The organism is Flavobacterium hibernum, from assembly GCF_000832125.1.
Classification (GTDB): Bacteria; Bacteroidota; Bacteroidia; order Flavobacteriales; family Flavobacteriaceae; genus Flavobacterium; species Flavobacterium hibernum.
This window is the reverse complement of the sequence record NZ_JPRK01000005.1, coordinates 346,028-550,880: the sequence shown is the minus strand read 5'-3', so window position 1 is coordinate 550,880 and position 204,853 is coordinate 346,028. Positions and strand designations below refer to the sequence as shown.

163 protein-coding genes and 4 tRNA genes (1 of these 167 only partly in view) are annotated in these 204,853 nt (G+C 33.0%); 72 read left to right on the top strand and 95 right to left on the bottom strand.

Going from position 1 to position 204,853, the window contains the following annotated elements:
- Positions 1 to 21: 21 nt before the first annotated feature.
- Both IW18_RS06630 and IW18_RS22635 read right to left on the bottom strand, forming a co-directional pair.
- On the bottom strand, positions 22 to 1,959 hold the full coding sequence (locus IW18_RS06630; RefSeq protein WP_052480100.1) for a T9SS type A sorting domain-containing protein: 1,938 nt from the start codon (positions 1,957 to 1,959) through the stop codon (positions 22 to 24).
- 163 nt (positions 1,960 to 2,122) lie between these two features.
- Positions 2,123 to 6,622 (bottom strand): T9SS type A sorting domain-containing protein, encoded by a 4,500-nt coding sequence (locus IW18_RS22635; protein ID WP_052480099.1) that lies wholly within the window; start codon positions 6,620 to 6,622, stop codon positions 2,123 to 2,125.
- Between the two features lie 295 nt (positions 6,623 to 6,917).
- On the opposite strand from IW18_RS22635, the gene IW18_RS06620 reads away from it, so the two are divergent.
- Both IW18_RS06620 and IW18_RS06615 read left to right on the top strand, forming a co-directional pair.
- Positions 6,918 to 8,552 (top strand): S8 family peptidase, encoded by a 1,635-nt coding sequence (locus IW18_RS06620; RefSeq protein ID WP_041516782.1) that lies wholly within the window; start codon positions 6,918 to 6,920, stop codon positions 8,550 to 8,552.
- A gap of 62 nt (positions 8,553 to 8,614) precedes the next feature.
- Positions 8,615 to 10,495, top strand: a complete 1,881-nt coding sequence (locus IW18_RS06615; protein WP_041516781.1) for a M1 family metallopeptidase — start codon at positions 8,615 to 8,617, stop codon at positions 10,493 to 10,495.
- 249 nt (positions 10,496 to 10,744) lie between these two features.
- Here IW18_RS06615 and IW18_RS06610 read toward each other — a convergent pair whose 3' ends face one another.
- Positions 10,745 to 11,683, bottom strand: coding sequence for an L-threonine 3-dehydrogenase (locus IW18_RS06610; protein ID WP_041516780.1), 939 nt, complete (start codon positions 11,681 to 11,683; stop codon positions 10,745 to 10,747).
- A gap of 311 nt (positions 11,684 to 11,994) precedes the next feature.
- On the opposite strand from IW18_RS06610, the gene IW18_RS06605 reads away from it, so the two are divergent.
- Both IW18_RS06605 and mfd read left to right on the top strand, forming a co-directional pair.
- Positions 11,995 to 12,606: a hypothetical protein gene (locus IW18_RS06605; RefSeq protein ID WP_041516779.1), complete on the top strand. Its 612-nt coding sequence runs from the start codon at positions 11,995 to 11,997 to the stop codon at positions 12,604 to 12,606.
- A 6-nt stretch (positions 12,607 to 12,612) separates the two neighbouring features.
- Positions 12,613 to 15,978 carry a transcription-repair coupling factor gene (gene mfd, locus IW18_RS06600; RefSeq protein ID WP_041516778.1) on the top strand — a complete coding sequence of 1,122 codons (3,366 nt, stop codon included), beginning with the start codon at positions 12,613 to 12,615 and terminating at the stop codon, positions 15,976 to 15,978.
- 138 nt (positions 15,979 to 16,116) lie between these two features.
- Here mfd and IW18_RS06595 read toward each other — a convergent pair whose 3' ends face one another.
- The 4 genes from IW18_RS06595 to IW18_RS06580 form a co-directional block, all read right to left on the bottom strand.
- The gene (locus IW18_RS06595; protein ID WP_041516777.1) at positions 16,117 to 16,773 is read right to left on the bottom strand and encodes an aspartate kinase; all 657 of its coding nucleotides are present in this window, start codon (positions 16,771 to 16,773) and stop codon (positions 16,117 to 16,119) included.
- A 118-nt stretch (positions 16,774 to 16,891) separates the two neighbouring features.
- Positions 16,892 to 17,263, bottom strand: a complete 372-nt coding sequence (locus IW18_RS06590; RefSeq protein ID WP_041516776.1) for a YraN family protein — start codon at positions 17,261 to 17,263, stop codon at positions 16,892 to 16,894.
- Between the two features lie 163 nt (positions 17,264 to 17,426).
- Entirely contained in the window at positions 17,427 to 18,326 is a 900-nt protein-coding gene (locus IW18_RS06585) for a S66 peptidase family protein (protein ID WP_041516775.1), read from the bottom strand.
- 162 nt (positions 18,327 to 18,488) lie between these two features.
- The gene (locus tag IW18_RS06580; protein ID WP_052480098.1) at positions 18,489 to 19,562 is read right to left on the bottom strand and encodes a serine hydrolase domain-containing protein; all 1,074 of its coding nucleotides are present in this window, start codon (positions 19,560 to 19,562) and stop codon (positions 18,489 to 18,491) included.
- Positions 19,563 to 19,698: 136 nt separating this feature from the next.
- Between IW18_RS06580 and IW18_RS06575 the strand changes: the two genes are divergently transcribed.
- Both IW18_RS06575 and IW18_RS06570 read left to right on the top strand, forming a co-directional pair.
- Complete coding sequence (locus tag IW18_RS06575) at positions 19,699 to 20,802, top strand: endonuclease/exonuclease/phosphatase family protein (protein ID WP_041516774.1); 1,104 nt, start codon at positions 19,699 to 19,701, stop codon at positions 20,800 to 20,802.
- Between the two features lie 126 nt (positions 20,803 to 20,928).
- Positions 20,929 to 21,468, top strand: coding sequence for a 3-hydroxyanthranilate 3,4-dioxygenase (locus IW18_RS06570; RefSeq protein ID WP_041516773.1), 540 nt, complete (start codon positions 20,929 to 20,931; stop codon positions 21,466 to 21,468).
- Between the two features lie 86 nt (positions 21,469 to 21,554).
- On the opposite strand, the gene IW18_RS06565 is transcribed toward IW18_RS06570, so the two are convergent.
- Positions 21,555 to 22,514 carry an MBL fold metallo-hydrolase gene (locus tag IW18_RS06565; RefSeq protein WP_041516772.1) on the bottom strand — a complete coding sequence of 320 codons (960 nt, stop codon included), beginning with the start codon at positions 22,512 to 22,514 and terminating at the stop codon, positions 21,555 to 21,557.
- Positions 22,515 to 22,696: 182 nt separating this feature from the next.
- On the opposite strand from IW18_RS06565, the gene amaB reads away from it, so the two are divergent.
- Positions 22,697 to 24,250, top strand: coding sequence for an L-piperidine-6-carboxylate dehydrogenase (gene amaB / locus IW18_RS06560; RefSeq protein ID WP_041516771.1), 1,554 nt, complete (start codon positions 22,697 to 22,699; stop codon positions 24,248 to 24,250).
- A gap of 69 nt (positions 24,251 to 24,319) precedes the next feature.
- Here the strand turns inward: amaB and IW18_RS06555 are convergent, their stop codons facing one another.
- The 18 genes from IW18_RS06555 to aspS all read right to left on the bottom strand — a co-directional run bounded on the left by IW18_RS06555 (position 24,320) and on the right by aspS (position 44,402).
- Positions 24,320 to 26,872, bottom strand: coding sequence for a pectate lyase family protein (locus IW18_RS06555; RefSeq protein WP_041516770.1), 2,553 nt, complete (start codon positions 26,870 to 26,872; stop codon positions 24,320 to 24,322).
- A 576-nt stretch (positions 26,873 to 27,448) separates the two neighbouring features.
- Complete coding sequence (locus tag IW18_RS06550) at positions 27,449 to 28,222, bottom strand: Bax inhibitor-1/YccA family protein (protein ID WP_041516769.1); 774 nt, start codon at positions 28,220 to 28,222, stop codon at positions 27,449 to 27,451.
- Between the two features lie 169 nt (positions 28,223 to 28,391).
- Entirely contained in the window at positions 28,392 to 29,783 is a 1,392-nt protein-coding gene (locus IW18_RS06545; RefSeq protein ID WP_041516768.1) for an NADH-quinone oxidoreductase subunit N, read from the bottom strand.
- A gap of 64 nt (positions 29,784 to 29,847) precedes the next feature.
- Positions 29,848 to 31,287: a complex I subunit 4 family protein gene (locus IW18_RS06540; RefSeq protein WP_041516767.1), complete on the bottom strand. Its 1,440-nt coding sequence runs from the start codon at positions 31,285 to 31,287 to the stop codon at positions 29,848 to 29,850.
- A gap of 10 nt (positions 31,288 to 31,297) precedes the next feature.
- Complete coding sequence (nuoL, locus tag IW18_RS06535) at positions 31,298 to 33,181, bottom strand: NADH-quinone oxidoreductase subunit L (RefSeq protein ID WP_041516813.1); 1,884 nt, start codon at positions 33,179 to 33,181, stop codon at positions 31,298 to 31,300.
- 6 nt (positions 33,182 to 33,187) lie between these two features.
- Positions 33,188 to 33,508 (bottom strand): NADH-quinone oxidoreductase subunit NuoK, encoded by a 321-nt coding sequence (nuoK, locus tag IW18_RS06530; RefSeq protein ID WP_017494599.1) that lies wholly within the window; start codon positions 33,506 to 33,508, stop codon positions 33,188 to 33,190.
- Entirely contained in the window at positions 33,508 to 34,047 is a 540-nt protein-coding gene (locus IW18_RS06525; protein ID WP_041516766.1) for an NADH-quinone oxidoreductase subunit J family protein, read from the bottom strand. The genes nuoK and IW18_RS06525 overlap by 1 nt, the downstream gene beginning before the upstream one ends.
- Complete coding sequence (locus tag IW18_RS06520; protein WP_041516765.1) at positions 34,048 to 34,593, bottom strand: NuoI/complex I 23 kDa subunit family protein; 546 nt, start codon at positions 34,591 to 34,593, stop codon at positions 34,048 to 34,050.
- A 161-nt stretch (positions 34,594 to 34,754) separates the two neighbouring features.
- Positions 34,755 to 35,807 (bottom strand): NADH-quinone oxidoreductase subunit NuoH, encoded by a 1,053-nt coding sequence (gene nuoH / locus IW18_RS06515; protein WP_041516764.1) that lies wholly within the window; start codon positions 35,805 to 35,807, stop codon positions 34,755 to 34,757.
- Between the two features lie 3 nt (positions 35,808 to 35,810).
- On the bottom strand, positions 35,811 to 36,842 hold the full coding sequence (locus IW18_RS06510) for a 2Fe-2S iron-sulfur cluster-binding protein (RefSeq protein ID WP_041516763.1): 1,032 nt from the start codon (positions 36,840 to 36,842) through the stop codon (positions 35,811 to 35,813).
- A 91-nt stretch (positions 36,843 to 36,933) separates the two neighbouring features.
- The gene (gene nuoF / locus IW18_RS06505; protein ID WP_041516762.1) at positions 36,934 to 38,304 is read right to left on the bottom strand and encodes an NADH-quinone oxidoreductase subunit NuoF; all 1,371 of its coding nucleotides are present in this window, start codon (positions 38,302 to 38,304) and stop codon (positions 36,934 to 36,936) included.
- 1 nt (position 38,305) lies between these two features.
- Entirely contained in the window at positions 38,306 to 38,836 is a 531-nt protein-coding gene (locus IW18_RS06500; protein ID WP_041516761.1) for a complex I 24 kDa subunit family protein, read from the bottom strand.
- Between the two features lie 199 nt (positions 38,837 to 39,035).
- Positions 39,036 to 40,274, bottom strand: coding sequence for an NADH-quinone oxidoreductase subunit D (locus IW18_RS06495; RefSeq protein ID WP_041516760.1), 1,239 nt, complete (start codon positions 40,272 to 40,274; stop codon positions 39,036 to 39,038).
- Between the two features lie 24 nt (positions 40,275 to 40,298).
- Positions 40,299 to 40,820, bottom strand: coding sequence for an NADH-quinone oxidoreductase subunit C (locus IW18_RS06490; RefSeq protein ID WP_041516759.1), 522 nt, complete (start codon positions 40,818 to 40,820; stop codon positions 40,299 to 40,301).
- A gap of 1 nt (position 40,821) precedes the next feature.
- Positions 40,822 to 41,370 (bottom strand): NADH-quinone oxidoreductase subunit B, encoded by a 549-nt coding sequence (locus IW18_RS06485; protein WP_041516812.1) that lies wholly within the window; start codon positions 41,368 to 41,370, stop codon positions 40,822 to 40,824.
- Between the two features lie 160 nt (positions 41,371 to 41,530).
- A complete protein-coding gene (locus IW18_RS06480; RefSeq protein ID WP_041516758.1) occupies positions 41,531 to 41,896 on the bottom strand; it encodes an NADH-quinone oxidoreductase subunit A in 366 nt (121 codons plus the stop codon).
- Between the two features lie 243 nt (positions 41,897 to 42,139).
- Positions 42,140 to 42,334, bottom strand: a complete 195-nt coding sequence (locus IW18_RS06475; protein ID WP_007137066.1) for a cold-shock protein — start codon at positions 42,332 to 42,334, stop codon at positions 42,140 to 42,142.
- A 316-nt stretch (positions 42,335 to 42,650) separates the two neighbouring features.
- Entirely contained in the window at positions 42,651 to 44,402 is a 1,752-nt protein-coding gene (gene aspS / locus IW18_RS06470) for an aspartate--tRNA ligase (RefSeq protein ID WP_041516757.1), read from the bottom strand.
- A gap of 235 nt (positions 44,403 to 44,637) precedes the next feature.
- Here aspS and IW18_RS06465 point away from each other — a divergent pair, with 235 nt between their 5' ends.
- Together IW18_RS06465 and IW18_RS06460 are read left to right on the top strand one after the other, a co-directional pair.
- The gene (locus IW18_RS06465; RefSeq protein WP_041516756.1) at positions 44,638 to 45,630 is read left to right on the top strand and encodes a TlpA family protein disulfide reductase; all 993 of its coding nucleotides are present in this window, start codon (positions 44,638 to 44,640) and stop codon (positions 45,628 to 45,630) included.
- A gap of 210 nt (positions 45,631 to 45,840) precedes the next feature.
- The gene (locus IW18_RS06460; protein WP_041516755.1) at positions 45,841 to 46,188 is read left to right on the top strand and encodes a toxin-antitoxin system YwqK family antitoxin; all 348 of its coding nucleotides are present in this window, start codon (positions 45,841 to 45,843) and stop codon (positions 46,186 to 46,188) included.
- A 29-nt stretch (positions 46,189 to 46,217) separates the two neighbouring features.
- On the opposite strand, the gene IW18_RS06455 is transcribed toward IW18_RS06460, so the two are convergent.
- The 7 genes from IW18_RS06455 to IW18_RS06425 all read right to left on the bottom strand — a co-directional run bounded on the left by IW18_RS06455 (position 46,218) and on the right by IW18_RS06425 (position 56,455).
- Positions 46,218 to 47,345, bottom strand: coding sequence for a PepSY-associated TM helix domain-containing protein (locus IW18_RS06455; protein WP_041516754.1), 1,128 nt, complete (start codon positions 47,343 to 47,345; stop codon positions 46,218 to 46,220).
- 63 nt (positions 47,346 to 47,408) lie between these two features.
- Entirely contained in the window at positions 47,409 to 48,962 is a 1,554-nt protein-coding gene (locus tag IW18_RS06450; RefSeq protein ID WP_041516753.1) for a PepSY-associated TM helix domain-containing protein, read from the bottom strand.
- 3 nt (positions 48,963 to 48,965) lie between these two features.
- Entirely contained in the window at positions 48,966 to 49,268 is a 303-nt protein-coding gene (locus tag IW18_RS06445) for a hypothetical protein (RefSeq protein WP_041516752.1), read from the bottom strand.
- A gap of 18 nt (positions 49,269 to 49,286) precedes the next feature.
- Entirely contained in the window at positions 49,287 to 49,619 is a 333-nt protein-coding gene (locus IW18_RS06440) for a hypothetical protein (protein WP_041516751.1), read from the bottom strand.
- A gap of 58 nt (positions 49,620 to 49,677) precedes the next feature.
- Positions 49,678 to 52,146, bottom strand: coding sequence for a TonB-dependent receptor (locus IW18_RS06435; protein ID WP_041516750.1), 2,469 nt, complete (start codon positions 52,144 to 52,146; stop codon positions 49,678 to 49,680).
- Positions 52,147 to 52,362: 216 nt separating this feature from the next.
- A complete protein-coding gene (odhB, locus tag IW18_RS06430) occupies positions 52,363 to 53,598 on the bottom strand; it encodes a 2-oxoglutarate dehydrogenase complex dihydrolipoyllysine-residue succinyltransferase (protein ID WP_041516749.1) in 1,236 nt (411 codons plus the stop codon).
- 82 nt (positions 53,599 to 53,680) lie between these two features.
- Complete coding sequence (locus IW18_RS06425; protein WP_041516748.1) at positions 53,681 to 56,455, bottom strand: 2-oxoglutarate dehydrogenase E1 component; 2,775 nt, start codon at positions 56,453 to 56,455, stop codon at positions 53,681 to 53,683.
- 116 nt (positions 56,456 to 56,571) lie between these two features.
- Between IW18_RS06425 and IW18_RS06420 the strand changes: the two genes are divergently transcribed.
- The 3 genes from IW18_RS06420 (at position 56,572) to IW18_RS06410 (ending at position 58,717) form a co-directional block, all read left to right on the top strand.
- Positions 56,572 to 57,123: a hypothetical protein gene (locus IW18_RS06420; RefSeq protein WP_041516747.1), complete on the top strand. Its 552-nt coding sequence runs from the start codon at positions 56,572 to 56,574 to the stop codon at positions 57,121 to 57,123.
- 122 nt (positions 57,124 to 57,245) lie between these two features.
- The gene (locus tag IW18_RS06415) at positions 57,246 to 57,731 is read left to right on the top strand and encodes a hypothetical protein (protein WP_123902562.1); all 486 of its coding nucleotides are present in this window, start codon (positions 57,246 to 57,248) and stop codon (positions 57,729 to 57,731) included.
- Between the two features lie 185 nt (positions 57,732 to 57,916).
- A complete protein-coding gene (locus tag IW18_RS06410) occupies positions 57,917 to 58,717 on the top strand; it encodes a T9SS type A sorting domain-containing protein (RefSeq protein ID WP_041516745.1) in 801 nt (266 codons plus the stop codon).
- A gap of 67 nt (positions 58,718 to 58,784) precedes the next feature.
- On the opposite strand, the gene IW18_RS06405 is transcribed toward IW18_RS06410, so the two are convergent.
- Both IW18_RS06405 and IW18_RS06400 read right to left on the bottom strand, forming a co-directional pair.
- A complete protein-coding gene (locus IW18_RS06405; RefSeq protein WP_041516744.1) occupies positions 58,785 to 59,138 on the bottom strand; it encodes a hypothetical protein in 354 nt (117 codons plus the stop codon).
- Between the two features lie 41 nt (positions 59,139 to 59,179).
- Complete coding sequence (locus tag IW18_RS06400; RefSeq protein WP_041516743.1) at positions 59,180 to 60,205, bottom strand: LacI family DNA-binding transcriptional regulator; 1,026 nt, start codon at positions 60,203 to 60,205, stop codon at positions 59,180 to 59,182.
- A 163-nt stretch (positions 60,206 to 60,368) separates the two neighbouring features.
- Here IW18_RS06400 and IW18_RS06395 point away from each other — a divergent pair, with 163 nt between their 5' ends.
- The 3 genes from IW18_RS06395 to IW18_RS06385 all read left to right on the top strand — a co-directional run bounded on the left by IW18_RS06395 (position 60,369) and on the right by IW18_RS06385 (position 66,363).
- Positions 60,369 to 63,008, top strand: coding sequence for a TonB-dependent receptor (locus IW18_RS06395; RefSeq protein ID WP_052480097.1), 2,640 nt, complete (start codon positions 60,369 to 60,371; stop codon positions 63,006 to 63,008).
- Between the two features lie 279 nt (positions 63,009 to 63,287).
- Positions 63,288 to 64,508 (top strand): MFS transporter, encoded by a 1,221-nt coding sequence (locus tag IW18_RS06390; protein WP_041516741.1) that lies wholly within the window; start codon positions 63,288 to 63,290, stop codon positions 64,506 to 64,508.
- Positions 64,498 to 66,363, top strand: coding sequence for an alpha,alpha-trehalase (locus tag IW18_RS06385; RefSeq protein WP_041516740.1), 1,866 nt, complete (start codon positions 64,498 to 64,500; stop codon positions 66,361 to 66,363). Before IW18_RS06390 ends, IW18_RS06385 begins: the two co-directional genes overlap by 11 nt.
- Positions 66,364 to 66,549: 186 nt before the next feature.
- Here IW18_RS06385 and IW18_RS06380 read toward each other — a convergent pair whose 3' ends face one another.
- A complete protein-coding gene (locus IW18_RS06380) occupies positions 66,550 to 67,524 on the bottom strand; it encodes a polyprenyl synthetase family protein (protein ID WP_041516739.1) in 975 nt (324 codons plus the stop codon).
- A gap of 270 nt (positions 67,525 to 67,794) precedes the next feature.
- Here IW18_RS06380 and IW18_RS06375 point away from each other — a divergent pair, with 270 nt between their 5' ends.
- The 5 genes from IW18_RS06375 to IW18_RS06355 all read left to right on the top strand — a co-directional run bounded on the left by IW18_RS06375 (position 67,795) and on the right by IW18_RS06355 (position 74,688).
- Positions 67,795 to 68,316, top strand: a complete 522-nt coding sequence (locus IW18_RS06375) for a YceI family protein (RefSeq protein WP_041516738.1) — start codon at positions 67,795 to 67,797, stop codon at positions 68,314 to 68,316.
- Between the two features lie 108 nt (positions 68,317 to 68,424).
- Positions 68,425 to 69,024: a TetR/AcrR family transcriptional regulator gene (locus IW18_RS06370; RefSeq protein WP_041516737.1), complete on the top strand. Its 600-nt coding sequence runs from the start codon at positions 68,425 to 68,427 to the stop codon at positions 69,022 to 69,024.
- A gap of 10 nt (positions 69,025 to 69,034) precedes the next feature.
- On the top strand, positions 69,035 to 70,369 hold the full coding sequence (locus IW18_RS06365; RefSeq protein ID WP_041516736.1) for a TolC family protein: 1,335 nt from the start codon (positions 69,035 to 69,037) through the stop codon (positions 70,367 to 70,369).
- Between the two features lie 9 nt (positions 70,370 to 70,378).
- On the top strand, positions 70,379 to 71,446 hold the full coding sequence (locus IW18_RS06360) for an efflux RND transporter periplasmic adaptor subunit (RefSeq protein ID WP_041516735.1): 1,068 nt from the start codon (positions 70,379 to 70,381) through the stop codon (positions 71,444 to 71,446).
- Positions 71,447 to 71,517: 71 nt separating this feature from the next.
- Positions 71,518 to 74,688, top strand: a complete 3,171-nt coding sequence (locus IW18_RS06355; RefSeq protein ID WP_041516734.1) for an efflux RND transporter permease subunit — start codon at positions 71,518 to 71,520, stop codon at positions 74,686 to 74,688.
- Between the two features lie 151 nt (positions 74,689 to 74,839).
- Here the strand turns inward: IW18_RS06355 and IW18_RS06350 are convergent, their stop codons facing one another.
- The 5 genes from IW18_RS06350 to IW18_RS06330 all read right to left on the bottom strand — a co-directional run bounded on the left by IW18_RS06350 (position 74,840) and on the right by IW18_RS06330 (position 81,537).
- Entirely contained in the window at positions 74,840 to 75,280 is a 441-nt protein-coding gene (locus IW18_RS06350) for a retropepsin-like aspartic protease (protein ID WP_041516733.1), read from the bottom strand.
- Complete coding sequence (locus tag IW18_RS06345) at positions 75,232 to 77,895, bottom strand: CHAT domain-containing protein (RefSeq protein ID WP_041516732.1); 2,664 nt, start codon at positions 77,893 to 77,895, stop codon at positions 75,232 to 75,234. The genes IW18_RS06350 and IW18_RS06345 overlap by 49 nt, the downstream gene beginning before the upstream one ends.
- A gap of 93 nt (positions 77,896 to 77,988) precedes the next feature.
- On the bottom strand, positions 77,989 to 79,941 hold the full coding sequence (locus IW18_RS06340; protein ID WP_041516731.1) for a PKD domain-containing protein: 1,953 nt from the start codon (positions 79,939 to 79,941) through the stop codon (positions 77,989 to 77,991).
- Between the two features lie 193 nt (positions 79,942 to 80,134).
- Positions 80,135 to 81,121 (bottom strand): hypothetical protein, encoded by a 987-nt coding sequence (locus IW18_RS06335; RefSeq protein WP_041516730.1) that lies wholly within the window; start codon positions 81,119 to 81,121, stop codon positions 80,135 to 80,137.
- A 116-nt stretch (positions 81,122 to 81,237) separates the two neighbouring features.
- On the bottom strand, positions 81,238 to 81,537 hold the full coding sequence (locus IW18_RS06330) for a hypothetical protein (protein ID WP_041516729.1): 300 nt from the start codon (positions 81,535 to 81,537) through the stop codon (positions 81,238 to 81,240).
- A gap of 262 nt (positions 81,538 to 81,799) precedes the next feature.
- Here IW18_RS06330 and IW18_RS06325 point away from each other — a divergent pair, with 262 nt between their 5' ends.
- The 5 genes from IW18_RS06325 to IW18_RS06305 all read left to right on the top strand — a co-directional run bounded on the left by IW18_RS06325 (position 81,800) and on the right by IW18_RS06305 (position 86,369).
- Positions 81,800 to 82,384: an RNA polymerase sigma factor gene (locus tag IW18_RS06325; RefSeq protein ID WP_041516728.1), complete on the top strand. Its 585-nt coding sequence runs from the start codon at positions 81,800 to 81,802 to the stop codon at positions 82,382 to 82,384.
- A gap of 2 nt (positions 82,385 to 82,386) precedes the next feature.
- Positions 82,387 to 83,109, top strand: coding sequence for a tetratricopeptide repeat protein (locus tag IW18_RS06320; RefSeq protein WP_041516727.1), 723 nt, complete (start codon positions 82,387 to 82,389; stop codon positions 83,107 to 83,109).
- Positions 83,110 to 83,365: 256 nt separating this feature from the next.
- Positions 83,366 to 84,145 (top strand): TatD family hydrolase, encoded by a 780-nt coding sequence (locus IW18_RS06315; RefSeq protein WP_041516726.1) that lies wholly within the window; start codon positions 83,366 to 83,368, stop codon positions 84,143 to 84,145.
- Positions 84,146 to 84,208: 63 nt separating this feature from the next.
- Positions 84,209 to 85,348, top strand: a complete 1,140-nt coding sequence (locus IW18_RS06310; RefSeq protein ID WP_041516725.1) for a 1-acyl-sn-glycerol-3-phosphate acyltransferase — start codon at positions 84,209 to 84,211, stop codon at positions 85,346 to 85,348.
- A complete protein-coding gene (locus tag IW18_RS06305; RefSeq protein ID WP_041516724.1) occupies positions 85,338 to 86,369 on the top strand; it encodes an asparaginase in 1,032 nt (343 codons plus the stop codon). Before IW18_RS06310 ends, IW18_RS06305 begins: the two co-directional genes overlap by 11 nt.
- 289 nt (positions 86,370 to 86,658) lie before the next feature.
- Here the strand turns inward: IW18_RS06305 and IW18_RS06300 are convergent, their stop codons facing one another.
- Positions 86,659 to 87,900 carry an MFS transporter gene (locus IW18_RS06300; RefSeq protein WP_041516723.1) on the bottom strand — a complete coding sequence of 414 codons (1,242 nt, stop codon included), beginning with the start codon at positions 87,898 to 87,900 and terminating at the stop codon, positions 86,659 to 86,661.
- Between the two features lie 91 nt (positions 87,901 to 87,991).
- Here IW18_RS06300 and IW18_RS06295 point away from each other — a divergent pair, with 91 nt between their 5' ends.
- Both IW18_RS06295 and IW18_RS06290 read left to right on the top strand, forming a co-directional pair.
- On the top strand, positions 87,992 to 88,864 hold the full coding sequence (locus IW18_RS06295) for a LysR substrate-binding domain-containing protein (protein WP_041516722.1): 873 nt from the start codon (positions 87,992 to 87,994) through the stop codon (positions 88,862 to 88,864).
- 60 nt (positions 88,865 to 88,924) lie between these two features.
- Positions 88,925 to 89,011: transfer RNA gene (locus IW18_RS06290), tRNA-Ser, on the top strand.
- Between the two features lie 128 nt (positions 89,012 to 89,139).
- Here IW18_RS06290 and IW18_RS06285 read toward each other — a convergent pair.
- From IW18_RS06285 to IW18_RS06250, 8 genes are all read right to left on the bottom strand, one after another.
- Positions 89,140 to 91,839 (bottom strand): COG1470 family protein, encoded by a 2,700-nt coding sequence (locus tag IW18_RS06285; RefSeq protein ID WP_123902560.1) that lies wholly within the window; start codon positions 91,837 to 91,839, stop codon positions 89,140 to 89,142.
- Between the two features lie 106 nt (positions 91,840 to 91,945).
- Positions 91,946 to 92,977, bottom strand: coding sequence for a hypothetical protein (locus IW18_RS06280; protein WP_041516720.1), 1,032 nt, complete (start codon positions 92,975 to 92,977; stop codon positions 91,946 to 91,948).
- Entirely contained in the window at positions 92,970 to 93,761 is a 792-nt protein-coding gene (locus IW18_RS06275; RefSeq protein WP_052480103.1) for a fimbrial biogenesis chaperone, read from the bottom strand. Before IW18_RS06275 ends, IW18_RS06280 begins: the two co-directional genes overlap by 8 nt.
- 117 nt (positions 93,762 to 93,878) lie before the next feature.
- On the bottom strand, positions 93,879 to 94,400 hold the full coding sequence (locus IW18_RS06270; protein WP_052480096.1) for a hypothetical protein: 522 nt from the start codon (positions 94,398 to 94,400) through the stop codon (positions 93,879 to 93,881).
- Between the two features lie 578 nt (positions 94,401 to 94,978).
- Positions 94,979 to 96,463 carry a sensor histidine kinase gene (locus tag IW18_RS06265; RefSeq protein ID WP_052480095.1) on the bottom strand — a complete coding sequence of 495 codons (1,485 nt, stop codon included), beginning with the start codon at positions 96,461 to 96,463 and terminating at the stop codon, positions 94,979 to 94,981.
- Between the two features lie 204 nt (positions 96,464 to 96,667).
- A complete protein-coding gene (locus IW18_RS06260) occupies positions 96,668 to 97,174 on the bottom strand; it encodes a GNAT family N-acetyltransferase (protein WP_041516718.1) in 507 nt (168 codons plus the stop codon).
- 73 nt (positions 97,175 to 97,247) lie between these two features.
- Positions 97,248 to 98,213 carry a nitrilase family protein gene (locus IW18_RS06255; protein WP_041516717.1) on the bottom strand — a complete coding sequence of 322 codons (966 nt, stop codon included), beginning with the start codon at positions 98,211 to 98,213 and terminating at the stop codon, positions 97,248 to 97,250.
- A 69-nt stretch (positions 98,214 to 98,282) separates the two neighbouring features.
- Positions 98,283 to 99,110, bottom strand: coding sequence for an AraC family transcriptional regulator (locus tag IW18_RS06250; RefSeq protein WP_041516716.1), 828 nt, complete (start codon positions 99,108 to 99,110; stop codon positions 98,283 to 98,285).
- 204 nt (positions 99,111 to 99,314) lie between these two features.
- On the opposite strand from IW18_RS06250, the gene IW18_RS06245 reads away from it, so the two are divergent.
- The 6 genes from IW18_RS06245 to IW18_RS06220 all read left to right on the top strand — a co-directional run bounded on the left by IW18_RS06245 (position 99,315) and on the right by IW18_RS06220 (position 105,440).
- Positions 99,315 to 99,677 (top strand): S-adenosylmethionine decarboxylase family protein, encoded by a 363-nt coding sequence (locus IW18_RS06245; RefSeq protein ID WP_041516715.1) that lies wholly within the window; start codon positions 99,315 to 99,317, stop codon positions 99,675 to 99,677.
- Between the two features lie 3 nt (positions 99,678 to 99,680).
- Entirely contained in the window at positions 99,681 to 100,910 is a 1,230-nt protein-coding gene (locus IW18_RS06240) for a DUF4178 domain-containing protein (RefSeq protein ID WP_052480094.1), read from the top strand.
- 198 nt (positions 100,911 to 101,108) lie between these two features.
- Positions 101,109 to 101,324, top strand: a complete 216-nt coding sequence (locus IW18_RS06235) for a DUF350 domain-containing protein (protein WP_041516714.1) — start codon at positions 101,109 to 101,111, stop codon at positions 101,322 to 101,324.
- The gene (locus IW18_RS06230; RefSeq protein WP_041516713.1) at positions 101,317 to 102,837 is read left to right on the top strand and encodes a polyamine aminopropyltransferase; all 1,521 of its coding nucleotides are present in this window, start codon (positions 101,317 to 101,319) and stop codon (positions 102,835 to 102,837) included. Before IW18_RS06235 ends, IW18_RS06230 begins: the two co-directional genes overlap by 8 nt.
- Positions 102,812 to 104,440, top strand: coding sequence for an NAD(P)/FAD-dependent oxidoreductase (locus tag IW18_RS06225; RefSeq protein ID WP_084607921.1), 1,629 nt, complete (start codon positions 102,812 to 102,814; stop codon positions 104,438 to 104,440). Before IW18_RS06230 ends, IW18_RS06225 begins: the two co-directional genes overlap by 26 nt.
- Positions 104,418 to 105,440, top strand: a complete 1,023-nt coding sequence (locus IW18_RS06220) for a hypothetical protein (protein WP_041516712.1) — start codon at positions 104,418 to 104,420, stop codon at positions 105,438 to 105,440. Before IW18_RS06225 ends, IW18_RS06220 begins: the two co-directional genes overlap by 23 nt.
- On the opposite strand, the gene IW18_RS06215 is transcribed toward IW18_RS06220, so the two are convergent.
- The 3 genes from IW18_RS06215 to IW18_RS06205 all read right to left on the bottom strand — a co-directional run bounded on the left by IW18_RS06215 (position 105,437) and on the right by IW18_RS06205 (position 108,322).
- The gene (locus tag IW18_RS06215) at positions 105,437 to 106,204 is read right to left on the bottom strand and encodes an SGNH/GDSL hydrolase family protein (RefSeq protein WP_041516711.1); all 768 of its coding nucleotides are present in this window, start codon (positions 106,202 to 106,204) and stop codon (positions 105,437 to 105,439) included. The genes IW18_RS06220 and IW18_RS06215 overlap by 4 nt on opposite strands.
- Before the next feature lie 67 nt (positions 106,205 to 106,271).
- Positions 106,272 to 107,054, bottom strand: a complete 783-nt coding sequence (locus IW18_RS06210; RefSeq protein WP_041516710.1) for a DUF3050 domain-containing protein — start codon at positions 107,052 to 107,054, stop codon at positions 106,272 to 106,274.
- Between the two features lie 89 nt (positions 107,055 to 107,143).
- Positions 107,144 to 108,322 (bottom strand): acyl-CoA dehydrogenase family protein, encoded by a 1,179-nt coding sequence (locus IW18_RS06205; RefSeq protein ID WP_041516709.1) that lies wholly within the window; start codon positions 108,320 to 108,322, stop codon positions 107,144 to 107,146.
- A 1,574-nt stretch (positions 108,323 to 109,896) separates the two neighbouring features.
- On the opposite strand from IW18_RS06205, the gene IW18_RS23445 reads away from it, so the two are divergent.
- Entirely contained in the window at positions 109,897 to 110,253 is a 357-nt protein-coding gene (locus tag IW18_RS23445) for a helix-turn-helix domain-containing protein (RefSeq protein WP_394331622.1), read from the top strand.
- Positions 110,254 to 110,384: 131 nt separating this feature from the next.
- On the opposite strand, the gene IW18_RS23295 is transcribed toward IW18_RS23445, so the two are convergent.
- Positions 110,385 to 110,570: a hypothetical protein gene (locus tag IW18_RS23295; RefSeq protein WP_041516707.1), complete on the bottom strand. Its 186-nt coding sequence runs from the start codon at positions 110,568 to 110,570 to the stop codon at positions 110,385 to 110,387.
- A gap of 65 nt (positions 110,571 to 110,635) precedes the next feature.
- Positions 110,636 to 110,770, bottom strand: coding sequence for an rSAM-modified peptide (locus tag IW18_RS23045; protein ID WP_089081984.1), 135 nt, complete (start codon positions 110,768 to 110,770; stop codon positions 110,636 to 110,638).
- Between the two features lie 261 nt (positions 110,771 to 111,031).
- On the opposite strand from IW18_RS23045, the gene IW18_RS06190 reads away from it, so the two are divergent.
- From IW18_RS06190 to IW18_RS06170, 6 genes are all read left to right on the top strand, one after another.
- Complete coding sequence (locus tag IW18_RS06190; RefSeq protein ID WP_041516706.1) at positions 111,032 to 112,588, top strand: vitamin K epoxide reductase family protein; 1,557 nt, start codon at positions 111,032 to 111,034, stop codon at positions 112,586 to 112,588.
- Between the two features lie 55 nt (positions 112,589 to 112,643).
- Positions 112,644 to 112,778, top strand: coding sequence for a hypothetical protein (locus IW18_RS23405; RefSeq protein WP_255313501.1), 135 nt, complete (start codon positions 112,644 to 112,646; stop codon positions 112,776 to 112,778).
- 7 nt (positions 112,779 to 112,785) lie between these two features.
- On the top strand, positions 112,786 to 112,977 hold the full coding sequence (locus tag IW18_RS23180; protein ID WP_041516705.1) for a hypothetical protein: 192 nt from the start codon (positions 112,786 to 112,788) through the stop codon (positions 112,975 to 112,977).
- A 315-nt stretch (positions 112,978 to 113,292) separates the two neighbouring features.
- The gene (locus tag IW18_RS06180) at positions 113,293 to 115,485 is read left to right on the top strand and encodes a peptidase domain-containing ABC transporter (RefSeq protein ID WP_041516704.1); all 2,193 of its coding nucleotides are present in this window, start codon (positions 113,293 to 113,295) and stop codon (positions 115,483 to 115,485) included.
- 3 nt (positions 115,486 to 115,488) lie between these two features.
- The gene (locus IW18_RS06175) at positions 115,489 to 116,784 is read left to right on the top strand and encodes an HlyD family secretion protein (protein ID WP_041516703.1); all 1,296 of its coding nucleotides are present in this window, start codon (positions 115,489 to 115,491) and stop codon (positions 116,782 to 116,784) included.
- A 47-nt stretch (positions 116,785 to 116,831) separates the two neighbouring features.
- Complete coding sequence (locus tag IW18_RS06170) at positions 116,832 to 118,487, top strand: S41 family peptidase (protein ID WP_041516702.1); 1,656 nt, start codon at positions 116,832 to 116,834, stop codon at positions 118,485 to 118,487.
- A gap of 44 nt (positions 118,488 to 118,531) precedes the next feature.
- Here the strand turns inward: IW18_RS06170 and IW18_RS06165 are convergent, their stop codons facing one another.
- The 3 genes from IW18_RS06165 to IW18_RS06155 all read right to left on the bottom strand — a co-directional run bounded on the left by IW18_RS06165 (position 118,532) and on the right by IW18_RS06155 (position 120,429).
- Positions 118,532 to 119,239 carry a tRNA1(Val) (adenine(37)-N6)-methyltransferase gene (locus IW18_RS06165; protein ID WP_041516701.1) on the bottom strand — a complete coding sequence of 236 codons (708 nt, stop codon included), beginning with the start codon at positions 119,237 to 119,239 and terminating at the stop codon, positions 118,532 to 118,534.
- Positions 119,240 to 119,328: 89 nt separating this feature from the next.
- Positions 119,329 to 119,853, bottom strand: a complete 525-nt coding sequence (gene rimM, locus IW18_RS06160) for a ribosome maturation factor RimM (protein ID WP_041516700.1) — start codon at positions 119,851 to 119,853, stop codon at positions 119,329 to 119,331.
- 15 nt (positions 119,854 to 119,868) lie between these two features.
- Entirely contained in the window at positions 119,869 to 120,429 is a 561-nt protein-coding gene (locus IW18_RS06155) for a 30S ribosomal protein S16 (protein ID WP_041516699.1), read from the bottom strand.
- 195 nt (positions 120,430 to 120,624) lie between these two features.
- On the opposite strand from IW18_RS06155, the gene IW18_RS06150 reads away from it, so the two are divergent.
- Positions 120,625 to 121,107 carry a DUF6252 family protein gene (locus IW18_RS06150; protein ID WP_041516698.1) on the top strand — a complete coding sequence of 161 codons (483 nt, stop codon included), beginning with the start codon at positions 120,625 to 120,627 and terminating at the stop codon, positions 121,105 to 121,107.
- A 135-nt stretch (positions 121,108 to 121,242) separates the two neighbouring features.
- Positions 121,243 to 121,602 carry an RNA recognition motif domain-containing protein gene (locus IW18_RS06145; protein ID WP_026982652.1) on the top strand — a complete coding sequence of 120 codons (360 nt, stop codon included), beginning with the start codon at positions 121,243 to 121,245 and terminating at the stop codon, positions 121,600 to 121,602.
- A 125-nt stretch (positions 121,603 to 121,727) separates the two neighbouring features.
- On the opposite strand, the gene leuB is transcribed toward IW18_RS06145, so the two are convergent.
- From leuB to leuC, 5 genes are all read right to left on the bottom strand, one after another.
- Positions 121,728 to 122,789, bottom strand: a complete 1,062-nt coding sequence (gene leuB, locus IW18_RS06140) for a 3-isopropylmalate dehydrogenase (RefSeq protein WP_041516697.1) — start codon at positions 122,787 to 122,789, stop codon at positions 121,728 to 121,730.
- Between the two features lie 129 nt (positions 122,790 to 122,918).
- Positions 122,919 to 124,439 carry an alpha-isopropylmalate synthase regulatory domain-containing protein gene (locus tag IW18_RS06135; RefSeq protein ID WP_041516696.1) on the bottom strand — a complete coding sequence of 507 codons (1,521 nt, stop codon included), beginning with the start codon at positions 124,437 to 124,439 and terminating at the stop codon, positions 122,919 to 122,921.
- Between the two features lie 34 nt (positions 124,440 to 124,473).
- Positions 124,474 to 125,262: a methyltransferase domain-containing protein gene (locus IW18_RS06130; RefSeq protein ID WP_041516695.1), complete on the bottom strand. Its 789-nt coding sequence runs from the start codon at positions 125,260 to 125,262 to the stop codon at positions 124,474 to 124,476.
- 134 nt (positions 125,263 to 125,396) lie between these two features.
- Positions 125,397 to 125,993 (bottom strand): 3-isopropylmalate dehydratase small subunit, encoded by a 597-nt coding sequence (leuD, locus tag IW18_RS06125; RefSeq protein WP_041516694.1) that lies wholly within the window; start codon positions 125,991 to 125,993, stop codon positions 125,397 to 125,399.
- A 164-nt stretch (positions 125,994 to 126,157) separates the two neighbouring features.
- Positions 126,158 to 127,552 carry a 3-isopropylmalate dehydratase large subunit gene (leuC, locus tag IW18_RS06120; protein WP_041516693.1) on the bottom strand — a complete coding sequence of 465 codons (1,395 nt, stop codon included), beginning with the start codon at positions 127,550 to 127,552 and terminating at the stop codon, positions 126,158 to 126,160.
- A 660-nt stretch (positions 127,553 to 128,212) separates the two neighbouring features.
- On the opposite strand from leuC, the gene dnaE reads away from it, so the two are divergent.
- Both dnaE and IW18_RS06110 read left to right on the top strand, forming a co-directional pair.
- Positions 128,213 to 132,751 (top strand): DNA polymerase III subunit alpha, encoded by a 4,539-nt coding sequence (gene dnaE / locus IW18_RS06115; protein WP_041516692.1) that lies wholly within the window; start codon positions 128,213 to 128,215, stop codon positions 132,749 to 132,751.
- A 177-nt stretch (positions 132,752 to 132,928) separates the two neighbouring features.
- On the top strand, positions 132,929 to 133,900 hold the full coding sequence (locus IW18_RS06110; RefSeq protein WP_041516691.1) for an outer membrane beta-barrel protein: 972 nt from the start codon (positions 132,929 to 132,931) through the stop codon (positions 133,898 to 133,900).
- Between the two features lie 178 nt (positions 133,901 to 134,078).
- On the opposite strand, the gene IW18_RS06105 is transcribed toward IW18_RS06110, so the two are convergent.
- The 4 genes from IW18_RS06105 to IW18_RS06090 all read right to left on the bottom strand — a co-directional run bounded on the left by IW18_RS06105 (position 134,079) and on the right by IW18_RS06090 (position 140,453).
- Entirely contained in the window at positions 134,079 to 135,071 is a 993-nt protein-coding gene (locus tag IW18_RS06105) for a Gfo/Idh/MocA family protein (RefSeq protein ID WP_041516690.1), read from the bottom strand.
- A 393-nt stretch (positions 135,072 to 135,464) separates the two neighbouring features.
- A complete protein-coding gene (locus tag IW18_RS06100) occupies positions 135,465 to 137,573 on the bottom strand; it encodes a prolyl oligopeptidase family serine peptidase (RefSeq protein WP_041516689.1) in 2,109 nt (702 codons plus the stop codon).
- Between the two features lie 159 nt (positions 137,574 to 137,732).
- Complete coding sequence (locus tag IW18_RS06095) at positions 137,733 to 139,940, bottom strand: TonB-dependent receptor (protein WP_041516688.1); 2,208 nt, start codon at positions 139,938 to 139,940, stop codon at positions 137,733 to 137,735.
- 159 nt (positions 139,941 to 140,099) lie between these two features.
- A complete protein-coding gene (locus IW18_RS06090; RefSeq protein WP_041516687.1) occupies positions 140,100 to 140,453 on the bottom strand; it encodes a hypothetical protein in 354 nt (117 codons plus the stop codon).
- A gap of 191 nt (positions 140,454 to 140,644) precedes the next feature.
- Between IW18_RS06090 and IW18_RS06085 the strand changes: the two genes are divergently transcribed.
- A complete protein-coding gene (locus tag IW18_RS06085; RefSeq protein WP_316931572.1) occupies positions 140,645 to 141,379 on the top strand; it encodes a porin family protein in 735 nt (244 codons plus the stop codon).
- Here the strand turns inward: IW18_RS06085 and IW18_RS06080 are convergent.
- On the bottom strand, positions 141,374 to 141,979 hold the full coding sequence (locus IW18_RS06080) for a hypothetical protein (protein ID WP_041516686.1): 606 nt from the start codon (positions 141,977 to 141,979) through the stop codon (positions 141,374 to 141,376). The genes IW18_RS06085 and IW18_RS06080 overlap by 6 nt on opposite strands.
- A gap of 331 nt (positions 141,980 to 142,310) precedes the next feature.
- On the opposite strand from IW18_RS06080, the gene IW18_RS06075 reads away from it, so the two are divergent.
- The 3 genes from IW18_RS06075 to IW18_RS06065 all read left to right on the top strand — a co-directional run bounded on the left by IW18_RS06075 (position 142,311) and on the right by IW18_RS06065 (position 146,385).
- Positions 142,311 to 144,782 (top strand): bifunctional UDP-N-acetylmuramoyl-tripeptide:D-alanyl-D-alanine ligase/alanine racemase, encoded by a 2,472-nt coding sequence (locus IW18_RS06075; protein WP_041516685.1) that lies wholly within the window; start codon positions 142,311 to 142,313, stop codon positions 144,780 to 144,782.
- A 71-nt stretch (positions 144,783 to 144,853) separates the two neighbouring features.
- Positions 144,854 to 145,228: a large conductance mechanosensitive channel protein MscL gene (mscL, locus tag IW18_RS06070; RefSeq protein WP_041516684.1), complete on the top strand. Its 375-nt coding sequence runs from the start codon at positions 144,854 to 144,856 to the stop codon at positions 145,226 to 145,228.
- Between the two features lie 167 nt (positions 145,229 to 145,395).
- Positions 145,396 to 146,385, top strand: a complete 990-nt coding sequence (locus tag IW18_RS06065) for an aspartate-semialdehyde dehydrogenase (RefSeq protein ID WP_041516683.1) — start codon at positions 145,396 to 145,398, stop codon at positions 146,383 to 146,385.
- Positions 146,386 to 146,598: 213 nt separating this feature from the next.
- On the opposite strand, the gene IW18_RS06060 is transcribed toward IW18_RS06065, so the two are convergent.
- The 3 genes from IW18_RS06060 to IW18_RS06050 form a co-directional block, all read right to left on the bottom strand.
- Positions 146,599 to 146,916: a 2Fe-2S iron-sulfur cluster-binding family protein gene (locus IW18_RS06060; protein ID WP_007805184.1), complete on the bottom strand. Its 318-nt coding sequence runs from the start codon at positions 146,914 to 146,916 to the stop codon at positions 146,599 to 146,601.
- A 238-nt stretch (positions 146,917 to 147,154) separates the two neighbouring features.
- Complete coding sequence (locus IW18_RS06055; protein ID WP_041516682.1) at positions 147,155 to 147,394, bottom strand: NifU family protein; 240 nt, start codon at positions 147,392 to 147,394, stop codon at positions 147,155 to 147,157.
- Between the two features lie 112 nt (positions 147,395 to 147,506).
- Positions 147,507 to 148,637, bottom strand: a complete 1,131-nt coding sequence (locus tag IW18_RS06050) for an Mrp/NBP35 family ATP-binding protein (protein WP_041516681.1) — start codon at positions 148,635 to 148,637, stop codon at positions 147,507 to 147,509.
- A 427-nt stretch (positions 148,638 to 149,064) separates the two neighbouring features.
- Here IW18_RS06050 and IW18_RS06045 point away from each other — a divergent pair, with 427 nt between their 5' ends.
- Positions 149,065 to 150,663, top strand: coding sequence for a L,D-transpeptidase family protein (locus IW18_RS06045; protein WP_041516680.1), 1,599 nt, complete (start codon positions 149,065 to 149,067; stop codon positions 150,661 to 150,663).
- 94 nt (positions 150,664 to 150,757) lie between these two features.
- Here the strand turns inward: IW18_RS06045 and IW18_RS06040 are convergent, their stop codons facing one another.
- From IW18_RS06040 to IW18_RS06030, 3 genes are all read right to left on the bottom strand, one after another.
- Positions 150,758 to 153,184 carry an ABC transporter permease gene (locus IW18_RS06040; protein ID WP_041516679.1) on the bottom strand — a complete coding sequence of 809 codons (2,427 nt, stop codon included), beginning with the start codon at positions 153,182 to 153,184 and terminating at the stop codon, positions 150,758 to 150,760.
- A gap of 145 nt (positions 153,185 to 153,329) precedes the next feature.
- Positions 153,330 to 154,037 (bottom strand): ABC transporter ATP-binding protein, encoded by a 708-nt coding sequence (locus IW18_RS06035; protein ID WP_041516678.1) that lies wholly within the window; start codon positions 154,035 to 154,037, stop codon positions 153,330 to 153,332.
- A gap of 108 nt (positions 154,038 to 154,145) precedes the next feature.
- On the bottom strand, positions 154,146 to 155,390 hold the full coding sequence (locus tag IW18_RS06030; RefSeq protein ID WP_041516677.1) for an efflux RND transporter periplasmic adaptor subunit: 1,245 nt from the start codon (positions 155,388 to 155,390) through the stop codon (positions 154,146 to 154,148).
- A 158-nt stretch (positions 155,391 to 155,548) separates the two neighbouring features.
- Between IW18_RS06030 and IW18_RS06025 the strand changes: the two genes are divergently transcribed.
- Positions 155,549 to 156,907, top strand: a complete 1,359-nt coding sequence (locus tag IW18_RS06025) for a sigma-54-dependent transcriptional regulator (protein ID WP_041516676.1) — start codon at positions 155,549 to 155,551, stop codon at positions 156,905 to 156,907.
- 126 nt (positions 156,908 to 157,033) lie between these two features.
- On the top strand, positions 157,034 to 158,359 hold the full coding sequence (locus IW18_RS06020) for a sensor histidine kinase (protein WP_041516675.1): 1,326 nt from the start codon (positions 157,034 to 157,036) through the stop codon (positions 158,357 to 158,359).
- A 98-nt stretch (positions 158,360 to 158,457) separates the two neighbouring features.
- Here the strand turns inward: IW18_RS06020 and IW18_RS06015 are convergent, their stop codons facing one another.
- From IW18_RS06015 to IW18_RS05995, 5 genes are all read right to left on the bottom strand, one after another.
- Positions 158,458 to 158,787, bottom strand: a complete 330-nt coding sequence (locus IW18_RS06015; RefSeq protein ID WP_041516674.1) for an MGMT family protein — start codon at positions 158,785 to 158,787, stop codon at positions 158,458 to 158,460.
- Positions 158,788 to 158,918: 131 nt separating this feature from the next.
- Entirely contained in the window at positions 158,919 to 159,554 is a 636-nt protein-coding gene (locus tag IW18_RS06010) for a LysE family transporter (protein ID WP_041516673.1), read from the bottom strand.
- 42 nt (positions 159,555 to 159,596) lie between these two features.
- The gene (gene trmB, locus IW18_RS06005; protein ID WP_041516806.1) at positions 159,597 to 160,274 is read right to left on the bottom strand and encodes a tRNA (guanosine(46)-N7)-methyltransferase TrmB; all 678 of its coding nucleotides are present in this window, start codon (positions 160,272 to 160,274) and stop codon (positions 159,597 to 159,599) included.
- A gap of 208 nt (positions 160,275 to 160,482) precedes the next feature.
- Positions 160,483 to 161,865 carry an ammonium transporter gene (locus IW18_RS06000; protein ID WP_041516672.1) on the bottom strand — a complete coding sequence of 461 codons (1,383 nt, stop codon included), beginning with the start codon at positions 161,863 to 161,865 and terminating at the stop codon, positions 160,483 to 160,485.
- 262 nt (positions 161,866 to 162,127) lie between these two features.
- Positions 162,128 to 162,619: a nuclear transport factor 2 family protein gene (locus tag IW18_RS05995; RefSeq protein WP_041516671.1), complete on the bottom strand. Its 492-nt coding sequence runs from the start codon at positions 162,617 to 162,619 to the stop codon at positions 162,128 to 162,130.
- Positions 162,620 to 163,111: 492 nt separating this feature from the next.
- On the opposite strand from IW18_RS05995, the gene IW18_RS05990 reads away from it, so the two are divergent.
- Entirely contained in the window at positions 163,112 to 163,759 is a 648-nt protein-coding gene (locus tag IW18_RS05990) for a hypothetical protein (RefSeq protein ID WP_041516670.1), read from the top strand.
- A gap of 295 nt (positions 163,760 to 164,054) precedes the next feature.
- On the opposite strand, the gene wrbA is transcribed toward IW18_RS05990, so the two are convergent.
- Positions 164,055 to 165,215 (bottom strand): NAD(P)H:quinone oxidoreductase, encoded by a 1,161-nt coding sequence (gene wrbA / locus IW18_RS05985; RefSeq protein WP_041516669.1) that lies wholly within the window; start codon positions 165,213 to 165,215, stop codon positions 164,055 to 164,057.
- A gap of 540 nt (positions 165,216 to 165,755) precedes the next feature.
- On the opposite strand from wrbA, the gene IW18_RS05980 reads away from it, so the two are divergent.
- Complete coding sequence (locus tag IW18_RS05980; RefSeq protein WP_041516668.1) at positions 165,756 to 166,412, top strand: oxidoreductase; 657 nt, start codon at positions 165,756 to 165,758, stop codon at positions 166,410 to 166,412.
- A 57-nt stretch (positions 166,413 to 166,469) separates the two neighbouring features.
- Here IW18_RS05980 and IW18_RS05975 read toward each other — a convergent pair whose 3' ends face one another.
- Entirely contained in the window at positions 166,470 to 166,784 is a 315-nt protein-coding gene (locus IW18_RS05975) for an HPF/RaiA family ribosome-associated protein (RefSeq protein WP_041516667.1), read from the bottom strand.
- Positions 166,785 to 167,280: 496 nt separating this feature from the next.
- Here IW18_RS05975 and IW18_RS05970 point away from each other — a divergent pair, with 496 nt between their 5' ends.
- On the top strand, positions 167,281 to 167,514 hold the full coding sequence (locus IW18_RS05970) for a hypothetical protein (protein WP_041516666.1): 234 nt from the start codon (positions 167,281 to 167,283) through the stop codon (positions 167,512 to 167,514).
- Positions 167,515 to 167,833: 319 nt separating this feature from the next.
- On the opposite strand, the gene IW18_RS05960 is transcribed toward IW18_RS05970, so the two are convergent.
- The 4 genes from IW18_RS05960 to IW18_RS05945 form a co-directional block, all read right to left on the bottom strand.
- Positions 167,834 to 170,977 carry a DUF3427 domain-containing protein gene (locus IW18_RS05960; RefSeq protein ID WP_041516664.1) on the bottom strand — a complete coding sequence of 1,048 codons (3,144 nt, stop codon included), beginning with the start codon at positions 170,975 to 170,977 and terminating at the stop codon, positions 167,834 to 167,836.
- Entirely contained in the window at positions 170,974 to 171,369 is a 396-nt protein-coding gene (locus IW18_RS05955; RefSeq protein ID WP_316931570.1) for a (deoxy)nucleoside triphosphate pyrophosphohydrolase, read from the bottom strand. The genes IW18_RS05960 and IW18_RS05955 overlap by 4 nt, the downstream gene beginning before the upstream one ends.
- A 95-nt stretch (positions 171,370 to 171,464) precedes the next feature.
- A complete protein-coding gene (locus tag IW18_RS22630; RefSeq protein WP_052480093.1) occupies positions 171,465 to 171,938 on the bottom strand; it encodes a hypothetical protein in 474 nt (157 codons plus the stop codon).
- A gap of 474 nt (positions 171,939 to 172,412) precedes the next feature.
- Positions 172,413 to 174,875: an AsmA-like C-terminal region-containing protein gene (locus IW18_RS05945; protein ID WP_041516663.1), complete on the bottom strand. Its 2,463-nt coding sequence runs from the start codon at positions 174,873 to 174,875 to the stop codon at positions 172,413 to 172,415.
- Between the two features lie 224 nt (positions 174,876 to 175,099).
- Here IW18_RS05945 and trxA point away from each other — a divergent pair, with 224 nt between their 5' ends.
- The 10 genes from trxA to IW18_RS05895 all read left to right on the top strand — a co-directional run bounded on the left by trxA (position 175,100) and on the right by IW18_RS05895 (position 186,582).
- Positions 175,100 to 175,417, top strand: a complete 318-nt coding sequence (gene trxA / locus IW18_RS05940) for a thioredoxin (RefSeq protein WP_041516662.1) — start codon at positions 175,100 to 175,102, stop codon at positions 175,415 to 175,417.
- Between the two features lie 311 nt (positions 175,418 to 175,728).
- A complete protein-coding gene (locus tag IW18_RS05935; RefSeq protein ID WP_041516661.1) occupies positions 175,729 to 178,305 on the top strand; it encodes a M1 family aminopeptidase in 2,577 nt (858 codons plus the stop codon).
- Positions 178,302 to 179,228, top strand: a complete 927-nt coding sequence (locus IW18_RS05930; RefSeq protein ID WP_041516660.1) for a DUF58 domain-containing protein — start codon at positions 178,302 to 178,304, stop codon at positions 179,226 to 179,228. The genes IW18_RS05935 and IW18_RS05930 overlap by 4 nt, the downstream gene beginning before the upstream one ends.
- Before the next feature lie 86 nt (positions 179,229 to 179,314).
- Positions 179,315 to 179,388 (top strand) — tRNA-Asp (locus tag IW18_RS05925).
- Positions 179,389 to 180,040: 652 nt separating this feature from the next.
- Positions 180,041 to 180,114: transfer RNA gene (locus IW18_RS05920), tRNA-Asp, on the top strand.
- A 189-nt stretch (positions 180,115 to 180,303) separates the two neighbouring features.
- Entirely contained in the window at positions 180,304 to 181,125 is an 822-nt protein-coding gene (locus IW18_RS05915) for an AraC family transcriptional regulator (protein WP_041516659.1), read from the top strand.
- 363 nt (positions 181,126 to 181,488) lie between these two features.
- On the top strand, positions 181,489 to 182,799 hold the full coding sequence (locus tag IW18_RS05910; protein WP_240475535.1) for a TolC family protein: 1,311 nt from the start codon (positions 181,489 to 181,491) through the stop codon (positions 182,797 to 182,799).
- Positions 182,800 to 182,911: 112 nt separating this feature from the next.
- Positions 182,912 to 183,964, top strand: a complete 1,053-nt coding sequence (locus IW18_RS05905) for an HlyD family secretion protein (RefSeq protein WP_041516657.1) — start codon at positions 182,912 to 182,914, stop codon at positions 183,962 to 183,964.
- A gap of 1 nt (position 183,965) precedes the next feature.
- Positions 183,966 to 185,549: an MFS transporter gene (locus IW18_RS05900; protein ID WP_041516656.1), complete on the top strand. Its 1,584-nt coding sequence runs from the start codon at positions 183,966 to 183,968 to the stop codon at positions 185,547 to 185,549.
- Positions 185,550 to 185,922: 373 nt separating this feature from the next.
- Positions 185,923 to 186,582, top strand: coding sequence for an HAD family hydrolase (locus IW18_RS05895; protein ID WP_041516803.1), 660 nt, complete (start codon positions 185,923 to 185,925; stop codon positions 186,580 to 186,582).
- Between the two features lie 224 nt (positions 186,583 to 186,806).
- Here the strand turns inward: IW18_RS05895 and IW18_RS05890 are convergent, their stop codons facing one another.
- A complete protein-coding gene (locus IW18_RS05890) occupies positions 186,807 to 187,229 on the bottom strand; it encodes a hypothetical protein (protein WP_041516655.1) in 423 nt (140 codons plus the stop codon).
- A 211-nt stretch (positions 187,230 to 187,440) separates the two neighbouring features.
- Between IW18_RS05890 and IW18_RS05885 the strand changes: the two genes are divergently transcribed.
- The gene (locus IW18_RS05885; protein ID WP_041516802.1) at positions 187,441 to 187,674 is read left to right on the top strand and encodes a hypothetical protein; all 234 of its coding nucleotides are present in this window, start codon (positions 187,441 to 187,443) and stop codon (positions 187,672 to 187,674) included.
- Between the two features lie 358 nt (positions 187,675 to 188,032).
- Here IW18_RS05885 and IW18_RS05880 read toward each other — a convergent pair whose 3' ends face one another.
- Together IW18_RS05880 and IW18_RS05875 are read right to left on the bottom strand one after the other, a co-directional pair.
- On the bottom strand, positions 188,033 to 188,878 hold the full coding sequence (locus tag IW18_RS05880; RefSeq protein WP_041516654.1) for a class I SAM-dependent methyltransferase: 846 nt from the start codon (positions 188,876 to 188,878) through the stop codon (positions 188,033 to 188,035).
- Between the two features lie 307 nt (positions 188,879 to 189,185).
- A tRNA-Leu gene (locus IW18_RS05875) sits at positions 189,186 to 189,267 on the bottom strand.
- A gap of 109 nt (positions 189,268 to 189,376) precedes the next feature.
- On the opposite strand from IW18_RS05875, the gene IW18_RS05870 reads away from it, so the two are divergent.
- The 4 genes from IW18_RS05870 (at position 189,377) to IW18_RS05855 (ending at position 193,464) form a co-directional block, all read left to right on the top strand.
- Positions 189,377 to 190,765, top strand: a complete 1,389-nt coding sequence (locus IW18_RS05870; protein WP_041516653.1) for a dipeptidase — start codon at positions 189,377 to 189,379, stop codon at positions 190,763 to 190,765.
- 322 nt (positions 190,766 to 191,087) lie between these two features.
- Positions 191,088 to 191,510, top strand: coding sequence for a toxin-antitoxin system YwqK family antitoxin (locus IW18_RS05865; RefSeq protein WP_041516652.1), 423 nt, complete (start codon positions 191,088 to 191,090; stop codon positions 191,508 to 191,510).
- A gap of 113 nt (positions 191,511 to 191,623) precedes the next feature.
- Positions 191,624 to 191,995 (top strand): BlaI/MecI/CopY family transcriptional regulator, encoded by a 372-nt coding sequence (locus IW18_RS05860; protein WP_041516651.1) that lies wholly within the window; start codon positions 191,624 to 191,626, stop codon positions 191,993 to 191,995.
- Positions 191,992 to 193,464: a M56 family metallopeptidase gene (locus IW18_RS05855; protein WP_041516650.1), complete on the top strand. Its 1,473-nt coding sequence runs from the start codon at positions 191,992 to 191,994 to the stop codon at positions 193,462 to 193,464. Before IW18_RS05860 ends, IW18_RS05855 begins: the two co-directional genes overlap by 4 nt.
- Positions 193,465 to 193,555: 91 nt before the next feature.
- On the opposite strand, the gene IW18_RS05850 is transcribed toward IW18_RS05855, so the two are convergent.
- Positions 193,556 to 194,920 carry a saccharopine dehydrogenase family protein gene (locus IW18_RS05850; RefSeq protein WP_041516649.1) on the bottom strand — a complete coding sequence of 455 codons (1,365 nt, stop codon included), beginning with the start codon at positions 194,918 to 194,920 and terminating at the stop codon, positions 193,556 to 193,558.
- Positions 194,921 to 195,110: 190 nt separating this feature from the next.
- Between IW18_RS05850 and IW18_RS05845 the strand changes: the two genes are divergently transcribed.
- Both IW18_RS05845 and pckA read left to right on the top strand, forming a co-directional pair.
- Entirely contained in the window at positions 195,111 to 195,497 is a 387-nt protein-coding gene (locus IW18_RS05845; protein ID WP_041516648.1) for a DUF423 domain-containing protein, read from the top strand.
- A gap of 301 nt (positions 195,498 to 195,798) precedes the next feature.
- Positions 195,799 to 197,403, top strand: a complete 1,605-nt coding sequence (pckA, locus tag IW18_RS05840) for a phosphoenolpyruvate carboxykinase (ATP) (RefSeq protein ID WP_041516647.1) — start codon at positions 195,799 to 195,801, stop codon at positions 197,401 to 197,403.
- A gap of 190 nt (positions 197,404 to 197,593) precedes the next feature.
- On the opposite strand, the gene IW18_RS05835 is transcribed toward pckA, so the two are convergent.
- Both IW18_RS05835 and IW18_RS05830 read right to left on the bottom strand, forming a co-directional pair.
- Complete coding sequence (locus IW18_RS05835; RefSeq protein WP_041516646.1) at positions 197,594 to 198,652, bottom strand: phytase; 1,059 nt, start codon at positions 198,650 to 198,652, stop codon at positions 197,594 to 197,596.
- Between the two features lie 73 nt (positions 198,653 to 198,725).
- A complete protein-coding gene (locus tag IW18_RS05830) occupies positions 198,726 to 201,536 on the bottom strand; it encodes a TonB-dependent receptor (RefSeq protein ID WP_041516645.1) in 2,811 nt (936 codons plus the stop codon).
- 238 nt (positions 201,537 to 201,774) lie between these two features.
- Between IW18_RS05830 and IW18_RS05825 the strand changes: the two genes are divergently transcribed.
- Positions 201,775 to 202,875, top strand: coding sequence for a DUF4407 domain-containing protein (locus tag IW18_RS05825; protein WP_041516644.1), 1,101 nt, complete (start codon positions 201,775 to 201,777; stop codon positions 202,873 to 202,875).
- A gap of 140 nt (positions 202,876 to 203,015) precedes the next feature.
- On the opposite strand, the gene IW18_RS05820 is transcribed toward IW18_RS05825, so the two are convergent.
- From IW18_RS05820 to IW18_RS05805, 4 genes are all read right to left on the bottom strand, one after another.
- Complete coding sequence (locus tag IW18_RS05820) at positions 203,016 to 203,732, bottom strand: PH domain-containing protein (RefSeq protein WP_041516643.1); 717 nt, start codon at positions 203,730 to 203,732, stop codon at positions 203,016 to 203,018.
- Between the two features lie 120 nt (positions 203,733 to 203,852).
- Positions 203,853 to 204,221: an MmcQ/YjbR family DNA-binding protein gene (locus IW18_RS05815; protein WP_041516642.1), complete on the bottom strand. Its 369-nt coding sequence runs from the start codon at positions 204,219 to 204,221 to the stop codon at positions 203,853 to 203,855.
- A gap of 8 nt (positions 204,222 to 204,229) precedes the next feature.
- The gene (locus tag IW18_RS05810; RefSeq protein WP_041516641.1) at positions 204,230 to 204,580 is read right to left on the bottom strand and encodes a DUF4260 domain-containing protein; all 351 of its coding nucleotides are present in this window, start codon (positions 204,578 to 204,580) and stop codon (positions 204,230 to 204,232) included.
- Positions 204,577 to 204,853 carry the 3' portion of a GNAT family N-acetyltransferase gene (locus IW18_RS05805; protein ID WP_041516640.1) on the bottom strand. It continues 122 nt past the right edge of the window, so 277 of the gene's 399 nt are visible here — the last part of the coding sequence; the start codon falls outside the window, past its right edge; it ends in the stop codon at positions 204,577 to 204,579. The genes IW18_RS05810 and IW18_RS05805 overlap by 4 nt, the downstream gene beginning before the upstream one ends.

Sequence of the window (204,853 nt, the reverse complement as noted above, 5' to 3'; positions counted from 1 at the left end):
TTTTTGGTTAACTAATTGTAATTATTCTACTATTACTTTCTTAGCCGAAGCAGCATCTTCGTTAATTAAGTATACATAGTAAATTCCTTTTGGCAAGCCAGATAAATTGATTGTATTATTAGTATCTCCAGAATCGAATACGAATGATTTTACTAGTTGTCCTAATGAATTATAAACGGTTGCTTTTTCTAGTGCAATGTTGTTAATGTTTACTTCGCCTTTTGTTGGGTTCGGATGCATTACGACTTTATCAAAAACCGAATTTTCGATACCAAGTGAACAACTTGTAGAGAATGAAGCTGAAGCATCTTTCTTAGTTCCCCAATTTGTATTGGCATAATTTACATCATCAACCTGAATACATTTTAGGCCATTGTTAGCTCCAAGATCAAAATTTGAAGTAGTTATTAAAGTATTGCTTCCATTTTTTAGATTTACTTCTGTAAGACTATTGGCGCGACAATCTGCTTGATATAATTCAGGACATTTTGAAAGATCTAATTTTTTTATTGCATTAAGACGTGCTGAGAACATTCCTAATTTTGGATTGTTATTAAGATCTAAAACTTGTATGTTATTCGTTGCGCATGACAAAGTTCTCAAAACAGGATTGTTTGTTACGTCTAAAGTAGTAATTGCATTATCAAAGCAAACAAGTGATTTTAATGCCGGATTACTAGAAGTATTTACAGTAATTAATTTATTGTTAGAACAATATAAATCGATTAAATTGATGTTTTTTGTAACGTTTATACTTGTCATTTTATTATAAGTACAATTTATACTTTCAAGAAGTACATTTTGCGAAATATCAAAGGATATTAAATTGTTTTGTCTACAATCTAATATTTTTAAACTTTTAAAATCTTGAATACCAGTTAGGTCAGAGATAGCACTATTTTCAACATTTAAAGAAGTTAATCCGGAAATTTTTGATGTAACAACTCTACCATCTGCTGGAGCAGTATCATATTTTAGAGCGATTAGTTTATTCTCGAAATTGATATCTGGAATTAAAGTATAAACAGTACAATCAACATTGTAATTTGCAATTGGATCTTTAACAACAGAAAGCCAATTTGTATTTGAATATTGAGCATTGTCAACCTGAATACAAGATAAGCTAGGATTGTTGCGTAAATCCAGTTGGTTTTTATTTATTTTGGTGTTATTGCCATTTTTCAAGTTCAATTCAGTCAGACTATTTGAACTACATGTAAAGTCTACAAGATTAATATTTGCAGAAAGATCCAGCTTTGCAATTTTATTAGAATCACAGTATAAAGAAACTAATGCAGTGTTTTTTGAAACATCCAAAGCAGTCAGTTTATTTCCCCAACAAGTTAAATCCTTTAATAATAAGTTTTGTGCAAATGAAATAGTGACAATTTGATTTTGAGTAAATGATAATGTTTTTAAAGCAGTATTAGAGTTAACGTTTAATGTTGTTAAACTGTTTTTATCACAACTTAATTCTTCTAACAATGTTGAATTGTATATCGTTAAAGTCGTTAAAAGATTATTGTTTACTTGTAATTGTCTTAAGAGCGTGTTTCTTAATAATGATAAAGTCGTCAATTTATTGTCAGAAGCGATAAGGTATTTTAAATTGATGTTTAACCCCAAACTTAAAGAAGTCAGTAAATTTTTAGAACAGTTAAGAGTTGAAAGATTAATGTTTTCTGTTAAATCTACCGTAGTAAGTTGATTGCTGTAACATTGTAAAGTTTCAAGATCTTTAAAAGCCTGAATTCCTGTAAGATCTGATATAGAACTATCTGAGACATCTAATGAAGTTAATCCTGAAACACTTGTTGTAAGCACTTGCCCATCTGGAGTGCCAGAATCAATTTTTAAAGCAATTAATCGCTTCTCAAAATTAAGATCGGGAATTTTAGTGTATTGAGCGTAAATAGAAAAATTTGCTAATAATAGCAACAAGAGTAGTTTTGTTTTCATATAAAAAGATTTGTAAATTATGGCTGCGCAATAATACGATATTCATTTATAATTTATTAAATAAAAACGGACTAAATTATGAGTGAATATTAATGTTATATTTAAAAAAAAATCCCATTTTCAGTATGTCGAAAATGGGATTTTTTTGGTCAACTAATAGTAATTATTGTACTATTACTTTCTTAGCCGAAGCAGCATCCTCGCTAATTAAGTATACATAGTAAATTCCTTTTGGCAAGTCTGATAAATTGATTGTATTATTGGTGTCACCTGAATTGAATACAAATGATTTAACCAATTGTCCTAACGAATTATAAACGGTTGCTTTATCTAATGAAATGTTGTTAATGTTTACTTCGCCCTTTGTTGGGTTTGGGTACATTACTACTTTGTCAAAAACTGAATCTTCGATACCTAATGAACATGTTGCCGAATATGATGCACTAGCATCTTTAGAGAAAACGCTACTGGTAGTTGCAAAAGATGCATTGTCTACCTGAATACAAAGTAATGCAGCGTTTTTGAACATAAAGGCCGTTATAAAATTAGTGTTGTTACCGTTTTTAAGGTTTAATGTTTTTAGTGCATTTTCTGAAACATTCACATAAATTAACTTAGTGTTTTTAGATAAGTCTAAGACAGTTAGTTTGTTTTTATTAACTTGTAGAGTTGTAAGAGCAGTATTTGCTGATACGTCTAGTGCTGTTAAGTCATTTCCGTGCGTGTACAATTCAATTAATTTTGAATTCTTTGTTACATTCAATGAAGTTAAAAAGTTAAATTGACAGTTTAAAAATTCAAGAGATGCAAAATCCTGAATTCCGGTTAAATCCTTAATGTCGCTCAATTGTACATTTAAATCAGTAACTTTTGATATTGTAGAAGTTAAAACTTTTCCGTTTTTACCATCAATGTCAATTTTTAATGCAATTAATTTATCTTCAAAATTGCTGTCAGGAATTAATGTAAAACTTGAACAATCTTCTGTGAAATAAGAAGTTTTATCTAATTTTCCGTTCCAATTATCATTAGAGTATTTGGCATTATCAACTTGAATACAGCTTAAAGAAGCATTTTTAGTGAAGTTCACACTAAACCAATCCATATTTGTATTGAAACCATTTTTTACATTTAAAGTAGTCAAGTTATTATTTGATACATTTAAAGCAGTCAGCGATTTATTTTTACTAACATCAATTGAAGTTATTAAATTTGAAGAACAATTTAAATCGGTTAACAAAAGATTGTTTATAGTATTTAAAGAAGTTAACTGATTTGCGCTACAGTTTAATACCGTCAGTAAAAGATTGTTTGCAGGAGTTAATGATGTTATTTGATTTGTGCTACAATTTAATATGGTTAAAGATGTAAAATCCTTAATTCCTGTAAGATCTTTAATAGAACTTGAAGAAATATCTAACGAAGTAAGAGAACTAATGCTTGAAGTTGCTACTTTTCCATTTTTACCATCTTTGTCAATTTTAAGAGCAATTAATTTGTCTTCAAAATTTGAATCAGGAATTAGAGTATAAGGTATACAATCTAAGCTGTAATTTGTTGCGGCATCTTTAAAAGTGCTCCAATTTGTGTCAGAATAAGAAACATCATCTACTAAAATACAAGTTAATCCTGCATTATTTTTAAAGTTAAGATTGGTGCCAAACAAAGTGTTTTTTCCATTTTTTAAATTTAAAGTTTTTAGCGCGTTGTTTTGGCAATTTAAAGTAACCAATAATGGATTTGAAGAAACATCTAAACTATTAAGTTTACTGTTACCACAAATCAAACTGATAAGTTTTGTATTTGCTGTAATATCCAAATTTTGAATACCAGTTGATGCAGCTTCTAAAGTTACTAACTTCGTATTTTTAGATACATTAATGCTGCTCAAGTTAGTATTAAGCGTTAAATTTAAAGAAGTTAGATTTATATTGTTCTGAATGTCTAAAACGGTCAGTGTATTACTGGTAAGATTTAAACTTTCAAGAGCTAAATTTTTACTTGTATTTAACGTGCTGAATTTATTGTTCGATGCATTTAAACTAACTAGATTTATGTTATTTGTCAAATCTAATGAGCTTAGGTCTTCAGAGCTGCAATTTAATGTTTTTAGGGCCGTGTTTTTTGTAACATTTAGTTTTGTGATCTTTGTGCCAGGAGTAGTTAAATTCTCTAAGGATATAAAATCTTCCAGACCAGTTAAATCTTTTGCATTAGTTGATTGAAGATTTAAATCTTTTACACCCGCTATACTTGCAGTAACAACTTTTCCATTTTTACCGTCTGTGTCAATTCCTGAATCAATTAATTTTTGTTCAAAAAAAGCGTCAGGAATTAATGTGTAAGCGGTGCAATCTGTGTTATAAGTTGCTGAGGCGTCTTTTAATTTTGACCAGTTCGTGTTGGCAAAAGCTACGTCATCTACTAAAATACATTTTAAATTTAAGTTGGAAAAGAATGATAAGTTTGCAGGATCCAGCAAAGTGTTGTTTCCGTTTTTTACATTTAAACTCTCTAACTTGTTAATTGAACAATTGAAGATTTTTAGTAAAGTATTTTGAGAAACATCTAAACTTTTCAATTTGTTTTCAGAACAAGTTAAAGTTGTTAAAGCAGTATTTTTAGAAACATTTAATGTTTCTAATTCATTCCTGTCACAAACAAATTCAGTTAAGGCTGTGTTTTTTGAAATCTCTAAGTTTGGTAGTTTATTTCTTTGGCACCATAATGTTGTTAACTTACTGTTGTTGCTAACATTTAGACTTGTTAATACATTATCTGTTGCATAAACTCTAAGTAGCGCAGTATTAGATGAAAAATCTAAAGCTGTAAATTGGTTTTCACTACCCGTGAAAGATTCTAAAGCTAAATTTTTTGAAGTATTTATAGACTTCAATTGGTTTTTATTAGCTGTTAAAGTTTTCAAATTTACATTTGAAGAAACGTCAAGTGTTGTTAAAGCATTTTCTGAGCAATTTAAAGATGTTAACGCTTTAAAATCCTGAATTCCTGTTAGGTCTGTAATATTGCTTTTAGAAACATTTAATGAAGTTAGTGTAGAAATACTCGAAGTTAATACTTTACCGTTTTTTCCATCTTTATCAAATCCGAGAGCCATTAATTTAATCTCAAAATTTGCGTCGGGAATTAAAGTGTAAGCCAGAGAAGCGCAGTTTAATGTAAATAGAATTGGATAACTTGTAAGCGTAGACCAGTTTGTGTTAGCGTAAGCTACGTCATCAACAACTATGCAGGATAATTTTAAGTTGTTTTGAAAACTTGATATTTCAGGCGCGCCGCGAGTACCTGTCCAATAAGTATAAGATTTTACTAAATTGCTATTATTCCCGTTCTTTAAATTCAATTCGGTCAAATTGGTATTGTTTTGACAATTTAAACCAATTAAGGATTTATTGTTACTTAAGTCAAGAGTACTTATTTGAGTAGTAACACAAACTAAAGCTTTTAAGTTGATATTTAATTTTAGATCAATACTTGTAATTGGGTTAGAAGAGATATTTAAATATTCAAGTTTAGTATTTGCACTTACATCTAATGCCGTTAGTGAATTAGAATAAAAGTCAAGATGGACTAACTCTTTGTTTTGAGATAGATTTAGTACTGTTAGTTTGTTGCGGTTAGCCAGAAGGGAAGTTAAATCTTTATTATTTGTTAAGTCTATGGATGATATCATACACTTAAGAAAAGACAAACGGCGTAATGATTTTAAATTAGTAACATCTATCGAAGTTACCGGGTTAGAATTAAGACTCAACTCCGTCAACAAGGGTGTAAAAGATAAATCTAACGAAGCGATTTGGTTGTCATCGCAGGTTAATTCAGTTAATTTAGTGTTTTTAGCGATATCAAGCTTTGTCAACTTATTACCATCTATATTTAAATGTGTCAAGTTGGTATTATTAGAGATATCTACACTAGTTAATTGATTGTATAAACAAGAAAGAATTTGTAAAGCTTTAAAATCTTCTATACCACTAAGACTTGCGATATTTTTTGATGATAAAAATAAGTTGGTTACCGTAGCAACTTTCGAAGTTAAAACTTTTCCGTCTGCAGTACCAGAATCTATACCTGCTTCTATAAGAGCATTTTCGAAGTTTACATCTGGAATAAGTGTATATTTAGGTCCAAGTTCTGCAACATCTACAATCGAAACATTATCAATTAAAATTTGAGAACCAGTAGTTCCTGTAACCAAAATGCTAATTTCGGCATTTTGAGTAGTAGTAGCAACATAGTCAAATTCAATTTTTCTCCATTCAGAATTAACCGTGCTAGTTTCTATTGTTTTTGTTAAAGTTGTTTTAAAGGCATCATTTTTTGTCAACGATAATTCGACAGACGAAAATGTCCCAGAAACCAATTTGTGATACATTGTAACGCGATATGCTTTTCCTAATTGTATTGCAAACGGGCTGCTATTCATGAAGTGGAGCGTACCACTTGTTATTTCCATTTTTGTACTTGAAGCGCCATGTTGAGCATTAGAATCCTGATAAAGGAGTCCATTAGTGAAACGAAACCAATCCGTTGGCTGTGAAGATTGCGTCCAGCTTTCGAAGTCTCCATTGGATACCAAATTAGTTTGAGCATAAATAGAAAAATTTGCTAATAATAGCAACAAGAGTAGTTTTGTTTTCATAGATAAGGTTTAAGGATTAGGTCGCGCAAGTGTACAAAATGCAATTTATTTTTCCTTACGGGAAACCGTAAGTAGGATTTTATTTTTTTTAGAGTTTAATACGGAATTATTGATTTAGACAATAAATTTTAAGAGAAAATGAAGTGAAAACTTTGTGTTTAGAACACTTTTTTACGTTTTGTCATTTTTTTTAATGTTACAATAAAAATCATAACACAGTGTTAATCGTTAGTTTTATGTAACAAAAAATCATAATTTAGGCGCATAATTTAACTTTACAATTATTTACAGATACATGAGTCATATAAATCCCCTTAAATTATCTGCTTTTGCATTACTTGTTTTAGCAGGTTGTAGCGCAAATTTACAAGCGCAAAATTCAGCTCCAAAACAGCCACTTGTTGCACCTTTAGCTATTGTTAAAAAAGCACCAGTTAGCGAAAATGAATTAAAAAGATGGAGTCAGCTAGATTTATTAAAAGACTCGATTCCGGGAATGAGTGTTGATAGGGCTTATGCCGAATTACTGCAAGGGAAAAAAGGCGTAAAAGTAATTGTAGGTATTGTAGATTCTGGTGTCGATATTGAGCACGAAGATTTGCAAGGAATGATCTGGACAAATCCTAAAGAAATTCCTGGTAACGGAATCGATGATGATAAAAATGGTTTTATCGACGACGTTCACGGATGGAATTTTCTTGGAAATGCCGTTCACGAAAATCTTGAAATGACTCGTATTGTTAAAAAAGGCGATGATGGTTCTCCAGAATATAAAGAAGCTTTAGCGCAGTATACAAAAAAATACGAAGATGCTTTAAAAGATAAAGAACAAGTTGATGAATTATTAAATTATCATAATACAATTAAAAAGGCTCTAAATAAAACAACTTATAAACTTGAAGATTTAAGTTCAATTACTTCTGCAGATCCAAATGTTCTACAAAGTAAAAAAGTTATGGCCATGATTTTTAATAATGCAGGTCCAACTTTTGATCCAGAAGCCGAATTAAACGAGTATAACGACCAAGTTTACGATCAGTTAAATTACAATTTAAATAAAGAATACGACGGAAGAAAAATTGTAGGAGATAATCCAGAAGATATCAAAGACAATCACTACGGAAATAATGTAGTTTTTGGACCGGATAAAGAAAAAGCACTTCACGGAACGCACGTTGCAGGAATCATTGGTCAAATTCGTGGAAACAATTTAGGCGGAGACGGTGTTACAAATAATGTCGAAATATTAACAGTAAGAGCCGTTCCAGACGGAGATGAGTATGACAAAGATATCGCTTTGGCAATTCGTTATGCGGTTGATAACGGAGCAAAAGTGATCAACGGAAGTTTTGGAAAAAGCTTTTCTCCACATAAAAAATGGGTTTACGATGCGATAAAATATGCAGCCAAAAAAGATGTTTTAATTGTTCATGCAGCAGGAAATGATGGTTACAATATTGATGAAACTAAAAACATCAATTACCCAAATGATTCTGAAGATAACGTCAAAGAATTTGCAAACAATTTAATTACAATTGGAGCAATAAATAAAGAATATGGAGAAACAGTTGTAGCTCCGTTTTCGAATTTTGGAAAAATAAATGTTGACGTTTTTGCTCCAGGTGAAGAAATTTACGCAACAGTTCCAAATAATAAATACAAATATTTACAAGGAACTTCAATGGCAGCACCAAATGCGGCAGGAGTGGCAGCCTTGATTCGTTCATATTATCCAAAATTAAAAGCAGCACAAGTAAAACAGATTTTAATGGATTCTGGAGTTGCGCTTCCATCAAAAGTGGTTTTAGGAGAAAATCCAAATCCACAAGAAAAACCTGTAGCAGTTTCTTCTGTAGAATCATCAAGAACAGCAAAAATGGTTAATGCTTATAATGCTTTATTGATGGCAGAAAAAATGTCAAAAAAATAAAATAACACAAAATAGTAACCTAATGGAAGAGTGGCAACTCTTCCATTTTTATTGTAAAAACAATGCGAAAAATTATACTACTTTCCTTTTTGAGTTTGGGCTTAAACTCAGCATTTGCACAAAGTGCTCCGTATTGGCAGCAACATGTAGATTACAAAATGGAAGTTTCCATGGATGTAAAAAATTATCAATACAAAGGAAAACAAGAATTGGTATACACCAACAATTCTCCTGATACGCTAAAAAAGGTATTTTACCATTTGTTCTCAAATGCTTTTCAGCCAGGAAGTGAAATGGATGCTCGTTTGCATTCTATAAAAGATCCTGATGGAAGAATGGTAAACAAAGTGAAAGGTGCCGATGGAAAGGAGACTAAACAAAGTCGTATTGAAACTTTGAAACCAAATGAAATTGGATTTTTAAAAATTACAAATTTCAAGCAAGACGGAGTAACGGCACAAACCAGAATTTCTGGGACAATAATGGAAGTGACTTTGGCTAAACCAATTTTGCCAAATACAAAAACAACTTTTACTTTAGATTTCGACGGACAAGTTCCCGTTCAAATTCGTCGTTCAGGACGTAATAGTTCTGAGGGAGTTGAATTTTCGATGACACAATGGTATCCAAAATTAGCCGAATTTGATTTTGAAGGTTGGCATGCAGATCCATACATTGCAAGAGAATTTCACGGTGTTTGGGGTAATTTTGATGTTAAAATTACAATGGATAAAGATTACACAATTGGTGCTTCGGGTTATTTACAGGACAAAAACACAATTGGTCACGGTTACGAAGATGCTGGTGTAACGGTTGTATATCCAAAGAAAACAAAAACATTAACATGGCATTTTATTGCACCAATGGTTCATGATTTTGCTTGGGCTGCAGATAAGGATTATACACATGATATTGTAAAAGGACCAAATGATGTCGATTTGCATTTCTTCTACAAAAATGATCCAAAAACTACTGCAAATTGGAAACAAGTTGAACCTTTAATGGTAAAAGTGATGGATTATTACAATCATAGAGTTGGAAATTATCCGTACAAACAATACTCATTTATTCAAGGTGGAGATGGTGGAATGGAATATGCAATGTGTACATTAATGATGGGAAGCGGAACTGTTGAAGGAATTCTAGGAACTGCAACGCATGAATTAGGACATTCTTGGTTTCAACATGTTTTAGCTTCAAACGAGTCAAAACACCCATGGATGGATGAAGGTTTTACAACTTACATTGAAGACAGTGCATTGAATGAATTAAAAGGAGATAAAAAAGAAGTAAACCCATTTGTAGGGAATTACAAAGCTTATTACAGTTTGGTTAATTCAGGAAAAGAGCAACCGCAAACAACACACGGTGATCGTTACGACGAAAACAGACCATATAGTATTTCATCTTATATCAAAGGAAGTATCTTTTTGTCGCAACTAGAATATGTAATAGGTAAAGACAATGTTGATGCAACTTTAAAAAGATATTTTAATGATTTTAAATTCAAGCATCCAACTCCAAACGATATTAAGAGAACAGCAGAAAGAGTTTCTGGAGCTGAGTTAGATTGGTATTTAATCGATTGGGCTGAAACCACAAATACAATTGATTACGGAATTAAAGATGTAATTGATAATGCAGGAAAAACAACTGTAACTCTGGAAAGAATCGGTAGAATGCCAATGCCAATCGATCTAAGAGTAGATTATACAGATGGAACTTCTGAAAATTTCTACATTCCATTACGAATGATGAATTTTATTAAGCCAAATCCGAATCCAAATCAAAAGAGAACAGTTTTAGAAGATTGGGCTTGGGCACAGTCAAACTACAGTTTTACAATTGATAAAAACAAAACAGCAATTAAAAAAATCACAATCGATCCAAGCGGATTAATGGCTGATGTAAAAGCTGCAAATAATGTTTTTGAAGTGAAGTAATCTTCATTTTATAAAAGTAAAAAAGTCCCGTTTAAATTAATAAACGGGACTTTTTTCGCTTAAAGTATATTTTAATAGCCTCCAGCTTTAGCTGGAGAAATAAGATTTAAATAGAAAATGGCTTTAGCCAAACCTTTACAGTTTGGCTAAAGCCATTTTGGTATAATTTATTTTTCCATCCAACTAAAGTTGGACGCTATTCAATTTTTTTATGAGCTTCAATAAAATATTGAACTCGAGTTATTAGATTTAACTCAAATGTTCAATCATATCTTTTGTCATCGTTTCAAGATCAAAAGTGTGTTTCCAGTTCCAGTCTTCTCTTGCTTGAGAATCATCGATACTTGCTGGCCAGCTATCCGCAATTTTCTGACGGAAATCAGGATTGTAAGTAATCTCAAATTCAGGAATATGTTTCTTAATTTCATTAGCAATTTCTGTTGGCGTAAAACTCATTGCCGCCAAATTGTATGAAGAATGTATTTTGATTTCCTCAACCGGTGCTTTCATAATATTAATGGTTGCATCAATAGCATCATCCATATACATCATAGGCATTTTTGTTTCAGAGGATAAAAAGCACTCGTATTTTTTATCTGCAATCGCCTTGTAAAAAATATCCACAGCATAATCTGTTGTTCCACCACCTGGAGGTGTAGACCAGCTGATTAAACCAGGGTAGCGTATGCTTCGAACATCAACGCCATAAATATTATGATAATACTCGCACCATCTTTCTCCCGCCTGCTTACTAATTCCGTAAACAGTCGAAGGCTCCATTACAGTATATTGAGGCGTATTTTCTTTTGGAGTTGTTGGTCCAAAAACCGCAATACTTGATGGCCAGAAAATCTTTTTTATTTTTTTTGCTTTCGCTAAATTCAAAACATGAAATAAAGAATTCATATTCAAATCCCAGGCAAAAGCAGGGTTTTTCTCGGCTGTAGCCGATAAAAGTGCCGCCATCAAATAAATGTCAGTAATTTGATGAATCTCTACCAAATGTTCAATTTGATTAAAATCTAAAGCATTGACAACTTCGAACGGACCTGAATTAACAACATCAGTATTTAATTTTCGAATATCAGAAGCAATTACATTTTCTGTTCCGTAAAGCTTGCGTAACTTCTGAGTCAATTCAGTCCCAATTTGACCGCAAGCACCTATGATCAATATTTTTGGATTCATTTAAATGAGTTTTTTTTAGAGACACAAATATAACGTTTTCGCAATTACATACATTTATTACAATCATAAATTATAAATTCAATAACAAAAAAGTTGGTTTGTTGGATAATTCATTTTTAAAGATGTGTCTTTGTGCCTTTTTGAAATAGTTGTAAATAGTCCATTTTTATTGATATTAAGCCTAAAGACAATTATTCTAATCTTTTAAAAATTTGGCAAAAAAGCGACCATGATTTATAGAATCTTTAGCAAAAAACAGAATTCGTAATTGTAAATTTACTTTGTAACTTTGTAGCTTAATGTTTTACCAAATGAAATATAAAATATCTCTTTTTCTACTTTTTGTTTTTGTGCTAAATTCATGTAAAAATGAAGATGAAAAACGTCGTGCTGAAAATGAAAAAGAAGCTAAAAAAAATGAAGTTATTTTTAATAATGTCAGCAAAGCATGGGTGTTTATTGATGAACCTATCAATGAAATCGCAGAGCAAAAAACAACTTCCTGGACAGAATGGCGTGAATTCTTGAAAGAACTTGGCGATAAACCCCGAAAAACCATCGGAGCATTCCAAAAAAAGTCAGCAGCTATTTCAAAAAAAGCAATGGCTTTAAACAGTAATATCCCAGCAGAATTTAATGTGCCACCAATTAAAAGCCGAATTTCAATCTTGATTACTAAAATCAGGATGATGGATTTATTTATTCATTTAAATCAAATTCCGGATAAAAAAGTAGCATTCTTAATTGGAGAAATTAACAAAGAATTGGTTTCATTAGAAAGACAAATGGATGTTATAAACGTAAAAAGTAAAATTCCAAAAGAAGAAGGAGAAGAGGATTTCTTGAAGATGTTAGACACAACACGTGCAATACCAAATGCAAGTACAAGTTCGCTTCAGTTGAAAACAACAGATCAAAAATAGTCAAAATTGAGTAAAAACGCCTTATATACCATGTATGATAATCTGCCAAAAAATCAGCAGATTGCCACACAATTACTAGAGCAAAATCAGATAAAAATGCATCTTAACGGATTGTTAGGATCAGCAATTTCATTTGTAATTCGTGCTGTTTTTAAAAAAGCAGAACTTCCTTTTTTGGTCGTTTTAGACAATAAAGAAGAAGCAGCTTATTACTTGAACGATCTTGAACAAATGATAGGAGAACAGGATGTTTTGTTTTATCCCGCTTCATTTCGTCGTCCGTATGAAGTTGATGAAACAGATAATGCGAATGTTTTGCTTCGCGCTGAGGTTTTAAACCGAATCAATTCCCGAAAAAAACCAGCCATAATTGTTACCTATCCTGAAGCACTTTTTGAGAAAGTAGTTACGCGTCAGCAATTAGACAAAAACACTTTGAAAGTCGCTTTGAATGATAAAATTTCGATTGATTTTATCAACGAAGTTTTGTTTGAATACGAATTCAAGAGAGTTGATTTTATTACAGAACCAGGCGAATTTTCGGTTCGTGGAGGAATTGTCGATGTCTTTTCTTTTTCAAACGATCATCCGTACAGAATTGAGTTTTTTGGAAACGAAGTTGACAGTATTAGAAGCTTTGATGTAGAAACGCAACTTTCTGTAGAAACGCATAAAAAAATCACAATTATCCCGAATGTCGAGAACAAGATATTTCAGGAAAACAGAGAAAGTTTCTTAGATTATATTGCTGAGAAAACAGTTCTTTTTATTCAAAATACAGAAGGACTTTTTAGTCAGTTAGACAAACAATTTGCAAGGGCGGAAGAAGCTTTTGAGAAATTATCAAAAGAAATAAAACATGCAGAGCCTGAGCAGTTATTCTTAAATCAGGCTTCTTTCATTAAACGAGCTTTAGATTTTTCGATTGTTGAATTGGCTTCGAAATCCGTTTTCAAAACAACAAAAACATTCGATTTTCATATTCAGCCGCAGCCATCCTTCAATAAACAATTTGATTTGTTGTTGAATAATCTGAGTGATAATCATTTTAACGGATATAAAAATTATTTGTTCTGTTCGAATGAAACTCAGGCGAAACGTTTTCATGATATTTTTGAAACTTTAGATGAAGCTAATTCAGAGAATATTCGCAAGCAATATCATACCATTGTATTGCCTTTATATCAAGGTTTTATTGACGAAGAAAATCAAATAACGGCTTATACAGATCATCAAATTTTTGAGCGTTATCATAAATTCAACATTAAAAACGGCTATTCGAAAAAGCAGAATATCACGCTTAAAGAATTAACCGCACTTTCTGTTGGAGATTATGTAACGCACATCGATCACGGAATTGGAAAGTTTGGCGGATTGCAAAAAATTCAGGTTGAAGGCAAAACGCAGGAAGCCATAAAACTGGTTTATGCAGATAATGATATTGTTTATGTAAGCATACATTCTCTTCATAAAATCTCCAAATACAACGGAAAAGACGGAACGCCGCCTAAAATTTATAAGTTAGGATCGAACGCCTGGAAAATTTTAAAACAAAAAACCAAAGCGCGTGTCAAACATATTGCCTTCAACCTGATTCAGTTGTATGCAAAACGTCGTTTAGAAAAAGGTTTTCAGTTTGCGCCAGACAGTTATTTACAAAACGAATTAGAAAGTTCGTTTATTTATGAAGATACACCAGATCAAACCAAATCGACGGCAGAAGTAAAAGCCGATATGGAAAGTGATCGCCCAATGGATCGTTTGGTTTGTGGAGACGTAGGTTTCGGAAAAACGGAAGTTGCTATTCGTGCCGCTTTTAAAGCCGTAGATAATAGCAAACAAGTTGCGATTTTGGTTCCGACTACAATTTTGGCTTATCAGCATTACAGAACTTTTACAGAACGTTTGAAAGATATGCCGGTTTCTATTGGCTATTTAAATAGATTTAGAACTGCGAAACAAAAAGCGCAAACCCTAAAAGATTTAGCCGAAGGAAAACTAGATATCGTAATTGGAACGCATCAATTGGTCAACAAAAATGTAGTTTTTAAAGATTTAGGTTTATTGATTGTTGATGAGGAACAAAAGTTTGGTGTAAACGTAAAAGACAAATTAAAAACCATTGCAGCAAATGTCGATACGTTGACATTAACGGCGACGCCAATCCCGAGAACGCTACAGTTTTCGTTAATGGCAGCGCGAGATTTATCGGTAATTACAACGCCTCCGCCAAATCGTTATCCCATAGAAACGAATGTGGTTGGTTTTAATGAAGAAGTAATTCGTGATGCGATTTCGTATGAAATTCAGCGAAACGGACAGGTTTTCTTCATTAATAACAGAATCGAAAACATAAAAGAAGTGGCCGGAATGATTCAGCGTTTGGTTCCAAATGCCAGAGTCGGAATTGGTCACGGACAAATGGAAGGCGCTAAACTCGAAGAATTGATGTTAGGTTTCATGAACGGAGATTTTGATGTTTTGGTCGCAACCACAATTATCGAAAGTGGATTGGATGTGCCAAATGCGAACACGATTTTCATCAATAACGCCAATAATTTCGGATTATCAGATTTGCACCAAATGCGTGGTCGAGTAGGACGAAGCAACAAAAAAGCATTCTGTTATTTCATCTGTCCACCATATTCATCAATGACCGAAGATGCCAGAAAACGTATTCAGGCTCTGGAACAGTTTAGCGAATTGGGAAGTGGTTTTAACATTGCCATGAAAGATCTTGAAATTCGTGGAGCAGGAGATTTATTAGGTGGAGAACAAAGTGGTTTCATTAATGAAATTGGTTTTGATACGTACCAAAAAATCATGAACGAAGCGATCGAAGAATTAAAAGAAAACGAATTTAAAGATTTATATCCTGAAGAGAACGATATTGAAACGAAAGAATACGTAAAAGATCTACAAATCGATACTGATTTTGAGTTGTTATTTTCAGATGAATATATCAATAATGTTACCGAGCGTTTGAGTTTATATAACGAATTGGGTTCTGTGAAAAATGAAGAAGAATTGATTGTTTTTCAAAACAAATTAATTGATCGTTTTGGTCCAATGCCTCCACGTGCCAATGCATTAATGAATAGTATTCGCATTAAATGGATTGCAACAGCAGTTGGTATTGAGAAACTGGTTATGAAAAAAGGTAAAATGATTGGTTATTTCGTTTCAGATCAACAATCAGATTATTACCAATCGAAGCGTTTTCATAAAGTGATAAAATTTGTGACTACACATAGTAATCATTGCACTATGAAAGAAAAACAAACACCAAACGGTTTACGTCTTTTACTGACTTTTGAGAATGTAAAATCTACAAAAAGAGCTTTGGAGTTGATGGAGATGTTGGGAGAGTAAAAATAAAGTTGCCACGAATTTCACGAATTTCCACGAATTAAATTTGTGGAAATTCGTGAAATTCGTGGCAAAAATAAAATGGCCGTATGAACTTTTTCATACGGCCATTCTTTTTAGTTAAAAACGATTAATTTATATTTAGTTTTTCAAGTCTTTAATTACTTTAAAAGCAACATCAACCTGATCTTCTCCAACTAAAATTGTAAATTCGTTTGAAGTCGAAATTACCTCGTTAATGATAATTCCTTCCCAAGCCAAACGCTGAAAAATGAAATAATAAATTCCGGGAACTACAATATTTTCTTTTGGTAATTTTACGGTTATAGAAGCTAAATTGTCGAGTTTTTGAATTAGTTTTTCACGAATAAAATGTTTCTCAACTAAATGATTTACACTACTGCTCACCACAATGTTAGTTTCGTTTACACCACGAGACGAAGTATAAAAAATATCAGATAAAGCATTGATGTCAGAAATTAAGTCGGCTTGTTTGTTTAAAACAGTTTCTGAAGCAGCAAAAGTGTAATCTGTCAATTCTGAGCGAACCGTAATTTCGCCAATATTTTTTATGACTTTATTAATTTTATGATTTAATTTAAAATCCAATTCTTCTGTGAGTCGTTTTAGTGACATTACAACAGCACCTTGTTTCACCTCTTTGCCAAATTCACTTTCCAATTCGGTCATAATGTTCCGAGAAAGCGACGTCAGGTTGATGATTCCAAGCGATAGCGCATTTAATAAAAAGGGTTTGGTTTTGATGTAATTTTCGACGATTGAAGAAACGGTTTTCATAATTTTTTTTCTTTTTTTTTGTAACGTAATTGGTTTGCGTAGTTAATTTGATGTTATAAATCTCTGCAAATATAAATTAAAAAACAATTTGTTACAATTATAACAATAAAAAATTATGTTAAAAGTGATAAAAAGCATCCGTAAGATGTTCAATTGCAAATGTTTCACCGTTTTTATGGATGGCTATGATGTCAAATCGAATATTTAAGTCGTCTCCAAAATCCTTTTCCCTATAGTTTATGTAGGCATTTACTGCTTTTATCAAAAGCTGAATTTTTTTTGGCTTAACAAAATCCTGTGGAGAACCAAAATCTAAACTCGATCGTGTTTTAACTTCAATTACTGCCAAAATGGATTCTTTTTGAGCAATAATATCTATTTCGGCCTTCTGAAAAGTCCAGTTTCGATCTAAAATTTCATATCCATTTTCCTGAAGATATTCTACCGCAAGTTCTTCTCCTTTTTTGCCAAGTTCATTGTGTTCAGCCATTTTTTTAATTGTGAGTTATGAATTTTTTATGCCTTATCCAGTAATTTGCACGCAAAGACGCGAAGTCGCAAAGTTTGATTCCTTTCTTTGCGACTTCGCGTCTTTGCGAGATTATAATATGTGGTATTTAAAATTCCGTAACTAAGGAACTTCTGAGATAATTTTATTTCTGAAAAGTTACAGTGCTTCCGGATGCATTTACATCAATAGAAATGGTATTCCCCATAATTAAAGCACGATTGTCTTGAATATGTCCTGCAGGAAAATTGAATATTACAGGGATATTATATTTTTTGGTTACATCATCTATAATTTCGACGGCATTTTTACCCCACGGAACTTCATTGTCTTTCATTTTGGTCATACCACCAACAATGATTCCTTTTAGGTTTTCGATGCAACCGTTGCGTCTCAAATTGATCATCATACGATCAATATGATACAAGTATTCGTCGAGATCTTCAATAAATAAAATTTTGTCTTTACAATCTATGGCAGATGGAGAACCTAATAAGCTGTATAAAATTGACAAATTCCCACCAACTAGTTCGCCAGTAGCTTTACCAAAACGATTCATTTTATCCGGAGCAACAGAATAAGATAACGGTTCTCCAAACAAACTCGATTTCATTGAACTAATAGCCGCCGGAGTAGCACGAGCAACTGTTACAGGCATAATTCCGTGAATAGATTTGTAACCCATTGTATTTAAATGATTGTGCAAAACTGTAACATCACTAAAACCAATAACCCATTTTGGGTGTTGTTTAAACTTGGTAAAATCAAGTAAATCGATCATTCTTACCGTTCCATATCCTCCACGGACACACCAAATTGCTTTAATATTTGGATTGTCTAATTGATGCTGAAAATCGGCAGCACGTTGTTCATCAGTTCCGGCAAGTTGGTTATAGTCAAGTCCAATTGTGGTTCCAACAACAGCTTCTAATCCCCAACTGTGCAATAAATCTATTGTAGGTTTTAAGTTGTCGTCGATGTTTTTTCTTGCTGTTGCCAAAATAGCGACAGTATCTCCTTTTTGTAAATAAGGTGGTGTTATCATGTTTTGTTGAGATTGACAGGTGAATGATTGTAAGGCAAAAATAAGAAATACGAATTTACCAAAAGCAATGTGTTTCTTGAAGTGCTGAAAGTGTTTCGTGATCATAGTTTCTTTTTGCTTAAAATTATAAATTATTTTTTAGATGAGGTTTCTATTCAATTATTAACCGCCATATTTGTTTTGTAAATTTTCAAGAATTAAAATTAATCCTTTATCTGCTTCTTCAGATTGCACATTGGCAAAAAGAATAAAAGCCTTGTTTATGGATTTACAAATATACACTTTGGTTAAAAAAGTTCCCGGATTTCCGTTATGAAATGAATATAGTAATTGATTGGATTCTTTAATTTCAGAATTCCATCCAAAAGAAAATTCGGGTAAGCCAAAATGCATATAATTAAATTCGTCTTTTGTAAATAATTTTGATTTTCCTTCTAAACCTTGAAGTTGCATTTGAATAAATTTACAATAATCAGGTAAACTAACATTTATATTTCCTGCCGAAGAAAGCCAGTTTAGTTTGTAATTTAATGCTGGTTTTTCTGGTTTTAAATCTTCGTCGTGTCCCCAAGGCTCATTTTGATTTTTGAAATTTGGCTGCCCAAAGTCAAAATCGATGTTTAAATTTTTGCCCAATTCTTTTACTAAAGTTTCATAGTTTTTGCCAGATGCTTTTTCTAGCATAAGTCCCGCTGCAACATAACTTGGATTAGACCAAAATATAGGTTGTGTTTCTGTAACAGGGTTTTGTTTCAAAAACCAAGAAATAAATTCGTAACGCTGTTGTTGATTATTGCCTTTAATCTCTTTTTGAGTTGGGTTTTCATTTCCGTAAGACCAAGTATTTATGTTGGCACGAAAAGTTATAAAGTCCTGCAATGTAAAATTGTAAGTTGCCGGATTACTTTTGGCTTTTAATTCTGGATATAGATCAAAAAAATTAGTATCCCATTTTATTTTTCCTTCCTTAACCAAAACCGCTGCAATATAACTCGTAACTGTTTTTGTCATAGATCCTAAGCGGAATTTATCGCTAATTTTTGCCTTGTATTTTGAGTCGATGCGTTGATAACCCAATGTTTGAATTTCTAAAATTGAGTCGGCCGAAACTACAGCATAAGCTAGTTCAGGAATGTGATGCGTGATTCTGATACTGTCAACAAATGAAGTGTTTTTTTGCCCATGAGAAATATTAAATAAAAGAGATAAGACAAGAGCAAAACATAGTTTTTTCATTTTTTATTAAGTGATAAATTAAGTAAGCAAGTTACAAGAGATTTTAGCATAAACAAATAAAACACATAAATAATTTATTTGAATTTTCTTACAATTAATTATTTTGTGTACATTGGTTTTTGTAAAATAATTAACCATGAAGCTCGTTCTATTTCAACTCTATTTCATTATTTTTTTTTCATTTTCGCTTCAGGCACAATCAAAAAAATATAATATTCACACCGTTGCATTTTATAATTTCGAAAATCTTTTTGATACAACAGACGACGCAAGTACAAATGATGACGAATGGACTCCAACCGGTGTTCAACATTGGACAGAAGAAAAATATAAGCAAAAATTGAGTAATCTGGCGAGAGTGATATCTGAAATTGGAAAACCAGAAAACTCAAACGCACCCACAATCATTGGAGGTTCTGAAGTTGAGAATCGTGGTGTTCTGGAAGATTTAATTAAAATGCCACAATTAGTAAATCATGATTACGGAATTATTCATTTTGATTCGCCGGATAAACGCGGAATTGACGTTGCTTTACTTTATCAGAAAAAATATTTTAGACCAACATCTTTCTCCAATATTCCCTTATTGATTTACAAAAATAATGCTGCTGCAAAAGAAGATAAACAAGAAATGGTTGAAGATTTTGAAACTGAAAATGAGTCAAAAAACAATAAAAATCGAATTTTTACAAGAGATCAACTTTTAATTACGGGCTTTTTAGATGATGAGGAAATCAGTATCATCGTAAATCACTGGCCATCACGATCCGGAGGTGAGAAAGCAAGTAGTCAATTTCGTGAAGCAGCAGGACAATTAAACAGAAGAATCATTGATTCTTTGCAGCAAATTAATCCAAATGCGAAAGTGTTTACAATGGGAGATTTTAATGATGGACCTTATAATAAAAGTATAAAAATAGCATTAGGAGCAAAGGCAAAAAAGGCCGAAGTTACAGAGTTTGGGATGTATAATCCTTTCGAGGAAATGATGAATAAGGGAATGGGAACAATTGCATTTCGTGATTCGTGGGATATTTTTGACCAAATTATAATGACAGAATCTCTTATAAAACCCGATTATTCGAATTTCAAGTTTTGGAAAGGAGGTATTTTTAACCGACCTTATTTGGTGCAAACTTCAGGACAATATAAAGGATATCCGCTTCGTCATAGTCAAACCGAAGTAGGTTTTAGTGATCACTTTCCGGTTTATATTTATTTGATAAAAGAAATGAAATAGTTTTAAGTATTCAGTCTCAGTCTTCAGTCTCAACTTCCTGAAAACCGCGATTGCGACTGAATACTAAGTGTTACGACTGAAAACTTTTCACTAACTTAGCTTCATACAAACTCAGTACTTCAAAAAATGGCAATAGCAAAACCTTTCAACCTTACAAAATGGATCGACGAAAACCGTCATTTACTAAAACCACCAGTTGGGAACAAAAATCTTTATGTAGATTCTGGCGATTATATCGTAATGATTGTTGCTGGACCAAACGCACGAAAAGATTATCATTATAACGAAACCGAAGAGCTATTTTATCAACTTGAAGGAAGTATAAAAGTTATAATTCAGGAAGATGGAGAACGAAAAGAAATGGAGTTAAACGCTGGTGATATGTATCTTCATCCTGCAAAAGTTCCACATTCTCCAGTTCGCTCTGCTGGTTCTATAGGTTTGGTCATCGAGCGTAAACGTGCTGGAAAAGGATATACAGATGGATTGCTTTGGCATTGCGATAATTGCAATCATAAATTGTACGAAGTATTTTTTGAACTTCATAATATTGAGAAAGACTTTCTGCCACATTTCGAACATTTTTACAATTCAGAGGAATTAAGAACTTGTGATAAATGCGGAACTGTAATGGAATCGGACCCTAGGTTTGTAGCGAAGAAATAAAATTATATTGAATTCAATTCAAACCCGACAGGTTTTTAAAACCTGTCGGGTTTAGAACGTTAAATGATTAGTTTCTAAAGTCTAAATTACAACTCAAATCTTTTTCCTTGCTCAGGATAAATAATCTTAACTCCTAAATCATTTTGCTTTTGCAATTGTTCTTTAAGTTTTAGGATATTTTTAGTGGGAGGTTTTAAATGTGTAACGATAATATTGAAACCTTTAAGCGAATCTTTTCCTGATAAATCTTCTAAAGTGTGAAGTTCTTTCATTAAATAATTTGGAGTCAAATGACCAAACAAAAATTGATCTGGCTGCTCATTTGGGAATGAAACTTCGATAAAAATGCCTTTTAATTGTTTAGACTTAACAAGTGGTGCGACAGCAGTCCAAAGTTCTTTTAATTTATCACTTTTTTCTACAGCGTCTGGTCCTGTGTCTCCTAAATATAAAACATACGAATCTTCGTTTCTAATTAAAAATGCAGTACTCTCAAAAGGATTAACATGGCTTAACGGAAAAGCTTTTACCGTCATTGCGGTATTGGTAATTGGAGTTTCTGTACCAATATTTAAAGTTTGAAAATGATATTTTTTCAAAGGAACTCCAGGTCCTTTGTCTCCAAAATTAGCCCAAGTTTGATCGTTGAAGTAATGATTCTCCATCATTTCCATACATTTCTCCGTTGCATAAACTGTCTTTGAAGAATCGGCAGGAGAATTAATAATCAATCCTGAAACGTGATCTAAGTGTGCATGCGAAATAAAATACCCTTTAATATATTTTCTTAAAACGTCACTTGTTGAAACTTTAAAAACTTTTTTTTCAATTGCTTTTTCAATTCCCGCATTTATAGTTCCCGCATCCAAACAGATATAATCGTTTGTGTTTATTGGAGCGACCATATAAGCCGAAAGATTTTTTTCGTCAATTCCGCCTTTAATTCCTAAAGGAACAACCTGAAAAGAAGTTTTTTGTACTTTTTGTGAAAAAGCATTAAAAGAAAGGAAAACGAAGCAAAGTAAAAGACGATTGAAAATAGTCATGTTTAAGTAATTTTGAGAATACAAATTTCATCAATTGATATGAATAAATTGGTGTGTTTTTGAGAAATTGATATTTAATAACTCTAAATTTACTTTGTTTTTAACAATAAAAGGCAGTTGAAATTCAACTCGAAATAATATCTTTACATAAAAACATAACAATTTTAACTAAAAAAGTTACAATGACAACAATAGCATCGCAATTTGGAATGAATGAGGCTCTGGAAAAATTGGGCATCAAAACGATAAATGAAGGAACATCAACAGGTTTACAGAATTTTTCTTCTGGAGAAATTTTAGAAAGTTATTCACCAGTTGACGGAAAATTAATTGCTTCGGTAAAAATGTCAACTGCTCAGGATTATGAAAAAGTTATGCAAGCGGCAACAGAAGCTTTCAAAACATTTCGTTTAATTCCTGCGCCGCAACGTGGAGAAATTGTTCGTCAGTTTGGGCAAAAGTTACGCGAAAATAAAGAAGCACTTGGTAAATTGGTTTCTTATGAAATGGGAAAATCTTTGCAAGAAGGTTATGGTGAAGTTCAGGAAATGATAGATATCTGCGATTTTGCTGTTGGTTTATCTCGTCAATTACACGGATTAACAATGCATTCTGAAAGACCTGGACACCGTATGTATGAACAGTATCATTCATTAGGAGTTGTTGGAATCATTTCGGCATTTAACTTTCCTGTGGCAGTTTGGTCTTGGAATACAGCTTTAGCCTGGATTTCTGGAGACGTTTGCGTTTGGAAACCATCTGAAAAAACACCTCTTTGTGGAATTGCTTGTCAAAATATTATTGCACAGGTTATTAAAGAAAATAATTTACCGGAAGGAATTTCATGTTTAATTAATGGCGATTATAAAATTGGCGAATTAATGACGGCTGATACTCGAATTCCGTTAGTTTCTGCTACAGGTTCAACTCGAATGGGAAAAATTGTAGCTCAAACTGTTGCAGGACGTTTAGGAAAATCATTACTTGAGCTAGGTGGAAACAATGCTATTATTGTAACTCCTGATGCCGATATAAAAATGACGGTTATTGGTGCTGTTTTTGGTGCTGTTGGAACTGCTGGACAACGTTGTACATCAACTCGTAGATTAATTATTCATGAGAGTATTTACGACAAGGTAAAAGATGCATTAGTTGCAGCATATAAGCAATTGAGAATTGGAAATCCACTTGACGAAAACAATCATGTTGGACCGCTAATTGATACACATGCGGTTGAAATGTATGCTGTTGCTTTGAATAAAGTTGTTGCCGAGGGTGGAAAAATTTTGGTTGAAGGTGGAGTGCTTTCGGGTGACGGTTACGAAAGTGGCTGTTATGTTAAACCTGCAATTGCAGAAGCTCAGAATTCATTTGCTATTGTTCAGCACGAAACTTTTGCTCCAGTTTTGTATCTAATCAAATATTCGGGCGAAGTAGATAATGCAATCGAAATCCAGAACGGAGTAGGTCAAGGATTATCATCGGCTATTATGACAAATAATTTACGTGAGGCCGAAAGATTTTTATCTGTAGTAGGATCAGATTGCGGAATTGCAAATGTAAATATTGGAACTTCGGGTGCAGAAATTGGTGGTGCTTTTGGTGGAGAAAAAGAAACTGGTGGAGGAAGAGAATCTGGATCTGATGCCTGGAAAATTTATATGCGCCGACAAACGAATACAATCAATTATACTACAAGTTTGCCTTTGGCACAAGGAATCAAGTTCGATTTGTAGTTCTAGAGATTAGTTATAAAAAGAAAGGGCTTCCAATTTAGGAAGCCCTTTCTTTTTGTTTTTTGGTTATTATTTTTTGATTAATTTTTTTGTTACTGAGCCTTGATCAGTTGTTATTTTTACTAAATAATTTCCTGAAGATAGATTGGTTAGATCGATAGATTCGGTGTCTTTTATCGCTGTTTTTACTAAAGTTCCCAACATATTATAAATTTCAATTTTTTGAACATTTTCGGCAGAGATAAATAATTGATTTGAAACTGGATTTGGATAAATTGCTAAGCTGCTTGCAGCAAATTTCGGGTTTAATCCTAGATTGCCACTGTAAGCAGTTTTTATATAGAATAAATTTGCAGTATCTTTTTTCGCAATTGTATGATTGCCTGCATCTAGAGTTAGAGTGAGAACTCCTCCTGTAGCGGTATAATTTGTACCGTCTATTTTTGCAGTACCGGCTGCTTCTACAAATACAAGTGTCAATGTACTGGTTTGCGTAGTTGTGTATGTTATGGTAGTTGCAGTTTCCATTTTTAGACACTGGGTTAATGTCAAATCTTTATAGGTTACAGTTCCTTTGTTTGTAGCAAGATTTCCTGTAATAGTGTAAAAAGTATTGTCTTTTCCTGATGTAGTAAAATTGTGTATTTGATCGCCAGGAGGAGTTGTTACTGCGCCTTCAAGAGTTATCGTTCCTGTTGCAGTTGCTGGTGTTCCCGCCGCACCACTAGTAGCGATTGAATAGGATACATTTGCAGTTGGAGTTCCAGAAATTGTAATAGTTTTGTTTGGAGTATCTTTTGTAAAAATGATTCCGTTTGATGGTAAACCCGTTACGGTTGCATTAGTTGCGTCACCTCCCCAAGTAAATATCATTGGTTCTATTGCCGTGTTAGCAGTTACTGTTTGATTGTTGTCCGTGTCAGTAGAAAGCGTTTGACTGCTTACAACTGCGGCAGTTTCGCCTTGTACTGCAACTAGAGTAGAAGTATAGTTAGTAAGTGCAGTTTTAAGAGCTGTAATAACAAGGGCAGAAGAATCATCTGTCGCATTGTTAAAAGTCCATTTTAAATCACCTCCAGAGACACGTCCAGCGTATTGAATCACTTTTGCTTTTGCAGTTGCCGGTTGTTCAACAACTAAATTTTTTACATATAATGATACATTAGTGTCAAAATTATTATAGGTATTAGCGCCTGAAAATGATTTTACTGTTGCAGGAACCTGGTCTCCTCGATTTGTGACAACATAGGCATCGAAATCTGTAGTTGAACTAATTTTTCCTGACACATTGTATAATGGATTTGTATCGCCATAAGCTACAAAACGCATGTTGTTGGTTGCGATATCAGCATCAAAAGTGTTGTTAAATGCTTTGATAGATCCGCCAGCTTCGCCAGAAAAAGTTCCTAAAGTTCCAGGGTTATTTTTCTGATTGGCTTCATCCCAAACATCAGTTCCTTGTAAAGAGATCATCATAGGGTGTTTACTATTTCGATAATAATTGCTTTCTACAAACAATGACGAACCTAGAGTAGCACCTGAGCCATATTTTGAATTTCCATCGAAATAATTATTGTAAATGTGCGCTGAATAGAATCTTACACGTGGATGACGAGAATCTGAATGATCAAACCAGTTATGATGATAAGTGATGTATAAACCTGTTGTAGTTCCTTCACTTAATCCCAATAAACTTGATTTTCCGCTATCCCAAAAGTGATTGTAAGCAAAAGTTACATAAGTAGATCCTTTATTATCCATTGCTCCGTCACCTTTTATTTGATCGGCATCAGAACCCGCATTTCCGTAAAATAAATCACAATTGTGAACCCAAACGTGGTCATTTTTGTCTTGTAAACCAACATTGTCACCAGCAGTACTATTACAGTTCATAAAACCAAGATTACTAACTTCAATATTAGATGCCGATTTTAGACGTATTCCCATTCCGTTTACAACTGCATCATTTCCAATACCTTCAATAGTAACATAACTATTTGCATTATTTGCGTTTTCGATTGTAATGTCGCCGCCTTCCATTACTGTCATATCTGTAATGTTTCCAATTAAACGAATGATAAACGGACGTGTGTCTTTTCCTTTTTTAATACCGTATAAAATGTTTTGTAAACCAACGCATGGATTTGCGCTCGCTCCGGTAATATTCATCGAAATTGTATTTTTTGTGTTTTGTGTAATGTAAAGTATAACGGCTCCAGTTTTAGGGGTTCCATCTGCATTATATGCTCCAGGAATACGACCACCATCAAAAGCAAAGCCGTTACGATCTTGAGCTAAAACTGTTAAGCTAGATGTCGTACTTCCTGCACCTTCTACAGTTGCGGTAACTGGTTTAACTGTTATCGTGTAGTTTCCGGCAGCTAAACCCGGAATGTCAGCGCGGAAATAAGAACCATAACTACGAATTAATTCGTTATCGATTTTTTTATTGGTTTGGCCTCCTCCAGTATAGTAGACATTGTAACTGTCTACTCCGGCAAGTGGTGTCCATTTTACAAAAGCAGATTCAAGCCAGCCTGAAGATTCTGTTAAGGTCAATTGTTGGGCCGATAGGTGTACGGAGACCAACAGTAAAATGAGGTAAAGTAGTTTTTTTTTCATAAGTAGTTTTTTAAGGTTGTTTAGTTTGTGGTTTTTTGTGATCTCAATTTTAATTAGTGGTTATTTTAAAATTGTAATCGATTACACAAAAATATGCTTATTTTTTGAATTATGATTATTTTTAAGTTAAAAAATACATCATGTAAAAAAAATAATAATTTTTTACGGAATATGTAATTAATTGCATTAAATGTAATTTATTACATATTCCTAGAATTAAGGCTTGGCAGTTTTTTTTGGATACTTTTGACTGCTTTTCCCCAAAATAAAATGCTAAAATTTTTTAGCTGTATTATTGCTAATGTTTCATTTTAAATAAAGAAAAGAGGTGTTAATTTTGAGTTTTTAGAATGTGTGGAATAATTTTTAATACAAAAAGAGGTTTGCATAGGATTCTCGAAACGATTATATAAGTTGATGTCGATATAATTTTTGTAGAATAATTGAATTAAGGATTAAGTTTTTATAAGAGAATGTAGATTGGTTTAAAAGAAATGTCTTCACTCTGGGAAAAAATGAGGCATAAAAAAAGCCTTTTTGAATTTCAAAAAGGCTTTTTTTATGTGTGGTAAAAAATTATTTATTGTTTGCTAATTTTAATAATAATCTTAAAAATTCAATGTATAACCAAACTAATGTTACCATTAATCCCATCGCTCCGTACCATTCCATAAATTTTGGCATTCTTTCCTGAACACCTTTTTCGATCTGGTCGAAATCTAAAAATAAATTTAGTGCAGCAATAATGATTACAAAAACGCTAATTCCTATACTCATCATTCCGTTTCCATAATGAACAGGAGTGAAATTAAAAATCAAAGAAGCTAGCCATGAAATTAAGTAATAAGTTGCAATTGCTAAAGTCGCAGCAATCACTACCGATTTGAATTGTTCTGTAACTTTTACAATTTTAAATTTATATAAACCTAAACATACTAAGAAAGTAACTAAAGTTGCTCCAACGGCATTAATTACAATTCCAGGATATTTAGCTTCAAATATTGCCGAAATTCCTCCTATAAATAATCCTTCAAAGAAAGCGTATCCAGGGGCTAAATAAGGAGAATATTGTGGTTTGAAAGCAGATATTATCACTAGTATAAAACCAACAATAGCGCCTCCAAATGCAGGAACCATAATGTTCATTTCATTAAAAAACATCCACCAGGTCAGGATTGATCCAGCACATAATAATAAAAATAAAATTGCTGTTTTATTAATTGTACCAGACAAAGTCATTTCTTGATTGTAATCAATAATTTGTGCGTGATGTACTTCTTCTGCTTTTGAAACGGCATTTGATGAAAAACGCTTGTTGCTTAAAAACGGATTTTTCGAATTAAAGTTCATAATGTAATAGGTTTTAAAACTTATCAAATATAATCGATATTTTGGTATATGCCTGTATTGCTATGGAATTTTTAACAATTAAAAAGGAATAGTTTTAAGGATTTATTCGTACAAATAAAAAAGCCGTCAATTATTATTGACGGCTTCTATTTATATAAGATTTTAAATTTTAATTTAAAAGATCTAAAACTAAAGAAGGGAATAAACCTAAAATAATATTTAATGAAATTGAGACAATAGCAACTGCATAAATAAGAAATGGTTTTCCTGTACGTTCTTGATTTGGCTCTTTAGAATACATTGCCAAGATTAGTTTGAAATAATATCCAACACTAATAATTGAATTAATAACCGCAACAATTACTAAAGCAATATATCCAGCCTGAATTGTTTGGTTGAATAAAAACAACTTTGCAAAAAATCCTGAAAAAATTGGAATACCGGCCATAGATAATAATGAACCTGTAAGGATAGCAGCCAATAATGGATTTGTTTTTCCTAAACCATGAAAGTTGGTAATATCTTCGTTATCCTGATTTTTACATACATATAAAATAACACTAAAAGCAGCAATTCCTGCTAATGCATATGCAGTTGAATAGTATAATAAAACACCACTTGAAGTTGCTACAGTTAAAAGAGTCATTAACATAAAACCTGCATGTGAGATTCCAGAGAATGCCAACATACGTTTTACATTTACCTGACGCAATGCCATTATGTTTCCGACAGTCATAGAAGCAATTGAAATAATTACAACGATGTTTTCAAAAGTACCTAATAGATCTTGATTGTCTAAAGAGGGAACTAAATTTAAAGCGTAAACTAATTTATAAAGTGTTGCAATCGCTACAACTTTAGCCAAAGTACTCATTAAAGCAGTTGTAAGTGCAGGTGAACCTTCGTAAACGTCTGGAGCCCAAAAATGAAATGGAACTGCTGCTACTTTAAACAACATACCAATGATCATTAGAATCATTCCAATTGGAAACCAGATTGGCAACTCAGCAGATAAAGATATTTCGTGAATTTCAGCAACGTCAAACGTTCCCATAGCACCGTAAATCAAACAAATTCCGAACAAGATAATTCCAGATGCAAATGATCCCATCAAGAAATATTTCATACCAGCTTCGTTACTTTTTAAATTCAAACGATCACTTGCTGCAAGAACATATAATGCAATCGATAAGATTTCGATTCCTAAGAAAAACATTGCTAGATTTCCAAAAGAAACCATTGCAACTCCACCCGCTAATAAGAAAACTTTTAAAGCAACAAAATCTGAAATTTTGGTTGGATGATTCTCGTAAAAATTATGGCTTAATGCTACTAAGAAAATAGTAAGAACAATAAATAATGATGAAAAGGTAGTAGAGAACTTACTTACCGTAATCATATTATTATAGTAACTTGCTGTTGATCCAAATTCGTAAAAGTTAAGTGCCAAAACACCCAATAAACCAATAATGGTAATAGGAACAATGGCCTTTCTTAAATTAAGAATTTCAAACAATAGGCAGAAAATACCCAATCCTGTTATAGCTATTAATGTATTCATTTTTGTTTTTTTGATTTAGGAAATCTAAAACTAATGACGCCCTAATTTATTTTTATTTAAAATATTAATTTTTATTGATAACGTTTAGAATTGTTTCTAAACTTGGTGTGATCAAATCTGTAATTGGTTTTGGATAAAATCCGAAGAAAATCAAAACCGCAATAATTGCTACAAATGAAATTCCTTCATTAATAGAAACATCTGTAAAAGTTTTAGAATTTGTTTCTCCTAACATTACATTTTGAAACATTTTAAGCATATAATAAGCTCCTAAAATAATAGTTGTTCCACCTAAAACAGCAAACCAAATATTAATTTGAGAAAGACTATACAAAACCGTAAACTCTCCAACGAAATTAAAAGTACTTGGCAAAGCTACAGAAGCCAATACCAAAATTAAAAACATAGAAGTAAATTTCGGTGATTGTGTACGGATACCACCCAATTGAGAAATTTCTCTAGTTTCAAATCTTCTAAAAATAACTTCAGCAGCAAAGAACAATCCTACCACAACAAAACCGTGAGCAATCATTTGTAAAACAGCACCACGTAAACCATCAATAGTTAGCGTGTAAGTTCCTGCAGCAATTAATCCAACGTGCGCAAGAGAAGAATAAGCTAATAATTTCTTTAAATCTTTTTGTCTCAAGGCAACAATTGATCCGTAGATAACTCCGGCAATTCCTAAAGCAATAAAGATATTCATGTATTCTTTCGCAGCTAATGGTGCAATTGGCAATTGCCAACGAATTACACTATACAATCCCATTTTTAGCATGATACCAGACAAAAGCATAGTTCCAACAGTTGGAGCTTTTTGGTATACATTTGCTTGCCATGTGTGGAAAGGAATAATTGGAATTTTAATAGCGTAAGCTAAGAAGAAAGCCAAGAATATCCAAAGTTGTTCAGTAGCTGATAAATTTAATTTGTAAAGATCTTCGATCAAGAAACTACCTGCTTTTTGGTATAAATAAATGAAAGCAATAAGCATGAACAATGAACCTGCAAGTGTGTAAATAAAGAATTTCACAACAGCTTTTCTACGTTCTTCGGCATCACCATTACCCCAAATAAGTGCAATAAAATAAATTGGAATTAAAGCTAATTCCCAGAAAATATAATACAATAGACCATCTGCTGCAAGGAAAGTTCCTGTCATAGCAAAAGCCATAAATAAAATTAAAGCATAAAAACCTTTTGCATTTTTATATTCATTTCCAAAAGAAGAGAATATAATAATTGGCGTTAATGCTACAGTTAATAATAACATTGCCATACCTAAACCATCAGCATTTAGAGCAAATGAGATTTTAGGTTGAGTAATCCAAGCGCTGATTAAACTAATGTTTTCGCCTGCACAAAAATGATTTAATAAAACAATTGAACAACCTAAAGCCGCCAAACTAAAGAACAAAGCTACTTTAGATGCTAGTTTGTCACCAACAAAATAAGTGGCAAATGCACCAATTAGAAGAATAATTAATATAAGAGAAACGTTCATAGTTGTAAAATTATTTAGCTAAAAATATATAGGAAACAATGGCACAAAGCCCCAAAACAAAAACAAAAAGATATAATCCAATACTTCCGGTTTGTAGTTTTTTACCTTGAAAAGCTAATTCGTTAGTTATTTTTCCCAATCCAAAAACAAGAGCAGATATACCTGTCTCAATATAGTCTCTGAAGAATTTTGATAATCCGTTGATAGAGCGAACAAATATTGCGTCGTAAGCTTCGTCTACATAATATTTGTTATATAAAACTTTTGTTAAGCCTGTAATGTTTTCATCAGCTTCCGGAACATTATCTTGTTTAAAGTATTTAACATAAGCAATTAAAATACCTAATAATCCGCCTAAAACCGCAACACCCATTAAAGTATATTCAGTTGTGCCTAAATGATGTTCTTCTCCTGCTACTTTGGTAAAAAGTGGCGCTAAATATTCATTTAACCAGCTATTTCCAGGCAAACTAATTAATCCACCAAAAGTAGCCAAGATCGCTAAAACAATTAATGGGAAAGTAATTAATCCGTCACTTTCGTGTAAATGATGTTTTTGCTCTTCAGTTCCTCTAAAATCTTTAAAGAAAGTTAAGAACATTAATCTAAACATATAAAACGCAGTCATGATCGAAGCGATAGATCCAATAACATAAAGCGGAATATTGTGGTGGAAAGCAGTCATTAAAATTTCATCCTTTGAGAAGAAACCTGAGAAGAATGGAACTCCAGAAATTGCTAATGAAGAAATTAACATTGTCCAGAAAGTGATTGGCATTGCTTTACGCAAACCACCCATTTTACGCATATCTTGTTCTCCGTGTAATCCGTGAATAACAGATCCTGAACCTAAGAATAAACAAGCTTTAAAGAAAGCATGAGTTATTACGTGAAAAACAGCCACTTCGTAAGCGCCAAATCCTAATGCCAAAAACATTAAACCTAATTGCGAAACGGTAGAGTAGGCCAATACTTTTTTAATATCTGTTTGAACCAAACCAATTGTTGCAGCTACTAATGAAGTTATACCTCCAATAACAGCAATAATATTTTGAACATCCGGTGCCAGATCAAAAACAAAGTTTAATCTTGTTACCATAAAAATACCAGCAGTAACCATTGTTGCAGCGTGAATCAATGCCGAAACTGGAGTTGGTCCAGCCATCGCATCAGGTAACCAAGTGTATAATGGAATTTGAGCAGATTTACCACAAGCACCAATAAATAAACATAAAGCAGCTAACGAAAGTAACGTAGTATCTAAGTTAGTTGCTCCTGCAATTGCAGTTTTTAAAGTTGCGTAATCTAAAGTTGAGAACATTGAACCAAGAATGAACATCCCGATTAAAAGACCTAAATCTCCAATTCTGTTCATGATGAAAGCTTTTTTCGCAGCATCATTGTAATCTTGGTTTTTATGCCAAAATCCAATTAATAAGTAAGAACAAAGTCCAACACCTTCCCAGCCAATAAATAAAACTAATAAGTTACTTCCAATTACAAGAGTAATCATGAAGAATACGAACAGATTCAAATATGCAAAAAATTTATGCATATTCTCATCGTCGTGCATATAGCTGATAGAGTATAAGTGAATCAATGATCCAATACCAGTTACAAAAAGCAACCAAAGTAAAGACAACTGATCTAATAAAAATCCAAGATTGATATGTAAATTACTAATCTGAATCCAGTCAAATAAAGTAACCTGAACGGCTTGTTTTGTTTGGCTTAATTGATTGAAAAAGAAAAGTGTAACAGCAAAAGAAACTACTACAGCAGCAGTCCCGATAATTCCTGAAACAGTTTTTCCTAAGCTTTTGCCAAAGAAAACATTGATTAAAAATCCTAATAAAGGAGCTAATACTAAAACTAAAGCTAAATTGGTATCCATTTCCATTTATCCTTTTAAATTTTTTAAATTATCGATACTAATCGAACCTAAATTTCTAAAGATCGAAACTAAAATAGCCAATCCAACTGCAACTTCAGCCGCAGCAACTGCCATCGAGAAGAATACAAAAACTTGTCCTTGTGCATCTTGATGATAAGTTGAAAAAGCAACAAATAAAAGGTTAACAGCATTCAACATGATTTCGATAGACATGAATACAATAATAGCATTTCGTCTGTACAATACACCAAAAATACCAATACAGAAAAGTACAACACTTAAAAAGATGTAATTTTCAATACCTATTTGATTTAATATATTACCCATTATTTATTTAATTTTTCTTTTTTAGACAATAATACAGTTCCAATCATCGCTACTAAAAGCAAGATCGAAGCAAATTCAAACGGAACCATATATTCGTTCAATAATATTTTACCCAAAACCTGAATCGATTGGAAATCTTCACCAGTCGAATCATATTCTCCAACAATTGGCTTAGAATTGATAAAAATGGCAATCAATACAATACAAATCAAACAGAAAGAAACAATAGCGCCCAAACGTGTAATTCTAGGGCGGTGAACTTCTCGCTGCTCATTCAAGTTCATTAACATGATCGTAAACAGGAATAAAATCATAATCGCTCCCGAATAGACTATTATGTGTACAATAGCCAAAAATTGAGAGTTTAATAGTAAATAATGACCTGCAATAGAGAAAAAACAAATCACCAAATAAATAGCACTGTGAATTGGGTTTCTGCTAAAAATAGTCAAGAAAGCAGTCATTACCGTAATAAACGCTAAGAAACAAAATATAATTTGTACAGTTGTTGCGTGTGCAAAATCAGGAATATGTATCATTTAGTTAGCATTATTAAGTTGAGCATTTTTGATAGCCACATCAAGAGGCATCACTAATCTGTCTTTTCCAAAAATAAAGTCTTCTCTTTCATAGCTAGAAGGAACCAAAACTTTTGAAGTTGTCAAGTAAATTGCATCTTTTGGGCAAGCTTCTTCACATAAACCACAGAAAATACAACGTAACATATTGATTTCATATATCGAAGCATATTTTTCTTCTCTGTACAAATGTTTTTCATCTGCTTTACGTTCTGCAGCTTTCATTGTAATTGCTTCAGCTGGACATGATAAAGCACATAATCCACAAGCAGTACAGTTTTCGCGACCTTGCTCATCGCGTTTCAACTGATGTTGACCACGGTAAACCGGACTCATTTCACGCACTTGCTCAGGATAGTGAATCGTTACTTTTTTTCTGAATAAGTGTTTAAGTGTAATACCTAATCCTTTCACAATCGCCACAAGATACAATCGCTCCCAAAAAGTCATCTCTTTGTGAGAGACCATCTTTTTTCTACCCGATAATGATATAGTTTCTATTGACATTTTATAATGTATGATTTACGATTTACAATTTGACAGTAAAATCAAATTCAAAATCTGTTTTATTTATTATTTGTAGCTAATCCTTCTATCCACTGTATCTTTTATGGTGAACCCCACCATAAAAGGATGCCGCTTCTATCAGGGCTAGAGCATTACGGTTCCTAGAATCCTAAAGCTGCTGCAATATCGTGTCTTAAAATAACAGCTCCAGTAATCATTATGTTAATGATCGAAAGCGGAATCAAAATTCTCCAGCCTAAGTTCATTAATTGGTCATATCTAAATCTTGGAATTGTCCAACGTACCCACATATAGAAAAATATGAAGAAACATAATTTTGCAAACAACGCTGCGATTCCTAAAAGGTTAGCTGTATTTACACCAACATTTTCTACCATCCAGCTCATTCCAGGATAATTGTAACCTCCAAAGAATAATACAGATATAATAGTTGCAGAGATAAACATACTCGCATATTCAGCAAACAAATAGAATCCCATTTTCATTGATGAATATTCTGTGTGGTAACCTCCAATTAATTCGTTTTCACATTCTGCTAAATCAAAAGGAGTTCTGTTAGTTTCTGCAAATGAACAAATTAAGAATATCAAGAAAGATAATGGTTGGTAAAATACATTCCAATGCATTCCTTCTTGTTGTAATGAAATTTCTTTTAAGCTTAAAGTTCCAGTCATCATCAATAAAGCAATCATTGATAATCCCATTGCAACCTCATAAGAAACCATTTGCGAAGCTGCACGAACAGCTCCCATCAATGAGAATTTATTGTTAGAAGCCCATCCACCAATCATGATACCATAAACTCCAACAGAAAGTACTCCAAAAATGTATAGAATACCAATATTAATATCAGTAGCTTGTAAAACAACATCACGACCAAAAATATGCAATTTGTCTCCCCAAGGAATAACGGCACTGGTCATTAAAGCAGTACTCATTGCAATTGCTGGTCCCACAACAAATAAAAATTTATTAGGTGTATTTGGAAAAAACTCCTCTTTCGAGAATAATTTCATTCCATCAGCAAGAGGTTGTAATAAACCACCCCATCCAGCACGGTTAGGTCCAACACGATCTTGAAGATAAGCTGCAACTTTACGTTCAGCCCAAGTCGAATACATTGCCATAATCATTGTTATCGCAAAAACGACAACAATTACAACGCTCTTTTCTATAATAAATGCACTTTCCATTTCTTAGACTTTTTTATCATTAGCAGTTAATGGAATTGCAGCCATACTAATTTTTTTACGATCAATATCTCTACCTAAAAGAATATTCTTTTCAGTATCAATTTCAACTTTCTCTAATTTTTGAGTGTAATTATTTTGGTTGATTACAGAATCTTTTTCAAATTCTCTTGGTCCTTCAATTACCCAGTCACTAACATTTTTATGATCAAAACGACAGCTGTTGCAAATGAATTCTTCAACTTCATGATACTCGTCTTTACGACCAGTTACACGCTGAATTTCTCCTCCAAACATCCATACAGTTGTTTTTCCACAACATCCCGGAGTTGTACATTCTCTGTGCGCATTAAAAGGTTTGTTGAACCAAACTCTTGATTTAAAACGGAAAGTTTTATCTGTTAAAGCTCCAACAGGACAAACGTCAATCATGTTTCCAGAAAACTCATTGTCGATTGCTTTAGAAATTCCGGTAGAAATATTAGCGTGATCACCACGATCTAATACTCCGTGAACTCTGTTGTCTGTTAATTGATCTGCAACTTGTACACATCTTTGGCATAAGATACAACGGTTCATATGTAGTTGAATATTTGGCCCAATATCTTCTGGTTCAAATGTTCTTTTTTCTTCAATAAAACGTGACTTCGGATTTCCGTGTTCAAAACTTAAGTTTTGCAAGTCACATTCTCCAGCCTGATCACAAATAGGGCAATCTAATGGGTGATTGATCAATAAAAATTCAGTAACAGATTTACGAGCTTCCGTAACTCTGTCCGAAGATTTACTATTTACTTCCATTCCGTCCATACATCCTGTTACACAAGATGCCATTAATTTTGGCATTGGTCTTGGGTCAGCTTCACTACCTTTTGCAACTTCAACTAAACAACAACGACATTTTCCGCCGCTGCCTTTTAATTTTGAGTAATAGCACATGGCTGGCGGAACCAAATCTCCACCAATCATACGTGCAGCCTGCAGGATCGTTGTTCCTGGCTCTACGTCTATACTTTGACCGTCTATGGTTACTTTCATCTCTTATTGATTTGAATGTTGAAAGTCGGAATATTCAAAAGATTTGCTGTCCTTTTAATATTGTTAACTTTATAACTTTCTACTTTATTTTTTATACGATTACTTTACCGCCTACTAAATGCTTTACTTGTGAAAAAGGTTCAGCAACAAAGTGATCTCTATTTTTAATTTTTTCAGGGAAACGAACATGATATTCAAATTCATCTCTAAAGTGACGAATTGCTGCTGCTACTGGCCAAGAAGCTGCGTCACCAAGTGGACAAATTGTATTTCCTTCGATTTTACTTTGAATGCTCCATAATAATTCGATATCCTCTTCACGACCTTGACCGTTTTCGATTCTCCATAATATTTTTTCTAACCATCCAGTTCCTTCACGGCAAGGAGTACATTGTCCGCAAGATTCGTGGTGGTAAAAACGAGCAAAATTCCAAGTGTTTCTTACTACACAAGCAGTATCATTGTAAACTATAAATCCTCCAGAACCTAACATAGATCCGGTAGCAAAACCACCATCACTTAAAGATTCGTAAGTCATTAATCTGTCTTCTCCATTTGCAGTTTTGAAAATTAATTCTGCCGGTAAAATTGGCACAGAAGATCCTCCGGGAACAAACGCTTTTAAAGGTCTGCTAGAAGACATTCCACCTAAATATTCATCAGAATTCATGAACTCATCTACACTTAAACCTAATTCAATTTCATAAACACCAGGATTTTTAACGTGCCCTGAAGCTGAAATTAATTTAGTTCCTGTAGAACGACCAATTCCTATTTTTGCATAATCATCGCCAGAGTTGTTGATGATCCAAGGCACAGTTGCAATAGTTTCTACGTTATTTACTACAGTTGGATTTGCCCAAAGTCCAGAAACCGCAGGGAAAGGTGGTTTAATACGAGGATTTCCTCTTTTACCTTCCAAAGATTCAATAAGTGCAGTTTCTTCTCCACAAATATAAGCTCCGGCTCCACAATGAACGTGTAATTCTAAATCGTAACCTGTTCCTAATATATTTTTTCCTAACCATCCGGCAGCTTTTGCTTCGGCGATTGCTCTTTCTAAAATTTTGAAAACCCACATATATTCTCCACGAATGTAGATGTATGAAAGGTTAGCACCTAAAGCGAAACTAGAGGTAATCATTCCTTCGATCAATAAGTGAGGAATAAATTCCATCAAATAACGATCTTTAAATGTTCCTGGTTCAGACTCATCAGCATTACAAACTAAATGTCTTGGTTTTCCTGATTTTTTATCAATAAAACTCCATTTCATTCCAGCTGGGAAACCAGCCCCACCACGTCCGCGAAGACCTGATTTTTTTACTTCTTCAACAACTTCATCTGGTGTAAGTGTTTTTAAAGCTTTTTCTACAGATGCATAACCACCATTTTGGCGATATACTTCGTAGGTTTTAATTCCTGGAACATTGATTTTATCTAATAATATTTTCTGTGACATCTTATTTATCGTGTAATATTATTTTATTATCTCTACAATCAGCGATTAACTGATCGATTTTATCTTCTGTCAATTTTTCTTTGTAGAAATCACCTAACTGCATCATCGGAGCATATCCGCAAGCACCTAAACATTCTACGCCAGCAATGGTAAACATTCCGTCTGGAGTTGTTTCTCCCATTTTAATGCCTAATTTTTCAGAAGTATAATCCATTAAATTTTCGGCACCATTTAAACAACAACAAGAAGTCTGGCAAAATTCGAACATGTATTTTCCAATTGGTTTTTGGTTGTACATGGTATAAAAAGTAACCACTTCGTAAACCTCAATTGGTTTGATGTGCAAAATTTCTGCAACTTTATCCTGCAACTCAATACTCAACCAGTTATCATGTGCATCTTGCACTTCGTGCAAAACTGGCAACAAAGCTGATTTTCTTTTGTCTTCCGGATAATGACTGATTAATTCATTGATGCGAGTCATCAATGCTTCGGTCATGTTTATTTCTTGTTTGTAATGTTTTCGTTCCATTTTTAATTTTAGATTTTAGATTTTAGATTTTAGATTTTTTTTAATCTTTGTCTACAATCTATGATTCTTCAATCATTATTTAAGTTTTAGATTCTTCAATCTGAATTTTTCAATTCGTAATTATAATTTTTAAATCTAAATTCTAAAATCTGCATTTCAATCAGCAATCTAAAATCTACAATCTAAAATCTACAATTTGTTAGGCGTCTAATTCTCCAGCAATAACATTTAAACTTGATAGAATAACAATTGCATCTGATAATAAAGCACCTTTAATCATTTCTGGATATGCTTGGTAATAAATAAAGCAAGGTCTTCTAAAATGTAATCTATATGGAGTTCTACTTCCGTCTGTAACTAAATAGAATCCTATTTCTCCATTTCCTCCTTCAACTGGGTGGTAAATTTCTGCAACTGGTACAGGAACTTCTCCCATTACGATCTTAAAGTGATAAATTAAAGATTCCATAGAAGTATAAACATCTTCTTTTGGAGGAAGATAGTAATCTGGAACTTCAGCATGATATTCGTTTCCGGCTGGCATTTTTTCTAATGCCTGACGAATAATGCTTAAACTTTCCCAAACTTCAGCATTACGAACACAGAAACGATCGTAAGTATCTCCTGATTTTCCAACAGGAACCACAAAATCGAAATCTTCGTATGATGAATAAGGTTGTGCAACACGAACGTCGTAATCAACTCCCGCAGCACGTAAGTTTGGACCTGTAAATCCGTAAGCCATTGCTTGCTCTGCCGAGATTGCACCTACGTCTACAGTTCTATCAAGGAAAATTCTGTTTCTTTCGAATAAGTTTACAAATTCTTGCCAAGCGACAGGAAAATCTTGTAAAAACACATCTAATTTGCGGAAAGCTTCTGGTGACCAATCTCTTTCGAAACCACCAATTCTTCCCATATTTGTTGTTAAACGGGCACCACAAATTTCTTCATAGATCTCGTAAACTTTTTCTCTAAATTGAAAAACATATAAGAAACCAGTATAAGCACCAGTATCTACACCAAGAATTGAGTTACAGATTAAGTGATCCGTAATACGTGCCAATTCCATTACAATAACTCTTAGATATTGAGCTCTTTTAGGAACTTCAATATTTAATAATTTTTCTAAAGTCATCCACCATCCCATATTGTTAATAGGGGAAGAACAGTAGTTCATACGGTCTGTAAGTGGAGTAATTTGATAAAAAGGACGATTTTCGGCAATTTTTTCGAAAGCTCTGTGAATGTAACCAATTGTTGGTTCGGCCTCAAGAATTCTTTCTCCATCCATTAACAAGATATTTTGAAAAATACCGTGAGTGGCTGGGTGAGTAGGACCTAAATTAAGTACTGAAAGCTCGCTTCCGTCTTCATTTAGTCTATCTTTTACTATTTTAGCATATCGATGCTCTGGTGATAATAATAGTTCTGACATTTTATAATGTTGAATTATTTATTTTTAGCAATTTGTTGTTGTTCTTCCAAAGAATCTGTCGTCTTTATCAGTTCTTCCGCTGTCTTCCATTGGGAATTCTTTTCGCATTGGGAACGATATCATTTCGTCCATATTCAAAATACGTTTCAATTGCGGATGACCAATAAAGTTAATCCCGAAGAAATCGTAAGTTTCTCTTTCCATCCAATTTGAACTCAAGAAAATGTTTGAAATGGTTTTTATCTCTGGTTTTTCACCATTTATGAAAACTTTGATTCTAATACGTTTGTTTTCGTACCAATTGTGTAAGTGGTATACGATTGCAAACTGACGATCTGTTTCGTTGTCTGGATAATGAACTCCACACAAATCTGTTAAAAAGTGGAAACGTAAATCAGAATCATTTTTCAAAAAAAGAATCAGGGCTGTAATTTTATCAGCTGTAGTTTCTAATGAAAAAATATCTCTTTCTTGTTGAAAGTTAAAAACACTTGTGTCAAATGTTTCTGTAAGTTTATCTTGAATTAGGGTGTTTTCTAAAGCCATCTTATGAAATATTATATGAAGCTAGTAATTCTTGGTATTCTGGTGAGCTTCTGCGTCTAACAGATTCGCTTTTTACCAATTCTTGAAGTTTCATTACTCCATCAACAATTTGTTCTGGTCTTGGCGGGCATCCCGGAACGTAAACGTCAACCGGAATAACTTTGTCAATTCCTTGTAAAACTGAGTAAGTATCAAAGATTCCTCCTGATGAAGCACATGCTCCAACTGCAATTACCCAGCGAGGTTCAGACATTTGTTCGTAAACTTGTCTTAAAATAGGCGCCATTTTTTTAGAAATAGTTCCCATTACTAATAACATATCTGCCTGGCGAGGAGAAAAACTCACACGCTCAGAACCAAATCGTGCTAAATCGTAATGTGATGCCATTGTAGCCATGAATTCGATACCACAGCATGAAGTTGCAAAAGGCAATGGCCATAATGAATTGGCTCTTGCTAAACCTACAACATCATTAAGTTTTGTAGCGAAGAAACCTTCTCCTACAACCCCTTCGGGTGGCGCAACCATATTTACATTTGAATCGCTCATTTTTATTTTAGATTTTAGATTTCTGATTTTAGATTTTTGCAAATCGTGAAAATCGAAATCAATATTTAAAAATCAATATTATATTTTGAGAAACTTACTTTCAAATTTAGAATTCTAAATCAGGTCAATTTAAAATCTATAATCTGAAATTTAAGATTTCTTATTCCCAGTCTAATGCTTTTTTCTTGATAATGTAGAAAAAGCCAACTAAAAGAAGTGACATAAACACGATCATCTTAAGCATTCCTTCAATTCCTAATTCTTTAAAGTTTACTGCCCATGGGTAAAGGAAAATAACCTCTACGTCAAACAATACAAATAAAATGGCAACTAGGAAATATTTTACTGAGAAAGGAATACGTGCGTTACCTACAGATTCGATACCACACTCAAAGTTTTTATCTTTTACTTCAGAGCTTCTTTTTGGTCCTAATTTTCCGGATATAATGATTGTTCCTACTACAAAACCAATAGCTAAAATGGCTTGCATTAAAATTGGAATGTAACTGTATTGATCAGATTGCATAAACTTAGGTTTTTTACTTAAAGAATAAGCCACAAAGATAACTTTCAACTCTGTAAATCACAAACGAAAGGAGGATATAAGTACCCGATGAAACATCGTTTACTTGTAATTTTTATCGATTATAAATAACAATCTCTTTTTTTAAGATTTTTTTAAGATTTGGGCAAAAAAAAACGTTTCGAAATAAATCGAAACGTTTTCAAAACCATTCAGAGGCAAAAAAAATAAATTGCTATATTTTTCTTAGATTACTGCTACTTTAGCAGCAACTTTCCCTTTTCTTCCTTCTTCTTCTTCATAGCTTACACGGTCACCTTCGCGTAATTCTTCCGCGTTAATTCCTGAAGCGTGAACGAAGATATCTTTTCCTGTTTCTTCGTCTGTAATGAATCCATAACCTTTAGATTCATTGAAAAATTTTACTGTACCTGTACGCATTGTAATTGTAATAATAATTTATAATGAAGCAAATGTAAGATATAAATTCATACAAAAGACAATAAGGTGTTAATTTTTTGTAAAAATTATTGATTCACAGTGTTTTCGCTATTTATTTTGCATCAAATGTAGTCTGCTACTACCTAAAATAACGAATCATTATTGATAGTTCAAAACCCTGAACACCTGAATTGTTTGTAGTAAATTAACTACTTTGATTTTAATGTTGTTTTTTGGTTAATTTTTGTTAAGAAATAAAAAAAAACTGCAGCTAAAAAAGTTGCAGTTTTTGTGTTTTAATTTTATTTAAAAAAAATTAGATCGTATCAAGTTTGATATGCAATTCTTTTAATTGAGTATCGTCAATTGCAGCAGGTGCATCGATCATTACATCACGTCCTGAATTGTTTTTAGGGAATGCAATAAAATCTCTAATAGTTTCCTGTCCACCCAAGATTGCAACTAAACGGTCTAAACCAAAAGCCAATCCTCCGTGTGGTGGTGCTCCAAATTGAAAAGCATCCATTAAGAAACCAAATTGAGCTTTTGCTTCGTCTTCAGTAAATCCTAAATATTTGAACATTAATTGTTGAGTTGCCTTATCATGAATACGAATAGATCCTCCTCCAATTTCATTTCCGTTTAAAACCATATCATAAGCATTGGCACGAACTTTTCCTGGTTCTGTCTCCAATAATTGCATATCCTCTGGTTTTGGCGATGTAAATGGATGGTGCATTGCATGATAACGACCACTTTCTTCGTCCAGTTCTAATAATGGGAAATCTACAACCCATAGTGGAGCAAATACTTCTGGATTACGCAATCCTAAACGAGTTGCTAATTCCATACGAAGTGCAGAAAGTTGAGCACGTGTTTTGTTAGCTGGTCCAGAAAGTACAAAAATCATATCTCCAGGTTTTGCACCTGTTATTTTTGCCCATTGTCCTAAATCATCCTGATCGTAGAATTTGTCCACAGATGATTTAAAAGTTCCATCGTCATTACATTTTGTATAAACCATTCCTGATGCTCCAACTTGTGGACGTTTTACCCAGTCAATTAACCCGTCAATTTCTTTACGAGTGTAGTTTCCTGCTCCAGGAACAGCAATTCCCACAACTAATTCAGCAGCATTAAATACTGGGAAATCTTTGTGTTGTGCAAATTCGTTTAACTCACCAAATTCCATCCCAAAACGAATGTCCGGTTTGTCATTTCCGTATGTTTTCATGGCATAATCGTAGGTAATTCTTGGGAATTTATCTACTTCAATACCTTTAATTTCTTTTAATAAATGTCTTGTCAATCCTTCAAAAACATTCAAAATGTCTTCTTGCTCTACAAATGCCATTTCGCAGTCGATTTGTGTAAACTCAGGCTGACGGTCTGCACGTAAATCTTCGTCACGGAAACATTTCACAATTTGAAAATATTTATCCATTCCGCCCACCATCAATAATTGTTTGAAAGTTTGTGGAGATTGTGGTAATGCATAAAATTGGCCTTCGTTCATACGACTTGGTACAACGAAATCTCTCGCTCCTTCTGGAGTAGATTTGATTAGGTAAGGAGTTTCAACTTCGCAGAAATCTAAATCAGACAGATATTTACGAACTTCCATCGCTACTTTGTGGCGGAACAATAAGCTGTTTTTTACCGGATTACGACGAATATCTAAATAACGATATTTCATTCTGATATCTTCTCCGCCATCAGTCTCATCTTCAATTGTAAATGGAGGAGTTAAAGCAGCGTTTAAGATTGTTAATTCAGTAACTAAAATTTCGATTTCACCAGTTGGAATGTTTTTGTTTTTTGCTTCACGCTCAATTACAGTTCCTTTTACCTGAATAACAAATTCTCTACCAAGAGTTTTGGCCAATTCGAAAACCGTTTTTTCGGTACGACTTTCGTCGAAAATAAGTTGTGTAATTCCGTAACGGTCGCGCAAATCAACCCAATTCATAAATCCTTTATCGCGTGATTTTTGAACCCAACCCGCTAGTGTAACTTCCGTATTAATATTTGAGGCGTTTAATTCGCCACAATTATGACTTCTATACATGATCAAAATTTTAGACTGCAAAAGTAAACACAAAATTCAAATTATACCATTTAAAATTAGAATTAACTATAAAAGAAAAATATCATTTTATTGCATCAAATTCTGAGTTTAAATGATCTACAGGTTAGAAAATGGTAATGAATTGTATAACAATTTGAAAATTTTTTGTTAATTCTTAAATTTCTCAGCAGTAATTTCTTTAGATTTGGATCACTAAAAACTAATTTTAATTTATATGAATAAACTTTTTGTTACTGGTCTGTTGATTTTTAGCGCTTTGAATGTTATCGGTCAAACTAAAAATCAGATTAAATTTACGGCTAAAATTGCCAATAGAAATAGTGACACTCTTGTCATTAAAGGAAACGATAATTTTACACAAGTTATTCCAATTAACAAAAAGGAAACTTTTGTAGCTTCTTTTGATGCACCAAAAGGATTTTATGTGTTCTCTGACGGAACTGAATCTTCAAGATTATATTTAAAACCAAATTCTGAGGTAAATTTAACGATGAATGCCAAAGAATTTGATGAAACTATTGTTTATAAAGGTAAAGGTGTTGAAGAAAGTAATTTTTTGGCACAACAAGCTTTAAGAAATGAAAAACTTGAGGAAGCTTTTTCTAAAGAGCCTGCTGAATTTGCAGTAATATTAGAGGCTAAAAATAAGACAGATAAGGAAAGCTTAGAGAAAGGGTCTTTTGATCCGGAATTTGTAACTGCAATGAAAGAGAATTTTGAGCGTTTTAATAAATTTGCTATCAGGAATTATGAAAGCGCAGCTAAAGCAAATAAATTTACCGGAAAACCTTCTCCTGGTTTTGATTATGAAAATTTTAAAGGAGGAAAAACAAAACTATCTGATCTTAAAGGTAAGTATGTTTATATCGATCTTTGGGCAACTTGGTGCGCGCCATGTAGAGCAGAGATTCCTTATCTTCAAAAAATTGAAGAAAAATATCACGGAAAAAATATTGAGTTCGTTAGTATTTCTATCGATAAATTGAAAGACAATGAAAAATGGAAGAAATTTGTTGAAGATAAAAAATTAGGAGGTATTCAATTATTTGCAGATAAAGATTGGGAATCTGAGTTTGTAACAAGTTATGGTGTTACAGGAATTCCAAGATTTATTTTGATTGATCCAAAAGGAAATGTTTTAAAGGCTGATGCTGCAAGACCTTCGCAACCAGAACTTCAAGCAGAGTTAGATTCATTATTGAAGTAATTTATTGATCAAATTTACAACGTTATCGTAATTTTGTGTTTTTTATAAAATCCCAGTAAAACCAGTGCCTAAGCACTGGTTTTTTTATTTTTAAGATATTTCCAATGTTAAGTTTTTGCTCAATGTTATCAAATTGTTAAGTAAAAGTTTTTTTAATGTAAACAATTAATTATATTTGATAAAGATTTGATAACATTAATACCTCAAGATATGAAAAAATGTGTGATTTTAGTTGCAATGATGTTCTCTGGAATTTTAGTTGCACAAGAGATAAATCCAGAATTAGAAGCTGTTGGAAACAAAGTAAAAGCTACTTACTATTATGAAAATGGAAATGTACAACAAGAAGGCTTCTTTAAAGATGGTAAATTAGATGGTGTTTGGGTATCTTACGATGTAAAAGGAAACAAAGTTGCTGTTGGAGAATACACAAACGGATTGAAAACTGGGAAATGGGTGTTTTTTAACGATAAAAATCTTTGCGAGGTTGCTTATGAAAACAGCAAAATTAGCTCAGTTAAGAATTTACAAAAAAATGCTATCGCAAATAGAAACTAAGATAATTTCAAACAAACTGGAAACCGCTTTTATGAAGCGGTTTTTTTATGCTCTGTTTTTTTAGATTTTTTTCTTCTTCCGTACCAAATTACAAAACCAGTTATCGGCAAAGCAGCTGCAATCAAACTAACAATAAAAGCAATAATTTTGCCTGATAAGTTTAAAATTTGTCCGGTGTGAATTCCGTAATTCATTTCGACCACTTGCAATCCTAAACTCTTTTCATGATAAGGATCGCTTTGGACAAGTTTTCCGTCGCTTGGATGAAAATAATAATTACTTTGATGGTCATATCTTAGCGTATGAGGATATGCTCCCGTATTTATGATGTCACCTTTTTGTTGCGGAAACGTTACAAAAATCATTTCGGCTTTTGGTTGAAGTTTTACGGTTTCTATAAAAGCACGATCGATGGCAAAAAGTGTATTCGTTTTAAATTTTGTTGTGTCAACAATTGGTGCTTTTGTTTCGGTTTCTTTATCTCCACCAAAATTGAAAGTTTTATAAATGCCATCGCCTACCCATTCATAAGTAAAAGTTAAACCTGTAATAGCTATAATAAATGCAATTATCGAAATGTAAAAGCCTGATGTGTTATGCCAGTCATAATTTACACGACGCCATTTTGCAGAAAATTTTACAGAGAAACTTCTTTTAATATCGCTTTTTCGTTTTGGCCACCATTGAATAATTCCGGAAATTAGTAATAGAATAAATATAATTGTAGCGCCGCCAATAATATGTTTGCCAATGTAATCTGGCAGGAGTAAATACAAATGTATTTTTTCGACAATAATAAAAAATTCAGTTTCAGGATCTTCAGTTTTTAGATATTTTCCTGTGTATGGATTAAAGTAGAGATATAAATTTTCAGAATCTGAATACGTATATACAATTGCCGATCTGTTTTTTCCATAATAAGAAACCATACTTGACTTATTATTCGGAACAATTTGTTTGGCATTTTCCTCTAATACAGATGGTAGAACAAATGGTTTGTTTTGAGGTTTAACCAAACGCCATTCTTTTCTGGTGATGTCTTTTATTTCGTCATGAAAGCAAAATATGCAACCTGTAATACTTATGATAAAAACAATAAGCCCGGAAATTAATCCGAGCCATTTATGTAGAAAACGTACTTGTTTTTTGAACCCCATTTTTTAAATAAAAACGTAAAAGTATACGCTAAATCTATAAGGCACAAGCTATTTTAGTTATATTTAAGAAGTAACAACTTTTTTGGGTTTTAAAGTATATGCAACATAAAGTGTTATCGAAGCCAGAATAATCCAGAAAACATCGATAAAGAAAACCTGAAGTTTATTTTCTAAAAATGATTTCCAAAACCAATTTCCGGAAACTATTCCGTTTGTAATTGGTATTAAAAATCCAAGAATACTTCCTGAGATTAAACAGAATTTATTAGTAAACGCATCATTCTTTTTCAGTATAAAAAAGATGGTGAGAACTAGCCATCCCACAAAATATACCAAATACAGATTATCTTGACTTAATGGGTAAAATATTTTTGTGACAATAAAAGAAAGTGCAGTAATAGGATACATGCTCAGGCAAATAGCCAAGTAAATGCGAACTACAGCTGCGTTGAAACGCCTTTTCTTTTCTGGTAAATTGTTTTTTTGTCTGGCTACTAACCAAATCATTACTCCGGAAATAATAACAAAACAGGTGATAAGTCCTAAAACGAAACTGACAATTTTTAAAGCATATCCACCATAATCACCAAAGTGAATTCTGTATAAAACATTTTTTACAACATCTAAATAGTTGTTCTGCGTAATTGGATTTTTCTTTGCAATTTCTTTTCCGTCGGAAATTCGGTAAACAATTTTTCCAATTCCGGTGAATTTTTTATGATTTTGCATTTCGCCTTCAACAATAACATGCATGTTGGCATCGCCATAATTCTGAATAAAAACGCGAGTAATATCAAAATCAGACCAATTGCTTTTTGTTTTGGCAACCAACTGATCGATATTAAAAGGTGTTGCTAGTTTTTTATTGTCAAATTTATAATCAGGATCATTATATTCTAGTTCTTTGTATAATTTGTCCTGATCGCCTTGATATAAAGCCATTACAGCTGGCGCTACGATTAAGAGCTTAATCATGAAAAATGCTCCCGTTACTGCGTAAACAAATTGAAATGGTAAACCAATCATTCCTAAAGCTGTGTGCGCATCTGTCCAAAGTGTTTTTAATTTTTCTTTTGGGCGGAAAATGTAAAAGTTTGAAACTATTTTTTTCCAATGTAATAACAGTCCGGTTACAATTGCAAATAGGAAAAATAATGCAGTAAAGCCAGAAAGGTAATACCCAACAGGATATGGAATTTGCGCTAAAAAGTGTAAACGGTATAAAAACTCTCCAAGAGAATAGGATTCTGCGTAAGTAAAAGTTTTAAAGGTTTTAGTGTCGAGATAAAAAAATGATCCTTCTTTTTGTTTGGCTGGAGCCAAAGTATCTTTTGTGCCTTCCAGATAAACGGCAACTCTTCTTTCGTTACTAGGTTTCGAAATGGTAATATTTCGCCCATGCAAAACATATTCTTTATCGAGTTTGTTTAAAGCTGTATTGTAATCTAATTGAATTTCCTTTGTTATTGCAGAAGACTCGCTTCGTTCCCAATTGATAATTTCATCTCTAAAGAAAGAAAAAGATCCTGCAAAAAAGATCACAAAAAGAACTACGCTGATAACAATTCCGCTAACAGTATGCGTATGAAAATAGATATTATAATTGCGATTGTTCATGAGTTATTTTGCTATCGGATTGTAGGTTTGTCCCAGGTAAATAAAAAGAGAAAAAAATAAGGTAATGAGGATATAAATACCCCAAATTTTCCACCCGTTTTTTGCTAAAAAAGCAACCACCATAAGTGCAACCCAAAGTATAAATCCTGAAAAAGCCATTGTCATCAGAATATTAGCGCGATTAAACCAAGCGGCCAATGCTAAGTGAAAACTGATTGAAACAAAATAGCCGCCCAATATAGCAGCCGTAATTTTGGCAAATCGTTGCCATTTTGATTGGGTTAAATATTTTGGATTTGCTGGCATATTTTGGTTAGAAATAAGTTAGTTGTAATAAAATTCTAGTAAGGCAACAATTATGAAAATTGCCATAATTGCAAATCGGCTTATTTTTTTTAATGGCGCCAAAATGATAATCAAGCTTCCAATAGTCATTAGTTGAATAAAAAACATCAAAGTTCCACAACATAAAGATTGTGTAAAAAGCCACATTGAATAAGCTAAAAAAAGAAGTACTAAGCCTGTAATTTTGGTAGGTTTAGGATTGTTCTTCATCCATTTTTCAAAACCTAAATCATACGATAAAGTTGCTCTTTTTGAAGTGTAATATAGAGTGTAAAAAGCTAAAAAAACGATAAGGCTAGCAATTGTTATCATGATTTTATGGATTTAAAAAACACCTTTCTGCTCAAGCAAAAAGGTGTTTTGTTTTTTATTAGAATTTATAGCTAAAGCTTGCTGCAAAAGTTCTAGGATCTTTAGGATGAATTGTTGACCAACCATCATAAATTTGTTCGTTTGTAAGATTGTTTACTTTTAGATTAATAGAGAATCTTTCAGTACTATAAAATAATGATGTATTTAATGCTGCATATTCATGAATAGTAAATGTTCCAGCTGTATTTCTATTCATGATTTTGTTATCACCAACATAATTTCCGCCAAGACCTAAACCAAATCCTCTCAATGTTCCGTTAGTAAATTTATAACTAGCCCAAAGGTTTGCTAAGTTATAAGGTCCTGCACTTTCAGGTCTGAAACCTACGAAATCATGATCTCCAGCAGTTAGTTTAGAATCGTTGTAGCTGTATCCTAAAATGATGTTTAAACCGTTTATTGGGTTTGAAACAATTTCGGCCTCGAAACCTTTATTATGCTGTCCTCCATTTTGATATGAAGTTTGATTGGCCGGAATATTTGCTGGATCTGAACTTGGCGTTTCTACAACGTAAACCTGATCAGATACTTTAATGTCATAATAACTGAAAGTAGCATAGACTTTGTCTTTAAAAATATTCAGTTTTGTTCCTGCTTCAAATTGATTAGCATGTTCTGGATTAAAAGTTCTTGGGGTAGAAATTCCTTCAACACGATCTGCACCGGGAGCTACATTGGCAAAACCATTCATGTAGTTTGCAAAAAGAGAAACTTTGTCAATTATTGGTTGGTATACTAGACCAAATTTTGGAGAGAATGCCGTTTGATTGTAATTATCTGCATCTGTAGAAACATCTCCACTATTAATAAAACGGTCAGCACGTAAACTTACCATTGCTGATAGAGCAGGAGTAAAGTTAATTACATTCGAAAAGTAAGCGCTGTAAACTTCTTGTTTTGTTTTGTTGTCATTTCTTGGGCTGTTGCCTACAATTGCATCAGATGCCGCTTTTGTTAATTTTCCTGTATCACCATTTGAAGGTCCGTAAATAGCATTAAAAGCGGCTAAATCATCACCTATATAAACAGCGCCATTTCCAAAATATCCAGAATTATGGTCTACCGCTGTTCTATTAAAATAATCGAAACCAACAACAAGTCTGTTTCTTAAATTTCCAATTTTAAAGTCACCAATAAAATTTTGTTGAATGTCTATAGATGTGTTTTTATTGTCCTGATAGTTGAAATATCTATTAAGTACAATTCCTTCAGTAATTTGTGGTACGTAAGCAGTTCCTTCGTATAGGTAAGCATAATTACCAGTTGATTTTGCAGTGCTTGAAGCAAAGGCTGTTTGTGATTTCCATTGATCAGAAATTTTATAGAACATTTGCCCTTGTAAATTATATGAAGGCGTTTTTAACGTAAGTTCATTACTGGTGTATGAGCGTTTATTATCGTATTTTAAGTCAGAAATATTATGAACGAGTAAAGGATTACTTCTGTCTAAAAACAACATCGTTGGGTTTGTTGTTTCGTTACTCATAAATTCAGTGTTTATCAAAAATGATAATCGGTCATTTACTTCGTAAGATAAAGATGGTGCGATAAAAAAAGATTCTCTAAAACCTGCATCTTGAAAACTTTCTTGTTTGCTATAAGCAGAGTTAATTCTAAAGTTTAAAGTTTTTTTGTCGTTTAGTGGTGTGTTCAAGTCTACAGTTACACGATTTAAACCATAACTTCCGCCAGTATAATTTACTTCTCCACCAAACGTTTTATAAGGTTTTTTAGTAGTTGTGTTTATTAGACCTCCGTAAGAGATTAAACTACTTCCAAATAATGTTCCAGATGGTCCTTTAATAATTTCAATTCTATCAACATTTGCAGGATCTAAGCTTCCGTTTGTTAAACCAGGTAATCCATTAACCATAGTAGGTTGAACGGCAAAACCTCTTAGAGAGTAATAACCTGCGCCATCTCCGCCACGACCTGTTGAAGCCCAAAGTTGAGTAATACCAGGTGCATTTTTTAAGGCATCATCAAAAGTGGTTACCACTTGTTCTTTTAAAACCTCTCCTGTAATAGTAGAGTATACTTGCGGATTTTCAAGATTTTTAAGAGGCAATCTTGATACTACTTGACTTTCTTTGCGAGCAAAACGATTTTTTCTACCATTTACCAGAACTTCTGTTAATTCTTCTGAATTTGAACTAAGGTTAAAGTTCTCAGTAAGTTCATCACCTTCCTTAATTGTAATCTTTTTTTCAGTAGAAGTATATCCAATTGCGGAAACTTTTAAAGTGTAAGTTCCGGGTTTTACGTTTTTTATTTTGTAGTTACCATCTTGGTCAGTACTTGCACCAAATCTTGTTCCCTTTAGAGCCAAAGAAATGCCTTCTGGCGATTCATTATCATTCAAGGTTATCTTACCTTTTACCGTCGCCTTTTCTTGTGCAGAGATTGTTGTGCTCACTAAAAGAAAAAGACAAAAACTTAAAAAAGAAATTACAAATTTATATTTCATCTTATTTAGAATTGATTTTAATAGCGCAAATTTAGTGGTTGAGCGCCAACTAAACAAGTTATTCTTATTTATTCTAAATAAAATATTTTTTTGAGGATAAAATTTTAGTTTTTTTAAAAAATTAACATCTTAAGCAAATCTTAAGTAAGATTTGTATAAAAAAAACCTGTTCAAATGAATGAACAGGTTTTTTATTATAATCGAAATTACATGAAATTACAACTCTAAAGCACGTTTAGCGTCACCATTCATCAATAATTCTAATGGATTTTCTAAAGCTTCTTTTACAGCTACTAAGAAACCAACAGACTCACGTCCGTCGATAATTCTGTGATCATAAGAAAGAGCTACATACATCATTGGGTGAATTTCAACTTTACCATTTACAGCAATTGGACGCTCAATAATGTTGTGCATTCCTAAAATTCCTGATTGTGGAGGATTGATAATTGGAGTACTTAACATACTTCCAAAAACACCACCATTAGTAATAGTAAAAGTTCCGCCAGTCATATCGTCAACAGTGATTTGACCATCACGAGCTCTAAGTGCTAATCTTTTAATTTCAGCTTCAACTCCACGGAAAGTTAAGTTTTCGGCATTACGAACTACAGGAACCATTAAACCTTTTGGTCCTGAAACAGCAATTGAAATATCAGCAAAGTCATAAGCTATTTTATAATCACCATCCATCATAGAGTTTACATCCGGATATAATTGTAAAGCTCTTGTAACTGCTTTTGTAAAGAAAGACATGTAACCTAAACCTAGACCACCGTGTTTTGCTTTAAAAGCATCTTTGTATTCGTTACGAATTTGGTTAATTGGCGTCATGTTAACTTCGTTGAAAGTAGTTAACATTGCAGTTTCGTTTTTAGCTGCAACTAATCTCTCTGCTACTTTACGACGTAACATTGATAATTTTGTACGCTCAGATCCACGGTTTCCACCAGTTGGAGTTCCCATAGATGGTACTGCATTTACAGCATCATCTTTAGTAATTCTTCCGCCTTTACCAGTTCCTGAAACAGTTGCTGGTGCTATATTTTTTTCGTCTAATATTTTTCTTGCCGCTGGAGATGGAGCTCCTGTAGCATAAGTTGCTGCTGGTGCTGGTGCTGCTTTTGGAGCTTCAGCTTTCACTTCTGCCTTTGGAGCTTCAGCTTTAGGAGCTTCAGCCGCTGGAGCCGCCGGAGCATCACCTGCAGGTTTTACACCATCTGTATCAATTAAACAAACTACAGCTCCTACTGCAACTGCATCACCTTCTTCAGCTTTTAGCGTAATAATTCCGCTCATTTCAGCAGGTAATTCAAGAGTTGCTTTGTCTGAGTCAACTTCAGCAATAGCTTGATCTTTTTCTACATAATCTCCGTCTTTTACTAACCAAGTTGCAATTTCAACTTCTTTTATTGATTCCCCTGGTGATGGGACTTTCATTTCTAAAATCATCTTTGTTTTTGTTTAAGGTTTGTATTGTTTAAGGCTTAAAGTGTTTGGTTGTGCTTTAAGCCGTAAACGTTAAACTAATTTTTTATCTGAATAAATTTTTATCGAAAACCATTCTAATTGCATCTGCATGACGACGTTTTGCACGTGTGTAACTTCCTGATGCCGGAGCAGAATAAGCTTTTAATGAAGCTAATCTCCATTTTACAAGATCAAAGTTCATTAACATAAAGCTATAAGCTCCCATGTTTTTAGGTTCTTCTTGTGCCCAAACATAATCATCAGCATTTGGATATTGTGCAATGATTTCTTTGATTTGCTCTACTGGGAAAGGGAATAATTGCTCGATACGAACCACTGCAACGTCATTTCTTCCGTTATTTTCTCTTTCTGCAACGATGTCATAGTAGAATTTACCAGTAACAAAAACCAATGTTTTCACATCTTTTTTGTTTACAGAAGTATCATCGATAGTTTCCTGGAAAGTTCCGTTAGCTAATTCTTCAACTGTAGAAACACATCTTGGATCACGCAATAAACTTTTTGGAGAGAAAACTACCAAAGGTTTACGGAAATTTGTTTTCATCTGTCTTCTCAACAAGTGGAAGAAGTTGGCAGGAGTTGTACAATCAGCAACATACATATTATGTCTTGCACAAAGTTGTAAATAACGCTCCATTCTTGCAGATGAGTGTTCAGCTCCTTGACCTTCATATCCGTGTGGTAGTAATAAAACAATACCGTTTTGGTTGTTCCATTTATCTTCACCACATGAAATGTACTGGTCAATCATTATTTGGGCTCCATTAGAGAAATCTCCAAATTGTGCTTCCCAAATAGTTAAAGCATTTGGATTAGCCAATGCATATCCATAATCAAAACCAAGTACACCGTATTCAGATAAAAGTGAATTGAATACGCCAAATTTTCCTTTTTTGTTTTCGATACCGTCAAGTAGAATTACTTCTTCTTCAGAATCTTCAACTTTTACTACAGCATGACGGTGAGAGAATGTACCACGCTCTACGTCCTGACCTGAAATACGAACATCAAACCCTTCAGTCAAAAGTGAACCGTAAGCCAATGCTTCAGCAGTTCCCCAGTCAATAGTGTTGTTGTCGTATCCAGTTTTTCTATCCGTAACAATTTTAGTTATTTTACTGATAAATTTCTTGTCAGATGGTAATGTTGAGATTGTGTTTATGATAGAATCCAATCCGCTTTTGTCGAAAGAAGTATTAACTTTTTCAAGCATTTGCGTATCAGTTACCTGAACAAATCCGTTCCATTCGTTTTTCATGAATGGAGTTATAATAGTCAAATCTTTTTTACGTGAAGCTTCTAAGTTCTCCTCCATTCTAGATTTGTATTCTTTTTCTAAAGCATTTACATAAGTTGCAGTAATTACACCATCAGATAATAACTTTTCAGCATAAATATCTCTTGGGTTTTTATGTTTTGCAATGATTTTGTATAAAACAGGTTGTGTAAAACGAGGTTCATCACCTTCGTTATGACCATATTTTCTGTAACCTAATAAGTCAATAAATACGTCACGTCCAAATTGCATTCTGTAATCCAATGCAAAAGATACTGCATGTACAACAGCTTCAGCATCATCAGCATTTACGTGTAATACTGGTGAAAGAGTTACTTTGGCCACATCTGTACAATAAGTAGAAGAACGAGCGTCTAAATAATTTGTAGTAAAACCAACTTGGTTGTTGATTACTATATGAATTGTTCCTCCAGTTTTGTAACCGTCAAGCAATGCCATTTGAATAATTTCATACAAAATACCTTGTCCAGCAATTGCAGCATCACCGTGAACAGCAATTGGCAATACTTTCGAAAAGTCATTTGGGAAATATTTATCTTGTTTTGCTCTTGTGATTCCTTCAATTACAGCTCCAACCGTTTCTAAGTGAGAAGGGTTTGGTGCTAAATTGATATTGATATTTTTTCCTGTTCTTGTTTTTTTGTCAGCCGTAAGACCTAAGTGGTATTTTACGTCACCATCAAAATATTCTTGATCGTAATCTTTACCGTCAAACTCACCAAAGATGTCCTGAGTAGATTTTCCGAAGATGTTAGCCAAAACGTTCAAACGACCACGGTGAGCCATTCCCATTACGAATTGTTCAACACCTTTTTCAGCAGCTTGTTCGATCAAAGCATCTAAAGCAGGAATGATAGATTCTCCACCTTCAAGTGAAAATCTTTTTTGACCTACATATTTAGTATGTAAGAAGTTCTCGAAAGAAACCGCTTGGTTTAATTTGTCTAAGATAATTTTCTTTTCTTCTGAAGAGAAGTTAGGCTGATTGTCATTAACACCTATTTTATCCTGAACCCATTTTACAACGCCAGGATTTCGAATATACATATATTCGATTCCAATGTGTTGGCAATAAATAGATTGAAGACGTTTTATGATATCTTGTAATGTGCTTGGTGCCACTCCAATTGCTTGAGCAGCATCAAAAACTGTTGTAAGATCAGCAGTTGTTAATCCGAAATTTTCGATATCTAAAGTAGGAGATGATGTTCTACGATCACGAACCGGATTTGTTTTTGTAAACAAATGCCCACGTGTACGGTAACCATCGATTAACTTTAATACATTGAATTCTTTTTGTAATTTATCAGAAACTAAACTACAATCTGCGTTCTCGCTCGTCACATATTCAACAATTCGTTGAACTGGATTTTCGTCATTATAAGTCGTTTGTCCAAAGTCGAAACCTTGAAAAAAACTTCTCCAGCTTGGCTCAACGCTATCTGGGTTTACTAAATATTGATCATATAATTGTGCGAAAAACTCTGTATGCGCTGCATTTAAAAATGAAAACCTATCCATAATATTAGTGAATATACTTTTTGTTAAATAGAAAGGCAAAAGTACAACAATCGCATTTATTTAAATCTTTTTTTTACGTACTTTTACGTAAAAATTTGTTAAAAATAGACTCAACTATGAAGAAAATTCAAATCTCAATCGTTTTCAGACCTTTTTTTGTGATTTTGGCAGTCTTATTTTCCAATTTTGGAAATGCACAGCAAAAGTATGTTATAGACAATAGCAATCATTTTTGGGACAAAGTACAATTTGGTGGCGGACTTGGTTTAGGAATTGGATCTGGGTACACAGATATTTCTGTAATGCCAAGTGCAATTTATAACGTAAACGAGATTGTCGCTGTTGGTGTAGGGTTGCAATTTGGTTATTTGTCTTCTAAAAATTATTATAGCTCTTATGTTTATGGTGGAAGTATAGTAGGACTTGTAAATCCGATTCCGGAAATTCAATTATCTGCAGAATTAGAGCAAGTTCGCGTAAATACAGATTACAAAGCTGTAAATAATTTTCCTTCTTATTCTGATAATTATTGGAATACGGCCTTATATCTTGGAGCGGGTTATAGAACTGGAAGTGTCACGATTGGTGCGCGTTACGATGTTTTGTATGATCCGAATAAAAGTCTTTATGGATCTGGATTTATGCCTTTTGTGAGAGTTTATTTCTAAGAGGTTCAAAGTTGCAGAGTAGCAAAGATTCAAAGTTTTTAAATCTGAAAAAATTGAAGAGATATATTTTCATAATTCTTATTATTGTGTTGTCGAGTTGTAATGACTCTAAAAAAGTAAATTTGAATAATAAGAAAGTTTTAAAAAAAGAATTACGACCTTTTTTTGATTCAGATGGAATAGACCATTATTATTTGGATTTTTCTGATGATGATTTTATGAAAATTATTAGAAAAGATAGAAATACTGAAAAAGAATTAGAGTTCATAGCTCTATTTGTGCATCATTTTCCTGATAGTATTCCACAAGAAAATTTCGAGAAGATTCTACAAAAGCATAATTATAAAAAATCAGACTTAACAATTAAACAGCAAAAAGATATTGAAAATGTTTTTAGCGAAAAAGATTCGTCACCAGACTCTTATGCTTCGTGTGCTGCGGAATACCGGGATATTTTTATTTTTAAGAAGAAAGAAAGAACGATTGGAATAGCGAAAATCTGCTTTAAATGCGGTCGTTTTCAGATTACAGGAAGCAAATTAGATACTAATGGATTTGGACTTTGGTCTGAATTTGATAGATTAAAAAAAATTGTTCGTCAGAAATAAAGTTCAAAATCAACAGAAAATTGTTCTTAAAAAAAAACTATTTTTTGATTAAAGTAGACAAAACCGAAAGCTTTAAAAGCAAAACTGAAAGTGTTAGTTGGTATTAAAATTTATGTTTGTGTGTAATGATTGCATGAAAAAACAATCAATTGTACAAAGCTATTTTTTAACACAACACTTTTATTATGACAAAAAAATTACTCGTTATTCTGATTACTGTTTTATCTTCAGTAACTTATGTTAATGCCCAAAAAGTTTGGGATTTTACCAACGATACTACAAATTGGACAACTTCGACTGCAGGTTACACAGCAAATACTGTAAAAGATAATTTAGGAATTTTTCCTGGTGTCACCATTACCGCAACACCAATTGGAGGAATTATTCCATCAACTTTAGCTTTTTCGGATGGCTTTAATGCAACTCGATATTTTAGAATGGGACAGGCATCCGTTTTTACTGCAAATAAACCAACAGAACGTTATTTGTATTTTGCACCAAGTGGAGCAGGAACCATAAAAATTTGGTTTACCAGTGGCGGTGGCGGTAGTCGCTCTATTAAGGTTACAGATGGCACAACAGAAATAGGAAGTGCAAGTTCTGCCAATTCTGCAACGCCTACAATTCTTGAGGCGCAGTATACTCAAACAAGTGGAAATATTTTTATTTACACAAGTGCAGGTACCGGAGTTAATATTTATAAAATTGAAATAACCGGAACAATAGGCACAACGCAATTAATTGGTGCTTTAGGAGTAAATGATTTTAAAGTAGACATGACTGCAAATGTTTTTTCTAATGGAAAAGAAGTTTTTGTAACCAACGTAAAATCAAATACAAAAATTGATATTTATGGTATGACAGGCGCATTGACTAAATCATTGCAAACTGATGCAGATATTTCGTTTGGATTAAATACAGGTCTTTATATCGTAAAAGTAAAATCTGATGAAGGTCAGAAATCAGTAAAATTAGTGGTAGATTAAATATTGCCAAAAAAAAGAGCCGAATTAAAACTTAATTCGGCTCTTTTTTTTTATTAATTATGATTGCTTATTTGTAATAATTTCTAAACCAAACTTTTTGCCATTCTCGTTTTAAAATTAAAAAAGCAACTTGTTCGGCAAGAATCACTAAATCAGAACCATCGAGTTTTTTTATCTCACTTTCAGATACATCAATAATATAAAGAAGGTTTAAATATTCAGCAAATTTGTACTGAATCATTCTGTAGATTTTTTCGTGGAGCTGAATTTTTAATTCTTCAGGAGAAATACTCATCGGAAAATCAATTCCTTCATTTGCCAAATTAAAGTCTTTATTAATTTGTTCAATCAGACTTAGATATAAATTATCTTTTTCGGCATCAGCCAATAAAATATCGGTATTTTCAGGAATCGGAAACATTGATGCTTTTTAATAATTGACGCAAAGTTAAAACTAAAAAATCATTTAACTGTCGATTCTCTTTCAATGATTCTTGTAGGAAGTTCAATAATTTGATGTGTCACCGGTCGATGCTCTTTAATATCGGCAATTTCATCAATTAAAATCGAAACTGCTGTGTGTCCCATTTCAAATCCGGGCTGATCTATTGTAGTTAATTTGGGAGAAATTACAGTACTCATAAACCAATTGCTAAATCCAAAAACAGCCACTTGTTCCGGCGTTTTTATTCCAGCCTCATTAAAGTATTTAATAATCCCGATGGCAACTAAATCAGTAATCGCAAAAATAGCATCGATATCCGGGTTCTCGGCCATTATTTTTTGAGCATTTTCGTAACCATCTTCAAAATCAGTATTGTTGTCGCAAACATAAACCAATTTCGAATCGTATTCAATTCCGTGCGCCTCAAGCGCTCTTTTATAGCCTAAGAAACGATCGATAGAGTTTTGAGGAACATACGAGCCTCTAAAATGTGCAATTCTTTTGTAGCCCTTATTAATAAGGTACGAAACGGCATCAAAAGCAGCTTTTGCATCATTAATAACAACTTTAGAACAATCAACTCTTTTTGCAATTTTATCAAATAAAACCACAGGAGTATTTTTTTTAATAGCGTCATTAATATGAGAGAAATCATCAGTTTCGTTTGAGAGTGACATCAAAACACCATCAACCCTTTTTTGAATCAATAAGGCAAGTTGTTTTTTCTCGAGTTCATATTTTTCGTTAGATTGTAATATAATGACCAGATAACCTCTTTTTTCGGCTTCTTCTAAAATACCATTTAGTACGCTGGAGAAAAAGTGATGTACAGTAGCCGGAATAATGACACCAATAGTTTTGGTCTCATTAGTTCTTAGATTTACCGCAACAGAATTAGGAATATAATTCATCGTTTCGGCCATTTCAATCACTCTGGCTCGGGTAGATTTGCTAATATCAGTATATCCTTTTAAGGCTTTTGAAACCGTAGTAACCGAAATTCCTAATGCCGAGGCTATATCTATTAATTTTGTGTCATTCATAAAATAAAAGTACTAAAAATAAAACGGATTGATAAAAAATTAACTTCCGAAAACGTTTTAGGTCATTTCGAAAACGTTTTCGATTTTTAATTCCTATATTCCTTATAATTAGTTGTTAAGTTTGACAGTAATAACCATAATTACTAACTAACCAAACAAAAAAATGAAAAAGCTACACCAGTATTTAGGTACATTATTTTTAATGTTTTGCCTATTTTTTTTACCAAATAAAGGGTTTGCCCAAAATGCAGCTAAAGTTTTTGGAAAAGTACTCGACGACAGCGGAGTTACAGTTCCCGGAGCAAATGTTTCGATTAAAGAAACAGGAAAAAGTACTGTTACAAATGAAAACGGAGAATATGCATTCTCAAACATCGAAGCAGGAACATATACCATAATTGCAACCAATGTGGGTTACAAAACCTTCGAGAAAAAAATTGCGTTAAAAGAAGGAGAATCTTTAGAAGTAAATTTATTACTCGAAGGAGAATCACAAAGTTTAAAAGAAGTTGTTGTAACAGGATCATCGGCACCAAGATCAAAATTAGAATCTAGTGTTGCAATTACTACAATGGGCGCAAAAGCAATCGAAGACAGAGCGCCGTCAAGTACAGCAGCTTTGCTTCAAACGATTCCCGGATTTGTGGTTGAAGCATCGGGAGGAGAAATAGGAAATAACCTTTTTGCAAGAGGAATCCCGTCAGCAGGAGCTTACGAATATGTACAGATTCAGGAAGATGGTTTACCGGTTTTTGAAGATGGTGCTTTGCAATTTGCCAATGCCGATACTTTTTATAGACTAGACGAAACCGTAAACAAAATGGAAGCTGTTCGTGGAGGTTCTGCCTCAATTTTTGCAAACAACGCTCCAGGTGGAATTATCAATTTTATCTCAAAAACTGGTCAAAATGAATTTAAGGGAAGAGCAAAATTTACGACTTCAGATTACGGAATGTTTAGAACTGATCTTAATTTATCAGGCGCTTTAATTCAGGATAAATTATTTTTTAATGTTGGAGGTTTTTATAGAGCCGATAATGGTGTAAGAAATACAGGTTTTACAGCCAATAAAGGTGGACAGATAAAAGGAAACATTACCTATAAATTTGATGACGACGACTATTTGAGAGTAAATTTTAAGCATCTTGACGACCGAAATGCATTTTATTTACCAATTCCTCTAAAAAGCAACAACGGAAAAGTAGAAGGAATACCTGGTTTTAATCCAAATTATGGAACTTTGACTTCAGTAAATTTTAGCCATTTAAATGTACCTCAATATGGTGGAGGAACTTTTAGCGCAGATCTTGAAGATGGTTCACATCCAATTATCAACTCTATTGGAGCGGAATTCAAGAAAAAAATATCTGATAAAGTAACATTCAAAAATTCTTTCAAAAACACCAATATTGATTTGAATTACAATGCAATTTTCCCAAATGGAGGACCGTGGACACAAGATGGATATGCAACAACTGTTCAAAATACTACAGCCAGTAATCTAACATATTCTTATGTAGATAATGGTCAAAAACTGGATCCAAACGCTTTAATTATGAGAGCAGATCTTTGGCATATCGATAAAAAGATGAACAATTTTGCGAATAATTTCTCTTTTTCATTTGATTTAGATCCTGTAAAATTGACCGCTGGTTATTATTATTCCAATTGGAAATCGAATCAATACTGGAACTGGAATTCGTATTTAGTTGGCGTTTCGGATAATCCGAGATTGTTAAATGTAAAAGACAACACAACTGGAGTAGATCATACCTGGAACGGTATCGAGAGAATTACTTGGTTAGAAAGAGATGCGCAGACTAAAGGCCTTTTGAATGATATTTATGCTGACGCCGAAATTAAAGCGACTGATAATTTAACGTTCAATGCGGGTTTAAGATATAATAAAGATAAATATTCTGGTTATAGAGATAACGCAAGATTTTTTGCAGAAAATCTAGGAATCTTAGACAATAATACTGCAGATGATGCTGTGACAACGGTAAAAGGAAATCCTTATACGTATTGGAGATATGATGTAAGCGAATGGTCTTATACTGCGGCAGGGAATTACAAATTTAGTGACAAGATGGCTTCATACGTTCGTTACAGCCACGGATTTAGATCTCCAATCGAAGAATCTTTTTATGATAATGCAGCAGATTTAAGCAAACTTCAAAATACTGAAGTAAATCAGTTTGAATTGGGGTATAAATATGCGAGTTCATTCTTCTCCGTAAATGCGAATTTATTTCACATGGGTTTAAAGAATGTTGCTTTCACTGATATTTTATCTGACGGAAGTTCTGAAAACAAATTTGCCGACGTAAATAATATTGGTCTTGAAGTAGAAACTAATGCGAGATATAGTATTGTAAAACTGAATTTTACATTCACAGTTCAAAAACCGGAATACGATAACTTTACAGGAACAAATGCTGATGGTTCTACTTTTGATTTCAACGGAAATACCGCCAGAAGAATCCCTAAATTCTTCTGTAATTTAAGACCAGAAGTTGATATTACAAAAGACCTTACGGCTTATGTTCAGTTTTCTTATTATGATAAAAAATTCACGAATCAGGATAACAGACAAGTTTTACCGGCTTATAAAGAAGTTGGAGCAGGTTTAAATTATACCTATAATAATCTTCGTTTTGCAGTTGATGCTTCGAACTTATTCAATGAAATTGGTTTGACCGAAGGAGATCCAAGACAAACAACATCTGCGGCAAGCGATGTGTTTATGGCAAGACCTATTTTAGGACGCGCGTTTAGATTTTCGGTAGCGATTAATTTCTAAATTTATATAAACTGTTTGGATGTAATCCGTAAAAAAAAATATTAAACACATAGAAATATAGATTTTTATCGTTTAAAAAAGAACAAAAAAGAAACTAGTTTCCAGACATAGCTATGTTAATTAATACAAGTGAAACGCCTTTTTGAGTTCAATATAAGCTATGTTTCTATGTGTTAAATTTACAGTCAACAGGGCTGCAGCGAAATGACATACGGTATTGTAGAGGCGCACAGCAGTGCGTCTCCATACCGTATTGACAAACAAATCACATAATAAAAAATGAAAAACATAGGAATTAAAATTTCACTTTACCTTAATTATTTTGTCTTCGCTATTTTATTAAACAGCGTAGGTATTGTGATTCTAAAATCGCAAAGAAATTATGGAGTAGATGAAGTTCAGGCAAGTATTTTAGAAGCTTTTAAAGATATGCCAATTGCAATTGTATCTTTTTTTATAGCTTCTTTTTTACCCAGAATAGGCTATAGAAAAGCAATGCTTACAGGTTTGGCTTTGGTTACTTTGGCTTGTATTTCTATGTATTTTGGAAACTCATTCGACAATGCTAAAATCCTTTTTGCTACCGTTGGAGTTTCATTTGCTTTGATAAAAGTTTCAGTTTATTCGTTGATTGGAACTGTGACTGAAACCAAAAAAGAACACAACGCTTTAATGAGTAGTATCGAAGGTTTTTTTATGGTTGGAATCGCGTTAGCTTATTTTTTATTTCCAGCCTTTAATAACGAAAACGATCCAAATTCATGGTTAAACGTTTATTGGTTTTTGGCGGGATTATCGTTGTTGTCGTTTTTGTTTTTATTTTTTGTAAAATTCAAAGAGCCAGAAGTTGCGACAGGAGCAAATCTTAAAGATGACTTCCTGCAAATGTTCAAATTAATGGCAAAATTGCTAACCGTTATTTTTGTAATTAGCGTGTTTTTATTTGTTATGATCGAGCAGGGAATTCTTTCGTGGTTGCCTACATTCAATACAAAAGTGCTTCATCTGCCAGAAAATATTAGTATTATGATGGCCAGTATTTTGGCTATTTCATTAGCGATCGGAAGATTAATTGCCGGAATCGTGACCAAAAAAGTAAACTGGATTTATGTTTTAAGTGTTTGTATAATTTCGGCCATGTTAATAGTTGTTTTTGTACTTCCAAAAACCGTTGGATTAGAAGTGAAAAACATCAATACACTTTCGGATATTCCGTTAATAGGTTTTGCATTTCCTTTAATAGGACTGTTTATCGCGCCTATTTATCCGTTACTAAATTCAATTGTATTAAGTGCTTTACCAAAGAATTTACAAAGCTCCATGACCGGATTAATTGTAATTTTTTCTGCTCTTGGCGGAACTTTAGGTTCCAGAATAACAGGTTGGTTGTTTAAAAATGAAGGACCGGAAAAAGCTTTTTACTTTACTCTAATTCCAATGTCTTTATTATTAATATCCTTTTTTATTCTCAAAAAAATAACTTCAAAAGATGAAATTTAAATTACATATAACCCAAACCATCGAAAAATTATTGGCTCAGGAAGATACTGATGGCGATAAAAAAATAACGATTGATGATAATGGTCCAAAAAAGTTTTTATTGAATGATGAAAACGGAAATTCGGCTTTGATCGAAGGAACGTATCAGCTTTCCAATTTATTGCAGGAATTGGCTTTGGCTAAAAAAAACAATACCGAATTTGGTGAGATTGATCTAAATGAAATTACTGAAGATCCGGTAAAAAGAATTTCAGGAAAAATAAAAAATCTGTATTGGAAAGGTCTTACCCGAACAATTGATGCTATTGGCGTAAAGAAAATTCTGGAAGACAATAAGATCGAAAATGAAGTGGCTTATTTGTATGTGCCATTTGGCGACGAAATAGTTTTTGATTATTTCAAGAAATTAGAAGCTGTAACGCCAAAATTAAAAGTGGTGCAAATGCCTAAGAATATTTCGCCTGAATATGTTTTATCACTGAATAAAAAACCAGGGATTCTGGCTTTGGCACTTCAGATAAAAAACAATGAAATTTCAGGAGTTCCGTTTGTGGTTCCGGGCGGAAGATTTAATGAAATGTACGGTTGGGACAGTTATTTTATTGCCAAAGGACTTTTGATCGACGATAAAATCGAGCTAGCTTTGGGCATTGCCGAGAACTTTAAATATCAAATCGATCATTACGGAAAAATTCTAAATGCCAACCGCAGTTATTATTTAACCCGAACACAACCACCATTATATACATCTTTGATTATAGATGTTTTAGAAAAATCTAATCCAGATATTTTTTGGATAGAAAGACATTTAAAGACCGCTATAAAAGAATATCAAACTGTTTGGATGGAAGAAGGAAAACGTCTTACTGCAAATGGATTAAACCGTTATAAAGCCGAAGGAATTGGACTTCCGTTTGAGGTAGAAGAAGGGCATTTTAATGATATTCTGGAACAATATGCTCCAAAATACAATTTATCAACTCGTGAATTCGAAAAGAAATATCTTGAACGAGAAATTGTTGAACCTGAACTCGATAAATATTTTACACACGATAGAAGCATGCGCGAAAGCGGACATGATACAACAAATAGATTGGTGGGGATTTGTGCTAATTTAAATACAGTTGCAATTAATAGTTTATTGTATAAATACGAAACTGATATTGCATTTTTGATTCAAAAGTATTTTAAAAACGAGTTTCAATATTTTGAAGATAAATCTTTTTCGGGTGAATATTGGACAGAAAAAGCGGCTTTCAGAAAGAAAAAAATAAACGAAATGTTATGGAATCAAGAAAGCGGAATTTATTTCGATTATGATTTTGTAAACGAGAAACAGCATTTCTTTGAGGCTGCGCCTACATTTTATCCGCTTTGGGCAAAAATAAGTACGCAGGAACAAGCAGAAATTTTGGTTAAAAAGACGCTTCCAAGGTTTAAAATGAAAGGCGGAATTGCTGGCTGTACCAAAGAATCAATTGCTAATGTAGACGAAAATGCTCCAATACGACAATGGGATTATCCGTTTGGATGGGCACCGCATCAAATGCTTTTATGGGAAGGACTATTGAATTATAATTTCAACGAAGAAGCCCAAGAAATGGTATATCGATGGCTTTGGCTGATTACCAGAAACGCAGTTGATTATAACGGAACGATTCCGGAGAAGTTTGATTTATCGATAAGTTCACATAAAATCTCTGCCGAATACGGAAACGTAGGAACTGAGTTTGATTATATACCCGAAGAAGGTTTTGGATGGATGAACGCTTCCTACCAATACGGATTAACGATTTTGGAAGATGATCTAAAACAAAAACTGTCAGATTTAGTTGATCCTGATGATTTGTTTTAAAATAGCCACAGATTGAAAGATTTTCACAGATTATATTAGTTTTCAAATGATAAACCCGACAGGTTTTTAAAACCTGTCGGGTTTACTGTATGTAAATGTGAAATTTTTGCTACCAATTTCACCAATTTTCACTAATTTAATTAGGATAAAAATTCGCGAAGATTCGTGAAATTCGTGGCGAAAAAACTAAACTTTTCTCCCCATTAAATTCTCCCCAAAAGTTCTGAGAATGTTTTTCTTTTCAGCGTTAATATCCATTTTTTCTAAAGTTTCAAACGCTTTAAAAGTATACATTTCTATTGCATCCTGAGTCGCTTTTGAAGCACCTGATTCATTAAAAATAGATTTTGCCGTTTCGATCTTTTTAGTATTATCTTCCAGTTGTAAACTGAATAATTTTTCTAGTTCTGAAGCTTTTTCAGGTGTAGAGAATTCACGAGCTTTTAGATATAAATACGTTTTTTTATTTACCATTATATCACCGCCAACTTGTTTTCCAAACGTTTCCGGATCTCCAAAAGCATCCAGATAATCATCTTGAAGTTGGAAAGCTAAACCTAAATTTAATCCGAAATCGTAAATTAAATCTCCTTCTTTTTCAGAAGTTTTGGCAACAATAGCACCCATTTTCATGGCAGCAGCAACTAAAACAGCTGTTTTATATTCTATCATTTTTAGATATTGAGGAATAGTAACGTCGTTTCTTTTTTCGAAATCAACATCCCATTGTTGTCCTTCGCAAACTTCGAGAGCAGTTTTGCTAAACAATTTTGCCAGGTCTCTAAAAACAGTTGGATCGTATTGTTCAAAATATTGATATGCCAAAATAAGCATTGCATCTCCAGAAAGAATTCCAGTATTCAAATCCCATTTTTCGTGTACAGTTTCCTGTCCTCTACGCAAAGGTGCATCATCCATAATATCATCGTGAACCAGCGAAAAATTATGAAAAACTTCAACAGCCATAGCGGCCGGAAGAGCTACTTTGTAATCAGTATCAAAAACTTCAGCAGCCATTAAAGTTAGTACCGGGCGCATACGTTTTCCGCCAAGACCTAAAATGTATTCAATTGGTTCGTAGAGGTTTTTAGGCTCTTTGTTGATGCTTTGGCTTTCTAAATAATTTATAAAAAATTCTTGGTACTGGCTAATATCGTGCATAATAAATAATCTGAATTGCGAGGCTCAAAGATACGATTCATTATGAATTTTTCTTTCTTAAAATTTTAAATGATAAATAAGTGCCTCAAAAGACCATTAAAACGGCTAATACTTAGCGATTTAAAATTATTTTGAAAAAAACTTGGAAACTTTATTGGTGTTTAGAGTTTCCTGTTTATATTTGCAACTTCTTAGTGGAAACTTGAAACACTGTAAAAGTTTCCGTGTAGAGATTTGAGTGGTTTGTAAACTCAATTAAATCAGATAGATATGAAAACAACATGGACCTTAGACTCTAGCCAATCAGATGTTTTGATTAAGATGAGACATTCAATAATTGCTTACATGGGCGGAACTACAAATAAATTTGATGGTTTTGTGAATATTGAAGATAATGAAATTGAAGATGCTTCAGTTGAATTTTCATTAGACATCAACAACAAAAATGATAGTTTTCAGCAAGTTGATACGTATTTACAACTTCAAGATCTATTTGATGTAAATGAACATCCAATTATTAGTTTTAAATCAACTTCATTTCAAAAAATAAATAATAACATCAATTTTTTTAAAGGTGATTTAACTATAAAAGATGTTACCAAAGTGGTTGAACTTGATGCAGAGTTTATAGGAGTCAATTCTTATAATGGACGAAAAAAAGTTGCTTTTGAAATTAAAGGAGACATTAAGCGCCAGGATTTTGGTTTAGATTATAATTCATACAATCATAATGGAGGTCTTGCATTAGGAAAAGACATTAAGCTTATTGCAAATCTTGAGTTTAGTATATAAATCTTACATAATGAAGAAGTTAATGTAAAATTATTACAAATATAACGAGAGCTGTTTTTTAGACTTTAGTCTCTTAAATATATTTGCAATGCAATTTGAAAAATCAAAATGAAAGAGAAAATAATAGCAAAAGCGAGTGAGTTATTTTTAAAGCTCGGTTTTAAAAGTGTTACAATGGATGACATTGCTGGAGAAATGTGTATTTCGAAAAAGACGATTTACAAGTATTTCTGTAATAAAGAAGTCCTGATTGAAGAAAGTACTTCGATGGTTCACAAACAAGTTCATGAAGTTATCGATACCATTGTAGCGAAAGATTATAATGCAATTCATGAAAATTTTGAGATTAGAGAATCGTTTCGAGATATGTTCAAAAATAATTCTGACACCTCTCCAATTTATCAATTAAAAAAACATTATCCCGAAATATATCAAAACATATTGTCGTACGAAATAGATCAATGTAGTCAGTATTTTAGAGAAAACATTGAAAAAGGAATGCGCGAAAAGCTTTATAGAGAAGAGCTGAATATAGATGTTTATGTTAAATTTTATTACACTTTAATTTTTCACATTAACGAAAATACAGTCTCAGAACGTGAAGCACAAAAAATAGAATTAGAAGCGCTGGAATATCACACCAGAGCAATGGCAACAGAAAAAGGAATACTCGAATTAGAAAAACAACTTAAAAAAATTACTACTTAATCATCAATCTATGAAAAGAATAATTCTTATATTTTTGTGTACAATTGGCTTGACTGCCAACGCACAAGTCAAAAGTCTAACCCTAAAAGAGGCTGTCGTATATGCGCTTGAAAATAAAGCCGATGCTAAAAAAGCTAAATTACAGGTTGAAAACAGTGAGTATAAAATTCAAGAAGTACGTTCGAGAGCCTTACCACAAATTTCTGCAAACGGAAATTTAACTCACAATCCAATAATTCAAACAACCGTTATTGACGGAGCAGGATTTGGTCAGCCGGGAACTACAATTCAGGCCGCTTTTGGTCAAAAATGGACTTCAAACGCTGGAGTTTCTTTAACCCAAACAATATTTGATCAATCTGTTTTTACAGGATTAAGAGCTGCAAGATCGACTCGTGAATTTTACCAAATAAACGATCAGTTAACAGAAGAGCAAGTTATAGAAAGAGTTGCCAATAACTACTATTCGGTTTATGTACAAAAAGAAAGATTGGTTTTATTAGATAGTAACTATGTTAATACGACCAAAGTTCGCGACATTGTAAAAGGTCAATTTGATAACGGTTTGGCTAAAAAAATTGACTTAGACCGTATCATCGTTAAAATGTCAAACATTGATACAGAACGTCAACAAATAAAAAACCAAATTACTTTACAAGAAAATGCTTTGAAGTTTTATATGGGTATGCCTATAGAAACTCAAATCGATTTGCCAAAAGAAGAATTTGAAGTTGTTCCTGCTGCATTGACAGAAGTGCCAAATGTTGAAAACAGAACAGAATACTTGCTTTTGAAAAAACAAGAAGAGCTTTTAGTATTCAACAAAAAAGCAGTTGAAGCAGGATATTATCCAACGCTTTCTCTAACGGCAGGTTATAATTATATTGGTCAAGGACCTCAAATGCCTTGGTTTGCAAAACCATCAAATGGTGTGTATTGGTCAGATTACTCAGCAATTGGATTGAATTTGCATGTACCAATTTTTACAGGATTTGGAACTCGTGCTAAAGTAAGACAAGCCGATGTAGAAATCAGATCGCTTCAGGAAGATATGAAAGACACTAAACTTTCTCTTGATTTAGATTACAGAAACGCAATGGCGCAAATTGATAATAACCTTGTTACAATCAATAATCAAAAAGAAAACATGCGTTTGGCGACTGAAATCTTAAGCAACACAAAGAACAATTACCTTCAGGGATTAGCATCATTAACAGATTTATTAGACGCTGAAAATGCATCTCTTGAAGCTCAAAATAATTTTACCAGAGCAGTTTTAAATTATAAAATTGCCGAAATATCTCTAATCAAATCAAAAGGCGAACTTAAAACTCTTATTAAATAACTAAACAAAATGAAGAAAACTATTATAACAATCGTAATCATAATTGCAGCGCTGGGTGTGATTGGATATGTCTTAAATAATAATAAGAAGGAGAATAAAGAAAAAACAGATATCGTAGCAGAGAAAAATGCAGCTATATCAGTAAAAGTTTCTCCAGTTAAAACAGAAGAAATATCATTGGATTTCGTTGCAAACGGAAACTTTCAACCAATTCAACAATTGACTTTCTCTGCCGAAAAATCTGGTAAAGTTATCAGTGTTTTAGCTAAAGAAGGAGATTACGTAAAAGTTGGTCAAACGTTATTGACAATGAGAGGTGATGTAATTAACGTAAGTGCACAACAAGCACAAGCAGTTTATCAAAATGCAAAATCTGATTACAGCAGATACGAAAATGCTTTTAAAACTGGCGGTGTTACAAAACAACAATTAGATCAGGCAAAATTAGCTTTAACAAATGCAGAATCTAACTTAAAACAAGCTAACATTAATGTGGGTGATACAAAAGTAAAAGCTCCAATTAATGGTTTCATCAATAAAAAATACATTGAGCCAGGTTCTATCTTAACAGGAATGCCTGCAACTGCTTTGTTTGATATCGTGAACGTATCTAAATTAAAATTAGTAGTTACTGTAAACGAAAACCAAGTAGCAAGTTTAAAAGTAGGAGACCATATTAATGTAACAGCTAGTGTTTATCCAGATAAAAATTTCTCAGGAAAAATCACTTTCATTGCTGCAAAAGCAGATGAGTCTTTAAACTTTCCAGTTGAAATTGAAATTACAAACAACGTAAACAACGATCTAAAAGCAGGTATGTATGGAACAGCAAACTTTGCATCAAAACAACAAAAACAGCATATGATGGTTGTACCAAGAAATGCATTTGTTGGAAGTGTAAGCAGCAACGAGATTTTTGTAGTTGAAAAAGGTGTTGCAAAATTAAGAAAAGTAACAGCAGGTAGAATTTTAGGTGATAAAGTAGAAATCATCAACGGATTGACTGATGGAGAGATTGTAGTTACAACAGGTCAAATTAACTTACAAGACGGTAATACAGTAGAAATTATTAAATAATTGTAGGCTATAAGCCGTACGCTATAAGCTTTAAGCCTGTAGCGTACAGCCTAAAGCATAAAAAAACATATATGAAATTAGCCGAAATATCCATAAAACGTCCGTCGTTAGTAATTGTATTGTTTACAATTCTAACACTTGGTGGATTGTTCAGTTACAGCCAATTAGGTTATGAGCTGATCCCTAAATTTGAGCAAAACGTTATTACGATTTCTACTGTTTATCCGGGAGCTTCTCCAAGTGAGGTAGAAAATACAGTAACCAAGAAAATTGAAGATGCGATTGCATCCTTAGAGAACGTAAAGAAAATTGACTCAAAGTCGTACGAAAGTTTGTCTATCGTTTCGATTACTTTAACCTCTAATGCAAAAGTCGATTTCTCTCTTAATGATGCACAGCGAAAAATAAACGCCATCATTAGTGATTTACCGGATGATGTTAAAACTCCGGCACTAACCAAATTCTCGCTGAGTGATTTACCAATTATGACGCTTGGTGCTAACGGAAAAATGGACGAAGCAGCATTTTATGACTTAATTGACAAAAAAATTGCTCCTATTTTATCTCGTGTACAAGGTGTGGCGCAAGTAAATATCATTGGTGGATCTGAGCGTGAAATTCAGGTAAATCTTGATGCAGTAAAAATGCAAGGTTACAATTTATCTGTTCCTCAGGTACAACAAATGATTTTGACTTCGAACTTAGATTTCCCAACAGGAAACATTCAAACTCGTAATCAAAAAATATTAATTCGTTTAGCGGGTAAATATAAAAGTGTTGACGAATTAAGAAACTTAGTAGTTTCATCTCAAAACGGAATTCAAATTCGTTTAAGTGATATTGCAGATGTTCAGGATACTCAAAAAATTGCTGAAAAAATATCTCGTGTAGATCAAAAAAGTGCGATCGTTTTGCAAATCGTAAAACAATCTGATGCAAATGCGGTTGCCGTGAGTGAGCAATTGTTGAAAACAATTAAAGTTCTTGAAAAAGATTATAAAAACAATGAATTAAAATTAGAAGTTGCAAAAGACAGTACGGTATTTACTCTTGAAGCGGCAGACTCTGTAGTTCACGATTTATTAATTGCAGTTGTTCTGGTAGCATTTGTAATGTTGTTTTTCTTGCACAGTATTAGAAACTCGTTAATTGTAATGGTTTCTATTCCGGCATCTTTGATTGCTACCTTTATTGGTATTTATTTTATGGGATACACATTAAACTTAATGAGTTTACTTGGTTTATCTCTTGTTGTAGGTATTCTGGTCGATGATGCGATTGTGGTACTTGAGAATATTTACAGGCATATGGAGATGGGTAAAAACCGAATTCGTGCATCGTATGATGGAACTGCAGAAATTGGTGGAACAGTAACGTCGATTACCTTAGTAATTGTGGTTGTGTTCTTGCCTATTGCAATGAGTTCTGGATTAGTATCTAACATCATTACACAATTTTGTGTTACCGTAATTATCTCGACTATGCTATCACTTTTAGCATCGTTTACAATTATTCCATGGTTATCATCTCGTTATGGTAAATTAGAACATATTGAAGGAAAGAATTTATTTGGAAGAATCATTCTTGGTTTCGAAAGCTATTTAACACGTTTCACAGACTGGATTTCTCACTTATTAACTTGGTGTTTGGATAATTATGGAAAAACAGTTGTTTTAGTATTACTATTGTTTTTTGGGTCAATATTTGGTTTGTCACCGTTTATTGGGGGAGAATTTTTCGCATCATCTGATAGTGGAGAGTTTTTAGTTCAAATCGAAATGCCAAAAGATGCTTCGTTAGAACAAACGAACTTCATGACTCAAAAAGCTGAAGCATTCCTAAAAGGAGAAGAATACGTTCACAGTCAAATTACAACAGTAGGACAAACTTCAGAAGGTTTTGGAGCATCGCAGGCAACAGCTTACAAAGCAGAGATTGACGTAAAAATGATCGAACAAAAAGATCGTAAAGACGATGCATCTGTTTACGCTGCAAAAATCAAACGTAAACTAGAAAAAGTATTAGTTGGAGCAAAAGTAAAAACAGTTCCGGTTGGTATTTTGGGTACGGCAGAAGATGCTACTTTAGGATTGATTGTAACAGGTCCATCTACAGAAAGTGCCATGGCATTTGCTAAATTAGCGGAAGCTGAGTTACGTAAAATTCCGGGAACAACAGAGATTAAATTAACAGTTGAAGATGGAAATCCTGAGATTAATGTTAAAGTGGATCGTGATAAAATGGCAGCTTTAGGATTAACACTTCAAACAGTTGGTTTAACTATGCAAACTGCTTTTAGCGGAAACACAGATGGTAAATACAGAGCCGGAGAATACGAGTACGATATCAATATAAGATACAACGCATTCGACAGAAAAAGTATTACAGATGTAAGCAACCTGATTTTTATAAATTCAGCAGGACAACAAATAAAATTGTCTCAATTTGCAGATATTACCGAAGGTTCTGGTCCTAGCCAGTTAGAGCGTAGAGACAAATCAGCATCGGTAACTGTAAAAGGACAAAACGTTGGGGTTCCTTCAGGAACAATTGTTGGAATATGGCAGGAGAAATTAGATAAGTTAAAAAAACCAGCTGGTGTAAACTATATCTGGGGTGGAGACATGGAGAATCAATCTGAAGGATTTGGTACTTTAGGAATCGCTTTATTAGCTGCTATTATTTTGGTTTACCTTGTAATGGTGAGTTTGTACGACAGTTTCGTTCACCCATTTGTAGTATTGTTTGCTATTCCGCTTTCGTTTATTGGTGCTTTGTTTGCATTAGCATTGACAAACAACTCATTGAACATCTTTACCATTTTAGGTATTATTATGTTGATTGGTCTGGTGTGTAAGAATGCGATCATGCTTGTCGATTATACCAATCAGCGAAGAGCAGCCGGAGAATCAATCAGAGCAGCATTAATTCAGGCAAATCACGCACGTTTACGTCCAATTTTGATGACGACAATTGCGATGGTATTTGGTATGTTCCCAATTGCATTAGCATCTGGAGCAGGAGCTGAATGGAAAAATGGATTGGCTTGGGTAATTATTGGAGGATTAATTTCATCTTTATTCCTAACCTTGATCGTTGTTCCTGTAATCTACCAAATAATGGAAGGAATAGTTAGAAGATTATCTAAAGGAGAAAAAATTGATTACGAAACTGAAATGTTTGCGGATTATACGCCAACGGAAGTTAGTGAAGACGGTTTTAATCCTAAACATACCCATTAAGATTTTAAACCTCAATATTGAAATTCCAAATTCCAATATAAAAAGGTTTAAAATTTTAAAATCCCAAATTCCTTAATTGGAGTTTGGGATTTTTTTATTAATCTCTCCTGAAGTTTTCAGAATTGGAATTTGGAATTTTTTTATTTGGAATTTAAAGTTTAAGGTACAAATAATGATTATAATAATCAATAATTGCCTTTCCTTCAAGTAAAACATCAGCACCAATAATGCCATGAACCGGTTTTGCTTTATACGATTCTAAAGCTTCGTTTACATGCGATAGATCAAAAATTACAATACTAAAATCTTGATTTTTCCAGCTTCCAAGCTGCAAGATATTTTGTCCTGAAATTTGGGTTTTCATTCCAGTTCCTCCAGCTCCAGATGCTTTCGTTTTAGATTTTTTTGCGTTTAGTTCAAAACGTTCAATACTTTCAAAACCAACACAAGAATTGGAAGCTCCTGTATCTAAAATAAAATTTCCCGATACGCCGTTTATTTTCGCTTTTATTAAAAGATGTTGTGTTTTGGTAACCTTAAATTTTATTTTTTTGTATTTCTCTTTTTTGAGAACCTCGTGAAGATTTTCCATTTTCGATAATGATTGAAAACCAAAAATAAACCAATTACAATCAATAAACTAATGATGTAATAGATAAAATTCCCTGATTTTCCCTCTGATGAAATCGAACCATAATACACAAAAGAACTCCAATAATAAGGAGATTTCTTGGCATTCGGAATCGATTTATCTTTCAAAAAAGCAATTTTAGCATTAGTATTAGCTTCAAAATACGGAACATTATTTTTTACGTTTTTATAAAAATCAGCCATAAATACTGATGTGGTATAATCGTTTACCTTCCATAAAGAGAATAATAAATTTTGTGCGCCAGCAAACTGAAAACCTCTTGCAACGCTCATTGCGCCTTCGGCCTTATATAGTTTTCCAATTCCAGTTTCGCAAGCACTTAAAACCACTAAATCCGGATTCATATTAAGATTATACAATTCAGAATATAATATTTCCTGATCGTAAAATTTAATGCTTGCCGGAGTTTCGATATCGCCCGAAGAAGCGTGTGTACTTAAATGCAAAATCGAATATTGGTTTGCATTATTTTTAAAGTTAGAAAAACTGGCATTTGCATTTTCTAAATATTTTCCTTTAAAATTACTTTTGATAGATTCTAATTCTTTCTTTGAATAACTCAATTCAAAAGCGGTTTTTTCGAAAATTGGAAAAATCCCTAAAACTGTTTTTTCTGATTTTGAAATAGGTTTTGAATTTAGATAATTGCTAGCTGAATTATTATAAGCAATTTTAAAATCATTCAATAAATAATGCATTTTAGCAAAATTAGTTGTTGGTGATTCTTGCGTAATCAAAGCTTCAAAAGGCAGGAAATTTAAAATTCCGTCAGGAATAATGATGAGGTTTTGGTAAACATAATTTGTGGGCAATTTTAATAAATCGTAAGCTATTTTTCCAGAACGATTATAACCCGAAATATCATTTGTAATTGAACTTGCATCATTGAAGTAATTTATGAAATGTACAATATTATAGATTTTTCCGTCACCAGTGCGAAGTCGATTTAATGAAATTCGATTATTTTGTAAAGTGAAATAATACTGATTCTCAAATCCCATAAAATAAAAAACCATTATTGCTTTATCTTTTTCTAATTTTGAAAGTAAAGCTTTTACATCACAATTTTCGGGAATATTATTTGGGCTTTCAGCTTGCACTTTTTTCAGCGAAAGCATTATTTCGTTTTGTTTTTTTATAAACTTATTTAGTGCTGAAATATTTGCCAAATCACCTTTTTGCTGTTCTTTTAAAATAGCATTATTCAAATTTTGAAGCTCTTGTAAAAGCTCTTTTTCTTCTTCGGAAGCATTTTTAATGTTTGAGCGATATCCTTTTAAAATTCCGGATTTTGTTCTTTCAGAAAGCTTAAAAGCTTCTTCCAGATATTGAATTTTGTTTTCCTTTTGATACAAGCGATCATAAATAGAAATACACTTTTCTGTGCGATCACGCGATCGCAATTGTGCAATAATTTTTGAGTTTTCGTAAACCAAAGAATTCATCAATAAATCTTCGATGTAAAATGAAAGTTCAAAAGCTTGAATTGCTTTTTTGGGCTGTTTTAATTGCGAGATTTCTGCCTGCAAATCGAGCGCGTCAATCAAAACCGTTTCTGCATATAATTGGTTTTGATTTGGAAGAATGTTTTTAGAATTGTAATTCGGAATCAGAATTCCAAAAATAGCTTGAATTTGCTTTTCACTTTCAGCATATTTTCTTTCTTCAAAAAGTAATAAAGCCTTTTCGTGATAGAGTTTAGCCAGTTTTCTAGGTTGTTGGTTGGGAGTTTGTAAAAAGAGTTTTTCTGCTTTTTCTAAATAAGAATTGGCAATCTCAAATCGTTGCCATTGTCTGTTTAACGACCCAAGATTTCTATAAGAATTAGATAAAGTTTCTGATTGATTTTTTTCATTTTGTAAATACTTTATGGAAGATTGAAATGCATTTTCAGCTTTCTGATGAATTTCAGGTCTCATCAAATTTCCGCTAGAACTTAATAAATAATTATTTCCTAAGTTGTTTAATAAAATCCCTTTTTGAGAGTTCGTGAGTTTCTCGGTTTTTAAAGTGTTTTCTAATAATTCAATCGCCAAAGAAATCTTTCCGGAACTCTGATAAACATTTGATAAATTAAGAATTGCTGCAAATTTTTGTTTCGCTGCGTCAGGATAATTTTTAGAAGTATTTACAATAAAAAAGTATTGTTTTATGGTATTTTCGGCATTATCATAATCGCCCAAAACGGTATATAGATTTCCTAAAGGTTTTAAACAAAACTCTATAATATCATAATTAGAGAGTTTTTGTTTCTGATAAATTTGCCAGGCTTTTTCGTAACTCGTAATCGCTTTTTCGGTTTGCCCAAATTGATTTTCATAATACGCTTTATTGCAGTTTAGAACTACAATTGCCAATAATTCGTCTTTAGTTTTTGGTTTCGAATTTTTCCAGAAATCCGTTTCGATTTGGTTTAAATTTTTTATGGCTTTCGCCGAAGGATTCGCAACAAAAATATCAACTGCATTATATATTTTATCCTCTTCCGAAACAGATTGTTGTCCGAATGAAAGTAGAGTTGAAAAGAATAAAATATAATAATATAGTTTTGTCATATTAAAGTTTTTTCGCCACGAATTCACGAATTTTTCTCAATTAATAGGAATAAATTCGTGAATTCGTGGCGAATTTTTTTAGAATTAATAACATTAAAATTTCCAAATACCGTAGAGCTGGAAATAATTAAAATTCTGTTCGAAATTAATCACATAACGCGCGCCTAAACTTGGTCCAATTCTAGCAAAACCTGCCGTTAAATCAAATAATAATCCCGTTTTTAAATTAACAAATGAGTTTTTAATCGAATTTGATTCTGTTCGGGTATTTATTAAAAACTGATCTGTGGCACCTTCAAAAGTTTCAATTTTCTTGGTTTGATTTTGTTCAGACGAAACATCAAAATTCGCCTGAATTCCTGCTCCAACACCAATGTAATTATTAATATTGTAGCGTATTAAAATTGGAATTTCCCAGTTTATATTTTTGTTTTCGGTTGTAGTTGTTGTGCGTTGTAGTTGTTTTACACCGTTTGGGTTTGCCACAATATCATTAACCACGTTAGCACCACTTTCGTACTTGTTCAAAGCATTAATCCATTCGGCCTGCCAATAAAAGCGATACGATTTAAAAGGCGAAATAGTTGCGCCTACAAAATAACTGGTCGATTTTTCTAAATCAGGATATAAATTATAACCTGCTTTTGCGCCAATCGAAATTCCGGGTAAGAATCGGGTAGTGGCGTAGTTGGTAATTATAGGTTCGTTTTTATCAAAAATAATGGCAGTTCTGCTTCGGGTTTTTACTTTATGAAAATCTTCGGTAAACTTCATCGAATATTTTACAAAACCTTTAGTACTGTCTTTTTCGTGTACATTTTTTTGCTCGCTTCCGGGCAAATAAATATTTTTGAAAGTAAAGAAAATTTGATTTTTCTTGATGATCGTATCGAGACAACTCACGGTAGGAACTTCATCTTTTGGACAAATAGGACATTTTGGATACATATCTTCGACCTTAAATGTTTTCCTATCGAACATATCCGGAACATCCGTTTCTAACCTGATCATTCGTGCAGGACCTTCGCCGTTGTTTTGAAAACGGGTTTTAAAATTTACCCTTTTAAAGCGGACTAATCTGTAATTCATAAAACTTCCGTTAGAACCCATTTTGTTGGGATCATGAGAAGTTACGATTTCCATTTCCAGATTTTTTACTTTGTGGTTTTTATAACTTCTGTTTGGAACAAAAATACCGCGCATTGTAACTGTTGCACTAGTATCTTTAATCATTTCCGGAGTAGTTTTAAAAGTGTAAAACACATTGTGTGTTTCGCTCGGATTGATATCGTCAAATTCTAAAACCGAAACGTTATGATAGGTTTTATTAGCATCTAATAACGAAGCATCAAGATCTTCTTCGGTAGTTGTATTTCGGTATTTTTTGAGTTTAGAATTATTTTCGGCAGAAGCCAAATAATTTTTAGAATCATCCAGATCATTGGCAAAAGCAATAGTATTTTCTTTTACTTCGCGCTCGTTTGCATAGGTTCTAAAATCGACTAGTTCGAAATTATTACTTTTAAATTGTTTCTCATTATAAAACAAATAAAGCTTTCCGCTTGAGACATAACTCTCCAGATTTTGATAACTTACTACGACTACCATTTCCTGCTCCGGAATTGGATCACAGTTTTTAATAATCGCAAATCCGTTTTGATCTGCAATTGATGCAATGTCTTTATAATTAGAATCGGTAATGTCGTTTACCGCCACTTTTTTAGGGCGAGTTGCAGGCGGTTTTCCGTTGTCGTAATTGTTAGTTACGGCAAGTCTTGTGGTATAAGTTCCTTTGTTTTTATACACATGTTTTGGTTCAGCCTCTTTGCTATAGTGTCCGTCACCAAGTTCCCATAAATAAGAGTAACTAGGTTTTGGCGCACCTGCAATTGGAATTAAAGGTGGAGTTTCGGGCTTGTAAGTGACCACATTTCCGGTTTGGATAAAACTAATATTGGCTCTTCGGGTTATGGTGTCTTTTACTTTGGTTTGTGAGAAAGAGAATATAGATAAAAGAAGAAAGAAGATAGATGATAGTGGTTTCATAACTAGTGGTTTTTAGCCCTGATAGTAGTGTAAATCCTTTTGCGTCGGTCCCGAGGCTTCGGAAGGCATAAAAGATTGCAACGAATAGCAGGATTAGCTTCTTAAAATCATCAGAATTAAATTTTAAAACTGGATTAAATGTAAAAAAAAGTGATGAGCAAATCACCACTTTTTCTTAAAAGTATTTTCTAAGTTATTGAATAGCATTGATTGCGGCTATTAATTGAGCTTCGTTACCAACTGTGGTTTCGGCAAGAGTAAAGGTGTAAACATCGTTTGCCGCAACAGTTACAGCTTTGATTGCATAACGCCATTGACCATTAGATTCTGTAGCAAAAATTACATGACATTTTAAACCAATCGGGATTTGTCCGTAGTGTTCGCTAAATAATCCTGCAGGTGTATAAGTATCTAGTTTTGCTAATGCGTTGTTGCCTTCGCCATCGTATGATAAATAAACAGCACTATTAGTATTGTCGTAGCCAGTAGGAGCGCCAACAAGAAGGGTAGTTTTTGGTCTTGGATCGCTGTAAAAACGGTCTACGTTTGTCCATCCAAAATTGCCAAAAGTTACATAATAATTGTTTCCTTCTCCTTGTACACCACCTTTTCCGCCAGTTCCATCGGCGTTTGGTTTTGGTTGTTCCCAAGCTAATTCTCCTCGATCATCAATTTTACCGCTCCATAACGTCATAGCATTATCGACACCATCAGTCAAAGCAGCCGGAACAACCATGTTCATAGAGCAAGATGTTTTAAGTTCAACTCCGCCTTGCGTGGCTTTAATGAAAAATTCACCACCAGAAATCAATAAGTTTTTCTTTCCGTCAGGCATAATACCCATTGTTGGTTTGTTGGTAATTAGCATATTTCCTTTGTCAAAAAGTTCGATGAATTCAATATCAACAGCTCCAGTTACGGCAACTCCATTTTTAGTCAAACAGTCACCATTAATATTCAGTTTTACTCCTTTTGCTGAGGTTATGGTTACGACGCCAGTTCCAGCAGTGATGGTGAAATTTTGTGTATTTTTTTTAACTCCTTTTTCGCTTATACTTTTAAAGGCTGCTGCAGTAGGAGGCAAAATAAGATTGTTGTTACTGTCGTCAGTATTATCGCAACTTGCGAACGTGATAATTAATAAAAATAAAACCCCGATTTTTTTAAAATTTGTGTTCATGATTTCTAGTTTTTATAAATCTGTCTTGATTGTTTTCAAGTGGTTTTCAGATTTTGGTTGTTAATTATATTCTTATATCAATTCGGTTCCGAAATTGTTACCCCGTTTTTTAAGTTTTATTCGGAGAGACATTTATCTTCAAACAAATTCCCGTCTTCATCAACTGCAAGCAGAATGTTTTTTTTCCGCGAAAGCGTAATACTTAAATAGATCCAAATGATTGACCAAAGTCCTAAAGTGATACAGGTAAGGAAGAAATGCAAAGAATGCTTGATTACTTTTTTTTCTTTGGATAAAACCACATAAGGCAGTTTTTCATTTTGTTCAGTGATTATAAAACCATCTCTTGTTTTGGCAGAAAGGATTTTATGAAATTGGTCTTGGTTTTCTTTATTTACAAATTGATAAGTTTCCATTTCTATTCATTTTTATGTTGCAAACTGTTTTTGATAACATTTGTTTTTTTTGCCACGATCCGAGTGAAACGAACTGACGAAGTAATTGCACGAATTTTCTATTGGATAAAAAAGAATCTATGTCAATCTATTTGATTCGTTTAATCTGGGAGTTGCTTTTTATGAGTTATTTTGAATTATATCAACTTGATTTGTTAATTGTTACCCATCAATGTGAAGTTTATTTACAATTGTTCTTTAAATTAGCTACAAAAAGTTTTTTATGAGCCAAACTAAAATTCATCCTGATCAAATGTATATTGAAGGACTTGCCGCAAATGATTCGGCAATTATTCAGACCATTTATAAAAAGTTCGTTCCAAAAGTGGTCATGTTCGTAATGAACAATTCCGGAGACAAGGAACATGCGCAGGATATAGTTCAGGAAGTCATGATTTTACTTTTTAATCAATCCAAAGCCAATACTTTACAATTGACTTGTCCATTTGATGCTTACTTTTTTTTACTGTGTAAACGGAAATGGCTAAATGAACTTAAAAAAACATCAAACAAAGGGGTAACAATTAATGAAGATGCAGTATCTATAAATGAATCTGCACTGGAATTAATTGGACACACAGAAGAGTTTGATGAAAAACAACAGCTTTTTGATACCATGTTTCAAAAATTGGGAGACAAATGTCAGGAGTTGTTAAAACTCAGTTTTACCATAAAATCGATGGAAGAAGTTGCTGAAAAGCTTAACGTAACTTACGGATATGTCCGCAAGAAAAAATCGTTATGCGTAGGACAGTTGACACAATGGATTCAGGAAGCCAAGAATTTTAAATCTCTAAAAAATAATTAGTCATGAACGAAGAGCGCTATATATTATTTGATCAATATCTTCAGGGAGAAATGACAGTTGAGGAAAAAAATAGTTTTGAAAAACAATTGTCTGAAGATCATGAAATGGCTTCAGAATTTGAAACTTTTAAAGATGTACAATTGCAGCTGAAAAATAAATTTGAACATGATGAAGAAAGAGAAGTGTTTAAGGCTAATTTGACTTCAATTTCAGACAAGCATTTTAATGTTAGTAAACCTAAAGTTGTCTTGATGAAACCTTGGTATTATGCGGCTGCAGCCTCAATTATCATTTTGTTTGGATTGTTCTTTTTTGATTATAATAATCCAACTTTTGATGATTATAATAATCCGGAAACAGCATCATTTGTAGAAAGAGGAGATTCGGATACAAATTTAATACAAGCCCAGGCAGCATTTAATGATGGGAAATACGATGTGGCAATTCCGCTTTTTGAAGCCATTTTAAAAGTAAATAACACACCTGAAATTCAATATTTTTATGGAGTTTCATTATTAGAAGAAAGTAAATATCCTAGAGCCGAAATTATTTTTAATGAATTGATAGCAGGGACTTCTGTTTATAAAGAGAAAGCAAAATGGAGCCTTGCCTTATCTAAATTAAAGCAAAAAAAATACAAACAGTGTAAAGAAATCTTGCAGACCATCTCACAAGATTATGAAAATTATGACGATGTTGAACAACTTTTAGATGAGTTGGATTAATTGTTTTAGGCATACATTAAAAATTAAACAGAGATTAGGAAAGAGATTTATATGTGTTCAAACCCGACAGTTTTTTAAAATCTGTCGGGTTTATTTTTGTTTTACTGAAACCAATTAAAACAAAATGGATGAACAAGAAAAAGCTTTGTTTATTGGTGCTTTCACGAAGTAAATTGGAATCATCCGCGTGCCATCACATTCAAATTGGGAAAGTTTTTAATATTGTCGTAATTTTGAACCTTTAAAAATTATACAATTGAATTCGACACCAATAATTACCGATACGCACACACATTTATATTCTGAAGAATTTGATCAGGATCGCGACGAAATGATGCAAAGAGCGATTAATGCGGGAGTAACACGTTTTTTTATTCCTGCTATTGATGCAGCAGCAACACAATCGATGTATGATTTAGAGCAAAATTATCCAGATTATGTGTTCTTAATGATGGGGTTACATCCTACTTACGTGAAAGATAATTACGAGGATGAATTGAAACATGTTGAAACCGAATTGGCGAAGCGAAAGTTCTACGCCGTTGGTGAAATCGGGATTGATTTATACTGGGATAAAACGCATCTAAAAGAGCAGCAGATTGCTTTTAAGAGACAAATTCAATTAGCAAAACAATATAAGTTGCCAATTGTAATTCATTGTCGTGAAGCTTTTGATGAGATATTTGAAGTTTTGGAAGAAGAGAAATCAGATGATTTATTTGGTATTTTTCATTGTTTTTCAGGAACTCATGAGCAAGCGCTTCAGGCGATTTCTTATAATATGAAGTTAGGAATTGGTGGAGTGGTGACGTTTAAAAATGGTAAAATCGATCAGTTTTTAAATCAGATAGATTTAAAACATATTGTTTTAGAGACAGATTCTCCATACTTAGCCCCAATTCCGTATCGAGGAAAACGAAATGAAAGCAGTTATTTAGTAAATGTTATTAGCAAATTAGCAGATATATATGACGTTTCTGAAGAAGAAATAGCGAATCGAACTACTCAGAATTCTAAACACGTTTTTGGGATTTAACCCATACCTTACAATAGTTTAATTTTTTTTTTGTTCTTTTGCCCACTTAAACCTATATAAATAATGCAGAGATTTGATGCCATTCGACCGTTTTATGATTCTGAAATAAATGAAGCACTTCATGATGTTGCCAATCACCCGATGATGAAAACCATGATGAACTTTACTTTTCCGGAAGTAGAAGATGAGGTTTGGAAAGAGCAACTTAAGAAAACACATTCGATTCGTGATTTTCAATGCAACTTTATTTATAATACCATACAAAAGGTTTTAGAGAAAAGTTCTGAAGGACTTACAACATCAGGATTTGATAAATTAGAAAAGAATACGTCATATTTATTTATCTCCAATCACAGGGATATTCTTTTAGATACAACCTTATTAAACGTTTGTTTGTTCGAGCATGGCTTGGTCATGACAGCATCGGCAATTGGAGACAATTTGGTTAAAAAAGCATTCTTGAGTACTTTGGCAAAACTTAATCGAAACTTTTTAGTTTTGAGAGGTTTAACACCAAGAGAAATGTTGCAAAGTTCTAAGTTATTATCAGAATATATTGGACAACTGTTGCTTCGCGAAAACCGTTCGGTTTGGATTGCGCAAAGAGAAGGAAGAACAAAAGACGGAAATGACGAAACGAATCCAGGAGTTTTAAAAATGATTGGAATGGGGTCTGATGAACCTAACTTGATGGACTATTTTAAGAAATTAAAAATTGTTCCGGTTTCCATTTCATACGAATACGATCCTACAGATGTTTTAAAAATGCCACAATTAATGGCAGAAGCAAACAACGAAGTTTACGTTAAAGATAAAAATGAAGATTTCATGACCATTTTAAGTGGTATCATGGGAACTAAAAAAAGAATACACATTTCAGTTGGAGATGTTCTCGATACTGAAATTGATCAGATTGCTGCTGAAAATGACAATGCAAACAAACAAATTCAGGCTTTGGCACAAGTAATTGATGATTCGGTTTTAAAAAATTATCATTTATGGCCTACTAACTTTATTGCTTACGATATTTTAAACGGAACCGATAGATTTGCTCATTTATATAAAGAAAGCGAAAAATCACTTTTTGAACGTCGTTTAGAAATGCGAATTGGAAACACTGAAAATCCAGTTGCAAGACAAGGATTCTTAGCCATGTATGCAAATCCTGTTGTCAATAAATTAAAATACCAAGATGTCATCTAAACCTAAAATACTGCTAATTTATACTGGAGGAACTATCGGTATGAGCAAAGATTTTGAGACAGGCGCGCTCAAAGCGTTCAACTTTGGTAAATTGTTGCAAAAAATTCCCGAAATCAAACAATTAGATTGTGAGATTGAAACTGTTTCATTTGAAGATCCAATTGATTCGTCGAACATGAATCCTGCTGAATGGACAAAAATTGCCGAGATCATCGAAGAACATTACATTGCTTTTGATGGATTTGTAGTTTTACATGGTTCAGATACAATGTCTTATTCAGCTTCGGCATTGAGTTTTATGTTAGAGAATTTGGCTAAACCAGTTGTATTTACAGGTTCTCAATTGCCAATTGGAGATCTCCGCACAGATGCAAAAGAAAACCTAATTACAGCCATTCAGATTGCTTCACTGCAAGAAAACGGAAAAGCGGTAATTAACGAAGTTTGTTTGTATTTTGAATATAAATTATACCGAGGTAATAGAACTTCAAAAGTAAATGCAGAACATTTTAGAGCTTTTACAGCACCAAATTATCCTGAATTGGTAGAATCTGGTGTGCATCTTAAATTAAACAGACATTTATTTCTTCCGATAAAAACTGATGCTAAACTGATTGTTCATAAGAATTTAGACAATCACGTAGCAATCATAAAAATGTTTCCCGGAATGAGCGAAGTTGTTTTGGCTTCGATTCTTGCAATTCCAGATCTAAAAGGAATTGTTTTAGAAACTTATGGTTCAGGAAATGCCCCAACCGAAGATTGGTTTTTAAACTTAATCGAAAAAGCAATCAAATCCGGAATGCACATCGTTAATGTTACACAATGTTCTGGTGGAAGTGTAAACATGGGACAATACGAAACCAGCACAGTATTGAAATCTCTTGGAGTTATTTCAGGAAAAGATATTACTACCGAAGCTGCAATTACGAAACTAATGTATTTGTTAGGTCACAATATTCCTCAATCAGAATTTAAAACGATATTCGAAACCGCTTTGCGCGGAGAGATTTCGCTGTAAATAGAAAATTTCAATTATAAAAATTCCAAATTCCAAACTTGAAAATTAGATTAAGTTTGGAATTTGGAATTTTTTTGGTAATTAGAATTTTCCTTTTCATCCTGTTTTGTCATTTCGACCGAAGGGAGAAATCACACATATAACTCAACAAAGTAACCCGACAGGTTTTTAAAACCTGTCGGGTTTACTATGCGCAACAATTTTTACAGACTTTCTAGTGTGATTTCTCCCTTCGGTCGAAATGACAAGTTTGTAAATGACAAGTTTATAAATGATTAGAATTTGAAAATTAATTTTTGGAATTTCTATATTGAACCGTACAAGTTTCTAAATCTTCCTGAGAACTACGGTTTTTATAATACACATAAACAATCACAGAAATAATACAGATTATTCCCTGAATGGCAACTGTATTTCTGGTGCCAATAATATGAGAAACGTACCCAATAATCAAACTTCCAACAGGAATCATTCCCTGATAAGCCATTAAATAATAACTAATACTTCTGGATCGCATATTTACCGTGCTTTGAGTTTGAACATAAATATTTATAGATGAGGTTTGTGCCATCATACCTACGCCGCTTAAAGCCATACAAATAAGAGCCACAGTTAGACTATTTGAATAAGCAAGTACAATAATGCTAAAACCTAACAATAAGCTCGCAGCGATCATTATTTTACCCATATTATCGGCTTTTTTAAGATTAGCCAAATAAATAGCAGATACAATAGAGCCAATTCCGGCGGCACTTTCAAACCAACTAAAAGTCTGTGCGTTTCCGCTAAAAATATCTTTGGCAAAAACAGGCATTAAAGTGTTGAAAGAAATCACAAATAAACTACTACACATTAACATCAATAGCATTTTTGCCATTTCGGTTTCTTTTTTAACGTAATCCAAACCTTCAATAAAATCATCTAACATTTTCATCTTGTCAGTCGCTTTAATGTGAGGAGTAATTTTCATCATTAATAAAGAAATCAAAACCGGAATATAGCTTAGGAAGTTTCCAATAAAACAAATGTCTTCACCGTAGTTGTGCAGAATAATTCCGGCCAAGGCTGGCCCTGCAATACGAGCAAAATTATTTAATGTAGAGTTTAAGGCAACTGCATTTGGTAAATCGTCTTTATTGTCTACAATGTCAATCATCATAGTTTGGCGACAAGTCATATCAAAGGAGTTTATAATTCCCTGAAAAAGGCTTAGAGCCAGAATAAAGTTGATGTTGTATATTTTTAGATAAATTAAAAGCGCGAGCGCACCTGCCTGAAACATTGCCAGAGACTGTAATAATATCATGGTTTTATGTCTGTCGTATCGGCCAATAATACTTCCGGCTAACGGTGCTAGAAAAAGAGACGGAATCATGCTTAAAAAAGTGGCTAACCCAAGTAAAAAAACAGAACCCGTAACGCTGTAAACCATCCAACTCACGGCTGTTTTTTGAAGCCAGGTTCCAATTACAGAAACTGATTGTCCGTAAAAGAATAATTTGAAGTTTTTCGATTTTAATGCCTTAAACATGATGCTTGATATTTTTTTACAAAGTTCGGGATTATGATTTCATTAGAAAAATTAATAATTTTACTGATAATGAGTATTAAAACTTATCGATATGGAAATTTATCAATTACAATATTTTATCAAAACCGCCGAAGTCTTGCATTTTACTAAAGCTGCAGAATTGTGTTTTGTTACGCAATCTGGTTTGTCTCAGCAAATAAAAAAGTTAGAAGAAGAACTCGGAATGCCTTTGTTTATTAGGATTGGAAAAAAAGTTCAGCTTACCGAAGCCGGATCAGTTTTTTTGATTCATGCCAAACAAGTCATCGAAAATGTTCAAAATGGTAAACAGGCCATCGATGATTTAAACGAAATGATTGGTGGTGAATTGCGAATTGGAGTAACTTATATTTTTGGACTTTTAGTTTTGCCAATCGTCAATTTGTTTGCAAAAAGATATCCCAATTTAAAAATTGTAGTCGAATATGGTTCAACAGAACCTTTGGAGCAAAAGTTATTGAACAATGAATTAGATTTGGTTTTAGTCATTTCTTCTAAAGAAATAAAAGAAACCATTCAGAAAATTCCATTGTTTACTTCAAATTTGGTTGTGGCAGTTGCAAAAACGCATCCTTTGGCAGTTTTAGATAAAATTTCCTTTAAAAAAATGGAAGAATTTCCGCTTATTTTACCCGTAAGAGGATTTAGTTCCAGAGAATTTCTAGACGAATTGTTTTTAAAAAATAATATGAAGCCTAAAGTTTCGATAGAATTAAACGCTGTTCATGCACTTTTGCAATTGGTTGAAGAAAGTGATTGGGTAACTATTGTAACCGAAAAAGCCTTAAAAGGTTGGGATAATTTAAAAGCGATTGCTATTACAGGAGTTCCAACACAAAGAGATTCGTTTATATTAACGATCGAAGGTGCGTATCAAAAAAAGGCAGTAAAACTATTTATCGAGGAATTTAGAAAGAGCATGTAAAGTAATGTGAAATTTTGTTTTTCTAACTCGATTTTTTTTGTGTTATTTGCAGACCAATTTAGAGAGGTGTCCGAGTGGTTTAAGGAGCTAGCCTGGAAAGCTAGTATATGGGTAACTGTATCGAGGGTTCGAATCCCTTCCTCTCTGCAAAATAATACTGATTACTTAGTATCTATAAAATTAAAAACCCAATTCTACTTCCAAAAATGTAGAATTGGGTTTTTTTATGAGTTTATTTTTTACCGCAGAGAACGCAAAGATTTTTATCTAAAACGTTAATTAGAGAATTTCTTAGTGTTGATTTTCTTTTCTTTTACTTTTATAATAAATTCCGGCACCACTACTATTTCTCCCGCTTTTAGGGTTATATCGTAGCTTATTGTTTCGCAAAATGTATTGGCAGGAAGTGATTTCTCGTCGATAGCGATAACATAATTACCAATTGGAAGAAACGATATGTACTTTCCATCATCATCAGTGTATACTTTTTTAACCAATTTATTATCTTTCATAATACTAAAAGAGATACCCGAAGCGCGGTGCTGAAACTCAACTACAGTGTTAGTATTGTAGTTGAAAGAAACTTGTCCTTGCATTTTTCCACTTTGGTGAAGCGGAATCGAAAGGTTGTGCGTATGTCGGTCTACCTCAAATGTAGCATCGTCGTAATACCAGCCATCTTGTGTAAATTGCTTTAAATAATAGGTTCCGTAAGGCACTCTTTTATAAGTTGCCATTCCGTCCTTATTGGTTTGTAAAGCCACTTTATTGATGTTAATCATATAATTTGCAGCAAATTTTTCGCCAGCATCGTATTGATTATTATTGTTAGTGTCGTAGTACAATAGAGCTTTGATGGTACCTTTTTGGTCTGGATTTAATATGATTTTCTGTAAATTTACCGTTACACCAACTTCAAAAGTCAGGGTGTTATTGCTAAGAGATCCTACAGAATAATTGTACCAAGAGGAATTGAAAAAAGTACTAAAGGCTTTTCCGTGATACTTTGCATTGATAAATGCCGAGGGCGATTTTCCGTAAACAATATCCTTTATATAAGAAACTCCTGTACTCAGGTTTACTTTGTCGTTTACAAAGTTATTGTTGTAAAATAAAGACATTGTAAGCTTTTCATAATTTACGCTACTGCCTGCAATAGTCGAAAAAGCATACTCAGATAAATAATAACTGCCGGATTGAAAAGTTGAATTTATATTAAAATTTCTGTAACTGTAATTCGCATTTATTTTCATCTGAAACTGATTGTCAGTTTGCAAAGGGTATTTAACAATACCAGTTTCAAGGGCTAAAACGGCCGATTGTCGCGATGAATTACTAATCCATGACAATTGCTCAACGATGCGGTTGGCATACATTTTTTGATTCGCATTTTTGTCTAAATTTCCAAAAAGCTGATTGTAACTATTAGAACTTTCCTCTTGATATTGATATCCTAGATTAAAACTGAAATCTCTAAATTTAGGAAATCGGTTTCCTATTTCGATTCGATTATTTGCCGATTTTTGCTGTGTTTCGAAAGAATAGAATTTAGGCGAAAAATCAGAAAGAATTACATTTGCATATAGATTATGTTTTTTAATATTGGTCGTAATATTCTGCTGCAATAGCATACTTCCACGTCGATTTCCAGGATAATAATCGGAACTGTAATAATAATTTCCGTTGATATTGAAGCTTTTAATTTTTCCGCTATAATTTGTTTCTCCTGCAAAAGACGGTTTAACGAAATCTTGTATTTCATAAATACTCATTGCGCCATTTACTTTTGCATTCAGTTTCCAATCTGTATTAAAATCATAATTAACTTCGGTTCCCAGAATACTATGTTTTGCTTTTTCGAATGGATCATAACGGTACAAATAACCAGCCGAAGCATTACGTGAACTGTTATTAGAGTGAAGCATACCTTTGGCATAGAAGCCGTAACCATTTTTGAGCCAACTATTTTCTTCTATTAAATTATAATTTTGATCGACAAAACCTACTTCAACTTTTTGATTTTTTTCGAATGTATGACTATATTCTGCACCTCTACCTACTAGAGTCATTTCAAGTAGTTTGTTAATATTACCAATGGTATATTCATTTTGTTCCTGACGATACGTTAAAGTAGTGTTGGTTACTAAAGGAATTTCCAGCGTATTTGATAAAGCAATATTTCCTCGCATAAACAGATATCCCGAAGGAATATTGACTCCACCAGATCCTTTTACCTGATAAAAATCAAGTCCGCTACCAAATCTTCGGTAACTTGAGGTAATTTGGTTTTGTGTTTCTTCAAGAAAATTAATAAATAAGTCCCCTTGATATTGTTGTACACTGGCAATATTTTGAACATCTACCGTTGTGTTTCCAAAAATTTCTCTACTTGGATTTCTAAATCCAGATATGCGTATCGAATAGTTGGATTGTCTGGCCAATTCTTTAGAAGGAAGATAGGTAAATGTAAAAATAGAATCTTTTTTTACCGCAATATCAGCATTTTGTTCCAGGAACAAATTGCCATTTGTTGGGTCTGGAAATTTACAAACTAGCGTAATATTTTGCCTAATATTTCCTTTGTTGCTAACTTTTACTTTTATCTTTAAGGGTTCATTGTTTGATGATCGGTAAATCGAGGTTTCTAAAGGAGTAATAACAAGCGTATTGTTTACCGCGATTACCTGATTGGTGCTTTGCTCTGCAAGTAATTTTCCGGAAAGGTCTATTAACTTACAGGTAATTACAGAAGTTCCAGCAGCAGCTTCATCTTCAATTATAAATTTAACAGGAATGTAACGAGTTTCGTCGGGAAGCATCGCAATTTCTAAACCTTGAGTTGCTAGATTTCTGTAGCCTTTAGGCAGAGTAAAATAGATCTTTCCGTTTATTTTCTCTGGTGTTGCGTTTTTAACGACTACAACTAAACTCACCAAAGCCCCTTTTTGATAAGAAGCATCCTTGTCTATCTCCATAGTAACCGCATTCTGAATCTGTTGTGCATTCAGTTGGTTTATGAGCATAAACAAGAAAGAAAAGATTGATAAAAGTTTAAGGTTACAAGAACGCATCTTTTAAAAATTATTGAGGGGTAATCTCATATTGTAAAGTAGTCGAATAATCATCTGATTTAGCATTAATCAAACGAGCGTCTTGAGGGAGTGTAAAATACTTTATATCGTATCGGAAAGACATATTGCTTGTATTGTTATTAGTTTGCACCAAAGTTTGATTGGCAGTACTAAGAACAATTGGAAAAATACGCTGATTGGCGCTAGATGTTGCTGTTCCTAATGTTAAATTAATAACATCAACAGGAATTGAATTTCCTGCCGCAGATTGTAAATTGCTTTGGAGTGATCGTACCTTAATTTGAAAGTTACTGCTGCTGTTTACCGAAAGTCCATCTGTATAAGTAACACTCGTTCCGTTACTGTAGTCTTGCATAGTTTTAAATTCTAAAAGACCATTGGCAGCATTCATATTTATTTTTAAAGAAAGAACATCTGCTGGTGGCGGTGCATCAGTAATATTTCCAATTTGGAATTGAAAATCATGACTCACCTTACCAATTATAGCATTATTTTGATCGTATGCCGTAAACTCGACCGAAGCTGTAAATCTTGTCCATGCGGGAAAACTGCCTAAATACGAACCGCCAAGAAGGGTTAGAGCATATTTTAACTGAAGGTTGTAATAACCATTTGGAGTCTGCGGCTTGTTATATATTGGGGCATTAGAATTGGGGATCAAAAACGATTCACTATTCTCTTGTAAAAAAACATTTAAAGGAGCTCCAATTTGTGAAATAGTAGGAACTGGATTTGGATAAGCCTGACCATTTGTAGAAATGGGTTGAAAAGAAATTTTATTAGAAGGTATAGTAAATTTACCATCTTCAGAGACAATATTCTGTTTCAATCGTGCAGAAAGTTTCCAATTCGGAATATTTAAATTACCATTTCCGGCAAACGTAACGGTATACGCATCAGGATTGGTATTCCCGTTATACGAATTAATTTGTAAATAAGAATTTACCCAAGAGGTAAAAGACACTTGAGAAAAGCCAAAAAATGGAATGCAAAAAAGCGTAATAAGAATATATTTATTCATAATTAAAATTTAATTCAGCCATTTCTAACAAAGACGAATCGCCATAATCAATAATAACCGATGCATTGTAAGATCCTTTCTCTAAAGCTTCTGTAACAGGAATACTTAATTTACGCAAATTACCGGGCAGTGTATAAAAAACGACATCATTAAGCACCACTTTTTTACCCGTTTTGATATTAATAATCTCGGTTGAAATTTTACCATCTACCCAAATTTGAGATTGATTTTTAAATTTTAAATTTAAGTTATTGGTAGATTGATCAAATTTTAAATCTTCAATCTCTATTTTTTTGGTAAGACTATTCGAAAGGGTATGAAAAACTTTAATTCCAGAACGAATACTAACTTTAATATTTGCTCCTTTACTATCAAAATCATCTACAGGATTCATTTGACTTACGTACAAAACAGCGGTATGAGTGGGCAAAGTATCATTGGCAATCTTTACAGGTGTAATAGTTACCTCCAGTTCTTTTCTTTCCCCGGGAGCTAGCGAAAAATAATTATCACTGTTTTTAACTGAAATCCAACTCGCACAAGAATTTTTTAAAGTACCCGAAGGATACATCATATTTTCGCCTTTTTCGTCATACTCCCAATCACCAAGACTTACAGCAAGATCTAAAGTATTCTTTGCGCTAACATTCGTTACCGTTACCTTTTGTGTACTACTCGTTCCGGGTTTCGACTCAAAATAAATTCTTGGAGGTGATACCGAAATACCAGTTTGCGAATGTGCTTGAAAAATTAAAAAACAAAAAATTAAAGCAAGTTTATTCATTTTTAGTAGTTTAAAGTAATCTGTTGGGAACATTAATTGAAGTAAAGCAAAGTTAGCTAAATAAAAAAGTGTCACAATTTCTTGTGACACTTTTTTATTTATTCTCACCTAGTGGTATTATTGACTTACAATAGTGTATGTAAGTTCAGTAGTGTAAACTGTAGGATTTTGACCTGCAATATAATTGTCGATGTAAGCATTTGCTCCTGCACCTTTATACTCAATACTAATCTTTTTATCTACTCCACCTTTTGTAGAAGTAACCAAAGTAGTTTCAGTGTTAGACAATTGAACGTTTTGAGAATATTGAGCTCCATTTACAGCATCAGAACCTGCAGTTGCTTTAATTTGGATTGTGTTAGCATCTATAGTTTTACCTCCGTTTTGCATTGTAGCGTTTGCACTTTTTACTTTTACCTGAAAACCTCCAGTACTGTAAATATTTAAGTGATCTGTATTTGTTGATGATACACCATTTTTGTAATCATCTGTAGTTGTATAGTTAAGATCTACAACTTTTTGCGCATTATTAACCACTAAAGTCTGTATAGGCTTTAAATTTACATTTAATTTTACATTTTGAGCTTTTACTGTAACGAAGCCTAAGATTAGAAAAGAGGCTAAAATCAATTTTTTCATTTTGGAAATTTTATTAAATCAAGTTTGTATTCTGTTAATTTTCAGTGCAAATGTATACTGCAATTTCAGATTAAAAATGCGATTTTTGAAGTATTAGACAAGATGTAATTTATAACCGACGAACTGCATTTTAAAAGTTAAATACTTGATAATTAGTAATCCATAACTTACTTTTAAAAGCCGTTTTTTTAGCTTTTTAAGCAGATAAAATGTGTTTTTTAGTAGAGATTTCGGGGTAAAACGTCTAGTAACGTAATGTTAACCAATAAAATTGGCTTATTCTGTTTGGTTTATGTCTTAAATGGTCTGTTTTTTAGATAAAAAGTCCTACATGTTTTCTTGCCAAGGTTCTAAATGTTCCTCAAAGAGTTTAACCAGCTATCTTTAAAAGTTAATTTTAACATAAAGATTTTATAAAAAGCCAATAAAATCGACAAACAGTACTCAAATCTCGATTTAGTTTTTATTGCTTTGTTGTACTTTTAAAGAGTTGTGCAGCTGTGATCATTAAGTTCAATGATCAAACTATTTGAGTTTATGAATTTATAAAGGAAAAAACTATTCTACAAAAGACTTTTTTATTGCATTACAGGAATGTAAATGTCAAATTTAGCACCATGATTTGGTTTTCCGGTTGCCGTAATAATTCCTTTATGGTTTTCTACAATTTTTTTTGCTATAGCAAGACCAATTCCAGTTCCTTTATAATCAGTTTTATTGTTAAGTTGCTGGAACATTTCGAAAACTCGATTTTCAAACTGAGGATCAAATCCAATACCATTATCTTTTATAATGATATGACAGTAATCGACTGCAGATTTGCTTTTCTTTGTTTTGGGTTTTGTGTATAGACTTTCTATCGTAATATGCGGTGTTTTGTCTGTCGTTGAGAATTTGAGAGAATTACTTATCAAATTGCATATTAATTGGTGAAACTGTGACGGAATAATATAAGCTGTACAATCTCCAAGTATTTCGATAACAGCTTTTTTTGTAATTATTTCCTTTTCTAAATCTTCAAGCACAGTATTAATAAGGTTATTGAGATTAACTTTTTCAAATTCCTTTTCGGTTACACTTGTTCTGGAGTACGTTAGTAAATCGTTTATAAGTGCTTGCATATGAAAAGCTGCAACCTCAATACGTTCAAAATAATATTTTCCTTTCTCAGTTAAATTTTGATGTTCATCTGTTGTAATTCGATCTGAAAAAACTTGTATTTTTCGTAAAGGTTCCTGTAAATGATGACTTGATATGTAGGTAAAAGCTTCAAGTTCGTTGTTTGCTAAAGTTAGTTCGGCAGCACGTTTTTCTTTTTCCTTGTTTTGAAAAGTAAGTTCTTCATTAGCAATAAGAAGTTCATCGGCACGCTTTTCTTTTTCATTATTTTGATAAGCCAATTCATTGTTTGCGATAACAAGCTCTGCGGCACGATCTTCTTTTTCCTGATTTTGAAAAGCCAGTTCTGTATTTGCGATTACCAATTCGGCGGCACGTTTTTCTTTTTCTTCGTTTTGAAAGATAAGTTCAGAATTAGCAATACTTAGCTCGTCGGCACGTTTTTGCTTTTCATTGTTTTGATATGCCAATTCAGTATTTGCAATAACAAGTTCAGCAGCACGATCTTCTTTTTCCTGATTTTGATAAGCCAATTCTGTATTTGCGATTACCAATTCGGCGGCACGTTTTTCTTTTTCTTCGTTTTGAAATATAAGTTCAGAGTTAGCAATACTTAGCTCATCGGCACGTTTTTGCTTTTCATTGTTTTGATAAGCCAATTCTGTATTGGCAATAACAAGTTCTGCGGCACGATCTTCTTTTTCCTGATTTTGATAAGCCAGTTCTGTATTTGCGATCACCAATTCGGCTGCACGGTTTTCTTTTTCTTCGTTTTGATAAGCTAGTGTGGCATTGGCAATAATTAACTCTGCGGCTCGTTTTTTACGTTCTTCTATTTGTTGAGCAAGTCTTTTGTTAACAAGCAATAATTCGTCATTATGATTTGTTTTATTTCGTTCTGTAAAAGTTGTAGTTTCAGGCAGAATAATCTTTTTCTTAGTCATAATTTCTAACTCATTTCTTCAAATATAATCTAACTGAATTTAATGTCTTGGATTTAAATTCACTAAGTAAAATTTAAATCCATAAAAGGCTGTAAAACTCAAAATCCGGAAATATTATTTATGAGTTTTTTCTTTCATTTAATAAAAACAAAACCCTTGTGAAATTGATTCACAAGGGTTTTGTTTTTTAAGAAGAAATTAAATCTAAAGTCTAATCTCAAACAAACTAAAAGAACCTTCCTTATAATGTTCCGGTAATTCGCTAGTCCATTCGATTGTGCTAATTCCTTTGTAATCGAAACCGCAACTTGTGTAGTATTTGTTTATTCTTTCGTTTCCGCTATGTGTATCAAGTCGAATGTATTTTTTATTATTTTCTTTGGCATATACTTTTACCCATTCGATAATTTTTTTAACGTAAGATTGTCCTCTAAATTTTGGATTCGTCGCGATACGATGTAAATAAACTGCAGGATCTTGAGCAGCTTCTTTCCAAATAATAAGATCATTAAAAGTAAGTACAAAAGTACAAGCAACTTCATTTTCTTCTTTGATTACAAAATGACGATTTTCGGCAATTTCTTTTTCAATAAGCGCTCTTTCAAAACCTCTCCAACTTTTATTATTGACTGTTTTTTGATAAGATGTAGCTTCATTATAAATATCGAAAACCGCATCGATATCAGCGTTTGTAGTTTTAAAAAATTCCATTATTGTGGTTTATTCTGTAGATTAATGAACTTTCAAAGATAAATCTTTCAAATGCTTTGAATAGCCAAAAAACTTATTTTATGTTTTTTTTATCAGAATTCAACCAGACTACATTTTGCTCAGATTCATGATTTTGACCAATAATATCTCGGTATAATTCTGGTCTTCTCGCTTTTATATAACGATTTCCTCCAGCCTGAATGCATTTTTCGGGAGTAATTATTGCCGTTACAAAAGAATTGTCAAAAGAACGACACTCGGTCAGAATATCTCCAAACGGATCAATAATCATCGAGCAACCATTTTTAAGTTGATCGTCATCCATACCAATTGGGTTCGAAAAAACAGCATAAATTGCATTGTCGTAAGCTCTTGCAGGAAGCCATTTCATTAACCAATCACGGCCTTTCATTCCGTCAAATTCCAGTCTTAAAGAAGTTGGATCATTTTCGCGATTTTCCCAAAGCTGAGGCGCAACAAATCCGGCGCCAGGTCTGGTAGAAGGCGTGCACATTGTAACGTGTGGCATAAAAATAATATCGGCTCCTAAAAGTTTTGTAGCGCGAACATTTTCGATAATATTATTGTCGTAACAAATTAAAATTCCGCATTTCCAGCCCTTAATTTCAAAAATACAATAACGATCTCCCGGCGTTAAATTAGGATTTATAAACGGATGTAATTTGCGATACTTTGCAACTAAACCATTTTTGTCTACACAGACATAAGCTTTAAAAAGATTGTCGTTTTCATCTTTTTCAAAAAGTCCGGCCAGAATTACAATATCATTATTTTGGGCAATTTGGGTAAGTTTTAAAATGCTTTCTCCAGTTGGAATAATTTCTGCCAAGTCCAGCATTTGATCTTTTGATAAATGTCGTGCAAAAGTATATCCCGTAATAGAACATTCGTGAAACGAAATTACATCGCAACCTTCGTTGGCGGCTTTTTGCGAAAGTTTTTCGATTATAGATAAATTGTAGTTTTTGTCTCCACTTTTATTCTCAAACTGAGCTGTGGCTATTTTTAGATTTTTCATTTTTGACGCTATTAATTTGAATCAAAAATAGAAAGCATGAAATTCTATAAATTGTACAAAACCGACATTTTAAACTGAAGTTGATGGAAATGTTTTAATGAGATTATTGGCCAGTTTTCCGCTATTGTTCAAATATGTTGTCGGAGATATTCCGGTATGTTTTCTAAATTCTTTGATAAGATGAGATTGATCCGAAAATCCTGCCTCGTAACAAATAGAAGTTAGATTAGTATCGTCGGTTTTGTTTTTTATCAATTTTAGAAAATGATGTAGTCTTATAACGTTTCCAAATTTTTTTGGGTTTAACCCAATCGATTCTTTAAATTTTCTTTCAAGATGTCTTTCGCTGTAGCCAGTATGTTTTACTAATTCGCCAACAGAAAAATAGCCTTTATTTGAGATTATAAAATTTAATGAATCATTTATAATCAATTGGTTTGACATTGTTTTTTTAGAAATTAGATTGCCGAAAAAATGATTTAAAAGTTCAATTCTAGAATGATTATTATTTTGTTCAGATAATTTCTCTTCGAGAATTATTCCATTCTTACCAAAAACGGCATCAATAGCAATAATAGCATCCAGAAATTCATTAGCCGGAATTCCTAACAATTGATGAATTCCGTTGGGCTGAAAAACAACAATTATTAAAGTTATAGCATTATTAGAATAAATGTCTTTAAAGCCATTAAGCTGTCCGTATAAAAAAGAATTGGGTAAATAATTGGTTACGCCAAAATTGTCAAATCGAGAAATGAGTTTGCTTTTTAAAGAAAAAACAACACCAGTATTACCATCAGAAAACAGTCGTAGTTTTTGAATATCAGTAGCCGTATTATCTAAAAAAAGATAATGTTTAATGTAAGGAGATAGCTCTTTTGAAGGTGAAACTTGCATTGCTTTAAAGTTACTTAGGCAGATTGTTAATAGACTGTATTTCTTATATTCAAGTGTAGATATTGAAGTTCAGTTTTACAAAATTAAGGATATTTTACAAATTAGTTATGGATGCCTAATTATTGATACTGTCTAGCCTAGTCAATCTTCTTGTTAAAATTATCCAAAAAATATTATATATTTGGCTCGTATATAAATATTTTAATGGATTTACCCCCTTATTCGCCCGGTTTGCACAAACTGGTTACGCTACATGTCGATAAAATTGAGAAACTAACTAATAGTAAGGGTTTTGTTGCTATTACAAATTCAATTTTAGAGAAATTTAATCTTGAAAAAGTGGGTGTTATTGTTCACGATTTTGACAATGACAGTTTTACAATTTCCTTTTGTCTTAAAGAATCTCATATTTGTATACATACCTGGCCAGAATATAATCAGCTTACTTTAGATGTTTATTTGTGCAATTATCAGCAAGATAATTCTCAAAAAGTTAGAGAAGTGATGGCAAATTATATTGCTTATTTTGAAGGAACAATTATAAAAGATTTTGAAATTAATCGCTAGTATATGAGAGTTCCTTGTTACAATTGTGATACTGTTACAGAATTAGAAGTTGGTTTTAAAGTTGTAAACTTTGTTTGCCCAACTTGTCACAGTTTATACTTATCAGATAGTGAAGGTCAGCTTCGTTTAAGATCGAAATTTAAGCCAGAAGTAAATGATTTTACATTTAAAATTGGCGCTAAAGGTATTCTTAAAGGTATAGAATATACTGTTACTGGTGCAATAGTTAAAAAAGTATCCATAAGCTACATGTGGACAGAATATATTTTGAAAAGCTCAAAAGGCGATTTTGTATATCTTTCTGAATCAGATGGAAACTGGATCTTTTTAACCGAAATGGAAGATAAGTTCGATATAAAGAAACATCCAAGTGTTATAAGATATAATAATTGTAATTTCGATTTATACGAATATTGTGATGTTGAAATCGAAAATGCTCAGGGCTATTTTGATTTTTCTTTACCAACAAGAAAAATTCACATGGTCGAATATATTCAGCCGCCATTAATGATTTCTATTGAAAGAATAAACGATGATGAAACCGCTTTTCTTGGAGAATACATTACTAAAGGCGAGATTAGAAAAGGGTTTCCAAATGTGAATTTACCATATCAAACAGGCGTAAATATTACAGAACCTTTCTATTTTGACTTAATAAATACAGCAATTATATTTTGTGTTTGTGCGTTGATGATTATATTTTCAAATTGGTATATTTATAAAGATCAAGCTCAGGAAACAGTATTTAATAAAACAATAGCTTTTACAGATTTTGATAATAAGTCGTTTACAAGTGAATCCTTTTCTGTAAAAGGAGGATCTGCCCCAATGAGTATTCATGTCTCTACAGATGTAGATAATTCTTGGGCAAATGTTGATGTTGCTCTAGTTGATGAAAAAAGTAATGATGAAATTCATGCCAATAAAGACATTGAATATTATTCTGGTTATGAAGACGGTGAAAGTTGGACAGAGGGTAGCCCCTTTGAGAATTTTAATATTTGTGGCGTAAAAGAAGGAAAATATCATCTTTTAATCACTCCGGCAAAAGCGCCCGAAGATTTAAGAAATAATGCGATGACCATAAAGGTGGTTTGGAATGAGCCATCAAGTCGAAATGCTTGGTTGGTTATTATTTTTATGATTGCCGTTTTTCTATTAATACGATTTGTAAAAATAAATTTTGAGAAAAAAAGATGGGCAGATAGTTCTTACTCTCCTTATAGCGAATAATTGATTATGAAGAATGTATTTGATTTTATAAAGAATAATTTACTCGCAGCAATAATTGGAATATTTTGCTTTGCAGCATATTTGTATTTTGCTTATTCCGGAAACCGAATTTGTGATTGCGAAACAACAGAAAAATATAGTACGTCAGGAACTCGTAGTTCAGTTAATCATTTTTATCATAAATAAATCTCTTAAATTATGGATTTAATACACTTTCAACCCATCGTTAATTCGATTATTTTTTCGCTTTTAGGCATCGTTATATTAATAGTAGGCTATTTTATAATTGAAAAACTTACTCCCGAAAACACTTGGAAAGAAGTTACAGAGAAAAATAATATTGCTGTTGCCATTGTTTTGGCAGCATTTATCATTGGAATTTCAATGATTATTAGTGCCGCAATTCATGGGTAAAAAGTTTCTTAAGTTTGAATTTTTATTGCTGTTTGCTGTATTTGTTATTGCGACCTGCGGACTTGTTTACGAGCTTGTTGCGGGTACATTGGCTAGTTATTTACTAGGAGATTCAGTAAAACAATTTTCATTTATTATTGGGGTTTACCTTTTTTCAATGGGTATTGGCTCCTTCTTTTCTAAGTTTTTTCATAAAAATTTACTGAATACTTTTGTCGAAATCGAAATCTTAGTTGGTTTAATTGGCGGACTAAGTTCAGTTATCTTATTTTTATTATTCGAAAGTGTAGCCTATTTTCAGTTCATCTTGTATTTACTTGTTTTTATAACAGGTTTCTTAGTGGGATTAGAAATTCCGCTTTTAATGAATATCCTTAAAGATAAAGTTGAGTTTAGAGATTTAGTTTCCAATGTTTTTACGTTTGATTACATTGGAGCATTACTTGCTTCTATATTATTTCCGCTTATTCTCGTTCCAAAATTGGGAATTATGGGAACCTCATTATTCTTTGGGATGATCAACATAAGTATTGCCATTGCTTTGTGTTTTCTTTTAAAGAGAGAATTAAAGAACAACTATTTTTTAAAAGTAAAAGCCATTTTTTCATTTGCAATACTGTTAGGCGTTTTTGTGTTTTCAGATACGATCTTGGCATATTCTGAAGGCAAATTATATGGAGAAAATATTATTTATACCAACTCAACTCCCTATCAAAGAATAGTTTTAACACATAATAAAAGCGATTACAGGCTTTATTTAAACAACAACCTACAATTTAGTTCTGCCGATGAATATCGTTATCACGAAGCCCTGGTTCATCCCGCAATGTCGATTGCTAAAAACGTTAAGCATGTTTTGGTTTTAGGAGGTGGAGATGGTTTGGCCGTGCGTGAAATCTTAAAATACAAAGACGTTGAAAAAATTACATTAGTCGATCTTGATCAGGGAATGACAAAGTTGTTTAAAACCAATAAGGTTCTTACAGATTTCAATAAAGGTTCATTAAACAACCAAAAAGTTACCGTGATCAATACAGATGCTTATATTTGGGCAAAAAGCTGCAAAGAAAAGTTTGATGTTGCTATTATAGATTTTCCGGATCCGTCAAATTATAGTTTAGGAAAATTGTATTCGCTTAATTTTTACCAAACTATAAAAACAATTCTACAGCCAGATGCAGCAGTTGTTATACAAACAACATCGCCTTATTTTGCTCCAAAATCATTTTGGTGTATCAATAAAACAGTTATGCAGGTTTTTCCTCAGGTCGATGCGTATCATGCCTACGTTCCTTCGTTTGGAGAATGGGGTTATACTATAGCCATTAACGGTTTTGGAACTACATTTAATCAAGTAAATCGTAAAGCTCCAGGATTAAGATTCTACAATTATCAGTTCGACCGATTTAATTATTTTACAAACGATATGATCTCAAATGAAATTGAAATCAATCGATTAGACAACCAAATTTTAGTACGCTATTTTGATGAAGAATGGGGAAAACTACAGTAAATCAAGGCGCAGTTTTGTAAAAGGAATTGGAGCTTCTTTATTGTTAATTCCTTTTCTGCAATTTTGTTCTGATAAAATTATCCAATTGTTGCTTCGATTGTCCGGAACCAATCATCTTTTGGGACATAGACTTTGGGTAAAAGATTTCCCAAAACCAACATCTCAAATACATATTCCATACCTGATTGTAGGTGGCGGAATCTCTGGTTTAAGCGCTGCAAGACAATTTCATAAAAAAGGGATTTCAGATTTTTTAGTATTGGAATTAGAAGGACATTTAGGAGGTAATTCTTCAAATGGAGAAAATCAGTATTCTAAATTTCCACTTGGAGCACATTATCTGCCTTTGCCTAATTTTAAAGACAAAGAATTATTACAGTTTCTGGAAGAAGAAAAAATCATATTAGGTTACGATCAAAAAGGATTTCCTGTTTTTGATGAATTGCAATTGTCTTTTGCTCCCGATGAAAGATTATTTTACAAGAATAATTGGCAAGATGGCGTGGTTCCAAAAGAAGGGAATTCTAAAAATGAAGACCTCGAGTTTCAACGCTTTTTTAAATTAATGGATACTTTTCGAGAAGGAAAAGGAAATGACGGAAAGTATTTATTTGATATTCCGCTTCATCTTTCGTCCGAAGATATAGCGACTAGAAATTTAGATAAAATCACGATGAAAGAGTGGTTTGAAACTAACAATTTTACAAGAGAACCATTATTTAATTATATAGATTATTGTTGTAAAGACGACTTTGGACTTGGAATACATTATGTTTCGGCTTGGGCTGGAATACACTATTTTGCAGGGCGAAAACAAGATGCAAGTTCTGATAAAAAAGAAAGTGTTTTAACCTGGCCGGAAGGAAACGCCAGATTAGCTTCTCATTTAAAAAAATATACCGACCAGAAAACTCTAAAAAATCATTTGGTTTACGAGGTAGAAGTCGAAAATAATAAAGTGGTAGCCAAGGCATTTGATGATGTCAAAAAGGTTTCGGTAGAAATTATTGCAGACAAAGTAATCATGGCAACTCCGCAATTTGTAAATCAGTATTTAATAAAAGACAGAAAAGAATTTACAAAAGAGTTTCATTACACACCTTGGCTTTTGGCAACTTTAACCGTGACCGATTTAGCAGATAACTTTAGTTTTCCGCTTTCTTGGGATAACGTTATTTATGATGCAAAAGGTTTAGGTTATGTTTACGATCAGCACCAGTCTTTAAATCAAATTCAGGCTCGAAAAGTTATCACGTATTATTATAGCTTTTCTTCTTCTGATTTAAAAAAATCAAGAAAAGAACTCTACAAAAAGAACAAAGAATATTGGAAACAATTTGTTTTTGATGATTTAAAAATTGCGCATCCGGATATCGAAGATTGTACAGGACAAATGGAAGTGTTTCTTTTGGGTCATGGAATGGTAAGTCCCGCTCCGGATTTTATTTTTGGCGAAGCAAAAAAACAAGCCTCAAAAAATATAGAGCATAAAATCTTTTTTGCCCATACCGATTTGTCCGGAATATCGATTTTTGAAGAAGCTTTTCATCATGGAATTAATGTAGTAAATCAAATTTTAGATGAAACAACCCTGGATTCATAAAGCCAAGACAGATTTAATTTTCATCATTGGTCCATCCTTTTTTGTGTTGGCAATTGTATTTTTGTTTCAGGATTATATTACTGAAATTGAAAATAAATACTCGTTTTATACGTGGCTTTTCCTAATAGTTTTTATTGATGTTGCACACGTTTATGCGACTTTATTCAAAACCTATTTCGTGGCAGAGGAATTTAAAAAGAATAAAAAAAAATTATTGCTTTTGCCTACAATTTGTTTCGCTATTGGGATTATTCTGTTTTCTTTTGGGAGTTTGTTTTTCTGGTCTTTTTTGGCTTACGTAGCAGTTTTTCATTTTATAAGACAACAATATGGTTTTATGCGATTGTACGCCAGAAACGAACAAAAAACGAGATTGTCTGTCGCTATTGATAATCTTGCTATTTATGCTTCAACAGGTTATCCAATGTTGTATTGGTTTTTGTCGTCAAAAAGAAAATTCAATTGGTTTGTCGAAAATGAGTTTTTTCGTTTTCAAAGTGCATTTTTGTTAGAAGTACTGTTTTGGGTTTATGTTGTAATTATGACTATCTATGTGGTTTACACTGTTTACAAAAGCATAAATAATAAGTTTGTTAATATTCCTAAAAATGCCATAATTTTAGGAACGGCACTTTCATGGTATTTTGGAATCGCGTATTTTAATGACGATCTTATTTTTACTTTGTTAAATGTAGTTTCCCACGGAATCCCATATATGGCGTTGGTTTATTTTAGAGAAATCGAAAATAAAACTAATCAGAAATCGGGAGTTTTTAGTTATCTAAAAAGTTACAATGCAATTTTTATTTATGTTTTGATTTTAATAGGAATCGCTTTTACTGAAGAATTTTTATGGGAAATTTTGGTTTGGAATGAAAATTTCTCCGTTACAGCTTTTGATTTTTCTTCATGGCAATTTTTAATTGTTCCATTACTTAGTGTTCCACAATTTACTCATTATTTACTCGACGGATTTATCTGGAAATCTAAAAAAGCTTAATCCTGCAAAATCATTTTTACTTGAGGAAATATGCGACCAATAAACATTTTATAAGCCAATTCAGAAGGGTGTAGCCCATCTGAAGCTACTAAATTGCTATTGCTAAGACCTTGACGCGTAATATCTGTAATCGAAATAAAAACTACACCTTTATTTATACATGTATTCTCTGCAAACGTGTTGTATTGATCTAGTTCGTTAGAAATTTTCATGCGGTTTGCCTCAGAGTAATTTGCTGCAAATGGAGTGTAAGCATAGTCAGGAATCGAAAGTACGATTACATTTTTCTTATCGCCTTTGGCTAAGGATATTGCTTTAGTAAGTAGTTCTGGAAATTCCTTTTGATAAACTGAAAAATCCATGCGTTGGAATTGATTGTTTACACCAATTAAAAGCGTAACTAAATCGTAATTAGAATCTGGATTTTGTGTGTTTATGGCCGATATAAGGTTCGAAGTTGTCCAGCCAGTTGTAGCAATTATTTTTAATGAAAAATCAGTTTGAGGATAAATTGCTTTTAAATTCGATTTTAACTGTTCGGGAAAGCGGCAAGTTTCGCAAACACTCTGTCCAATAGTATAACTATCGCCTAAAGCCAAGTATTTTATCGAATTGTTAATTGGAGTAGTGGGAACCTGAGTTGCAGGTGGAGTAACGGGTAATATTGGAGTAACAGGAGTTTTTGAAGCTGAGTCATCAGAACTACAGCTTAACAGGAATATAGAAAGTATAACAATAACTATTTGTTTGAAATGCGGTTTCATAATTTAGATAAATTAATTTTCGAATCATTTTAAACAAATAGTTACGTTAAATAACTTGTTTTGGATTTTAGACCATTTCTGCTTTCATCACGATTTCTTCTTCAATGGCGTTCCATAGTCCAATTCGTTTTTCTAATGCCAGAATTGAAATTTCTTCAACTTCTTTCCATTTTTGAGCATCATCTTCGCATAAATCTGTAATCATTTGCATTGCCATTGGACCGTGTTCATCGGCATCAAGTTCAATATGTCTTTCAAAATAATAAAGCAATTTGCTCAAATCAATTTCCGGAAGATTTTTTTGAAAGTTTTTTAAGATCGCCGTAAACATACTCGGAATTAAATCTTCTCTTCCAAAAGTAAAAGCGGCTGCAATTTCATGAGGCTTTCCTTGTTCGATTACTCTAAAAGTAAAATCTAAAAAGGCTTTTACATCAGGATGTAAAGAACTTTGTTTAATAGCAACAAAAATATTATGAAGAGAATTTACTTCTGCTAAAAATGTATTGATTCCAGCTGTGTTAGCGCCACAATCTTCCATTGCTTCAATGTACATTTCGTAATGACTTAGTCTTCTTCCATCAATACTTAAGTCAGTTTCTTCGGCAAGAACAATTTCATTAATTAAATATCTTGTTTCAGGATTTTTGGTAGCAAACCAAGGTGTTGTAGTACAAGTAAGTTTTGCTTGTAAAGCTTTTAATAATGACATAAAATCCCAAACAGCAAAAATATGGCTTTCTAAGAAAATATGTAAATCATCAATATTTTGGATTTTATTATATAAAGAATGCTTTAAAAGTTGATCTTTTTGAGGTTGAATGCTATTGTTGATAGTTTCAATATTCATTTTCTGTAATTTTTGTGCAAAGATAAAAAGCTTCTCCGTAAGAAGAAGCTTTTGATAATTGTTTTTATATATAATTTAATAGTTGTCTACTATTTAAACGCTGGAATTCCAGTTACATCCATCCCCGTTATCAATAAGTGTATATCATGAGTTCCTTCATAAGTAATCACACTTTCAAGGTTCATCATGTGTCTCATAATCGAATATTCGCCAGTAATTCCCATTCCGCCCAACATTTGTCTGGCTTCACGAGCAATATGAATAGCCATGTCAACATTGTTGCGTTTTGCCATTGAGATTTGAGCTGTTGTAGCTTTTCCTTCGTTTCTTAAAACACCCAAACGCCAAGTAAGTAATTGCGCTTTTGTAATTTCGGTAATCATTTCTGCCAGTTTTTTCTGTTGAAGCTGAGTTCCGGCAATTGGTTTTCCAAACTGAATTCTTTCTTTAGCATAACGCAATGCCGTATCGTAGCAGTCCATAGCTGCACCAATTGCTCCCCATGCAATTCCGTATCGAGCTGAATCTAAACAACCAAGTGGCGCACCTAAACCAGATTTATTTGGCAATAGATTTTCTTTAGGAACCTTTACATTATCAAAAATTAATTCTCCGGTTGATGATGCACGAAGCGACCATTTATTATGTGTTTCCGGTGTTGTAAAACCTTTCATTCCGCGTTCTACAATTAATCCGTGAATTCTTCCAATTTCATCTTTTGCCCAAACAACAGCAATATCGGCAAATGGAGCATTCGAAATCCACATTTTTGCACCATTTAAAAGATAATGATCGCCCATATCTTTAAAATTTGTAATCATACTTCCTGGATCAGAGCCATGATCTGGTTCTGTCAAACCAAAACAGCCCATAAATTCTCCTGTTGCCAGTTTTGGTAAGTATTTCATTCGTTGTTCTTCATTTCCATATTTCCAAATGGGATACATTACTAATGAAGATTGTACAGATGAAGTAGATCTTACACCAGAATCACCACGTTCTATTTCCTGCATGATTAAACCATAAGAAATTTGGTCTAAGCCAGCACCTCCATATTCTACTGGAATATAAGGTCCGAAACCACCAATTTCGCCAAGTCCTTTAATAATTTGTTTTGGGAATTCTGCTTTTTGAGCATATTCTTCAATAATAGGAGAAACTTCTCTTTTGACCCATGCACGTGCTGATTCGCGAACAAGTTTGTGTTCGTCTGTCAATAAATCGTCAAGGTTGTAATAATCTGGAGCTTGAAATAAATCTGGTTTCATTTTTTGATAGTTTTACTAAAACAAATTTACATAATAAAAATATAACAAAAGAATATAAAATTGTTATATTTTTCTATTTTATAAAGAAGAAAAATAGTATAAACATAAATTAATTTTAGTTTATTGAAAATTTAAAAGCTATTTTTGAGATTCCTAAAACAAAATGAATGAGGCTGATCATCTCTTTTTTACTCTTTTTTGTTCTGAATAATGTTGTTTCTCAAGAGAAGAAAGCATTAACAGAACAGGAGTATTTATTATTGCAGAACAAAATTCGACTAAATATTAATGTAAATGTCGATAGTGCTGTTGTATATGCTAATAAAATGGCAAAATCAGACAATTTTAAGCATCTTGCTTTTGCCGAGGGAGCGCTATCTTATTTGAATCAATTAAAAGGAAATTCAGCAAAATCTAAAGAAAGTTATCAGTTGGCATTTAAGTACTTGAATAAAATGCCAGAATCCAGAGAAAAAACAGAGATCAAATCTTATTTATATAATTATGGTGGATTGGGAGAATGGAAACGGGGCAATTTTAGTAAAGCTTTAGAAAACTATCAGGAAGGAATGAAACTCTCTATGGAAATTAGAGATATTGTTCAAATTGTTAAATTTAAAACAAACATTTCATCCATAAATAATGCAGTTGGTAATTATAGATTAGCGATTAAAAATTTAAGACAACTTGATGAGTTTGTCGATAAGAATGAAAGTGTTTATACTAAAGAACAATTTTTAAATACTAAAAGTAACATCAACCTTAGTTTAGCAGGTGCCTATGAGAATTATTATGTAAAAAATCTTAAGGAAAGAACTCTGCTGGATTCATCTGAATATTTTTATAATAAGACAATTAGTTATTCTAAAAATTTTGCCGATAATAAAATCGTTGCCAAGTTAAGTTTGGGTAACATTTACAGTTGGAAAAAAGATTATGTTAAAGCAGAAAAAACATATTATGATATAATATTCTTGGCAGATCAAAATAAAATGCCTGATATGGTATGCTTGGCAAATTACAATTTAGGAGACATATATTACACCACAAAAAAATACGATAAAGCATTAGTATTTTTTAAAAAAACGGACTCAATTAGTGCTATAACAAAAACTAATGAAGTCGATTATTTAAAGTCAAATTATTACCAGGCAAAAATTTATAATATTCTAAAAGAACCTGATTTAGCCTATAAACATTCTAAAATTTATTTGGATAATTATGAAAAATCTGAGGCAAAATTAAATGATCAGGTTTTAGAAGTAAACTATAAACTTGGAGTAGGAGGTTTAACGGATGAAATGCTTTCTATTCAGGAAAAATACAAATATGATGTTTTCTTGAATAAAGCCTTAAAAGTTTTTTATGTCGTTTTATTTGTTGCCATTGTATTTTTGTTGATTAAAAATATAAGAGATAAAAATAAGGCACATAAAAAGATGAATGCCTTAATTGAAGAATTCAAGGCCAATTTAGAAAAGAAAAGTCAAGTTGAAACAATCGAACAGGAACACGAGCAAGAAGAAGTTGTTTTTGAACCCGAAGAAATTCAACTTAAGAAAGAAAACGTCAATTTGAGTATTGATGAAGCTAAAGAGAACAAAATAGTAGAAAAATTACTGGCGCTCGAAAGCAAACACGAATATCTAAATGCTGATTTTACTTTGCCTTATGTTGCAAAAAAAATAAAAACAAACACGACCTATTTGTCGTATGTAGTTAACAAAAGATTTGGTAAATCTTTTGGTGAATATTCGAACGAGCTTAAAATTAATTATGTAATCAACGAAATGATTACCAATCATATGTATCGAAAATACTCTACTCAAGCCATTGCGGAAAGCGTTGGTTTTAAAAATGCAGTTTCATTTGCTAAATCATTTCGCAAAAGAACTGGAGTATCTCCAGCTCAATTTGCGAATAATATTTAATTTAAAAATGAGTATTTTAGATAAAATTAATTTTAATGCTTTTTCTGTCCGTTTAAGTCGTCGATTTTGAGATAATTTTATATTTCAAAATCTTCGAAATTGATTTATGATTTAATGATTGTGGTTTTTAATTAACCCATTCCTTTACCAGTACCAATAGCTGGATCTGTAGGAGGTGTTTCTAGTAATATTCTACCAGTTTCTTCTGCTGCATTTATAGGATCTATTGGAGAATCACCTCCACGAACTTTTTTTTGCTGACTTTTTGATAGTTGTTCAGTTTCAAAATCTACGAAATTTAGTTTCTGATTTGCCATTTTTATACTTAATTAAATTAGTAATTTTTTGATTTTTTTTAAATTTTTTTGCTCCGATTTTAGCTTTATGGCTTTCCGGCTCCTTTTCCTTGTCCTATAGATGGATCAGTAAGATCTTCTCCTCCGTGAACAGTTTTTTGCTCTTTTCTTGATAGTTTTTCGTTCTCAAAATCTTCGAATTTTAGTGCTTGAATTTTCATGTCTTTGTGTATTAGGGTTTATGATTTACCAAAACTAGACAAAAAGGAAAACGCTTAGTCGAGATTACGGTTTTGGAGGTTTTGCTTGAAAATTATTAGGCATAATTTATTGATTATCAATAAATTGATTAATTAATTCAGACTGATATAATTTATAAATTGTATGTAGTATAATTGATAAAATGTGTGCTATCGTCGTTTTAATTACAATAAAAACAGCAATATTTGTATTGTAATTATGATTTAAAACGATCGAAAAAGATGCTAAAACTTGTCCAAAAATTTCTCCAAATAAACAGATACTCGGAAATTAAAAATGAGTTTAAAGATTTGTTTCTTTCTCATCCAAATTATCCAAGTTTATTTGCGATAACAGATTCTTTAGATTTGTTGTCTGTAGAGAATGCAGCAGTAAGAGTTTCGAAAGAACAAATAGTAGATTTGCCATCAAATTTTTTAGCATATTTTAAAGAGGAACTTATATTAGTTGAGAAGGCAAAAAATTTCGTTCGTATAAATACAATTAAAAAAGGAAGTCAAAAACTTTCTTATGAAAAATTCCTTTTAGATTGGAATGGAGTTATTGTAGCAATTGAACCTAATAATGTAGTTGCGAGAGAAAATTTAAAAGTAGAATTCAGTTGGTTAAAATATGGTTTGCCATTACTATTAATTGTTGGTCTATCTTTTTACTATAATACATATAATGTATTTAGTCTTGTTTTTTTAACTACAACTATATTAGGATTTGTAGTTAGTATATTTATCATTCAGGAAAAATTAGGATTCAAAAATAGTATAATCTCACATATCTGTAATCTCACTTCAACTTCATCATGTAGTGATGTTATAAACAATAAAGACGGAAATGAGAATAAATGGATTAGTTTTCCTGATTTGCCATTGATTTTTTTCAGTGCTAGTTTAATTTCTATTTTAATTCAACCCTTAGATTCGGCAATTTTCATTGGCTTCTTAAGTCTATTGGCAATACCAATAATTGTGTCTTCGATTTGGATTCAAAAATTTGAAATTCAAAAATGGTGCGTAATGTGTTTAATGGTTTCATTTTTAATTTTCGTTCAAAGCATTGTATGGTTTGCTTCAGATTTGTTTACATTGAGTTTTAGTTTCGAGAACATCTTTCCGTTTTTATTCTCTGTAGTTCTTTTGGTTCCTATTTGGATGGTTTTAAAATCAATGATAAAAAGTGTTTTAGGGACCGAAAATTCTCTTAAGGAAATGAAAAAGTTTAAAAGAAATTATTCGTTATTAAATTTCTTGTCTAAAAAAGTTCCCTATCCAAAAGGATTTGAAGATTTGAGAGGCTTGAATTTTGGAAATAGAAATGCAGCCGTTAAGCTCTCTGTTATCATAAGTCCAAGTTGCGAACATTGTCACAATACTTTTCACGAAGCTTTTGATTTAGTATTAAGATTTCCGGATAAGATTTTTTTGAGCGTGTTGTTCAATATTAATCCAGAAAATGCTGATAATCCTTATAAAGTTGTTGTAGAGAGACTTTTAACAATTAACAGATCAACTCCGGGAAAAACTGTAGAAGCTATCTCAGATTGGCATATTAAGAAAATTGGATTAAAAAAATGGTTAAAAAAATGGCATGTTGATAATGTTAGCATCATGATTAATCAAGAAATACAAAAACAATATGAGTGGTGTTCTAAAAATAATTTTAATTATACACCAGTAAAAATTGTTAATGAAAGATTGTTTCCAAATGAATATGAATTAAGTGAGTTGAAATATTTCTTGAATGATTTTGTAGAAGAAGTTCAGATTTTAGAAAAAACCGCTTAAAAGTAAGATTTTAAATGTCTGTAATGAAGTTGAAAAATTAACCCTAAAACGAAAGATGATGTTAGAAAAAATTTTAAGAATAAAAGGAATCGAAAAATTATCGGAGCAGGAACAAAAAAGTATGCTTGCTAATTTAAATGATTTGAAAAATAGTAAAAAGAAACTCGAAGTTTCTATTATGACTAAATAGAATCAGTATGTTGAAAAATATTTTGAATTTAGAAAATGTTCAGCATATCAGTAAAAGTGAGCAAAAAAAAATAAAAGGAGGAATTCCTGAATGTTGGGTTTATGCAATCGAAGCAGGTTGTGTTTTAATACCCGTAGGCGGGACTTGTCCTGTAAATACTATGCCAGGTATTTGTGATACAAGCCGTCTTTGCTGTTAATTTTTAACCTTTTTAAGAGTAATACGATATAGCCTTTTTTAGAATTTAGTCATGTTTTTTTTAATTTGTAGGCGCTCGATCGTGGAACATTGAGCAAATTCCCCGCATTGATGATTGGTGTTGGGATTCTTTAGGAAATTGGTCACTGAGTTGATTTTATTTGGTTAGGGTTAACCAGTGCCATGTCCTACAGAAATTGTATTTCGAATAATAAAGCTTTTAAATAGTAAACAGAGAGGAATTTTCCTCTCTGTTTTTTTTTATAGTGATATCAGAATTATAATATTAAATTGCACTTGAATTAAATTTTTGAAATTGAAAAAATTCACCAATTACAAGCAAGCAGATTATAAGGATTGTGGACCAACATGTTTAAAAATTGTAGCAAAACATTACGGTAAAACAATCAATATTCAGGAGTTGAGAGACATAAGCGAAACAACTCGTGAGGGAAGTAATTTACTCTTTTTGAGTGATGCAGCCGAAAAAGTTGGATTTAGAACCTTAGGAGTAAAACTAAACATAACCAGATTAGAAGAAGCCCCCTTGCCGTGTATTCTACATTGGAATAAAAACCATTATGTAGTACTTTATAAAATCAAAAAGAATACGTATTATATTTCTGATCCTGCTTTTGGTTTAATTGAATATAATAAGCAAGATTTTCTTAAATTTTGGATAGGAAACAATGCAGATGACTCGACTCAGGAAGGAGTTGCATTGTTGATGGAAGCTTCTCCAAAGTTTTTTCAGTCTGATTTTGATAAAGAAGAAAATAACGGATTAGGTTTTCGGTTATTGTCGCAATATGTATTGCAATATAAATCATTTTTGATCCAACTTAGCATTGGTTTATTAGCGAGTAGTTTATTGCAGTTAATTTTTCCTTTCTTAACCCAGAGTATTGTCGATGTTGGTATTCAAAACCAGAATATTCATTTTATCTACCTGATACTTTTTGCGCAATTATTTCTTTTTGCCGGAAAAATAGCTTTAGAGCTTATTAGAAGTTGGATCTTACTACATCTCTCAACCAGAATCAATATATCGCTCATCTCAGATTTCTTTATTAAATTAATGAATTTGCCTATTTCATTTTTTGATGTCCGAATGACCGGTGATATCATGCAACGAATTAATGATCATCGAAGAATCGAAAAAATCCTAACCACATCGTCATTAAATGTATTGTTCTCTGTAATAAATATGTTCGTTTTAGGAGGAGTATTGGCTTATTTTAATCTTAAGATCTTCTTTGTGTTTTTTGCCGGAAGTATACTTTATTTTGGATGGATAACTTTATTCTTAAAACGTAGAGAAGTTCTAGATTACAAGCGTTTTGCTGAGGTTTCGCAAGAACAAAGTAAAGTAATGGAACTTATTAACGGAATGCAGGAAATTAAACTTCATAATGCCGAAAAACAAAAACGTTGGGGTTGGGAGTATGTGCAAGCCAGGCTTTTTAGAGTTTCAATAAAAGGATTAATTTTAGAACAAACACAAACCATAGGTTCATCTGTAATCAATGAGCTGAAGAATATTTTTATCATTTTTCTTTCGGCAAAATTAGTTATCGATGGTTCTATAACCCTTGGTATGATGTTGGCAATAAGTTCTATCGTAGGAAGTTTAAATGGGCCAATTACCCAACTTATAGAATTTGTTAGAGAACTTCAGGATGCTAAAATTTCGTTGGCAAGATTATCTGAAATTCATGAAAAAGAAGACGAAACACAACAAGAAGAGAATCAAACAACCGATGTTCCGTTTGAATCGGATATTGATATAAAAGATCTTTCCTATCGTTATCTGGGTTCAGATATTCTTGTTTTAGACAATTTAACCCTAAAAATTCCAGCCAATAAAGTAACGGCAATAGTTGGCGTCAGCGGAAGCGGTAAAACCACTTTAATGAAATTGCTTTTGAAGTTTTATGAACCTGAAAAAGGAGAAGTTATTATTGGCAATACACAACTAAAGAATATTTCGCAAAGAGCCTGGCGATCTCATATTGGAGCCGTAATGCAAGAAGGTTTTATTTTTAGCGATACAATTGCAAATAATATAGCCATTGGAGTTGATAAAATTGATAAAGAGCGTTTAGTGTATGCGGCTGATGTTGCCAACATAAAAGAATATATAAGTGGTTTACCGCTTGGTTACAACACTAAAATTGGTGCTGAAGGAGTTGGAATGAGCACCGGACAAAAACAACGCTTATTAATTGCAAGAGCTGTTTATAAAAATCCGGAAATATTATTTTTTGATGAAGCAACTTCGGCTTTAGATGCCAATAATGAAAAAGAAATAATGCAAAAATTAGATATTTTCTTTAAAGACAAAACAGTAATTGTTATTGCACATCGACTAAGTACCGTTATGAATGCCGATCAAATTGTAGTTTTGGATAAAGGAAAAATCATCGAAATTGGCAATCATTCCACATTAGTCGAGCAAAAAGGAAATTACTTTGAACTGGTAAAAAATCAATTACAATTAGGAAATTAAATCATGGCTGAAGATACTACTGCAATTGAACTAAGAAGCGAAGAGGTTCAGGACATTCTTACCAAAGTGCCCCATTGGATGATACGTTGGGGGACAGTTTTGATATTTGTAATTATTTTTATGTTGTTCTTCGTCTCATGGTTCATTAAATACCCAGATGTAGTAACAACCCAAATTGTAATTACAACCAATATTCCGCCAGAGAAAATAGTTTCAAAATCATCTGGTCGTATCGAAGCCATTTTGGTAAAAGACAAATCTATAGTTTCAGAGAATAGTACACTTGCTATTATTGAAAATACTGCTAATTACAAAGACGTTTTCTTATTGAAAAAAATAGTAGATGAATACAATGTCAATGACGCTAGCAAAACATTTCCTTTTGCTTTACTAAAAAACGCACAACTTGGAGAAATCGAAAGTGCTTTTGCGGTTTTTCAGAAAGATTATCAAGCAGAACAATTAAATAAAAACCTGCAGCCTTTTGAGGTTGAAAATCGAGCACAAAATTCTGAAAAAGTTCAGATCAAAGAACGATTGGAAATTTTGCAGCAGCAAAAAGTGATTAACGAAAGTGAATTACAACTTCAGAAAAATGAAATTGCACGTTTTGAAACGCTATTCAATAAAGGAATTATTTCGGCGCAGGAAATGGAAGCGAAAAAACTTAGTTATCTTCAAGCTCAAAAGAGTTATAAGGGGCTTTTAACGTCGATTTCGCAATTAAGGTCCTCTTTGATCGATAATTCAAAATTAAGCCAGAATTCGCAAATAAGTGGCACAAAAGAAGAAGTGACGCTTGGACGCAACATGGCACAATCGTTTTATCAGCTCAAAAAAGTTATTAAAGATTGGGAATTGGCCTATGCATTAAAATCGTCAGTAAGTGGAGTGGTTACTTTTTTGCAGGTTTGGACAGAAAATCAAACCATAAATATTGGCGATAATGTTTTTTCGATTATTCCGAATACTAAAAAAGGTTTTGTTGGAAAAGTAAAAGCACCAGCCCTAAATTCAGGAAAAATTAAAGTTGGACAAGTTGTTAATATCAGATTGGCGAATTTTCCCGATCGTGAATTTGGAGTCCTAAAAGGTAAAATAAAAAACATATCGCTTGTTCCGGATAAAGATGGAAATTTACTCCTGGATGTTGCACTTCCAAACGGATTGCAAACATCCTATAAAAAACAAATTGTATTTCAGCAGGAAATGAAAGGAACTGCTGAAATCGTTACCGAAGATTTACGATTAATTGAACGAATTTTGTATCAGTTTAAAAGTATTTTTGAACAAGTTTAAATCAAACCTAAAAATAATAATTAACCAAAAACCTACTGTTATTCCCAATGAAAAAAACTTTACTTATCATTCTTGTTTTATTATTTCAATATTCTTATTCAAAATCCATAACCGAAACCCAAAAATTGGCTGCAACTTGCAAAGTTTGGGGATTTCTAAAATATTACCATCCAAATGTTGCAAGTGGAAATTTTAATTGGGACGAACAATTATTTCAAATTTTACCAAAAGTCGAAGAAGCGCAATCTGCAGAAGCATTTTCGTTGGTGATCGAAAATTGGCTTACTTCATTAGGAGAAGTTAAAGCTTATGAATCAGTAAAATCAACTTCTAAAAAGAATTATTTTGACAAAAATTTCGATTTGTCTTGGATCAGTAAAAATGAGTTATTTTCTAAAACACTTTCAAAAAAACTAAAATTTATTGAAGAAAACAGAATTCAGGGAAAACAATATTATGTTAATTATGAATTTGGCAGCGGTGATGTTCCATTGCAATTTAAGAACGAAGTAAAATATGCAGATTTTAAATGGACAGACAAAAATCTTCGTCTCTTAGCCTTATTTAGATATTGGAATTACATCGAATACTTTTTCCCATATAAATACCAAATGGATCAAAATTGGGATAAAACATTAAATGAATTTCTTCCACGAATCAATACACCGGAATCAGAAAAAGATTTTGTTTTAGCAATGCGCGAAATTTCGATTAAAATAAATGACACGCATGCTTCTACTCAAATGCCTCAACTATTTGACTATTTTGGAGATAAATTTATTCCTGTTGATGTTAAAATTATTGATCAAAAGGCTATTGTTATAGGTTTGAAAAATGATTCTCTGGCAAAAATTAGCGATCTGAAAATTGGAGATGTAATTACAAAAGTAGAAGGAAAAACAATTGCCCAAATTCTAAAAGAAAATTTAAAATTTGTTGAAGGATCAAACGAACCTTCAGTTTTAAAAAATGCCTATTGGACAATCTTTAACGGAAAAACACCAACTTTTGAAATTGAGTTTATCAGAGATGGAAAAACAACAGTAAAATCAATAAACCGATATAAATATCAAGATTTAAAAATTCAATTTCCTGATCAGGAAAAATGGAAAATTCTGGATGGAAATATTGGTTATGTAAATTATGATGAATTAGAAGAAAAAGATATTCCGGCTTTAATAACAGCGCTAAATAATACAAATGCTATTATTTTTGATAACAGAAAAAGGCCTCACAATGTGATGTATACAATTGCAGAATGGCTTAATGCAGAATCAGTAGAATATGCTAAATATATTGATCCGGATGTTAGTTTTCCTGGGCGTTATGTCTGGAGATCAGAAGTTGATAAATGTGGTAAAACGAACCCAAATTATTACAAAGGAAAAGTAATTGTTCTAATTGATGAAAATGCGATTAGTCATGCAGAACATAACGCGATGGCGCTTCAAACAGCTCCAAAAACTACAGTTATTGGTAGTCAAACAGGAGGTGCAGATGGAGCAAATTATAGATTTGGTATTATAAAAGGATTTTCTTCATCGTTTACTTGTTATGGTGTTTTTTATCCAAACAAAAAAGAAGTGCAAAGAATAGGAATCGTTCCTGATATAGAAGTTAAACCAACTATTTTAGGGATTCAACAAGGAAGAGATGAAGTTTTAGATCGTGCAATTCTTTTTGCGAAAGAAGAGAAGTTATAAATTGTAAATCTTTGTCAAAGTTTCAAACTTTGACAAAGATGCTTTTACATCTTCAAATAAAAATCTTTAGTAAGCTCAATGTATTCAAGAGTATAAACGTGTCTGTCGATTTCGATTGTTAATTCATCGATTTCGATTTCTGGATTTTCATTTCGGCTAAAAGCTAATAAGCTACGTTTAATTGCCGAGGTTGGAGTGCCTTTTACACGTGTAATTTTAGTTGGGAATAACTCGGATTCTTTTGCCAGAGCAATAAATTTTTCTTCTTCTTTGAAGGGAAGAATTACAGCTAAAATTCCGTTTTCAGAAAGTAATAAATCTGCGGCTTCAACGATTTCTTCAAAAGGCATTGCATCTTGAAAACGAGCAAGATCGCGTTGTTCATTTTCTGTTTTATAATCCTCGGCATAAAAAGGCGGGTTAGAAACAATTAAATCATATTCATCTTCAGGTTCATCAATAAATTCATCTAAACCTGCGTGAAAGCAAAATAAACGATCTCCCCAAGGTGAGTTTTCAAAATTTTCAACAGCTTGTTCATAAGCATCTTCATCAATTTCAAGAGCATCAATTTGTTCGGCATGAGTTCGCTGAGCGAGCATCAAAGCAATAATTCCTGTTCCCGCGCCAATATCCAATACACTAAAAGGATTATGATTTACTGGAGCCCAAGAGCCCAATAAAACGCCATCAGTGCCAACTTTCATGGCAGTTTTGTCTTGTTTTACAGAGAATTGCTTAAACTGAAACATTTTATTTATGGTTATGGGTTAACAATTGAAATTCTTAGAAATTAATTATAATCTAAAAATCCAACAATCTAAGAAGTCTAAAAATCTAATTATAGGTACATTTCAACCAATCCTTCAGGAAGGTTCATGATTACTTTTTTGTTTTCGCGGTCAATTTTTACAAGGAAATGATCGATCATCGGAATTAGCATTTCGACTTCGCCATTTAAAACTTCAAAAAGCGGTTGTGCAGTGGTGTCGTTAACGGCAACAATTTTTCCGAAAACACCTAAACGTTGGTCTTCGATTTCGAAACCGATAACTTCGTGGAAATAAAATTTGTTACCGGAAAGTTTTGGTAACATACTTAATGGAAGATAAATTGCATTACCCATAATGGCATCTGCATCTTCTTCTGTATTCATGTCTTCAAAACGAATCCTAAGGAAATCGTTTTTGTGTAAAGAACTTTTTTCAATAAAAAAAGGAACCAAGTGTTTGTTGCATTCAACAAACACTGATTCCAGATTTTCGTATAACTCAGGTTCGTCCGTGTCTAAATAAGCCAAGACTTCACCTTTGAAACTAAATTTTTTAGCGATTTTACCTAAATAAAAACATTCTTCTTTATGCATTCTCGCTAAATATAATTATGCTTCAGTTGTTTCGTTATTCTCTTCAGCAGCAGGAGCTTCTTCAGTAGCTTCTACTTCAGCAACTTCTTCAACTGCAGGAGTTGCAGCAGCGATAGCATCAGCTTCAGCTTGAGCTGCAGCAGCTAAACGTTTAGCGTTAACTTCTTGTTCTGCTTTAAAAGCTTTAGCTTTAGCATCAGCTTGCGCTTTTGTTAAACCGTCTTTTTTAGCATCAACTTTTCCAGCTTTAGCTTCTAACCAAGCAGCTAATTTTGCATCAGCTTGTTCTTGAGTTAAAGCTCCTTTACGAATACCTCCATCAAGGTGGTGTTTCAATAAAGCACCTTTGTAAGAAAGAATTGCTCTAGCTGTATCGGTAGGTTGAGCACCATTGTGCAACCATTTTACAGCACTATCAAGGTTTAATTCGATAGTTGCAGGGTTTGTGTTTGGATTGTAAGTACCGATTTTCTCTAAGTATTTACCATCTCTTTTTGAGCGTGCATCCGCAGCTACAACCCAGTAAAAAGGTTTTTGTTTTTTACCGTGTCTTTGTAATCTAATTTTTACTGACATAATCGTATGATTAAATTTTGAGGTACTCGACCTCTGTTAATTAAGGGCGCAAAGATATAATTTTTTTATGAATAATGCGTTTTAAACAATATTAAAAATATTTGCGAAGAATTTATAACTGCATTTTTATGTTTTTGACTTTTAAGTTTTAAATATTTATGTTAATGTGGTACTTTTACGGCAAATTCCCTAGACATGAAAAAAATCTTTCAATTAACATTACTTCTTATTGTTCTTTCATCTTGTACTGAGGATGTTAAATTTAATAATCCTGCATTTCAAGGTTTAAAAGACAATGTTTTTTGGAGGGCTACAACTTATAAAGCTTATGCAAATACAAACGGAAGTGTGACTATAGAAGGATCTTTAGGGTATGAGAAAGTAATTTTAAGAACACCATCTTCTGTAGAGCAAGTTTATATTCTTGGGCTTGATGATAATGCAGTGGCATCATATTCAAACACGCTACCATCTCAAGTAGAGGATTATTATACTGGTGCTAATGTTGGTAGTGGTCAAATTGAAATCACTGAATTTAATGTAGCGAATCAAACGATTTCAGGAACTTTTAAGTTTATTGCTGTCAATGAAGATGAAACGAATACAGATAAACCAAAAGTCAACTTTAAAGAAGGTGTATTTTATAAAATTCCGATTGCATTAACAAGTAATCTTTAGAATTTTGATTTAGAACTGTTTGGTTTTATTGATTTCTATTTTTTTTAAATCAAAATAAAAACATAAATAAACTAATATATAGTAGATTACAGAAAAATAAGACTACATTTGCTACATTATTATAAATAAGTACATATGAACATTTTTGTTGGAAGCCTTCCATTCAGTATTGAGGAAGCAGATTTAAGAGAGTCTTTCGAGGCTTACGGAGCAGTAGATTCAGTTAAAATCATTACTGATAAATTTACAGGAAGAAGCAAAGGTTTTGGTTTCGTAGAGATGCCAAACGATGCTGAAGCTCAAAAAGCAATTGATGAATTGAACGGAGCTACTGTTCAAGGTCGTGCAATTGTAGTTAATAAATCTGAACCGAAACCTGAAGGTGAAAGAAGAAGCTTCAACAATAACAGCCGTGGTGGAGATTCACGCGGAGGTTATGGTGGAGGAAACAGCCGTGGTGGAAATGACCGTGGTGGTAACAGAGGAGGATATTAATATTTTTTTCTAAATATATAAAAGGGATCAACTTACGTTGATCCCTTTTTTTTGTTTAAAAATTGTTTCAAGTTTCAGGTTTCATGTTCCAACAACCTGAAACTTGAAACCTGAAACAAATAAAACTATAGATTTTCTACAAGCCAATCTCCAACTTCGCTGGTTTTGTAAGCTTTAGTTCCTTTCGCAGCTAAATCTTCAGTAACAACACCTTGTTCTAATGATTTGTTTACTACAGCACGTATAGCTTCCGCTTCGTCTTTTAATCCAAAAGCATCTTCAAACATCATAGCAGCAGATAAAATAGTTGCTAATGGATTAGCAATATTTAATCCGGTTGCTTGTGGGTAAGATCCGTGAATTGGTTCGTATAATGAAGTGTGCTCTCCAACAGATGCAGAAGGCATTAATCCCATTGAACCAGAAATTACAGAAGCTTCGTCAGTTAAAATATCTCCAAATAAGTTTTCAGTAATTAAAACGTCATAAGAGTTTGGCCATTGAACCAAACGCATTGCAACAGCATCAACAAATTCGTAAGAAACAGTAACTTCTGGATAATCTTTTTCCATAGCCTGAACAGTTTCTCTCCATAAACGTGAAGTTTCCAAAACGTTTGCTTTATCAACGCAACATAGTTTTTTGCTACGTGTCATTGCCAATTCAAAACCTTTTTTAGCTAAACGTTGAACTTCGGCTCTTGTGTAAACACAGTTGTCAAAAGCAGTTTCTCCGCCGTCTCTTCTTCCTTTTTCTCCAAAGTAAATTCCGCCAGTTAATTCTCTTAAGAAAACCAAATCAGTTCCTTCAATTCTTTCTCTTTTTAAAGGAGAGTTATCAATTAAAGATGGGAAAGTAAAAGTAGGACGTACATTAGCAAAAAGACCTAGTTTTTTGCGCATCAATAATAATCCTTGCTCTGGACGAACTGGCGCGCTTGGATCATTGTCGTATTTTGGGTGTCCAATTGCTCCAAACAAAACAGCATCAGCTTTCATACAAACTTCATGCGTTTCATCTGGGTAAGGAACTCCAACTGCATCAATTGCGCAAGCTCCAGTAAGAGCAGGAGTCCAAGTTATTTCGTGATTGAATTTTTTTGCAATAGCATCAGATACTTTTACTGCTTCATTTATTACTTCTGGTCCGATTCCGTCTCCGGCTAAAAGGGCTATGTTAAATTTCATTATTTTTATATTTATTGTTTTAAGGTTCAAAGGTTCAAAGGTTCACAGGAACAAAGGTTCAGAGGTGTTGGGATGAAAACTTTATTTTAGCCTTTGTCCCTTTGTTCCTGTGAACCTTTGTCCCTTACATTAAGCAATTACATTCAACATTTTTTGCGTTGCGATAATTGCGGCAACGGTTTGGTCAGAATCTAATCCTCTTGTTTTAAATTCTTTTCCGTTGTTTACCCAAGTTATGATGGTTTCGCATAATGCATCAGAACTACTTCCGGGCGGGATTCTTACGGCGTAATCAATCAGTTTTGGGAGTGTTAGTTTCTTGCTTTTATAAATTTTGGATAAAGCATTCATAAAAGCGTCAAACTGACCGTCGCCTTGTGCATTTTCTTCTATAACTTCACCGTCAATTTTTAAAAGCAAAGTGGTTGATGGACGCATTCCTTTTGAATGCATTAATACATAAGATTCTATTGTGATTTTTTCTTCATAAGTATGACTGTCCAGAACATCAGAAATAATGTATGGTAAATCTTCTTTAGTAACAGTTTCTTTTTTATCTCCCAGTTCAATAATTCTTTGGGTAACCAATTTTAAATCTTCCTGATTTAATTTTAAACCTAATTCCTGAAGATTTTTTTCGATATTCGCTTTTCCTGAAGTTTTTCCTAAAGCATATTTTCGCTTTCTTCCAAAACGTTCCGGAAGTAAATCATTAAAATATAAGTTGTTTTTATTGTCACCGTCGGCATGGATTCCGGCGGTTTGTGTAAAAACATTATCGCCAACAATTGGTTTGTTTGCGGGAATTCTATATCCGGTGAAAGTTTCAACTAGTTTACTTACAGTGTATAAAGATGTTTCTTTTATGTTGATGCTTACTTCTGGTAAATAATCGTTTATTACAGCAACAGTGCTTTCTAGCGGAGCATTTCCGGCGCGTTCTCCCATTCCGTTTACCGTAACGTGAAGTCCGTTTATACCCGCTTTTATGGCTTCCATTACATTGGCAACGCTTAAATCGTAATCGTTATGAGCATGAAAATCAAAATGTATTTGTGGATATTTGACTCTTATTTTTGAAATAAATTCGAAAGCTTGCGATGGAATTAATACGCCTAGAGTATCAGGAAGTAAAATTCTTTTAACAGGCTGCGTCGACAAAAAGTCCAGAAATTGAAAAACATATTCAGGAGAATTTCGCATTCCGTTGCTCCAGTCTTCTAAGTAAACATTGGTTTCAATATTGTTTTCTTTCGCTAAAGCGATGATTTGTGCAATTTCAGAAAAGTGTTGTTCCGGAGTTTTTTTTAATTGATGTGTTAAGTGATTCATTGAACCTTTGGTCAATAAATTTTGCACTTTGGCACCCGCTTTTTTCATCCATTCTATCGAAACGCCTCCGTCTACAAACGACAGCACTTCGATTCTGTCAATGTATCCTTTCTCGGTTGCCCAAGATGTAATGCCTTTTACGGCTTGAAATTCTCCTTCGCTTACGCGTGCCGAAGCAATTTCGATTCTATCAATATTTAATTCTTCCAACAACAATTGTGCAATGGTAAGTTTTTCTGCAGCAGAAAATGATACTCCTGAGGTTTGTTCACCATCACGGAGTGTTGTGTCCATTATTTCAATTTTTCTTTTTTCCATATTGATTGTCTGTATTCCTTTTTTTAAAGTGAAATTATAGTTTTCCTCTCACTTCATTTAATTTCATTGTCATTGAAAGGGCTGAGTTTTCAATCCAATTATCGTATTCTTCAATAGCTTTTATTCTTAAATCATTGTCTAAATAACCTTCATCAACCATTTGGGTAGAACCGGCTACTTTTGACCAAATCCCTATTTTTGATATATAATCAGAATCTTTTCTACTGTAATTTTCATCTGAATTTATCTTCTCGATAGAGTGAAAACCTGCCTCTTTTAATAATTGAGGTAAATCTTCGGCAATTTTATTGTTCATCCCAGCATCTGCTCTCCATTTCAAAAAAGTTTTATAAAACTCTTGCATACTTTCCGGAGGTAACGGATTCCAGATTAAATTGGTATGATCGTAATCTAAAATCGATATTTGACCGTTTGGTTTTAATAATGTTTTCATTTTTATTAAAGCTTCTTTCGGATTGCTAAGCCATTGTAATGTTCTGGCGGAAACAATTAAATCAAATTTTAAATCAGGATTATAATCAAATAAATCAACTGGAATTAATTCTAAATTAGAAACCGATTGATAAGATTCCTGTCCGCTTTCTATAAAACTAGCTGTATTGTCAATTCCAATAACTTTTCCAGTTGGGCCTATGTTGTTTGCAATGTCTTTTGAAATAGAACCAGTTCCGCAACCAATATCTAAAATGCTCATTCCGGGTTTTAAAATCTGAATCAGATTTTTATAATCTTTGTCTAAACTTCTATTGTCGAATGTTTTTGCTGCATTTTCGTCTCTTTCAATATATTTATTGGCTTTCATTTACAAATAGGATTGTTTTAAAACTTATTTTTTTGACGGACTATTTTCTGAAGCGCTGCTTCGGTCAATTTGATTTAGAAAGACCCGACAGGTTTCAAAAACCTGTCGGGTCTAATAGATCGAACGAGATTTTATTAATACGGAAGTTTATCGGCGAAAGCCACAATATCTTCTTTAATATTTTGTAAATAATCAATATCATCAAATCCATTGATCATATTGTTCTTTTTGTATCCATTAATTGCAAAAGACTCTTGTTGACCAGTTGACAATAAAGTAATGGTTTGGTTTGGCAAGTTGATTTCTAATTCAGTTTTAGGATCGGCTTCGATTGCGTTGAAAATAGTTTCAGCAAATTCCGGGCTAATTTGAACTGGTAAAACACCGATATTCAAACAGTTTCCTTTAAAGATATCTGCAAAGAAACTAGAAACTACAGCTCTAAAACCGTAATCGTAAACTGCCCAAGCTGCATGCTCTCTTGAAGATCCTGAACCGAAGTTTTTTCCCCCAACAAGGATTTTTCCAGAGTAAGTTGAATCGTTTAAAACGAAATCAGCCTTTGGAGTATCATCTCCATTGTATCTCCAGTCTCTAAAAAGGTTGTCTCCAAAACCTTCACGTTTTGTAGCTTTTAAGAAACGAGCTGGTATGATTTGATCTGTATCTACGTTCTCAATTGGTAGTGGTACAGCGCTACTAGTAAGTATATTAAATTTATCGTATGCCATTTTTGAAATTTTAGATTTTAGGTTTTAGATTTTAGATTTTCTTTTGAAAACTTAAACTTAGAACCTAAAAATGTTTTGTATTAAATAATGTTGATTCATTTTATTTGAAGAAATTTAGATGAAGATTACGCAAAGTGAGAAATCTAAAATCTAAAATCTCCAATCTAAAATAATTCTCTCGGGTCTGTTAGTTTTCCTGTAACAGCAGCTGCAGCGGCCATAATTGGACTTGCTAATAATGTTCTTGATCCAGGACCCTGACGACCTTCAAAGTTTCTGTTTGAAGTACTCACTGCATATTTTCCGGCAGGAACTTTATCATCATTCATTGCTAAACAAGCTGAACAACCTGGCTGACGTAATACAAAACCAGCTTCGGTAAGAATATCTAAAATACCTTCTTCTTTAATTTGAGCTTCCACAACGTGAGAACCCGGAACTAACCAAGCGGTAACATTATCTGCTTTTTTTCTTCCTTTTACAATTTCGGCGAAAGCCCTAAAATCTTCAATACGTCCGTTTGTACAACTTCCTAAGAAAACATAGTCAATTGGTTTTCCAATCATTACGTCGTCTTCTTTAAAGCCCATATAAGCTAAAGATTTCTTGTAAGTTTCCTCACCGCCTTCAACTTGATTGGCATTCGGAATATGTTTTGAGATACCAATTCCCATTCCTGGATTAGTACCATAAGTAATCATAGGTTCAATATCTGAAGCTTTGATGTTTAATTCAGCATCAAAAACAGCATCATCATCCGTTTTCAAAGTTTTCCAGTAAGCAACCGCATTATCCCAAGTTTCTCCTTTTGGAGCAAATAAACGTCCTTCAAGGAAATCGAAAGTTTTTTGGTCAGGAGCGATCATTCCACCTCTTGCACCCATTTCGATACTTAAGTTACAAACCGTCATACGGCCTTCCATAGTCATGTTTTCGAAAACATCACCTGCATATTCAACAAAATATCCAGTTCCTCCAGAAGTAGTTAATTGGGCAATAATATAAAGAGCAACGTCTTTTGGTCCAACACCTTTGCTTAATTCACCATTTACGTTAATACGCATTTTCTTTGGTTTTGGCTGCATGATACATTGCGTAGAAAGCACCATTTCAACCTCAGAAGTTCCAATACCAAAAGCAATAGCTCCAAAGGCACCGTGAGTAGACGTGTGAGAATCTCCACAAACAATAGTAGCACCTGGCAAAGTAATTCCATTTTCAGGACCAACTACGTGTACAATTCCATTTTTAATGTGACCTAATCCCCAGTGCGAAATACCGTATTCGGCAGCGTTATCTTCAAGAGCTTTAAGCTGATTTGCAGATAGTGCATCTTCAACTGGTAAATGTTGGTTTATGGTTGGTGTATTGTGATCTGCAGTTGCAAAAGTACGTTCAGGGTATAAAACCTTAACGCCTCTGGCTTTTAATCCTAAAAAAGCAACAGGACTTGTCACTTCGTGAATGAAATGACGATCAATAAAAAACACATCTGGTCCATCTTCAATTTTACGCACTACATGTGAATCCCATACTTTGTCAAATAATGTCTTACTCATTTTTTATTTTTTTTAATTGTAATTCTATAACCACAGCAATTCCTGCTTATTATAATAGGAAAACAAAAGTAAAAAAAGATACAAACTGGTCAATTTCAATATTTCATTATATACGATACCCAAACTAAAATACAAATTGCGAAATTGCTTTTGTAAACTCAATTTTGGAAGAAAAATGATTTAGAAACTCATTTTGTTATTCTTTTTCGGCTTTAGTTATTCGTGATTGTTTTTTGTTTTAACAGTTTGCAAATTTATCTCAAAATCACTATAAAATATAAGAATTAATTCAAAAAAATGTAACAAATAGAGTAAAAATAGTAATAATTGTTATTTTTGAATTCTATTAGTGAAAGCCGTGTTTTTGATTTTTGAAGGCTTTTAAAGTAGTTTTTAGGTTGTTATTTAGATTCAGTACACGGTATGAATACTACGACATCCAAGAAGTGTATTTTTATTAAATTTTATGAATTTTAAGAGAAAAAGTGATTACTTCATAAGAATGTCTTTTTAGGAAATTATCCATTTTCTATCTCCAAAAAAAGCGTAAATTTGAACTTCTTCCATTTTTTATAAAGTAGTTTTTTATACTCCATATAATCAGATAATTATATTGGAAAATCTTTGGAATTTGGAACTTAATTTTTGCTATTTAAACTTATGTATTTAATATTCGATACCGAAACTACGGGATTACCGAAACGCTGGGATGCTCCAATAACCGATTCTGATAACTGGCCTCGCTGTATTCAGATCGCTTGGCAACTCCATGACGAAATGGGAACGCTTGTTGAACATCAGGATTATTTGGTTAAGCCTGACGGATTCAATATTCCTTATGATGCAGAGCGTATTCACGGAATTTCGACTGAATTGGCTGAAGCGGATGGAATCACGCTAGCCGAAGTTTTAGAGAAATTTAATATCGCTTTAAGCAAAACAAAGTTTATTGTTGGTCAGAATTTAGGTTTTGATGTCAATATTATGGGAGCCGAATTTCATAGAATGGGTGTTGATTCTCCTATGGCTTCAATGCCGGTTTTAGATACTTGTACAGAAGTTACAGCTTCATTATTAAAACTTCCGGGAGGTCGTGGAGGTAGGTTTAAATTACCAACCTTAACAGAATTGCACAGTTATCTTTTTGATAAACCTTTCGCGGAAGCGCACAACGCAACTGCCGATGTTGAGGCAACTACACGTTGTTTTTTAGAGTTAATTAGAAGAGAAGTTTTTACCAAAGAAGAACTTGATGTTCCGAAGGAGTACTTTAAGGAATTTCAGGCTAAAAATCCTGCGGAGTTTCCATTAATTGGTTTAAAACACATCAATTTAAAAGCAGCTTCTGATAAAATCAGAGAGCAATTAAAAGCTTTAGAATCTGTTGGTAAAGAACCTACAGTTTCGCATTCTGACAGAGAAGATTTTAAAGAGGCAAAATATGCGCATTTACACAATCACACTCAGTTTTCGGTTTTACAATCGACTATAGGTATTGGAAATATTGTGGCGGCTACTGCCAAAAACGGAATGCCTGCTGTGGCGATGACCGATACTGGAAACATGATGGGAGCTTTTCACTTTGTGAGCGCCGTTATGAATCACAATAAAGCGGCATCCGGAAAAAATAAAGCTTTGGTTGATGCTGGTGAAGAACCAACAGAAACCGAAATAAAACCAATTGTGGGTTGCGAGTTTAATGTTTGTGACAATCACTTGGATAAAAGCAAAAAAGACAACGGAAATCAGGTTGTATTATTGGCCAAAAATAAAAAAGGTTATCACAATCTGGCAAAAATGTCGTCGATCGCTTTTACGAACGGATTTTATTATGTTCCCAGAATTGATCGTAAAATTATCGAACAATATAAGGAAGACATTATGGTTCTGTCTGGGAATTTATACGGAGAAATTCCGAGTAAAATTCTGAACATTGGTGAGAACCAAGCCGAAGAAGCCTTGATTTGGTGGAAAGAACAATTTGGAGATGATTTTTATCTCGAAATTATGCGACATAATCAGGAAGATGAAAATCGTGTAAATAAAACCCTGATTGAATTTTCTCAAAAACATAATGTCAAATTAATTGCGACAAACAATACTTATTATTTAAATAAAGAAGATGCCAATGCGCACGACATTTTGTTGTGTGTAAAAGATGGTGAAAAACAAGCGACGCCAATTGGTCGTGGTCGTGGATATCGTTACGGATTACCAAATCAGGAATATTATTATAAGTCAGGAGAAGAGATGAAAAAGCTCTTTGCCGATTTGCCTGATTCGATTATTAATATTCAGGAAATTGTAGATAAAGTAGAGATTTATTCGCTTTATCGAGATGTATTGCTTCCTAAATTTGATATTCCTGAAGAGTTTGTTGTTGTCGAAGATGAAGCTGATGGCGGAGTTCGTGGTGAGAATAAATATTTGCGTCATCTTACTATGGTGGGCGCAAAAAAACGATATGGAGAAATTACAGAATCAATTCAGGAACGTTTAGATTTTGAATTATTAACAATTTCGAATTCAGGATATCCGGGTTACTTCCTTATTGTTCAGGATTTTATCGCCGAAGCCAGAAATATGGACGTTTCGGTAGGGCCAGGTCGTGGATCTGCTGCGGGTTCTGCCGTAGCCTATTGTTTGGGAATTACCAATATTGACCCTATTAAGTATGATTTGCTTTTTGAGCGTTTCCTGAATCCTGACCGTGTATCCATGCCCGATATTGATATCGATTTTGATGACGAGGGTCGTGGTCGTGTTATGGATTATGTAATTAATAAATACGGTCAAAATCAGGTGGCGCAAATTATTACCTATGGTAAAATGGCGACCAAATCTGCGATTCGTGATACGGCTCGTGTACTAGATTTGCCATTGTTTGAGGCCGATAGAATTGCAAAACTGATTCCGGGAATGATGCCGTCTAAATGGAATTTGGCGCGTTTTATTTCTGAAAGCGAAGAAGAGGTTAAAAAAGCGCTTCGTTCTGATGAATTTGATAATGTAAAAGAATTGATTGCGATTGCCAACGAAGATGATTTGGCCGGAGAAACAATTCAACAAGCAAAAATTCTTGAGGGTTCGATGCGAAATACCGGAATTCACGCCTGTGGGGTAATTATTACGCCATCGGATATTACGAATTTCGTTCCCGTAACCACAGCAAAAGATTCTGATTTATATGTGACACAGTTTGATAACTCGGTTGCAGAAAGTGCAGGATTGCTGAAGATGGACTTCTTGGGTTTGAAGACCCTTACCTTGATTAAAGATACCGTTAAACTGGTAAAATATAGAAACGGAATTGATTTAGATCCAGATACTTTTCCGATTGATGATATCGAAACCTATGCACTTTTCCAGAGAGGTGAAACCGTTGGAATTTTCCAATACGAGTCACCTGGAATGCAGAAATACATGAAGGATTTGAAGCCAACGGTTTTTGGAGATTTAATTGCCATGAATGCCTTGTATCGTCCGGGACCTTTGGAGTATATTCCGTCTTTCGTAAGAAGAAAAAACGGAGAAGAAGAAATCAAATACGATTTAGATGCCTGTGAGGAATATTTGGGAGAAACCTACGGAATTACCGTTTACCAAGAGCAGGTAATGCTTTTGTCGCAATCTTTGGCTGACTTTACAAAAGGTGAGGCCGACGTTTTGCGTAAGGCGATGGGTAAGAAACAAAAAGATGTACTAGATAAAATGAAGCCGAAGTTCGTAGAACAAGCGGCAAAAAAAGGTCATGATGCAAAAGTTTTAGAGAAAATCTGGAAAGACTGGGAAGCATTTGCGAGTTATGCCTTCAACAAATCACACTCGACTTGTTATGCCTGGATTGCGTATCAAACAGCCTATCTTAAAGCGCATTATCCTGCTGAATACATGGCAGCGGTACTATCGAATAACATGAATGATATTAAACAAGTATCGTTTTTCATGGAAGAATGCAAACGAATGGGATTACAGGTTTTAGGTCCTGACGTAAACGAGTCGTTTTATAAGTTTACTGTAAATGATGAATATGCTGTTCGTTTTGGTATGGGAGCGATTAAAGGAGTAGGTTCCGGAGCTGTGGCAACTATTGTAGAAAGCAGAAAAGACGGTAAATACAAATCGATTTTTGATTTGGCAAAACGTATCGATTTGCGTGCTGCGAATAAAAAAGCAATCGAAAATCTTGCTTTGGCGGGTGGTTTTGATTCGTTTGAAGGAACGACAAGAGCACAATATTTTCATGACGATGGCGACGGAATTACGTTTTATGAAAAAGCAATTCGTTATGGATCTAAGTTTCAGGAAAACGAAAATTCATCGCAAGTAAGTTTGTTTGGAGAAACCAGTGAAGTGCAAATTGATGAGCCAGTTGTGCCTCCATGCGAAGATTGGAGCACGATGGAGAAACTAGCGAAAGAGAAAGAAGTAGTTGGAATCTATATTTCCGGACATCCTCTCGACGATTTTAGATTTGAAATGAAGTACTTCTGTAATTCCCGATTAGAATCGCTTAAGAGTATGAATGAATTCGTGGGTAAAAATCTAAATTTTGCCGGAATCATTAATAACGTACAACATCGTGTGGCAAAAAACGGAAAAGGTTGGGCTGTATTTAATTTAGAAGGTTATGATGAAAGTTATGAGTTTAAGATTTTTGGTGAAGAATACTTAAAATTCCGTCATTTCCTGATTCAGAATAATTTTGCTTTCATAAAAATATTAATAAAAGATGGTTGGGTAAATCATGATACCGGTAAAAAATCAGATCCTAGAATGCAATTTGTCGAGATTAGACAGTTGCAGGATATCTTAGAAGCTTTTGCCAAAAAATTGATTTTATTATTAAATATAAAAGACTTGCAAGAAGAGTTTATTCATTCGTTAAGTCGCTTGTTTAGTGAAAATAAAGGTGACAATTCTGTGACTTTTGAAATCATGGAGTTAGAAAAGATAAAACGTTTGGTTGAAGTAGAAACTCCTACTGATTTTGAAGAAACTGAAGACGCCGTTTTTGTCGACGAGAATGAAGACACTGAAGCATCAATTGAAGAAACTAAAATTCAAGAGGTAAATGAAGTTGAAGAAATAAAAGTTGTGACAAAATTATCGATGCCAAGCCGTAGGTTAAAAGTTAAGATTTCGACGGAGTTATTGATAGAATTAGAAAAGATGCAGGTAAATTTTAAGCTGAACTAAATTTTAACAGTTAAAATTTGAGATTATGCATTTTTTTAATGTTAAAAATATGCACGCATAATAGTTTTTTAGTAATATTGCCTAAAATTACAACGATTTCGTACCAAGTCTAACTATGCAAACTATAAGATTATGTTAAAATAATCTATGTTTGTAAAAATTAATTAAATCAGAATTATGAAAAAGAACCTATTTTTATTAGGATTATTAGTTTGCTCTATGGCTACTATGGCGCAGACTGAAAAAGCGGATAAACCAGAAAGTTGGTATTTTAAATTGGGTGGATCATATTTCAACCAAACTGCTTCTACAGAGTTTCCAACTGTTGGCGGACAATTACCAAATAGAGATGTCTATGCAGGTACATTAGCAAATAATAAATTGGTTTCAAGAGAAGGTATTACAGGTTCTTTTGGACAAGGTTTTAGAAGTGGAATTACTGCTGGTTACCGTTTTTCTCCACGTTTAGGAGTTGAGATGGCTGCAAATTACTATGTTAGTAATACTAAAACGATGGCGCAAACTACTGATAGACTTATTTCATATAATCCAGCAACAAGTCCGGCAGCAACTTACTTGAGTTTTACTGCAGAAGGAGAAATTAAAGCTTTTGATTTAGCTCCAGCACTTGTAATGTTTTTAGGTGAAGCTCATGGTTTTGAGCCATATACTAAAGTTGGAGTTATTGTTCCAGTTCACGGAACATTAGATATTAAAACTGACAGACAATACACAACATTTGTAGGCGCTAATCAAGTTGCTTCAACAAATGCTTATTCAAAAGATGTTGTAAAACCTAATCCATCACTTGGTTTTATGGCTTCTATAGGTACTTCTTATAAATTAGGAAAACATATTTCGGCTTTTGCTGAATTAGAATACCGTAATTTTACTGTACACGGAAAAACTAAAGAAACTGAAATATATACTGAAAATGGTGTTGATAAATTAAATACTCCAACTACTTTCCGTCCTGATGCATCATACTCTGCAAGTCATACTAAATATGTTGAGACAATCAATTCTACTTCAAATAGTAAAGTAACTAATGCAGCTGGTTTTGATAATACTAAAGCTACTGATGATGTTAGTACATATGTTGGAATTTCAGGTTTAGGTTTGACTTTAGGTCTTAAATATAGCCTATAATTTTAGAAAATTATATTGCAAAAAAAAGAGGATATTCATTGAATATCCTCTTTTTTTTTGTTTTAAGTTTTTTGTCATTTCGACCGAAGGGAGAAATGATACGTTTGAACCAAACCCGACAGGTTTTAAAAAACCGTCGGGTTTTATAGGATGGTGAAATGAAGTAATATTTTAATAATTATTTAGAATTTCTAAACTCTTTCAAAACTTCATCAATAACCCAAGTTGTTCTTGCTGCCGATGTTCCTTTTGATGGATTTACACCTTCTTTACCTAGGATTTCTGCAACAACAGTTTCGACAAGTGGTTGTTGAATATGAAGCGGATTTTCGATTGTGATACTTTCTTTTTCCCCATTTACATATTGAATGTGTATTGGATCATTTCCAAAAGTAGAGAAAGAAATTTTTCCCTTATCACCTACAATGTCGGTATTGTCGTAACGTTCAAAACTGGCAAAATTCCATAAACCAGTTCCGTGAATTCCGTTTTCAAATAAAAAAGACATGGAAACAGAATCTTCGGCAGGATATGCTTTAAGTTGAGAACTTGCATGACCGCGAACAGATTTTATTGGACCAAAAACAAAATCCAAAAAGTCTAAAGTATGGCAAGCTAGATCGACAAATATTCCGCCACCAGAAATATGTGGTAAAACAGTCCAAGGCAAATTGATTTCGTCATCGTATCTTTCTTCAAACGGGTGATATAAAACGCAGTTTACGTGTCTTACAGTTCCAATTTTATTTTGATCAATAAGTTCTTTTATCTTTAAAAAGCGAGGCAAACTTCTTCTGTAATAAGCAACAAACAACGGTACATTATGTTCTTTGCAAACGCTGATCATTTCGTTGCATTCTTCAAAATTTAAGGCCATTGGTTTTTCTACGTAAACCGGTTTTCCGGCTTTGGCACATAACATAGTATATTCTTTATGAGATGATGGCGGAGTAGCAATATATACGGCATCAACTTCTGGATCGTTGATTAAATCAATAGCTTTCGAATACCATTTAGGAACATTATGTCGTTTGGCGTAATCTTCTGCAAGAGCAGCATCTCTTCGCATTACAGCAACTAATGCTGAGTTGGGTGTTTTTTGAAAAGCAGGACCACTTTTTACTTCAGTTACATTACCGCAACCTATAATTCCCCATTTTACAATTTTCATTTTTTGGTTTTTTAGTTATTTCAAATTTAAAAAAGGTTTGCCACTAATTTCACTAATTTTCACTAATTATTTGCGGTTATAATATATGGATTAGTAAAAAGTTAGCCACGAATTCACGAATTTTATTTTAAACAGAGTTAATTTACCGCAAAGCACGCAAAGTTTTTGTACTAGTTTGGCTTTGTAAAAATACAAAGTTCGCAAAGCTGGCTCAATACAAAGCTTTGCGAACTTTGCCTCTTCTGAAGATACTTCTGTATAAAAACTTTGCGTGCTTTGCGGTAAAATTCTCAAGCAGAAACAAAATTTCTTGTGAAAGTCATGATAAAAATAAGCCACGAACTCACAAAAATAATTCGTGAATTCGTGGCTAATAAATTAAAACTTAAATCTTTATTTTTTAGGTAAAGCTTTAAAACCCATATTGTAAAGTGTGAACGCTTGAATGTCTACATTTTCCTGAATGGTTGCAGCAACAGATTTTCCTGCTCCGTGACCAGCTTTTACATCAATACGAATTAAAACCGGATTAGGACCAGTTTGTTTGTCTTGCAATTCAGCAGCAAATTTAAAACTGTGTGCAGGAACAACACGATCGTCATGATCACCAGTTGTAACCATAGTCGCAGGATATTGAACTCCTTTTTTAACATTGTGAACTGGAGAATATCCTTTAAGGTATTCAAACATTTCTTTACTATCCTGAGCAGTTCCGTAATCGTAAGCCCAACCTGCACCAGCAGTAAAAGTATGGTAACGTAACATATCCATTACACCAACAGCAGGCAATGCAACCTTCATTAAATCCGGGCGTTGTGTCATTGTAGCTCCAACTAATAAACCTCCGTTAGAACCTCCGCGAATAGCTAAGAAATCTGATGAAGTATATTTTTGCGCAATTAAATATTCGCCAGCAGCAATAAAATCGTCAAATACATTTTGTTTTTGCAATTTAGTTCCCGCATCATGCCATTTTTTACCGTATTCACCACCACCTCTTAAATTGGCAACAGCATAAACTCCTCCGTTTTCCATCCAAACCGCATTTGCAATGCTGAAACTTGGCGTTAAACTAATGTTGAATCCACCGTAAGCATAAAGAATAGTTGGGTTTTTACCGTTTAATTTTAATCCTTTTTTATAGGTAATAATCATCGGAATTTTAGTCCCATCTTTTGAAGTATAAAATACTTGTTTAGATTCGTAATCTTCGCTTTTAAAATCAACTTTTGGTTTTTGATAAATTTCAGATTTGCCGGATTTTGGTTCAAATGAGTAAATTGTTCCCGGAGTTGTATAATTAGTAAAGCTATAGTACACTATTTTATCGTGTTTTTTTCCACCAAAACCACCAGCGGTTCCTACAGCAGGAAGTTTGATTTCGCGAACTAATTTTCCGTTGTAATCGAATTGTTGTACAAATGATACTGCATCTTTAGTGTAGTTGGCAAAAAAGAATCCAGCACCAGTTGAAGGTGATAAAATATCACTAGTTTCCTTTATAAAATCTTTCCAGTTTTCAGGTTTTGGGTTGCTAAAATCAACAGAAACAACACGCTTATTAGGAGCTTTAAAGTCGGTTTCGATAAATAATTTGCTTCCTTCATTTGCAATAATCTGGTTGTCACTATTAAAATTGTCTACAATCGTAATAATTGGACTATTGGCCACAGTAAGATCTTTAATGTACAATTCGTTTCCGTAAGTAGAATTGGCTGCTGAGATTACTAAATAACGATCGTCTTCGGTTACATAACCGCCAACATATCTGCGTTTTTGATCTGCACCAAAAATAACTTTATCGTCTTTTTGAGAAGTTCCAAGTTTGTGAAAGTACAATTTGTGTTGATCTGTTTTTGCAGATAATTCGCTTCCTTTTGGTTTCTCGTAACTAGAGTAGTAAAATCCTTCGTTACCGTGCCATGAAATTCCGCTAAATTTTACATCAACCAAAGTGTCTTCGAGAACTTTTTTAGACAAAGCATCAATAATAATCACTTTTCTCCAATCGCTTCCACCTTCAGAAATAGCGTAAGCAGCTTTGTTTCCATCTTTAGAAAAATCCAAACCACCAAGAGATGTTGTTCCGTCTTTAGAGAACGTGTTAGGATCTAAAAAAACTTCTTCTTTACCATCTTGTCCTTTTCTGTAAACAACAGATTGATTTTGAAGTCCGTTATTTTTAGAATAATAAGTAAATTTTCCTTCTACATAGGGAGCGCTGATTTTTTCATAGTTCCAAAGTTTTTCCATGCGTTTTTTAAGTTCATCACGGAAAGGAATTTTATCTAAATAACCATAAGTAACTTCATTTTGAGCTTTTACCCAAGCTCCAGTTTCGGCAGATTTATCATCTTCAAGCCAACGATAAGGATCATTAACTTTAGTATCAAAATAGACATCAACTGTTTCGCCTTTTTTGGTTTGGGGATATTGAATCTTATTTTGTCCAAATGAAATTCCTGCAGTTGTAATTGCCATTAGAAGAAATGTTTTTTTCATAGTTTATGTTTAACAGTTGTAACAAAAATAACGCTTTTTGTTGTGAAAACGTAATTGAAAAAGTTAAACCATATAAGTCATATAAGTTCATTTAATTAAAGACTTAGTTTATATTTACTTATATGACTTATATGGTTTAAATTATGTGGTTAAAAAATGTTAGAGATTAAAGTTTACTCCTAAAACAATGTTTCTTCCAATATTTGGAATACCGTCTGTTTTTAATCTTGAAAGGTGAGCAATATATTTTTTGTCGAATAAATTGTTTCCGTTCAAATTAACATCAAAAGCATGTTTGCCTAGTTTTACAGTTCCTCCAAATCCTAAGTTTACCAGAGTATATCCGTTAGAAGCTGTTTCGAAACCACTTACATTATTCTGATTAAAAGTCGATGAAACATTTAAAGAAGCATATCCTTCTTCGAACCAATTTTTAATTTTAAATTCAGTTCTTAAAGTGTTGTTCCAATTGTTTGCAGGAATTAAAGGTAAATAATCACCGTTTTGTTTTTTACCCGTTACAGTTTCAAAACTAGTTTCAAAATGCAACCAATCTAAAGGATGTGGATGAAAGTGCAAGCCAACTTCACCACCATATAAATTTGCATTATTCTGTATGTAGGCAAAAACATCGTTGTCATCACGAACTTCTCCAGTTGGCGAAGTATAGATATAATTGTTTACATGATTGTAAAACCCATTGATGAAGAATTCAAAATGCGTGTTTTTGTATTCTAAATTCAAATCAGTCTGAACGTTTTGTTCTGTTTTTAAGTTGGCATTTCCAATTTCATATCGGTTCGTTCCTTCATGAACTCCATTTGATGTTAGCTCAGCTAAATTTGGCGCTCTAAATCCGCTGGCAACATTGAGTCGAAGCGTTAACGGTTCAGCCAGTTTAGTTTTATATCCTAAAGATGCATTAAAGCTGTCAAAAGATCTATCTAAAGGCAGGAAATAACCTTCTTCACCTTCAATTCCGTGTGCTTGCGAGGTAATATTTCTGTTGTCAAAACGTAAACCCGCCTGTAAAACACTACTTTTCCATTCGTAATTTGCAGTTCCAAAAACGCCAATATCGTTTGTTGTTGCATCAGGAATTAAGTATTCTTCACCAAAATTAGCATTCGTTTGATGCATTCCCTGTACACCCAAAATCGTTTCAATTTTTCCTAGCTTCGGAAAATGATATTTAGCATTATAATTAAAAGTGTTCAATTTCATATGAAGCGAAGCATTGTTGCTGTCTTCAAATTCACTTCTGTCATTGGCAATATATCCTAAGTCAACATCAAGTTTCGAATTCTCAAAAAAGATAACATTGTTTAAACTCAATAAATGATTAAAAATTCCTTGTCTAGGAAACATCGTATTTTTGCTCGACGATTGCTCTCCTATACCATCTTCCGGAATTCCAAGATCAAGTTTGTTGTAATTGTATCTCAAAACACTCGAGAAAGTGGAGTTGCTGTAACCAATTCCTGTTTTAAAATCGGTTTCGTTATAACGTGTATTAGTTACGCGATCTCCATCAGGAATTTTATAATCAGAATGTGTGTTGAAACTTCCGCGAACCAAAAATTTCCAATTGTCAGTAGATGTTTTTAAACCAATAGAAGAATTGCTTCCTTGCGTATTAGTGAAATATTTTTGACTGAAATTAGCCTTAAAAGTATTCGCGTCAGCAAATTTTTCAGGATTAAAATATAAAACTCCACCAAGAGCGTCAGAGCCATATAATAAAGAAGCAGGTCCTTTAATAACTTCTACACTTTCGATTCCCGCATCATTTAAACCTAAACCATGCTCGTCACCAAATTGTTGATTTTCGATACGAACACCTTGAGAATACACCAAAACACGATTTCCGCTAAGACCACGAATTACCGGTTTCCCAATCGAAGTTCCGGTAGAAATTTGAGAAACTCCCGGAATTGTTGCCAAACCTTCAATTAATGTCGATGTTCCTTTTTGTTGTAAAGTTTTAATACTTTCGTGTTCAACCTTCATAACGTTTTGCGATTGCAACTTGTTAAATGGTGTCGAAACTACAACTTCATCCATTTCAAAAATAGATTCAGTAAGTGTAATATCAATAGTATTCTGTTTTAATAATTTTGAGATCGTTTTATTTTGAGTAGTAAAACCTACCAGAGTAAAAGTAACTCTAAAGCTTCCGTTTGGAAGATTCTTAAATTCGTATTTTCCGTTTTCATCTGTAGTTGTTCCCTTATGCAATTCTGGCGCATAAACAGAAACGTTAGCTAAAGGTTTGTTCTGAAGATCGATTACCGTTCCAGATGCAGTATTTTGAGCAGATAAAAAGCTCGTGAACCCTAAAATAAGGGCTATTATTAGTTTTTTCATTTGAAAATGATGCTATAGTTAATTGATTTTGAGTCTTTAAAATAAAAACAAAAAGATACAGTGAGGTTTTCGTTCCGAAGAGTTTCGAAATCGAGAAAACAACTAATTTTTTTGAATTAGATTAGAAAGATTTTGAATTTATTTCGAATGTTTTCGAAATTAAGAAACTAGAGCAGCGGGAGGACCGCGTAATAAATAAACACTTTCGGAAAGTGAAAATACTTTTTCTGAAAGAGAGAAAAAATAAGGAATTTCGCTGCTGAAAGTACGAAATTCGAAAGCAAATTTTTCTGGTACAATATAACTTCCAAAAACAAAATGACACACAAAACAAACATCATAATCATGATGTTGATGCGTGATTTCGCCATTAGGATCATTATAATTGTGATGACATTGTTTTTCTGAAAGTTGCTTTACAATATGCTCATAACTGTGTATCGACTGAAACAATATTGAGAACAATACCGTTAAAGCCAAAGAAACACTTAATATGAGCTGCTTTCTTTTCATGCAGGACAAAGGTATAAAAGATCTGAAGAAAATAGATTCATTTTTTAGATTCTATTGTAGATTCATTGAAAAAACTTCAGCAAAATCTTTTATTCTTAATCAAAAACAGAATAATTGCTTTCTAATCGTCTCCTGAACTAGCATTATATTATATTTGTAAGTAAAATAAATAACCTTTAAAAAACGTTTACTTGAAAACCTCTTTAAAACCAAAATACAATATGCGATTACTTTTTAGTTGTTTGTTTTTAGTGTCGTTTTTCAATGCTTTTTCACAAGATGTAAAGCCGGAAGTAAAACCTGTGGTTAAAATTGATTCCTTATATCGTGAAGATCAGTTTTATTTTTCGGTTACTTATAATCTTTTAATGAATGGTCCAACAGGTTTAAAACAAGATAAATTTTCGGCAGGACTTTCAGCAGGTTTTTTGCGTGATATGCCAATTAACAAAACCAGAACAATTGCAATTGCAGCAGGTTTAGGATTAAGTTATCAGAATTTTTATCAAAATCTTACAATTTCTAAAGGTCCAACTGGAGATTTGATTTATGGGGTAAACGATAGTGGTCAATTTGTTTCGAATAGATATAAACAATATTCAGTAGATGTCCCAATTGAGTTTAGATGGAGAAATTCAACTTATGAAAGCTATAAGTTTTGGAGGATTTATAGTGGAGTAAAATTAAGTTACATATTCTCAGATAAATCAATTTTAAAAGACGGAGAAAGCACTTATAAAATCTCCAATAATAAAGACGTCAATCAATTTCAATATGGAGTTTACGTTTCGGCAGGATATAATACCTGGAATGTATATTGCTATTACGGTTTAAATGGATTGTTCGATAAATCCGTTAAAACCATTTCAGGCGAAAGTATCAATGTGAAAGCGATGAATATTGGTTTGATCTTCTACATTTTATAACCACAAAAATAAGAAAAGCAACTGCGGTAATATCCCAATTAATAATCCAAGAAAAAGTTCTTTAGGAGTATGTGCTTCCATTTCTAAACGCGAAGATGCTACAATTCCTGTCATTAAAATCAAGAAAGCTGCCCAATAAGGATTTTGCATTTGAAGATGAATATTCATTCCGATAACAAAAATGGTTAAACCGCTAATTGCCAGCATATGCAAGCTAACCTTTATTTTAAATAACGAGCAAATTAAGGCCAAAATTGTACTAAATAAAGCGCCCAGAAAAAAGAAATGAAGCTCCGGATATCGGGAAATTATAATACTTCTTTTTACCAACAAAATATACAAAAAGCATTGCAGCACTAAAGGAATTCTACGTTGAGAAACATCGGGTAACATTACTGAATTTACATTTCCGGTTGAACGAAGCAACAAGAAAAATAAAATTGGAACCAAAATCGTAATGATCAGAATTTGAAACAAAACATAATATTTTTCCTGATTACTAAAAATATCGTTTTTGCAAAAAAGATAAAATAATGTGGCATACATCGAAATAAAAATCGGATGTAAGATATAGGAGAATAAAGGCAATAATCTTTTCAAAATGCAGTATTTAGTGGTCCTCAACAAATATAAGGAAATAATGGTTTTTGACTTATTCTTTTGCCACAGATTAATAAGATTTCTATTCCGCCATGAATTTCACGAATTTACTGAGTGAAAATTCATGGAGATTTTTTTTAAATCTATGAGAATCTTTTTAATCTGTGGCAAAAATATATCGACAAAGAATTAGTGAAAATTAGTGAAATTCGTGGCAACCTTTTTTCTCAGTTTATTAATCTGTGACAAAAAATACATCGGCAAAGAATTAGTGAAAATTTGTGAAATAAGTGGCAAACCTTTTTTTAAATTTGACAAAAAGAAATTCTAAATGAGTATAAACATAAAAAGCCTTATCTCGGTTCTTGATGCCGAATGGATTGGCTCTGACACTGATATTTTTGTTGATCACATATCGATTGACAGCCGTTCATTACAAAACGGATCAAAAACTTTATTTATTGCCTTGTCAGGTGTTAATAATGATGCTCATTTATATATAGCTGAACTTATTGAAAAAGGTGTTCAGAACTTCGTTGTGCAATACATTCCTGAAAATGTCAAAGGAAAAGCCAATTTTCTATTAGTCAAAAACACCTTAAATGCATTGCAGCAATTTGCGGGTTATTATCGTAATTTATTCGATTTTCCTGTAATTGGGTTAACTGGAAGTAATGGAAAAACAATCGTAAAAGAATGGCTCAATTTTTTGTTGAGTCCAGATTACAATATTATTAGAAGTCCAAAGAGTTATAACTCTCAGGTTGGAGTTCCGTTGTCTGTAATTGCCATTAATGCGAAACATAATTTAGGTATTTTTGAAGCTGGAATTTCGACCGTTGACGAAATGATTAAGCTCGAAAAAATCATTAAACCTAATATTGGTGTTTTAACTAATATTGGTTCTGCACACGATGAAGGATTTCAAAATCTGGAACAAAAAATCAACGAAAAATTACTCCTTTTCAAAAATGCTACAACGATTATTTATCAAAAAAATCAGCTTGTAGATCTTTGTCTAGAAGTGTTTTGCGAACGTTATCCACTAAAGGACAGAGTCCTTTTTTCTTGGAGTTTTACAGATAATACTTCTGATGTATTTATCTTAGAAAGAGAAAACACAAACGAAACAACAACCATTCAATATCAATATCAAAGTGAATTTTTCGATTTAAAAATTCCATTTAGTGATTCAGCATCAGTAGAAAATGCAATTTCATGTTTGTTGGTTTTATTGTATTTTAAATATGATTTTGATACGATACAAAATCGTGTTCAAATGCTTTATCCGGTACAAATGCGTTTGGAGGTTAAAAACGGAATCAATAATTGCAGTATTATTGATGACAGTTATAGCTCAGACTTTCAATCGTTAAAAATAGCTTTAGATTTTCTGGAAAGTCAGCAAAAAAAGAATGCTACAAAAACGGTTATTCTATCTGATATTTTTCAAAGCGGATTCTCAAATGAAGAATTGTATTCTAAAGTTGCCCAATTGATTTCAGATAATAATGTAAATCGCGTTATTGGTATCGGGGCAACTATTTCTTCTTTTGCAGGAAAGTTTTCAAACTGTATTACATTTCAAAATACTGCCGAGTTTATTGCGCAATTTGAAAGTTTGAATTTTAATAGCGAAACGATATTAATAAAAGGAGCAAGATCATTTCAGTTTGAGGAAATTGTTGCTTTGCTCGAAGAGAAAACACATGAAACAGTTCTCGAAATCAATCTGGATTCCATAAGTCACAATTTAAATTATTACAAATCAAAGTTGGCCGATGATGTAAAAATCATGGTCATGGTTAAAGCATTTGGTTACGGAAACGGAGGTCTAGAAATAGCAAAATTACTCGAACATCATAAAGTAGATTATTTGGGTGTGGCTTTCGCCGATGAAGGAATTTCACTTAAAAATGGCGGAATAAAATTACCAATTATGGTTTTAAATCCGGAGTCTACCAGTTTTCCATCGATAATTCAATATCAATTAGAACCCGAAATTTATAGTATTAAAGGATTAAAAGCATTTTTAAAAATTGCCGAAGAAAGAAAATTAAAAAACTTCCCAATTCATATAAAACTCGATACAGGAATGCATCGTTTAGGTTTTGAAGAGAATACACTCGACGAACTCATTCAAACTTTAAAAGGGAACTCAACAGTAAAAGTAAAAAGTGTTTTGTCTCATTTAGCAACAAGCGATGAATTGAAGCATTTTGATTTTGTGATTTCCCAGATTGATCTCTTCGATAAATTATCTTCAAAATTAATCTCAGCATTAGATATTAATCCAATTCGACATATTCTAAATACGTCCGGAATAACCAACTTTCCAAAAGCGCAGTTTAATATGGTGCGTTTAGGAATTGGTTTATATGGCGTTTCAAACGATCCGTCTGAGCAGAAATACTTAGAAAATGTTGGGACATTAAAATCGATTATTTCACAAGTTCGTACGATTCCAAGTGGAGATAGCGTAGGATACGGACGCCGCTTTATGGCCGAAAAGGAAACAAAAATCGCAACAATCCCAATTGGCTACGCCGACGGAATTTCGAGATTGTGGGGCAATCAAGTTGGCTATGTTGTGATTAAGAATCAAAAAGCATTTATTTTAGGAAGTGTTTGTATGGATATGCTAATGGTCGATGTAAGTAATATCGATTGCAAAGAAGGAGACTCCGTAATTATTTTTGGCGAAAGCCCAACAGTTATTGAAATGGCTGCGGCACTAAAAACCATTCCGTATGAAATCATGACCAGTATTTCTCAAAGGGTAAAAAGAGTGTTTTTTAGATAATTTTAACAAACTTTACAGAAAATTACGTATTTTCGATAATCAATTAATTATAAATTTAAAACAAATCAATTATGGGATTTATTTCTGAGTTTAAAGCATTTGCAATGAAAGGCAACGTAGTTGATCTTGCTGTCGGTGTAATCATTGGAGCTGCTTTTGGTAAAATCGTTAGTTCATTTATTGAAGATGTGATTACTCCGTTAGTATTAAAGCCGGCGTTAGATGCAGCTCATTTGTCTAAAATTGAAGATTTGGTTGCATTTGGAGGAGTTAAATACGGCTTATTTTTATCAGCAGTAATTAATTTCGTAATTGTTGCTCTGGTATTGTTTATTATTATCAAGGCAATTAATCATGCTAAAAAGAAAGAGGAAGTTGTTGTGCCACCAGCTGGACCAACTCAAGAAGAGTTATTGACGCAAATTAGAGATTTGCTTAAAAAATAATACCGCTACACTAAGTCTAATTTAACCGCTTCTTAATTGAGGCGGTTTTTTTATGTAATTGTTTGTTTTGTAACATTTTGTTATTTTTTGTGAACCGCCTTGTTTTAATTTTTATTATGTATACTTTTGCAGAGTAAATAAGATTAATTCATACTAAAAATATAAAAATGAGAATAGCGGTTGTAGGTGCCACTGGTATGGTTGGCGAGATAATGTTTAAAGTTTTGGCAGAAAGAAATTTCCCTGTTACAGAGTTAATTCCTGTTGCTTCAGAAAGATCAGTAGGAAAAGAAATTGAATATAAAGGAACAAAATATAAAGTTGTAGGAATGCAAACAGCAGTTGATATGAAAGCTGATATTGCTTTATTTTCTGCAGGAGGAGATACATCATTAGAGTGGGCTCCAAAATTTGCTGCTGCTGGAACAACCGTTATCGACAACTCATCGGCTTGGAGAATGGATCCAACTAAAAAATTAGTAGTTCCAGAAATCAATGCTACATCATTAACAAAAGAAGATAAAATTATTGCAAATCCAAATTGCTCAACTATACAAATGGTTTTGACTTTGGCTCCATTGCATAGAAAATACAACATTAGGAGAATAATCGTTTCTACTTATCAGTCGATCACCGGAACAGGTGTAAAAGCGGTGAGACAATTAGAAAATGAATACGCAGGAATTCAGGGAGAAATGGCTTATAAATATCCAATTCACAGAAATGCGATTCCACATTGCGATAGTTTTGAAGAAAATGGATACACTAAAGAAGAAATGAAGTTAGTTCGCGAAACTCAAAAAATTCTTGGTGACAATACTATTAGAGTAACAGCTACAGCAGTTCGTGTACCAGTTGTTGGTGGACATAGCGAAGCGGTAAATGTTGAGTTTACAAACGATTTTGATGTAAATGAAGTTCGCGAAATTTTACACAATACTGATGGAGTAGTGGTTCAGGATAATTTAGATACATTTACGTATCCAATGCCATTATATGCTGAAGGTAAAAATGATGTTTTTGTTGGAAGAATTCGTCGTGACGAAAGCCAGGAAAATACATTAAACATGTGGATTGTTGCTGACAACCTAAGAAAAGGTGCTGCTACAAACACGATTCAAATCGCTGAGTATTTAATTCAGGCAGGTTTGGTATAATCAGAGATTAAAGAAAATTGTTATAAAGGAAAAGCCGTAATTGCAGTAATGTAATTGCGGTTTTTTTGTGGGTAAATTTCAAGTTTACATTACGACAAACCCAACAGTCTCGAAGCCTCGGGATAAAACCTGTCGGGTTTAGAAACGTATAATATTTTACATCTAACTTTTCACAAATCAAAAAAAAACGAGAACCTTGGTTCTCGTTTTTTTTTAATATTCAGGGGCTAATTCTAGCTCTAATCCTTCTAATTCTGTAGTAATTGGAATCTGACAGCCTAAACGACTATTAGATTTAACATAAAATGCTTCCGAAAGCATCGCTTCTTCATCATCTCCCATTTCCGGTAATGCAACGTCATTAAGAACATAACACTGGCAAGAAGCACACATGGCCATTCCGCCACAAGTTCCTTCAACAGGAAGTTCGTATGCTTTGCATAGCTCCATTATGTTCATTGCCATATCAGTGGGAGCCTGTAATTCATGTATAACTCCTTCTCGGTCTTTAATCTTTATTAATACATCCATTTTAATTATTGGAATTTTACTGTTTAGGATTTTATAACGTGAAAAAATCCTTCCTTATGTTAAATGATTTTTATACTAAATGCGTATTCTTTTTTACTGCTTTCGTTAAGATGCATTTTTGAACCAAGAACATTACCGCTTTTGTAATGCTGTAACTATTACAATTACAGAGTAAAATCGCTTAAAAAGGCTGTTATTCTTGCTAATTATTAAAAAGTAAAACGCAATATTTTTTGTATTACATTATATTAACCACAGTTTCAATTTGTGGCGCATATTTTTTTATAGTTGTTTCAACTCCCGCTTTTAGCGTCATTTGATTTACACTACAGCTTATACATGCTCCTTCAAGACGAACTTTAACATGTTTGTCGTCGTCTATAGAAATAAGCGTAATGTCTCCTCCATCAGAATTTAAAAAAGGTCTGATTTCATCAAGGGCCAATAATACGTTGGTTGTTAATTCTTCTGTTGTCATAATATTTAATGTGTCAATTAGCAAATGTGCCAATGAGATAATGCGTTAATTAGATAATTTAAAAATTATCGTAAAACATTATCTCATCGTCTCATTATCTCAATTATCTAATTTATTTCTTTACTGCTGAACAACCCGCCATAGTTGTAATTTTAATGGCTTCAGTTGCAGGTAAATTATCATTTCTGTTTACTACTTCTTGTACAACGCTTCTGGTGATTTCTTCAAAAACAGTTTCAATTGGCGAAGCTGTTTGCATAGCTGCAGGGCGACCAAAATCTCCTGCTTCACGAATAGACTGTACGATTGGCACTTCCCCTAAAAATGGAACACCTAAATCTTCGGCAAGGTTTTTTGCACCTTCTTGTCCAAAGATATAATATTTATTGTCAGGTAATTCTTCTGGTGTAAAGTACGCCATATTTTCGATAATTCCCAAAACAGGAACATTGATATTGTCTTGCATGAACATTGCTACTCCTTTTTTAGCATCGGCAAGAGCCACAGCTTGTGGAGTACTTACTACAACTGCTCCAGTAATTGGCAATGATTGCATGATCGAAAGGTGAATATCTCCAGTTCCCGGAGGTAAATCAATTAGCATAAAATCTAAATCTCCCCAATCAGCATCAAAAATCATTTGATTCAACGCTTTTGCAGCCATTGGACCTCTCCAAATTACGGCTTGACTTGGAGCTGTAAAAAATCCAATAGAAAGTATTTTGATATCATAACTTTCAACTGGTTTCATTTTTGATTTTCCGTCTACAGTAATTGAAATTGGTTTTTCGTTTTCGACATCAAACATAATAGGCATCGAAGGTCCGTAGATATCAGCATCAAGAACACCAACATTGAATCCCATTTTTGCTAACGTTACAGCAAGATTTGCAGTAACAGTAGATTTTCCAACTCCACCTTTACCAGAGGCAACGGCTATAATATTTTTGATACCAGGAATTGCTTTTCCTTTTATTTCATTAGGATTTTCCTTGGCTTCAACTTTAATATTTACTTTAACTTTAGCTTCTGGAGATACCAATTCAAGAATTGTTTTTTTGATATCATCTTCAGCTCTTTTTTTAATGTGCATTGCTGGCGTGTGCAAAACTAAATCTACTACAACTTCATCTCCAAAAGTGATTACATTGGCAACAGCTCCACTTTCAACCATATTTTTTCCTTCTCCAGCTATAGTAATTGTTTCTAGAGCTTTAAGAATTTCTTTTCTATCTAATTTCATTTAATGTACTATTTTCTATTGATTAAAATCGATTTAACGCATTGTGTTTATTTAAACTGATTTCAGACTACAAAGATAACAGATTATGTTCGGATTCAAACCCTTTTAAATTGTATTTATTGATATTGAGATTGCTCAAAATGATTCTGATAGTTTGAGTTTGTCTCGATGAATTTATAAAAAAACAAATAATATTTTTTTTGTCATGATTTGTTGTAAAATCTTTTGCTAATGAATTATACGAATTTTAATATAAAATTACTTTGCTTTATGTTATAATTGTCAATAATCTTGGCTATATTTGATTACCCTAAATCAAAGTATTTTTAGCAATTCGAAAAATCTGAAAACTTATTTTCTTTGTGACTTCTTATGGGTTTTCGGTATTTTTTAATTCTAATTTTGTAAAAATTTAAACTTTAAAAATATGCGAAATTTTACTTTTTCTACAATTATTATTACGATCAGCTTTTTTGCATTTTCATTTACTTCATTTTCGGCTAAATCAAAAAGTAAAGAGCTTTTGATAAAGCATACGTATGTTTCAGACATTACTATAAATGCCGTTTCTATAAATGCATTTTTTAAAAAATATCCCAAACTAAAAAAATATCAAAAGGATGTTGAGGATATTTATAAAAACAAACAATACAAATCTATTTGGTACGACGACAAAAGCATAAGTGAATTTGGCGCGTTATTGTATCAAAAAGTAAATGTTCTGAAAGATCAGGGAATTGACAAAGAAATGCCGTATAAAGAGGTCATTGATCAGGCTTTTAACGAAAGTGATAATGTTGATCCGACACACGTAGATACTGAATTGCTCCTGACCAGTATGTATATTTTTTATGCCAGTAATGTTTACTCTGGCGTCGATCCTGCAACTTTAAAGAAAATTGGCTGGTACTTACCAGCAAAAACAATTTCGTACTCCAGAATTTTAGATTCTTTAATTGTCGATACAAATCGGTTGAATGAAGATGATAATCTTTTGTTTAATCAATATTACAAATTAAAAGATGCATTGAAAAAATACCGTAAAATAGAAACCGATAATCTCTGGCAGAAAATTACAATTGACAGTGCTAATTATAAAGATTTGAGACCAGATGATACAGCTATTGCCATTAAACAAATCAGGAATCGTTTGTTTGTTACCGGAGATCTAAAGCAAGATTCTAAAAGTAATGTTTATGATGAAGAATTGATGGCCGGCATATTGAACTATAAAAGAAGATACAATCTTAAATTAAATTACGCCATAACGAGAGATCATATTAATCAATTGAATGAACCAATCAGCAAAAGAATTAAAACGATAATGCTGAATATGGAACGATGCAGATGGATTCCGACTAAATTATCGAAAGCAAATGAATATGTCATGGTAAATATTCCGTCGTTCAGAATGTTTTATGTGAAGGATGGGAAATATGCGTTTACTTCCGATATTTTTGTTGGTAATAGATTGAGTGAAACCGTAATTTTTAGCGGAATGATGGACAGAATTGTTTTTAGTCCTTATTGGTACGTTCCACAAAGTATTATTCAAAACGAATTAAAACTTCAGATTGCGAATGATAAAAATTATTTAGCCGAACATAATATGGAATGGAATGGTGGAAAAGTGCGACAAAAACCAGGACCTAAAAACTCTTTAGGATTGGTGAAATTTATGTTCCCAAATCCAAATGATATTTACATGCACGATACGCCGGCAAAAAGTTTATTTGAGTTTGAAAAGCGTACGTTTAGTCACGGTTGTATTAATGTAAAAGAGGCAAAATTATTAGCGCTGACTATTTTAAAAGACGATCCGGACTGGCCGCCAACTAAAATTGATCAGGCAATGAGCGGCGAAAAAGAAACGACCTGTATGCTTAAAAATAAAATTCCCGTTTATATTGGTTATTTTACCGCTTGGGTTCAGGACAATGGCGAAATTAATTTTTTCCCTGATGTGTACAGTCGTGACGACAGTTTAGATAAATTACTGTATTCAGATTCAATTGTTTCGAAATAAAGAATTCTATTTAATTAATAAACCCGACAGGTTTTATCTCGAGGCTTCGGGACTGTCGGGTTTGATAATTAAAATAAAAAAATGGTCTACAAGCTTATTCGTATTTTAAATATTTTAGAATATCTATTTTGGTTACCTGATAGGCTTTAGTTAAAACGATAATTAAAGTTAGCGCCAATAAAGAAACCAACGCAATGCTAAACGGAACAACCGAAACGCCTATTCTGAAAGCGAAATTTTCAAGCCATTTTTGTAGTAAAATGTAGGCTGGAATAATTCCGATACCAAATCCTATTAAGCAAAACAGAACATATTGCTTTGATAATGCTTTTAATAAAACATCAGTTTCTGCACCCAAAGTTTTTCTGATTGCGATTTCTTTTAATCTTCTTTCCATCGAGAACGATGCTAAAGCAAACAATCCAAAAATGGCAATGATAATTACAACAAGATTCAGGATAAAAAACAGATCTTTTTGTTTTACTTGTTCTTCGTAGGTTTTGGCAAATCCTTTATTTACAAATTCATAGTCAAAAGGATAGTCAGGATTTATATTTTTCTCCCAATATGTTTTTAGTTTGGCTAAAGTTTCAGTCAGATTATTTGGAGAAACTTTTACATAAACATTTTCAAAGTTATTCCATTTTAAAGTTTTCGTATTGATAAAAACCATTGGTGGAACCTTATTTTGAAGTCCAGTAATATTAAAGTCTTTTACAACCCCAACAACTTTAAACTTCAGGCTTCCTTTTTCATTTCCCCAACCAGATGTTATTACTGTATTTATAGGATTTTTAAGTCCTAATGTTTTAGCCAGGGTTTCATTTATTAACCAATTATCAATAGTGTCAGAAGCGAATTTAGTAGATAAATTTCGGCCTTCGACAATTTTAATTTTCATCATTTCCAGAAAACCAAAATCCATTTCAACATTTCGTGGCTGAACAAAAACACCATTGTGTGTAAAACCGGAACTTGAGTTTGTACTGTTCCCAAAAGTACCCGCAAAAGTAGAAATATCCTCAACTCCTGACATTTTAGAGATTTCTTGTTTTGCAGTAAAATATTTCTGAGCCTTTTGACTATAATCTTCGATTCTAAAAGGAATTCTGATAACCTGGTCACCGCTAAAACCTAGATCTTTATTCATCATATAGTCAACCTGAGAATTTACAATTAAAGCTCCGATGATGAAAAAAGCGGCAATTCCAAATTGAAAAATAAGCATTGAATTTCGAATCCAAATACCACTTTTACTCCTTGAAAAGTTTCCTTTTAAAACCTTTAAAGTTTCAAAATTTGAGATATAAACAGCTGGAAAAATACCCGCAAGAATAATTACTAATCCAAATATAAAAATAAGCTGCAGGTAAAATTCGCCACCATTCATTGTCAAAGATTTTTTCAAAAACGCATTATAGTAAGGCAATGATAGTTCTACGATTGCCAGCGCAAAAATAATTGCCAAAATAACAATAATAGCAGTTTCAAAAATAAACTGAGCAATAATTTGATTTTTGCTTGCGCCAACAATTTTGCGAACACCAACTTCTTTAGCACGTTTTATGGCCGAAGCTGTTGCTAAATTGATATAATTTACAAGTGATAAAATTAAAATCAAAGCAGATAACCCTGCCATGATATAAAGAAGCTGTAGGTTTCCTTTTCCTTCAGGAATTGCTGATCCGGAAGCTTTTGTGCCATGCAAATGCAAAGTTTTCAACTGATCCAGAATAATCTTGATTTCTCCATTTTCTTTTATGTATTGCGCCACAGTCTGACCACTTTCTTTAGCATCCTTTACAGTTCTGTTTACAAAGTTGACATTATGCATTTTCTTAAGAACTAAAGCAGGATCAACATCTTTTTTGATTTTGATCATCAAGCCATAATTGAAATTCCCCCATTGGTTCAAATCCTGTTCCCGTACAATTCCTCCAAAAACGTAATTTGGTTCAATAGAAGATGGTTTTATAATGCGATAAACAGCTTTTACGATATATGATTTATTATCATAAGAAATTGATTTCCCAATTGGATCATCATTCTTAAAAAGCAGATTCGCTTGTTCTTCAGCAATAGCCACGCTATTTTTGTCTTTTAAAATATCCTTTTTGTCACCTTTTATAATTGGAAAAGGGAAAAAATCAAAAAAGTTCTCATCAGAAACCATGATTTTTTTATCGATTACTTTTCGATTTTGATATTTTATAACAGACTCACCGTACCAGATGTTTAAAAAACAAATTTGTTCAATTTCCGGAATCGTTGCTTTACAGGTTTGTCCAAAAGGAATCGAACTTGTTCCCCAAGTGTCTCCAGTTCCACCAATTACGTTCAGGACTTGATAAGAGTTTTCTTTTTCAGGATTCCATTGATCGTATGCGTTTTCATTGTTCCAATATAAAATTGCAAAAATAACTCCCGCAACTCCAATGCTTAAGCCAAGGACATTTAAGAACGAAAACAATTTGTTTTGCTTTAAATGATATATAAATATTTTAAACCAGTTAAAAATCATGTTTTGTGTTTTTAAGTTATTACACTTATTTTTTTATAGCCTAACAGTTTACGTGCTGTTTAGGTTTTAAATCATTGCCAATACTTTGCAAACAAATCCTAACAGGATTGTAATTGCAGCTATAATAAATTTGATCATTTTTGTATTATTTAGCGTCCATAAAAACATCAACATTTCTCTGATTTAATTTTTCAGAAAATATAACCCCATCTTTCATATGAATCGTTTTTTGCGAAAACGAAGCATCATAATCAGAGTGCGTAACCATCAAAATTGTTGCTCCTTTAGCATGTAAATCTGTTAAAAGTTCCATAACCTCATTACCGTTTTTACTATCTAAGTTCCCAGTTGGCTCATCGGCTAGAATAATTTTAGGATCATTAACTAAAGCCCTTGCCACGGCAACTCTTTGTTGTTGTCCTCCCGAAAGCTGTTGCGGAAAATGTTTCAATCTGTGAGAGATATTTAATTTTTCGGCAATAGCCTCAATTTTTTGCTTTCTATCCGATGCTTTTACATTGTTATAAAGCAAAGGCAATTCGATATTATCATAAACAGAAAGCTCATCGATTAAGTTGAAATTCTGAAAAATGAAACCAATGTTCTCTTTTCGAACCTGAGCTCTTCCTTTTTCTTTTAAGCCAATCATTTCCTGGTCTAATAATTTATAACTTCCGTCTGTTGCTCCGTCCAGAAGTCCAATAATATTTAATAAAGTAGATTTTCCACAACCTGAAGGTCCCATGATAGTTAAAAAATCGCCTTTTTTAATCTCTAAAGAAATACCACTCAATGCTGAAGTTTCTACTTCTTCGGTTCTAAAAACTTTGGTTAAATTTTGAATTGTTATCATATTTTTTTGGTTTAAATTGTTGTTGATTGTTGTTGATTGTGATTTTTGATTGATGATTGAAACGCTGCTAATTATAAATTGTTAATTGTGAACTGAGACTGAAAACTATTACTGAGTGTTAATTGACAATTCCTCAATGTCCTTGTAATCTGTATACGATGAGGTAATCACAGATTCTCCTTCTTTTAAACCTTCTAGAACTTCATAATAAGAAGGATTTTCTCGACCTAATTTTATATTTCTTCTTTCGGCTTTATTTCCTTTTACTACAAAAATCCATTTTCCTGCAGTCTCCTGATTAAAACTTCCTTTTTGAAGTACAAGAGTTTTATTTTTTTCAGATAAAATCAGCTTTACACCAAAACTTAATCCATCTTGTAAAACAATATTTTCTTTAGATGTAAAGGCTAATTCAACAATAAAATGACCGCCTTTTACTTCAGGAATTACTTTGGTAACAATAACTTCAAGAGTTGATCCTTTAAATTCTACCTGGCCTTTCAAACCTTCTCGTATTTTTTCCAGATAAAACTCATCGACATCAGCAGTAAGTTTATAACCTTGTTTCGAATCTATTTTTCCGATGCTTTCGCCTGCCTGAAACGTTTTTCCTAAAACAGGTTGGAAAGAAGTTAATCGTCCAGATTCTGGAGCAGTTATTAGGAAATTCTTTTTATTGTTTCTCAAAATATCCAAACTCTTTTCCATAGTTTGAATTGAGTTGTTGATTTGTGAAATCTGAATTCGATTCGTTTGTTTTTCCTTTTGAATACTTTGCTGAATCGTTCTTTTGCGTTCCTCTTGAAAACGCAAACTCTCTTTAAACGTATTCCAATCATTTTTTGAAATCACCTCTTTATCATATAATTTAGCGTTCATATCATATAATCTTTTAGCATCATTATAATCATGCTCGATTAAAACTAAATCCTTATTAAGATTCAATTCCTGATTTCTAATATTCAGTTTACCCGTATTCAAGTTGTTGATTTGCTCAATAATTGCTGTTTCCTGAGTCAGATAATTAAGCTCAGTGTTTGGATTGTATAAGCGTGCCAGCGATTGACCTTTGGTTACCATTGCACCATTTTCTACAAAAATCTCTTTTACAGAGCCGCCTTCTGTAACATTTACAAGCATCACATTTAATGGCTCGACTTTAGCTTGAAAAACAACGAAATCTTCAAAAAAATCCTTGTCGACTTTTTGAACCGTTATTTCTTCCGCTTTTACATTTAAACTTCTTTTAGTGTTAAATGAAAAGAAGATAACTACAGCCAATACTAAAAAAACAGCAATTGCTATTGTCAGATACCTAAATTTTCTATTTTTACGAGGAATTACCTTGTCCATTTTTTAAATAATTTACTGATAATCAATAGGTAAATACTGTGCCATAAAATTTATTATTTGTAAAGTATTGATTTTAAAGAAGCTTTAAAAACCACTCCCTAAAAAGAGTGTTCGATAATGAACAGTTGACCGTTCAAAATCGGACAAAAATAATAACCATGCGAAAAAAACAAGCCCAAATATTAGTCGTTGACGATCAGGAAGAAATTCTTTTCTCGGCAAAAATGATTCTTAAAAAACATTTTGAAACCATTTTTACGACCAATAGCCCCAAAAAAATCATTTCCATTTTAAATGAAAATGAAATAAATGTGGTTTTACTAGACATGAATTATCGAATTGGTTTCGAAGATGGACGTGAAGGGATTCATTGGCTTAAGGAAATAAAAACACTTTCGCCTCAAACGATTGTAATTTTAATGACTGCTTTTGGTAAAATTGAAACCGCAGTTGAAGGTATAAAAATTGGTGCCTTTGATTATGTTTTGAAACCTTGGCACAATGAAAAATTACTCGAAATAATCGAAAAGGCAGTTGTTGAAAGCCGAAAAAACACTAAAAAAGTTGTAACCGACAAAACAGAAAAAAAATACTTTGTAGGTACTTCGCAAAAAATAAAACACGCTTATTCTATTGCCGAAAGAGTAGCTAAAACTGATGCTAATGTTTTAGTTTTAGGCGAAAATGGAACAGGAAAATATGTTTTTGCCGAGTTTATTCATCAAAATTCAGAAAGAAAAAAACAACCTTTTGTTCATGTTGATTTAGGGTCTCTGAGCGATAATTTATTTGAAAGCGAACTTTTTGGCTATGCCAAAGGCGCTTTTACCGATGCCAAGGTAGATACGCCCGGAAGATTTGAAATGGCATCAAACGGAACTATTTTTTTGGACGAAATAGGAAACATTTCGCTTCATTTGCAAGCTAAATTATTACACGTTTTGCAAACTAAAACCGTTACGCGTCTTGGCGAAAGCAAACCAAGACCTTTAAATGTTCGCATAATTGCTGCGACAAACAGCGATATAAAAGCTGAGGTTAAAAATAAAACCTTCCGTGAAGATTTGTTGTACCGTATTAATACGATGGAAATTCATTTGCCTTCTTTGCGCGAACGAAAAGATGACATTGTTCCAATGGCTCATTTTATTCTCGATCAAATAGCGGAGAAATACAATCATGGTCCCGAAACTTCGGGATGGAAATTTGAAGATAATGCGGCGTCCTATTTAGAAAAATATCCATGGAAAGGAAATGTCAGAGAAATGGAGAATAAAATCGAACGTGCTTTAATTTTGGCAGATAATAATACAATTTCTGTACATGACCTGGATATTTTAGATTTTGAAGATGTGCTGGAAAATGATGAAAATCCATTGTCTGAAATGGAGAAAAATGCGATCGAAAAAGCATTATTTAAACACAACGGAAATATTAGTAAAACGGCTGAAGAACTTGGTTTGTCAAGAGCTGCATTATACCGAAGAATTGAAAAGTACGATTTGAAAAACTCATGAATTAAAAAGTAGTTTAGCCACAGATTATAGGATTAAAAAAGGATTTTTTTTCACGCAGATTCTATGTGAGCTAAATTTAAAAATCTTTTTTAATCCTATAATCTGTGGTAATAAAAAAATAAAATAATGAAAAACTGGAAGTTTTATAATGCTTTGTTTGCAAGAGTTTTGTTTGTTATGATACTCTTTTTCTTTTGCTCCTTTTTGATTTTCAAGATGTTTTATTACAATGCATTTTTAGTTGGTTTTTTTGGCGTTTTAATGTTGTTTGAAATGTATTTTTTTGTCAAAAACAGATTGTTATTTTACGACAGAACATTGATTTCGATGTTGCAAAAAGACTTTTCTACCAATTTTCCAGAAGAAAATAAAAAAGATAACTTTAAAAATTTGTACTTGTTATATGAGTCATTAAAAGATCAACAACAAGATCAGACTTCAAAAGAAATTGTGTATCAGTCTATTTTAAACAGCATTGATACAGCTGCTTTAATCTTGGAAAAAGAAGGTGAAGAATGGAATATTTTTTTAATGAACGATTGCTTTTCAAGCCTTTTTAAAGTTCCAAAAGTAAGCCATTGGAAATACCTCAAAAACTATTTACCCTCACTTTGTTCTGAGATTGAAAATGTTGGTTTTTCAGATTTAAAATCGGCAATTTCTATTAAAATCGAAGAGCAGGATTTGCAAACTTTTGTACTGCAAACATCACGTGCAAAATCATACAATAAAGAATATTTTATCATTTTATTAGATAGTATTCAGTGTGTTATAGAGAAGAAAGAAAAAGAGGCATGGATAAATTTAATGAAAATTATTTCGCACGAACTTATGAATTCCTTAACGCCAATACGCGCGCTTTCGCAAAATTTACTTCATATTGTCGATCAGGAAAAACTCGATGATGATGATTTTGATGACATTAAAAGCAGTATATCAACCATTATTAATAGAAGTGATCATTTGCAGGTTTTTGTCGAAAACTATCGAAAATTAGCCATGCTCCCAACGCCAACTAAAATAATGACACCAATAAATTCACTTTTTGATGATTGTTTACGAATCATGGCGCCAATTTTAAAAGCAGAAAATATTGAATTGGTAAACGAAATTAATAGCTCGCGTTCTATTTTGATTGATAAAAACCAGATAGAACAAGTTATTATTAATTTGATTACCAATAGTATTTATGCCTTGAAGGAAAAGTCAGAAAAGAAAATATTTTTGTCAAGTTATACCGAAAATAACCGTTTTTTTATCATCATTTCAGATAACGGAAAAGGAATCGATTCTGAAATTAGAGACAAAGTATTTCTGCCATTCTTTACAACCCGAAAAGATGGAGCCGGAATTGGATTAACACTTTCTAAAAATATCATCGAAGCCCACGGCGGTTATCTAAGTTACCAAACCGAAGATGATAAAACGAGTTTTGTTATTTGCTTGATTTGATTGTTTGAACCTTTCCTTGTTCCTCGGAATTGAAAAAAAGGAATAGCGACAAGTTTACTTTTAAATGAACTTATATCACTTATATGGTGAAAAAAAAATTATGTGTTAGAAACCTCAGGCGTCCAAAAGTGTTTTTCGAAATCTATAATCTGATTGTCGATCACTTCAATGCCTTCATTTTCTAAAAGTTGTTGCATTAAGTTGGTTCCGTCAAAATGATGTTTTCCAGTCAAAAGTCCTTTTCTGTTAACAACTCTGTGCGCCGGAACATCATCCATATTATGACAAGCGTTCATTGCCCAGCCCACCATTCGTGCAGAACGAGCAGTTCCTAATGCTTTGGCAATTGCACCATAAGAAGTTACTTTTCCATATGGAATTTGTCTGGCGATGGTATAAACTCGTTCGAAAAAATTATCTTCAGCCATGTTCTCTGCCACATATTAAAGGATTAAAAATGATTTTACTTTGGTTTGTAAAGTTTAAGTTTTACACAGATTTAAGAAGACTAAAATTAAATGAAAATCATTTAATCTGTGAAATCTGGGATTTATATTTTTTACCCGAAATAATAACTTAGAATATTAAAAAGTGTTGCCACAGAAATCAAACCAGTAATGCTTCCAATAATAGTATTCATGTTTCGCATTACATAATCGGTTTTCTTTTCGATTCTTCCAAAGAAACCAATATAGCTGTATAAAGCAGCAAACGATCCTAAAACGGATCCGAATACAAAAGTAAAGATTATGTTGTTTTCGAATGCAAAAAGATGGTAAGAAGCCAAAGTAATGCTTACCACGACATAATACGGAATCGGGAAGAAATTCAACCCAGATAATAACATTCCTAAAAAGAACCGACTTTTTTTGCTGCTTTTTTTAATCTTCGATTTCTTAGCTTTAGGTTCTTTAGCAATAAACAAAAAGTAAATTGTTAATATCGAAAAAATAACAAAACCAACTTCGCGTAATAAAGTTACAACGTCTGGTCGATTGTCAATTACCTGAGCAAATAAAACAGCTAAAGAAACCTGAAAAAAGATTATTAATATTGCTCCCGCAACAAACCACAAAGCATTCTTTTTTCCTTCTTTCATGTTTACTTTAGCCGCCGTCATATTGATTAAACCAGGCGGAATAATCCCAATGAAAGCTGCAATAAAACCTGAAATTAAAGGAGTAAGTAATACCATTCGGTTATTTAATGGGTTGAAAAAGCAGTTTTTAAAATTAAATTAGTCTTTAATTTTAAAACGAATATACGTAATTGCCTTGTTAATTTCTAAATATTGTTTCTCGTAAAAAGTCTGAAAAGCAGTAACTTCCTCAGGACTTCCTTCATTTGTATATACGTTATGATTTGCGTATAAAACCTCATGTCCTTCACCGTGAAGCAATCCAAGAGTATAACCGTGCATGAATTCGCTATCGGTTTTAAGATTTACAACACCGTCTTTTTTAAGGATTTTTTTATACAATTTTAAAAACTCAGAATTTGTCATTCTGTGTTTTGTTCTTTTGTATTTGATTTGAGGATCCGGAAAAGTAATCCAGATTTCGTCTACTTCATTTTCATTAAAAATATGGTTGATCAATTCGATTTGAGTACGAATAAAAGCAACATTATGCAATCCGTTTTCAACAGCGGTTTTAGCGCCTCTCCAAAAACGAGCACCTTTAATATCAATTCCAATAAAATTTTTGTCAGGATATCTTTCTGCCAATCCAACAGAATATTCTCCTTTTCCACATCCTAATTCTAAAACTAATGGATTATCATTTTTAAAGAAATCAGAATTCCATTTTCCTTTCAGAGGCATTAAATCGCCTACAACTTCTTCTCTTGTTGGTTGAAAAACGTTTTGAAATGTTTCGTTTTCTCTGAATCTTTTTAGTTTATTTTTACTTCCCACTTTTACAAAAATTTTCAGCAAAATTAAGGAATATAAACGAATGAAAATAGCGCAATTACGTTTAAAGTTTTTTGTTGCTACTTTTGATTAGGATTATTGTTTATTCGCCACGAATTTCACGAATTTTCACGAATTAATTTTACCGCTTCAAACTGAAACTTAAAGAAGGAAAAATTAGCGAAAATTAGTGAAATTCGTGGCAAAAAAATTACCCATAATGAGCCTCGGTAATTGCTTTTGAATTTGGGTCAAGAGTTTCATCGTGTTGCGATAAATCAAGTCCTATGTGTTCATTTTCTTCAGAAACACGTAACGGAATAATAAAATTGGTTACCTTGAATAATAAATAAGCGCCGAAGAAAGTAAATATTGAAACCAAAACCAATGCCATCATGTGGTGAGCAAATACATTCCAGCCACCATGTAGTAAACTTGCATTTTCGCCATGAGCAAATATTGCGGTTAGAATCATTCCCATAATTCCGCCAACACCATGACAAGCGAAGACATCTAAAGTATCATCAAATCTTTTTGAGAAACGACAATTCACAGCCGAATTTGAAACTAAAGCCGTTATAAATCCAAAGAACATACTTTCGGGAACAGACACAAAACCAGCGGCAGGTGTAATGGCAACAAGACCAACCACAGCGCCAATGCAAGCACCTAAAGCCGAAACCTTTCTTCCGTTCATTCGATCAAAGAAAATCCATGTTAACATTGCAGCGGCAGATGATGTAGTGGTTGTTGCAAAAGCCATTGCAGCAGTTCCGTTGGCCGCAAGAGCAGAACCAGCGTTAAACCCAAACCATCCAAACCATAACATTCCTGTTCCTAATAACACAAACGGAATATTGGTTGGTATATGCTGGCTGTTCTTTCTTTTTCCTAAAACAAGAACACCCGCCAAAGCAGCAAATCCAGAACTCATATGAACAACAGTTCCACCAGCGAAATCTTTAACGCCAAAATAAGTGCCCAAAATTCCAGTTGGATACCAAACCGAATGGCACAATGGCGCATAAATAAAAATGGTAAATAAACTGATGAATAATAAATACGATATAAAACGAACACGTTCTGCAAATGAACCCGTAATAATTGCCGGAGCGATAATGGCAAATTTCATTTGAAACAATGCAAACAACATAAACGGAATAGTACTAGCCAATTTTTTATGAGGTAAAACACCAACATAATCCATAAAAGCAAAAGTCGTTGGATTGCCAAAAAAGCTATAGAAATGATCTCCAGAACCAAAGCCAACAGGATCTCCAAACGCCAAACTAAAACCTACAACAACCCACAAAAGCGTTACAACGCCCAAACAGATAAAACTTTGAAGCATAGTCGAAATCACATTTTTTCTGCCAACCATTCCGCCATAGAAAAAAGATAATCCAGGCGTCATAATCAAAACCAAACAACATGAAGTTAACATCCAGGCAACATCGGCAGGAACAATATGTTCAGTAGTGCCAAATTCAGATAATACGTAACTATTTTCAGTAACCGTTGGCCAAAATGCGCCAGTAATACAAACAATACTTATAATAATAAAGGAAATGATCCAGCGTTTTTCTATATTCATTTTTCAGATACTTTATTTAACCCTATTTTTTTTGGGGTCAAAGTTAAAAAAAAATAAAGATTTTGATTTTAAGGGCTGTTAAAATAGAGGTTGTTGTTTTATTTTAGTAAATATTGTAAAATTAGATATGTTTTTTTGAGACAATCTTATTTTGAACTTCTAAATTACGGATAAAATTGCCAATTGTATTATAATCAAATTACTATTCGATTCTTTAAAGTGCTATAAAAGTTAGGATTATAAGAAGAAACTCTTAAAATGTTTATTTTTTCTGAAGCTCCGCAATTAAAACGTCTTCAATTGGAGCTTTTATTTTAATCGCAGCATCAACTTCGTCATTAGGAACAGTCATTGATAAAACATAATGCTGAATTTTCCATTCTTTCCCCACTTTTACCAAAACACCAGAACTGCGACAAATTTTCATTTGCGTATTCAGTAATTCGTCAAACCAAGCTATTTTACCCGTTTTGTCAAAAAAGATATGACGTTCCAGAGCCGTAAAATTCCAGGTTTTTCCTTTGTCGAAAAATGGTTTTGCCCAAACTTTAAAATCCTTTTTATTCCAGTTTTCAGTAGCATCAGTTCCAATAAAAATAGCGTCATCGGCCATTAAATTAAAGTAAGCATCAAATTTTGCATCGGCAGCAGCTTTGTGCCAAGCATCGAGCGTTTGACTAACTTTTTCTTTTTCTGTGGTTTGCGCATTTGCAAAAGAAGCAACAAACAATAAAAGTAAAATCGATTTTTTCATGAGAAGTTTTGTTTTGGATTTAAAGTTAGCAAAAATTATTTCAAAGGTACAAAGGTGCAAAGGCTCAAAGGTTAAAATGATTCTTTAAATTTAGGACGGATTAAAATCTATCCCTACAATATAAATCGAACCGAAGGCTCTTTACAAGAGTTCCGGAAGAACGATCTATTTTGTAGCAACGGATTTTAATCCGTTGTACACGAATAAAATTAATCTCGCTAAAAGGCGTAGTTTTTATTTTAAAATAAGGATTAAAACGTACTATTTGTCATTTCGAGGAATGAGAAATCACACCAGTAGATCGACAATGATTTACGATTGTAGGCACGGAGTTTCGAGTGTGATTTCTCGTTCCTCGAAATGACATAAAATGAGAAAAGAGAATCAACGCCTTTTCAAGATTATATTACAACCCAAAACTTAAATTATCTCATATCACTTATATGGTATAATATGATTTAGTATATTTGAATGCTCTAAAATACCACAACTATGAATCCGAGAATCTTTATAAGTTCGATAGTAATTACTTCCTTAATTTTTACTTCTTGCAAGAAAGAATTAGAACCACAGGAAAACACACCAACATCTGAATTGGTTAAATTAGGATTAGCAAAAGATACAACAAAAACGCAATCAGTAGTTCAAGCCTCGCCAACGAATCCAAATACCGTAATGAGCGACAACAAAGGGCTAAATCCTGCACACGGGCAACCCGGGCACCGTTGCGATATTGCAGTTGGAGCACCGTTAAATTCGGCACCAACACAAGGTCAGGCCGCGAATGCACAACCAGTGCAAGTAAATGCAGGTCAGCCACAAGTAGTAACAACAACTGTAGCGCCAACAAAAGTAGCCAAAGGAATGAATCCTGCCCACGGACAACCCGGACACCGTTGCGACATCGCGGTTGGAGCACCTTTAAATTCTGCTCCGGCAAAACAACCTGCCACAAATACAGCACAAAGCGGAAGCGTATCTCAAAACTTTACCGTTACGCCACCAGCCGCAAATAATGCAGTTCCGGCCTTATTAAGTACCGAAGCACCAGTTGCAACCGCCGAAGGAATGAATCCGCCACACGGGCAAACAGGACACCGTTGCGATATAGCTGTTGGAGCTCCGTTGCCAAAATCATAATATTCACGTCAATAATCATCTGGGCGTGCCACCAATAAAAAAAGGGGCCAACTATGCAAATCGCTTAGTCGGCCCCTTTTTTTATTGCTGTCGGGCTATCCGCGCTACTTTGGTAGCTAGCTTCTATCCCTCACGCTTACGTGGTTTTTAGTCCCAGTTTTCAGTTTTCAGTCTCAGTTTTCAGCGCAATCTTGTCTTCCTGAGCGAAGTCGAAGGCGCAAAGGATATCGCCAATCTTTGTCGACGCCCGTACGTTCCTTCGACTTCGCTCAGGATGACAATGTTTGGATTTCTTTTATTCAATTTCAAAAATCGCCTGAATTTCAACAGCTGAATTTATTGGTAACGAAACCGCACCAATTGTTGCTCTGGCATGTTTTCCTTTTTCTCCAAAAACCAAAGCCGTTAAATTTGAGGCCGAATTCATAAGTCCTGCATGTTGCGTATATTCTGGAGTTGTATTAAAATATCCAGTCAATTGTACACATTGTTTTACCTTGTTCAAATCGCCTCCGCAAGCTTCTTTCAAAACCGCAATAACATTTAGCATTGTTTGATATGTAGCTTCTTTTGCTTGATCTTCGGTAACTGTTGCGCCAACTTTACCCGGATTTAAAATTTTTCCATCTTTCAAAGCCACTTGATTAATATAAACCTTATGATCTGAAATGGTAAACGGAACATAATTTCCAACCGGTTTAGGCGCTTCAGGAAGTACAATATTATTGTCTTTTAAAGTTTTGTTGATATCGCTTTTTGTTTCAACCGAGGTTGTTTTTACATTTTTAATATTCTCCGTGTTTTTCAATCCAGATGCTACTCTTGCCAAAGCTTTTCCTTGTTCTTTAGCCAAATTCAATTCGCTTGGCGACGGACGAGTTCCTGTAGAACCTGCCAGTGAAGTTGCACCAAAAGGAGTATTTCCCTGCGGAACCGTTTTGTCTAAAGTTGCCGTTCCCATAATTCCAGTTGGAACAATCACCATTCCGTGCGAAGCCAGAATATTCCAGAAAGACAAAATTGCCGCTTCTTTTCCTGCTCCAGATCCAGCCGACATAAATACAGTAGTTGGTTTTCCTTCTAAAACTCTCGAAGTCCAAAGCGGAATACTTTGGCTGAAAAAGTAATTCATATCGGCACTAATATTGGCAAAATGAACCGGACTTCCAAAAGCGATTCCGTCATAATTCGCCAATTCTTCGATTGTTGCAATTGGTAATTTCTCAACATCGGCATTTAGTTTTTCTTTAGTATTTATCGAAGGAACACGTTTTATAATTGCCTTTGAGTTTGGATATTCCTGAATTCCTTCGGCAATAGATTTAGCCATTTTATAAGTTCCGCCGTTTTGAGAATAGATCAAAACCAGCACATTTGTTTCAGATGATTTTACTTGCGCATTTACGCCAAAGCCTGAAAGGATTGCGATAAATAATACGAGTAGTTGCTTTTTCATGAATGTAATTTTTAATAATTTGTATTGGATAATCTCAATTAAGAAACTTGTTTTTTACTTCAAAAACCAAGTTTCACTTTTGGGACTGCAAAATTACTTCTTACAATATCAAAAAGCGTTATTATTATGTTAATCGTATTTTTATTTAAACAATGAGAATGTAGACAAAAAGCTTACTAAGTTTTTTTTTGCCGCAGATTAAAGGATTAAAAAAAAAATAGAAAAAACAGCTTGATCTGCAAAATCTGCGAGAAAAAAATAAACACATAGAATCATAGAATTTTCAAAGCAAGTACAAAAGAGTTAAAAACAAATCAAGATTTGGCACATAGCTATGTGCGTTTAAACAAATGGAATGCCTTTTTAAAGTTCCAAAATTCTATGATTCTATGTGTTAAAAATAAACCTCACCGTTTTAAAGATCAGGAAAAATCTGCTTGATCTGCAAAATCTGCGAGAAACAAAAAATATATTAATCATTCTAATCTGTAAAATCTGTGACAAAAATTTCTAACTTCGAGGAAACAAATCGCCTTACTTATGAAAAAAGCAATTCTATACGGAGCAAGCGGATTAGTAGGATCTTATATTCTCGATAATTTGTTGAATAATGCCAATTACCAACAAGTAATAATCGTTGTAAGGAAAGATCTAAACATTCAGCATCCAAAATTAAAAACCTTGATTGGTGATTTTAATACATTGCCCGAAGTTGTAAAAGACATTCAAGTAGATGAAGTTTTTATTGCTCTTGGAACCACACAAAAGAAAACTCCCGATAAAAAACTATACTATCAAATCGATCACGATTACCCAATTCTAGCCACAAAACTGGCAAAGGAAAACGGAGCAAAAGCAGTTTTTCTGGTTTCGGCACTCGGGGCAAATGCAAAATCTTCGATATTTTATAGCAAATTAAAAGGCGAAACAGAGCAAGATATTACCAGTCTAAATTTAGATCATACTTATATCTTTCGTCCGTCGATGATTTTAGGAAACAGAAAAGAAAACCGACCTGCCGAAAAAGTTTTTATTGGGATATTTAAATTCATCAATCCAATATTTGTTGGAGGTTTAAGCAAATACAAAGGAATAGAAGCAACCGATATTGCCAAAGCCATGGTAAACAGTGCAAACGCATTAAACGAAAAAGTCAAAATATTGCATTGGGAAGAAATGACCGCTTTGCTAAAATAAAAAATGGCATTATCCTGATTAAAGATAATGCCATTTTTGCATTTGATATTATATAGATTAATACGCCTTCATTTTTTCGAAAGTCGTAGTAAGCGATTTTTTTGCTTTTGCCAATGCACCACTAAATGCTTTTTCGAGCGTATCAGAGTGTTCTGTAACAGTTACGGGTTGTAGTTTTGCAGTACGAACTTCGATTACACATTTTTTATCGTTTACGCTGAATTTTTCTCCGTTTTCATCTCCAAAGTGAACTTCGATGCGGGTTATTTTTTCCTCAAAACGTGCTAAACCTTTTTCTAATTCGCCAGAAAAATAAGCTTCTAATCTTTCGTGTCCTTCGATGTTCTTGTCGGTATTGATTTGAATTTCCATATCGGTTTATATTTAATGATTGTTTCTCAAAGCTATCTTTTTTAGAATTAAAACACAAGTGAGTTAATAAAACATTAAGAAAATAATTGCACTTTTTTTTCGCCAAGTTTGTCATTCCACAAAAGAGAAATTCCGCCAAGTTTGTCATTTTTGTAGACGAAAGAAATTAAGATTTTTTATCATTTCGAACGAAGAGAGAAATCACCCAAGAAACTCCTCCCAGTTTATCACGAAAAATAAACAATCACCACAATAGTGTCAGGCTGAGCGGAGTCGAAGCCCCACAACAATAAGCAATCAAAATTCTAAATTCAAAAAGAAAACCCTCACAAATCAAAGTGTTTTTTGGTATCTTCGCAGTCCTAAACGTTAAAACATGAACTCGATTAAACTTTTGCCCGTGCGGTATGGTGGCGGTATTGGAAACAACTGCAACGCTTTTAACGGCGTAGGACACCTTAGCTACACGGGTTTTATATTCCCTAAACGTTAAATTATGAGTGTCAACAGCCTTTCAAAAGAAACAGAATTGAGGTTAAATGAATTTTTCAACCAAGAAACAGATCCTAAAAGTTTCGCTAAAACAATTCGAAAAGTAAATTATCTTCTCGCCCTGTCTTTAATGCGAGAATGCGAAACGATGCAAATCGACCCAAAATCAGTCGAAGAAGGTTATTTCTGGCTCAACGAACTAGCCGAAATTTTAAATCCCTATATGGAGATTGAATGATTAAATTATAATAAACGAAAAGCCACTGTGAAGTGGCTTTTTTTATTTTGGTTTTTTTGTCATTTCGAAGAATGAGAAATCGCACTAGAAACTCCGTTGCAATTGTCGAGTAAGCGATATTTTTTATATTCTTATAATTTTAAATTTTGTTATGTGATCACAAATATCACATTTTACTAAACTACTATCATCAACAAACATATCTATTTCAATATCGTAATCACAAACAGGACAATTGTAAATAACGTCTCTAAGTTTTATAGGTGGATTAAGTACAGTTGGAATTTCTAAGATTGAATGTTTTATCATGTTTTCTAAATTAACCTATTGACATTTTTGCAGATTCTGTCCAAAGATAATTTGGTATTGGTTCGTTTAATTCCCATTGTATATTCATTGGTTTTGAACCTTCTGTTTCTTTAAAAATACCTTCTCCAATAAAAACATATCCAATTGTGTTTTTATTTTCATCTTTGTCTTTTTCTCTAATAAAAAGTAATATTTTTTTATTGTTTTCAAGATGGTTTATGTACGAAACTCCTTTACTAGTTTCTGGGCCATAAGCATTATGTGATTGCCAATGAAATAACGTTTCGCTTATAGCATAATCCTCATACATAGTTGTAGGAGAAAAATTTTCTTCGGATTTAATCAAATTAATAAAAAGTATTTCTGTGTTTAAACTTTTATTTTCTGCTGCGCCTTCTCGATTAGATGATTTTTTATCAAATGTACTTAAACGGAAAGCTGCTAATATTTGATCTCTCGTATATCGAGCATGTAATTTTAATGGTTGTTTATAAGGTAATTGAATGTCAATTTCTTTAAAACCAATTTTATCACATAATATCTCTAGGACTTCTATAATCTCATTCACAAGAGTTTTATTTTTTCCTATCTGAATTATACTTTTCTCTAAAGAATCAAATCCTCCAGCATTTTGCCAAACATCGTAATGCAACATTAAAAGCATGGTTTTTTGATTTTCTTCGAAATCATCAATTCTTATATTAAAACCTTTTTTTGCAATCATTAAAATGAAATTGAAATAGCTAGTAGAATTGGTTGATAACCACTTATTCTTAATAGCTGAATAAATCTGTTTTTCATTTATACTTTCAAGATCTTTTATCACTCCAGCTTTTTGACATAAACTAGACCATGTTTCTTTTTTAGAGTAGATTGTTTCAATTGGTATATGATAAAATTCAATAAAATTATTTAAGGTTAAAGGTAAATTCGTTTGATGTTGAAAATTTGTGATTTTAGTTGTTAATTGACTTACATTTAGTGATGTAGCTTTTTTAATGTTTTCTAGAATTGTCTCTTTTGTTTTTTTCTCCAGAACAATAGAACAACCTAAAGGTAAATGTGGAAAATCATCTTCAATCTCTTTTTTAACAGAAGTTGTTGTTTTACCTATTAATGCTCTAAACTTACTTTCGAAATCATATTCAGGTCTTGAATTTCCAACAAAATCTAAAACAGTCAAACAATCTTTTCCTTCTGCTAAACGTAAACCACGACCTAATTGCTGAAGAAAAACAGTTAAACTTTCTGTAGGTCTTAAAAACAAAACGGTATCAATTTCAGGAATGTCAACACCTTCATTGAAAATGTCAACTACAAATAAATAATTGAATTCTTTTTTCTTGAATTCTTCCCTGATTTTGTCTCTTTCATTTGCATTTTTAGATGTTAAGTAATTTGCGTTTAATCCTGCCAAATTAAATTTTTCAGTCATAAAAATAGCGTGTTCAACGGTTACACAAAAACCGATTGCACGAACATCATTTATATCATTAACGTATTTATTAAGATTTGTAATTATCTCCCCAACACGAATATCGTTTTTAGTATATAAAGCTGTTAATTCGCTTGCGACATATTTACCTTTTTCCCATTTTACATTTGTCAAATCAATACTATCAGTAATTCCAAAATATTGAAAAGGACATAATAGTTGTTTATTTAATGCTTCAGGAAGTCTAATTTCTGCTGCAATGCGGTCACAGAAATCATCGAGGATATTTTCGTTATCCATTCTTTCCGGAGTTGCGGTTAATCCTAGTAAGATCTTAGGTTTAAAGTAATTCAGAAAAGGTCTATAACTTGAAGCTGATCCATGATGAGCTTCATCAAGAATAATAAAGTCGTAATAGTCTGGAGAAAGTTTTAAATCCTTTAATCGATTATTTAAAGTTTGTACGGACACAAAAAGATATTCGTTAGAATTAGGCTCAATTCCATCAACCCATAAATCTCCAAAATTATTTTCTTTTAAAACACCTTGAAAAGTCGCTTTTGCTTGTTGCAAAATTTCCTTTCGATGCGCTACAAAAAGAAGTTTAGATGATTTATTATTATTCCTAAAATTTTTGTAATCAAAGGCAGATATTACAGTTTTTCCCGTTCCTGTAGCTGCTACCAAAAGATTTCTATGTCTATTATGAATTGTTCTTTCAACTTCCAGTTTTTCAAGAATTTCCTTTTGATAGGAATAAGGTTTGATATCAAAATAAGTTGTTGTAAAAGTATATTCTTTTGAAAACTTACCTTGTTTTAGAGCAGAAACTAATTTTTCAGAATGGATATTTTTATCATATAATTCAAAGTCTGAATTTTGCCAATACGCCTCAAATGTTTTTTTAAATTTATCAATAATATGTCCAACTTCTTTAGTTGTAACTTTTAAATTCCATTCTAAACCATCAGTTAAAGCTGAGCGAGAAAAATTTGAAGATCCAATATAGCCCGTGTGGAAACCTGTATTTCTTTGAAATAAGTAAGCTTTTGCATGTAAACGCTCATTTCCTGTATTATAGGAAACTTTAACTTCTGTGTTTTCTAATGATGCCAAGAATTCAACTGCTTTCGAATCTGTTGCGCCAATATATGTAGTTGTAATTACTCTTAATTTTCCGCCTCTTTCAGTAAATTCTCTTAATTCACGTTCAAGGATTCGAATACCTTTCCATTTAATAAATGAAACTAATAAATCAATATTATCAGAAGATAATATCTCTTTTCGTAATTCACTTTCTAAAGTTGTTCCCGCATTTCCTCCAGTAAAAAGCTCGCTATGAATTAGTCTAGTATATGGCGTAATTTCTTTTAAATGTAAATCTAAGTCTTTAAAATGGGTATCAATTTTCGTAAAAACAGCCTTCAATATTTTTCCTTCTGTCTCAATTAAATCACCTTCAAACTTTTCTTTTTTTAATTCTTCTGTTAGAAAGAGAATTATTTTATTAGCAATTTCAATTTGAGTTTCTATAATATTTTCCCCTTTTATCAATGTAAAAGCATGTTTTATAGTTTCACCCATATGTTGTGATAATATCTGAGCTGCTTCAGCTTTGTCTATCGGAGATTTTTTAATTTGAAATGTATCTTTATCTAGTTCGTTTATTTTATAGTTTATTAGCTTGGTAACTAATTCTTCATATAATCCTTGGGTCATATTTCAAGTTTTAAAAATTCTTCAACGATTGGTAAATCCGCTTCGGCCCAATCAAGGTTTAATAATTGTGATCTTTCTAGTAATCTGTAATCTTTGTGTTCTGATAATTTAATTTCACCTGAAATATAATGAACTAAGAAAGGAATTAAGTTGATTTTAAAAGTACCATAATCATGAATGTTATTTGATAATTTTTGTAATACTTCAATGCTAATATTTATTTCTTCTTTTATCTCTCTTTTTATACAATCTATTTCAGTCTCATTAAGTTCTAATTTTCCGCCTGGAAATTCCCATTTTAGAGGTAATTTCATTTTTTCATTTCTTTGTGCAACGAGAATTTTTTCATCCTTTAAAATAATTGCACAAGTAACATTTATGATTTTAGACATCTTTAATAATGCAATAAATGATTTGTAAATACTAATTTGATAACGAAGTTTAATATTAGTGAAATATAATCACATTAACTATTCTTATTAATTTTTTAAGAGTTAAGATTTTCAGGATAACTAATATTAAAATAATTTTCAAAAGCCTTACAAAGTAAATCCTTGTCTACTTCAAACAATTCATTCCTAACATCCCAATCTTTGATATATTTTTCATCACTTTCGCTAATTTCTTCTCCATAAAGTTTTCGAGTTAAAATGTCGCTTAACAAAACGTTGTTGCAATGAGAATACTTTGGGTAATATTTCTCAATAAATGCCCAATAATCAAATTTATCTTCATCTTCTTTTTCTTCTTTGTGATCATTCTCTTCAAATTCTTTAATTACTTCGAATTCTAACCAACTCATTGCTTCGCCTATTCCTTTGTAAAATGCATTTCTTTCTACCCAAGTTTCAAAAGTGTACTTTTTTAAGTTGATTATTTTTTCACAATCATTTAAAGTTTCATTATTGTGATACTTCTTTATTTGATCTTTTCCGAAAATTATTTCTGCTAAATATTTCATTTTTTGATAACGTTTTTTTTATATTAGTAATCTAAATCATAATTTCAAATGTAGTTTTTAGGCGATAATTGATCCGCGTACAATTGACCTCATTAAATAATAGTTTTCAACGGGATATTAACTGTGGTTTTCAATTTACTCCATAAAAAAACGCCAATCATTTCTGACTGGCGTTAATTAATATTTATAAACTTTCTTATGAAACCAAAAGTCCTAGCCCCGATGGGAACGGCATCCTTTTGTTGCTTTCTTTAAGCAATAAAAGATAGAGTGTACAGCAGGAAATAGCTACTGGGAAATTTCAATATTTTAAATTCCAAATTCCAAGATAGACAAAGACTCTTCGACTTCGCTCAGAGTGACAAATCTTTGTGGAGTTTCTGGTGTGATCTCTCCTTCGTCGAGATGACAAGATTGGGAGACTTTGCGGTGTGATTGCTTTTGCCACGGCGAACAGGTCGTTCCTCGCAATGACTATTTATCTTTCTTTCCCCATTTAATTTTCATTTTTCCGGCATCGTCGAGTGCAATTAAATGCAGAACAATTCCGCGTTCGCGAACGGCATCGCGCTCGGCTTTGGTGGCGAGTTTAATATCGTTTTTAGAATTTCGGAGTGGGATGGTTAGCGCGATATTGGTTCCTCTACCAAAAGAGTAAACGCCTTCGGCATCGAGGTTTAAAACGCTGGAACTTATGGTGAAATTATTAACGTCGACTTGCTCGCCACGTAGTTTAAGTTTTCCTGATAAATCGCTAAAGGTTATATTGTTGACATCGCGAAACGGAAAAGCAAATTTCCCAATTTTTACAATAGGCTCGAAGTTTAATAAAGCACCCTGATTGACATTGAAAGTTAGATTTCCGTGCATAGAATTGGTAATTAATTCGCCATTGCTATTGATAAAACCGGTAACATTGGCCTGACTTGTTAACTTTCCTTTAATGTTGTTTGGGCTAAAAGACGTAACCCCGAAGTTGTTGAACGATTTTAAAAAACTCGCAATATCAACTTTGTTTACTTGGGCATTCGAGCTAAAAGCAAAGTTTTTTCCGCTAGGAGTTACTTCGCTGTTAAACTTGATGTTTCCGCCAGAAGTTTGTAGAAAACCATTTTTTATCACCAGTTTAGAGTTGATCATTTGTATGGTTGCAGTAGTATTTGTGGCTGATAATTTATTATAATTTATTTTATCGGCTTTAATGTCGATTACAACAGCGCATTTTTCGATTGCAGTTCTTATTTGGTTCGACATTGTGGGTTTTTTGTTGGTTTTTGCAACAACTTTACTTTTTTGAGAAGTGGCTAAAACACCCAAAAATTGTTTTAAATCGAGATTTGGAAAGTAAATATTCCAGTTTACAACCATTTTTTCTGGAGCATCATAATATAAGTTCAGGAAATTATTGATTTTTCCGTCAATGATAATCGTGTTTTTCTTGTGCTTATAAGTGATTTTTTTAATCAATAAAGCTTCTTGTGTAAAGTCAAGCTGAATGTTTACTTTTTCGGCATGTACTTTTTTTGGAATAAAATCAAAAGAGGTATTCTCGACGTTTACATTACCAATAAATTTAGGTTTATTGATGTACAAATCGACAATATCAAACTGAAACTGAAGGTTGGCTTTGGCATGACCTTCGGTAAACTGAATCCATTTGTCGTTGCTTATTTGGTTGAGTTTGGTAACATCAAAATCTGAACTTACAGTTCCGGTTGCCAATGGTTTTTCGAGATTATTAATAGACAATTGCGGAATTGTAAGCGGAATATTTTCGTATTCTGCGGCAAAACCATTTAGAATAACAGCCGAATTGGCGTCGTTATAACCGTCTTTCGGTTTGAAATTATTGGTAAAAATTCCTTTAAAATGACAGTTTTTAAGTTGTCCGTCCGGAATACTCAATTCGTTGTTTTTTACAATGGCTTGAACTACGATTCTTGGATCGCCCTCGGCATTAAAATCACCTTTTATGTCGCAGTTTACATCAATTGGTTTATTTAAGTTAAAGCGATTTAGTTTAGAACTGATGTTTGCCGAAAGTAAATTCGAAGCATTTTGCCATAAAATAGTAGTCCCAATGTTGATTCCAAAAAGCGCATTACCTTTGGCTAAATTAAAAAATGCGGTAATATCAAAAGTGTCGGTTCCAATTTTTAGACCTTTGGTCACAACGTCAATTTTTTCATTTTTAGATGAATACGAAACATTAAAAGTTCCTTTGAGTTCTTTTTCTTTGGCAAAACTTCCGTGTACGGTATTAAAAGCCAAACTTTTGATGTTGGTATCCAGAAAAACATCGGTTTGCCAGTCGTCGCCATCATAATCAACTTTCGATTTTAAACTGGTAGCATCAAAATTAAATAATTTATGTCCCAGACGATTGTCTAAAACAAAATGAACATCGTTGAGGTCGACTTGATCGATAGTAGTTTCGGTTTCAGATTTGTTTTCGGGAGCTTTTTTCTTTTTGGGTTTAAAGATATTAGCGTTCGAATAACCGTTTTCGGCCTTATAAACATAAATATCTGCACCGTTTATCAGGATTTTATGAATGTTGATTTCATGATGCAATAAACTCCATATGTTTAAACGAGCTTCAATTTCTTTGGCCTTTAATAAAGTGTGTTTGTGAGTATTCCATTGATTGTCCTTTAGTTCTACGTCTTTTAATGCTAAGGTGAAATTTGGGAAACCAGTTAGAAATTTATAATGAAAATCGCCAATATGGAACTTCCCATTAATGTTTTCATTGATTTTGGTGTTGATCTTGGCAATGATTTCGGTTTTGTTTTGATTGAAGTAAATAGATAGGCCACCACAAAGTAGTAAAAGCAGTAAAATGCAACCCAAAATAAAATAACCAAAGCGTTTGGCGTATTTTTTAAAACCTGTGGATTGAAAAAAAGTCTTGAGTTGATTTAAAATTGCTTTCATTTGGCCGAAATTTCTTAAACATAAAGGTAAGACAAAAAACGGAACTTTAATTTAATGTAGGTAAAGGCTTTCAAAAAATGTTTTTAATGTTAGTATAATTATTGACAATGCATTTATAATGAAAACTAATTTGGTTATGGTGTTTCATTTGCTTTAAATTTTTAAATTTGTACTCTAGTTTGAAACGAAACAATTCAGACAATAATTTTAAAAGATAAAAAATTATGGCATTAGCAATAACAGATGCTACTTTTGATGAAGTAGTTTTAAAATCAGATAAACCAGTAATGGTAGATTTTTGGGCAGCATGGTGTGGTCCTTGTAGAATGGTTGGTCCAATCATTGACCAAATTAGCGAGGAATACGCAGGAAAAGTAGTTGTTGGAAAAGTAGATGTAGATGCAAACCAAGAATTCGCTGCAAAATATGGTGTGCGTAACATACCAACCGTTTTGGTTTTTCATAACGGTGAAGTAGTAGGAAAACAAGTAGGAGTTGCTCCGAAACAAACCTACGCAGATAGTTTAGACGCTTTGTTGTAATCGTAAGATTATGATTTATATAAAGAAGGTTTGACGAAAGTCAAGCCTTTTTTATTTCTAATAGTTTTTTGCCACAGATTTTAAAGATTAAAAAAGATTTTTTTTTGCCGCGAATTTCACGAATTAACACGAATTATTTATTTAGGATAATGCTTAAAAAAGGTTGCTACAGATTAAAGTATTTTCATGGATTAAAAAGAAAAATCATTTTAATCTGCGTAATCTGTGGCAAAAGAATTTTAATTCGTGTTAATTCGTGAAATTCGTGGCAAACTTTTTTTATTTTTAACGAATCTTATATTCCTTTAAAAATGAAAATTTTCTACAGCTTTCTTTGCTTTCTTGCTTTTACTACAATTGGTTTTTCTCAATCGAAACAAAAACAAAATCTGGTGTTGGATAATGGTGTTTCTGAGCAAATGGCGATTTTTAGAAAACATCAAATCTCTAATGTAACTTATGGGTTGTCGTTTGAAATTCCGAAGCAAAAACAGCAGGAAATCAATTCTAATCTAACTTTAGATCTGACACTTTCTGATTTAAGCGAACCTTTGTATTTAGATTTTAAAGAGAATACTTCAAACCTAAAATCTATTGTTGTAAACGGAAAAAGTATTTCTCTAATTCACGAAAAAGGGCATATTGTTATTGCTCCTGAATCCTTAATATTAGGAAGAAATAAGGTTGTTATTTCTTTTGTTGCCGGTAATTTATCCTTAAATCGTAATGATGATTTCCTGTATACATTATTAGTTCCGGATCGCGCGAGTACTTTATTCCCGTGTTTTGATCAGCCGGATATTAAGGCAACTTATAAATTAAGCTTGACTGTTCCAAAAGATTGGTCGGTTTTGGCTGGTGCCGATATTAAAGAGAAAGTCGAAAAAGGTGATTTTATCGCTTACACTTTTGGAGAATCAGATAAAATGAGTACTTATTTGTTTTCATTCGTTGCAGGAAAATTTAAAAACGTAACCAAAAAACCTGGTAATAGAAACATGACGATGTTGTATCGCGAGAACAATGCTGAAAAACTTCGCGTAAGTACCGATACAATTTTTAATTTGCACCAACAGTCATTAGACTTTTTAGTAAAATATACCAATTATCCTTTTCCGTTTCAGAAATTAGATTTTGCTTCGATTCCTGTTTTTCAATATGGAGGAATGGAGCATGTTGGCGCAATTCAGTACAGAGAATCGACTTTGTTCTTGGATAATAGTGCTACAGATAGCGAAAAGCTAGATCGTGCAAAACTTATAGCACATGAAACTTCGCATATGTGGTTTGGTGATTTGGTTACTATGAAATGGTTTGACGATGTTTGGATGAAAGAAGTTTTTGCCAATTTTATGGCAGACAAAATCATGAATCCAATTTTTCCGAATATCAATCATAATTTGCAGTTTTTTGCGGCACATTATGCAAATGCTTACGCCGAAGATCGTTCGCTAGGAACACATCCAATAAAACAAAAATTGGCCAATCTTAAAGATGCGGGTTCACTTTACGGCGCTATTATTTACAACAAAGCGCCCATAATGATGCGTCAGTTAGAAGCTTCTATGGGAAAAGAAGCTTTTCAGAAAGGAATTGAAAAATACATTAAAAAATATGCCAACGATAATGCCGACTGGAATAATTTGGTCGAAATTCTAGATGCTGAAACTCCGCTAAATATGAAAAAGTGGAGCGAGGTTTGGGTAAATAAATCCGGAAGAGCCATTTTTGCAGATAAAATAAAATACGACTCTCAAAACCGAATTAAAACATTTGAGATTCAGCAAAAAGCTGAAGATGAATCAGATAATGTTTGGCCACAGATTTTTCAGATTGGTTTAGTTTATCAAAATGATGTCAAGGTTTTAAGTGCTAATATTAAAGATAAAAGTCTCCTTTTAAAGAAAGCTGTTGGGCTTGAAAAACCGCTTTCGATTGTATACAATTATAATGGTTTTGGTTACGGCGTTTTTCCGCTTGACGGGAATAACTTAAATTATATTTCAACGTTGAAAGATGAGGTTGCTAGAGCTTCTGCTTACAGTAATTTGTACGAAAACATGTTGATTGGAAATGTTACTCCGGAAAAAGCTTTTGATTGTTTTTTGAAAGCCATTCAAACGGAAGAAAATGAATTGGTTTTAAAAATTGCATCTAATAATTTAAATGCAGTTTATTGGAAATTTTTGACAGAAAAACAGCAAGATAAAGCAGGGGAATTACTTAGTAATACTTTATTGGCACGCTTGCAAGCAAATTTATCTGCTAATGTAAAAAAGACTTTATTTAATTTATTTAGCGCGATTGCTTATTCAGATTCGGCAAAAGCTAAACTGTATCAGATTTGGAATAAAGAAACAGTAATTCCGAATTTAAAATTAAACGAAGACGATTTTACGAATATAGCGATGAATCTGGCTATTTTTAAACATGAAAAAGCAAACGAGATTTTAAATAAAACAAGAACAGCGATTACAAATCCTGATAAACAAAAGCGTTTTGAGTTTTTGCTTCCTTCTTTATCAAAAGACGAATTAGTTCGAAATGCTTTTATGGAATCTTTAAAGGAAGATAAAAACAGAGAAAAAGAATCTTGGGTTTCTGTAGGTTTGGCCAATTTTAATCATCCGTTGCGTCAGGAAAGTGCTCAAAAGTATATTAGATTTTCATTAGACTTGGTTGAAGAAATTCAGCGTACAGGAGATATTTTCTTCCCGAAAGATTGGTTGAGTAATACAGTTGGAAAGTATTCGTCGAAATATGCTTTTGATGAAGTACAGCGATTCTTAAAAGAAAACCCTAATTTTAGTCCAATATTAAAACGAAAATTATTGCAAGCGACAGACGGTTTATACCGCGCTCAAAATATTAAAAAAGAAACCGAATGAAAATCGAATCGGAAATAGAGAAAGTCTCCAGTTTTCAGCATCTCGAAATGTTGGCCAATCAAGTTGTAGAAGGTTTTATATCCGGAATGCACAAGAGTCCGTTTCATGGATTTTCGGCAGAGTTTTCGGAGCATAAAGTTTATAATGCCGGAGAAAGTACCAAACACATCGATTGGAAGCTGTTTGCTAAAACAGATCGTTTGTATACGAAACGTTTTGAGGAAGAAACCAATATGCGATGTCATCTTATTGTCGATAATTCGTCGTCGATGCATTATCCTGAACTAAAATCGAATCAGCCTTTTTATGAAAAGAAGATTGGTTTTGCAGTTTTGGCTTCGGCGGTTTTAATGAATATTTTAAAGAAACAACGAGATGCTGTAGGTTTAAGTGTTTTCTCGGACAGTTACGAATATTATGCTCCAGAAAAAGGGAGCGATCGCCATCATAGAATGTTGCTTAATAAATTAGAGCAATTATTAGAACAGCCAAAAGTTAAAAAAAGCACAGATACAATTACTTACCTACATCAAATTGCGGAGAAAATGCACCGCCGTTCGATGATTATCTTGTTTACTGATATGTTTCAGTCAGAGGATGACGAAAAGCTTTTTAATGCCTTGCAGCATCTTAAACACAATAAACATAAAGTAGTTTTGTTTCATGTTGTTGATAATAAGACAGAGCTTAAATTTGATTTTGACAATGCACCAAGAAAGTTTATCGACTTAGAATCAGGTGAAGAAGTATCTATTTTTGCCGATAATGTAAAAGTAGAATATGAAAAAAGGGCAGAAGCCTATTTTAAAAATCTGGCTTTAACCTGTGCAAAGAACCAAATTAAGTACGTTCCGGTGAATGTTGGCGATAATTTTGAAAAAATATTGACTACATATTTGGTTGAAAAACAAAACTTTGGCTAAATGTTCAAAAATAATTTTAATTTTTTTTAGCAAAAGGCTTGCAGAAATGAAATTCTGTACTATCTTTGCAACCGCAATAACGCAGAGGTTTGGTAGTTCAGTTGGTTAGAATACATGCCTGTCACGCATGGGGTCGCGGGTTCGAGTCCCGTCCAGACCGCAATATTGGGAAAAGCCTTTCGTAACAGAAAGGCTTTTTTGCCCAAATACGGTATCTAAGATTAGTTGTGTTGTTTGCTACGACTTTGTAACTCGTAGCTGGTTTAGTAGTTAGACCAATGAAAAGCTTTCCACTTTTGTGGATGGCTTTTTTGATTTAAGACACTTTTGATTTAAACGCTAAGAGCGCTATCCCGATAGCTATCGGGAACGCAAAGTCCGCAAAGTTTTTTTTAAGCTTTGCGGATTTTTTATTTTAAGAAATTGATAAATTTCAATTTTAAGGTATAGTTTGTCATTTCGAACAAAGGGGAGAAATCAAACTCGTTGATAGATACAGATTGAAAATATACTTTGCGAAGTTTCTTATGTGATTTCTCCCTTCGGTCAAAATGACAAGATTGAATATTTTCTAGTGTTTTAATGATTGAAACTACTGGCAATGTTTTAAAATAAGACGTGTTAATTTGTGCGAAAAATAATAGTAAAAAACTCAAGCATTGGGAAAGAAGCACAGATTCGATTGAAATTTGAAATTTTGATGGTTTGGAATTTATTTAAAATCAGCGTATTAAAAATTTCTTTAATTTTATTCGTAAAAAACCCTTGCAGAAACGAAATTCTGTTGTATTTTTGCACTCGCAATAACGCACGGTTTGGTAGTTCAGTTGGTTAGAATACATGCCTGTCACGCATGGGGTCGCGGGTTCGAGTCCCGTCCAGACCGCAATATTGGAAGAAGCCTTTCTTAACGGAAAGGCTTTTTTGTTTTTATGATTTAACTGCAAAGTTCGCAAAGTTTTAATTAAGCTTTGCGAACTTTGCGTTTTTACCTTGCGCTCTTTGCGGTTAAACCATCACAATTTATATTATTCTTACTATATTTAATAGCACAAAACCGTCGTATTAAACTTCAATGGAACAATCGGGACACAAAGTAGATAAGTATTACATTAAAAAAGTAGATGCCGATAAAAAAAGCATTTACTGTTATCATGATGTAATGGGCGAATTGCTGATTCCGACGCACAAACACGACAAAGCACAAATGCTATATGCCGAGGGCGATGTTGTTTTTGTAACTACCGAAACCAAAACTTATTTTTTGCCCGCGAGACATTTTATATGGATTCCGAGTGAAGTCGAACACAGTATTCAGCCAAAGTCTGAAAACGTGATGATGCGAAACTTGTATTTTCCTGTAGAAAAAAACGAAGATCCGTTTTATCAAAACGAAGGTATTTATCCGGTAAATAATTTACTGCTTCAAATGATGCTTTTTACCAATCAATGGAGTGGTGATTTAAAAAAAGGTTCGCCCAATTTTGTCATCGCAAAAGCTATTAAAGCGATTCTTCCGCAAATATGTTTGACAAATTTACCTTTAGAGCTTCCTTTGCCAAAAGATGCACGCTTAGGTAAAATTCTACGTTATATCGAGAATAATTTGGGTGAAACCATTTTGTTTGCAGATGTGGCGCATCAATTTGGTTACAGCGAACGCTCTTTGTATCGCTTGTTTCAAAAAGATCTTAAAATGTCTTTTATTCAGTATTATACTATTCGACGTATTTTAAAAGCAATCGAACTTTTGCTGGAAAGAAAACTTTCTGTAAAAGAGGTAGCCCAAGAAGTTGGTTATAACAGTGTTCCAACATTTAGTAATACTTTCTTCAAGATTTTAGGACAAAGACCCTCTGATTACTTAAACGGAGAGGATATTTTGTACGGAAAATAGTTTTTTACTTCATGCAGATTTATTGATACTTAAAAAATATTTCACACAGATCCTGCAGATTTGAGTCAATTTTACATATAATTACTTGATTAACGGATTATAAAAGGTAAAATCTGCTTAAATCCTTTTAAATCTGCGTGAGATATTATAAATAAAATAAATTTTATAACAATTTGCTTTTCAGTAGTTTAATATAACGTTTTCGGAAAATAATATTTTAACATTTGTCCGAAATGAATATGTTGTTGGCTTTTTAGAATTATCAGTCACGAAAAAAATGCAGGAACTTTGCATCATAAAATTATTTATATATTCATGTTCCTTAAAACAACAAATTCTACAGAAGATTGTTTTCTCAAAAGCTTGTTAGTATTTTTAATCGTATTAACATTCAATGGTTTGCAAGCTCAGGAAATTCATTCGGTTTCTTTAAACGAAGCGGTGAAACTGGCAAAAGAAAACAATAAAAAAATCCTTAGATCTCATTTAGAGACAACGCTTTCAGAGCAAAACATTAAAGAAAGAAAAGAACTCCGTTTACCAGATATCGAATTAAACGGTGTGTATTCCAGAATTACCAATATTACAGAATTTAAAGGAAGCGGTTTCTTGAAAGACAAAGAAGTCACGAAAGCGATTCCTGAAATTTACGAGGTGAATTCGACTTTTAAAATGCCAATTTATGCCGGAAACAAGATTAACAACGCTATTAAAATTGCCAATCAAGAAAATGAAATTGCCAAAATAAAAACCGAAAAGACTCAAAATGATATTGAGCTTGAGGTTGTGGCTAATTACTTGGCGATTTATAAAATGATGGAACTTCAGAAAATATTTGAAGAAAACATTAAAGAAGAAAAAAGCCGATTAAAAGAAGTTCAGTCGTTACAAAAACACGGAACGGTGACCAAAAACGAAGTCATTAGAGCTGAGTTGCAGCTTTCTGATCGTGAATTGAGCGCGCTTACAAATTCTAAAAATATAAAAATCGCGCTGCATGACCTGAAAACTTTGATTCAGATTCCAGAAAGCGAAGAAATAGCAATCGATACGGCTGCCAATCTTGACGAAATGAATGGTTTGGATCCGTATGATTATTATTTGGAAAAAGCTTTTCATAATGAAGAAATGAGAATGGCTAGTCAGGAATTAGACATTAAAAAAACGGAATTAAAACTGGTGAAAGCAAATTATTTGCCAACAGTAAACTTCTTTGGAAACTATGGTTTTTATTATCCAAACTATAAATTTTTTCCACCAAATCCATATTTGTACACTTTAGGACAAGTAGGTGTCGAGGTGCATTTTGATCTTTCGGCTTTGTATAAAAACAAAACAAAAGTAGATCAGGCGAATACGAAAATCGAATGGCAAAAAATGCAAACAGAAATTGTAAAAGATGAAATTCAGGATAAGCTTTTTAAAGAGCATACGCAATACCAGGAAATCCTCGAAAAATTTGTGGTTGTAGATAAAGCTTTGGATTTGGCCAATGAAAATTATCGAATCGTAAAACTGAAATATTTAAACCAATTGGTTTTAATTACAGAAATGGTCGATGCAGATAATGCTTTGCTTCAGGCAAAATACAATAAAATTTCTACCAGATTGGATGCGATTTTAAAACATTACGAATTGCTGCATACTGCGGGTATAATGCCGGATCAGATTTAAGTTAGAGGTAAGAAGCTAGAATAAAGAGAATAAAGAGAATAGAGGCAAGAAGCTAGAGGCAAGAGAATAGAGTTTAGAAAACAGAATAAAGAAAATAGATATAAAGTTTATTATGGTTAAGATAAAAAATGAAACTAGAAGAAACAGAACGTTTCATGTATTAATAACAATTATTGCTTGCATATTGGTTGTAAGCGGAATCACTTTAGGGATTTGGTTTTATGTGTTCAACAGGAATCACGAAGAAACTAATGACGCTCAGATCGAGCAATATGTAACGCCCATTATGTCGAGAATTACGGGTTATGTACAGGAAGTTCGTTTTGATGAAAATCAGTTTGTACATAAAGGAGATACTTTGGTTGTAATCGATAATAGAGAATACAAATCGAAATTGAATGTGGCTCTTGCCGATGTTCAAAATGCGAAACAAAGTAGTGTTGTGGCCGAGAAAAATGTGGCGACAACTGCTAGTACAACCACAATTGGCGAGTCGCAATTGGCTGTTGCCAAAACCAACCTTTGGAAAACCAAATTAGAGTATGACAGGTACAAAGCGTTGGTAAAAGACGAAGCGGCAACATCTCAACAATTAGAAAAAGTTAAAGCAGATTACGAATCGGCGCAAGCTCATTTTCAAGAAATGCGAGACAGAATTCAGGCCTCTAATTTAAGTACTTCTCAAGCACAGGCAAACGTTCCCACTACGCAAACCAATATTGCTTCAAAACAAGCGGTGGCAGACAATGCTGCATTGTTTTTATCGTATACCATAATTACTGCACCTTATGACGGTTGGGTTGGAAAAAGAACTTTACAACCAGGGCAAATGGTTAAGGAAGGACAGTCGTTACTTTCTATTGTGAGTAAAGAAAAATGGATTACAGCCAATTTTAAAGAAACACAATTGCAGTATTTAACCATTGGTCAGGAAGTAAAAATTAAGGCTGATGCTATTGATGGAAAAGAATTTACAGGAATCATAACATCATTGTCTCCAGCAAGTGGCGCGCGTTTTTCGTTATTGCCTCCAGATAATGCAACAGGAAACTTCGTGAAAATTGAACAAAGAATTCCAGTTAGAATTCAACTAAAAGATGTTAATAAGCAAGCTGACTTTTTAAGAGCCGGAATGAATATTACTGTTATTGCCGAACACCACTAAAATGGAAGATAAAAGTATTTTTAAATCCTGGGTTCCCAAGTGGGCAATCATTATTATTTTGTTTGTCTGTTTGCTACATTCCATGATTTTATTGGGAGTTTATACTTCAAACGTAACATACGCAGCAAGTTTTCTGGACATTGAGCCCGAAGATTTGCAGTTTGCGATGTGCGTTACCTATGGAACTCTGCTGGCAACGATTTTAATCGAAAGTAGATTTTCGAGTTTTTTCCCCGCAAAAAATTACCTCATGGCCGTATATTCCGTAATTGGAATTACGATTATATCATCGGCCTATATTACCAATTTTTATCTTTTTTTATTGCTAAGAGTTGCCGAGGGAATCCTGATGGCGCTTCCGGTAATCACAATCAGACAATTGTTAATAGAGCAGTTTAATTCTAAAAACGCTATTATAATTGGTTTTTCATTCTATTATGGTTCATTGTTATTGTCAACGCCGTTTATTATGAATATTGCCGTTTGGTTTCTGGATAATTACGATTGGAAATACATGTTGTATGTTTCGGGCGGACTTCAGGTTCTAAATGTTTTCCTGATCTTGGTTACTTTTCGTGGACACAGAATTACAAAGAAAATTCCGTTGTATCAAATCGACTGGATGAGTTATATTTTGGTTTTAACGGCAATTCTTTGCGGAGCATACTTTTTTGTTTATGCCGAAAAGAAATATTGGTTCGAGTCGTCGCAAATGGTTTTAATGTTAATGATTGCCTTGATTACAGGAGGATTATTCATATTTAAAGAGCTTTTGGTAAAAAGACCCACTTTTAATTTTGAAGTTTTTAAATATGCCAATTTGCGCATTGGCTTTTTATTGTTTTTTCTTTTTTACATCAGTAGAGCAACGCTGAGTCTTTGTCATTCGGCAATGTTTTCGATCTGGAATTGGGATCCTTCCCGAGTTGCGGGCGTACAATACATAAACGGATTAGGAAATGTAATTGGATTAATTCTTGCCGCTTTTTTCCTGATGAAATCCGTTTCGACTAAAGTCATTTTTATCGTTGGTTTTACGCTTATAGCGGTGTTTCACTTTTGGTTTACGTTTCTTTTTGTACCCGATGTAGCTTTATCAGATATTATCATTCCGTATGTTTTGCAAGGTGTAGGAGTTGGGTTTTTATTCGTTCCGTTAATCTTGTTTACCACATCTTCGGTTCCGGCAAATATGGCGGTTTCATCTGGAATTGTTGGGGTTTCGGGGCGTTTCTGGGGAAGTACAATTGGTTTTTGCGTCATGCAAAATGCAACAGTATTCTTGAATAAAAAACACTTTTTAAAACTAAGTCAATTCATAACTGGCGAAAATCCCGAAGCGCAACAAACCATAACCGCAACGGCGCAGAGTTTTATAGCAAAAGGATATTCGGCAGATAATGCGAATACTTTGGCCTTGAAAAAAGTTTTTGGAACCGTTGCCAAACAAGCCACTTTATTGGCCGATATGGAAATTTATACCATTGTAGGTTACGGTCTTGTTGTTCTGATTGTTCTGATTGCGTGTAACCAGCATTTGAGACAAACCATGATTTTGGTAAAAAGTAAAATTTGGATCGGCTGATGGGTTAGTCTCACAGAGTTTTTTTGTTGCCAATCTTTGTCAGGTTTAATCTCGCAAAGTCGCAGAGTCACAAAGTTTTTTATTTTTAATGCCACAGATTAGGAGGATTGAAAGGATTTTTTTCTCATTTTATGTCATTTCGACGAAGGAGAAATCTCTGCGAGAAGCTCTACAAAGATTAGATTCTCGTTGCGGAGTTACTTGCGGAGATTTCTCCTTCGTCGAAATGACAACTATACGCTTAGTACGTTACTTTAATAAAAACTTTGCGACTCTGCGACTTTGCGAGATTCAAAAAAAACTCTGCGAGAAATCATCCCGCGACTCCGCAGAAAATAAGTATCTTGCAGCCGTTAAAAAACAAAAAAATATAATGAAACAGCAATGTGTAATTTTTGATATGGATGGCGTGATTTCTCATACCAATCCGCATCATGTAAAGGCTTTTGAGGCGTTTTTCGATAAATATCAAATTCCGTATACCAACGAAGAGTTTGAAGAACATATGTACGGAAAACACAATAGTTATATCATGTCACATTTCTTTAAGCGTCCAATTGCAGGTGAAGAATTGATAAAACTAGAGAACGAAAAAGAAGGAATGTTTCGCGAAATTTATAAAGACAAAGTCGATACCATTCCGCATTATTTGGAGTTTTTAAACGAGTTGAAGTCTCGAGGTTTCAAAACTGCTGTAGCAACATCGGCGCCACGTGCCAATCTCGATTTGATTATAAATACCTTGAAAATCGCTGATAAAATGGATTCTATGATGTCAAGCGAAGACGTTGCGCATCATAAACCAAATCCCGAAGTATATCTGGAATCAGCAAAACGTGTTGGAGTTTCTCCGTCTGATTGTGTGGTTTTCGAAGATTCATTTTCGGGCATAACAGCTGGATTAAATGCAGGAATGAAAGTTGTTGGTGTTTTGAGTACACATACAAAAGAACAACTTCCGCCATGTAGTTTTTATATCAATAATTATAGTGAAATAAATGTTGATAAGGTTTTGGAATTGCTAGGGAAGTAAATTTCAATAATTTGAATTCAAAATTATACGAGAAACCTTTGTCAAAGTTTAAAACTGTGACAAAGGTTTTTTTACCCACTTCCATAACCACAAAGTTGTCATTTCGAGGGACGAGAAATTACACCAGAATATCGCCAATCTTTGTGGAGTTGCAAGTGTGATTTGCTTCGCCTGTTCGCTATCGCTTGAGCCTCTCTTCGTTCGAAATGACAAACTTGGTAGATTCATTCTTCTTCCCAGAAGATTTTTTTATTATGCTCAACAAGATATAGACAAGTTTTTCCGTTTAGGTCTAATGCTTTTTTGATATCAAAGATGTAAGATCCTTTAGATTCTTTATTTCTCTCTGTACCACAATCACTCCAATTGAGCTCATGTATTTTTTTACTATTTAAAATTCCGCTCATTTGTTCGTATGGGATTCCGCTATCAAAAAGAAATTCCTTATAATCTATGTATTCTGTTGAGCTTCCATTTTTTAAATCACCAATCAAAGTTCCTGCAATTACTAAAGAATCAATATTTTCTCCAGTTTTATTGTAAAACTTTACGTGAAGATTTTTAAAGTTAAAATAAAAGATTGAGCCAAATATTATCAAAATAATAAAAATCAAGATTTCTGTTTTTCTTTGTTTTGATAATGTCATTTTAAGAGAATGGTTTGAATTTATTTTAAGTAAATCTAATAATAAATGAATAGCCTTCAGTTTTAACTGGAGTTTTTTTTATGGTTGAAAGGAAAGGCTTTAGTTTAAAAGTGATTTTTTATAAGAAAAAAATAATTAGAGTTGAACGCATATATGAGTTCAAATGAAAATAAATTCTGAGGATTTTTGGAATAATTTAAATTTAAAAATTATGGACAAAAATCATTTTTCAAAAGAAGTTGAAATTAGACTAAAAGAGTTTTTTACAAATACAATTGATTCCGATGAAATGGCAAGAGCTATACGGCAAGTAAATTATATTCTTTCCTTAAGTGCCATAAGTGGCTGCGAAACTGTAGAAACCGAATTCAACAATCTCGAAGATAATTTTTATTGGCTCAATAAATTAGCCGAAGTTTTAGATCCTTATTTAGATGTTGATTAATAAAGATTTTTTACGCCTGGTTTGTCATTTCTACCAAAGGGAGAAATCACACACGAAACTCCGCACAGAATGTTGCCAATCTTTGTCGAATTACTTGTGTGATTTCTCCCTTTGGTCGAAATGACAATATTGGGGTTGCATTGTGTTTCAAGGGATTAAAATCCCTAGCTACAAAATGAATCATTCCTCCGGAATTTTATAAAGCGTTCCGTCGGAACAAAATATATTGTAGGGATGGATTTTAATCCATTCTACGCATTTAAGAATGACAAGATTGGGGTTGCTTTGTTTTTTAATGGATATTCCGTCCTGAAGTTTAGGGATCGGAATTAATCCATTTTTCGTTTAGATGAATTGTTTATTTTTCACCATAAATTACAAGCGCATCTCCATCTATTATTACATTTCCTTCAGGGTATCTTTCATTGATTAAATTGTAAACTTCGTGTTTTATTTTTTCTTTCATGGCGTCATCAGCATTGCTGAGAGCGGCAACAAAAGGCGCTGCAATTTCGGTCATCATGTTCCAGTAAACATCGGTTGTTCCGCAGTTTAATTTACCAATTACTTCTTTTTCAGAAATGTGTTTAAAACCAGCCTGACTAAAAATATCCATCATTAAGCCGGGTCTTGAACAACGAAACATTCCGGGAGCTTCGGGTGCAGTTGGTGGTAATTGCATGTTTCTGTTAATGGTTCCGCCAATTGCTGTTACCCAGAAATTTTTCTCGGGCACACTCCAAACGGCAATTGCAATTTTTCCACCAGATTTTAAAACCCGAAACATTTCCTTAGCGGCCAAAAGCATATCGGGAAAAAACATAAAGCCCATTCGGCAACTAATAGCGTCGAATGTGTTGTCAGGAAAAGGAAGCTCGCTTACATCGCAAGCATGAAATTCAACATTTGATACTTCTTTTCTAATCGCATTTTCACGAGCTATTGTAAGCATATCGTGTGCAAGGTCTGTAATAACTACTTTTCCGCCTGAAAGCATTGATGCAATACTCAAGCCGGGTTCGCCGGTTCCAGCGGCAACATCTAGAATTACCTCTGAACCTTTAGGATTTATGAGGGCAATAATTTCATTGGCAAAAGGTTGCATAAAGTTTAGAATTTCAAAATCCCATTTTTTCCAACCAGGCGAGAATTTATTCCAGGCCGCTTTCTGCTGCTCACGAATTTCTTGAAGTTGTGGTTCCATTTGATTTGTTTTTTAAATGAAAAACTTAATTTGAATAAGCAGCATTATTAAAATGATAGCTGCTAACTTTTAAAACCGAAACAAAATTTTGAAAATCGGTCTCCACGTAGGTAAATAGGCGAAGTTGTTGTAGTGTTTTTGAGCTTATCAAAGTTAAGGAAGAAATCTTTAAAATGGTAATCGTTTTTATTGTATTTATTTGATTTGCAATTGATTGATGTGTTTTTTGTTCGAAAGAAGACTTGGAATAAACCTCAGAAGTGTATAAAACAAAAAAGCTTCTGATTTCTCAGAAGCTTTTTTTTAGTGCGGATAATAGGACTCGAACCTACACGCCTTGCGGCACCAGATCCTAAGTCTGGCATGTCTACCAATTTCACCATATCCGCTCAATTGTGGGTGCAAAGATAAACATAACTTCTAGATTTCAAAACATTTTTTCAAAAAAAATATTAATTCTCTTTTTTGTATTTTTGAGCTTCTATAAAAATAATTTAAATGGAAAATATTAAGTCATACGTTCAACAACATAAAGATCGGTTTATCAATGAATTGATCGAATTATTGAAAATTCCGTCGGTAAGTGCCGACACTGCATATTCGCAAGATGTGATCGATACTGCAGAAGCTGTTAAGGAAAGTTTAACAAAAGCAGGCTGTGATTTTGTCGAAATTTGCGATACTCCGGGTTATCCAATCATTTATGGAGAGAAAATAATCGACCCAAATTTACCAACAGTTCTAGTTTACGGACATTATGATGTTCAACCACCAGATCCTATCGAATTATGGACATCACCACCATTCGAACCCGTAATTAAAAAAACCGAAATTCACCCCGAAGGCGCAATCTTTGCTCGTGGTGCTTGCGACGACAAAGGTCAAATGTACATGCACGTAAAAGCGCTAGAATATATGGTGCAAACCAATAATTTGCCTTGTAACGTAAAATTCATGATCGAGGGCGAAGAAGAAGTAGGTTCGGCAAGTTTGGCTTGGTTTGTAGAACGCAACCAAGAGAAACTAAAAAATGACGTAATTTTAATTTCAGATACAGGAATGATTTCTAACCAACAACCATCGATCACGACAGGTTTGCGTGGTTTGAGTTATGTTGAGGTTGAGGTAACGGGTCCAAATCGTGATTTGCATTCAGGATTATACGGTGGAGCAGTAGCGAACCCAATTAATGTTTTGGCAAAAATGATCGCTTCTTTGCATGACGAAGACAATCATATTACCATTCCAGGTTTCTACGATAAAGTACAAGAATTATCTGCAGAGGAAAGAGCCGAAATGGCAAAAGCACCTTTCAGCTTAGAAAAATATAAAAAAGCCTTAGACCTAAACGATGTTTATGGAGAAAAAGGATATGTTACCAACGAGCGCAACTCAATTCGTCCAACATTAGACGTTAACGGAATTTGGGGCGGATATCAAGGTGAAGGAGCAAAAACGGTTATTGCTAGCAAAGCTTTTGCTAAGATTTCTATGCGTTTGGTTCCAAATCAAGATTGGCATGAAATTACAGAACTTTTTACAAAACATTTCACAAGCATTGCTCCATCTGGAGTTACTGTAAAAGTAACGCCACATCATGGAGGACAAGGTTATGTTACGCCAATTGACAGCATTGGATATCAGGCAGCAAACAAAGCGTATACAGAAACGTTTGGAGTTCCTGCAATTCCTGTTCGTTCAGGAGGAAGTATTCCAATTGTAGCTTTGTTTGAAAAAGAATTAAAAAGCAAAACCATTTTAATGGGCTTCGGGTTGGATAGTGATGCAATTCACTCGCCAAACGAGCACTTTGGAATCTTCAATTACCTAAAAGGAATCGAAACCATTCCGTTGTTTTACAAATATTTTGTAGAGCTTTCTAAGTAAATTCAATTATCCTAACAGGTTTTTAGAGTCTGTTAGGTATAAAAATACAATCCGTTTATTCTTTAAGAATAAGCGGATTTTTTTTTGGAGTTTGGAGTTTATCTAAGCCAATTTTTTCGTATTCTTTGTAAACTCCAACTGAAGCTGGAGCCTATTCAGAACCTTTGTTCCTTTGTCTCTCTGCACCTTTGAACCTAAAAAAAGCTCAGAACCTTAACGACTTAGCCTCTCAGCAACTTTTTTTTAAATTCTCTTGGTTATTAAAAATTAACCTCTACATTTGTAGAGCAACATCTATAACTGTAGAGTTAATTCGGAAAATATGAAAAACCTTCTTTTACTATTTTTTTGCGGAATCATGCTTTTGAGTTGTAAAAGCAAACCCATCAATCAAAAGATTGATAAGAAAAGAGAAGGGGTCTGGATTGATAATTATACTCAGGATAGTACGAATTATAAATCATTCGAGTATTATAAACACGATGAACCTGTAAAAAAGTGGAAATCCTATATTAATGGAAAAATCTACAAAACAGAGAAGTATAAGAGCGGATATTGTATAGTTAAATTCTATTATGAAAACGGAAAAGTACAATCTAAAGGAAAAACAAAGACAGAAGGAGATTCGAAAGAAATGCATTGGTTTTATGTTGGAGATTGGAAATTTTACTCTGATAAAGGAAAATTAACTGAAATTAAAAACTATAACAATGGAAATTTGATTTCAGTAAAAGCAATGCAATAGAACATAGATTTTTAAAGAATTAGGATTAATCATCTTAATCAGTCGCAAAAAAAAACTCAGTAACTTAGTAACTCAGTCCCGAGACTTCGGGATAGTATCTTAAAAATAAGAATATGCAATTATCAAACTCAGAAGAGCAATTAATGGAACATCTTTGGAGGCTTGAAAAAGCTTTTATGAAAGATTTGCTCGAAGCCTATCCAGAACCAAAGCCTGCAACAACAACAGTTGCAACGCTTTTGAAGAGAATGATCGATAAGAAATTTGTGGCTTATAATGAATTCGGGAATTCTCGCGAATATTACCCGTTGGTTAAAAAAACGACCTATTTCTCTAAACATGTAAACGGATTAATTAGTAGTTTCTTTAATAATTCGGCATCGCAATTTGCTTCTTTTTTTACTACCGAAACCAATTTGTCAACTTCGGAATTAGAAGAGCTCAAGAAAATTATTGATTCAGAAATTCAAAAAAAGAAAAAATGACAGACTTTCTTATTAAATCGACCATCGCATTGTGTGTGCTTCTAGGAGCTTACTATTTGTTTTTAGAAAAAGAAAAATTTCATCAATTTAATAGGTTTTTCTTGTTAGCTAGTTTGGTAATTTCGTTTGTAATTCCATTTGTTACAATCGAAATAATACAACAAATATCTGCTGTTGCCAATAATAGTGTAGTGATTCCAGAGCAGGTAACGACGAATGTAGTAGTCGAAAAAACTTCAATTTTTATCATTATTGGTTGGTTTTTATATGGAGTAGTCACAACAGCTTTACTTTTTAGGTTTGTGAATAATCTATATAAAATGATAAAAAAAGCAAAAACGGGTACTAAAATAAAACACCAAAATGCAACATTGATTTTGCTGAAAGAGCAAACACTACCGTATACTTTTTTGAATTTTATTTTTATAAATGAAAATGAGTACGAAAGTAATAAAATAGAGCCGGAATTATTTACGCATGAATTAATTCATGTTAATCAAAAGCATTCACTTGATGTTTTGTTGATTGAAGTGATCAAAACTATTTTTTGGTTCAATCCAGTTTTTGTTTTTTATAAAAAAGCAATACAACTCAATCACGAATTTCTTGCTGATGAAAAAGTTGTAAAATCATATAACAATGTTTCGTTTTACCAGAATTTATTATTGTCCAAAGCGAATCAAAATCCGATATATTACTTGGCCAGTAATTTAAACTATTCTGTAACTAAAAAAAGATTAATTATGATGACAACCACCACATCACCATCAAGAGGATTGCTTAAAAAATCTATTCTCTTGCCATTATTAACTGGACTTGTATATTTTTTATGTACAAAAACAGTTGCTCAGGAAGTGCAAACTAAAACAGCCGGAAGTAAAGAGGCTGTTAAAAAAGATAGTAAAATTGGGTCTTATTATGATAAGACGACTTTTAAAATTAAAGATGAAAAAGGAAAAGTGGTAACAGAGAAAAAATACAAAGACCTTACTGCTGCAGAACAGAAAGCAGTGCCAAATTTATTTGAGGGAGTAAAATTTCCTGCGACTAAAGAAGAAATTGACGCAAAACTTGAAAAAGGTGGGCCGGAAACTGTAGAAATTGATTTATATGACCCAAAAAATCAAAAAATAAAAAAAACAGAGGGAACTATTTATAAAACAAATGATTTAACGGAAGATCCTAGTTACCCTGGAGGAATTGAGCAATTCTATAAATTTATTGGTCAAAATTTTAAAGTGCCTGTAACACCAGCAGATGTAAAGTTGAAAGGAAGAGTTTATATCACTTTTGTGATTGAAAAAGATGGCGCTCTATCTGATTTTAAAATGCTAAGAGATATTGGTTATGGAACAGGTGATGAAGCACTTAGGGTATTGAAACTTTGTCCAAATTGGATACCGGGAAAAGTAAATGGTGAACCTGTTGCTACAATGTATAGTTTACCAATTACAATTCAGGCTCCGTAATAAAATAAAAAAAATCCGCTTCTAGATTCTAGAAGCGGATAAATTAAAAACTAAAAAAAAAAATTCTAAAAAACTAACTAATCAGCTGACTCTAAAACAAGTCAGGATTATATCCAAAATAAGGCATGGTTTGTTCGTTAAAAACAACACCATATTCTTCTAACTCCTTTAAAATAGGTAAATACACTTCTTTTTTTATAGGAAGTTGTACGCCTGGAGTTGTAATTTTTCCATTCAAAATCAATAAAGTTGCCATAGCAACAGGAAGTCCAACTGTTTTTGCCATTGCAGTATAAGTTTGATCTTCGCCAATGCAAACCATTTTTGAATCGATTTGCTTTTTTTCTCCATTTAATTCAAAACCAAATTTATGATACATCACAATCATATCTTTGTCGTTGGGTTCTAATGACCAACTATCTGAGAGTATTTTTTCTAAAATTTGAGCAGGAGTAGCGTTAGGCAGATTTACTTTTTTGTTGGGGTTAAACAAATCTAACTCTAGGAGTTTGTCCCACATAATATCGTCCTGATCAATTTTTAAAATCAAGCGTGTTTTAATTTCAACAGAATCCGTTGGATGATATGGTAAAAATGAATTTACAAATTGGCGGTAACTCATATTTTCTGAGTCTTCCATAATATAACTGTCATCCGTCATTCCAAGTTGTACAAACATATTCCAAGCCTTAGAAAAGCCAACTCTTCTAATGGTTCCTCTGTATAAAGTCAAAATATCATCCAGACCATAAATAGAACGATATTTTAGAGAATCTCTGTTTGAATATGCCTCGAATTTTCCGTAATCTTCAACTTCAAGAAATTCAGTTCTGCGAAATAAAGTTCCGTACGGAATGTATTTGTAAGCACCTTCCTGAATAAATTTTGCAGCTCCGCCTTGCCCAGCCAAAACAACATTTCGAGGAGCCCAGGTAAATTTATAATTCCATAAGTTATTATCAGATTCCGGAGCAACTAAACCTCCGCAAAATGATTCAAAAAGTAACATTTTGCCACCTTTTGCTCTTATTTCGTCAATAACTTTCATGGCACTCATATGATCGATTCCGGGATCAAGCCCAATTTCGTTCATAAAAATTAAATTATTGTTTTTGACATCTTCATTCAATGCCTGCATCGCATCACTTATATAAGATGCTGTTACAAGATTTTTTTTGAATAAAAGGCAGTCTTTAGCAATTTCAATATGCAAGTGAGCAGGCAACATCGAGATTACGATAGAAGCTTTTTCGATTGCCGATTTTCTTTCGTCGGCATCAAAAATATTTAAAGCTATTGGAGTGGCGTTAGGATGGTTTTGAGTCTTTTTTTCGGCCAATGCCAAAGAGAGATCAGCTACAATAAGATGTAGGTTTTCGCTCTCTGATTTAGATAATAAATATCGTATCAATGACGATGCAGATCTTCCGGCTCCAATTATTAAAACGCTTCTCATATTTTAAATATATAACACAAATATATTAAATTGTTATATATGTAACAATTTTAATTTGCTAAAAATACAGTATTTTTTATTTTGATGCTAAAATATAGCAGATTTCCCTTTATGAAAATATTTTTAGCAACTAAAAAGCTTTTTAATTTACATTGAAGTATTTTTGTGTAAAATTTAATGCATAGAAAATATGAAAAGAAGAATTGTTTTGACAGGAGCTTTTATCGGAATGTTGGCTATTATTTTAGGCGCATTTGGAGCACATTTGTTGAAGAGATACTTATCTGTAGACGAATTAAATACTTTTGAAGTTGGAGTTCGTTACCAAATGTACCATGCTTTCTTTTTATTTTTTCTTTCTACAAGAAAAGACATTGCCGAAAAAACCTTAAAAACAATCTATAATTTAGTTGTAGCTGGCGTACTTCTTTTTAGTGGTTCAATCTATTTATTGGCAACAAAAAGTATGACCTTATTTGATTTTAAAATTATTGTATTCGCAACTCCTTTAGGTGGTTTTTTGCTAATTATTGCTTGGGCAGTATTATTCTTTACGATTTTGAAGAGAAAATCATAAAATCAAGAATAAAAAATTCTATCTAAAAATTAATCTTTAATTTTGTCTCATAAATAACATATAATTGTATTTATGTGAGTTTATTTTGTTTTTTACTTTAATGAGTAAATAATATAACAAATTCATTAAGTGGATTATAGAAAATCAAATTTGAAGCGGTTATTTTTTTGTTTTATTAATTTTGAAGGTTAAAAATTGCTTTATTGATATAAATAAAAGTGAAATTTAATTTTTTTTACGGGATTAATAATAAATTCTATAATTTTGCTTTCTATTAAATATCACACACAACTTAAAATTTATGGACACTAACACACTTTTCTCGCAATCGATTTCGTTGAAAGAACTAGGAATTGAAAATGCAAAAGTTCGCTACCAATTATCGGCAGATGAATTGCATGCGATCACTTTGCAATTAGGCCAAGGTGTTGAGAACTCGACGGGAGCATTAGCAATCAATACGGGTGAATTTACGGGACGTTCTCCACAGGATCGTTTTATTGTTAGAGACAGTATTACTGAGGATCAAGTTTGGTGGGGAAATGTCAATATTCCATTTTCATCTGATGCTTTTGAGAAATTATATAATAAGGTAACTCAGTTTTTATCAAATAAAGAAGTTTTTGTTCGTGATGCTTATGTTTGTTCTGATCCAAATTATAGATTGAATGTTCGTGTTGTAACAGAAACTGCTTGGTCAAACTTGTTTTGCTACAATATGTTTTTACGACCAGAAGATTCTGAGTTGGCAAATTTTACACCAGAATGGACTGTAGTTTGTGCGCCAAGTTTTATGGCAGATCCAGCTGTAGACGGAACGCGTCAGTCTAATTTTGCGATTTTAGATTTTACTAAAAAAATTGCTCTTATTGGAGGGACGGGCTATACTGGCGAAATGAAAAAAGGAATTTTCTCTGCATTAAATTTCATTTTACCGGTTTTCAAAAATGCTTTACCAATGCACTGTAGTGCCAATGTTGGAGAAGAAGGAGACACAGCAATTTTCTTTGGTTTATCTGGAACAGGAAAAACAACTTTATCAGCAGATCCGGAACGTAAGTTAATTGGTGACGATGAGCACGGTTGGACTGCAGAAAATACCGTTTTTAACTTTGAAGGTGGTTGTTATGCAAAAGTAATTAACTTAACCGAAGAGAATGAGCCAGACATTTTTAGAGCAATTAAAAAAGGAGCTCTATTAGAGAATGTGGTTTTTAAACCGGGAACTAACGAAGTAGATTATGACGATGTTTCGATCACTCAAAATACTCGTGTAAGTTACCCAATTACACATATCGATAATATTCAACCAGGATCTATTGGACATAATCCAAAAAATATATTTTTCTTAACGGCAGATTCTTTCGGAATTTTGCCTCCAATTTCAAAACTGACTCCAGGACAAGCTGCTTACTATTTTATTTCAGGATATACAGCAAAAGTTGCAGGAACTGAAGCAGGAATTACAGAACCACAACCTAATTTTTCGGCTTGTTTTGGAGCGCCATTTATGCCATTACATCCTACACGTTATGCTGAAATGCTAACTCAAAAAATGGAAGAAGCAGGTGTAAAAGTTTGGTTAATCAACACAGGTTGGACTGGTGGTGCTTATGGTACAGGAAGTCGTATGAAGTTGAAATATACTCGTGCAATGATTACTGCGGCATTAAAAGGAGAATTGGATAATGTAGAATTTAAAAATCATAAAGTATTTGGAATTGCACAACCAGAAAGTTGTCCAAATGTTCCAACTGAAATCTTAGATCCAAGAAATACTTGGGAAGACAAAGATTTATATGATAAAAAAGCAATCGAATTAGCGCAAAAATTCAAAGCTAATTTTGCCAAATTTGAAGAGTTTGCAAACGCTGAAATCTTAGCGGGAGCACCAATTACAGAATAAGGAAGATTATAATTCAAACTAAAAAAAAGCTGTTCGTTATGAACAGCTTTTTTTGTTTAGTTTTCAGTCTCAGTCTCAGTCTCAGTCTCAGTCTCAGTCTCAGTCTCAGTTTACAGTGGCAGTATTCAGTCTCACTATTCAGTTGGGAAACTGCGACTGCGACTGAATACTGTGACTGAAAACTGAAAACTTACTTCTTAACGTCGTCAATACGTTTTTGCATTAAATCCCAAGCGTAGTAGTGAAAAGTCATTCCGTTGCTCATGGCTACAAAAAGTCCATTTTTAAAATTTCCGCCTAAATTAACATTCGTTACGTCGGCACCATCACATTCAATTGTCGAAGTTGGAATTTCTGCCAATAAAGGATAATTGTTTGGATTTCCGTTTGCACCTTCTCTCGGATAAACCATAAAAGTATTTGCTTGCTGATTTGAAACCAAAATATAACCAGTAGAATCTGTTTTTTTGTAAATCGCAATTCCTTCGTTATCTGCTTTGAAACCTGTTTTCCCAAAAAGAGCTAATTCTTTGTTGTCATTTAAAGCAGGGTCAGCTTGGTATTTTCTAATTCCAAATTGTTCGTCGCAATACAAAACAGTTCCTAATTCGTTATCAACAGCAATTGCCTCGATTTCTTTTTTTCCGCTATAAGCACCAAATTTTCGAACAACTTTTGCTGTTGCAAATTTTCCGTTTCCAGTAAGTTCATATTGCCATAAATAACTTCCAGAAGGACCAGATTTTCTTCCCACAATAGCAAAAATCTTTTTATCACTTGGACGTGTGTACAAAGCAATTCCCATTGGGTCGCGTAATGCTTCGCCTTCAAAAACGGGAATTCCACCGTTGTCAATTGCTTTTAAATCAGGTAAACTAAAGATTCTTATTTTATTAGACTCACGTTCTGTAGTTACAGCAACGTCTACTTTTTTTCCGTCGATGATTAATCCGTAAGCGATGTCAACATTATTTGGACGTTTTAAAACTTCTGATTTTTTGATTATTTTTCCCTTTAAGTCAAAAGCATACAAAGCGCCATCAGTATCTTTATCTGTACCAACAACAATACTTTTTGAAGGATCTGTTGGGTGAATCCATATTGAAGGGTCATCTGTATCATGAGGTAAAGCTTCTGTAACTACTGTTGGTTTTACTGCGTTTGGTGCAACGGGTGCTAATTTATCATTTTTACAAGCAGTGAATAAAATACTTGAAAGTAAAAAAGTGATGATGAATTTATTTTTCATTTGATATTTATTTGAATAAAATTAGACAGAACCGTGAAGTTCTGTCTAATGTAAGAATTTTATAAGTTAGTTATTACAAGTCAAGCTTCAAACCTAAATTGAAACGAGCTTGATAATATTCAGCTTGTTTAGTGTGCGCCGTAACTCCTTGGTAGTAACGTAAAGGTTGATTTGTTAAGTTATTAGCTTCAGCAAAAACGCGTAATTGTTTTGTAATTTTGAAAGAAGCATTTGCATCTAAGAAAAATTGTTTGTCATAATAACTGTCTTTGTATGATTCTGAACCTAATTCATCTAAATAATCTGAAGTGAAATTAGTTGAAATTCTTGCAGAGAAACGTTTGTTTTCCCAAGATAAAGATCCGTTAAACATATGAGGCGTTGTTCCCGGAAGACTAATGTTGTTTCTTTCGTTTCCATCTTCATCCGCAATTCCTTTAGCTTTTGATTTTGTGTAAGTATAATTCAAATAGATACCAAATCCTTTTAAGAATTTCCCTGGAAGGAAATCTAACTGACGTTGAAAAGCAACTTCAAAACCGTAAACATCAACCGTATCTCCGTTTCTTGATTGTAAAAACGACCAATTTTCGCCCGCCGGAATTGGATTTGCCTGAGTTGGGAAATCAGCAGCAAATTTTGCAGCATCGTATTGGTTGTCGCTATAGTTATAAATGAAATCATTTAATTTTTTATAGAAAACACCTCCTGAAATTAAACCAACAGATTTAAAATAATTCTCTGCCATGAAATCATAGTTGTATGAATAAGTAGCATTAAGATCTGGATTTCCAGCCGTAATTTCCTTATCGGCAGCAATGTTATTTACATAAGGTGCTAATGCATAGTAGTTTGGTCTTGCTAATGCTGTTGTAACGGCAGCTCTTAAAACTAAATCTTTTGTAGCATTGTATTGCAAAGAGATACTTGGCAATAAGTTTGTATATGAATTTTTAGTGTTGATTTGGCTTTCTAATTCTTCCTCATCTAAAACACGATTTCCAGTATAATCAATATGAGTATTCTCAACACGGAAACCTAAAACCATAGATAATTTGTCGTTAAAATCCTGATCCCATCTTACGTATGCCGCATAAATACTTTCTTTAGCATTATAGTTTACCGCTAAAAATTCGGCAGGGTCAGATGATTTTTTAAATAATGATGCATTGTTCAAATCTAAGCTTCCAAGAAAACTAGCCGATGCAAAACTTCCCGGAACATATTTACTTCCCGGATTAAAGTTTTGTCCATCGTAATAACTTGTTGGAATTTGCGATAACAAAGCTATGTTGTTATTGATTGGTTCGTAAGCGTAGAAATTGTTATCTCTTTCTTTTTCTTTCAATCGAAGTCTAAGACCAGTTCTCAATCTTCCTTTTTCAGAAGGAATAATAGTAAAAGGAAAACGAATATTAACTTTTGCTCCAAATTCGCTTTCGCTAGTTTCATCAGTATTTTCGCTAGCCGATTGAAATTTGAATTTATCTAATGATTCTCCGGTAGTTGTCATTAAAGGAAATCTTGTATCAGATAAATCTTCGGTCATTGTAAGACCTTTTTGGCGATATTCGATATAACGTTCTCCAGGACGGTATTCGCGTGCTTTTGCATAATTTGCAGACCAATCTAAATCTAATGTAGAGTTGATTAAATGTTCTCCTCGAATCGAATAATTCTGAACACGTTGATCTTCTAATCGTCTGTTTTTATCACGATTATTATCGATTCCTCCTTTTGTCTGACGTTTTACGCGACCTGTAAATCCGGTGATTGTTTCGCCATTGTAAATAGGGTTGATATCATCATAAGTCGTTCTAAAACGGTTTTCTCTATCATCTCTCCAATTGTAAATTGCATTGGCAAAAATGGTATTGTTTTCGTCAAATTTGTAATCTAAAGCAACAGAACCACTACGACGAATACGTTGTACGTCGTATTTTCTAATTTCTGAAGCTTGTAAATATTCATTTCCAAATTTATCTTTTACCCATTCGTTTTCGATGTTGTCAGATCCGTAGTTTACGTTATTGTATGATCCGCTAAAAACAGCTCCAAGTTTATTGTCTAAAAAACGATTTCCGTAAACTAATCCTGCTGTGTACGAAGCGTGTTCGCGAATTGGCAAATAACCACCTGCAACTGTTGCAGAAATTCTCTCTCCATTTGGAGTTGCTCTTGTAATTAAATTTACAGAACCTCCAATCGCGTCAGCATCCATATCCGGAGTTAAAGTTTTATTTACTTCGATTGTAGAAATCATATCAGAAGGAATTAAATCCATTTGTACGTTTCTATTATCACCTTCGGCAGACGGAATTCTGTCGCCATTTAAAGTCACAGAGTTTAATGACGGAGCCAAACCACGAATAATAATGTTACGTGCTTCACCCTGATCGTTTTGCATTGTAATACCCGGAACACGTTTTAAAGCATCTCCTACGTTGGCATCTGGAAAACGCCCTACTTGATCTGATGATATTACGTTTCCAATATTTTTGTTATTTTTTTGTTGATTTAATGCTTTTGCCTGACCTTTTAAAATGTCTCCAACAACAACTTCATTCAACTCAGTTCCCGAAGTTTTTAGGGCAAAATCAATTACGTTATTCTTTCCTTGTTCAACTACGATTTCGTGAGTTATTGCATTATATCCAATATATTTTACTTGTACTTGATAAGTTCCGGGATTAATGTTAAGTAATTCGAAACGTCCATTATAATCTGAAACAGTGTATTTGTTTTCACCAACAATTTGAATCATTGCTCCTGGTAAAGGAAGTTTATCATCTACATCTAATACTTTTCCTGAAATTATTGCCTTTTGGGCATAACCGGAGAAGGCTAATAAGAAGAATGTTACTAATAAATAAATTTTTTTCATGGTTCTTAGTGTTTTATTTTGGTTGCGAAACTAGAACCTTAATGTTACTAAAGGAGTTAAAAAAAATTACTATAGTGTTATGATTTTGGCGAACATTAGAAATAGATTAATGTTAAAATAACATTTAATAAAAGCTAAATTTTTATAGACGCAAGTGAAAACAAATCAACTATTTAGATCATAATTAAATATTTGGCGCTAAATTTGCCGTATCAATCACAATCAAAAATCATCAATCATGTTAAAACAATTTTTTATCCTATGTTCTGGTGCAGATCGAGATCTTCTCGAAGGCTGTTCAGAAGGCGAACAAACCAAATATGTTGGTATTGGAGCCACCGTTTTTTTTACTGCAGTTATGGCTTTCTTGGCCAGTGCTTATGCACTTTTTACTGTTTTTGACTCTATTTATCCGGCTTTAATTTTTGGATTTGTTTGGAGTTTGCTCATCTTTAATTTAGACCGATTTATTGTTTCAACGATTAAAAAAAGAGATCGTTTTTTTGATGAATTTCTACAAGCAACGCCGCGAATTATGTTGGCAGTTATTATTGCAATTGTAATTTCGAAACCATTAGAAATTAAAATTTTCGAAAAAGAAATCAATACCGTTTTATTGAAAGAGAAAAACGAAATGGAAATGGCCAACAAAAAGCAAATTGGTACTTATTTCAAAACAGATTTAGATAAAAATAAAGCCGAAATTGCATCTTTGAAAGCTGATATTTTAAAGAAAGAAAAAGAGGTTAACGATTTGTATTCGACTTATATTACCGAAGCCGAAGGAACTACAGGAACTAAAAAACTTGGTAAAGGTCCGGTTTATAAAGAGAAACGCGAAAAACACGATGCTGCTTTAAAAGAATTCGAAACACTGAAAACAGCAAACGAGGCTAAAATTGCGGAAAAAGAAAAAGCAGGCAAACAATTACAAGCCGACTTAGATAAAAAAGTATCGCAAACTCAGCCAATTATTGAAGGTTTTGATGGTTTAATGGCACGTATAAATGCCTTAGACAAATTACCTTGGTTACCATCATTTTTTATCATGTTATTGTTTCTTGCAATTGAAACTTCTCCAATTATTGCAAAGTTATTAGCACCAAAAGGCGAATTCGATTTCAAACAGGAAGAAGCTGAAACGGCTATGAAAGCGACTTTAGCACAAAACAAATACCAACGCGATTTATTAGTGAAAACCAGCGCAGAAATGCATGACAAAGTTTATGCTGATATTGCCGAAGATAAAAGTTTATACGACTTGCAACGCAAAAACGCAAAAGAGTTATTAGAACTGCAATCGAATAGTTTTGTCGAAAAGCAGAAAGCGACTTTATAAGTTGAAAGTCTTAAAATCGAAGGTCGAAAGTCCGAAAGATTAGAAATGAGAAAGCCAGAAATAGAAAATTCTATTCTGGCTTTTTTATTTTATTTCAACGAAAGCTTTAAGACTTTATAACTTTAGACTTTCAGACTAAATTACATGTAACTTAATATTTCTTTTTTATAAGCGTCGTATTCGCCTTGCATGATTAATCCGTTATCAAGCAGTTTTTTATAATTCTGTAACTTGTCGAAAAGTTCATCCTTAGACAAATCACTTAATTTACGATCTCCAGTTGAGGTTGGCGCTGGTTGAATAGGTTCAAAAGTTTCAGTATACGATGGAGAAGTTGCCGGCATAATCTCGGCATAATTAGTTACCTCTTCAGTTTCAACTTCTTCTACATCATCTTCAAGATCGTCTTCCTCTTCAATAGCTTGCGCAGTTTCTACGATTGGTGTTTCGGCAACAATTGGATTTTTTATTAAATCTAATTGTTCTTTAGCATACGTATATATTTTTCGAGCTTGAGTTTTTGGGATATAATCAATAGAAATAGTCAAGTCAGTATTAGTTCCAAACGAAAATTCAGAACCTAAAATGTTTTCTTTAACAAAAGTACTTGTAATATCGTCCCAAGTATAATCAGTAAAATCCATTGAAAGACCCAAGTTTTTAGGTTTGCAAATAATGATACGTTTGTTGGTTAAGATAATGCTATCTGGAAAAACAGTAATTGCTGGTTTTTTTTGAACCGCGATATAACCAATTTCTTCGTTTTTCATCAATAAATCATTGAGTTTCGAAGTGATTTTTTCAATCGCTTTTGGATCCTGTTCTTCGTTCAGAAATTTTTTAAATTGTTCTTTCATGTTTTATAAGTTGCTAATTTACAATCCCGATATTGTCAAGATTGAGTTGCTAAGTTTTTTATCTTACGTTGCAAATGTAATGCCTAATTTTTTAATTGCTCCGCCAGTTCGGTAAAAAATTTATCTCAGGTCAATAATTTCATTCTGAATTTTCTTAGTCAAACTTTTGAAAACCAATTCATATGAATGATCAATCAATTCTTTGATCATAGTATTGGATAAACTCCCATTTAAAGCGACCGTATTCCAATGTACTTTGCTCATATGAAATCCCGGTTTTATTTCGTCATATTCAGCTCTTAGTTCTTGCGCACGTTCCGGATCGCACTTTAAATTGACAGATGGTTCGTTTTTTTCCCATTGCGACAATGAAGATAAAACAAACATTTTTGCGCCAACCTTAAAAACCAAAGTGTCTTCATCAAAAGGAAAATGTTCGCTCACGCCTTTTTTTGAAAGACAATATTCGTAAAATGTTTCTAAATTCATATCAAATTTTATTTACCAATTTCACCTAAATGAGTGTATTTAAAGCCTTTTTCATATTTCAAGCCATAACCAAAAAATCGATCCATAGCCGCATGCGAAAACAAAATAACACCAATAAGCTGCAAGAGTTCAATTTTAAAATAACTGCCTAAAATATATAGTAAAACTGCAATTCCTCTGTGATGAAATACATTGTAGAAAAACGCTCCGTTTTTATTCCCAAATATATAACCAAGCATAGATAAATCTGGCGCTAAAATTAAAATCAAAAACCACCACCATTCAAAACTCAAAAGACCAAATAAATAGATTCCGAGAATAAATAAGCCTAATTCTTCGAGTTTAATAATTGTTTTCATAATTTCTTTTCCATCATTTTTTCCGAATGTTCCAAAGCCTTAAAACCAAATTTCTCATATAAAAAGTGAGCATCCGTTGTGGCTAATCTCCAGATTTTAATGTCTTTTAGGACAGGTTCATTCATCATCGTTTCAATTAAAACAGACGAATATCCTTTTCCGCGATGTTCCTCAGTAATAAAAACATCCATTACATATCCAAAAACAACATAATCAGTAATTACTCTGGCAAAACCAATTTGTTTGTCGTTTAAGTAAATTCCAAAACAAACC

Excerpts from the sequence above, each read along its gene's own strand:
- IW18_RS06630 (WP_052480100.1), bottom strand. The coding sequence starts at position 1,959 with ATGAAAACAAAACTACTCTTGTTGCTATTATTAGCAAATTTTTCTATT.
- IW18_RS22635 (WP_052480099.1), bottom strand. The coding sequence starts at position 6,622 with ATGAAAACAAAACTACTCTTGTTGCTATTATTAGCAAATTTTTCTATT.
- IW18_RS06620 (WP_041516782.1), top strand. The coding sequence starts at position 6,918 with ATGAGTCATATAAATCCCCTTAAATTATCTGCTTTTGCATTACTTGTT.
- IW18_RS06615 (WP_041516781.1), top strand. The coding sequence starts at position 8,615 with ATGCGAAAAATTATACTACTTTCCTTTTTGAGTTTGGGCTTAAACTCA.
- IW18_RS06610 (WP_041516780.1), bottom strand. The coding sequence starts at position 11,683 with ATGAATCCAAAAATATTGATCATAGGTGCTTGCGGTCAAATTGGGACT.
- IW18_RS06605 (WP_041516779.1), top strand. The coding sequence starts at position 11,995 with ATGAAATATAAAATATCTCTTTTTCTACTTTTTGTTTTTGTGCTAAAT.
- IW18_RS06595 (WP_041516777.1), bottom strand. The coding sequence starts at position 16,773 with ATGAAAACCGTTTCTTCAATCGTCGAAAATTACATCAAAACCAAACCC.
- IW18_RS06590 (WP_041516776.1), bottom strand. The coding sequence starts at position 17,263 with ATGGCTGAACACAATGAACTTGGCAAAAAAGGAGAAGAACTTGCGGTA.
- IW18_RS06585 (WP_041516775.1), bottom strand. The coding sequence starts at position 18,326 with ATGATAACACCACCTTATTTACAAAAAGGAGATACTGTCGCTATTTTG.
- IW18_RS06580 (WP_052480098.1), bottom strand. The coding sequence starts at position 19,562 with ATGAAAAAACTATGTTTTGCTCTTGTCTTATCTCTTTTATTTAATATT.
- IW18_RS06575 (WP_041516774.1), top strand. The coding sequence starts at position 19,699 with ATGAAGCTCGTTCTATTTCAACTCTATTTCATTATTTTTTTTTCATTT.
- IW18_RS06570 (WP_041516773.1), top strand. The coding sequence starts at position 20,929 with ATGGCAATAGCAAAACCTTTCAACCTTACAAAATGGATCGACGAAAAC.
- IW18_RS06565 (WP_041516772.1), bottom strand. The coding sequence starts at position 22,514 with ATGACTATTTTCAATCGTCTTTTACTTTGCTTCGTTTTCCTTTCTTTT.
- amaB (WP_041516771.1), top strand. The coding sequence starts at position 22,697 with ATGACAACAATAGCATCGCAATTTGGAATGAATGAGGCTCTGGAAAAA.
- IW18_RS06555 (WP_041516770.1), bottom strand. The coding sequence starts at position 26,872 with ATGAAAAAAAAACTACTTTACCTCATTTTACTGTTGGTCTCCGTACAC.
- IW18_RS06550 (WP_041516769.1), bottom strand. The coding sequence starts at position 28,222 with ATGAACTTTAATTCGAAAAATCCGTTTTTAAGCAACAAGCGTTTTTCA.
- IW18_RS06545 (WP_041516768.1), bottom strand. The coding sequence starts at position 29,783 with ATGAATACATTAATAGCTATAACAGGATTGGGTATTTTCTGCCTATTG.
- IW18_RS06540 (WP_041516767.1), bottom strand. The coding sequence starts at position 31,287 with ATGAACGTTTCTCTTATATTAATTATTCTTCTAATTGGTGCATTTGCC.
- nuoL (WP_041516813.1), bottom strand. The coding sequence starts at position 33,181 with ATGGATACCAATTTAGCTTTAGTTTTAGTATTAGCTCCTTTATTAGGA.
- nuoK (WP_017494599.1), bottom strand. The coding sequence starts at position 33,508 with ATGGGTAATATATTAAATCAAATAGGTATTGAAAATTACATCTTTTTA.
- IW18_RS06525 (WP_041516766.1), bottom strand. The coding sequence starts at position 34,047 with ATGATACATATTCCTGATTTTGCACACGCAACAACTGTACAAATTATA.
- IW18_RS06520 (WP_041516765.1), bottom strand. The coding sequence starts at position 34,593 with ATGTCAATAGAAACTATATCATTATCGGGTAGAAAAAAGATGGTCTCT.
- nuoH (WP_041516764.1), bottom strand. The coding sequence starts at position 35,807 with ATGGAAAGTGCATTTATTATAGAAAAGAGCGTTGTAATTGTTGTCGTT.
- IW18_RS06510 (WP_041516763.1), bottom strand. The coding sequence starts at position 36,842 with ATGAAAGTAACCATAGACGGTCAAAGTATAGACGTAGAGCCAGGAACA.
- nuoF (WP_041516762.1), bottom strand. The coding sequence starts at position 38,304 with ATGTCACAGAAAATATTATTAGATAAAATCAATGTTCCAGGAATTAAA.
- IW18_RS06500 (WP_041516761.1), bottom strand. The coding sequence starts at position 38,836 with ATGGAACGAAAACATTACAAACAAGAAATAAACATGACCGAAGCATTG.
- IW18_RS06495 (WP_041516760.1), bottom strand. The coding sequence starts at position 40,274 with ATGTCAGAACTATTATTATCACCAGAGCATCGATATGCTAAAATAGTA.
- IW18_RS06490 (WP_041516759.1), bottom strand. The coding sequence starts at position 40,820 with ATGGCTTTAGAAAACACCCTAATTCAAGATAAACTTACAGAAACATTT.
- IW18_RS06485 (WP_041516812.1), bottom strand. The coding sequence starts at position 41,370 with ATGAGCGATTCAAATGTAAATATGGTTGCGCCACCCGAAGGGGTTGTA.
- IW18_RS06480 (WP_041516758.1), bottom strand. The coding sequence starts at position 41,896 with ATGCAATCTGATCAATACAGTTACATTCCAATTTTAATGCAAGCCATT.
- IW18_RS06475 (WP_007137066.1), bottom strand. The coding sequence starts at position 42,334 with ATGCGTACAGGTACAGTAAAATTTTTCAATGAATCTAAAGGTTATGGA.
- aspS (WP_041516757.1), bottom strand. The coding sequence starts at position 44,402 with ATGTATAGAAGTCATAATTGTGGCGAATTAAACGCCTCAAATATTAAT.
- IW18_RS06465 (WP_041516756.1), top strand. The coding sequence starts at position 44,638 with ATGAATAAACTTTTTGTTACTGGTCTGTTGATTTTTAGCGCTTTGAAT.
- IW18_RS06460 (WP_041516755.1), top strand. The coding sequence starts at position 45,841 with ATGAAAAAATGTGTGATTTTAGTTGCAATGATGTTCTCTGGAATTTTA.
- IW18_RS06455 (WP_041516754.1), bottom strand. The coding sequence starts at position 47,345 with ATGGGGTTCAAAAAACAAGTACGTTTTCTACATAAATGGCTCGGATTA.
- IW18_RS06450 (WP_041516753.1), bottom strand. The coding sequence starts at position 48,962 with ATGAACAATCGCAATTATAATATCTATTTTCATACGCATACTGTTAGC.
- IW18_RS06445 (WP_041516752.1), bottom strand. The coding sequence starts at position 49,268 with ATGCCAGCAAATCCAAAATATTTAACCCAATCAAAATGGCAACGATTT.
- IW18_RS06440 (WP_041516751.1), bottom strand. The coding sequence starts at position 49,619 with ATGATAACAATTGCTAGCCTTATCGTTTTTTTAGCTTTTTACACTCTA.
- IW18_RS06435 (WP_041516750.1), bottom strand. The coding sequence starts at position 52,146 with ATGAAATATAAATTTGTAATTTCTTTTTTAAGTTTTTGTCTTTTTCTT.
- odhB (WP_041516749.1), bottom strand. The coding sequence starts at position 53,598 with ATGATTTTAGAAATGAAAGTCCCATCACCAGGGGAATCAATAAAAGAA.
- IW18_RS06425 (WP_041516748.1), bottom strand. The coding sequence starts at position 56,455 with ATGGATAGGTTTTCATTTTTAAATGCAGCGCATACAGAGTTTTTCGCA.
- IW18_RS06420 (WP_041516747.1), top strand. The coding sequence starts at position 56,572 with ATGAAGAAAATTCAAATCTCAATCGTTTTCAGACCTTTTTTTGTGATT.
- IW18_RS06410 (WP_041516745.1), top strand. The coding sequence starts at position 57,917 with ATGACAAAAAAATTACTCGTTATTCTGATTACTGTTTTATCTTCAGTA.
- IW18_RS06405 (WP_041516744.1), bottom strand. The coding sequence starts at position 59,138 with ATGTTTCCGATTCCTGAAAATACCGATATTTTATTGGCTGATGCCGAA.
- IW18_RS06400 (WP_041516743.1), bottom strand. The coding sequence starts at position 60,205 with ATGAATGACACAAAATTAATAGATATAGCCTCGGCATTAGGAATTTCG.
- IW18_RS06395 (WP_052480097.1), top strand. The coding sequence starts at position 60,369 with ATGAAAAAGCTACACCAGTATTTAGGTACATTATTTTTAATGTTTTGC.
- IW18_RS06390 (WP_041516741.1), top strand. The coding sequence starts at position 63,288 with ATGAAAAACATAGGAATTAAAATTTCACTTTACCTTAATTATTTTGTC.
- IW18_RS06385 (WP_041516740.1), top strand. The coding sequence starts at position 64,498 with ATGAAATTTAAATTACATATAACCCAAACCATCGAAAAATTATTGGCT.
- IW18_RS06380 (WP_041516739.1), bottom strand. The coding sequence starts at position 67,524 with ATGCACGATATTAGCCAGTACCAAGAATTTTTTATAAATTATTTAGAA.
- IW18_RS06375 (WP_041516738.1), top strand. The coding sequence starts at position 67,795 with ATGAAAACAACATGGACCTTAGACTCTAGCCAATCAGATGTTTTGATT.
- IW18_RS06370 (WP_041516737.1), top strand. The coding sequence starts at position 68,425 with ATGAAAGAGAAAATAATAGCAAAAGCGAGTGAGTTATTTTTAAAGCTC.
- IW18_RS06365 (WP_041516736.1), top strand. The coding sequence starts at position 69,035 with ATGAAAAGAATAATTCTTATATTTTTGTGTACAATTGGCTTGACTGCC.
- IW18_RS06360 (WP_041516735.1), top strand. The coding sequence starts at position 70,379 with ATGAAGAAAACTATTATAACAATCGTAATCATAATTGCAGCGCTGGGT.
- IW18_RS06355 (WP_041516734.1), top strand. The coding sequence starts at position 71,518 with ATGAAATTAGCCGAAATATCCATAAAACGTCCGTCGTTAGTAATTGTA.
- IW18_RS06350 (WP_041516733.1), bottom strand. The coding sequence starts at position 75,280 with ATGGAAAATCTTCACGAGGTTCTCAAAAAAGAGAAATACAAAAAAATA.
- IW18_RS06345 (WP_041516732.1), bottom strand. The coding sequence starts at position 77,895 with ATGACAAAACTATATTATTATATTTTATTCTTTTCAACTCTACTTTCA.
- IW18_RS06340 (WP_041516731.1), bottom strand. The coding sequence starts at position 79,941 with ATGAAACCACTATCATCTATCTTCTTTCTTCTTTTATCTATATTCTCT.
- IW18_RS06335 (WP_041516730.1), bottom strand. The coding sequence starts at position 81,121 with ATGAACACAAATTTTAAAAAAATCGGGGTTTTATTTTTATTAATTATC.
- IW18_RS06330 (WP_041516729.1), bottom strand. The coding sequence starts at position 81,537 with ATGGAAACTTATCAATTTGTAAATAAAGAAAACCAAGACCAATTTCAT.
- IW18_RS06325 (WP_041516728.1), top strand. The coding sequence starts at position 81,800 with ATGAGCCAAACTAAAATTCATCCTGATCAAATGTATATTGAAGGACTT.
- IW18_RS06320 (WP_041516727.1), top strand. The coding sequence starts at position 82,387 with ATGAACGAAGAGCGCTATATATTATTTGATCAATATCTTCAGGGAGAA.
- IW18_RS06310 (WP_041516725.1), top strand. The coding sequence starts at position 84,209 with ATGCAGAGATTTGATGCCATTCGACCGTTTTATGATTCTGAAATAAAT.
- IW18_RS06305 (WP_041516724.1), top strand. The coding sequence starts at position 85,338 with ATGTCATCTAAACCTAAAATACTGCTAATTTATACTGGAGGAACTATC.
- IW18_RS06300 (WP_041516723.1), bottom strand. The coding sequence starts at position 87,900 with ATGTTTAAGGCATTAAAATCGAAAAACTTCAAATTATTCTTTTACGGA.
- IW18_RS06295 (WP_041516722.1), top strand. The coding sequence starts at position 87,992 with ATGGAAATTTATCAATTACAATATTTTATCAAAACCGCCGAAGTCTTG.
- IW18_RS06285 (WP_123902560.1), bottom strand. The coding sequence starts at position 91,839 with ATGGAGATAGACAAGGATGCTTCTTATCAAAAAGGGGCTTTGGTGAGT.
- IW18_RS06280 (WP_041516720.1), bottom strand. The coding sequence starts at position 92,977 with ATGAATAAATATATTCTTATTACGCTTTTTTGCATTCCATTTTTTGGC.
- IW18_RS06275 (WP_052480103.1), bottom strand. The coding sequence starts at position 93,761 with ATGAATAAACTTGCTTTAATTTTTTGTTTTTTAATTTTTCAAGCACAT.
- IW18_RS06270 (WP_052480096.1), bottom strand. The coding sequence starts at position 94,400 with ATGAAAAAATTGATTTTAGCCTCTTTTCTAATCTTAGGCTTCGTTACA.
- IW18_RS06265 (WP_052480095.1), bottom strand. The coding sequence starts at position 96,463 with ATGACTAAGAAAAAGATTATTCTGCCTGAAACTACAACTTTTACAGAA.
- IW18_RS06260 (WP_041516718.1), bottom strand. The coding sequence starts at position 97,174 with ATGGAATTTTTTAAAACTACAAACGCTGATATCGATGCGGTTTTCGAT.
- IW18_RS06255 (WP_041516717.1), bottom strand. The coding sequence starts at position 98,213 with ATGAAAAATCTAAAAATAGCCACAGCTCAGTTTGAGAATAAAAGTGGA.
- IW18_RS06250 (WP_041516716.1), bottom strand. The coding sequence starts at position 99,110 with ATGCAAGTTTCACCTTCAAAAGAGCTATCTCCTTACATTAAACATTAT.
- IW18_RS06245 (WP_041516715.1), top strand. The coding sequence starts at position 99,315 with ATGGATTTACCCCCTTATTCGCCCGGTTTGCACAAACTGGTTACGCTA.
- IW18_RS06240 (WP_052480094.1), top strand. The coding sequence starts at position 99,681 with ATGAGAGTTCCTTGTTACAATTGTGATACTGTTACAGAATTAGAAGTT.
- IW18_RS06235 (WP_041516714.1), top strand. The coding sequence starts at position 101,109 with ATGGATTTAATACACTTTCAACCCATCGTTAATTCGATTATTTTTTCG.
- IW18_RS06230 (WP_041516713.1), top strand. The coding sequence starts at position 101,317 with ATGGGTAAAAAGTTTCTTAAGTTTGAATTTTTATTGCTGTTTGCTGTA.
- IW18_RS06225 (WP_084607921.1), top strand. The coding sequence starts at position 102,812 with ATGAAGAATGGGGAAAACTACAGTAAATCAAGGCGCAGTTTTGTAAAA.
- IW18_RS06220 (WP_041516712.1), top strand. The coding sequence starts at position 104,418 with ATGAAACAACCCTGGATTCATAAAGCCAAGACAGATTTAATTTTCATC.
- IW18_RS06215 (WP_041516711.1), bottom strand. The coding sequence starts at position 106,204 with ATGAAACCGCATTTCAAACAAATAGTTATTGTTATACTTTCTATATTC.
- IW18_RS06210 (WP_041516710.1), bottom strand. The coding sequence starts at position 107,054 with ATGAATATTGAAACTATCAACAATAGCATTCAACCTCAAAAAGATCAA.
- IW18_RS06205 (WP_041516709.1), bottom strand. The coding sequence starts at position 108,322 with ATGAAACCAGATTTATTTCAAGCTCCAGATTATTACAACCTTGACGAT.
- IW18_RS23295 (WP_041516707.1), bottom strand. The coding sequence starts at position 110,570 with ATGGCAAATCAGAAACTAAATTTCGTAGATTTTGAAACTGAACAACTA.
- IW18_RS23045 (WP_089081984.1), bottom strand. The coding sequence starts at position 110,770 with ATGAAAATTCAAGCACTAAAATTCGAAGATTTTGAGAACGAAAAACTA.
- IW18_RS06190 (WP_041516706.1), top strand. The coding sequence starts at position 111,032 with ATGCTAAAACTTGTCCAAAAATTTCTCCAAATAAACAGATACTCGGAA.
- IW18_RS23405 (WP_255313501.1), top strand. The coding sequence starts at position 112,644 with ATGATGTTAGAAAAAATTTTAAGAATAAAAGGAATCGAAAAATTATCG.
- IW18_RS23180 (WP_041516705.1), top strand. The coding sequence starts at position 112,786 with ATGTTGAAAAATATTTTGAATTTAGAAAATGTTCAGCATATCAGTAAA.
- IW18_RS06175 (WP_041516703.1), top strand. The coding sequence starts at position 115,489 with ATGGCTGAAGATACTACTGCAATTGAACTAAGAAGCGAAGAGGTTCAG.
- IW18_RS06170 (WP_041516702.1), top strand. The coding sequence starts at position 116,832 with ATGAAAAAAACTTTACTTATCATTCTTGTTTTATTATTTCAATATTCT.
- IW18_RS06165 (WP_041516701.1), bottom strand. The coding sequence starts at position 119,239 with ATGTTTCAGTTTAAGCAATTCTCTGTAAAACAAGACAAAACTGCCATG.
- rimM (WP_041516700.1), bottom strand. The coding sequence starts at position 119,853 with ATGCATAAAGAAGAATGTTTTTATTTAGGTAAAATCGCTAAAAAATTT.
- IW18_RS06155 (WP_041516699.1), bottom strand. The coding sequence starts at position 120,429 with ATGTCAGTAAAAATTAGATTACAAAGACACGGTAAAAAACAAAAACCT.
- IW18_RS06150 (WP_041516698.1), top strand. The coding sequence starts at position 120,625 with ATGAAAAAAATCTTTCAATTAACATTACTTCTTATTGTTCTTTCATCT.
- IW18_RS06145 (WP_026982652.1), top strand. The coding sequence starts at position 121,243 with ATGAACATTTTTGTTGGAAGCCTTCCATTCAGTATTGAGGAAGCAGAT.
- leuB (WP_041516697.1), bottom strand. The coding sequence starts at position 122,789 with ATGAAATTTAACATAGCCCTTTTAGCCGGAGACGGAATCGGACCAGAA.
- IW18_RS06135 (WP_041516696.1), bottom strand. The coding sequence starts at position 124,439 with ATGGAAAAAAGAAAAATTGAAATAATGGACACAACACTCCGTGATGGT.
- IW18_RS06130 (WP_041516695.1), bottom strand. The coding sequence starts at position 125,262 with ATGAAAGCCAATAAATATATTGAAAGAGACGAAAATGCAGCAAAAACA.
- leuD (WP_041516694.1), bottom strand. The coding sequence starts at position 125,993 with ATGGCATACGATAAATTTAATATACTTACTAGTAGCGCTGTACCACTA.
- leuC (WP_041516693.1), bottom strand. The coding sequence starts at position 127,552 with ATGAGTAAGACATTATTTGACAAAGTATGGGATTCACATGTAGTGCGT.
- dnaE (WP_041516692.1), top strand. The coding sequence starts at position 128,213 with ATGTATTTAATATTCGATACCGAAACTACGGGATTACCGAAACGCTGG.
- IW18_RS06110 (WP_041516691.1), top strand. The coding sequence starts at position 132,929 with ATGAAAAAGAACCTATTTTTATTAGGATTATTAGTTTGCTCTATGGCT.
- IW18_RS06105 (WP_041516690.1), bottom strand. The coding sequence starts at position 135,071 with ATGAAAATTGTAAAATGGGGAATTATAGGTTGCGGTAATGTAACTGAA.
- IW18_RS06100 (WP_041516689.1), bottom strand. The coding sequence starts at position 137,573 with ATGAAAAAAACATTTCTTCTAATGGCAATTACAACTGCAGGAATTTCA.
- IW18_RS06095 (WP_041516688.1), bottom strand. The coding sequence starts at position 139,940 with ATGAAAAAACTAATAATAGCCCTTATTTTAGGGTTCACGAGCTTTTTA.
- IW18_RS06090 (WP_041516687.1), bottom strand. The coding sequence starts at position 140,453 with ATGAAAAGAAAGCAGCTCATATTAAGTGTTTCTTTGGCTTTAACGGTA.
- IW18_RS06075 (WP_041516685.1), top strand. The coding sequence starts at position 142,311 with ATGAGTATAAACATAAAAAGCCTTATCTCGGTTCTTGATGCCGAATGG.
- mscL (WP_041516684.1), top strand. The coding sequence starts at position 144,854 with ATGGGATTTATTTCTGAGTTTAAAGCATTTGCAATGAAAGGCAACGTA.
- IW18_RS06065 (WP_041516683.1), top strand. The coding sequence starts at position 145,396 with ATGAGAATAGCGGTTGTAGGTGCCACTGGTATGGTTGGCGAGATAATG.
- IW18_RS06060 (WP_007805184.1), bottom strand. The coding sequence starts at position 146,916 with ATGGATGTATTAATAAAGATTAAAGACCGAGAAGGAGTTATACATGAA.
- IW18_RS06055 (WP_041516682.1), bottom strand. The coding sequence starts at position 147,394 with ATGACAACAGAAGAATTAACAACCAACGTATTATTGGCCCTTGATGAA.
- IW18_RS06050 (WP_041516681.1), bottom strand. The coding sequence starts at position 148,637 with ATGAAATTAGATAGAAAAGAAATTCTTAAAGCTCTAGAAACAATTACT.
- IW18_RS06045 (WP_041516680.1), top strand. The coding sequence starts at position 149,065 with ATGCGAAATTTTACTTTTTCTACAATTATTATTACGATCAGCTTTTTT.
- IW18_RS06040 (WP_041516679.1), bottom strand. The coding sequence starts at position 153,184 with ATGATTTTTAACTGGTTTAAAATATTTATATATCATTTAAAGCAAAAC.
- IW18_RS06035 (WP_041516678.1), bottom strand. The coding sequence starts at position 154,037 with ATGATAACAATTCAAAATTTAACCAAAGTTTTTAGAACCGAAGAAGTA.
- IW18_RS06030 (WP_041516677.1), bottom strand. The coding sequence starts at position 155,390 with ATGGACAAGGTAATTCCTCGTAAAAATAGAAAATTTAGGTATCTGACA.
- IW18_RS06025 (WP_041516676.1), top strand. The coding sequence starts at position 155,549 with ATGCGAAAAAAACAAGCCCAAATATTAGTCGTTGACGATCAGGAAGAA.
- IW18_RS06020 (WP_041516675.1), top strand. The coding sequence starts at position 157,034 with ATGAAAAACTGGAAGTTTTATAATGCTTTGTTTGCAAGAGTTTTGTTT.
- IW18_RS06015 (WP_041516674.1), bottom strand. The coding sequence starts at position 158,787 with ATGGCTGAAGATAATTTTTTCGAACGAGTTTATACCATCGCCAGACAA.
- IW18_RS06010 (WP_041516673.1), bottom strand. The coding sequence starts at position 159,554 with ATGGTATTACTTACTCCTTTAATTTCAGGTTTTATTGCAGCTTTCATT.
- IW18_RS06000 (WP_041516672.1), bottom strand. The coding sequence starts at position 161,865 with ATGAATATAGAAAAACGCTGGATCATTTCCTTTATTATTATAAGTATT.
- IW18_RS05995 (WP_041516671.1), bottom strand. The coding sequence starts at position 162,619 with ATGAAAAAATCGATTTTACTTTTATTGTTTGTTGCTTCTTTTGCAAAT.
- IW18_RS05990 (WP_041516670.1), top strand. The coding sequence starts at position 163,112 with ATGAATCCGAGAATCTTTATAAGTTCGATAGTAATTACTTCCTTAATT.
- wrbA (WP_041516669.1), bottom strand. The coding sequence starts at position 165,215 with ATGAAAAAGCAACTACTCGTATTATTTATCGCAATCCTTTCAGGCTTT.
- IW18_RS05980 (WP_041516668.1), top strand. The coding sequence starts at position 165,756 with ATGAAAAAAGCAATTCTATACGGAGCAAGCGGATTAGTAGGATCTTAT.
- IW18_RS05975 (WP_041516667.1), bottom strand. The coding sequence starts at position 166,784 with ATGGAAATTCAAATCAATACCGACAAGAACATCGAAGGACACGAAAGA.
- IW18_RS05970 (WP_041516666.1), top strand. The coding sequence starts at position 167,281 with ATGAGTGTCAACAGCCTTTCAAAAGAAACAGAATTGAGGTTAAATGAA.
- IW18_RS05960 (WP_041516664.1), bottom strand. The coding sequence starts at position 170,977 with ATGACCCAAGGATTATATGAAGAATTAGTTACCAAGCTAATAAACTAT.
- IW18_RS05955 (WP_316931570.1), bottom strand. The coding sequence starts at position 171,369 with ATGTCTAAAATCATAAATGTTACTTGTGCAATTATTTTAAAGGATGAA.
- IW18_RS22630 (WP_052480093.1), bottom strand. The coding sequence starts at position 171,938 with ATGAAATATTTAGCAGAAATAATTTTCGGAAAAGATCAAATAAAGAAG.
- IW18_RS05945 (WP_041516663.1), bottom strand. The coding sequence starts at position 174,875 with ATGAAAGCAATTTTAAATCAACTCAAGACTTTTTTTCAATCCACAGGT.
- trxA (WP_041516662.1), top strand. The coding sequence starts at position 175,100 with ATGGCATTAGCAATAACAGATGCTACTTTTGATGAAGTAGTTTTAAAA.
- IW18_RS05935 (WP_041516661.1), top strand. The coding sequence starts at position 175,729 with ATGAAAATTTTCTACAGCTTTCTTTGCTTTCTTGCTTTTACTACAATT.
- IW18_RS05930 (WP_041516660.1), top strand. The coding sequence starts at position 178,302 with ATGAAAATCGAATCGGAAATAGAGAAAGTCTCCAGTTTTCAGCATCTC.
- IW18_RS05915 (WP_041516659.1), top strand. The coding sequence starts at position 180,304 with ATGGAACAATCGGGACACAAAGTAGATAAGTATTACATTAAAAAAGTA.
- IW18_RS05905 (WP_041516657.1), top strand. The coding sequence starts at position 182,912 with ATGGTTAAGATAAAAAATGAAACTAGAAGAAACAGAACGTTTCATGTA.
- IW18_RS05900 (WP_041516656.1), top strand. The coding sequence starts at position 183,966 with ATGGAAGATAAAAGTATTTTTAAATCCTGGGTTCCCAAGTGGGCAATC.
- IW18_RS05895 (WP_041516803.1), top strand. The coding sequence starts at position 185,923 with ATGAAACAGCAATGTGTAATTTTTGATATGGATGGCGTGATTTCTCAT.
- IW18_RS05890 (WP_041516655.1), bottom strand. The coding sequence starts at position 187,229 with ATGACATTATCAAAACAAAGAAAAACAGAAATCTTGATTTTTATTATT.
- IW18_RS05885 (WP_041516802.1), top strand. The coding sequence starts at position 187,441 with ATGGACAAAAATCATTTTTCAAAAGAAGTTGAAATTAGACTAAAAGAG.
- IW18_RS05880 (WP_041516654.1), bottom strand. The coding sequence starts at position 188,878 with ATGGAACCACAACTTCAAGAAATTCGTGAGCAGCAGAAAGCGGCCTGG.
- IW18_RS05870 (WP_041516653.1), top strand. The coding sequence starts at position 189,377 with ATGGAAAATATTAAGTCATACGTTCAACAACATAAAGATCGGTTTATC.
- IW18_RS05865 (WP_041516652.1), top strand. The coding sequence starts at position 191,088 with ATGAAAAACCTTCTTTTACTATTTTTTTGCGGAATCATGCTTTTGAGT.
- IW18_RS05860 (WP_041516651.1), top strand. The coding sequence starts at position 191,624 with ATGCAATTATCAAACTCAGAAGAGCAATTAATGGAACATCTTTGGAGG.
- IW18_RS05855 (WP_041516650.1), top strand. The coding sequence starts at position 191,992 with ATGACAGACTTTCTTATTAAATCGACCATCGCATTGTGTGTGCTTCTA.
- IW18_RS05850 (WP_041516649.1), bottom strand. The coding sequence starts at position 194,920 with ATGAGAAGCGTTTTAATAATTGGAGCCGGAAGATCTGCATCGTCATTG.
- IW18_RS05845 (WP_041516648.1), top strand. The coding sequence starts at position 195,111 with ATGAAAAGAAGAATTGTTTTGACAGGAGCTTTTATCGGAATGTTGGCT.
- pckA (WP_041516647.1), top strand. The coding sequence starts at position 195,799 with ATGGACACTAACACACTTTTCTCGCAATCGATTTCGTTGAAAGAACTA.
- IW18_RS05835 (WP_041516646.1), bottom strand. The coding sequence starts at position 198,652 with ATGAAAAATAAATTCATCATCACTTTTTTACTTTCAAGTATTTTATTC.
- IW18_RS05830 (WP_041516645.1), bottom strand. The coding sequence starts at position 201,536 with ATGAAAAAAATTTATTTATTAGTAACATTCTTCTTATTAGCCTTCTCC.
- IW18_RS05825 (WP_041516644.1), top strand. The coding sequence starts at position 201,775 with ATGTTAAAACAATTTTTTATCCTATGTTCTGGTGCAGATCGAGATCTT.
- IW18_RS05820 (WP_041516643.1), bottom strand. The coding sequence starts at position 203,732 with ATGAAAGAACAATTTAAAAAATTTCTGAACGAAGAACAGGATCCAAAA.
- IW18_RS05815 (WP_041516642.1), bottom strand. The coding sequence starts at position 204,221 with ATGAATTTAGAAACATTTTACGAATATTGTCTTTCAAAAAAAGGCGTG.
- IW18_RS05810 (WP_041516641.1), bottom strand. The coding sequence starts at position 204,580 with ATGAAAACAATTATTAAACTCGAAGAATTAGGCTTATTTATTCTCGGA.